The sequence below is a fragment of the Streptomyces saintjeani genome (genome assembly GCF_055409605.1).
In genome coordinates, this window is record NZ_CP189624.1 from 674080 (window position 1) to 901695 (window position 227616).

Annotated in this window: 197 protein-coding genes and 2 pseudogenes (2 of these 199 cut by a window edge); 96 read left to right on the top strand and 103 right to left on the bottom strand. The window is 71.5% G+C overall.

Annotated elements, in window-relative coordinates; all coding sequences use genetic code 11:
* The 7 genes in view from ACQCO7_RS03080 to ACQCO7_RS03110 are tightly spaced (at most 9 nt apart) and all read left to right on the top strand, a layout consistent with a single transcriptional unit that may run on beyond the window.
* Nucleotides 1-932, top strand: partial view of a dipeptide epimerase gene (locus ACQCO7_RS03080; protein WP_464070322.1) — the 3' portion only. It extends 112 nt beyond the left edge of the window; the window shows 932 of its 1044 coding nt (coding positions 113-1044); its start codon lies beyond the left edge, outside the window; the stop codon is at nt 930-932.
* Entirely contained in the window at nt 916-2163 is a 1248-nt protein-coding gene (locus ACQCO7_RS03085; protein WP_464070323.1) for an MFS transporter, read from the top strand. The genes ACQCO7_RS03080 and ACQCO7_RS03085 overlap by 17 nt, the downstream gene beginning before the upstream one ends.
* Before the next feature lie 2 nt (nt 2164-2165).
* On the top strand, nt 2166-2999 hold the full coding sequence (locus ACQCO7_RS03090) for a class I SAM-dependent methyltransferase (RefSeq protein WP_464070324.1): 834 nt from the start codon (nt 2166-2168) through the stop codon (nt 2997-2999).
* Between the two features lie 9 nt (nt 3000-3008).
* The gene (locus tag ACQCO7_RS03095) at nt 3009-4565 is read left to right on the top strand and encodes an ABC transporter substrate-binding protein (protein ID WP_464070325.1); all 1557 of its coding nucleotides are present in this window, start codon (nt 3009-3011) and stop codon (nt 4563-4565) included.
* The gene (locus ACQCO7_RS03100) at nt 4562-5515 is read left to right on the top strand and encodes an ABC transporter permease (RefSeq protein ID WP_464070326.1); all 954 of its coding nucleotides are present in this window, start codon (nt 4562-4564) and stop codon (nt 5513-5515) included. Before ACQCO7_RS03095 ends, ACQCO7_RS03100 begins: the two co-directional genes overlap by 4 nt.
* Nucleotides 5512-6306 (top strand): ABC transporter permease, encoded by a 795-nt coding sequence (locus ACQCO7_RS03105; protein ID WP_464070327.1) that lies wholly within the window; start codon nt 5512-5514, stop codon nt 6304-6306. The genes ACQCO7_RS03100 and ACQCO7_RS03105 overlap by 4 nt, the downstream gene beginning before the upstream one ends.
* On the top strand, nt 6303-7838 hold the full coding sequence (locus ACQCO7_RS03110; protein WP_464070328.1) for an ABC transporter ATP-binding protein: 1536 nt from the start codon (nt 6303-6305) through the stop codon (nt 7836-7838). The genes ACQCO7_RS03105 and ACQCO7_RS03110 overlap by 4 nt, the downstream gene beginning before the upstream one ends.
* Here ACQCO7_RS03110 and ACQCO7_RS03115 read toward each other — a convergent pair.
* From ACQCO7_RS03115 to ACQCO7_RS03140, 6 genes are all read right to left on the bottom strand, one after another.
* A complete protein-coding gene (locus ACQCO7_RS03115) occupies nt 7792-8307 on the bottom strand; it encodes a MarR family winged helix-turn-helix transcriptional regulator (protein WP_464070329.1) in 516 nt (171 codons plus the stop codon). The genes ACQCO7_RS03110 and ACQCO7_RS03115 overlap by 47 nt on opposite strands.
* A 66-nt stretch (nt 8308-8373) precedes the next feature.
* On the bottom strand, nt 8374-9306 hold the full coding sequence (locus ACQCO7_RS03120) for an ion transporter (protein WP_464070330.1): 933 nt from the start codon (nt 9304-9306) through the stop codon (nt 8374-8376).
* A 155-nt stretch (nt 9307-9461) separates the two neighbouring features.
* On the bottom strand, nt 9462-10418 hold the full coding sequence (locus ACQCO7_RS03125; RefSeq protein WP_464070331.1) for a Dyp-type peroxidase: 957 nt from the start codon (nt 10416-10418) through the stop codon (nt 9462-9464).
* A gap of 167 nt (nt 10419-10585) precedes the next feature.
* Nucleotides 10586-11539 (bottom strand): ankyrin repeat domain-containing protein, encoded by a 954-nt coding sequence (locus tag ACQCO7_RS03130; protein ID WP_464070332.1) that lies wholly within the window; start codon nt 11537-11539, stop codon nt 10586-10588.
* A gap of 65 nt (nt 11540-11604) precedes the next feature.
* Nucleotides 11605-12444, bottom strand: a complete 840-nt coding sequence (locus tag ACQCO7_RS03135; protein WP_464070333.1) for an alpha/beta fold hydrolase — start codon at nt 12442-12444, stop codon at nt 11605-11607.
* 172 nt (nt 12445-12616) lie between these two features.
* A complete protein-coding gene (locus ACQCO7_RS03140) occupies nt 12617-13498 on the bottom strand; it encodes an AraC family transcriptional regulator (protein WP_464070334.1) in 882 nt (293 codons plus the stop codon).
* An 89-nt stretch (nt 13499-13587) separates the two neighbouring features.
* Here ACQCO7_RS03140 and ACQCO7_RS03145 point away from each other — a divergent pair, with 89 nt between their 5' ends.
* Together ACQCO7_RS03145 and ACQCO7_RS03150 are read left to right on the top strand one after the other, a co-directional pair.
* The gene (locus ACQCO7_RS03145) at nt 13588-14421 is read left to right on the top strand and encodes an NAD(P)H-binding protein (protein WP_464070335.1); all 834 of its coding nucleotides are present in this window, start codon (nt 13588-13590) and stop codon (nt 14419-14421) included.
* 251 nt (nt 14422-14672) lie between these two features.
* Entirely contained in the window at nt 14673-15422 is a 750-nt protein-coding gene (locus ACQCO7_RS03150) for a peptidoglycan-binding domain-containing protein (RefSeq protein WP_464070336.1), read from the top strand.
* On the opposite strand, the gene ACQCO7_RS03155 is transcribed toward ACQCO7_RS03150, so the two are convergent.
* From ACQCO7_RS03155 to ACQCO7_RS03175, 5 genes are all read right to left on the bottom strand, one after another.
* The gene (locus tag ACQCO7_RS03155) at nt 15419-16393 is read right to left on the bottom strand and encodes an ABC transporter substrate-binding protein (RefSeq protein ID WP_464077131.1); all 975 of its coding nucleotides are present in this window, start codon (nt 16391-16393) and stop codon (nt 15419-15421) included. The genes ACQCO7_RS03150 and ACQCO7_RS03155 overlap by 4 nt on opposite strands.
* Before the next feature lie 20 nt (nt 16394-16413).
* Nucleotides 16414-17169 (bottom strand): heme ABC transporter ATP-binding protein, encoded by a 756-nt coding sequence (locus ACQCO7_RS03160; protein ID WP_464070337.1) that lies wholly within the window; start codon nt 17167-17169, stop codon nt 16414-16416.
* Between the two features lie 5 nt (nt 17170-17174).
* Nucleotides 17175-18215 (bottom strand): FecCD family ABC transporter permease, encoded by a 1041-nt coding sequence (locus tag ACQCO7_RS03165; protein WP_464070338.1) that lies wholly within the window; start codon nt 18213-18215, stop codon nt 17175-17177.
* A 244-nt stretch (nt 18216-18459) separates the two neighbouring features.
* On the bottom strand, nt 18460-19446 hold the full coding sequence (locus ACQCO7_RS03170; protein WP_464070339.1) for an RNA polymerase sigma factor: 987 nt from the start codon (nt 19444-19446) through the stop codon (nt 18460-18462).
* Nucleotides 19443-19625, bottom strand: coding sequence for a hypothetical protein (locus tag ACQCO7_RS03175; protein ID WP_464070340.1), 183 nt, complete (start codon nt 19623-19625; stop codon nt 19443-19445). Before ACQCO7_RS03175 ends, ACQCO7_RS03170 begins: the two co-directional genes overlap by 4 nt.
* A gap of 387 nt (nt 19626-20012) precedes the next feature.
* On the opposite strand from ACQCO7_RS03175, the gene ACQCO7_RS03180 reads away from it, so the two are divergent.
* On the top strand, nt 20013-20135 hold the full coding sequence (locus tag ACQCO7_RS03180) for a hypothetical protein (protein ID WP_464070341.1): 123 nt from the start codon (nt 20013-20015) through the stop codon (nt 20133-20135).
* A 149-nt stretch (nt 20136-20284) separates the two neighbouring features.
* Here ACQCO7_RS03180 and ACQCO7_RS03185 read toward each other — a convergent pair whose 3' ends face one another.
* Both ACQCO7_RS03185 and ACQCO7_RS03190 read right to left on the bottom strand, forming a co-directional pair.
* Nucleotides 20285-20956: a GNAT family N-acetyltransferase gene (locus tag ACQCO7_RS03185; RefSeq protein ID WP_464070342.1), complete on the bottom strand. Its 672-nt coding sequence runs from the start codon at nt 20954-20956 to the stop codon at nt 20285-20287.
* Nucleotides 20949-22064 carry a hypothetical protein gene (locus ACQCO7_RS03190; protein ID WP_464070343.1) on the bottom strand — a complete coding sequence of 372 codons (1116 nt, stop codon included), beginning with the start codon at nt 22062-22064 and terminating at the stop codon, nt 20949-20951. Before ACQCO7_RS03190 ends, ACQCO7_RS03185 begins: the two co-directional genes overlap by 8 nt.
* A 93-nt stretch (nt 22065-22157) precedes the next feature.
* Here ACQCO7_RS03190 and ACQCO7_RS03195 point away from each other — a divergent pair, with 93 nt between their 5' ends.
* Complete coding sequence (locus ACQCO7_RS03195; protein ID WP_464070344.1) at nt 22158-22964, top strand: alpha/beta fold hydrolase; 807 nt, start codon at nt 22158-22160, stop codon at nt 22962-22964.
* On the opposite strand, the gene ACQCO7_RS03200 is transcribed toward ACQCO7_RS03195, so the two are convergent.
* The 7 genes from ACQCO7_RS03200 to ACQCO7_RS03230 all read right to left on the bottom strand — a co-directional run bounded on the left by ACQCO7_RS03200 (nt 22954) and on the right by ACQCO7_RS03230 (nt 31437).
* Nucleotides 22954-25770 carry a DUF5682 family protein gene (locus tag ACQCO7_RS03200; protein ID WP_464070345.1) on the bottom strand — a complete coding sequence of 939 codons (2817 nt, stop codon included), beginning with the start codon at nt 25768-25770 and terminating at the stop codon, nt 22954-22956. The genes ACQCO7_RS03195 and ACQCO7_RS03200 overlap by 11 nt on opposite strands.
* A complete protein-coding gene (locus ACQCO7_RS03205; protein WP_464070346.1) occupies nt 25767-26879 on the bottom strand; it encodes an ATP-binding protein in 1113 nt (370 codons plus the stop codon). The genes ACQCO7_RS03200 and ACQCO7_RS03205 overlap by 4 nt, the downstream gene beginning before the upstream one ends.
* Nucleotides 26880-26899: 20 nt before the next feature.
* Nucleotides 26900-28279: a vWA domain-containing protein gene (locus ACQCO7_RS03210; RefSeq protein WP_464070347.1), complete on the bottom strand. Its 1380-nt coding sequence runs from the start codon at nt 28277-28279 to the stop codon at nt 26900-26902.
* Nucleotides 28276-29793, bottom strand: a complete 1518-nt coding sequence (locus ACQCO7_RS03215; RefSeq protein ID WP_464070348.1) for a hypothetical protein — start codon at nt 29791-29793, stop codon at nt 28276-28278. Before ACQCO7_RS03215 ends, ACQCO7_RS03210 begins: the two co-directional genes overlap by 4 nt.
* Nucleotides 29793-30317, bottom strand: a complete 525-nt coding sequence (locus ACQCO7_RS03220) for a hypothetical protein (protein ID WP_464070349.1) — start codon at nt 30315-30317, stop codon at nt 29793-29795. The genes ACQCO7_RS03215 and ACQCO7_RS03220 overlap by 1 nt, the downstream gene beginning before the upstream one ends.
* A gap of 126 nt (nt 30318-30443) precedes the next feature.
* Nucleotides 30444-30782 (bottom strand): hypothetical protein, encoded by a 339-nt coding sequence (locus ACQCO7_RS03225; protein ID WP_464070350.1) that lies wholly within the window; start codon nt 30780-30782, stop codon nt 30444-30446.
* A gap of 46 nt (nt 30783-30828) precedes the next feature.
* A complete protein-coding gene (locus ACQCO7_RS03230; protein ID WP_464070351.1) occupies nt 30829-31437 on the bottom strand; it encodes a flavin reductase family protein in 609 nt (202 codons plus the stop codon).
* 312 nt (nt 31438-31749) lie between these two features.
* Here ACQCO7_RS03230 and ACQCO7_RS03235 point away from each other — a divergent pair, with 312 nt between their 5' ends.
* Complete coding sequence (locus tag ACQCO7_RS03235; protein ID WP_464070352.1) at nt 31750-34668, top strand: C40 family peptidase; 2919 nt, start codon at nt 31750-31752, stop codon at nt 34666-34668.
* A gap of 3 nt (nt 34669-34671) precedes the next feature.
* On the opposite strand, the gene ACQCO7_RS03240 is transcribed toward ACQCO7_RS03235, so the two are convergent.
* The 6 genes from ACQCO7_RS03240 to ACQCO7_RS03265 all read right to left on the bottom strand — a co-directional run bounded on the left by ACQCO7_RS03240 (nt 34672) and on the right by ACQCO7_RS03265 (nt 40601).
* On the bottom strand, nt 34672-35343 hold the full coding sequence (locus tag ACQCO7_RS03240) for a hypothetical protein (protein WP_464070353.1): 672 nt from the start codon (nt 35341-35343) through the stop codon (nt 34672-34674).
* Nucleotides 35340-35912 carry a phosphatase PAP2 family protein gene (locus tag ACQCO7_RS03245; protein ID WP_464070354.1) on the bottom strand — a complete coding sequence of 191 codons (573 nt, stop codon included), beginning with the start codon at nt 35910-35912 and terminating at the stop codon, nt 35340-35342. The genes ACQCO7_RS03240 and ACQCO7_RS03245 overlap by 4 nt, the downstream gene beginning before the upstream one ends.
* A gap of 226 nt (nt 35913-36138) precedes the next feature.
* Entirely contained in the window at nt 36139-37512 is a 1374-nt protein-coding gene (locus ACQCO7_RS03250; RefSeq protein WP_464070355.1) for a diacylglycerol/lipid kinase family protein, read from the bottom strand.
* A gap of 126 nt (nt 37513-37638) precedes the next feature.
* The gene (locus ACQCO7_RS03255; protein WP_010357842.1) at nt 37639-37812 is read right to left on the bottom strand and encodes a hypothetical protein; all 174 of its coding nucleotides are present in this window, start codon (nt 37810-37812) and stop codon (nt 37639-37641) included.
* Between the two features lie 111 nt (nt 37813-37923).
* The gene (locus ACQCO7_RS03260) at nt 37924-39597 is read right to left on the bottom strand and encodes a hypothetical protein (RefSeq protein WP_464070356.1); all 1674 of its coding nucleotides are present in this window, start codon (nt 39595-39597) and stop codon (nt 37924-37926) included.
* Nucleotides 39598-39743: 146 nt separating this feature from the next.
* Nucleotides 39744-40601, bottom strand: a complete 858-nt coding sequence (locus tag ACQCO7_RS03265) for a hypothetical protein (protein WP_464077132.1) — start codon at nt 40599-40601, stop codon at nt 39744-39746.
* A gap of 283 nt (nt 40602-40884) precedes the next feature.
* Between ACQCO7_RS03265 and ACQCO7_RS03270 the strand changes: the two genes are divergently transcribed.
* A complete protein-coding gene (locus ACQCO7_RS03270; protein WP_464070357.1) occupies nt 40885-41550 on the top strand; it encodes a lipoprotein in 666 nt (221 codons plus the stop codon).
* A gap of 48 nt (nt 41551-41598) precedes the next feature.
* On the opposite strand, the gene ACQCO7_RS03275 is transcribed toward ACQCO7_RS03270, so the two are convergent.
* On the bottom strand, nt 41599-43026 hold the full coding sequence (locus ACQCO7_RS03275) for an alkaline phosphatase family protein (protein WP_464070358.1): 1428 nt from the start codon (nt 43024-43026) through the stop codon (nt 41599-41601).
* A 327-nt stretch (nt 43027-43353) separates the two neighbouring features.
* Here ACQCO7_RS03275 and ACQCO7_RS03280 point away from each other — a divergent pair, with 327 nt between their 5' ends.
* The 3 genes from ACQCO7_RS03280 to ACQCO7_RS03290 all read left to right on the top strand — a co-directional run bounded on the left by ACQCO7_RS03280 (nt 43354) and on the right by ACQCO7_RS03290 (nt 48608).
* The gene (locus ACQCO7_RS03280; RefSeq protein ID WP_464070359.1) at nt 43354-46062 is read left to right on the top strand and encodes a SpoIIE family protein phosphatase; all 2709 of its coding nucleotides are present in this window, start codon (nt 43354-43356) and stop codon (nt 46060-46062) included.
* A gap of 141 nt (nt 46063-46203) precedes the next feature.
* Entirely contained in the window at nt 46204-47568 is a 1365-nt protein-coding gene (locus tag ACQCO7_RS03285; RefSeq protein ID WP_464070360.1) for an FAD-dependent oxidoreductase, read from the top strand.
* A 77-nt stretch (nt 47569-47645) separates the two neighbouring features.
* On the top strand, nt 47646-48608 hold the full coding sequence (locus tag ACQCO7_RS03290) for a DUF1152 domain-containing protein (protein ID WP_464070361.1): 963 nt from the start codon (nt 47646-47648) through the stop codon (nt 48606-48608).
* Here ACQCO7_RS03290 and ACQCO7_RS03295 read toward each other — a convergent pair.
* Both ACQCO7_RS03295 and ACQCO7_RS03300 read right to left on the bottom strand, forming a co-directional pair.
* Nucleotides 48579-49577, bottom strand: coding sequence for a hypothetical protein (locus ACQCO7_RS03295; protein ID WP_464070362.1), 999 nt, complete (start codon nt 49575-49577; stop codon nt 48579-48581). The genes ACQCO7_RS03290 and ACQCO7_RS03295 overlap by 30 nt on opposite strands.
* Complete coding sequence (locus ACQCO7_RS03300) at nt 49574-49945, bottom strand: PadR family transcriptional regulator (protein ID WP_464077133.1); 372 nt, start codon at nt 49943-49945, stop codon at nt 49574-49576. The genes ACQCO7_RS03295 and ACQCO7_RS03300 overlap by 4 nt, the downstream gene beginning before the upstream one ends.
* Before the next feature lie 272 nt (nt 49946-50217).
* On the opposite strand from ACQCO7_RS03300, the gene ACQCO7_RS03305 reads away from it, so the two are divergent.
* Together ACQCO7_RS03305 and ACQCO7_RS03310 are read left to right on the top strand one after the other, a co-directional pair.
* A complete protein-coding gene (locus tag ACQCO7_RS03305) occupies nt 50218-50748 on the top strand; it encodes a hypothetical protein (RefSeq protein WP_464070363.1) in 531 nt (176 codons plus the stop codon).
* A 252-nt stretch (nt 50749-51000) separates the two neighbouring features.
* Complete coding sequence (locus tag ACQCO7_RS03310) at nt 51001-52107, top strand: hypothetical protein (protein ID WP_464070364.1); 1107 nt, start codon at nt 51001-51003, stop codon at nt 52105-52107.
* Between the two features lie 138 nt (nt 52108-52245).
* Here ACQCO7_RS03310 and ACQCO7_RS03315 read toward each other — a convergent pair whose 3' ends face one another.
* On the bottom strand, nt 52246-53577 hold the full coding sequence (locus ACQCO7_RS03315; RefSeq protein WP_464070365.1) for a hypothetical protein: 1332 nt from the start codon (nt 53575-53577) through the stop codon (nt 52246-52248).
* Between the two features lie 238 nt (nt 53578-53815).
* Between ACQCO7_RS03315 and ACQCO7_RS03320 the strand changes: the two genes are divergently transcribed.
* From ACQCO7_RS03320 to tgmB, 3 genes are all read left to right on the top strand, one after another.
* A complete protein-coding gene (locus tag ACQCO7_RS03320; RefSeq protein WP_010357856.1) occupies nt 53816-54088 on the top strand; it encodes a YkvA family protein in 273 nt (90 codons plus the stop codon).
* A gap of 192 nt (nt 54089-54280) precedes the next feature.
* The gene (gene tgmA, locus ACQCO7_RS03325) at nt 54281-54472 is read left to right on the top strand and encodes a putative ATP-grasp-modified RiPP (protein WP_050371602.1); all 192 of its coding nucleotides are present in this window, start codon (nt 54281-54283) and stop codon (nt 54470-54472) included.
* 1 nt (nt 54473) lies between these two features.
* Nucleotides 54474-55457, top strand: a complete 984-nt coding sequence (gene tgmB / locus ACQCO7_RS03330) for an ATP-grasp ribosomal peptide maturase (RefSeq protein ID WP_464070366.1) — start codon at nt 54474-54476, stop codon at nt 55455-55457.
* A 172-nt stretch (nt 55458-55629) separates the two neighbouring features.
* On the opposite strand, the gene ACQCO7_RS03335 is transcribed toward tgmB, so the two are convergent.
* The 3 genes from ACQCO7_RS03335 to ACQCO7_RS03345 all read right to left on the bottom strand — a co-directional run bounded on the left by ACQCO7_RS03335 (nt 55630) and on the right by ACQCO7_RS03345 (nt 58330).
* Nucleotides 55630-56106, bottom strand: a complete 477-nt coding sequence (locus tag ACQCO7_RS03335) for a hypothetical protein (RefSeq protein WP_464070367.1) — start codon at nt 56104-56106, stop codon at nt 55630-55632.
* 90 nt (nt 56107-56196) lie between these two features.
* The gene (locus tag ACQCO7_RS03340; protein WP_464070368.1) at nt 56197-56559 is read right to left on the bottom strand and encodes a hypothetical protein; all 363 of its coding nucleotides are present in this window, start codon (nt 56557-56559) and stop codon (nt 56197-56199) included.
* A gap of 1 nt (nt 56560) precedes the next feature.
* Nucleotides 56561-58330, bottom strand: coding sequence for an ABC transporter ATP-binding protein (locus tag ACQCO7_RS03345; RefSeq protein WP_464070369.1), 1770 nt, complete (start codon nt 58328-58330; stop codon nt 56561-56563).
* 177 nt (nt 58331-58507) lie between these two features.
* Here ACQCO7_RS03345 and ACQCO7_RS03350 point away from each other — a divergent pair, with 177 nt between their 5' ends.
* Complete coding sequence (locus tag ACQCO7_RS03350; RefSeq protein ID WP_464070370.1) at nt 58508-59395, top strand: Gfo/Idh/MocA family protein; 888 nt, start codon at nt 58508-58510, stop codon at nt 59393-59395.
* A gap of 368 nt (nt 59396-59763) precedes the next feature.
* Here the strand turns inward: ACQCO7_RS03350 and ACQCO7_RS03355 are convergent, their stop codons facing one another.
* The 3 genes from ACQCO7_RS03355 to ACQCO7_RS03365 all read right to left on the bottom strand — a co-directional run bounded on the left by ACQCO7_RS03355 (nt 59764) and on the right by ACQCO7_RS03365 (nt 61587).
* Nucleotides 59764-60237 carry a carboxymuconolactone decarboxylase family protein gene (locus tag ACQCO7_RS03355; RefSeq protein ID WP_409112145.1) on the bottom strand — a complete coding sequence of 158 codons (474 nt, stop codon included), beginning with the start codon at nt 60235-60237 and terminating at the stop codon, nt 59764-59766.
* An 85-nt stretch (nt 60238-60322) separates the two neighbouring features.
* Entirely contained in the window at nt 60323-60643 is a 321-nt protein-coding gene (locus ACQCO7_RS03360) for a hypothetical protein (protein ID WP_464070371.1), read from the bottom strand.
* 38 nt (nt 60644-60681) lie between these two features.
* Complete coding sequence (locus ACQCO7_RS03365; RefSeq protein ID WP_464070372.1) at nt 60682-61587, bottom strand: GNAT family N-acetyltransferase; 906 nt, start codon at nt 61585-61587, stop codon at nt 60682-60684.
* A 368-nt stretch (nt 61588-61955) separates the two neighbouring features.
* On the opposite strand from ACQCO7_RS03365, the gene ACQCO7_RS03370 reads away from it, so the two are divergent.
* The 4 genes from ACQCO7_RS03370 to ACQCO7_RS03385 all read left to right on the top strand — a co-directional run bounded on the left by ACQCO7_RS03370 (nt 61956) and on the right by ACQCO7_RS03385 (nt 66785).
* Nucleotides 61956-62141, top strand: coding sequence for a hypothetical protein (locus ACQCO7_RS03370; RefSeq protein ID WP_409112148.1), 186 nt, complete (start codon nt 61956-61958; stop codon nt 62139-62141).
* Between the two features lie 56 nt (nt 62142-62197).
* On the top strand, nt 62198-63601 hold the full coding sequence (gene sthA, locus ACQCO7_RS03375) for a Si-specific NAD(P)(+) transhydrogenase (RefSeq protein WP_464070373.1): 1404 nt from the start codon (nt 62198-62200) through the stop codon (nt 63599-63601).
* Between the two features lie 218 nt (nt 63602-63819).
* Nucleotides 63820-65277: an APC family permease gene (locus ACQCO7_RS03380; RefSeq protein ID WP_464070374.1), complete on the top strand. Its 1458-nt coding sequence runs from the start codon at nt 63820-63822 to the stop codon at nt 65275-65277.
* Between the two features lie 548 nt (nt 65278-65825).
* A complete protein-coding gene (locus ACQCO7_RS03385) occupies nt 65826-66785 on the top strand; it encodes a KH domain-containing protein (RefSeq protein WP_464070375.1) in 960 nt (319 codons plus the stop codon).
* Nucleotides 66786-66833: 48 nt separating this feature from the next.
* On the opposite strand, the gene nicT is transcribed toward ACQCO7_RS03385, so the two are convergent.
* From nicT to ACQCO7_RS03405, 4 genes are all read right to left on the bottom strand, one after another.
* The gene (nicT, locus tag ACQCO7_RS03390; protein ID WP_464070376.1) at nt 66834-67943 is read right to left on the bottom strand and encodes a Nickel transporter NicT; all 1110 of its coding nucleotides are present in this window, start codon (nt 67941-67943) and stop codon (nt 66834-66836) included.
* Between the two features lie 161 nt (nt 67944-68104).
* The gene (locus ACQCO7_RS03395; RefSeq protein ID WP_464070377.1) at nt 68105-69046 is read right to left on the bottom strand and encodes a lysylphosphatidylglycerol synthase domain-containing protein; all 942 of its coding nucleotides are present in this window, start codon (nt 69044-69046) and stop codon (nt 68105-68107) included.
* 127 nt (nt 69047-69173) lie between these two features.
* Nucleotides 69174-69593 carry a YybH family protein gene (locus tag ACQCO7_RS03400; protein WP_464070378.1) on the bottom strand — a complete coding sequence of 140 codons (420 nt, stop codon included), beginning with the start codon at nt 69591-69593 and terminating at the stop codon, nt 69174-69176.
* A 143-nt stretch (nt 69594-69736) separates the two neighbouring features.
* A complete protein-coding gene (locus ACQCO7_RS03405) occupies nt 69737-70354 on the bottom strand; it encodes a TetR/AcrR family transcriptional regulator (protein ID WP_464070379.1) in 618 nt (205 codons plus the stop codon).
* Nucleotides 70355-70478: 124 nt separating this feature from the next.
* Between ACQCO7_RS03405 and ACQCO7_RS03410 the strand changes: the two genes are divergently transcribed.
* The gene (locus ACQCO7_RS03410; protein ID WP_464070380.1) at nt 70479-71579 is read left to right on the top strand and encodes an FAD-dependent monooxygenase; all 1101 of its coding nucleotides are present in this window, start codon (nt 70479-70481) and stop codon (nt 71577-71579) included.
* On the top strand, nt 71576-73006 hold the full coding sequence (locus ACQCO7_RS03415) for an MFS transporter (protein ID WP_464070381.1): 1431 nt from the start codon (nt 71576-71578) through the stop codon (nt 73004-73006). The genes ACQCO7_RS03410 and ACQCO7_RS03415 overlap by 4 nt, the downstream gene beginning before the upstream one ends.
* Before the next feature lie 39 nt (nt 73007-73045).
* On the opposite strand, the gene ACQCO7_RS03420 is transcribed toward ACQCO7_RS03415, so the two are convergent.
* The 5 genes from ACQCO7_RS03420 to ACQCO7_RS03440 all read right to left on the bottom strand — a co-directional run bounded on the left by ACQCO7_RS03420 (nt 73046) and on the right by ACQCO7_RS03440 (nt 79734).
* Nucleotides 73046-74872, bottom strand: a complete 1827-nt coding sequence (locus ACQCO7_RS03420) for a hypothetical protein (RefSeq protein WP_464070382.1) — start codon at nt 74870-74872, stop codon at nt 73046-73048.
* Between the two features lie 5 nt (nt 74873-74877).
* On the bottom strand, nt 74878-75756 hold the full coding sequence (locus tag ACQCO7_RS03425) for a carbohydrate ABC transporter permease (RefSeq protein WP_464070383.1): 879 nt from the start codon (nt 75754-75756) through the stop codon (nt 74878-74880).
* Nucleotides 75757-75771: 15 nt separating this feature from the next.
* Nucleotides 75772-76746, bottom strand: coding sequence for a carbohydrate ABC transporter permease (locus ACQCO7_RS03430; RefSeq protein WP_464070384.1), 975 nt, complete (start codon nt 76744-76746; stop codon nt 75772-75774).
* A 39-nt stretch (nt 76747-76785) separates the two neighbouring features.
* A complete protein-coding gene (locus tag ACQCO7_RS03435; RefSeq protein ID WP_464070385.1) occupies nt 76786-78117 on the bottom strand; it encodes an ABC transporter substrate-binding protein in 1332 nt (443 codons plus the stop codon).
* 255 nt (nt 78118-78372) lie between these two features.
* A complete protein-coding gene (locus ACQCO7_RS03440; RefSeq protein WP_464070386.1) occupies nt 78373-79734 on the bottom strand; it encodes an ROK family transcriptional regulator in 1362 nt (453 codons plus the stop codon).
* A gap of 392 nt (nt 79735-80126) precedes the next feature.
* On the opposite strand from ACQCO7_RS03440, the gene ACQCO7_RS03445 reads away from it, so the two are divergent.
* The 5 genes from ACQCO7_RS03445 to ACQCO7_RS03465 all read left to right on the top strand — a co-directional run bounded on the left by ACQCO7_RS03445 (nt 80127) and on the right by ACQCO7_RS03465 (nt 86291).
* Nucleotides 80127-81035: an N-acetylglucosamine kinase gene (locus tag ACQCO7_RS03445; RefSeq protein WP_464070387.1), complete on the top strand. Its 909-nt coding sequence runs from the start codon at nt 80127-80129 to the stop codon at nt 81033-81035.
* Nucleotides 81036-81239: 204 nt separating this feature from the next.
* Nucleotides 81240-83138 carry a phosphatase PAP2 family protein gene (locus ACQCO7_RS03450; protein ID WP_464070388.1) on the top strand — a complete coding sequence of 633 codons (1899 nt, stop codon included), beginning with the start codon at nt 81240-81242 and terminating at the stop codon, nt 83136-83138.
* A gap of 76 nt (nt 83139-83214) precedes the next feature.
* Entirely contained in the window at nt 83215-84819 is a 1605-nt protein-coding gene (locus ACQCO7_RS03455; RefSeq protein WP_464070389.1) for a phospholipid carrier-dependent glycosyltransferase, read from the top strand.
* A 21-nt stretch (nt 84820-84840) separates the two neighbouring features.
* On the top strand, nt 84841-85776 hold the full coding sequence (locus tag ACQCO7_RS03460; protein WP_464070390.1) for a MurR/RpiR family transcriptional regulator: 936 nt from the start codon (nt 84841-84843) through the stop codon (nt 85774-85776).
* Between the two features lie 128 nt (nt 85777-85904).
* Nucleotides 85905-86291, top strand: coding sequence for a hypothetical protein (locus ACQCO7_RS03465; protein WP_010354474.1), 387 nt, complete (start codon nt 85905-85907; stop codon nt 86289-86291).
* 175 nt (nt 86292-86466) lie between these two features.
* On the opposite strand, the gene ACQCO7_RS03470 is transcribed toward ACQCO7_RS03465, so the two are convergent.
* Nucleotides 86467-87162: a peptidoglycan-binding domain-containing protein gene (locus tag ACQCO7_RS03470; protein WP_464070391.1), complete on the bottom strand. Its 696-nt coding sequence runs from the start codon at nt 87160-87162 to the stop codon at nt 86467-86469.
* 211 nt (nt 87163-87373) lie between these two features.
* Between ACQCO7_RS03470 and ACQCO7_RS03475 the strand changes: the two genes are divergently transcribed.
* The 4 genes from ACQCO7_RS03475 (at nt 87374) to ACQCO7_RS03490 (ending at nt 92432) form a co-directional block, all read left to right on the top strand.
* Nucleotides 87374-88228, top strand: coding sequence for a bifunctional methylenetetrahydrofolate dehydrogenase/methenyltetrahydrofolate cyclohydrolase (locus tag ACQCO7_RS03475; protein ID WP_464070392.1), 855 nt, complete (start codon nt 87374-87376; stop codon nt 88226-88228).
* Between the two features lie 65 nt (nt 88229-88293).
* Nucleotides 88294-88977, top strand: coding sequence for a TetR family transcriptional regulator (locus ACQCO7_RS03480; protein WP_464077134.1), 684 nt, complete (start codon nt 88294-88296; stop codon nt 88975-88977).
* Nucleotides 88978-89115: 138 nt separating this feature from the next.
* Nucleotides 89116-89520, top strand: coding sequence for a Zn-ribbon domain-containing OB-fold protein (locus ACQCO7_RS03485; protein ID WP_464077135.1), 405 nt, complete (start codon nt 89116-89118; stop codon nt 89518-89520).
* A 161-nt stretch (nt 89521-89681) separates the two neighbouring features.
* Nucleotides 89682-92432, top strand: coding sequence for a hypothetical protein (locus ACQCO7_RS03490; RefSeq protein ID WP_464070393.1), 2751 nt, complete (start codon nt 89682-89684; stop codon nt 92430-92432).
* A gap of 55 nt (nt 92433-92487) precedes the next feature.
* On the opposite strand, the gene ACQCO7_RS03495 is transcribed toward ACQCO7_RS03490, so the two are convergent.
* The 6 genes from ACQCO7_RS03495 to ACQCO7_RS03520 are packed head-to-tail and all read right to left on the bottom strand — an operon-like array spanning nt 92488 to nt 98228.
* Nucleotides 92488-92859, bottom strand: coding sequence for a PPOX class F420-dependent oxidoreductase (locus ACQCO7_RS03495; RefSeq protein ID WP_464070394.1), 372 nt, complete (start codon nt 92857-92859; stop codon nt 92488-92490).
* An 18-nt stretch (nt 92860-92877) separates the two neighbouring features.
* Nucleotides 92878-94128, bottom strand: a complete 1251-nt coding sequence (locus ACQCO7_RS03500; protein WP_464070395.1) for a glucarate dehydratase family protein — start codon at nt 94126-94128, stop codon at nt 92878-92880.
* Entirely contained in the window at nt 94125-95027 is a 903-nt protein-coding gene (locus ACQCO7_RS03505) for a 5-dehydro-4-deoxyglucarate dehydratase (RefSeq protein ID WP_464070396.1), read from the bottom strand. Before ACQCO7_RS03505 ends, ACQCO7_RS03500 begins: the two co-directional genes overlap by 4 nt.
* Nucleotides 95028-95050: 23 nt before the next feature.
* Entirely contained in the window at nt 95051-95992 is a 942-nt protein-coding gene (locus ACQCO7_RS03510; RefSeq protein ID WP_464070397.1) for a carbohydrate ABC transporter permease, read from the bottom strand.
* A complete protein-coding gene (locus ACQCO7_RS03515) occupies nt 95989-96897 on the bottom strand; it encodes a carbohydrate ABC transporter permease (protein WP_464070398.1) in 909 nt (302 codons plus the stop codon). Before ACQCO7_RS03515 ends, ACQCO7_RS03510 begins: the two co-directional genes overlap by 4 nt.
* The gene (locus tag ACQCO7_RS03520; protein ID WP_464070399.1) at nt 96894-98228 is read right to left on the bottom strand and encodes an ABC transporter substrate-binding protein; all 1335 of its coding nucleotides are present in this window, start codon (nt 98226-98228) and stop codon (nt 96894-96896) included. The genes ACQCO7_RS03515 and ACQCO7_RS03520 overlap by 4 nt, the downstream gene beginning before the upstream one ends.
* Nucleotides 98229-98668: 440 nt before the next feature.
* On the opposite strand from ACQCO7_RS03520, the gene ACQCO7_RS03525 reads away from it, so the two are divergent.
* Nucleotides 98669-99385 (top strand): hypothetical protein, encoded by a 717-nt coding sequence (locus ACQCO7_RS03525; RefSeq protein ID WP_464070400.1) that lies wholly within the window; start codon nt 98669-98671, stop codon nt 99383-99385.
* A gap of 96 nt (nt 99386-99481) precedes the next feature.
* A complete protein-coding gene (locus ACQCO7_RS03530; protein WP_464070401.1) occupies nt 99482-100852 on the top strand; it encodes a S1 family peptidase in 1371 nt (456 codons plus the stop codon).
* A 72-nt stretch (nt 100853-100924) separates the two neighbouring features.
* On the opposite strand, the gene ACQCO7_RS03535 is transcribed toward ACQCO7_RS03530, so the two are convergent.
* The 3 genes and pseudogenes from ACQCO7_RS03535 to ACQCO7_RS03545 all read right to left on the bottom strand — a co-directional run bounded on the left by ACQCO7_RS03535 (nt 100925) and on the right by ACQCO7_RS03545 (nt 103288).
* Nucleotides 100925-101098 (bottom strand): hypothetical protein, encoded by a 174-nt coding sequence (locus ACQCO7_RS03535; protein ID WP_010354490.1) that lies wholly within the window; start codon nt 101096-101098, stop codon nt 100925-100927.
* 134 nt (nt 101099-101232) lie between these two features.
* A complete protein-coding gene (locus ACQCO7_RS03540) occupies nt 101233-101928 on the bottom strand; it encodes a L,D-transpeptidase family protein (protein WP_040836752.1) in 696 nt (231 codons plus the stop codon).
* 127 nt (nt 101929-102055) lie between these two features.
* A pseudogene (locus ACQCO7_RS03545) lies at nt 102056-103288 on the bottom strand (RNA-guided endonuclease InsQ/TnpB family protein).
* Nucleotides 103289-103338: 50 nt separating this feature from the next.
* On the opposite strand from ACQCO7_RS03545, the gene ACQCO7_RS03550 reads away from it, so the two are divergent.
* Nucleotides 103339-103500 carry a ribbon-helix-helix domain-containing protein gene (locus ACQCO7_RS03550; RefSeq protein WP_464070402.1) on the top strand — a complete coding sequence of 54 codons (162 nt, stop codon included), beginning with the start codon at nt 103339-103341 and terminating at the stop codon, nt 103498-103500.
* 24 nt (nt 103501-103524) lie between these two features.
* On the opposite strand, the gene ACQCO7_RS03555 is transcribed toward ACQCO7_RS03550, so the two are convergent.
* From ACQCO7_RS03555 to ACQCO7_RS03565, 3 genes are all read right to left on the bottom strand, one after another.
* Nucleotides 103525-104487 carry an SDR family oxidoreductase gene (locus tag ACQCO7_RS03555; RefSeq protein ID WP_464070403.1) on the bottom strand — a complete coding sequence of 321 codons (963 nt, stop codon included), beginning with the start codon at nt 104485-104487 and terminating at the stop codon, nt 103525-103527.
* 63 nt (nt 104488-104550) lie between these two features.
* Complete coding sequence (locus ACQCO7_RS03560) at nt 104551-105180, bottom strand: MBL fold metallo-hydrolase (RefSeq protein ID WP_464070404.1); 630 nt, start codon at nt 105178-105180, stop codon at nt 104551-104553.
* A complete protein-coding gene (locus tag ACQCO7_RS03565; protein ID WP_464070405.1) occupies nt 105180-106268 on the bottom strand; it encodes an S-(hydroxymethyl)mycothiol dehydrogenase in 1089 nt (362 codons plus the stop codon). The genes ACQCO7_RS03560 and ACQCO7_RS03565 overlap by 1 nt, the downstream gene beginning before the upstream one ends.
* 113 nt (nt 106269-106381) lie before the next feature.
* On the opposite strand from ACQCO7_RS03565, the gene ACQCO7_RS03570 reads away from it, so the two are divergent.
* The gene (locus ACQCO7_RS03570; protein ID WP_464070406.1) at nt 106382-108142 is read left to right on the top strand and encodes an ABC transporter ATP-binding protein; all 1761 of its coding nucleotides are present in this window, start codon (nt 106382-106384) and stop codon (nt 108140-108142) included.
* Here ACQCO7_RS03570 and ACQCO7_RS03575 read toward each other — a convergent pair.
* Entirely contained in the window at nt 108139-108840 is a 702-nt protein-coding gene (locus ACQCO7_RS03575; protein WP_464070407.1) for a (2Fe-2S)-binding protein, read from the bottom strand. The two genes, ACQCO7_RS03570 and ACQCO7_RS03575, sit on opposite strands and share 4 nt — an antisense overlap.
* A gap of 199 nt (nt 108841-109039) precedes the next feature.
* Here ACQCO7_RS03575 and ACQCO7_RS03580 point away from each other — a divergent pair, with 199 nt between their 5' ends.
* From ACQCO7_RS03580 to ACQCO7_RS03620, 9 genes are all read left to right on the top strand, one after another.
* Nucleotides 109040-110008: a FecCD family ABC transporter permease gene (locus ACQCO7_RS03580; protein ID WP_464070408.1), complete on the top strand. Its 969-nt coding sequence runs from the start codon at nt 109040-109042 to the stop codon at nt 110006-110008.
* On the top strand, nt 110005-111015 hold the full coding sequence (locus tag ACQCO7_RS03585; protein ID WP_464070409.1) for a FecCD family ABC transporter permease: 1011 nt from the start codon (nt 110005-110007) through the stop codon (nt 111013-111015). The genes ACQCO7_RS03580 and ACQCO7_RS03585 overlap by 4 nt, the downstream gene beginning before the upstream one ends.
* Nucleotides 111015-111827 (top strand): ABC transporter ATP-binding protein, encoded by an 813-nt coding sequence (locus tag ACQCO7_RS03590; protein WP_464070410.1) that lies wholly within the window; start codon nt 111015-111017, stop codon nt 111825-111827. Before ACQCO7_RS03585 ends, ACQCO7_RS03590 begins: the two co-directional genes overlap by 1 nt.
* Nucleotides 111828-111859: 32 nt before the next feature.
* The gene (locus ACQCO7_RS03595) at nt 111860-112891 is read left to right on the top strand and encodes an ABC transporter substrate-binding protein (protein WP_464070411.1); all 1032 of its coding nucleotides are present in this window, start codon (nt 111860-111862) and stop codon (nt 112889-112891) included.
* Nucleotides 112892-112933: 42 nt separating this feature from the next.
* The gene (locus ACQCO7_RS03600; protein WP_464070412.1) at nt 112934-114094 is read left to right on the top strand and encodes an ATP-grasp domain-containing protein; all 1161 of its coding nucleotides are present in this window, start codon (nt 112934-112936) and stop codon (nt 114092-114094) included.
* A 161-nt stretch (nt 114095-114255) separates the two neighbouring features.
* Entirely contained in the window at nt 114256-115839 is a 1584-nt protein-coding gene (locus ACQCO7_RS03605; RefSeq protein WP_464077136.1) for an IucA/IucC family protein, read from the top strand.
* Complete coding sequence (locus ACQCO7_RS03610; protein ID WP_464070413.1) at nt 115836-117002, top strand: MFS transporter; 1167 nt, start codon at nt 115836-115838, stop codon at nt 117000-117002. Before ACQCO7_RS03605 ends, ACQCO7_RS03610 begins: the two co-directional genes overlap by 4 nt.
* Entirely contained in the window at nt 117002-118699 is a 1698-nt protein-coding gene (locus ACQCO7_RS03615; RefSeq protein ID WP_464070414.1) for an IucA/IucC family protein, read from the top strand. Before ACQCO7_RS03610 ends, ACQCO7_RS03615 begins: the two co-directional genes overlap by 1 nt.
* Nucleotides 118700-118704: 5 nt before the next feature.
* Nucleotides 118705-119862, top strand: a complete 1158-nt coding sequence (locus tag ACQCO7_RS03620) for a type III PLP-dependent enzyme (protein WP_464077137.1) — start codon at nt 118705-118707, stop codon at nt 119860-119862.
* 127 nt (nt 119863-119989) lie between these two features.
* On the opposite strand, the gene ACQCO7_RS03625 is transcribed toward ACQCO7_RS03620, so the two are convergent.
* Nucleotides 119990-120295, bottom strand: a complete 306-nt coding sequence (locus tag ACQCO7_RS03625) for a hypothetical protein (RefSeq protein WP_464070415.1) — start codon at nt 120293-120295, stop codon at nt 119990-119992.
* A gap of 166 nt (nt 120296-120461) precedes the next feature.
* Here ACQCO7_RS03625 and ACQCO7_RS03630 point away from each other — a divergent pair, with 166 nt between their 5' ends.
* Nucleotides 120462-120830 (top strand): nuclear transport factor 2 family protein, encoded by a 369-nt coding sequence (locus tag ACQCO7_RS03630; protein WP_464070416.1) that lies wholly within the window; start codon nt 120462-120464, stop codon nt 120828-120830.
* A 272-nt stretch (nt 120831-121102) separates the two neighbouring features.
* On the opposite strand, the gene ACQCO7_RS03635 is transcribed toward ACQCO7_RS03630, so the two are convergent.
* A complete protein-coding gene (locus tag ACQCO7_RS03635; protein ID WP_464070417.1) occupies nt 121103-123037 on the bottom strand; it encodes a ricin-type beta-trefoil lectin domain protein in 1935 nt (644 codons plus the stop codon).
* Nucleotides 123038-123244: 207 nt separating this feature from the next.
* On the opposite strand from ACQCO7_RS03635, the gene ACQCO7_RS03640 reads away from it, so the two are divergent.
* Nucleotides 123245-124456 (top strand): glycosyltransferase, encoded by a 1212-nt coding sequence (locus tag ACQCO7_RS03640; RefSeq protein WP_464077138.1) that lies wholly within the window; start codon nt 123245-123247, stop codon nt 124454-124456.
* An 88-nt stretch (nt 124457-124544) separates the two neighbouring features.
* On the opposite strand, the gene ACQCO7_RS03645 is transcribed toward ACQCO7_RS03640, so the two are convergent.
* Nucleotides 124545-125222 carry a TetR/AcrR family transcriptional regulator gene (locus ACQCO7_RS03645; RefSeq protein ID WP_464070418.1) on the bottom strand — a complete coding sequence of 226 codons (678 nt, stop codon included), beginning with the start codon at nt 125220-125222 and terminating at the stop codon, nt 124545-124547.
* Between the two features lie 168 nt (nt 125223-125390).
* On the opposite strand from ACQCO7_RS03645, the gene ACQCO7_RS03650 reads away from it, so the two are divergent.
* Entirely contained in the window at nt 125391-126635 is a 1245-nt protein-coding gene (locus tag ACQCO7_RS03650; protein WP_464070419.1) for a YncE family protein, read from the top strand.
* A gap of 81 nt (nt 126636-126716) precedes the next feature.
* On the opposite strand, the gene ACQCO7_RS03655 is transcribed toward ACQCO7_RS03650, so the two are convergent.
* Nucleotides 126717-128576, bottom strand: coding sequence for a glycoside hydrolase family 5 protein (locus tag ACQCO7_RS03655; RefSeq protein ID WP_464070420.1), 1860 nt, complete (start codon nt 128574-128576; stop codon nt 126717-126719).
* Nucleotides 128577-128769: 193 nt separating this feature from the next.
* Between ACQCO7_RS03655 and ACQCO7_RS03660 the strand changes: the two genes are divergently transcribed.
* Nucleotides 128770-129828 carry an alpha/beta hydrolase gene (locus ACQCO7_RS03660; RefSeq protein WP_464070421.1) on the top strand — a complete coding sequence of 353 codons (1059 nt, stop codon included), beginning with the start codon at nt 128770-128772 and terminating at the stop codon, nt 129826-129828.
* A 24-nt stretch (nt 129829-129852) separates the two neighbouring features.
* Here ACQCO7_RS03660 and ACQCO7_RS03665 read toward each other — a convergent pair whose 3' ends face one another.
* Nucleotides 129853-132276: a SpoIIE family protein phosphatase gene (locus ACQCO7_RS03665; RefSeq protein ID WP_464070422.1), complete on the bottom strand. Its 2424-nt coding sequence runs from the start codon at nt 132274-132276 to the stop codon at nt 129853-129855.
* Nucleotides 132277-132493: 217 nt separating this feature from the next.
* Between ACQCO7_RS03665 and lanKC the strand changes: the two genes are divergently transcribed.
* The 4 genes from lanKC to ACQCO7_RS03685 are packed head-to-tail and all read left to right on the top strand — an operon-like array spanning nt 132494 to nt 139043.
* On the top strand, nt 132494-135106 hold the full coding sequence (gene lanKC, locus ACQCO7_RS03670) for a class III lanthionine synthetase LanKC (RefSeq protein WP_464070423.1): 2613 nt from the start codon (nt 132494-132496) through the stop codon (nt 135104-135106).
* A 52-nt stretch (nt 135107-135158) separates the two neighbouring features.
* Nucleotides 135159-135269 carry a SapB/AmfS family lanthipeptide gene (locus tag ACQCO7_RS03675; protein ID WP_010354517.1) on the top strand — a complete coding sequence of 37 codons (111 nt, stop codon included), beginning with the start codon at nt 135159-135161 and terminating at the stop codon, nt 135267-135269.
* Nucleotides 135270-135327: 58 nt separating this feature from the next.
* Nucleotides 135328-137157: an ATP-binding cassette domain-containing protein gene (locus tag ACQCO7_RS03680; protein ID WP_464070424.1), complete on the top strand. Its 1830-nt coding sequence runs from the start codon at nt 135328-135330 to the stop codon at nt 137155-137157.
* Nucleotides 137154-139043 (top strand): ATP-binding cassette domain-containing protein, encoded by a 1890-nt coding sequence (locus ACQCO7_RS03685; RefSeq protein ID WP_464070425.1) that lies wholly within the window; start codon nt 137154-137156, stop codon nt 139041-139043. The genes ACQCO7_RS03680 and ACQCO7_RS03685 overlap by 4 nt, the downstream gene beginning before the upstream one ends.
* On the opposite strand, the gene ACQCO7_RS03690 is transcribed toward ACQCO7_RS03685, so the two are convergent.
* A complete protein-coding gene (locus tag ACQCO7_RS03690; protein WP_010354522.1) occupies nt 139038-139646 on the bottom strand; it encodes a response regulator transcription factor in 609 nt (202 codons plus the stop codon). The two genes, ACQCO7_RS03685 and ACQCO7_RS03690, sit on opposite strands and share 6 nt — an antisense overlap.
* A 338-nt stretch (nt 139647-139984) precedes the next feature.
* Here ACQCO7_RS03690 and ACQCO7_RS03695 point away from each other — a divergent pair, with 338 nt between their 5' ends.
* Nucleotides 139985-141988 carry a SpoIIE family protein phosphatase gene (locus ACQCO7_RS03695; protein ID WP_464077139.1) on the top strand — a complete coding sequence of 668 codons (2004 nt, stop codon included), beginning with the start codon at nt 139985-139987 and terminating at the stop codon, nt 141986-141988.
* Nucleotides 141989-142039: 51 nt separating this feature from the next.
* On the opposite strand, the gene ACQCO7_RS03700 is transcribed toward ACQCO7_RS03695, so the two are convergent.
* On the bottom strand, nt 142040-143503 hold the full coding sequence (locus ACQCO7_RS03700; protein ID WP_464070426.1) for a S1 family peptidase: 1464 nt from the start codon (nt 143501-143503) through the stop codon (nt 142040-142042).
* A gap of 718 nt (nt 143504-144221) precedes the next feature.
* Here ACQCO7_RS03700 and ACQCO7_RS03705 point away from each other — a divergent pair.
* The 9 genes from ACQCO7_RS03705 (at nt 144222) to ACQCO7_RS03745 (ending at nt 158815) form a co-directional block, all read left to right on the top strand.
* Nucleotides 144222-144428: a hypothetical protein gene (locus ACQCO7_RS03705; protein WP_010354525.1), complete on the top strand. Its 207-nt coding sequence runs from the start codon at nt 144222-144224 to the stop codon at nt 144426-144428.
* A gap of 99 nt (nt 144429-144527) precedes the next feature.
* Nucleotides 144528-145334: a hypothetical protein gene (locus ACQCO7_RS03710; RefSeq protein ID WP_464070427.1), complete on the top strand. Its 807-nt coding sequence runs from the start codon at nt 144528-144530 to the stop codon at nt 145332-145334.
* A gap of 5 nt (nt 145335-145339) precedes the next feature.
* Nucleotides 145340-147490, top strand: coding sequence for an NHLP family bacteriocin export ABC transporter peptidase/permease/ATPase subunit (locus ACQCO7_RS03715; RefSeq protein WP_464077140.1), 2151 nt, complete (start codon nt 145340-145342; stop codon nt 147488-147490).
* A complete protein-coding gene (locus tag ACQCO7_RS03720) occupies nt 147487-150294 on the top strand; it encodes an NHLP bacteriocin export ABC transporter permease/ATPase subunit (protein WP_464070428.1) in 2808 nt (935 codons plus the stop codon). The genes ACQCO7_RS03715 and ACQCO7_RS03720 overlap by 4 nt, the downstream gene beginning before the upstream one ends.
* 405 nt (nt 150295-150699) lie before the next feature.
* Nucleotides 150700-151302, top strand: a complete 603-nt coding sequence (locus ACQCO7_RS03725; protein ID WP_464070429.1) for a response regulator transcription factor — start codon at nt 150700-150702, stop codon at nt 151300-151302.
* 207 nt (nt 151303-151509) lie between these two features.
* On the top strand, nt 151510-151989 hold the full coding sequence (locus ACQCO7_RS03730; protein WP_464070430.1) for a hypothetical protein: 480 nt from the start codon (nt 151510-151512) through the stop codon (nt 151987-151989).
* A gap of 223 nt (nt 151990-152212) precedes the next feature.
* Nucleotides 152213-158422 carry a DNRLRE domain-containing protein gene (locus ACQCO7_RS03735; protein WP_464077141.1) on the top strand — a complete coding sequence of 2070 codons (6210 nt, stop codon included), beginning with the start codon at nt 152213-152215 and terminating at the stop codon, nt 158420-158422.
* A 19-nt stretch (nt 158423-158441) separates the two neighbouring features.
* Entirely contained in the window at nt 158442-158618 is a 177-nt protein-coding gene (locus ACQCO7_RS03740; protein ID WP_464070431.1) for a hypothetical protein, read from the top strand.
* On the top strand, nt 158615-158815 hold the full coding sequence (locus tag ACQCO7_RS03745; RefSeq protein ID WP_464070432.1) for a hypothetical protein: 201 nt from the start codon (nt 158615-158617) through the stop codon (nt 158813-158815). The genes ACQCO7_RS03740 and ACQCO7_RS03745 overlap by 4 nt, the downstream gene beginning before the upstream one ends.
* 166 nt (nt 158816-158981) lie before the next feature.
* Here ACQCO7_RS03745 and ACQCO7_RS03750 read toward each other — a convergent pair whose 3' ends face one another.
* Nucleotides 158982-159416 (bottom strand): subtilase-type protease inhibitor, encoded by a 435-nt coding sequence (locus ACQCO7_RS03750; protein ID WP_464070433.1) that lies wholly within the window; start codon nt 159414-159416, stop codon nt 158982-158984.
* Nucleotides 159417-159821: 405 nt separating this feature from the next.
* Between ACQCO7_RS03750 and ACQCO7_RS03755 the strand changes: the two genes are divergently transcribed.
* From ACQCO7_RS03755 to ACQCO7_RS03765, 3 genes are read left to right on the top strand one after another with little or no spacing between them, the layout of a single operon-like run.
* Nucleotides 159822-161387 carry a purine-cytosine permease family protein gene (locus tag ACQCO7_RS03755; protein WP_464070434.1) on the top strand — a complete coding sequence of 522 codons (1566 nt, stop codon included), beginning with the start codon at nt 159822-159824 and terminating at the stop codon, nt 161385-161387.
* On the top strand, nt 161384-162061 hold the full coding sequence (locus ACQCO7_RS03760; RefSeq protein ID WP_464070435.1) for an alpha/beta fold hydrolase: 678 nt from the start codon (nt 161384-161386) through the stop codon (nt 162059-162061). Before ACQCO7_RS03755 ends, ACQCO7_RS03760 begins: the two co-directional genes overlap by 4 nt.
* A gap of 23 nt (nt 162062-162084) precedes the next feature.
* Nucleotides 162085-163254, top strand: a complete 1170-nt coding sequence (locus ACQCO7_RS03765; RefSeq protein ID WP_464070436.1) for a lactate 2-monooxygenase — start codon at nt 162085-162087, stop codon at nt 163252-163254.
* Between the two features lie 92 nt (nt 163255-163346).
* On the opposite strand, the gene ACQCO7_RS03770 is transcribed toward ACQCO7_RS03765, so the two are convergent.
* From ACQCO7_RS03770 to ACQCO7_RS03790, 5 genes are all read right to left on the bottom strand, one after another.
* Nucleotides 163347-165623 carry an RICIN domain-containing protein gene (locus ACQCO7_RS03770; protein WP_464070437.1) on the bottom strand — a complete coding sequence of 759 codons (2277 nt, stop codon included), beginning with the start codon at nt 165621-165623 and terminating at the stop codon, nt 163347-163349.
* 382 nt (nt 165624-166005) lie between these two features.
* Nucleotides 166006-166383 (bottom strand): toxin Doc, encoded by a 378-nt coding sequence (locus tag ACQCO7_RS03775; RefSeq protein WP_409112215.1) that lies wholly within the window; start codon nt 166381-166383, stop codon nt 166006-166008.
* Complete coding sequence (locus ACQCO7_RS03780) at nt 166380-166631, bottom strand: hypothetical protein (RefSeq protein WP_040836760.1); 252 nt, start codon at nt 166629-166631, stop codon at nt 166380-166382. Before ACQCO7_RS03780 ends, ACQCO7_RS03775 begins: the two co-directional genes overlap by 4 nt.
* Before the next feature lie 93 nt (nt 166632-166724).
* A complete protein-coding gene (locus ACQCO7_RS03785; protein ID WP_464070438.1) occupies nt 166725-168968 on the bottom strand; it encodes a glycoside hydrolase family 9 protein in 2244 nt (747 codons plus the stop codon).
* Between the two features lie 172 nt (nt 168969-169140).
* Entirely contained in the window at nt 169141-172227 is a 3087-nt protein-coding gene (locus ACQCO7_RS03790; RefSeq protein ID WP_464070439.1) for a glycoside hydrolase family 2 TIM barrel-domain containing protein, read from the bottom strand.
* A gap of 219 nt (nt 172228-172446) precedes the next feature.
* Between ACQCO7_RS03790 and ACQCO7_RS03795 the strand changes: the two genes are divergently transcribed.
* Together ACQCO7_RS03795 and ACQCO7_RS03800 are read left to right on the top strand one after the other, a co-directional pair.
* Nucleotides 172447-174819 (top strand): SpoIIE family protein phosphatase, encoded by a 2373-nt coding sequence (locus ACQCO7_RS03795; RefSeq protein ID WP_464070440.1) that lies wholly within the window; start codon nt 172447-172449, stop codon nt 174817-174819.
* A gap of 133 nt (nt 174820-174952) precedes the next feature.
* The gene (locus ACQCO7_RS03800) at nt 174953-176170 is read left to right on the top strand and encodes an SLC13 family permease (RefSeq protein ID WP_464070441.1); all 1218 of its coding nucleotides are present in this window, start codon (nt 174953-174955) and stop codon (nt 176168-176170) included.
* Between the two features lie 55 nt (nt 176171-176225).
* On the opposite strand, the gene ACQCO7_RS03805 is transcribed toward ACQCO7_RS03800, so the two are convergent.
* The 3 genes from ACQCO7_RS03805 to ACQCO7_RS03815 form a co-directional block, all read right to left on the bottom strand.
* Nucleotides 176226-178034 (bottom strand): ricin-type beta-trefoil lectin domain protein, encoded by a 1809-nt coding sequence (locus tag ACQCO7_RS03805; RefSeq protein WP_464070442.1) that lies wholly within the window; start codon nt 178032-178034, stop codon nt 176226-176228.
* 616 nt (nt 178035-178650) lie between these two features.
* The gene (locus ACQCO7_RS03810; RefSeq protein ID WP_464070443.1) at nt 178651-179028 is read right to left on the bottom strand and encodes a hypothetical protein; all 378 of its coding nucleotides are present in this window, start codon (nt 179026-179028) and stop codon (nt 178651-178653) included.
* Nucleotides 179029-179049: 21 nt separating this feature from the next.
* Nucleotides 179050-179592, bottom strand: a complete 543-nt coding sequence (locus tag ACQCO7_RS03815; protein WP_464070444.1) for a DUF418 domain-containing protein — start codon at nt 179590-179592, stop codon at nt 179050-179052.
* Nucleotides 179593-179844: 252 nt separating this feature from the next.
* Between ACQCO7_RS03815 and ACQCO7_RS03820 the strand changes: the two genes are divergently transcribed.
* Entirely contained in the window at nt 179845-180510 is a 666-nt protein-coding gene (locus ACQCO7_RS03820; RefSeq protein WP_464070445.1) for a response regulator, read from the top strand.
* The gene (locus tag ACQCO7_RS03825) at nt 180507-181598 is read left to right on the top strand and encodes a sensor histidine kinase (protein WP_464070446.1); all 1092 of its coding nucleotides are present in this window, start codon (nt 180507-180509) and stop codon (nt 181596-181598) included. Before ACQCO7_RS03820 ends, ACQCO7_RS03825 begins: the two co-directional genes overlap by 4 nt.
* 13 nt (nt 181599-181611) lie before the next feature.
* Here the strand turns inward: ACQCO7_RS03825 and ACQCO7_RS03830 are convergent, their stop codons facing one another.
* Entirely contained in the window at nt 181612-182664 is a 1053-nt protein-coding gene (locus ACQCO7_RS03830; protein ID WP_464070447.1) for a TetR family transcriptional regulator, read from the bottom strand.
* 90 nt (nt 182665-182754) lie between these two features.
* Here ACQCO7_RS03830 and ACQCO7_RS03835 point away from each other — a divergent pair, with 90 nt between their 5' ends.
* From ACQCO7_RS03835 to ACQCO7_RS03845, 3 genes are read left to right on the top strand one after another with little or no spacing between them, the layout of a single operon-like run.
* The gene (locus ACQCO7_RS03835; protein ID WP_464070448.1) at nt 182755-183342 is read left to right on the top strand and encodes a transcriptional regulator; all 588 of its coding nucleotides are present in this window, start codon (nt 182755-182757) and stop codon (nt 183340-183342) included.
* Nucleotides 183339-184790 carry a pyruvate, phosphate dikinase gene (locus ACQCO7_RS03840; protein WP_464070449.1) on the top strand — a complete coding sequence of 484 codons (1452 nt, stop codon included), beginning with the start codon at nt 183339-183341 and terminating at the stop codon, nt 184788-184790. The genes ACQCO7_RS03835 and ACQCO7_RS03840 overlap by 4 nt, the downstream gene beginning before the upstream one ends.
* A gap of 1 nt (nt 184791) precedes the next feature.
* A complete protein-coding gene (locus ACQCO7_RS03845; protein WP_464070450.1) occupies nt 184792-185379 on the top strand; it encodes a histidine phosphatase family protein in 588 nt (195 codons plus the stop codon).
* Nucleotides 185380-185514: 135 nt separating this feature from the next.
* Here ACQCO7_RS03845 and ACQCO7_RS03850 read toward each other — a convergent pair whose 3' ends face one another.
* Nucleotides 185515-186399 (bottom strand): helix-turn-helix domain-containing protein, encoded by an 885-nt coding sequence (locus ACQCO7_RS03850; RefSeq protein WP_464070451.1) that lies wholly within the window; start codon nt 186397-186399, stop codon nt 185515-185517.
* A 36-nt stretch (nt 186400-186435) separates the two neighbouring features.
* Between ACQCO7_RS03850 and ACQCO7_RS03855 the strand changes: the two genes are divergently transcribed.
* Nucleotides 186436-187221, top strand: coding sequence for a phytanoyl-CoA dioxygenase family protein (locus ACQCO7_RS03855; protein ID WP_464070452.1), 786 nt, complete (start codon nt 186436-186438; stop codon nt 187219-187221).
* Between the two features lies 1 nt (nt 187222).
* Here ACQCO7_RS03855 and ACQCO7_RS03860 read toward each other — a convergent pair whose 3' ends face one another.
* On the bottom strand, nt 187223-188191 hold the full coding sequence (locus ACQCO7_RS03860) for an aldo/keto reductase (protein WP_464070453.1): 969 nt from the start codon (nt 188189-188191) through the stop codon (nt 187223-187225).
* A gap of 92 nt (nt 188192-188283) precedes the next feature.
* On the opposite strand from ACQCO7_RS03860, the gene ACQCO7_RS03865 reads away from it, so the two are divergent.
* A complete protein-coding gene (locus ACQCO7_RS03865) occupies nt 188284-189327 on the top strand; it encodes a hypothetical protein (protein ID WP_464070454.1) in 1044 nt (347 codons plus the stop codon).
* Here the strand turns inward: ACQCO7_RS03865 and ACQCO7_RS03870 are convergent.
* Complete coding sequence (locus ACQCO7_RS03870; protein WP_464070455.1) at nt 189314-189502, bottom strand: ferredoxin; 189 nt, start codon at nt 189500-189502, stop codon at nt 189314-189316. The two genes, ACQCO7_RS03865 and ACQCO7_RS03870, sit on opposite strands and share 14 nt — an antisense overlap.
* An 11-nt stretch (nt 189503-189513) precedes the next feature.
* The gene (locus ACQCO7_RS03875) at nt 189514-190710 is read right to left on the bottom strand and encodes a cytochrome P450 (RefSeq protein WP_464070456.1); all 1197 of its coding nucleotides are present in this window, start codon (nt 190708-190710) and stop codon (nt 189514-189516) included.
* A gap of 230 nt (nt 190711-190940) precedes the next feature.
* Here ACQCO7_RS03875 and ACQCO7_RS03880 point away from each other — a divergent pair, with 230 nt between their 5' ends.
* From ACQCO7_RS03880 to ACQCO7_RS03890, 3 genes are all read left to right on the top strand, one after another.
* On the top strand, nt 190941-191384 hold the full coding sequence (locus ACQCO7_RS03880; protein WP_464070457.1) for a nitroreductase family deazaflavin-dependent oxidoreductase: 444 nt from the start codon (nt 190941-190943) through the stop codon (nt 191382-191384).
* A gap of 179 nt (nt 191385-191563) precedes the next feature.
* The gene (locus tag ACQCO7_RS03885; RefSeq protein WP_464070458.1) at nt 191564-191926 is read left to right on the top strand and encodes a DUF1304 domain-containing protein; all 363 of its coding nucleotides are present in this window, start codon (nt 191564-191566) and stop codon (nt 191924-191926) included.
* On the top strand, nt 191923-192486 hold the full coding sequence (locus ACQCO7_RS03890; RefSeq protein ID WP_464070459.1) for a TetR/AcrR family transcriptional regulator: 564 nt from the start codon (nt 191923-191925) through the stop codon (nt 192484-192486). The genes ACQCO7_RS03885 and ACQCO7_RS03890 overlap by 4 nt, the downstream gene beginning before the upstream one ends.
* 18 nt (nt 192487-192504) lie before the next feature.
* Here ACQCO7_RS03890 and ACQCO7_RS03895 read toward each other — a convergent pair whose 3' ends face one another.
* Nucleotides 192505-193578, bottom strand: coding sequence for an NAD(P)-dependent alcohol dehydrogenase (locus ACQCO7_RS03895; protein WP_464070460.1), 1074 nt, complete (start codon nt 193576-193578; stop codon nt 192505-192507).
* Between the two features lie 72 nt (nt 193579-193650).
* On the bottom strand, nt 193651-195105 hold the full coding sequence (locus tag ACQCO7_RS03900) for an aldehyde dehydrogenase family protein (RefSeq protein WP_464070461.1): 1455 nt from the start codon (nt 195103-195105) through the stop codon (nt 193651-193653).
* 111 nt (nt 195106-195216) lie between these two features.
* Here ACQCO7_RS03900 and ACQCO7_RS03905 point away from each other — a divergent pair, with 111 nt between their 5' ends.
* The gene (locus ACQCO7_RS03905) at nt 195217-195642 is read left to right on the top strand and encodes a MarR family winged helix-turn-helix transcriptional regulator (RefSeq protein ID WP_464070462.1); all 426 of its coding nucleotides are present in this window, start codon (nt 195217-195219) and stop codon (nt 195640-195642) included.
* 188 nt (nt 195643-195830) lie between these two features.
* Entirely contained in the window at nt 195831-196205 is a 375-nt protein-coding gene (locus tag ACQCO7_RS03910) for an anti-sigma factor antagonist (RefSeq protein WP_464070463.1), read from the top strand.
* 18 nt (nt 196206-196223) lie between these two features.
* Here ACQCO7_RS03910 and tuf read toward each other — a convergent pair whose 3' ends face one another.
* From tuf to ACQCO7_RS03925, 3 genes are all read right to left on the bottom strand, one after another.
* Nucleotides 196224-197417 carry an elongation factor Tu gene (gene tuf, locus ACQCO7_RS03915; protein WP_464070464.1) on the bottom strand — a complete coding sequence of 398 codons (1194 nt, stop codon included), beginning with the start codon at nt 197415-197417 and terminating at the stop codon, nt 196224-196226.
* 55 nt (nt 197418-197472) lie between these two features.
* Complete coding sequence (locus tag ACQCO7_RS03920) at nt 197473-198426, bottom strand: ribose-phosphate diphosphokinase (protein ID WP_464070465.1); 954 nt, start codon at nt 198424-198426, stop codon at nt 197473-197475.
* A 240-nt stretch (nt 198427-198666) separates the two neighbouring features.
* A complete protein-coding gene (locus ACQCO7_RS03925) occupies nt 198667-199086 on the bottom strand; it encodes a nuclear transport factor 2 family protein (protein ID WP_464070466.1) in 420 nt (139 codons plus the stop codon).
* A gap of 233 nt (nt 199087-199319) precedes the next feature.
* On the opposite strand from ACQCO7_RS03925, the gene ACQCO7_RS03930 reads away from it, so the two are divergent.
* Together ACQCO7_RS03930 and ACQCO7_RS03935 are read left to right on the top strand one after the other, a co-directional pair.
* Entirely contained in the window at nt 199320-200006 is a 687-nt protein-coding gene (locus ACQCO7_RS03930) for a DUF4230 domain-containing protein (RefSeq protein WP_464070467.1), read from the top strand.
* Nucleotides 200007-200102: 96 nt separating this feature from the next.
* On the top strand, nt 200103-200762 hold the full coding sequence (locus ACQCO7_RS03935) for a VanZ family protein (protein WP_464070468.1): 660 nt from the start codon (nt 200103-200105) through the stop codon (nt 200760-200762).
* Here ACQCO7_RS03935 and ACQCO7_RS03940 read toward each other — a convergent pair.
* Nucleotides 200759-200995: a hypothetical protein gene (locus ACQCO7_RS03940; protein ID WP_409113617.1), complete on the bottom strand. Its 237-nt coding sequence runs from the start codon at nt 200993-200995 to the stop codon at nt 200759-200761. The genes ACQCO7_RS03935 and ACQCO7_RS03940 overlap by 4 nt on opposite strands.
* Before the next feature lie 109 nt (nt 200996-201104).
* Between ACQCO7_RS03940 and ACQCO7_RS03945 the strand changes: the two genes are divergently transcribed.
* Complete coding sequence (locus tag ACQCO7_RS03945; protein WP_464070469.1) at nt 201105-202115, top strand: PHP domain-containing protein; 1011 nt, start codon at nt 201105-201107, stop codon at nt 202113-202115.
* 28 nt (nt 202116-202143) lie between these two features.
* Nucleotides 202144-203136 (top strand): SDR family NAD(P)-dependent oxidoreductase, encoded by a 993-nt coding sequence (locus ACQCO7_RS03950; protein WP_464070470.1) that lies wholly within the window; start codon nt 202144-202146, stop codon nt 203134-203136.
* Nucleotides 203137-203184: 48 nt separating this feature from the next.
* On the opposite strand, the gene ACQCO7_RS03955 is transcribed toward ACQCO7_RS03950, so the two are convergent.
* Both ACQCO7_RS03955 and ACQCO7_RS03960 read right to left on the bottom strand, forming a co-directional pair.
* Entirely contained in the window at nt 203185-204132 is a 948-nt protein-coding gene (locus ACQCO7_RS03955; protein ID WP_464070471.1) for a phosphotransferase family protein, read from the bottom strand.
* A gap of 17 nt (nt 204133-204149) precedes the next feature.
* Nucleotides 204150-204809 (bottom strand): annotated as a pseudogene (locus ACQCO7_RS03960) (ferredoxin reductase domain-containing protein); the annotation flags it as partial.
* On the opposite strand from ACQCO7_RS03960, the gene ACQCO7_RS03965 reads away from it, so the two are divergent.
* The gene (locus ACQCO7_RS03965; protein ID WP_464070472.1) at nt 204799-205374 is read left to right on the top strand and encodes a helix-turn-helix transcriptional regulator; all 576 of its coding nucleotides are present in this window, start codon (nt 204799-204801) and stop codon (nt 205372-205374) included. The pseudogene ACQCO7_RS03960 and the gene ACQCO7_RS03965 overlap by 11 nt on opposite strands.
* 184 nt (nt 205375-205558) lie before the next feature.
* Here ACQCO7_RS03965 and ACQCO7_RS03970 read toward each other — a convergent pair whose 3' ends face one another.
* Nucleotides 205559-206518, bottom strand: coding sequence for a DUF3626 domain-containing protein (locus ACQCO7_RS03970; RefSeq protein WP_464070473.1), 960 nt, complete (start codon nt 206516-206518; stop codon nt 205559-205561).
* Nucleotides 206519-206602: 84 nt separating this feature from the next.
* Between ACQCO7_RS03970 and ACQCO7_RS03975 the strand changes: the two genes are divergently transcribed.
* Nucleotides 206603-207097, top strand: a complete 495-nt coding sequence (locus ACQCO7_RS03975; RefSeq protein ID WP_010359707.1) for an FBP domain-containing protein — start codon at nt 206603-206605, stop codon at nt 207095-207097.
* A gap of 1 nt (nt 207098) precedes the next feature.
* Here the strand turns inward: ACQCO7_RS03975 and ACQCO7_RS03980 are convergent, their stop codons facing one another.
* Nucleotides 207099-208433, bottom strand: a complete 1335-nt coding sequence (locus tag ACQCO7_RS03980) for an erythromycin esterase family protein (RefSeq protein ID WP_464070474.1) — start codon at nt 208431-208433, stop codon at nt 207099-207101.
* Nucleotides 208434-208947: 514 nt separating this feature from the next.
* Here ACQCO7_RS03980 and ACQCO7_RS03985 point away from each other — a divergent pair.
* On the top strand, nt 208948-209964 hold the full coding sequence (locus tag ACQCO7_RS03985; RefSeq protein WP_464070475.1) for a hypothetical protein: 1017 nt from the start codon (nt 208948-208950) through the stop codon (nt 209962-209964).
* Nucleotides 209965-210249: 285 nt separating this feature from the next.
* The gene (locus ACQCO7_RS03990) at nt 210250-211521 is read left to right on the top strand and encodes a lactonase family protein (RefSeq protein ID WP_464070476.1); all 1272 of its coding nucleotides are present in this window, start codon (nt 210250-210252) and stop codon (nt 211519-211521) included.
* 27 nt (nt 211522-211548) lie between these two features.
* Here the strand turns inward: ACQCO7_RS03990 and ACQCO7_RS03995 are convergent, their stop codons facing one another.
* Nucleotides 211549-212268, bottom strand: a complete 720-nt coding sequence (locus ACQCO7_RS03995; RefSeq protein ID WP_464070477.1) for a DUF2470 domain-containing protein — start codon at nt 212266-212268, stop codon at nt 211549-211551.
* 127 nt (nt 212269-212395) lie between these two features.
* The gene (locus ACQCO7_RS04000) at nt 212396-213001 is read right to left on the bottom strand and encodes a TetR/AcrR family transcriptional regulator (RefSeq protein WP_464070478.1); all 606 of its coding nucleotides are present in this window, start codon (nt 212999-213001) and stop codon (nt 212396-212398) included.
* 108 nt (nt 213002-213109) lie between these two features.
* Here ACQCO7_RS04000 and ACQCO7_RS04005 point away from each other — a divergent pair, with 108 nt between their 5' ends.
* On the top strand, nt 213110-214735 hold the full coding sequence (locus ACQCO7_RS04005) for a cytochrome P450 (RefSeq protein ID WP_464070479.1): 1626 nt from the start codon (nt 213110-213112) through the stop codon (nt 214733-214735).
* Here the strand turns inward: ACQCO7_RS04005 and ACQCO7_RS04010 are convergent.
* The 11 genes from ACQCO7_RS04010 to ACQCO7_RS04060 form a co-directional block, all read right to left on the bottom strand.
* A complete protein-coding gene (locus ACQCO7_RS04010) occupies nt 214697-215506 on the bottom strand; it encodes a pentapeptide repeat-containing protein (protein ID WP_464070480.1) in 810 nt (269 codons plus the stop codon). The two genes, ACQCO7_RS04005 and ACQCO7_RS04010, sit on opposite strands and share 39 nt — an antisense overlap.
* A gap of 41 nt (nt 215507-215547) precedes the next feature.
* Nucleotides 215548-216438: a sigma-70 family RNA polymerase sigma factor gene (locus ACQCO7_RS04015; protein ID WP_464070481.1), complete on the bottom strand. Its 891-nt coding sequence runs from the start codon at nt 216436-216438 to the stop codon at nt 215548-215550.
* Nucleotides 216439-216482: 44 nt separating this feature from the next.
* Nucleotides 216483-217205, bottom strand: coding sequence for a PIG-L deacetylase family protein (locus ACQCO7_RS04020; RefSeq protein WP_464070482.1), 723 nt, complete (start codon nt 217203-217205; stop codon nt 216483-216485).
* Nucleotides 217205-218491 carry an alpha/beta fold hydrolase gene (locus tag ACQCO7_RS04025; RefSeq protein ID WP_464070483.1) on the bottom strand — a complete coding sequence of 429 codons (1287 nt, stop codon included), beginning with the start codon at nt 218489-218491 and terminating at the stop codon, nt 217205-217207. The genes ACQCO7_RS04020 and ACQCO7_RS04025 overlap by 1 nt, the downstream gene beginning before the upstream one ends.
* 40 nt (nt 218492-218531) lie before the next feature.
* Nucleotides 218532-219557: a LacI family DNA-binding transcriptional regulator gene (locus ACQCO7_RS04030; protein WP_010353670.1), complete on the bottom strand. Its 1026-nt coding sequence runs from the start codon at nt 219555-219557 to the stop codon at nt 218532-218534.
* Nucleotides 219558-219633: 76 nt separating this feature from the next.
* On the bottom strand, nt 219634-221055 hold the full coding sequence (locus ACQCO7_RS04035) for a BNR repeat-containing protein (protein ID WP_464070484.1): 1422 nt from the start codon (nt 221053-221055) through the stop codon (nt 219634-219636).
* 15 nt (nt 221056-221070) lie between these two features.
* The gene (locus ACQCO7_RS04040; protein ID WP_464070485.1) at nt 221071-221391 is read right to left on the bottom strand and encodes an L-rhamnose mutarotase; all 321 of its coding nucleotides are present in this window, start codon (nt 221389-221391) and stop codon (nt 221071-221073) included.
* 48 nt (nt 221392-221439) lie between these two features.
* Nucleotides 221440-222522 carry a rhamnose ABC transporter substrate-binding protein gene (rhaS, locus tag ACQCO7_RS04045; protein WP_464070486.1) on the bottom strand — a complete coding sequence of 361 codons (1083 nt, stop codon included), beginning with the start codon at nt 222520-222522 and terminating at the stop codon, nt 221440-221442.
* Nucleotides 222523-222549: 27 nt separating this feature from the next.
* Entirely contained in the window at nt 222550-223539 is a 990-nt protein-coding gene (locus ACQCO7_RS04050) for an ABC transporter permease (RefSeq protein ID WP_464070487.1), read from the bottom strand.
* Nucleotides 223532-224611 (bottom strand): ABC transporter permease, encoded by a 1080-nt coding sequence (locus ACQCO7_RS04055; RefSeq protein WP_464070488.1) that lies wholly within the window; start codon nt 224609-224611, stop codon nt 223532-223534. Before ACQCO7_RS04055 ends, ACQCO7_RS04050 begins: the two co-directional genes overlap by 8 nt.
* Nucleotides 224608-226122: a sugar ABC transporter ATP-binding protein gene (locus tag ACQCO7_RS04060; protein ID WP_010353678.1), complete on the bottom strand. Its 1515-nt coding sequence runs from the start codon at nt 226120-226122 to the stop codon at nt 224608-224610. Before ACQCO7_RS04060 ends, ACQCO7_RS04055 begins: the two co-directional genes overlap by 4 nt.
* 249 nt (nt 226123-226371) lie before the next feature.
* Here ACQCO7_RS04060 and rhaI point away from each other — a divergent pair, with 249 nt between their 5' ends.
* Together rhaI and ACQCO7_RS04070 are read left to right on the top strand one after the other, a co-directional pair.
* Nucleotides 226372-227532: an L-rhamnose isomerase gene (gene rhaI, locus ACQCO7_RS04065; protein WP_464070489.1), complete on the top strand. Its 1161-nt coding sequence runs from the start codon at nt 226372-226374 to the stop codon at nt 227530-227532.
* 57 nt (nt 227533-227589) lie between these two features.
* On the top strand, nt 227590-227616 hold the start of the coding sequence (locus tag ACQCO7_RS04070; RefSeq protein WP_464070490.1) for a bifunctional aldolase/short-chain dehydrogenase. The gene runs 2013 nt beyond the window's last position; 27 of the gene's 2040 nt are visible here — the first part of the coding sequence; it begins with the start codon at nt 227590-227592; its stop codon lies beyond the right edge, outside the window.

Below are 227616 nucleotides of genomic sequence, written 5' to 3' on the forward strand. Positions count from 1 at the left end.
GCACCCGGGGCCACGGCGAGGCCGTCAGCAGCGTGTACTACGACCTGGACGCCGAGACCCTGAACCGGCACCTGTCGTCTGTCGACCTGAACCGCTACCCGGACCCCGAAACGGCGCTGTACGACGGCGAGTTGACCGGCGCCGACACGCCCCCGGCCGTCACGGCGGCCGTCGAGTCGGCGCTCCTCGACCTCGTCGGCAAGCGGGCCGGGAAGCCGGTGCACGCCCTGCTGGGCTCCCTCGCCACGCCGGTCGCGGCGACCGCGCGGACCATCGGCATCACCTCGCTCGCGAAGGCCGCCGCCGCGGCGCGGAGACTCTCGGCCTGCGGTTTCCGTGTCATCAAGGTCAAGGCCGGTGCGGCCGAGGAGGCCGTGGAGCGCGTCCGCGTCATCCACGACGCGGCGCCCGATGCGCGGCTCCTGCTCGACCCCAACGGGGCCTGGAGCATGGCGGAGGCGCGTCGACTGCTCCCCCGGTTCGCCGAACTCGGCGTCGAGGCCGTGGAACAGCCGGTGGCGCCCGGCGATCCCGAGGGGCTCGCGGCGCTTGCCGCTGAATCGCCGGTGCCGGTGATCGCCGACGAGGACGCCGTACGGATCGAGGACGTACGCCGTCTCGCCGGGCGCGTACAGGGTGTCAACGTCAAGCTCGCCAAGTGCGGCGGCGTCCGCAACGCCCTGCGCATCGCGGAGTTGATCGAGGGCAGCGGGACCTCGCTGATGCTGGGGTGCCTGACCGCGAGCAGTCTCGGGATCGCGCCCGCCGTCCATCTCGCCGACCGGGCGCGGTGGGTGGACCTGGACGGGCATCTGCTGCTCGCGCGCGATCCGTGGTCGGGGATCGGGGGCGACGACGGGTACGTGCGGACGAGCGGGCTGCCGGGGCTCGGGGTGCGGTTCGGGGGTGTGTCGCGTGCGCACGTGGCGTGAGATGCGGCAATTCCCGCTCGCCGTACAGCTGTTGCTGGTCAACCAGTTCGGCGTCAACACCGGTTTCTATCTGCTGATCCCCTATCTCGCGACGCACCTCGGAGAGAACCTGGGGCTGTCGGCCGCCGTGGTCGGGGTCGTCCTCGGGGTGCGGAACCTCAGTCAGCAGGGGCTGTTCATCATCGGCGGGTCCGCGTCCGACCGGCTCGGGGCGCGCGGGGTCATCATCGCCGGGTGCGCGCTGCGGACCGTCGGGTTCGCGCTGTTCGCGCTCGGGGACAGCCTGGTGGTGCTGCTGGCCGCGTCGGTGCTGAGCGGGTTCGCGGGGGCGTTGTTCAACCCGGCCGTGCGGGCGTACGTCTCGCAGGAGTCGGGGGAGCGCAAGGCGGAGGCGTTCGCGCTGTTCAACGTGTTCGCGACGGCCGGGGCGCTGGTCGGGCCGCTGCTGGGAAGTGCGCTGCTGCTGGTGGACTTCCGGACGTCGGCGCTGACCGCCGCCGCGATCTTCGCGGTCCTGACGGTCGCCCAGGCGCTCGTACTGCCGGCCCGTGAGGTCGCGCCGAGCAAGAGCACTGTCCTCGGGGACTGGCGCGAGGTGCTGGGCCAACGTGCCTTCCTGGCTTTCGCGTTGGCGATGGTCGGCATGTTCACCCTGGAGAACCAGCTCTACCTTCTCCTCCCCGACGGTGCACGCCGGGCGACCGGCTGGGACGGGGCCGCCGGGATCGTCTTCCTCGTCGGCACCCTCGCCAACCTCGCGCTGCAACTGCGGATCACCGCCGCTCTCAAGGAGCGGGGGAACAGGGCGCGTTGGATCGCCGTCGGGCTCGGTGTGATGGCCGTCGGCTTCCTGCCGCCGGCCGTCGTCGCCGGGGTCTCCGACGGACCGACGGCCTTGCGGGTGCTGCCCGTTCTCGTCGGGGCGCTGCTGCTGTACCTCGGTGTGATGGTCGCCCAGCCGTTCGTCATGGAGCTCATCCCCCGGTTCGGCAGGCCCGAGTTGACCGGCACGTACTTCGGGATCTTCTACGTCGTGTCCGGTATCGCGGCGGCCGTCGGCAACGCGGTCGTCGGATGGGCGATGGACACCGGCGAGCGCGGGGACGTGGCCTGGCTGCCGTGGGTGTGCTGCGCGGCGTTCGGGCTGGTGTCGGCGGCGGGGGTGGCGTGGCTGCACCGGCTGGGGTCGCTGCCGTCCGAGGCGCGGGCCGTCGCTGCGGCGGGGGTGTGAGGGTGACGACTGAACCGACTTCCACCGAGCCGACCTCGGCTGAGCCGACTTCCGCTGTGCGCAACCTCCTCACGGACAACCCCGCCCTGTACGAGGCCCGCTTCCCCGACGCCGAGCGGCTCGCCGGGCGCTGGGCCGAGGACTGCCTCCGCCGGTACGACGCCGGTGCGCGCGTCCTCGACCTGGGCTGCGGCACCGGGCGCGACGCCGCGTACCTGCACAGCGCCGGCCGTACCGTCACCGGGGCCGACCTGTCGGAGGCGATGCTGGCGCACGCGCGGGCCGTCCATCCCGGGCCCTCGTACGTCACCGCCGACCTGCACGAATTCGACCTGGGCGCGGGCGAGTTCGACGCGGTGCTCTGCCTGGACAGCGCGTTGCTGTACTGCCACACCGACGACCAACTCGACGCCTGTCTGTGCTCGGTGCGGCGGGCGCTCGCGCCGGGTGGGCTGCTCATCACAGAAATGCGCAACGGGGCGTATTTCCTGGGCCGGACCGACCTGTTGGCCGCACCGAGCATGAACTCCTTTGTCTGGCAGGGGGTTTCGTACCGGTCGACGACCACGCTCACCGTGGACCGCACGGCTCAGCTCCTGCGCCGGACGCGGGTCTGGGAGACCGAGGGCGGCCCGGTCGAACAGCGTTCGGCGTGGCGGCTGTTGTTCCCGCTGGAGCTGCGGCACCGGCTGGGGGCGCACGGGTTCGAGGTGCTGGAGCTGCACGACGGACCCGGGCCGCGTACCGAACCTCCTTGGCGGGAGGGCTCGTTGCCGGGTTCCGCCGCAGATGCCGACCGGCTGCATGTGATCGCTCGTCTCACTACTTCTTCTTGAGGATGTCCGATGCGTTTTTCTTTGGACCGCCGGGGTTTTCTGGCGGCGGGGGCGGCTTCGCTGGGCGCGCTGGCGGTGAGCGGGTGCGGTGACTCCAGCGATGGGGGCGGCGCGTCTCGTGATGGCACGCCCGTGCGCGGGGGCCGGCTGCGGGCCGCCTTCGCGGGCGGCGGTGCGAGCGAGAGCCTCGACCCGCACCTCGCGAACCTCTTCGGTGACGTCGCCCGCGCCAAGGCGCAGTACGACAAGCTCGCCGACTACGGCCCGAACCTCGCGGCCGTACCCCGGCTCGCGGCGAAGTGGGAGCCGAACAGGACCCTCGACCGGTGGCAGGTCACCCTGCGCGAGGCCGAGTTCCACGACGGGAGGCCCGTCACCGCGCAGGACGTGCTGTACAGCTACCGCCGGATCGCCGACCCGGCGAAGGCGTTCCGCGCCAAGGCGTCCCTGGAGCCCATCGACCTCGCCGCGAGCCGGGCGACGGGGACGCGGACGATCGAGTTCGTGCTGAAGCGGCCGACCGCCGAATTCGCCAACGTGCTGGCCGCGTTCGGCGCGTACATCGTGCCCGACAAGGCGACCGACTTCGACCAGAGGCCCGTCGGATCGGGGCCGTTCAGGTTCGTGTCGTTCGCGCCGGGGCGCTCGGCGGTCTTCCGGCGCAACGACACGTACTGGGAGGGCGCCCCGCACCTGGACGAGCTGGAGTTCGTCGTCGCGAACGAGGAATCGGCGCGCGTCAACGCCCTGTTGGGCGGTCAGATCGAGTACGCGCACGAGCTGAACCCGACGACCGCCCGCGCGCACGAGGGGCGCGGTCAGATCGAGATCGTGCGGCTGCGCGGCAGCGCGATGCAGGCGTTCGCGATGAAGACCGACCGGCCGCCGTTCGACGACCCGCGCGTACGGCAGGCGTTCTTCCTCATCGCCGACCGGCAGGAACTCGTGGACGGCGCGCTGTCGGGCGCGGGCGTCGTCGGCAACGACCTGTTCGGCAAGGGATACGAGTACTACGCGGCCGATCTCCCGCAGCGCGCCCAGGACTTGGCGAAGGCGCGGGCGCTGCTGAAGGCGGCCGGTGCCTCGGACCTCAAGGTCACGCTGGACACCTCGGAGGTCGCCGCCGGGTTCACGGAGGCCGCCGGGATCTTCCGCGACCAGGCCAGGAAGGCGGGTGTCACGGTCGAGGTGCGAGTCGGCAGCAAGGACTCGTACTGGAGCGACATCCTCGACTCCGGTGTCCTCGCCTGCTATCGCTCGGGCGCGATGCCGATCGAGGCGCACCTCTCGCAGCGGCTGCTGACCGACTCGACGACCAACGCGACGCACTGGCGGCACAAGGACTTCGACGCGCTGTACCGGCAGGCGCAGTCGACGTCGGACGCGACCGAACGGGCCGCCGTGTACGGGCGGATGCAGCGGCGGCTGTACGCCGAGGGCGGGTTCCTGGTGTGGGGGTTCGCGGACTGGATCATCGGAACGGGCCGCAAGGTCACGGGAGTCGAGAAGGCCGCTCCGGCCAACACGCTGGGCTGGGCGCGGTTCGACAAGGTGTGGCTCGCGTGAGTTTTCTCGGCTCGTTCGTCGTCCGGCGGCTGCTGCTCGGCGTCGTGCAGACCGTGGCCGTGGTGCTGCTGGTCTTCGCGCTCGCCGAGGCGCTGCCGGGCGACGCGGCGGTCGCCCTCGCGGGCGATCAGCCCGACCCCGCTCGGATCGCGGCGATCCGGGAGGCGATGCACCTCGACCAGCCCGCCGGGGAACGGCTGTCGAGCTGGGCGGGCGGACTGCTGCACGGGGATCTGGGCACGTCCCTGGTCTCCGGCCGGCCGGTCTCCCTCTATCTCTCCGACGGCTTCGGGCCGACGCTGCTGCTCGCCTCGCTGACGTTGCTGTTGCTGGTCCCGGCGGGGTTCGGGCTGGGGGTGCTGATGGCCCGTCATGAAGGCGGCTGGATCGACCGGTTGGCCAGTGCGGTGACTCTCGGGGTGTACGCCGTACCGGAGTTCGCGCTCGGGGTGCTGCTCGTGACGGTGTTCGCGCTGCGGCTCGGCTGGCTGCCGCCGACCGCTGTCGGGTACGGGACCGAACTCCTCGCGCATCCCGCCGTGTTGGTGCTGCCGGTGCTCGTTCTCCTCGCCCGGCCGGTGTGTTCGCTGTCGCGGCTGGTGCGGGCCGGGATGGTCGAGGCGCTGGCCTCGCCGTACGTGGCGCAGGCCCGGCGGTACGGGGTGGCGGAGGCGCGGGTGCGGTATCTGCACGCGCTGCCCAACGCGCTCGCGCCGGCCGTGCAGCAACTGGCGCGCACCGTCGACTGGTTGCTGTGCGGGGTGATCGTCGTGGAGGCGTTGTTCGTGATTCCGGGGCTGGGGACGGTGTTGCTGAACGCCGTGTCCGAGCGGGACGTGCCGGTCGTGCAGGGGCTCGCGGTGGTGTTCGGGGTGCTGACGGTCGTGCTGAATCTGGGGGCCGATCTGGTGGCGCACCGGTTCGCGCCTCGGGCGGAGGTGGCGGCGTGAAGGGGCGGTTCGTCCTGGGGGTCGTGATCGTCGCGGTGCCCCTGCTGCTGGCGCTGCTCGGGCCGGTGTTCACCGGTGAACCCGGGCCCCGGGGAACCTCGTTCACGCTCGGGGGCGGGCACCGGCTCGGGACCGACTTCGTGGGGCGGGACGTCGTCCAGCAGATCCTGCGCGGGGGTCGGCCGGTGGTCGTGACCGCGCTCGCGGCGACCGCACTGGCCTATCTCGTCGCGCTGCCCGTCGGGTTGTGCTGTGCGCTGACGCATCGATGGTGGCTGGAGGAGGTGTTGATGCGTCCGCTGGACGTACTCCTCGCGGTGCCTTCGCTGTTGCTGATCCTGCTCGTCGCGGCGGTGTTCTCGCCGGGGGCGGTCGGGCTCGCGCTGCTGGTGGCGGCGGTGAACGTACCGGACGCCGCACGGATCGTCCGGGCCGCCGCCGGGGAGGCGGCGTCGCGTCCGGCCGTCGAGGCGCTGCGGATGCAGGGCGAGGGGTGGTGGCGGATCGCCGTCGGCACCGTCGCGCGCTCGGGCGTACGGACGTTGGCCGCCGACGCGGGGACGCGGCTCACCGGGGTGCTGTACCTGGTGGCCACCGCCGCGTTCCTCGGCGTCGGCGTCGAACCGGACGCGGCGGACTGGGCGGTGATGGTGGACCGGAACCGGACGGGGCTGTTCGTGCAGCCGTGGGCGGTGGTGGTGCCGGCGCTGCTGATCGTGGCGCTGACGACGGGGACGAATCTGCTGTTCGACGCGGCGTCGGTCCGCACGAAGGGGAAAGCGGTCTCATGAGTGGTGCTGGTGGGAGTGGCGGGCCGGTCGGGGACGGAGGCGGCGAGGCCGGGCGCGTCGTCGCCGAACTCCGCGGTCTCCGCGTCGAGATCGGCGGCCGGGCCATCGTCGACGGCGTCAGCCTCCGGGTGACCGCCGGTCGCGTCACCGCCCTGGTGGGCGCGTCGGGGAGCGGCAAGACCACGACCGGGCTCGCGTTGCTCGGCGAGTTCCCGCCCGGTGCCGCCGTGACCGGCGAGGTGCGTGCCGCCGACCGGGTCGGGTACGTCCCCCAGCATCCGGCCGCCGTCCTCAACCCCGCCCGCCGGGTCTCGGCGCTGCTGACGGACATCGCCCGTACCCGGCCTCGTACGGAACGCCGGGGACTGCTGGCGGGCGCCCTCGCCGACGCCCAGGTTCCCGAACCCCTGCCGCGCCGCTTCCCCCACCAGCTCTCCGGCGGCCAGCAGCAGCGCGTCACCCTCGCCCAGGCCCTCCTCCTCGGCGCCCAGGTCGTCGTGGCCGACGAACCGACCACCGGGCAGGACGCGTTGACGAAGGGCCGGGTGGTCGCCGAGCTCTCCGCCCTGGCCGCGCGCGGCATCGCGGTGGTCCTCCTCAGCCATGACCTGGACGTCGTCCGCGCTCTCGCCGACGAGGTCCACGTCATGCGCGCGGGCCGCGTCGTCGAGTCGGGCCCCGTGGACCGCCTCCGCCTCACTCCACAGCACCCGTGGACCCGCGAACTCTTCGAGGCGGCAAGGCCGTTCACGTCCCCGGACACGACTCCCGGCGAACAGGTCCTGGGCATCGAGAACGTGACGGCCCGTCATCGCCGTACCCCGGTCGTCCACATCCCCCGCCTCACCCTCCACCAGGGCGAATGCCTTGCCGTGGTGGGCCGTTCGGGCAGCGGCAAGACGACCCTGGCCCGCGCCCTGGCCGGCCTGCACCGCACGTACGACGGTGAGGTCACCCTCGACGGCACCCCTCTCCCCCACAGCGTCCGCGACCGGTCCCGCGCCCAACTCGCCGCCGTGCAGTACGTGTTCCAGGACGCGCGCTCGGCGTTCGACGAACACCGCACGATCCTGGACCAGGTCTCCCGCACGGCGATCCGCCTGCGCGGCCTGACCGCGCCGGCCGCTCAGGAGGAGGCCCGCGACACCCTGGCGAGCCTCGGCCTCACCGAGTCCCAGTGGACCCGTCCCCCCTCCGCCCTCTCCGGCGGCGAACTCCAACGCGCCGCCCTGGCCCGCGCGTTGCTCGCCCGCCCGCGTGTCCTGCTGTGCGACGAGATCACCTCGGCCCTGGACCCGGTGACCCGCCGCACGATCCTCGACACCCTCACCGCGCTCCTGCGCACCCGCCCCGACCTGACCCTCGTCCTCATCACCCACGACCTCGACACAGCCGCCCTCGCCCACCGCATCGCGGTCCTGGACGCCGGCGAACTGATCGAAACGGGCCCGGCGGACGAGATCCTGACCCGCCCGGCCCACCCCTTCACGGCCGCGCTGACCCGGACGACGGCGCGGTTGCAGGGGACGTGAGCACTCCTGCCGGGTCACCGGCGTTGCGGATCATGCGCCGGAGCACCTTGACGGTCGTGACGTAGTCGGCGTCGTCGATGCCCTCGTGCATCCGCTGACGGACGGCGGGAGCGTGCCGTCCGACCTCCGTGCGGGCCTCCTCTCCCGCCGCCGTGATCCACAGCCGGTCGTCTCCGTCGCGGGTGATCCACCTCTTGGCCAGGAGAGTCTCCGCCTCGATGGTCAGGTCGTCCTCGGGGCGGAGGTAGGTGGTCATGGCCTCCCTCAGCTCCGCGACCGTCCTGCCCTGGCCGTCGGGCGAGAGGTCGTGGCGGGAGAGGTGGCGCAGGATCCAGAACTGCGGCTGGGAGGTGCCGAGTTCGGTCATGTGTGCACGGATGTGGGCGATGGTCGCCTCGTACGCGGCGCCGGTCCAGTACGCGACGGGCTGTGCGGCGAGGTCGGCGTCGGTGAGGTGCTCGGTGGTCATGCGGGGTTCCCCCTGGGTGTGGCCGGTGTGACACCCAGGACCGTAGGACCTGGACTTAAGTTGAGGTCAAGGGCCGGGTCTCCCCGCCCCGGCGAGGTCCCGTTCGAGGTCGTCCAGGGCCTGGCGGGCCGCGCTGATGCGGGCCCGCAGGAGGTCGTTCTCCTCCATGGGGGCGCCCGGGGAAGCCGGTTCTCGGCGTGCAGGGGGTTCTTGGCTCTCCCGCGCCGCCTCCCGCGCCGCCTCCCGTTCCATCTCCCGCGCCTCGTCCAGCGACGTGATCACCACCCCGATCAACACGTTGACCAGCACGAACGAGGCCAGCAGCACGTACGAGGCGTAGTAGACGAGGCTCCAGCGGGAGATCTCCAGGCCGCTGTGGACCGCGTCCCCGATGCCGTCCAGCGTCATGAGCAGGAAGAGTGTGAGGACGGCCCGCCCGATGGAGCCGTAGTGCTGCGGGTCCTCGCGGCTGAAGAAGACCCAGCCGACCATCGCGTACACGTACAGCAGCAGCGCCCCGACCAGCAGGAAGCTCAGCGTGCCGGGCAGGCTGCGGACCACCGCGACCAGCATGACCCGCAGCTGCGGCAGGAACCGCGCGCTGCGCAGGACCCGGGCGAGGCGCAGCAGGCGCAGGATCGTGGTGTTCTCGCGGACGACCGGGAGGAAGGTCGTGAGGATGACCGCGAGGTCGAAGAGGTTCCAGGGGTCCTTGAAGAAGTCCCGGGGCCGGTCGGCGTGCGCGCCGAGGCGGACGAGGAGTTCGGCGGTGAAGACGGCGAGGCAGAGGTGTTCGGCGAACCGTAAGCCCGTGTGCCAGCGGGCGACGAGACCGGTGTAGGTCTCCACGCCGAGCAGCGCCGCGTTGAGGAGGATCACCGCGAAGACGGTGAGGGCGAACCACCGGGACTCGGTGACCGCGCGGCAGCGGTCGGCCAGTTCCTGGCGGGCGGGGTTCATCGGCGCCACCTCGATCGCCGGGTCGTGCATGTGCGGCATCCTGCTGTCCTGGCTCCTTCGTCACGCGTGCGAGAGGGCACACCCGGTCAACCCGCCCTGGGCGAGGGCGGGTTGAGTGATCACCCCGGGATACTTCTACAGGACAGAACTTCTACAGGACAGTAGAGAGGTGTCGCCCCGGCGGGCCGCATGCCTCAGCGCGCCGCCAGCCTCTTGAGAAAGTCCGTCGGCGGTACGAAGAACAGCGTGCCGGTGACCGCCTCGGAGAAGTCCAGGATCGGATCGGGCCCGGTGTCGTCCGTACCGAGGAACATCCGGCGCAGCATGGTCTCCGGGACCTCGGGGTCGCCCGCGTAGGCGATGAAGTACGTCCCGAACTCGCCGTGTCCGGGCCGCCCGAACGGCAGCGCGGCGCGCAGGATCCGCCGTTCCTCGCCGTCGTCCCCGGTCAGCGTGTTCACGTCGACGTGCGAACCGGGGCGCTCCAGCTCGATGTTGGTCGCCTTGGTCCGCCCGATCACGCCCTCCTGCTCCTCGGTGGCGAGCTTCTCCCACGCCTCGACGTCGTGCAGGTACTTCTGGACGATCGCGTACGACCCGCCCGCGAACGCCGGGTCCTCGGCGCCGACGAGCGCGGTCTCGGCGGCGGTCCGGCCGACCGGGTTCTCCGTGCCGTCCACGAAGCCGAGGAGGTTGCGGGCGTCGAAGTAGGAGAACGCGTGCACCTCGTCCTGGGGGACGGCGACCCCGCGCAGCCGCTTCGCGATCTCCGTGGCGAGCGCGAAGCACAGGTCGGGGCGGGTGGCGCGGAGGTGGAACAGGAGGTCGCCCGGCGTGGCGACGGCCCGGTGCCGGGGGCCTTCGAGGGGCCGGAACGGGTGCAGGGCGGCGGGGCGTCCACCGGCCCCGCAGATCCGGTCCCAGCCCTCGGCGCCGATGCCCGCGACGCACGACAGCTGTCCCTCGGGGTGCCCGAAGCCGATCGACCTGACCAGTCCCGCGAGCCCGGCGAGCAGGTCCCTGGCCACGGGTTCGCCGCCGGGTTCGACGGTGAGCACCAGGAAGACGGCGGCGGAGGCCGGTGTCCTGACGACAGGCTGTGCCCGCTCCTCATCCGGCCGGTACTCCGAAGCAGACCAGGACGACGACATGGCTCCCCTCCCTGCGGATCCCTGCCGGATCCGGTGACGCGTATAGATGCCGATGGGCCCAATGCCTTCGACCGGGCGGACCGCCCCCGTGACCATGCCCGGCGGACCGGCCCTCGAAGCACGGTTGCGGAGTGACGGCTTCCACCCTCCGCCCTGGCGCGGCCCGCTCACTCCTTCCAGTAGTCCCGCTCCGGCAGTCGCACCCACCTGTCCGGCTGTCCCGTGAACGCCTTCCCGTCGACCGGCCGCAGGCCCGCCCACGCACAGGCGTACGCCATCGGCTTCAGCGAGTAGAGGTAGCCCATGAGCACCTCGTCGGCGCTCTGTCCGACGTCCGTCCCTCCGCCGGGGTGCAGGTCCCATCCCTCCACCACGCCGTCCCGGACGACGCACCCCTGGTTGCCGCTCTTGGGGTTGGCGTACACGCCGTACCCCCGCGTCCCGACGGTGAGCCGCTTCATCACGCCGGGCGTCTGCGGCCCGTACCCCCACGGCTGGGCGACGACGCACCCGCCGGGCACCGTCGTCACACCGACGATCAGCAGGCTCTCGTCCATGTCGAAGTCGTACGGCGCTTCCAGCAGCTCCGCGAGGTCCTCGGGGTCGGCCTCGCCCGCCTCCAGGCGCCGTACGGCCTCGTCGGCGTCGATGCCCGCGACGCAGGCGACGCCCATGCCGTCGTAGTAGAACTCCCCGAGGGCGCCCGGCAGCCGGGCCGCCTCGTCGGCGACCAGGCGTTCCGCATCGGTCAACCCGGGCTGTCCTTCGGGCCGTTCGAAGAGTTCCGGCGTCGGTCCCGCGAGCGCGAGCCGGCCCGGGGACCAGCCGCCGAGCTGGGGCAGCCAGGGGTCCGCACCGGCGGCGACGAGCGCGCGAGCGTGCTCGACGTGCCGGGACTCGACCGCCTCCCACAGCGCGGTCCTCCCCTCCCACAGGGCGTCCACGTCGGCGACGCGGCCGGCGAGTTCGGTGACGACCTCGGGCGAGCCGGAGACGACTGCCCGGTGCAGGGGCAGTCCGCCGCTCCACTCCTCGGGATCCGCGCCCGCGTCAAGCCGCGCACGGACGTCCCCGTGATCCGTCCAGTCCCACCCCATGCCCACCCAGTTCCCGCCGCTCATCTCCCCGTCCCTCCCTCGCCGATCACCACTGCCCCCACCATCGCAGACGCCACTGACAACGCCCCCTACTCCCGCAGGAACCCCGCCACGACCTGCGAGAACTCCTCGGGCCCGTCCATCCAGGGGAAGTGCCCGGCCCCTTCCTGCACCACCATCTCCGCCGCCGGGAACAACCCCGCGAACTCCCCCAGCACCTCGGGCGGAGCCCCCACGTCGACCTTCCCCGCGACCACCAGCACCGGCACCCCGACCCGGCCGAGCGCCTTACGTGTGCGCGCGGGGTCGTACGCCCCGTCGCCCCCGTACGCCGCGAGGATCACCGGATCCAGCGACTCCCCCGCGTGATGCGCACGCGCCCGCGCGTCCCAGCGTCCGTACGAGAACGGCGTGACGGCCTCCCACGCGTCCGTGTCGCCCCGGCCCGCGACGATCGACGACAGGGCCGCGTACGCCGTCGGGAACCAGGGTTCGTCGTGCCGCAGCCGTGCGGTGGCCAGCCGTCGCTCCCCGGAGATCTCCAGACCGACGGCCCTGGTGCTGGGGGTGACGAGGGCGAGCCGCGCGACCCGTTGCGGGTGGCGCTCGGCGTACAGGGCCGCGAGGTTCGCGCCCGCGCAGTGGGCCAGCAGATTCACCCTTTCGAGGCCCAGGTGGACGCGGAGCGCCTCGACGTCGTCGACCATGCGGTCGCAGCGGTACGAGGCGGGGTCGGCCGGGGTGGCCGAGCGGCCGGTGCCCCTGAGGTCGAGGCGGATCAGCCGGTGCCGGTCGGTGAGGCCGCCGAGGCCGGCCAGGTAGGCGGAGTCGGTGGGGCCGCCGGGGAGGCAGACGAGGGGGTCGCCGGTGCCGGTGGAGTGGAGGGCGAGGAGAGTGCCGTCGAGGGCGGGGAAAACGTCGTACGCCATGAGGTTCGAGCCTTTCGGGGTGCCGTATCAAGGCACTCCGAGCGCTTGACCTGGGTCAGCCGCGTCGTCCGGACTCGTCCGGGGTGAGTGCCCTGCCTGCTCCTGCGGTGATGGGACTCACCTCCTCGGTCGGTGTCGGCAGGCGCGAAGAACCACGCCCGCGGTGAGGTTATCAGCCCGCTCCGGCCTCCGTGCCGGGCCCCGTGTCACCCCCCTGCCCCGCCCCCGTACCCGCCGCGTCTTCCCGCCCCCGCGCCCCCGCCGACCTCCGATACACACTCGGACTCACCCCGTACGCCCTCTTGAACGCCGCGCTGAACCCGAACGCGTCCGCGTACCCCGCCTTCCGCGCCACCGACCCCACCGTCTCCCGCGATCCGGTCAGCAGGTCCGCCGCGAGGTTCATCCGCCAGGACGTCAGATAGGTCAGCGGCGGAGTCCCGACCAGCCGCGTGAACCGGTCGGCGAGCGTCGTACGGGACACGCCCGCCTCGGCGGCGAGCCCGACGAGTGTCCAGGCCCGTTCGGGAGCCGCGTGCATCACCCGCAGCACCGGCCCGACCACCTCGTCCCCGAGCGCCCCGAACCACCCCGGCGGCAGGTTCCCCGGCCGGTCGAACCACCCCCGCAGCGTGCACACCAGCAACCAGTCCAGCAGCCGGTCCTGTACGACGAGCCGGCCGCCGTCACCCGACCCCGCGAGGAAGTCCAGCAGCGGCGTGCACCCCTCGTCGCCCGGCACCAGCATCACCTCGGGCAGCACGCCGGCCAGCCGCCGCCCGACGGCGCCCCGGGCCTCGTACACACCCGTGAGCAGGACGGCGGGCTCCGCGTCGGACAGCAGCCGTACGGCACCGGGCCCGCGGACCACGACGGTGTCACCGGCGCGCACCGGATCCCCCCGGTCCAAGGTCCCCTCGCCGCTCAACACCGCGCACAGCGTCAGGGAGTTGTCGTCACCCAGCGGTACCGACCAGGGCGGTGTGAGGCCGGTGCGGCGCAGCCCGGCACCGTCCGCGCGCACGCCTTGCAGCAGATCGTCGAACGGATCCATGCCGACACCCTAGTGGCCCGGACGATCACGCAATTCCGCCGGACGATCAGCCATGTCCCCCGGTTTGACAGCCCAGTTGACTGCATGGCATGACGACATACACGGACGCGGTACTGGTGCTGGGGGCGACGGGGAAGGTGGGCCGACGGCTCGTTCCGGCGTTGCGGGCGGCCGGACGGCAGGTGAAGGCGGTCTCGCGGACCGGCGCGGAGCGGTTCGACTGGGCCGAACAGGGCACGTGGGCGGGGGCGTTGGCCGGTGTCAGCGCCGTACACCTGCTCGCGCCGGAGGATCCCGGGCTCGCCGGGCCCTTCGTGGAGCAGGCGGTCGGCGCCGGGGTGCGCCGGTTCGTGGCGCTCTCGGGGCGAGGCATGGACGGGGTTGCGCCGGACACGTTCCAGGGAATGGCCGCCGCCGAGAAGGCCGTTCGGGAGTCCGGGGTCGAGTGGACGGTCCTGCGGCCCAACAACTTCCACCAGAACTTCGACGAGGACCTGTGGCAGGCCCCGCTGCGCGCCGGGTACCTCGCCCTGCCCGCCGGTGACGTCCCCGAACCCTTCGTGGACGTACGGGACATCGCGGAGGTGGCCGTCACGCTGCTGACGTCCGACGGGCTCCAGGGGGAGGTGTACGACCTGTCGGGTTCACGTGCGCTGACGTTCGCCGAGGCGGTCGCGGAGATCGCCCGCGTCGCCGAACACCCCATTGCTTACAAGGAGTTGACACCGGAGGAGTACCGTTCCGAGTTGCTGGGCCAGGGTTTCCCTCAGGAGGCGGCGCATGAGCTGAACGCCTTGTTCGCGGCGATGCGCGCGGGGCACTTCGCCGTGCCGACGGACACGGTGGCACGGGTTCTCGGGCGGGAGCCGGTCTCCTTCACGGAGTACGCCGAGCGTGCGGCGGCGGCCGGCGCCTGGAGGTAGCGCGCCGGTCCGGCGGCTCCCGGTCTGGCGGGAGCCGCCAATCCCAACTCCCGTATCCCGCATTCCAGTTGTGGAGACCCGTGAAGATTGAAAGGTGGACTTCCGCATAGGATCGGAGATCTCGTGGAGAGGGACCAGGCGTGAGCGAACACAACGGCAGGGCGGCGTTCGGGGGCGAGGACGGATCGGCCCGGGGACCTGCCCCGGCATCCGGCCCGGGGCCCGCCCCCGGGGCCGTCCCGGAGTCCGCCGTGGAATCCACCCTGGAGTACCCGGGGTCCGGCGAAAGCCCCGCCGGCCAGGTCCCGTCGTACGACTTCATGCCCGCGCCCGGTCCGGGCCCCGGGCTCTTCCCGGAGCCGGACCCGGACGACCACTCCGACCCCGAACTCGGCCTGGACACCGACGAGAAGGCCCCCGCCAGGCGCAGCCGGATAGCCATCGTCACCGTCACCGCGGCCACCTTCGCCGTGACGGCCGGCGTCCTCGTCGGCGTCTCGATGTACCAGACCCCGACCCGCGGCGACCACCTCCAGGACGACCTGCGCGCGAGCGTCCCCGACCAGGTCTCGGCCAGCGCGGAGCAGTCCCCCGGCGCCTCCGCGAGCACCTCGGCCTCCGCGAGCACCTCCACCTCGGCATCGCCCTCGGAGAGCACCAGCGCCTCCCCGACCGGCTCGCCGACCGCCTCCCCCACGGCGTCCCCGACGAAGGGCCCGGCCGCCTCCCCCACGACCGCCCCGGACCCCACCCCCACCCAGGGCGGCGCCGAGGCCCCCCGCGTCCTGCGCCTCGGCGACACCGGCCCCCAGGTGCGGGAACTCCAGCTCCGCCTCAAGCAGATCGGCCGGTACGACGGCGAGACGACCGGCGTGTACGACGAGAGTGTCCAAAGCGCCGTACGCACCTACCAGTTCACCCGTCTGATCCTGTCGGACGACTCCGGCGTGTACGGCGCGGCGACCCGCCAGTCCCTGGAGTCGGAGACGCAGAAGCCCTAGGAGACGGTCTTCAGGTACGCGGCGAGCCGTGCGATCGCCGACGGGTTGCGCGGGCTCTCGACGAGGTCGACGTAGTCGAGGACGAAGATCCGCTTGTTCTTCACCGCCGCGACGTTCTTCAACGGCGCGTACGACAGCAGGAAGTTGCGCTTCTGCTCGGCGCTGACGTCCCCGTAGTCGCAGATCACGATCACATCCGGATTCCGCGCGACGACCGTCTCCCAGCCGACGGTCGTCCAGGAGTCATCGACGTCGTGCGTGACGTTCTCGCCCCCGGCCGCGCTGATGATCTGGTCCGGCGCGGCGTACTTCCCGGAGGTGAACGGCGCGTCCTGGCCGCTGTCGTACAGGAACACCCTGGGCCGCTCGGCAGGCGCCTCGACCTGGGCTACCTCCTTCTTGAAGGAGGCGATCAGGGTGGCCGCGCGCTGCTCGACGCCGAAGAGCTGCCCGAGGGTGGTGAGGTCGGTGTAGAGCGCCTCCAGCGGCGGCATGATGCCCCGCGAGGTCTCGGTACGGCCGTTGCGGCACGACTCGGTGAGGATGTACGACGGGACGCCGAGCTTGGCGAGGGCGTCGGGCGTGAAGCCGCTGTCCTCGCGGAAGCCGTAGTTCCACCCGGCGAAGACCAGGTCGGCGCGCGCGTCGAGGACGTTCTCCTTCGTCAGCTGGTTCTTGGAGAGCCACTTGACCTTCTGGTACCCGTCCTTCCACGGCACGCCGGTCAGGTCCCCCTTGTCGTCGGGCATCGCGAACCCGGCCATCCGGTCCTCAAGTCCGAGCGCGAACATCAGCTCGGTGATTCCGACGTCGTTGGTGACGACGCGTTCGGGGACGTGGTCGAAGGTGACCTTCTTCCCGCAGTTGGTGATGGTGACCGGCTTGGCGGCGGGGGACGACGCGGTCTTCTCCACGGAGGCCCCGCAGCCGGTGACGGTCAAGCACAGGGCGACGGCGGCGAGTTGACGCAGGGAGGGCACAGGGGGTTCCTTTACAGGCGATCGAAGAGGAGTTGTACGGCGCCGGTGACGGGGTGGCGCACGGGGTGGGCCCGGACGCCGAACACCTCGGCGAGCAGGGCGGGTTGGAGGACGTCCTCCGGAGTCCCGGACGCGACGACGCGGCCCGCGTCGAGGACGTACAGCCGATCGCAGTACGCCGCCGCGAGGTTGAGGTCGTGCAGCGCGGCGAGGACGGTGAGCCCGGCGTCGCGGACGAGCGTCAGGACGTCCAACTGGTGGGCGATGTCGAGGTGGTTGGTGGGTTCGTCGAGGACGAGGACGCGGGGTTGCTGGGCCAACGCCCGTGCGATCAGGACGCGTTGGCGTTCGCCGCCGGACAGCGCGAGGAAGCCCCGGTCGGCGAGGTGGCCGACGCCGGTCGCCGCCATGGCCTCGGCGCAGATCTTCATGTCCTCGGCCGCGCCGCGCCGTTCGTGCGGGAGGCGGCCCATCCGGACGACCTCGGTGACGGTGAAGTCGAACTCGGCGCCGGACTCCTGCGGAAGCGCGGCCAGCACCCGGGCGGCGGCGCGCGGGGCCATCGTCCGCATGTCCTCGCCGTCGAGCCGTACGGTCCCGGCGGCGGGCCGCAGCGCCTGGTACACGCACCTCAACAGGGTTGATTTCCCACTGCCGTTGGGGCCGACCAGGCCGACGACCGCGCCGGGTCCGGCGGTGAGCCGGATGTCGTCCACGAGGCGGGCGCCCGCCGCCTCGACGCTCACGCCGTCCACGTCGAGCCGCATACCGGTCACCACTTTCCGCCGAACGCGTGGCCGCCGCGCCGCATCAGCAGCAAGAACGCGGGGACCCCGACGACGGCCGTGATCACGCCGACGGGGAGTTCGGCGGGTGCGAGGAGGAGGCGGGACAGGATGTCCGCCCAGACGAGGAGGACGGCCCCGGCGAGCGGGGCGAGCACGAGGACGCGGCGGTGGTCGGCGCCGACGGCCATCCGTACGAGGTGCGGGACCATGAGCCCGACGAACCCGATCGCGCCGCTGACGGCGACGAGGGTGCCGGTCACGGCGGCCGTCACGAGGAACAGTTCCCGCCGCAGCCGCTCCGGCCGCACCCCGAGGGAGGCCGCCGTCTCGTCGCCCATCGCGATCGCGTTCAGCGCCCCGGCCCGGCGCCTGAGCCACGCCCACCCGGCCACGACGGTGACGGCGGCGATCGGCACCTGCGCCCAGGTCGCCCCGCCGAGGCTCCCGAGCAGCCACATCATCGCCGAGCGCGCCGCCTCGCCCCGGGCGGCGCTGAACACCATCACGGTCGTGATCGCCTCGAACCCGTACGCCAGCGCCGTACCCGTCAGGATCAGGCGCAGCGGCGTGAGGCCGCGCGGGGTGCGGGCGACGGCGTAGACGAGGGCCATCGCGGCGAGCGCCGAGCCGAACGCGGAGACCGACAGGGCCCAGACGCCGAGCCCGGCGAAGGCGCCCAGGAGGATGACGGCGTTGGCGCCGACGGCCGCGCCTGAGGAGATGCCGAGGACGAAGGGGTCGGCGAGGGCGTTGCGGACCATGGCCTGGACGGCGACGCCGACGGAGGCGAGTCCGGCGCCGGCGACCGCGCCGAGGACGACGCGGGGCAGGCGTATCTCCCAGACGATGGTGTAGTCGGCGGCGTCCTGCGCGGAAACGGTTCCGCCGGTGAGTCCGGCCCACAGGAGCTTCAGCGAGTCGGCGGCGGCGATGCCGGAGGCGCCGAGCACGACTCCGGCGAGCAGGGACAGCAGCAGGAGCAGGGCGAGGGCAACGGTCAGCAGAGCGAGGGGGGTTCGGCGCACCGGCGGTCCTTCGGCTGAGGCCGCCGGACGGACGTCACGCGGGAGACACGCCTTGCGGGTCCCCTCTCGCAGTCCACGGCGAGCGGTCGTACGGGTCGCGTGCCGGCCGTGGGCGATCGGGCTCGCGCGGAAGCGTTTCCGCGCATACCGTTGCGGGTCAGCGCCGGATTCTCACCGGACTTCCCCCGCGGGAGGCATGCGGAGCCTAACAAACCGGTTCAGCGCCTCCGTAAGAGGCCGCCGCTCAGTCCAGGTAGTCCCGCAGCGCCTGTGACCTGGAGGGGTGGCGCAGCTTCGACATCGTCTTCGACTCGATCTGCCGGATCCGTTCGCGCGTCACGCCGTACACGAGCCCGATCTCCTCCAGCGTGCGCGGCCGGCCGCCGAACAGGCCGTAGCGCAGCGAGATGATCCCGGCCTCGCGGGCGGTCATCTCCGCGAGCATCGCGCGCAGGGTCTCCTGGAGGAGGCCGAAGGTGACCTGTTCGACCGGGGAGGGGCTGTCCGCGTCGACGATCAGGTCGCCGAACTCGGTGCCGGAGTCGTCCGCGAGCGCGGTGTCGAGGGAGACGGGTTCCCTTGTGTAGCCGTCGAGTTCGGCGAGGCGTTCCACCGGTACGTCGGCTTTCTCGGCGAGTTGCTCGGGGGTGGGGTCGAGGCCGGTGTCGTGGATGATCTCGCGGCGGACGCGGGCGATGCGGTTGATGATCTCCACCGCGTGGACGGGTACGCGGATGGTGCGGCCCTGGTCGGCCAGGGCCCGGCTGACGGCCTGCTTGATCCACCAGGTGGCGTACGTGGAGAACTTGAAGCCCTTCGTGTAGTCGAACTTCTCCACGGCCCGGATGAGGCCGGTGTTGCCCTCCTGGATCAGGTCGAGGAAGGCCAGGCCGCGGTTGATGTAGCGCTTGGCGACGGAGACGACCAGACGGAGGTTGGCCTCGACGAGGTGCGCCTTGGCCCGGCGGCCGTCTTCGGCCAGGAGGGTCAACTCCCTTGTGTCGTAGGTGGTTTCCGCTGTCAGCAGCCTCTCCGCATACAGTCCCGCCTCGATGCGTTTCGCGAGGTCGACCTCCTGTTCGGCGGTGAGGAGGCGGACGCGGGCGATGAGGCGGAGGTAGTCCTTGACGGGGTCGTCGGAGGCGCCGGCGGTGGTGAGGCGGGGCGCGGGGGCGTCGTCGTCCTCTTCCTCCACCGCCGGGACGGGTTGTTCCAGGTCGAGCAGGGTCATGACGCCTCCGGGAGGGGGTGCGGGAACCGGCCGGTGCGGGAGGTGGGGTGGGCGGCGACGGGTTCCGGGGCGGCCCCGACGGATTTCCCCCGGTAACTCACCTCCGGCGTCTGCGCGAACAGCTTCCTCGGGTGGTCGAACACCCCTGTGTGCGTCGCCCTCTCGGGTTCCTCCGACACCTGTCGACGATCCCCGGCGACAGCCCCTCTATCGCGTCCGCATCCGGCTTCTCCGATCAGCGAAAACAGTATCGACGGTCAGACTCGATTTTCCCGATTCGGAAACCCTCGTGAACACCGTCAGCGCATTATTGGGCAGCTCCGCGGAAACATTCCGAAGATTGTTCTGCCGGACGCCTTTGACGACGAGACGATTTCGCACAGGTCAACGGTAACACCGGCGGAGTACGGGGTCGGGGCCCCGTTTCGGGGACTCAGAGTGTGGGATAAATCGCGCTTGACAAAAGTTTGGGAAGTGTGGGCAACGAATTCAAAATATCGCCGTCGCAACACTTGCCAAAAACCGAGAACCGTGACCCTTGACACCGGTATGCGAAGCTGCATCACATGATCCCCGCCGACCCGGAACTGAACGCGAGAGCGGTCCCGTTCGGCGCGTTCGTCGAACTCGCGCCGGGCGTCGAGGGGCTGTTGCGGGAGTCCGACGCGGAGGAGGGCAGGTCGTGGTGACGGAGGTCGACCAGGAGCGACGGCGGTCAGCGTTTCCGGCGCGGGCGGGGCCGTACGCGTCAGCGGACAGGGACAACCCAGGTGAGTACGGCACAGCCGACGCCCTCACCGGCCCCCGCGCCGCGCCGCCCCGGGAGCACCCACTCACCTCACCCCACCTCCCCCAACCGCACACTCACCTGCTCCCCCACCTCCCGAAACCCCACCTTCCCCGCCACCCTCCGCGACGCCCCCACCCGAGCCCGCCACTGCGGCAGCAACCCCGCCGACAGCGCATGCCGCACCGCCGCGCCGGCCACCTCGGTGGCCAGGCCCCGACCCCGGGCTTCCGGTGCCGTGAGGACGCAGATGTGGGCGGTCGATGCGGGCCAGACCTCGTACCCGGCGGCGGCGAGGACCCTAGGGCCGTCATGGACAGCGAACACAGGCGAGTCGATGCCGGCGAGGCCGCTCTCGCCCGCATCCTCCTCCCCCACGGCCGCCAAGAGCGCTCGGACCGCTTCGGGTGAGGCGACTGCCGTGGACCCGGTCGCGGTGACCCGGAGACCGCCGGGCGGCAAGTAGCCGAGGGCCGCCGGGCCCAGTACCTCCCCCGCCGACCGCAGCGCGTCGAAGTCACGCGGCACCCTCCGCGCCGTCCCCTCGTCCGGCGCCGTGATCAGCACCGCGCCCCCGATCCGCACCGCCCCGACCCAGGCCGGCGGACACAGCCTCGACCCCGGCGAGACGACCACCCGTGTCCCGCCGGCAGGCGGAAAGCGTGCCCCCGCCAGCCCCTCCCACAACCCCCGGACCCGGCCCAGCAGCGCGTCTTCAGGCATCCCCGGACCGTACCCACTCCACCACAGCGGCAGCAGCGACCCGCGCCCCTCCGCTCCCGAAGCGATCCAGCAGCCCGACCGCCCGCCCCGCCCCCATCCCGGCAACGGCCTCAGCCACCCGACGGGCGAACCGGCCGTCAGAGCCCCCGCTCAACTCCCGCAACGCGGACGTCAGTACACCCGCCATCTCCGGCTCCCCGTCCCCGAAGTCGACGGTGAGCCCGAAGTCGGACCAGTCGACGAGCCCGTCACAGCAACCGTGCGCGGCGACAACTTCCGCCTGCCGGGCCTGGCTTGCGTTGGTGGCCGGAAGGAACACCGTGGGAACCCCGGTCGCGGCGGCGTCGTAGATGTTGCCGAGCCCGGGCGTCATGAAGGCGTACGGCGCGTCGCGCAGGAGGTCGAGAACGTCGCCGCGCGGGTACGTCCCGACGGTCACCCCGCTTACGGAGGACCTGAGTTCACGCGCGACGCCCTCGCTGGTCACGACGAGCACGGAACACGATCTTGGCACCGCATCCCGAACCCCTTCGACGACGAGCCGCGCGTACGCCTCGACTTCAGCGGCTTCCCAGAAGGGATTGCACAACCCGCCGAGATTCACCACGACGTGATCCCCACCGCCGGCCCACCCACCGCCAGGCTCCACCAACGGCGGCACCACAACGCTCCGCGCCCCCGCCAACTCCGGCTCTCCGGCAACCCGTTCACGCACCCCGAAGAAATCCTGCGCGAGATACAGCACGCTCTCGTCCCGCACGACGGGCCACACCCAGGGCCAGAACCAGGTCAACGCGTCGTACACGGCGACCCGGAACCCCGCTTGACGAGCCGTCAGCCCGAACGCGAAGTCCATGGAGGTGAGAACCGCGTCGTACTCCCCGGCAAGCCCACGCAGCCGGTCGAGGCAAGCCGCTTCGGAGAGGCCCGTGATGTCGTGGACGGCCGCATAGGGCGGCCGGTGCTGAAGATCGAGCGTGTGCCCACCCCCGACGTACCCCAACTCGGCGCCACGCGCCAGGAGTTCCTCCGCGAGTACCGCCGAAGCGGCAGCCGGCCCGAAGCCGAACGCCTCGGCATTGAGAAGGATGCGCGGTCCGTCGCCCATCAGGTCCCCCTACCTCATCACGCACGCCACCCGTACGCTGAGTACGCGTTCAGTAACTGTACGTCGAGTGATGGCATTTCACTGGGGGAGTCGATGAATTCACCCGCCCGAGCAGGCACCCTCCCGGCCCCGGGAGCGACGCTCTACTACGAGGTGCGCGGCACCGAAGGCCCACCCCTCCTCCTGCTCGCGGGCGGCAACTCGGACGCGGCGGTGTTCACGGACCTCGCGGACGAGCTGGCAACGGACCACCGGGTCATCTCCTGCGACCCGCGCGGCAATTCACGCAGCGTCCTCACCGGCCCACCGGTGGACCAGCGGATCGAGGAGCACGGCGAGGACATCGCCCGGCTCCTCGACCACCTCGTACCGGACGAACCGGCCCGGATCTTCGGCAGCTGCTCGGGCTCGCTGGCGGCCCTGCACTTCGCCTCCCTGCACCCAAGCCGCGTCGCGGCACTGATCGTCCACGAACCGCCCTCGGTACGGCTGTTGCCGGACGCGGACGACTTCCTCGCCCTGGTCGACAGGGCCCGCAAGACGCTCCACGAACAGGGCGAGGCCGCCGCGATGGAGACCCTGTCCGCCCTCTTCGGCGGACGCCCGGCCCCCGACCTCCCGGAGGCGCACGACAACACGCGCTTCTTCCTCGCCCACATGCTGCACCCCTCCTCCACCCACCTCCCCGACCTCACCGCGACCGCCCCGCTCACCGGCCGCCTGGCGATCGCGGGCGGCGAGGGCTCCCGCGACCAGACCATCCACCGCCCGGCCCTGGAACTCGCGGCTCGACTGGGCCTGGATCTGGTCGAGTTCCCGGGCGGCCACGTCGGATACGCCAGGCATCCCCGGGAGTTCGCGGACCGGCTGAGGTCACTCATGACGGACCTCAGCGGCTGAGCAGTACCTCCAACTCCCGTGCGGTGTCGGGGTGTCGGCCCAGCAGCACCGATCCCCGCACCTCCGCCGCCCGCCACGGATCGTCGCACCCCAGCAGCCCGGCCAGCGCGTCGCAGGTCGCCGGGTGCGCGGCGAGGAGCGTCGACGCCGCCGCCCGTGCCGACGGCACCGCCTGCTCCTCCCGCCACGGCGGCGTCCACGCGTCCAGCGCCGGCAGCCGTGCCGGGAAGATCCGGTCGGCCTCGCGGATGAGCAGCGGGGCGAGTTCGGCGCCGCTCGCGCGCAGGGTCGTCACCAGCGTCGGCAGCCATGGCAGCAGCACCGCGTCGGGCAGCCGCCCGAACGCGTTGGACACGGCCTCGACGACGAAGTCCGCGAGCTGCGGCACCGGTTCGAGGGCGTGCAGGAAGCCGCTGAGGTAGCGCGGGTAGGCGGGGACGACGAGCGGGCTGGACAGCAACGCGTCGCAGCGGGCGGAGAGTTCGGCGCGCGGGAGGGTCCCGAGGTGGGTCTGGGCCGCCCACAACAGAGCCGTCTTCGCGGCGTCCCCGGCGTCCTCGGGGTGCGACTGCCCGACGGCGAGTTCGAGTTGCGTACGGTCGCAGCCGAGGGACAGCGCGAGGCTCTCCATGCTGAACAGGAAGCCCAGCATCGCGGCGACCTGCCGTACGGTCGCGTCCTCGTCGGTGAACGCGGTCGGCAGCAGCGTGCAGTAGTGCGCGTAACCGGTCTTGACGAACGACTCGATCCACGCGGGCAGCGTCGGTTCGCTGGTCCGGTAGTACGCGAGCAGGCGGCGCACCCGGCGCAGCACCTCCGGCGCACCGTCGACCCCGCGCTCCCGGGAGAGCACCTCCAGCGCGTGGGTGCCGAGTTCGTCGGCGAGGCGGCGGCTGCGCAGGTAGAGCGTGGCGTCCTCGACGGCTTCGAGGACGGTCGCGGCGGTGGCCTGCGGAGCGTACGCGGTACGGCGCAGCCGCTGTTCCAGGACCTGTTCGACGCTGACGCCCTCGTAGCCCAGCTCGATCAGCTCACGCTGGTGCGTGCCGAGCGCGAGGTCCCAGGACTCCTGGATCGACCGCTCGCCGAGCGCGCGCTCCCCCATGATCGGCCGCGCGGCGCCCTGCGGGAGCAGCTTGCGCAGGATCCACAGCACGTCGGAGCAGGCGGCCAGCTCCGGCCGTCCGGCGATGTCCAACAGGGCGCGCTGTACGCCGCGTTGCTGGAGTTTCAGGTTCAGCGGTACGAGCCTGTCGTGGACGTCGCGCGCGAGCGGCGGCAGCGCGTCGTACCCGACCTGCCCGATCCGGTCGCCGCCCATCATGATCTCGACGAGCCTGCCGACGTCCCGCCGCCCCGGCACCGAGTCCTTCTCGATGCAGGTGACGGCCGCGTCCTGGAAGTCGTACGGCGTCGGCTTGGCGCGGTCGCGCATTCCCGCGAGGAGGATCGACGTCTCGAACACGGCGATGGCGTCGGCGGTCGAGGCGAGGTACCCGTTGCGCCGGGCCGCATGGACGATGTCGACGGACCAGCCGAGGAGTTCGGCCTCGTCGAGCGAGTCGAGGACCGGGGGCCGCTGGAGAAAGCCGGTGAGACGGTCGGGGGCGGGAGGGGCGGGTGCGTCGGCGGGCCGCGTGGCGGGGGCAGAGGCAGGGGCAGCCACCGACGCCGGCCCCGGAATCCGGGTGGGCGTACCGGAAGCGTCCGCCGCTCCCGCCCGCTTCCCCCTCTTCGCCCCCACCTGCCCCTCCAGCCGGTACGGCTTCACGCGGCTGCGTTTGAGGTTCTTCGCCCACTCCGTCGCCGCGATGGACACCGACCCGGACGCGAGCCCGAACTGTGCCTCGATCGCCGTGTTGCTGGACGGGATCAGGCCGTGCCGCCACCGCGTGCCGCTGGGCGGCGTGATGGTGAACGTGTCGCTGCCGGCGATCCCGAACTCGGCGACGCGGCTGGCCGCGTGGAACGCCCCGCACACGTACAGGCAGTCGGCGGGGTCGGCGCCGCTCGCCGCGAGGTGTTCGCGCATCCGCGTCCACATGTACCGCTCGCGGTCCTCGTCGATCTCGACGCGCCGCGTGTCCCCGGGGGCGAGGCGGCGGAAGAGGCTGCCGATGAGGAGCATGACCTGGCGGTAGGTGTCGTGGTCGCCGTCGCCGAGGGGCACTTCGACGTACTGGTGCCACCACTCGGACCAGTGCCGTACCCGCCCGTGCCGCAGCAGATGTTCCTCCAACTCGCCGAACCGGGGCCGCAGATCGCCGATCTCGACGCCGACGGCGTCACCGTGCAGCGCGGACTCCTCGTCGCCCGGCGCGGGTTCGGCGCCGCGCGGGGTCTCCCACTGGAAGACGTGGTCGGAGGAGCGGTCGACGAGGACGAGTTCGACGCCGGGCGTGTCGAGGGCGTAGGCGATGGCCTGGTACTCGGCGGACGCCTCGGTGATCGGGGCGACGACGGACAGGGGCGCCCAGTCGACGGGGAAGCCCTCGACCTCACCGGCGAACGCCTGGACGGCGACGGGGAGGCGGCAGTTGCGCAGCTCGGTGAGGAGCGGCGCCATGTCCTCGCACAACTCCAGGTAGATCACCCGGGGTTGCTTCTCGCGCAGGCGGCGGGCCATGGCGAGCGCGGAGGCCGGGGAGTGGTGGCAGACGGGGAAGATCTCCAGGGGTTCGCGTATCGCGCGGTCGACGTCGTCGACGATGCCCCGCAGGATGCCTTCAAGGGCGTCGGGGCCGTCGGCGAACCTCTGGGCGGCGTCGTCGAGTTGGGCGCGCAGCGCGCCGAAGGGCCCGCTCATGACAGCGTCGCGATCGCCGCACGGCCGCCTTCGAGGAACTCCGGCCAGGAGCCGCCCTCTTCCTTGCCGCGCGGCTCGACGACACCGTGCAGGTACTTGTTGAGGATCGCGAGGTCCTCGGGCGCGCGCCGGGCGAGGGAGCCGACGAGGGACGAGGCCAACGTGTGGGCGGTGAGGGCCTGTTGGCCGAAGAAGTTGCTGTGCAGGATCGCGTCCTCCAGGACGCCGATCTGCTCGGCCGTCGACAGCGCCGACTCCAGCTTCTCGTCGTCGCTCGCGGCGGCTGCCGAGGAGGCGCGCAGGTCGGCGAAGCTCTGGAGCAGGACGTCCAACAGGGTGGGCGGGACGTCGAGTTCGATCTGGTGGCGCCGGAGGAGTTCCTCCGTACGGAAGCGGACGATCTCCGCCTCGCTCTTCTTGTTCGTGACGACCGGGATGCGCACGAAGTTGAAGCGCCGCTTCAGCGCGGAGGAGAGGTCGTTGACGCCCCGGTCGCGGCTGTTGGCGGTGGCGATGACCGAGAAGCCGGGTTTCGCGAACACGATGTTGTCGCTGTCGAGTTCGGGTACGGAGATGTATTTCTCGGAGAGGATCGAGATCAGCGCGTCCTGGACGTCGCTCGTGGAGCGGGTCAGCTCCTCGACGCGGCCGATCGCGCCGGACTCCATCGCGGTCATGATCGGCGAGGGGATCATCGACTCGCGGGACTGGCCCTTGGCGATGACCTGGGAGACGTTCCACGAGTACTTGATGTGGTCCTCGGTGGTCCCGGCGGTGCCCTGGACGACGAGGGTGGAGTTGCGGCAGATCGCGGCGGCGAGGAGTTCGGCGAGCCAGCTCTTGCCGGTGCCGGGGTCGCCGATGAGCAGGAGCCCGCGGTCGGAGGCGAGGGTGACGATCGCGCGCTCGACGATGGCGCGGTCGCCGAACCACTTCTGGGAGATCTCGCGGTCCAGTCCGTCGGCCCGCTCGGAGCCGAGGACGAACAGGCGGATCATCTTGGGCGACAGGCGCCAGGTGAACGGCTTGGGGCCGTCGTCGGCCGACTCCAGCCAGTCCAGTTCCTCGGCGTACTTGAGCTCGGCGGGGGCGCGCAGCAGGTCGGACATGTGAGGGCCTTTCTGGCTGGTCAGGTGAGGAAGTTCTTGAGCTCGTGGACGAGCTTCTTGATGTGGCCGGAGAGCACCGGCGTGCCCTGGTCCTTGAACTTGTCGCGGAACCAGGGGTTGACGCTGCCGCGCCCGGAGCTGGTCACCGAGCCGACGGGGATGAACTTGACACCGGAGCGGTGCAGGGCGGCCATGCTCGCGAAGAGGGGTTCCTGGCGCCATTCGTAGAAGTCGGAGATCCACACGACGACCGTGTTGCGGGGTTCGGCGATCTTCGGCTGGGCGAGCGCCATCGCGACCGTGCCGTCGGTGCCGCCGCCGAGCTTCGTGCGCAGCAGCGTCTCGAACGGGTCGTGCACCCACGGGGTGAGGTCGAGGGCCTGCGTGTCGTACGCGACGAGGTGGACGTCGACCTTCGGCAGCCCGGCGAAGATCGAGGCGAGGATGGTGCAGTTGACCATCGAGTCGACCATGGAGCCCGACTGGTCCACGACGACGATGAGGCGCTGCGGTGTCGTCTTGCGGGCCGTCTGCCTGTAGTAGAGGCGGTCGACGTAGAGCCGCTCCTCCTCGGGGCTGTAGTTGGTGAGGTTCTTCCAGATCGTGCGGTCGAGGTCGAGGTTGCGGAAGACGCGCTTGGGCGGGACCGAGCGGTCGATCGCGCCGACGGTCGCCTTCTCGACCTGCGTGCGCAGCACTTCGGCGACCTCGTCGACGAACCGCCGGATCAGCGCCTTCGCGTTGGCGAGGGCGACGCCGTCGAGGTTGTTCTTGTCGCGCAGGAGCTGCTCGATCAGCGACATGCTGGGGGTGAGCTGCGAGGCGAGCTTCGGGTCGGCGAGGACTTCGCGCAGGTGCATACGGCTGACCAGGTCGGCCTCCAGCGCGCCGAGTTCGGGGCCGATCGGCGGGACGAGCCGGCTCAGGTCGGGGTCGGGGCCGCCGAACCCCGTACCGGTCGGGCTGACGCCTCGGCGTCCCCCACGCAGGTCGCCGGGGGCGCAGCCGAAGGCGCGCTCCAGCCATCCGGCGTCCGCCTGCCAGCGCGCCAGCTGCCCGGCGTCGACGGCTCCGGAGCCGGTCGCGAACACGTTCAGCAGGATCTTCGACACCAGCGCCGCGCGCCGTACCTCGGCCGCCCGGTCACGCTCGCCGTCGGGCTCGTCGGCGAGCATCAGGCCGTCGAACTCCCCGGCCAGCGCGGGGTGCCGCTGCACGACCGAGTCGACCGAGGCTCGCGGGTCCAGGAGCGCGGGCGGCAGTCCGATGTCCTCGACGACGGCGAGGCTCGCGGACTCCAGCGCGGGCCGCTCCTCGGGGTCGAAGAGCCGGGCGAGCAGCCGCCAGTACAGGACCTGCCGCCGGTTGTCGTACGCCTCTTCGGTGATCTCCGCGCTCATTTCCTCAGCAGCCTTCCCGCGCGTTCGCGCAGCACGGCCACGGCGTCGGTCGCCGCCTTCTCCGCCTTCACGCCCGCCTTGTCGGTGGTCCCCCCGGCCCACGCGCCCGCGTGCAGCGTGACGGGCTTCTTCCGTACGAGGGTCTCGACGGCCAGCGGCTGCACGGCGAACCGTCCGCCGTCCCACCGCAGCAGCCCGATGCAGGCGCCCGACGCGGCCACGGCGTCCGGGGTCAGCGGGCCCGCGACGGGGATGCGGTCGGCGTCCACGGCGAGCGGCTGTCCGGCGAGGACGAACACATCCTGTCGGGCGGTGTAGCCCTCCAGGAGGACGGGTACGGCGAGCTGCGCCGGGTGCCGGTCGAGGGGTGCCGTCGGGGCGGTCAGCGCCGTGGGCAGGGCGACCCGCGCGGTGGTGAACGCGTCCGCCGGTTCTCCCACGCGCGCGTGGGCGTCGTCCCAGAGGAGGTCGCCCTCGCCGGTGACCGGCATCCCGTCCAGCTCCATCGCCCGGCCCTCGCCGAGCGCCGCCAGCAGCGCCATGTGCGGTCGCAGCAGCTGCCACACGCCCGCGCCGACGACCGTGTCGGGCTTCGGCGCGGACACGCTGGCCCGCACCAGCCGGGGCACTCCGCCGTCGGCCGGTTCGAACACCGCGTGCACCTGCGCCTGTACGGCGGTGGCGTGCTCGTGGAGGTCGACGCCGAGTGGCAGCAGGCGCCCGGTGGCCGTGCCGGGCGGCGCGGTCGGCACATCGGCGCCGGGGACGCTGAGGAGCATCCCGCGCGCCCACAGGTCGCCCCAGCGGCGCGCCGGGACCCTCTCCAGCGCCGTACCCGGGCAGGAGGCGGCGAGTTCGGCGGTGAACCCGTCGAGGAGGGCGGCGAGCCGGCGCGCGGCCGGTTCCGCGAGGAGCGCGGAGACGACCGGGGCGGCACCGGCGATCAGCTCGTGGTCGATGCCCTGCCAGCCTGCGCGGGCGAGGTCGGTGAGCCAGGCGCGGGCGGCGGCACGGAGGTTGGTGGTGTCGGGTGCCGGCTCGCGCTCGGGGGTCGGGCCGTCGGTGCCGAGGGCTGCCGCGTGCGCAGGGCTCTGGCTTTCGCCGTCGGAGGCGTGCGCGGCGGTCGGCCCGTCGCCGGTGTGCCCGCGCGCGGTGCCCGCCTCGGCGTCAACGGCCGCCCGTCCCGCGCCGGTTGCGTCGGTCGGTCGTCCCACCGCCTCGGCGATCCGTCCCGCCAGCGCGTCATGTGCCGCCCCCAGCAGGGCCGTCCGGGCTGCCGCGAGGGCGAGGAAGTGGTCCTCGGCGGCGGTGCCTGCGGCGGCCTTCTCGGTGGCCTCGGCGACGCGGGTGGCGAGGGGGCTGGCGGCGAGGGCGTCCGCGAGGACGGTCAGGTCGGCGGCCTGGGCGGGGCGGGGGCGCAGGAGGCCCGCCGTGAGGGCGCGGTCGAGGGCGTCGACGGCGGCCAGGGCCTCGTCCAGGCCCTCGACCGGTTCGGTCAGGGTGTCGGCTCGCATCAGGCGGCCTCCGCCCGGGTCGGCGGGAACCACTGCATCTCCGGCAACGGGGCGGTGGCCGGGGCGAGTTCGAGGTAGGCGAGGTGGCGCAGGAAGCGGCTGAACACGGCCGCGGCGGCCTTGGCCGGGTCCGGCGCGGGGTTCGTGCCGGTCATGACGGCCGTCAGCGCGCCCGCGTCAGCGGCGCCGTCGGCGTCCACGCGCAGGTAGCGGGCGACGCGCCCGGCGCCGTACTGGAGCACCGCCTCGGTCACCAGCGCGCGGATGTGGTTGCAGAACGAGCCCCGCGCGCCGCCGCAGGGGCGGTTGTTGTTGGTGCTGCACCCGTACGCGTACGTCCCCGCCGCGATCGACGAGACGTAGACCCGGCCGATGTCCGAGCCGCTGGAGACGACGCCCTGGAGGCGGCCGTCGGCCAGTTCGACGAAGGGGACCTTGGCCAGCTTCCGGGGCCGGGCGGGTGCGAGTACCCGGGCGGTGCTCGACCGCTCCCATACCGGGACGTTCTCCGAATCCGACGACACATCAGCTCCTTCGCAGCACAAGGGATGTCTTCCGCCAGACCGGCGTGACATCGATCAAGCTATCGGCCGCCACTGACAACGCCCCCCGGATCGGGGGGCGTCGCAGGTCAGGAGCTTGTGCGGGGGTCAGCCGCGGGTTCGCGCACGGGTCGACCAGAGGCCCACGGCGAGAAGTCCCGCCACGGCCACCGCGGCCGTCGTGCAGCGCTGCGAGCGCCACGCGAGAACCTCGCCCGTGGAGTTCGCGGAGAGGGCCGAGCCGACGCTCAGCCAGGAGCCCGCGGACAGGACCGACGCGGAGGAGCCGATGGAGCCGACCGAGAGGAAACTCCCGACGGATCCGATGGACAGCGCGCTGCCCACGGACCCGATCGAGAGGAACGAGTTCACCGAGCCGATCGACAGGGCCGAGTTCTTCGACCGGAACGAGTGCCAGGAGCCGTCTGCGAGGTCACGGGTCGTCATGAGGTGATCCTGTCAGAGGAGTCGGCCCCCGGAGAGCGGCTCGGAGTCAGCTCTTCGGCCAGTCCCGGTAGGCGATGCGGGGCAGGTCGCGGATCTCGCCCAGCAGGCCCCATTCGTCGCGGCCGAGTCGGGCCAGGGGGCGGAGTCGGCGGATGTCCGGGTGGCCGTCGACCAGCACCGATTCGTCGACGGCAGCGTGGACGACCTCGCCCAGGACGAGGGTGGAGTTGCCGATGCCGAGGGTCGCGTGGAGGCGGCACTCCAGGGCGACCGGGGAGGCTGCGACGCGGGGTGGTTTGACCTTGAGGGAGGGTTCCCGCTCGATGCCGACCGCGTCGAACTCGCCCTCCCCGGACGGGAAGTCGGTCGCGGTGCCGTTGATCTGCTCGAAGAGCGGTTCCGGGGCGAGGTTCACGACGAACTCGCGGGTCGCCTCGACGTTGCGGAGGGTGTCCTTGCGGCCCACCGAGGTGAACTGGACGACCGGCGGGTCGGTGGAGGCGACGCTGAAGAACGAGTGCGGGGCCAGGTTGGCCGTAGTACCGTCCGCCGTCAGGGTCGAGACCCAGGCGATCGGCCGGGGGACGACGACGGCGGTGAGCAGCCGGTAGAAGGCCGCGGTGCCCAGAGAGCCGGGCGAGTAGTCGACACGCATGACAGCCAGTTGTATCCCGCAAGCATCGGGAAGCACGCATCCTGTTCCCCAAGAGTCGGCAACTCACTCCCCACTTGGGGGCGTTACCGCCGGTCACCTGCCCGAAAGAGACGAAGGTCACGACTCCGTATCGGACATTTAACGCTTCAATCTTCACGCCAGTCACACAAGTTGGTTAAGTTGACCGCCGGGCCGCACGACCGACTCCGGCGAACCGCCGGGCCGCGCGGCCTCCGTCGAATCCGGGGTGACCCGGCGAGGCGGGGCCGGCCGTCTCCGCGGCAGGCTGTGCACGGAAGGAGTACGTCCTCCATGGCGACGGACCGAGGCCAGGGCCCCGCGGGTGCAGGACTTCCCGGACAACGCGCCGACTCCTCCCGCCTCCAGGACGGCCCCGCGCCCAGCAGGTCCGAGATCCAGCAGGCCGTCACCTCGCTCTACAACCGCGCCGAGACCGACAGCGGCACGTTCAACGCGACCCGCGCGATGTCGCTGCGCAGCGGTCGCAGCGGCGGTTCGGGAGCGTCTCGCGGGGGCGCGCGCAGGGCCTCGGCCCCCGAGACGGACGCGGGCGCCCGGCAGCTCTTCGACGTCGCCCGCAACTCGCTCGGCCCGACCATCCCCGCCGTCCTCCCGCGCGACCGCGCGAGCGGCCGTCCAGGGCGCCCCGGGAAGCCGGACGGCATGCCGACCATCCAGGAGCTCGAAGCGGCCCTGGAGCGCAAGCAGGAGCTCGCCGCGGGCCGTTCGGCGCCCGCGCTGCCGCCGGGCCAGTCCACGCAGGGCGCCCCCGCGCTTCCCCCGGCCGCCACGGCGGCGCTCCCGCCGTCGCCCCTCGCCGCCCTGCCCCCGGCCCCCGCGACCGCCCAGATGCCCGGCGTCACGGCCACCGGCCCGATCCCGGTCGTCCCGTCCTCCATGGCCCAGACAGCGGTCCTGCCGCCCGTGCGGATGTCTCCCGACCCGACGGCCACGGGCCAGTTCCCGACGGTCTCCCCGGCCATGGCCCAGACGGCCGTCATGTCGCCCGATCCGACGGCCACCGGGCAGATCCCCATGGTCCCCCCGGCCATGGCGCAGACGGCCGTGATGGCGCCCCTCGCCGCGCGGATGTCCCCGGACCCCACGGCCACCGGGCAGATACCGGTCATGCCGTCGCCCGCCGCGCAGATGCCGGCCTCGCCGACGGCCACCGGGCCGATTCCCGTCGTGCAGGCGCCCGACTCCCGTCCCCCGGCGCAGAGTTGGGACTCCGGCTCGCTGCCGATGTACAACCCCGCCGATCCGACACGTGACACCGGCGCCCTCCCTTCCGTCCCGTCGTGGGAGACCGGCACGTTCCCCGCGTACGCCTCTCCGGCCGCTCAGCCCGGTGGCGCGTTCCCGGCCACGGCCGCCGCGCAGTCCGCGCCCGCAGCCGCCGCCGGGAACACCGGCTCCCTCCCGATGTACAACCCCGCGGAGGCCGCCCGGGACACGGGTGCGTTCCCGTCGGTTCCGACGTGGGAGACGGGCGCCTTCGCCGCGTACGACCCTTCCGGTACGTCGACCTGGCAGACCCAGCAGGCCCAGGCCGCCGCCGGACCCGCCCTGACCTCGACGGTCATGTCACCGTCGGCACCGGCCGCCGAACCGGCTTACGCGTCAACCGTGATGGCTCCTTCGGCGCCCGAACCGGCCCTGACGTCAACGACGATGAGCCCTCCGACCGCCGAACCCGCGTTCACGTCAACGGTGATGACGCCTGCCGCCGCGCCCGCTGAACCGGCGTACGCGTCGGCCGGCACGGCCCCGGCCGAGTCGGGCTTCACGTCGACGGTCATGTCCCCGTCGGCCGCCGCGTCGGCTCCGGCGCCCGCGTTCATGTCGCCGTCCACACCCGAACCGGGCTTCGCCTCAACGGTGATGACCCCCTCGGCGGCTGCCGAACCGGCGTACGCGTCAACGGTGATGGCACCCCCGGCCACGTCAGCGGCGCCCGCCTTCACGTCGACCGTCATGTCCCCGTCGGCCACCCCGGCTCCCGCCGAACCGGCGTACACCGCAATCCTGATGGCCCCGCCGACCGCTGCGGCGACCCCCGCGTACGCCGCGCCCATGCCGTCCCCCGCGCCCGAACCCGGCTTCACCGCAACGCTGATGGCGCCCCCGGCAGCCCAGCAGATGGCAACCGCCGCGCCTGCCATGCCTGTTGACCCCGGGTTCACCGCAACGCTCATGGCACCGCAGACGGCACCCGCGCCCGCAGCGATGCCCCAGGCGCCCGCCGACCCGGCGTTCACGGCGACCCTGATGGCACCGCCCTCCACGGGGGCGCCTGCCGCGCCGATGACGCAGCAGATGCCTGCACAGGCCATGGCCGCACAGGGCATGCCCGCCCAGCCCGCGCCTGCACAGCCGATGCCCGCCCAGCCCGTCCCCATGCAGCCCGCGCAGCCGATGCCCCCGCAGGCCGCAGCCCCCATGCCGCCCGCCCCGGCCATGCAGGCGCCCATCGGCGCGCCGATGGCAGGCTGGCAGATGGCGACCGCCGACCTCGGATTCACCTCTGCCGCCATGGCGCCGCAGACGATGACAGCACCCGGCCAGCCTGTCGCCGCGCAGCCCGCACCGGCCGCCCCCATGGCACCGCAGACAGCCCAACCCGCGCAGGCACCCACCGCACCCATGGCACCGCAGTCCATGGCCGCACCCGCGCAGCCTCTCGCCGCACCGGCCATGCAGGCGCCGGTCCCGCCCATGGCACCCACGCCCGCGCAGGCCCCCACCTCCGCATACGCAGCCCCCGCCCCCGCCGCACCCACCGCCCCCCTGCCACAGCCCACCGCCGCCCCGCTCCCCCCGCAGGCCCCGGCCGCCGCGACCTCCCCCACCGCCAAGGCCGAGAAAGCCGTCGCCTTCGCGCGTGCGCAGATCGGCAAGCCCTGTGTGTGGGGCGCGAAGGGGCCGGGGTCGTACGACAACGCGGGGCTCACGCAGGCCGCGTGGACGGCGGCGGGGGTCCCGTTGCCCAGGACGGCAACCGAACAGGCGCAGGCCGGTACGGCGGTGGACGTCGCCACGCTGCAACCCGGCGACCTGGTCTTCTTCTTCGACGGCCTGAACCACACGGGTGTTTACACGGGTAACGGCATGATGATCCACGCACCGGGGCCCGGCGCCTTCATCCGCGAGGAGTCGATCGCGCACGCGGGCGAGTCGGCGCTGCGATGGGCGATCCGTCCCGCGTAAGGCTCACGCGGTCTCGGACAGCCGCTCCTCCACGAGGCTGACCTGATCCCGGCTCAACCGACGCAGCTCCCACAGGAGTTCCGCCGCGTCGGCCAGGTCGGGGTGGTGGGAGGGTTCCTCGGCAGGAGGTTCGGCGTCGACGAGTACGGCGAGCCGGCCTGCGGGGATGCCCAGCACGCGCGCGAAGGCGATGAACAACTCGGGGGAGAGAGCCACCCTCCCCTGCCCCACTCCTCCGACGGTGACCCCAGAGAGGTACGGCCCGCGCACCCCGGCCAGAGCTTTCGCTCCCGACGACCAGTGAAGGTTGCGGTTGGCCAGCAGCCGCAGAAGCAGCGCTCCGGGACCGGGGGCATACCCGCCGAACTCCTTCAGAGGGCCCCAGGGAGCCGTACGAGGCTCCTGGGGCAGCGAATGGACGTGCCGGAGGAATTCCCTGCGCTGCGCCGCTGAAAGGAGCCTGAACCGCCACACGACGTACACGGCGCGGGAACCGGCCCCCGCGTCCAGGGGGTTCAGCTCCTCGGGTACTTCAAGACCCGCGAGGACGAACACGTCTGGCACCCGCACCCCGAGCGCCGGCGCCAGCCCGTACAGGAGTTCCCGCGTCGGCTCCCCCTCCGGCACGGCAACCCCCAACCGTGCCGCCCGCGCGCGGAACCCCTCCCAGGTCACTTCTGCCGCGTCCCCGCGACCGCCAGCACGGTCGCCGCAGCCCCCGTCCCCAGTACGGCCCCCGCGATGACGTCCCCCGGATAGTGCACCCCCGTGTGCACGCGCGAGTACCCGACGGCGCAGGCCAGCAGTCCCAGCGGAACGGTCGTCACCGGCAGTGCGGTGCTCACGGCGGCGGCGAAGGCGACGGCCGACGCGGTGTGCCCGGACGGGAAGGACGCCGAGTCCGGCATGGGCACGTGCCGTCCGGGGAACGGCGAGTCCTCCGCGCGGTGCGGGCGGGGCCGCCGTACGAGCTTCTTGCCTGCGAGGTTGGCCGTGGCCGAGGCGAGCCCGACGGCCGCGACCCCGAGCAGCGCGGCCCGGCGCGTCCTGCCCGGCCGCAGGGCCAGCAGGGCCGCTGCCGCGAACGAGATCTTCGAGTGGTTGGCGGCCGTGGACAGCCGACGCAACGCGGTGTCCAGCGTGGGCGTCTTCGTGACGGTCACCGCCTCGTAGAGGGCTTGGTCGAGGGCGGCGAGATCGCGCACCAGGCTGATGGCGTCGAGACGGCTGCGGGGGTCGGGCATGGTCGTTTCTCCGGACGGCGGTTTCGGGGCCGGGACGCAACGCGCGGGCGCGCGCCGGGGCCAGGACAGGGAGGAAGATCTCCGGGAGGCGGGAGGAACAGCGCGCGCGTGGGACAACGTTCCCGCCGCCCGTGCGGCTGACCGAGGGCAAGCCCTCAACCGCCCGCGCGCACGCGTACACACCGATGGCACCGCCATCCCGCGCGCACACGCACCCGCCCCGCCCTCAGTCATCCCCCTCCCCCACGTCCCCCACCGGCCGGTCCAGCGCGAGGCGTACGATCCTGCGCCAGTCGACGTTCGGCGGGGAGTACGTCGCGCCGGGTCTGCGGCGCGGTACGCGTACGCGCAGAGCGCCCTGGCGGAGGGTGCAGACGACGGGGACCGGGAGGACGAGGGCCTCGCCGTCGATGGCGACGGGGATGTGGGGGCGGTCGGCGGAGACCTCCACGCGGGCGGACTTCGTGGAGGTGATGCCGCCGGCGCGTTCGCCACGCAGGACGACTTCGGCGGCCTGGGCTGCGCCCTCGACCTTGATGCCGATGACGCCGAGGTTGCCGGAGTCGAGGCGGGGGCGCCGGCCGCCACCGAAGGGGTCCGCGCGCGCGTAGGGGTTGTTGCTGACGAGGACGGCCTGCGGCGCGTGCAGGCGGGTGCCGTCGGCGTGGACGCCGAGGGTCGCGCCGGCCTCGCCCATGAGGAGGTCGGGGAGGAGGTCGAGGGCGGTGAACGCCTTGGCGTCGCGGTACTCGGGGCTCTGGACTATCTCCGCGTACGCGCCGAAGGAGACCGTGTTGACGAACGCGCGCCCGTCGACGTCCCCGAGGTCGACGCGGAACTCGACGCCGTCGGTGAGGGCTTCGAGGGAGGTGACGGGGTCGGTGCGGTCGAGCCCGAGGTCCATGGCGAAGTGGTTGCGCGTGCCGGCGGCGATGACGAGGAACGGCACGTCGTGCTCGGCGGCGACGGCGGCGACCAGCGCCTGCGTGCCGTCGCCGCCCGCGACGCCGAGCAGGTCGGCGCCCTCGGCGAGCGCGCGCCGGGCCTCGGCCTCGGGGTCGGTGGTGCCGTCCGGGGCGATGAGGATCACCCGGGCGCCGAGGGCCTCCGCGCGGCGGACGAGGTCGAAGCGTTCGACCTTCCCGCCCCCGGAGCGCGGGTTCATGATGAACACCGGCCGGCTGGGCGGCGGGGTCTTGCGTCCGCGCCTGCGGCGTTTGGCGTGCGGCTGGCGGACGCTGCGCAGCGCGGACCGCGCGCTGGCGAGGGCCGCGGTCCACAGGGCGATGGCGGAGACGGCGACGATCCACAGCCCGGAGGAGGCGTAGAGGGCGAGGACGCCGAACGGCACGAGGACCGCCAGGAGCGCCCCCAGGAGCCGGGTCCAGCCTCGGTGCGCCAGGGCCCACCACAGGCCCGCTCCGGCCAGCGAGAGGCCGCCCACGCCGCTCAGGAGGACGAGCCAGCCGTCCGATCCGGCGCCCGCGACGACCGTGAAGGCCGCACAGGCGGCGAGGAGGAGGGCGAGCCGGGCCCAGTCGCGTGCGCGCCGGGCATCGAAGTCCCGCGCGAAGGCGCTTCGCGCGCGCGTGTCGTTCACCGTGTGCCCGCCATGCTGTGTGCTCCCCCTGGGGTCCCGAGGCTCGTTGCCATGATCGTGATTACCACATCGTGGCGTACCACGGTGGTCGGCAACGGTACCCGGGACCCGGGACCCGTAACGGGCTCAGCGGGCGGCCGAGTTGGCGCGTGCCTGTTCTCGGCGGGCGTTGTTGTACACGCGCATGAGGTGTTTCGAGACGGCGCAGGGCACCGTGTCGAAGTGGCACTGACGGCAGGTGCGCGCGTGCTCCTCGTAGGCGGCGCGGGCCTGCTGGAGCGCGTCCTCGGAAAAGGGCATGACGGTCCTCCGACGGGATGGGGTGGGGGGTGAGCCGGACACCGCGGTGTTCGTAAGGTTCACTTAAAGTCAGAGTGGATCATGTTACTTCCGGTACGGGAAAGCGGGCGCTCAGAGGGCTTCGTCACAGCAGCCCCGGCCCGTGCTCAGCCCCCGGCAGAAGCAGGACGACTCGACGGGTACGTCGGCCACCGCGCGGGCCAGGGTGAGCTGTTGGCCGACCAGCGCGGCCTCGCCGCGCTTCCCGAGCCGTACGAGGCACTCGTGCAGGCCGTGCAGGGCCCAGACGTTGCCGGGGTGCTGGAGCGCGCGCGGGAGCGTCGGGTCGAGGCCGAGGTCCGCGCGGTAGACCGCCTCGGCCTCGGTGACGCGGCCCTGTTCGAGCAGGAGCGCGCCGTACGCGTGCCGGGTGGGCTGCATCCAGCCCCAGGGCTCGTCGTACGGCAGGTTGTCACTCAGTTCGACCGAGCGTTCCAGGGCGGCGAAGGCGCGGTCGAAGGCGCCCTTGCGGTACTCCAGTTCGCCGTCGAGCATCGCGGCGGCGATGGCGAGAACGTCCTGGCAGGTGTTGTTGAACAGGGTCCGGGAGTCGGGGACGCGGGCCACGGCGGCGTGGAACAGGGCGCGTTCGGCATCCGCCTCGGGGACGCGCCCTGTGGCGGAGAACGCGACCCCGCGCGCGTAGTGGTGCATCGCGGTGGTGACGCGGTACAGGTCCGGGTCGGCGGGCCGGGGCAGGGCGAGGACGTCGGACCAGCGTCCGAAGCGGATCAGGACGTGGACGCGCATCGCGAGGAACCCCTCCAGCCAGTCGGCCATGGGCGGGCTCTCGACCCTGAGGAGTTCCTCGGGGATGCACTCCTCCAGGCTCCGGGCGGCCTCCAGGGCGGTCTTCGAGGCGCCGAGGAACATCGCGCCGTAGATCCGGAAGTGGTGGTTGTGCGCGCGGTACAGCGTGTAGAAGTTCATCGCTCCCCCGCGCGCGTGCGCCTTCGCGTCGGCGCCGATCGCGGCGGTGTTGTCGGCGACCACCCTGCGGTAGTCGCCGCAGAGGACCTCCAGGTGCGAGGGCATGTGCAGGAGGTGTCCGGCGTCGGGGACGAGGCCGCGCAGCCGGTCGGCGACCGTGAGGGCGGCTTCCGGGGTGGGCGACATCTCCATCAGGTGGACGTACAGGTGCGGCAGGCCGGGGTGGGCGCCCTCGGGGTCGGCCGCCAGGGCGCGCTCCAGGACGTCCCGGGCCTCCAGCGTGCGCGCGCCTGCCGCGGGTTCGCCCGTCCCCAGGTCCCAGAGCTGCCAGGGGGTGAGGTTCATGAGGGCCTCGGCGTACAGGGCCGCGACGTCGAGGTCGTCCGGCGCGAGGGCGTACACGGCCTGCATGGCGTCCGCGTAGGCGTGGTTCCACACCGCGCAGTCCTCGGCGGCCCGCGCGCGCGGGTAGCGGGCCATGAGGGCGCCGATCAGGGCCCGCTCGACGGGCCGGGACCGGGCGGCGCGCTCCTCGGCCCGCTCGGCGGCCTCGCGGGTGCGCCGCACGGTCAGCGCGAGGTCCCTGTCGTCGAAGAACTCCCAGGGTTTGTTGTAGTTCGGGCCGAGCGCGTAGGCGATGCCCCAGTGGGCCATCGCGCACTCCGGGTCGGCGCGCACGGCCTCCTCGAAGCAGGCGACGGCCTCCTCGTGGTGGAACGCGTACGTCCACACCAGGCCCCGGTCGAACCACTTCTGCGCCTCGGCGGACGCGGTGGTGACGAGCCGGCCGTAGCTCCCGAGGTCGTAGTACTCCATGCGCGCTCCCCTGCTCGCGGCCACCCCTCAGCGGCAGCCCCTGAGCGACGTATACCGCCCGGCGAAGGGGCTGCGGGCCCGGTCCGCGCCGGGTCGTCCCGTCCTTCCGTACGACCGGGAACCGTCGTCCCGGAAGGACAGCCCTGTCACCGTATTCGCCCGCACTCCTGGGCGGCCTCCCCGCGCACGCGTACGGCGGGCACCCCGGCCTTCTTCGGCTCGGCCCCCTCCAGCGGCGCGACCTCGGCCGACGCCGTTTCCGTCCGCACCGCCCCGGGCCGGCGCAGCCACTTCGGGAGCAGTGCCCGTACCCGCTCGCCCTGGCCGTGCAGGAGCCCCATGACGACCGCCGCCGCGACGGCGATGAGGTGTTCGCGGCCCGCGAGGTTGGGCTTGGCGATCGACTCGACGACCATCGAACCACCCGTGAGGGTGAACACGATCGGGGCCCTGCGGACGACGGACATGTACGTGAAGAGGCCCACAACGGCCGCCGAGGGGCCCGTGTCGAGGACCTTGCCGAACTCCGGGGACAGCCCGCCCCAGTGGTCGGGGCCCAGGGCGAGCATCACGCGGACGGTGAGCGTGCCCGAGAGGGTGGACGCGTAGGCGATGAACAGGGTCCGCGCGCGGCCGAGGGCGACCTCGGCGAGGGCGAAGGCCAGGAACAGCTGTGTGATGCCCGCCCAGACGGGCAGGTCGAGGGCCGGGACGTACAGCGAGACCGGCGTGCGCAGCAGGGCCTTCCACAGCGGGAGGTCGCCCTGGACTCCGCCGACCTCACGGACGATCTTCTCGCCCAGGTCGTTCTGGGCGATCGCATGGAAGAAGATCACGCCCGCACAGGCGACGATGGCGAGGGAGAGGGCGGAGGGGCCCCTGCGCCACAGTTCGCGCACGGGGTCGACGACGATGCCCTGGAGTTCGCCCCACAGGGTGCGCCCCAGGAACGCGACGCCCCTGTAGAGCGGCGATCTCCGCCGGATCCCCGCCTTCTCGTCCACTTCTCGCCCCACCGTCGTCCCCACTGGTCACCCGCACACACATTCGGAAGATCGAATCTAACTCCTGAGACGCCCGGAATCGACATTCAGGTTGATTTCGGTACCGGATGCGCGAGGCGCACGCAACCGACACCACGACCCACGCACTCACAACGACGGCTGTTCGCGGCCCTTGGTTTAGTCGGCACGGCAACGAAGTGACCATCGCCACACCCTGCCGGGGGCGTTGTCAGTGGCCTCGGTTACAGTCCGTTGTCAGATACGCACGAGAGGGGAACGCAGGGTGGGGAACATACAGCGGGGGCTGTCGGCGGTGCTGATGGCGGGGGTGCTGGCCGGGTGCGGGACGTCCGGGGGCGGCACGGGGAGCGGCACGACGAGTGACACTGCGGGCGACACCCAAAAGGGGTCACCGACGCCCTCGGTGTCGGCCCCTTCGGCCGCCTCCGGCGGGACGCTGGGCGCGAAGGGGTCCGCCTGCGAGCTGCCGGTGACCTTCGAGACCGCCGCGAAGTGGAAGGCCGAGTCCGTAACGGCCCCCGAGGGCGCCTCCGACGACGTCCTCGACGTCCTCCTGCGCCAGGGCCCCGTCACGAGCGTCTGCGAGATCGACGCGAAGCCCGCGGGCCACATCGGCTTCATCCGCGTCTACCGGGGCGAGCCGGGCAACGCGGACGCGCGCACGGTCCTCAAGGGCTTCCTGGCCGCCGAGAAGGGCGTGAGCGAGGAGAAGTACGGGACGTTCACGGCGGGCAGCGCGTCCGGCGTGGAGGTCTCGTACCGCGTCCACGTCGAGCTCCTGGACGAGACCAAGACGGAACACGCCCTCGCCGTCACCACCCCCCAGGGCCCCGTGGTGATCCACCTGGGCGGCATCGACGACGAGGAGCACAAGGAGATGCTCCCGGCCCTCGACCTCGCCAAGCGCACACTGCGCGTCACCGCCTGAGGCCCCTCGGAGAACCCCGGGCGGCGACGTACAGCGAAACAGCTCCCCCTACACCTGCGGCCGACGCCCCCGCTCCTGCCGCGGAAACGTCTGGTCCGCCCCCGGCAGCGTCGGCTTCGGCAACGTCGCCACCTCCTCCTTCGCCTTCTCCAGCTGCTCGGCAGTGTCGTCGGGGAGGCGAGGGGGGCGAGGGCCGGCGTGGGAGAAGCGGAACGCGGACGTGAAGTCGCCGAAGGTCTCGCGGCGCCAGGCGGTCACGTTCGGTTCCTCGACACCCGTGAACCGCTCCAGGAACCGCAGCGCCGAGGTGTGGTCGAAGGCTTCCGTCGCCACCCAACCGCCCACCGTCCAGGGCGAGATGATGATCGCCGGGACCCGGAAGCCACCCCCGATCGGGAGGCCCTTGATGAACTCGCCCGGCGTGCCCGCGGGAGGCGTCGGCGGGCTCACGTGGTCGAACAGGCCGTCGTTCTCGTCGTAGTTGAGGATGAAGGCCGTCTTGCGCCACACCTTGGGGTTGGCGGCGATGGCCTCGATCTTGGAGGCGACGAAGTCGGCGCCGGCGGCGGGCAGGTAGTCGGGGTGCTCCGACTGGTAGCTCGTCGGCATGATCCAGGACACAGCCGGGAGCCGGTCGCTGCGGGCGTCGTCCTCGAACGTCCCCTCGGGCTGCCGCCGCACCCCGCGCTCGTACAGCTCGGAGCCGGGCTTCGCGTTCTTGAACGCCGCGAACCGCTCCAGCATGTTGCAGCCGTAGTTGTCGTCCTCCTGGTACACCTTCCAGCTCACCCCGGCCGCCTGGAGGCGCTCCGCGTACGTCGTCCAGCGGTAGGGCCTGGGCGCGGCGTTGCTGGTGACGGGCCCGCCGTGGGTGCCCTCGGGGTCGATCGAACCGGTCATCCACATCAGCCGGTTGGGCCAGGTGGGGCCGAAGACCGAGGAGAAGTAGTTGTCGCAGACGGTGAACGTCTCCGCCAGCGCGAACTGGAAGGGGATGTCGCGACGGGTGTAGTAGCCCATGACGTACGGCCCGTTGACGCCGTCGGCCTTGCGGTGGGCCGGCAGCCAGCGGTCCATCCTGCCGTTGTTCCACGCCTCGTGCTGCACCGACCAGGCGTGGCTGGTGGACGGGATGGCCTGGGCGCTGGAGGAGTGCGTGTCGAGGTGGAAGGGCAGCAGGTACCCCTTCGGGTTCTCGGCGTCCGGCTGGTAGAAGACCGAGCGCCCGGTGTCGAGGATCTGCGCCTCGGGGTCGGCGAAGCCGCGTACGCCCTTGAGGGTGCCGAAGTAGTGGTCGAAGGACCGGTTCTCCTGCATCAGCATGACGACGTGCTCGATGTCGCGCAGGGAGCCGCGGCGCGGCGCTCCGGCGGCGACGGCCTTCTGCACGCTCGGCGGGAGGAGGGAGAGGGCCGCCGCGCCGCCCAGCGTGCCGGCGGCGGATCCCAGGAGTCTGCGTCGGGTCAACTCGGCCATGAAAGCCCCTTGATGAGTGACGGACGGATCGCCGCCCACTCTTCTCCGCGAGCATCGGGGGGCGTCAGGGACACCGGGTGAAATCCACTCCAACGTGTCGGGAGGAGTTGGCCAAGCCATGACGTACGTCGCCTCCCCCTCACCCGGCCGCCGCCGGCCCGTGAACTTCCGCACGGAATCCGCCGGTTCCCTGAACCGCGCTCAAACCCGCCCACCCCAACGCGCCCCCCTTTCAGGCCCCCGCCTCCACCCCCGCTCCCGCGTGCGCCGCATCACCCTCCGTTACGCCTCTCGCCTCCCGGGGCCCGGCAGTGTAGACATGGGCCCATGGCCCGTCGTCCCCGTGGACCACACGCACCGCGTCCGTCCGTCTCAGCCCGCCGCGCACGGGAGCGGCGGATCCCCGTCGCGCCCCGCCGGGCGCTGGGCCGGCGGAGTCTGGCCACCCAGGTGTTCGTGCTCCAGGTGGCGGTCGTCCTGCTGCTGGTCGTCGCGGCGGTGGTCGCGCTGGTGCTCCAGGTCCGGCACGACGGCACGGAGGAGGCCCGCAACCGCTCGCTGGCGGTCGCGGAGTCGTTCGCGAACTCCCCGGGGATGGTGGAGGCGCTGGCGTCCCCGGACCCGACGGCGGTGCTCCAGCCCCGCGCGGAGGCCGCCCGCAAGGCCGCCGACATGGACTTCCTCGTCGTCATGAACCCGGACGGCATCCGCTACACGCACCCGAAGCCGGACCGCATAGGCAAGAAGTTCGTCGGGACGATCGCGCCCGCGCAGGAGGGCGGCACGGTCGTCGAGGACATCGACGGCACGATCGGCCGCCTGGTGCAGGCCGTCGTCCCCGTGAAGGCGCCGGACGGCCACGTCGTCGGCCTGGTGTCGGCCGGGATCACGACGGAGTCCGTCGGCGGGACCGTCGACCGCCAGCTCCCCCTCGTCCTGGTCACCGCGGGCGCCGCGCTGCTGCTCGCGACGGGCGGTACGGCGCTGGTGAGCCGCCGTCTGCTGCGGCAGACGCACGGTCTGGGCCCGCGCGAGATGACCCGCATGTACGAGCACCACGACGCGGTGCTGCACGCCGTGCGCGAGGGCGTCCTGATCGTGGACGGCGACGGCCGCCTGATGCTCGCGAACGACGAGGCGCACCGCCTCCTGGACCTCCCGCAGAACGCGGAGGGCCGGTACGTCATGGGCCTGGGCCTGGACACGGCGACGGCCGAGCTGCTGGCGTCCGGCACGGTCGTGACGGACGAGGTGCGCCTGGTCGGCGACAAGCTGCTGGCGATCAGCCAGCGCCCCACCCAGCTCGCCGGCGGCCCTTCGGGCAGCGTCGCGACCCTGCGCGACTCCACGGAGCTGCGCGCCCTCTCCGGCCGCGCGGACGAGGCCCGCGAGCGCCTGGACATCCTGTACGCGGCCGGTGTCGGCATCGGCACGGACCTGGACGTGACGCGCACGGCGGAGGAGCTGGCCGAGCTGGCGATGCCCCGGTTCGCGGACTTCGTGACCGTCGACCTGTTCGACTCGGTGATCAAGGGCGAGGAGCCGGAGCCGGGTTCGGCGCTGCGGCGCACGGCGTCGACGGGGGTCCGCAAGGGCGCTCCGCTGTACGCGGTGGGCGAGCCGCTGAAGTTCGTGGACTCGACGCCGCAGGGCCGCAGTCTCACGGAGGGCCGGGCGGTCCTCGAAGCGCGACTGGACACGTCGCCGGAGTGGCGGGCGCAGGATCTCGAACGCACCGAGCAGGTCGTCGAGTTCGGCATCCACTCGCTGATCACGGTCCCCGTGCGCGCGGGGACGCTGATGCTGGGCGTGGTGAGTTTCTGGCGTTCGGAGCGGCCCGAGCCGTTCGACACGGACGAGGTGGCGCTGGCGGAGGAGCTGGTGGCGCGGGCGGCGGTCACCATCGACAACGCGCGCCGCTACACCCGCGAGCACAAGATGGCGGAAACGCTTCAGCGCAGCCTGCTGCCGCGCACGCTGCCCGCGCAGAGCGCCCTGGACATCGCGTACCGCTACCTGCCCGCGCAGGCCGGGGTGGGCGGCGACTGGTTCGACGTCCTGCCCCTGTCGGGTGCGCGGGTCGCGCTGGTGGTCGGGGACGTCGTCGGGCACGGGCTGCTCGCGGCGGCGACGATGGGCCGGCTGCGGACGGCCGTGCACAACTTCTCGGCGCTGGACCTGGCGCCGGAGGAACTCCTCGGCCTGCTGGACGAGTTGGTGAACCGGATCGACCAGGAGGACGAGTCGGCGGCCCCGGTGACCGGCGCGACCTGCCTGTACGCCATCTACGACCCGGTGTCGCGGCGCTGCACGATGGCGCGGGCCGGGCATCCGCCGCCGGCGATCGTGCACCCGGACGGGCGGGTGGAGTTCGCGGACGTGCCGCCGGGGCTGCCGCTGGGCCTGGGCGGGCTGCCGTCGTTCGAGACGGTGGAGCTGGAACTGCCCGAGGGCAGCCGTCTCGTGCTGTACACGGACGGTCTGGTGGAGTCCCGGGACCGGGACATCGACAGCGGCCTCGACCTGCTCAGCGAGGCTCTCGCGGGCGCGCCGGGCGCGCCGGAGCCGACCTGTGTGGCGGTTCTGGACGCGCTGCTGCCGGCCCGCCAGAACGACGACATCGCGCTGATCGTCGCCCGTACGCGCGCGCTGGGCCCGGACCGGGTCGCGGAGTGGGAGGTGCCGGTGGACCCGGCGGAGGTCGCGCGCGTGCGTGCGGCGGTCGCCCGGCGCCTGGTGGAGTGGGACCTGGAGGACCTGTCGTTCACGACCGAGCTGATCCTGAGCGAGCTGGTCACCAACGCGATCCGCTACGGCGGCGCCCCGGTGCGGGTCCGGCTGCTGCGCGACCGGTCGCTGATCTGCGAGGTCTCCGACGCGAGCAGTACGTCACCGCACCTGCGGTACGCGGCGATGACGGACGAGGGCGGGCGGGGCCTGTTCCTGGTGGCGCAGCTCGCGGAGCGGTGGGGGACGCGGTACTCGTCCGTGGGGAAGGTCATCTGGGCGGAGCAGCCACTACCGGCAAACCGATAAACTGCTGGTAGCACCCGACGTCGGGAGAACTCATAAGACCGGTTTATGAGCTCATAGACCGGACCCGCGTACCGGGTTAGGCTTGCCTTAGTTTAGGCTTCCCGTCGAGTCGATCAACTGCCGCTCGAAGGGAACCTGATCATGCCCCGCCCCCTGCGGGTAGCCATCGTCGGAGCCGGCCCCGCCGGGATCTACGCCGCCGACGCGCTGCTCAAGTCCGATGTGGCCGCCGACCCCGGTGTCTCCATCGACCTCTTCGAGCGGATGCCGGCCCCGTTCGGACTGATCCGGTACGGCGTGGCCCCGGACCACCCCCGCATCAAGGGCATCATCACCGCCCTGCACCAGGTGCTGGACAAGCCGCAGATCCGCCTCTTCGGCAACGTCGACTACCCCACCGACATCAGCCTCGACGACCTGCGCGCCTTCTACGACGCCGTGATCTTCTCGACCGGCGCGATGGCCGACCGCGAACTCACGGTCCCGGGCATCGAGCTGGACGGCTCCTACGGCGCGGCCGACTTCGTCTCCTGGTACGACGGCCACCCGGACGTCCCGCGCACCTGGCCCCTGGAGGCCGAGAAGGTCGCCGTCCTCGGCGTCGGCAACGTCGCCCTCGACGTGGCCCGCATCCTCGCGAAGACGGCGGACGAGCTGCTGCCGACGGAGATCCCGGCCAACGTGTACGACGGCCTGAAGGCCAACAAGGCGCTGGAGGTCCACGTCTTCGGGCGCCGTGGCCCCGCGCAGGCCAAGTTCTCCCCGATGGAGCTGCGGGAGCTGGACCACTCCCCGAACATCGAGGTCATCGTCGACCCCGAGGACATCGACTACGACGACGGCTCGATCGCGACCCGGCGCGGCAACAAGCAGGCCGACATGGTCGCCAAGACCTTGGAGAACTGGGCGATCCGCGACGTCGGGGACCGCCCGCACAAGCTGTTCCTGCACTTCTTCGAGTCCCCCACCGAGATCCTCGGCGAGGACGGCCGGGTCACCGGCCTGCGCACCGAGCGCACGGAGCTGGACGGCACGGGCAACGTCAAGGGCACCGGCAAGTTCACGGACTGGGACCTGGGCGCCGTCTACCGCGCGGTCGGCTACCTCTCCGAGAAGCTCCCGAAGCTCCCCTGGGACCTCGACTCGGGCACCGTCCCGGACGAGGGCGGCCGGGTCATCGAGGAGAGCGGCAGCCACCTGACGTCGGTGTACGTCACCGGCTGGATCCGGCGCGGCCCGGTCGGCCTCATCGGCCACACCAAGGGCGACGCCAACGAGACGGTCTCCAACCTCCTGGCCGACCACGCGAACGGCCGCCTCCAGGAGCCGGCGTCCCCGCAGCCCGAGTCCGTCGACGCCTTCCTGACCGAGCGCGAGGTCCGCTTCACCACCTGGGAGGGCTGGCACCGGCTCGACGCCGCCGAGAAGGCCCTCGGCGAGCCCCAGGGCCGCGAGCGCGTCAAGATCGTCGAGCGCGAGGACATGCTCCGCGAGAGCGGCGCCTGACCCCGACCGATCCGGCGCGGGGTGGACCGTACGGAATTCCCGTACGGTCCACCCCGCGCCGTTGTTATGGTCCCCCGATGTTCTCCCTCCCCGAACCTCCCCTCTTCACCCGCCTGCGCGACGCGCGCCGTGTCCTGATCGCCGGTGCGGGCGGCGGATTCGACGTGTACGCCGGGCTGCCGCTGGCGTTCGCGCTGCGGGCGGCCGGCAAGGAGGTCCATCTCGCCAACCTGTCGTTCGCGGACCTGTACGGGCTGCCGTCCGAGGTGTGGATCGAGCCGGACGTCGCCGCCGTACGGCCCGACACCCCCGTACGCGGCGACTACTTCCCGGAGCGCGCCCTCGCGCGGTGGCTCGACGGGCGGGGGCTGCCGTCCACGGTGTACGCCTTCGCGCGCACCGGCGTCGCGCCGCTGCTGGACGCCTACCGGGCACTCCTCGGCCATCTCGGCGGTGTCGACGCGATCGTCCTGGTCGACGGCGGGACCGACATCCTGATGCGCGGGGACGAACACGGTCTGGGGACGCCGGAGGAGGACATGGCGAGCCTCGCGGCGGTGGCCCGGCTGGACGTCGCGGAGCGGCTGGTGGTGTGCCTCGGGTTCGGGGTGGACGCCTATCACGGCGTCAGTCACGCGCTGGTGCTGGAGAATCTGGCCGCGCTGGACCGGGAGGGCGGTTATCTGGGCGCCTTCTCGATCCCCCGGGAGAGCCAGGAGGGGGCCGCGTACCTGGACGCCGTCGCGCACGCGCAGGAGGCGACGGCGAGCCACCCGAGCATCGTGCAGGGGTCGGTCGCCGCCGCCGTACGCGGGGAGTTCGGGGACGTGCGGTTCACGGAGCGGACCAAGGGGGGTGAGCTGTTCGTGAATCCGCTGATGGCGATGTATTTCTGCGTGGACGCCGTCGCGCTCGCCCGGCGCCATCTCTACCTGGACCGGCTGACGGAGACGGTGCTGATGCGGCAGATCAGCTCACGGATCGAGGAGTTCAGGGAGGGGCTGCCCCGGCTACGGGCACCCCGCGCGTTCCCGCACTGAGCGGGCCGCTGCGACGGTGAGGGCGGCGGTCAGCAGGAACAGGCCCGCCGCCTGGCCGACCGAGCCGAAGCGGGCGACGGCCGGGAGGACGTCGTACCAGTGGTAGAGGGTCGTCACGCGCAGGGCGAGCAGGAGGGCGCCGAGGGCCGCGAGCGCGAAGGCGGTGTCCGGGGTGCGGGGGCGCCAGGCCAGCCAGGCGAGGCCCGCGAGGAGGACGGCCGTGGAGGGGGCCCAGACGGAGTCGGTGGCCAGGGGGAGGACGGTCCGGGAGGCGCCCATGGTCACGCAGGCGGCGAGGTAGGCGAGGCCGGGGGTGCCGGCGGGGAGGGCGGCGGGCGGGGCGTCGTGGTGGTAGGCCGCGTACACCGCGAGGACGGTGAGCCAGGCGAGCAGGCCGCCCGCGGTGGCGTAGGGCAGGTCCGGCGGGTAGGCGTCGGTGACGAACGGGGCGACGAACACCCAGAGTTCGGGCAGCGCCGCCACGGCCGCGGTGATCCCGGCGAGGCGCCTGCGGTCGCGCAGGAGCGCGAAGTAGGCGACCGTCCACAGCAGCGGGAGCGCCCACTCCAGGGCGGCGACCGGCACGCTGTTCCCCGGACCCCGGCCGTTGAAACGGGTCAGGAACAGGTCCCACTGCGCCGGTCCGTGCGTACTCCCCCAGGTCAGTTCGAGCACCCGGTCCACGAGCGCCGAGGCGGCCTGGAGGAGGAGCGCGAACAGGGCGAACCGCCGTACGGACGCGCCGAACAGGGCGTACCGGCGCGGCGCGGCGGCCGTGCCGAGGCGGGTGCGGACGGCGAGCGCGGCGATGCTCGCGACCTCGCCGAACGTGGGGCGGGTCTGGTCCTGGGTCTCCTGGTCGACGTCCCACAGGTACGTCTCGACCATCTCCTCCTCGCGCTCGCGCCGGTAGTAGGCGGGCAGCAGGCGCAGGACGGTCCGGTAGCGGGATTCCAGCAGCGTGGTCATGCCAGTCCTCCGGCGAGTCCGGGGCCCGTCACGGGCGGTACGACGGGTGCGGCCGGGGTGCGTCCGCCTTCGGCCATACGGCGCTTGGCCGCGCTCGCGCCCGCCGCCATGCGCTCCGCCTCGGCGTCCAGCGCGGCGACGCCCTCGTCGGTGAGGCGGTAGTACCGGCGCAGCCTGCCCTGCTGGACCTCCTCGCGGTCCAGGACGATCAGCGCGTCGGCGGTGAGTCTGTCGAGGACGCCGTAGAGCGTGCCGACCCTGAGCTGGACCTCGCCGCCGGAGAGGTCCTCGACCTCGCGCAGGATGCCGTACCCGTGCCGGGGCTGGTCGGCGAGGGCCGTCAGCACGAAGAAGGCGGCCTGCGTCATGGACTTCGTTCCCATGGAACCGAATATATCGGCTGCCGATATATTTCGCACGTCGGAACACCGATCGCGCGGACACGGGCGCGCCGCCGGGCCGCGCGTCCCCGTCGCAAGGAGAAGGCTTCGGCATGCTGTGAACCGCCCTCGACCCGGGTAGTTCTCCCTGTGCGCACCTTCGCGCAGCACTCTCGACAACAAAAGGACACATGGCCTTGGCACTCGCGTACCCTGACGCACCATCAACTCGTCGCCCGGGACGGTCGTGGACGATCCGCGTGACGGGGCGCCGCGACCGGACCGCCTCCGTCACCTGCTCCTCCAACTGCCCGATGCTGGCACGTTCCCGCGATGTCGCGGCCCTGCGCCGCTTCGCGGAAGCGCACGCCGCCGCACACGCGCGCGCGGCGACCGTCCGGCCCGATGCCGCGTGCGGCTGCCGCCAGCTGAAGTGCGCGGCCCACGAAGGCACGCGCGCCTCCTGCGCGGGGGCCGTCGTCCTGGTCCTGCGCCACGACCCCGCCGTCGGGCAGGTCTGGACCCTCATGGAGGTCTGCTCCGCCTGCGCGCCGCTGATGTCCCACACACGGGTCGTCGCGCGGGCCGCTCCGCGCGCCCGGCAGGGGGGCGATGCGCCCCCGGCTCCCGCACCGGTCACTTCGGCCGCTCCGGCGGAGGCTCCCCCGGCCCAGTCCTCCCGTGCCGTGCCGGGCGGGTTCAGCGCGCCCGCGCGCGAGGGCGGGGAGCTGGCGGAGGCCGTGCCTCGCCGGCGGCGGGGACGGACGGGGGGTGAGGGGAGGAGGGGCTGAGGGGGCGTGCGCGGGTTCCCGTGCGGACAGGGCCCGCCCCGACGCGGATGACGGGCCGGCCCTGTCCGCCCTGATGATTGTCGTCGGGGCGAAGGGGGTGGGGGTACGGGTGTGCGGGGGTCGTGTGGGGTGCGGAGTGTGTGCCCCGGGTGTGTCGCCCGTACGGGGTGTGTGGCCCCCTCTTGATCAGATGTGGGGGTGAGCGACGATACTGGGACGTCCGTGCCCGTTCTCCGCTTATCAGATGGACCCATGTCGAGCTCCAGCGCCGCCCATCCGTCCACCCCGTCCACCGTGTGGCTGACCCGGGGGCTGCACACCGGTTCCGCGCCGGGGGAGGTGGTGCGCGGGTATCTTCAGCGGCTCAAGGAGACCGAGGAGATCGTCGGCTTCCTGGAGCTGGGCGAGGATGCGCGGCCCCCGGGGCGGCTCGTCTTCGAGGCCCGGTGGACGGTGGCCGAGGAGGTGACCGTCCGGGCCCGGCTGGAGATCGCCGAGGAGGCCGAGCGGGGCGCGGCCCGTCCGTGGGCGCTCGTCGCCGAGGCCGAGGAGCCCTGGAACCGGCGCTGGCCCTCCCCCGCGACCCGGTTCTGGTCCGAGGAGCCCTGGGAGATCGACGGGCAGTGGGACCACTCCCAGGTCGCCGGGCTGCGGTTCCGGGAGGCCAACGCGCTGCCCTCCGACGACAAGGGTCTGCGGCGCGTCCTGAGGAGCGCGATGCGCGACGACTGGTCCATCCACGTCGTCGTCCACGAGGCCATGACGCCGGACGCGCGGGGGCGGCTGCCGCTGAGCCGGTTCCTCACGGAGGGGCTGCGCGACCGGGTCGTCGAGCACCGTGCCTCGCCTCAGCAACTCCGTGCGGTCAACTGGGCGTTGAAGGAGTCGCGGGCCGAACTTCCCCGTGGCGGCGCGGTGATCCTTCCCCACGGTGACGTCGACCCCTCGGACTTCGCCGTCCGTACGGTCTTCCTCGACGGGTCCGAGCCCTCCGAACTCGTCGAGGCCATCACCCGGTTCACGACCGTTCCCCAGCGACTTCCCGACGAGGCGGACGCGTTGCTCACGGCCCTGCGGGAGGACTGGCATCTCCTCACGCTGCGGGAGGAGTTGGACCGGGAGCGGCAGCTTGTCGCGATGTACGCGGACGCGCTGGACGCGATGACCAAGTCCCGTGATCTGTACCGGGAGGCGGCCGAGCGGGCGCACGAGGCGTTGGAGGTGTTCCGGGAGTCGGCGGGGGTGGTGGACAGCGTGTCGGAGCCCACGCCGACGCCGGCGCGTCCCGCGGGGTCGCCGTTTCAGCAGATCACGCGGACGTTCGAGCGGTTCAAGCTGCCTAAGAAACCGGGTGATTGAGGCTGTTCGGCGGGTGCGGCTTCGTTGTGGCTTGTCGCGCCCACGCGGCGGTAGCCGCAAATCGACACAGCCCCGCGCCCCTAAAGAACGTGGCTCGCACCGGTTTTTCAGTGCGAGCCACATTCCATCAACTATCCGTCACCTTCCCTGCGTCGGCTGCGCCGCCAGCAGTAGCGTCGTCAGTGACGCCAGTGCCGCGCACGCTGCCAAGCCTCCCGCCAGCCAGCCCGGGGCCGCCGTCAGGTCCATCGCTCTGGTGAGGGAGGCCGGGCCCATCCGTCCGTGCAGCAACTGGCCGGCTGCCAGGGCTGCGGGGACCAGGAGGGTCAGGGCCAGGACCGGGACCGCCGGGCGGATCGTCAGGAGTACTCCCAGGATCGTGCAGGCCAGGGCCGCGCCCAGGACCAGGCCGTAGATCTGGGGGGACTCGCCGTCGCGGTGGAGGGGGAGGGTCGCCGCGCCCGTTCCGAGGAGCAGGAGCGCCGTGAGGCGGCCCGCCCTGCGGGTGGCACGGTCGGGGGCCCGTCGGCGCGCGGCCGTGGTGAGGCGTGCGGTCTCCTCGTCGTCGTACGCCGTCCCCGTACGGGAACTGCCCACGGGCACCGCGCGCGGCAGCTCGCCGTGTACGGCCATCCCGCGCGCCGGTTTGGCACGTGCACCGGCGTGCGCGCCCCCTTCGGGCGCCGGGTCCGTGCTTCCGCGCTTCCAGCGGCGGGGGCGGCGGGGTGCGGCCTCCTCGGGGGCGGGGGCCTCAGGCCGGTGCGCCCGGTGTGCGGGGCCGGTTTCCCCGGCCGGCGAGGACCACCGTCCGCCGGAGCCGTCGCCGGAGCCCGGGCGGGAACCGGGGCGGAAGCGAGAGCCGGACCCGGAGCCGGTGCCGGAGTCGGAGCCCGGGCGGACGCCGGAGTCGGTCGTGGGGGCGTGGTCCGGTGGGGGTGCCGTGCCGACGACCGTGCGGTCCGGGGCTGTGCGCGCCGCCCGCTCCGCCTCGCTCAAGCTGTCGATCAGCTCGGCGAGTTCCTCCACGGGGCGGCGGATCGCGGCGGTGCGCAGGGCCTCCTCCTCGCAGTGGGGTTCGAGGGGGGTGCGGTGCAGGAGCGCCATCAGGTGGGTGACGTCCTCGACGGGCCGGCGTTCGGCCGCCGCGCGGATGATCTCGTCGGCGCCCTCGGCGGAGCGGGGCGGGCGGGTGAGGAGGGTGACGAGGCGGGTGACGTCCTCGACGGAGCGGTCCACCCCGGCGGCGCGCAGTGCGTCGGAGGCGGCCCGGGCCGAGGCGGGCGACTGCTCCAGGAGGGTGATGAGTTCGGCCAGTTCCTCCAGCGGCCGGTCGGCGACTGCCGCGCGGACCAGGCCGTCCACGGCGGTGCCGGGCGGAGGGGTGTCGGGGGGTACGGAGGCGGCGGGGTGCGCTTCTCCCCCGGGTATGGCGGTCGGGTTCGGACGGATGGACGGAGAACGGGTGGTCATGCTGTCTCCATGAAATGGGTGCGGCCACTTCTGCGCCCCCAAGTGCGGCACGCGGCTACCCTGCTCATTAGGGACACCCGTACGGCTTCGCGCCACTCGGGTGAGCCGGTGGAGTGAGCCAAGCCTCTCCAAACCCGTCCGTCCGGGAACCTGCGAGGCGATACGAACGTCTTGTGCGGGTACTCCGAAAAGTAGGAGCCGCGCCGTGCGGCACCCTCGGACCCCCGGGAGGGGACACGTGGACACGACCACGACGGTGATCGTCGTCGCCGCTCTCCTCGCGGCCCTCGTGCTCGCCGCCGCCGTCGCCGTGGCCGTACGGCTCGTGCGGACGCGGCGGGAGCTGCGGCGGGCCGGGCTGCCGACCGGGCCCCGCTGGATCTTCTGGGGCGCGGTCCTCTACTTCGTGCTGCCGACCGACCTGTTGCCCGACCCGGTGTACCTGGACGACATCGGGGTGCTGCTCCTCGCGCTCCGTTCCCTCCGCACCTCGTCCAAAGACCTCGTCTGAACCGGATCAACCTTTTCGTCCCCCCGCATGGTCTCCAGAGCTGGGCGCCGAGCGCGCCGCGATCACGCAGCGTAAGGAAACCAATCACCCGTTCGATTCGTATAAGTCAATGGAAGCCCAAGGGAATCACCGGGCGACGCGACGACGCGGCAGACGACGGCTCGGTCGGCGCAGCACGGAAGAGGAGAGACGATGCAACCGTTCGCGCTCAACTACGCACGCCCTGCGGCGGAGCCGGAGACCACGACTCCGTACGCCTACGACCCAGGAATGCAGTTGAACGTCACCTCGGACGGGAGGATCGCCGCGGCGGACCTCACTCTGCTCAGGGAACTCGGTACGACGACATCGACGGCGGGTTCCAAGACGCACTTCGACGACTGAGATGACCGTTCTCATCCTCACCTGCGAGGAGGACGTGACGGCGGACATGGTCGTCGTGCACCTCAACGCGACCGGGGTGCCGGTGGTCCGGCTCGACCCCGCCGACCTGACGGGCGGGGTCGCGCTCTCCGGCGAGTACGTGCGCGGCGGCTTCCGCGGCCATCTCTGGTCCGCCGGACGCCTGTTGAGCATGGACGGGCTGCGGTCGGTGTGGGTACGGCGGCCCGGCGTGCCCGCGTCGCGGGGCGCGGAGCCGTCCACGTGGCTGACGGAGGAGTCCTCGCAGGCGCTGTACGGGATGCTGCGCTCGACGGGCGCGCGCTGGATGAACCATCCGGACGCCGCCCGCCGGGCCCGGCACAAGCCGTGGCAGCTGCGGGTCGCGCAGCAGAGCGGGCTGGCGGTGCCGGCCACGCTGATCACGACGTTCCCGCAGGCCGCGCGGGAGTTCGCGGAGCGGTTCCCGGATCTCGTGGTCAAACCGGTGTCCGGGGCGCATCCGCAGGAGCCGCCGCGCGCGGTGCCGACGAGCAGGGTCGCGCCGGACGCGGACTTCTCGGCGGTGGCGTTCGGGCCGACGCTGCTGCAACGCCGGGTTCCCAAGCGGGCTGACGTCCGGCTCACCGTCGTCGGTGAGCGGATGCTGGCCGCGCGCAAAGAGGTCGCCGTCGACGCCGATCCCGACGAGATCGACGTCCGGTTCGCGTCCCCGGCGATGCCCTGGGTGCCGGCCGAGGTGCCGCCCCGGGTCGCCGAAGGGGTGCTCGCGTATCTCCGGGCGGCCGAACTCGCTTACGGCGCCTTCGACTTCGCCGAGGACTCGGACGGGACCTGGTGGTTCCTGGAGTGCAACCAGTCGGGGCAGTTCGGGTTCGTCGAGGTGGAGACGGGGCAGCCGATCGCCCGCACGATCGCGGAGTGGCTGGCGGCGCCGGGGGCGGGGGAACGGGAGTCGTGCGACGGGAGCGATTCGGTGGTTCCTTAGGGGTTTCCCCGGGCGGCCGTTGAAGAGGAAACGATTCAGCAAGTGGAGGGGGCGGTTCAGGGCGGTGCCGTGCGTGATGCGGAGGGAACGGTTCGGCTCTGTGCCGCGTCCTGTAATGCCCTCGTCCCGGCCGAGTCCGGCCCGGTAGATCTCCGGGCCGGACCAGGTGCCGTCAGGCGTGCTCGGCCGGTGCCACCGAGAAGCCCGTCTCTCCGCCGGGTTCCTCACTGAGCGTGTCCGGGAGTCCGCCGAGCGCGCGGCACAGGTGCTCGGCCATGCCCCGGGTCAACGGGCCGTCCGGCGGCGGGACTTGACGCACGCTGTCCGCGTCGGTCTCGCTGCGCGAACGCGTGTACTCGGCACCCCAGTCGGCGTACCGGGGCAGCGCCAGCTTCCCTCCGTCCTCCAGGAACTCCTTCGCGGCGGCGGCCACGACGACCCGGACCCGCCGCTCAAAGCTCTCCGGCACGATCTCGGTGAACACGGTGACCCGAACGAGCCCGTTCCCGTCGTCCATCCCCCACGGCAGGGTCCACTCCAACGCCCCCGGCACGGGCTCCTGCCCCGGCTTCCCGGCCCGCGCGACCAACACCGCGAGCACGGGCCCCAGTTCACGTGCGACGTACTCGTGCCACACGTCGACGGCCATGCGCATCCCCCCTCTTCAGGACACTGTTGCGTCTGCCATCGACCTTAGACCGACCGGCACATGGAGGGCGGCGTCGCGGGGCCGGTCGGTCTAGACGTCGAGGTAGCGCAAGGTCTCGGGCGCCGGCGTACTGTGCAGGTCCCCGTCCCGGATCTGCCACTGGCTCGCGCCCTCCACCTCGTGGGTCGCGAGGAAGAAGCCGGTGACCAGGTCGCCGTCCGCGTCGGAGGCGGGGAGCGCGGCGATCTGTCTCAACTGGTCGAGCAGCCACGGTGTTTCGCCGGCGCGCAGGTCGGCGCCGAAGAAGGCGTAGCGGGTCCAGTTGACGGGGGCCGGGAAGCTCCAGCCGCCGCTGTAGAAGCCCTCGTCGGCGGCGCGGACGATGGCGTGGACGGCCGCGAGCTGCCGGTCGTCGCACTCCAGCCAGCCCCGGACGCTGACGAACACACCCATCTCACGCCACCTGTCCGGCGTGCAGCGCCGTGTACGCCCCGCCCCTGCGCAGGAGTTCGTCATGGGTGCCCACTTCCCGGATGCGGCCGTCGTCCATGACCACGATTCTGTCGGCACCGCGGACCGTGGAGAGGCGGTGGGCGACGACGAAGGTGGTGCGGCCCTGGAGGAGGCGGGCCAGGGCCTGTTGGACCAGGGCCTCGGAGCGGGTGTCCAGGGCCGAGGTCGCTTCGTCGAGGACCAGGACCTTCGGGTCGCGGATCAACGCCCGCGCTATCGCGAGGCGTTGGCGTTGGCCGCCGGAGAGGCGGGCGCCTCGTTCGCCCACCAGGGTGTCCAGGCCCTGGGGCAACATGTCCACGAATTCAAGGGCGTTGGCGTCGCGGAGTGCCGCCCGGACCGACGCCTCGTCGGCCTCGTCCTCCATGCCGTACGCGACGTTCTCGCGGATCGTGCCGTCGAAGAGGATGGACTCCTGGGGGACGACGGAGACGAAGCGCCGGTACGTGCGCAGGTCCAGGGTGCTCATGTCGGCGCCGTCCAGGAGGAGTTGGCCCGAGGTCGGCCGGATGAAGCCGATGACCAGGTTGAGGACGGTGGACTTGCCCGCGCCGGACGCGCCGACGAGGGCGACCGTCTCGCCGGGCGCGACGTCGAGGGTGAAGTCTCGGACGGCGGCCCGGCCGGTGTCGTACGCGTGGTCGACCTGACGGAACGTCACCGAGCCCCGGACGGACGTGATTTCGGTCTTGCCGTCGTTGTCCTCCGTCTCCGGCGCCTGGAGGACCTCGCCGATCGAGCGGACCGACTCCAGGCCCTTCGTGACGAGCGGCGCGAGGCCCGTGAGGGTGGTGACGCAGCCCGTGAGCGTGGTCAGGAAGGCGCTGAGCATGACGACGTCACCGGCGGTCACGCCCCAGGTGCCGTAGTACGAGACGAGCGCGGCGCCCGCCAGGACCAGCACGCCGACGACGTTGAGGACGACCCAGGCCAGCGAGCCGAAGCGGCCGTTGACGAGGTCGAGCCTGAGGCCCGAGTCGAGGAGGCGGCTCAGCGTGCCGTCCATGCGGCGCAGCGCCTTGCGCTCCAGGCCGTGCGCGCGGGTCACCGGGATGAGGCGGGTCATCTCGGTGACGCGGGACGACAGGGCCTCCACCTCGTGCCGGAAGTCCTCGTTGTGGCTGCGCAGCCGCTCCCTGAGGCGGGCGACGACGAACGCGGCGGCCGGGACGACGACGAGGAACACCGGCAGGAACTCCGGCGTGCGGACGGCGATGATGATCAGGCCGCCGGCCAGGACGGTGACCGCGCCGAGGCCCTGGTCGGCGGTCTGCTGCACCATCTGCTCGACCGACTCGACGTCCCGGACGACCTTCGCCTGGAGCACGCCCGCGCTGACACGGGAGTGGTAGCCGATGGAGAGTTGCTGCATGCGGGTGCACAGCGCCGAGCGCAGGGTCGTACCCATGCGGCGCACGCTGCCGTACAGGAGCCTGACGTACAGCAGGTGCAGGGGGTAGTTGACCAGCAGGATGAACATGATCACGCCGGTGCTCGTCCACAGGCGGCCGATCCCGCTGTGCTGGACGACGGTGTCGATGATCGACGCGGTGATCAGCGGAAGCAGCCAGACGGGGCTGTGCTTCACGGTGAACACGGCGACGGCCACGAGGAGTTCGCGGCGGTCGGCGCGCAAGAGGTAGGCGAGTGTGCGGACGGGGTGCTCGTCCCGGTAGCGGTGGTCGAGCGGTCGCTCGTACGACGACGCCATGGGCGGTTGTCCTCCGGATCCCTTGTGGATGCCTTCGACTGTCGACCGGCAGCAAGCGCTTTCTGCCGGTCGGCAGAAGTACATCAGGGATCGGAGGGTCCGTGGGCGGTGTCCGGCCGGTGAGATCGGCTCCGGGAAGGCTTGCGTGTACGCCCCGGGCGTGGGGAAAGTGGCGTCATGCGCATCGGACTGCTCGGTACGGGGCCGTGGGCCCGGATCGCCTACGCTCCCGCCCTCTCGGGGCATCCCTCCCTCGAATTCGTCGGGGTGTGGGGGCGGCGGGGGGAGGCCGCGAAGGAGATCGCCGGGGAGTACGGGGTGCGGGCGTACGACGAGGTCGACGCGCTCATCTCCGATGTGGACGCCGTCGCCGTTGCTCTGCCGCCGGATGTCCAGGTCGCGTTGGCCACGCGGGCGGCTCTCGCCGGGCGGCATCTGCTGCTGGACAAGCCGCTCGCCCTGTCCTCGCTCGACGGGCGTCGGCTGGTCGAGGCCGCTCGGGAGAACGGGGTCTCGTCCGTCGTGTTCTTCACGGCTCGGTTCGATCCCGTGATCTCCTCCTGGATCCGTGAACAGGGCGCCGCTGATGGGTGGTTCACCGGGCGGGCCGAGTGGTTGGGGTCCGTGTTCGCGTCGCCCGGCAGTCCCTTCGCGGAGTCGCCCTGGCGGCGGGAGAAGGGGGCGTTGTGGGATGTGGGGCCGCATGCCCTGTCCGTGCTGCTGCCGGTGTTGGGGGATGTGACGAAGGTGGGGGCGGCTGTGCACGGTCCTGGGGACACGGTGCATCTCGTCTTCGACCATGCGGGTGGGGCGTCCAGCACGGTGACGTTGAGCCTTACGGCTCCGGCCGCGGCTGCGGGGAACGCGGTGGAGCTTCGCGGTGAGGCGGGGGTGGTTGTTCTGCCGGACGGGGTGAGTGATGCGGTGAGTGCGCTGAGTGGGGCGGCCGACGCGTTGCTGGAGGCGGTTGCCTCTGGCCGGCCGCACCCTTGTGATGCGGGGTTCGCTCTGCGGGTGACGGAGATTCTGGAGGCGGCGGAGGGGGTTTTGGGGGCGGGGGAGTAAACGCGGCTGCTGCATGCCGCTTGGGGTTGTGTGGCGGGTGCGGCTTCGTTGTGGCTGGTCGCGCCCGCGCGGCGGCAGCCGCACATCAGATACAGACCACGCGCCCCTAGAAGGGCGCTGCGCTTCTTGTCGAGCCGCGCCCCGCGCGTGAGGATTTCGGTCCGCCCGCCAAGGCTCGCCCATCAGAGGGCCGCAGCAAGCCGGGAGGCGGCTGCGGCGCGGGGGCTGAGCGCGTCCGTGCGGCGATAGCCGTACGTCAGATACCGGCCCGCGCCCCGTCCCGGCCGTCGGAGTTCCGGTTCGGGGCCCGTCCGGCTTCGGGCGCCCCGGGTGAAGGGGGCGGCCCGACTTCCAGACGCAGTCTTCCGTCAGCCGAACATTCCCGGCTGGTAGTCGCCCGCCGGCTGGCGGATGATCACGTTGGCCCTGTTGTACGCGTTGATGATCGCGATCAAGGACACCAGTGCCGCCAACTGCTCCTCGTCGTAGTGCTTCGCCGCGTTCTGCCACGTCTCGTCCGAGACGCCGCCGGCCGCGTCGGCGATGCGGGTGCCCTCCTCGGTCAGGGCCAGCGCCGCGCGTTCCGCGTCGGTGAAGACCGTGGCCTCGCGCCAGGCGGCGATCAGGTTGAGGCGGGTCGCCTCCTCGCCGGCGGCGGTGGCGTCTTTCGTGTGCATGTCCGTGCAGAAGCCGCAGCCGTTGATCTGGCTGGCTCGGATCTTCACCAGTTCCTGGGTGGCCGCCGGGAGGGTGGAGTCCGAGACGGCCTTGCCGGCCGAGTTGACGTGCCGGAGGACCTTGCCGAAGAGCTGGCTGCCGAAGAGGTTGAGGCGGGCTTCCATCGTGTTCTCCCTGTTCCGTTCCGCTGGGTACACCACTTAGACAGCGGGGAGAGCGCGAGTGTGACAGCCCCGGATGTGACGCCCGTCACTCCTTCTCGAACGGTTCGTCGCTCCACCGGAACCACGCCCGCTCCCCCTCGATATGCAGCAGGAACTCCGGTACGGGCCCGTCCGGAGAGGACAGCGAGACGCGGCTCGTGATCGCGTCGTACGCGGACTCCCACTCCTCGGTCCACCCCTCGTTCAGCAGCGCCAGCTCGCGGGTGAACAGGGGTTCGACGGCCGCGTACGCCGGGCCGGGCGTGAAGCGGCCCGAGAGCCACGGGAAGTCGGCGTCGTCGATCGTGACCGTACCGACCTCCTCGCCCCCGCACCGCACCCGCCAGATCTCGCCGTCGAACCCCATGCCCTCTCCCGCCTCTCAGTCCGTCTTACCCCAGCTTGTCACCCCCCACTGACAACACCCCCGTAGACGAAGTTCACCCGCTCCCGCACCACGGGATACCCGGCCTTCGTGAAGTGCGCGGCCATCGGAAAGTTCCCCCGGTCGGTCGCCGCGGCGATGAACCGCGCACCCCGTTCGGCGAGGTAGTGCGTGCACTCGGCGAGCAGGTCGTACGCGTACCCGTGCCCGCGCTGCTCCGGGACGACGCCGATGAACCCGATGCAGGGCCCGCCCGGGTTGTGGGCCGGGATGTGGATGCCGGCCGGCTCCCCCTCGGGCGTACGCGCGACCTGCCACCACTCGCGCGGCGACGGGCACCAGCGGAAGAAGTCGATCTCCTCCTGCGCGGCCCGGTCGAGGCCGCCCTCCTCGATGGCCTTGCGCGCGTGCGCGTCGAGGGTGACCGAGTGGATACGGCGCAGCGCGTCGAAGAAGACGGCGTCGTCGGGTTCGGGGCCGAAGGTGAGTCGGGCGGGGCGGTCGGGGAGGCCGCGTTCGGGGGTCCAGCGGTAGATGTAGCGCTCGGCGAGGAGGCGCTGTCCGGCGCGCCGGGCCACGTCGATACGGGCCTCGGCGGCGGCCTTCGTAGCGGGGTCGGCGCGCCAGCCGCCGGGGAGGTTCAGCTCCAGGCCGACCTGCCAGGGGGCCGTACGCAGCAGCTCCACGCCGGCCTCTTCCTCGCCGTCGGCGAAGTCGAGCCACTCCGAGGTGATGGGTTCGGCGTCGTCGGGGCCGCCCCACCAGGCGGCGCGGGCCACGACGCGGCCGTCGCGCAGGGCGACGCGCTTCCAGTCGGGGCGGTGGGTGACATGACCCAGGGCCTCGGCGGCGCGCAGCGGGTCGGGCAGGGTGTCGAACAGGTGGACGTCGCTCTCGTCGAGCGCGCGGATGACCAGGTCGGTCACGGATTCCTCCGGGTAGCGGCGATACGGTGCGCTCCCGGGCAGGTCAGACGTGGCACGCGACGGCGGCGGAGAGGGAGCGCGGGGTCGTGGTGGACTGCATGGCACTCGCCTCCTTCCGTTCGTCTCGGGCGTGCGGTCGGACGATATGACAGCCGTCTCGGGGGCGTCCAGGGAGTTTCCCGGCGATCTCCGCGGGCACGCGCACATGCGAGCCGCGCGATGCGTGGCGATAGTGGATTTGTCGACACCGATCGAAGCCGACCAACGCCGCCCAATGCCGACCAACGCCGAACGCCACCGACCGCACCGATCCACCGCACCGACCGACCCCGGCCCTCAACCCCCACCGCACCAGAGGAGTCCCTCCCATGACGAGCCCCTCCGAGGACCGTGTCACCCCCGACGCCCTGCTCCACACCCGTACGGGGACCGAGGTGACCGCCGAGGACATCGTCCTCGCCGCCGGCCGCGACCTCACCCCCGAGAACCTCGCCTGGGCCGAACGCAAACTGGCGGCGGAGGGAGACGCGGCGATCGAGAAGCTGCTCCCCTAGACGCCCGGCACCGACGCACCCTTCCGGAAACCCTCACCCCCTGCCACACTCCGACCGTGCCCGATTTCGACATGCTCGTGCTCGGATCCGGTCCCGGCGGCCAGAAAGCCGCCATCGCCGCGGCCAAACTCGGCCGCGAAGTCGCCGTCGTCGACCGAGGCGACATGGTCGGCGGTGTCTCGCTGCACACCGGCACCATCCCGTCGAAGACCCTGCGCGAGGCGGTGCTGTACCTGACCGGTCTCACCCAACGGGACCTGTACGGCCAGAGCTACCGCCTGAAGGAGAACATCACCGTCGCCGACCTCACCGCCCGCACGCAGCATGTCGTGAACCGCGAGATGGAGGTCATCCGCAGCCAACTGTCCCGCAACCAGGTCCCGTTGTTCGCGGGAACCGGCCGCTTCCTGGACCCGCACACCGTCGCCCTGACCGAAGTCACCGGCCACGAGCGGGTGTTGACGGCGGAGCACGTCGTCATCGCGACCGGCACCCGCCCCGCGCGCCCGGCGACCGTGGAGTTCGACGGCCGGACGATCCTCGACTCGGACAACGTGCTGACGATCGAACGCGTACCGAGGTCGATGGTGATCGTCGGCGCGGGCGTGATCGGCATGGAGTACGCGAGCATGTTCGCGGCGCTCGGCAGCAAGGTGACCGTCGTCGAACGCCGCCCGGCGATGCTGGACATGTGCGACGTGGAGATCGTCGAGGCGCTCAAGTACCACCTGCGGGACCTGGCCGTGACGTTCCGGTTCGGGGAGACGGTCGCGGCGGTGGAGCGGCACCAGCACAGTGCGCTGACGGTGCTGGAGAGCGGCAAGAAGATCCCGGCGGACGCGGTGATGTACTCGGCGGGCAGGCAGGGCCTGACGGACGAACTCGCCCTGGAGAACGCGGGGTTGACGGCGGACTCGCGGGGCCGGATCGCGGTGGACGAGCACTACCGTACGCAGGTCCCGCACATCTACGCGGTGGGCGACGTGATCGGCTACCCGGCGCTCGCGGCGACGGCGATGGAGCAGGGCCGGGCGGCGGCGTACCACGCGTTCGGGGAGCCGGTGGGCCGGATGGACGCGCTCCAGCCGATCGGCATCTACACGATCCCGGAGATCAGCTTCGTCGGCCGTACGGAGGATCAACTCACCGAGGAGTGCGTGCCGTTCGAGGTCGGGGTGGCCCGGTACCGGGAGCTGGCGCGGGGTCAGATCATCGGGGACGCGCACGGGATGCTGAAGCTGCTGGTGTCGCCGGTGGACCGCAAGCTCCTCGGGGTGCACTGCTTCGGGAGCGGGGCGACGGAACTCATCCACATCGGCCAGTCGGTGATGGGATGCGGGGGCACCGTCGACTACCTGGTGGACGCGGTCTTCAACTACCCGACGCTGGCCGAGTCCTACAAGGTCGCGGCGCTGGACGCGACGAACCGGCTGCGTCAGCTGGACCGGATCGGCGACTGAACCCTCGTACGCCGCAAGGGAGTTCGAGAAAACCGGTCGTAGAGGTTACCCGACGGTCAATCTTGAAAGCTAAACCGTTGGGACTATCATCACTCGCATACTCGGTGTGACCGGCCGCCGACGGAGCGGTGGTGCGCCCCTCAACCCCCCACCCCCACCCCCCACGCGCCGCCGGGCAGTCGACGCCGCGCGGTGTGCACGACGGAAAGCAGCGCACCATGAGCAACAGCAGTGGTCGAGGGCTTCAGGCGAACGTCCTCGGCACGTTCGACACGGCGGTGATGGCGATCGCGGGCAGCGCTCCCGCGTACTCGATCGCGGCGACAACCGCCGTACTGGTAGGGGCAGTTGGGCTGGCCAGTCCGGCGGCCCTGCTGTACTGCGCGCTGCCGATGGCGGGCATCGCGCTCGCCTACCGGCACCTGGGCCGCATCGACGCGAACGCGGGAGCGGCGTACTCGTGGGTGGGGCGCACGCTCCATCCGTTCCTCGGGTTCCTCAGCGGGTGGGCGCTGGTGGTGTCGACGACCCTCTTCATGGTCGCCGGGTCGCTGCCCGCCGGGTCGCTGACGCTCTCCCTGTTCGACGAGGGGCTCGCGGGCTCCACGGGCTGGTCGACGGTCGTCGGCGCGGGCTGGTTCCTCCTGATGCTGGGGGTCGTGCTCGGCGGGGCGCGGCTCACCGTGCGGGCCCAACTCGTCATGTCCGGGGTCGAGTTGGCGATCCTCGCGGTCTTCGTCGTGCTGGCGTTCCTGCACGCGGACAACGCGCGGGCCTTCGACTGGGCCTGGTTCGGGTTCGGGCAGTTCGACGGGGTCGGCGGGTTCGCGGCGGGGGCGCTGGTCGCCGCGTTCTACTACTGGGGCTGGGACGTCACGAGCAACCTCAGCGAGGAGACGCGCGACAGCCGCCGGACCACCGGGCTCGCCGGGCTGATCGGGCTCGGGGTCGTGTTCCTGCTGTTCGAGATCTACACGGTCGCCGTCAACGTGGTGCTGACGCGGGACGAGATCGACCGGGACGCGGCGAACGTGCTGGGCGCGCTCGGGGAGGCCGTGTGGCCCGGGTGGGGCGGGAAGCTGCTGGTCGTGGCGGTGATGCTGTCCACGATCGCGACGCTGGAGACCACGCTCATCCAGGTCACGCGGTCGCTGTTCGCGATGGGGCGCGACCGTACGATGCCGGCCGCGTTCGGGCGCGTGCACCGGCGCTGGAACACTCCGTGGGTGGCGGTCGCCGTCGTCGGCGCGGTCGCGCTCACGCTGCTCGTCGCGTCCAACGCGCTCGGGTCCGTCGGTGAGATCCTCTCGGACGCGATCTCCGCGATAGGCATCCAGATCGCCCTGTACTACGGCCTCACCGGGCTCGCCGCGGTCGTCGCCTACCGCAGGCTCCTGCTGCGCTCCCCGGCGATGTTCCTCCTCGGCGGGGTCTGGCCCCTGTGCGGCGCCCTCTTCATGTTCTGGATCCTCGCCGAAGCCCTCGGCTCACTGAGCACCCCCGCGATCACGATCGGCCTCGGCGGCCTGGCCCTCGGCCTGATCCCCCTGCTCTGGTACTGCGCCAAGGGCAGCGACTACTACCGCCCCACCCGCCTGGACGCCTCCCACACGATCACGTCCCACGCGGTACCGGCGGGAAGAGGCGCGTACGAGGGCGTACCGACGGACTTCTGAGACGCGGGGCGGGGACTACGACGGGTACGAGGCTGTCGCGCCGATCCCTGGAGACGCGCGGGGCGGTCACGCGCCCCGGCGGTCCCGGTCGACCCAGTCCCCGAGCCCACGGTCCCGGCCATACGCCGGCTTCCCCGCCCCAGCACCCGATGCCCCGCACCACAACCGCCCGGCCCCGGCCACACGCCGGCTTCCCTACCGCCCACCCCAGACCCCGCCCTCGGCTCCTCCCCCGGCTCCGGCTCCACCCGCCGGGACCGCTGCCTCGCCCCGTAAGCCGCCCTGACCATCACCCCCGTCCCCTCCAGCCTCTCGGCCCACCCCGCCCCTCTCCGCACGCCCCGACCATCCTCCCGGGCCACACGCCCGTTCCCCCGGCCCTCGCCACGCCCCCAGGCCCACCCACCGGATCGCCGCCCCCACCCCTCCAACCGCCCGGACCATCGCCCTCAGCCAAACACCGCCCGCCGAACCTCCGTCCCGCCCCCCTTCAGCCCCTCCGCCCCCATCCCCTGACACTCCCCGAGCCACGACCCGAGGCAGGTCCCATGGTGCGTGATCGTTTCTCGCTCGACTTCGATCCCGACTGCGGGGACGAGGCGCTGACCGTGACGCGGCCGGATCTGGTGATCGGGAGATGGCACGGGCTGCGGGAGTTGCTGCGGGCGACGGGGCCGGACTGGGCGGCGCGGGGGCATCGGGTGCGGCGGCTGGCGGAGGTGTGTGCGGGCGGGTCCACCGTGGAGTCGTGGCTGGCGGCCGAGCCGCGTGACCCGGACGCGCTGGTGCTGCGCGCGGCGACGGAGACGACGCGGGCGTTCAACCTGGCGATCGAGGCGGGCCGGGGTACGCCGATCGACCCCCGGCGGATGGACGCGGCGGTGTCGGCGTGCCTGGCGGCGACCGAGGCGTACCCGGTGGACCCGACGCCGTGGGTGTCGCTGATCTCGGTCGCGCGACTGTACCCGGCGGGCGTACGGCGGCAGGAACTCGCCCGCTGGTGGGACGAGTTGCACCACCGGGACCCGTACAGCATGGAGGGCCACCTCCAGGTGCTGCACTACTACTCGGCCCGCTGGCACGGCACGCACGGCCTGATGTACGACTTCGCCCGCGACGCCGCCGGGGTCTCCCCACCGGGGTGTCCGCTGCCGGTGCTGGTGCAGTACGCGCGGGTCGAGGAGTACCGGCACACCCTGGACCTCACCCGCGACCGCCCGACCGCCGTCGGCATCGCCCAGCACTGGACGAACGACGGCGCGATCAGCGACGTACGCCGTACCTGGGACCGCTGGCTGTCCCCCCGCCCCGGCCACCTCCCCGTCTCCCCCGCCGAACTCCGCGATCTCAACCACCTGGCCCACGCGGCCTGCCGGGCCGGCGAGGCGGAGATCGCCGGCATCCTCCTCGACCTCATGGGCCGCCGCGCCACACCGGCTCCCTGGACCTGTACGGGAGATCCGTCCCGACAGATCACCCGCTACCGCAAGGACCTGGCGAAAGGCTGACGGCACCCGCGTCCGCGTCGCGCCGAGGGGTGTCGGCCGCGTGCGCGGCTAGAGCTTCGCCCCGGCGGCTCCCGGCCGAGGCTCCGCCTCCGCGAGTTCCTGCCGAGGCCGCACCCCCCACTTCTCCTCGATCCGTCCCACCTTCCACACGATCAGTGCGAGTCCCCACGCCGCGACGAACATGCCCGTCACCACGAATCCGAGGGTGTTGAGGTCGAGGCCCGACACCCAGTCCCAGAACGCGCCGTGCAGGTTCAGCTTCTCGGCGGCCAGGCCCAGGAGTTCGGCCGTGCCGATGAGGAGGGCCACGGCTACCGAGAGGCCGGTCACCGTCAGGTTGTAGTAGACCTTGCGGACCGGCTGCGAGAACGCCCAGCCGTACGCGAAGTTCATGAACGAGCCGTCGATGGTGTCGAGGAGGGACATGCCGGCGGCGAAGAGGACGGGGAGGCAGAGGATCGCGTACCAGGGCAGGCCCGAGGCCGCGCCGGAGCCGGCGAGGACCAGGAGGGCCACCTCCGTGGCCGTGTCGAAGCCGAGGCCGAAGAGGAGGCCCAGCGGGTACATCTGCCAGGGCTTGGTGATGGAGTTCATGACCCGGCCCAGGAGGCGGTTCATGAAGCCCCGGTTGTTGAGGTGCTCCTCCAGCTCCGCCTCGTCGAACTCCCCCGTGCGCATCCGCCGGAACACCTTCCAGATCCCGGCGAGGATGACGAGGTTGAGGATGGCGATGACGTAGAGGAACGTGCCCGAGACGGCCGTACCGATCAGGCTGGTGACGTCGTGGAGGCCGGAGTTGTCGTCGCGCAGGGGGCCCGCGAGGGTCTTGACGCCGAAGGAGAGCAGGAGCGCGAGGGCGAAGACGACGCTGGAGTGGCCGAGGGAGAACCAGAAGCCGACGGAGAGCGGGCGCTGGCCCTCGCCCATCAGTTTGCGGGTCGTGTTGTCGATCGCGGCGATGTGGTCGGCGTCGAAGGCGTGGCGCATGCCGAGCGTGTAGGCGGTGACGCCGATGCCGATGCCGAAGGTCTTCTCGCCGATGCTGTAGTGGTGCGGGGCGACGATCGCGACGAGCGTGAACCAGCCCACGACGTGCAGGGCGAGGATGAACGCGGCCATTCCGGCGAGGCGGGTCCATTCCTGCCGGGTCATCGTCATGGGGGTGGTGCCTTTCGTCGCGGAGGTCGAGCACCCGCCATGCTCTCCTAGTTGCACATCATGTGCAGTAAAGCCCGTGACAGATCTTCACCATGGCTTGACCAAGGGTTTTACCGAGCCCGCAGCCCTACAGCGCCCAGCGCCCTACAACGCCCGCCGCTCTACAGCGCCCGGCGTCTGATCAGCGCCACCAGCACCACCAGCCCCGGCACCAGCGGCAGCCACACCGTCAGCAACCGGTACCCCAGCACAGCGGACGCAGCCGCCACAGCCGGCGCCCCCGTCGCGGCCAGCGACAACGCCAGCACCGCGTCCAGCGACCCGATCCCACCCGGCGTCGGCAACAGCGCGGCGGCACTGCTCGCGGCGAGATACAGCAGCGCGACATGGACCGGCGAGAGCGCGAGCCCGATCGCACGAGTAACCGCGATCAGCACGCACGCGTGCAGCACGGCGAACGCGAAGGACCCGCCCCACAGAGCCGCCGCCCGGCACGGCCGCGCATGGACGGCCCGGATATCGGCCACGACCGCCGACAGCGCCCGCCGGCACCGCGCCCACAGCAGCAGCCCCGGAAGCAGCACCACCACGCCGACGACGGCCACGACGACCCCCGCCGGCGCCTCGGGGACCTGAAGGACACCGGGCGCCAGCGGCGCGAGCATCGCGATCAGCGTGACGCGGGCGACGCAGGACGCGGTCGCCTTCACCCCGAGGGCCGTCGCGGAGCGCGTCGCGGACAGGCCGCAGCGCATCAGGAACCGCAGGTTGACCGCGCTCGCGCCGAGCCCGGCGGGCAGGAGGTGGTTGGCGGCGGACGCGGCGAACTGCGCGGCGACCAGCTTCCCGCGCGGCAGGCTCGGCGGTACGGCGCCCTGCTGGGCGAGCGCCGCGCACCCCCACGTACCCACGGTCGCGAACGCGCCGCACAGCAGCCAGCCCTGGTCCGCGACGGCGAGGCGGCCGGCCCCGTCGGAGACCACCGACCAGTGCCGGCGGGCCAGCCAGACCACGCCCAGCAGGACGGCGAACGAGCCCAGCAGGGGCCAGGGGACCCGGCGCCGTACGGGAGCGGCGACCGCGGCACACGGCTCGGAAGTCATGCGCGCTGCCTCTCTCCACGGTCGACGACTGTCACTGGGGGCCTCGCCAACGTAACCCTCCGCGACGCGATCCGGCGTCTCCGGTTCCCCCAGGCGGCGGACCCCGGCCGTACGCTCACCCCTGCCCTCAGTCGTGCGGGAACGAATGGTGTTCGTGGGCGATCACCCACTCCCCCTGTTCCTTGACCAGCCCGAACGTCAGCCGCAGCCGCAGCTTGGGCCGCTCGGCCAGCTCCCGCTCCGTCCCGCAGCGCACCAGCGCGTGCGCGTACGCGACGTCCGTGCCGGCCGTCACCTCCAGCGTCTCGATGTCGAAGCGGGCGCCGAGCGCCTGCCAGGCGAACAGGGGCGGCCAGATGACGCGGTACGCGGCGCGGGAGCAGATCCCCTCGTACGGCGGGGCGACGTTGAACATCGACAGTGCCTCGGCGTGCCGCGCGAGCACCCCGTCGATGTCACCCCGGTGCACGGACTGTGCCCAGCGGATGATCAGCACACGGATGCGCGCCTCGTCGTCGACGGCGGTGGAGACCTGGGTCGGACACACGGCGGACGCTCCTTTCCTCTCCCCCTCTCTCACGGATACGAGAGTGATCCGTCTCCCTGTGAGGAGGTTGAACCTTGTCTAGGTGCACCCCTTCCAACGATTCACTCCTGTACATCCGTTCCCTGCCGATTGCGTGGATTCGCTCAGGCGTCCGGCGCCGTGGCCCGGATGCCCGCGAGGACCACGCCGACGACGCGTTCCGCGTCCGTGCGGGTGAACGGGCGCATCCCGCGGTTGACGATCAGGTGCACCGGGCCGGAGATCATCTCGCCGAGGAACCCGCTGTCGACCGGAGGGAGTTCACCCCGTTCCACGGCGGTGTCGACCCGGCGCCGCATCGCGGCCACGCGCTGGTCGAGGACCTTGGCCAGCGCCTCGACGGTGCCGCTCCGCCGGGCCGGCGAGATGGCCTTTTCTAGGGACTGTCCGAACGGTGTCTCCAGGACACCGGCGAGCGCGACCACGAAATCCACCAGGTCCCGGTGGATGTCGCCGGTGTCGGCGACCGAGGCCAGTTCCTCGGCGTACCGCAAAAGCGCCTCGGCGACCAGTTCCTCACGGTCGGGCCAGTTCCGGTAGACGCTCGCCTTGTGCACGCCGGCGGTCTCGGCGACCTCCTCGTACCGGAACCCGGCGATGCCGTCGCGGGCCACGAGTTCGACGGTCGCCGCGAGGATCCGCTCCCGCACCCGCGCGGTACGGCCCCCGGGGCGCCGCGCGGCCGGCCGGTCAGTGGTCCCGTCGGCCGTCACCGCGCTCACCTCACGTTCTCTCCTCGGACGGCGATTCTCGCCAGGCACGCCGTTGCGGTGCAAGCGGGCGGCACGTACGCTCGATTAAAGCGACAGCTTGTCGCTTTAAGTTCGAGCCACCTGGAGCACCTACGTGAAGATCCTCGTCTCCGGAGCCGGAATCGCCGGTCTGGCCTGCGCACTTGAGTTAGGCAGGCGCGGTCATGACGTCTCCGTCGTCGAGTACGCCGACCGCCTCCGCCTCACCGGCACCCCCATCGACATCCGCGGCGACGCGATCGACGCCGTGGACCGGACGGGCCTGCTCCCGGCGGTCCTGCGCCGCCGGATCGACATGTCCGAGCGCACCCGGTTCGTCGACAGCGAGGGCCAGTTGATCGCCTCGCTCCCCCTCGCGGAGATCAACGACTCCGCCCACGACATCGAACTCCCGCGCGGCGACCTCGTCCGCGTCCTCGCCGACGCCCTGCCCGACACGGCGACCGTCCGCTTCGGCGACTCGGTCGAGACGCTGACGGCCGGCGGCGACGTACGGTTCGCCTCGGGCCGTACCGGGCGCTACGACCTGGTGGTCGGCGCCGACGGCCAGCACTCCGGCGTACGGGAGCTGGTGTTCGGGCCCGAGGAGGAGCATCTCCGGCATCTGGGCGTGTACTTCGCGCTCGCCGCGCTGCCGGGGGAGGCTTCGGTGGAGGGGTCCAACTCGATCTACAACGTGCCGGGGCGGATGGCGGGGGTCTTCCGGTACGGGGGTGGGGCCGTCGCCGTGTTCCAGTTCCGGTCGGCGCCGCTCGACCACGACCACCGTGATCCGGACGCGCAGAAGAAACTGCTCGTCGATGCCTTCGCGGGTCAACGGTCGTGGCGGATACCGGAGTTGCTCGACGCGGCGCTCGCGGACCCCGGGTTCTACTTCACCTCCGCGAGCCAGATCCGGATGCCGTCCTGGCACCGGGGGCGGGTCGTGCTGGTCGGGGACGCGGGGTACAGCCCGGCGTTCCTGTCCGGTCGGGGTACGTCGCTCGCGCTGACCGGTGCGCGGTTCCTCGCCGAGGAACTCCAGGCCGGGGACCTCGACGCCGGGTTCGCACGGTACGAGGCGCGGCAGCGGCCGTACGTCGTCGCCGCGCAGGAGCGGGTCCACGGGGGCCGGGAGCGGATGCTGCCGGAGACGTGGGAGGCCATCGCGGCGCGGAACGAGGCGCTGCGGGCCGCTGAAGGGAACGTCCGGTGACCGACACCCTGGAGAAGCCCGTCCCCGTCCTGCGCGAGCACCGCTGGAGCAAGCGGCTCGTCCTCTGGGCCCTGGTCCTCACCCTCGCCAACGTCCTCGCGGACATGGCCGTCGGCTCGCCCATGATGGTGCTGCCGCAGCTCCTCGACCACTTCGACACCGACCAGGCCGCGTGGCTGAACGTGAGCGCGCTGCTCGCCGGGGCGCTGTGGTCGCCGCTGCTCGCGAAGGCGTCGGACGTCCTGGGCAAGCGCAAGGTGCTCGTCGGGACGCTACTCCTCGCGTGCGGGGGCGCGCTGGTCTGTCTCGTCGCGCCGAACGTCTGGGTCTTCCTGGCGGGGCGTTTCCTGCAAGGGGCCGCGTTCGCCGCCGTGTTCCTCACCGTGGCCCTCGCGCGGCAGATCTGTACGCCCGGGGTGGCGATGGCCCTGATCGGGCTCGTCACGTCCGGGTCGTCGGTCGTCGGGATCGTCGAGCCGTACGTGATGCGGCCGGTGATCGACGTGTTCGGCTACCGCAGCGTGTTCTTCGTGGCGGCGGTGCTCGCGGCGGTCGCCGCCCTGTGCGTACGGACCCTCGTCCCGGAGTCGCCGGTCCGGGGTACCGGCAGGGTCGATCTGAAGGGGGCGCTCCTGCTGGGCGGCGGGATCGGCTCGGTGCTGGCGTACGTCAGTCTCGGGAGCGACCAGGGCTGGCTGTCCGGGGTCATGCTCGCGCTCCTCGCGGGCGGCGGCGCCGCGCTGACCTGCTGGGTGCTGCTCGCGCTGCGGACCGAGGAACCCGTCGTCGATCTGCGGGGGTTGAGCCGTCCGGTCCTGCTGACGCTGCTCGCGCTGGTCCTCGCGGCGGGCTCCTTCCGGAGCATGCTGCAACTGACGAGCATCGTCGCCCAGGTCCCCGCCGGCCTGGGACTCGGCTACGGCCTCGGCGAGGGAGAGGCGGTGGCGGTCCTGCTCTCCGCGCCCAACCTCGGCATCGTGATCGGCGGCACGCTCGCCGGTTGGCTGGCGGGCCGGTACGGCCCGGCCCTCCCCCTGCTCGGCGGCATCGCCCTCGGCGCGGCGGCGACCTTCGCCATGCTGGCCGGCGTCGCCGTCCTCCCCCTGGCCATCGCCTGCGGCACCCTCGCCGGTATCGCCGCCGGCGCGATCGGCGCCTCCGGCTACAACCTCGCCACCAGCCTCGAAACCCCCGAACACCAGGGCACGGTCGCCGGGTTGGTGTCGGTCGTCCTCGCCCTCGGCTCGGTCGTCTTCACCTTCGCCGGCGGCGAGATCCTCAAGGCCACGGAGATCGCGGGGCTCTCCGCGGACGGCGCCCCGGTGAGCACGACGACGGGGGTGCAGCTGTACGCCGGGATGACGGGGGTGCTGTTCCTGCTCGCGGCGGTACCGGCGACGGTGCTGGCGCGCGCCGGACGTGCGTGAACCCCGGCCGTCCTCAACGGCCGGGGTTCACAACCGACTTCAGCGGCTGAGCCGCAGCTCGGGTTCGGCCGCCGCGTCCAGGCCCCCGAGGACCGCCGTGAACGCGTCCGTGCGGATCGCGAGCCCGTCCGAGGTCCACTCGGCGCTCAGCTTCAGCGGTGCCGGGTCCCCGTAGCGGACGGCGAACACGTGCAGGTCGTCGGGCGCGTCCGGGACGGGTCCCGCCTCCAGCGCCGTCGAGCTGACCAGGTGGCGCCAGCCCTCGTCGGGGTTGCCGTAGCCGCGAGGGTCGGCGGCGAGGACGAACGCCGCCTGTTCCTGCGTGAGTTCGGACCGCGCGTCGAAGTGGTCGGGGCCCTCGGCCGCCGGGTGGGTGAGGCGCAGCTCCCCCGCCGAGGCGACCGCGGACACCGACGACGTACGCAGCACGCGTCCCTCGTCGTCAGCGGCGTACGGCAGCCCGGCCAGCAAGTACGGCTCCCCGTCGAAGCGTTCGACCGCGACGGTCGTCCACAGGGACGTGCCGTCGGTGACGTACAGGGACCGGACACTGCGCAGGACGTGGTCGCGCCCGACGACCGGCTTGGTCACCAACTTCGCGGTGAGCCCGTCGACCTGGAGGTCACGGACCCGCACCTCGCCCATCGGCCGCGTGAACAGGAACCCGTCCAGGACGGGCCCGAAGCCGTGCTGGCGGTTCGTCGCGGCCGGCAGGTAGTACGTGCCGCCCGCCTCGACCAGCGCGGGCGTCATCTGGGAGTCGAACGCCACCGACACCGTACCCGCGCGGAGTTGGTGCCTCGCGGGCGCGAGGGACGCCGACCGGTGCCAGACACTGTCGTCCTGGATCTGCCAGACCAGCATCCACGCGAAGTGCCCGTCGACCCCGCCGTCCGCCTTGACCGCGTGGCGTCCCCACCGGGTGTCCCCCCGGTAGCGCCCGATGTCGGCGCCGATGCGCGCGCCGAAGTACCGCAGCCCCAGCACGGATTCGAACCCGGAGTGCTGCTCGCTGTAGCGCGGACCGCCGTTGTCGAAGCCGCCGCCGGTGAGGCGGGCGTCGATGTAGCGGGCCAGCGCCGCACCGTCCTCGGCGAACATCTCCTCGCCGGAGACCCGGTGGGCCTGGGCGAGGAACGAGAGGGAGATCGGGCCGTAGTTGTTGTCGTAGGCGCCGCCGTGCTCGGGAGGCAGCAGCGCGCCCCGGTCGTACACGCGGTGTGCGCGGATCTTCGTCCGGTACAGCTCCAGGGCGGTTGCGCGGACCGACTCCCCTTGTGCGGAGGGGAGTTGCTTCGCGAGCGTCAGGCCGCCGACGACGCAGCCGATGGCCTGGTTGCCGGCTTCCTGCGGGTTGAAGAACGTCGCCTCGGTGAGCCAGCGCCAGTAGCCCTGGGCCACGTCGAGGAGCCGCGCGCGCTGATCCTCGGGGACCAGCCCGTCCGACAGCTCAAGGACGTTGAGCGCCTGGAGCAGCGCCCACACCGTGCTGGGCCAGTCCCCGATGGGGTGCGCGCCGGAGGCGAGGACGTAACGGGCGTACGGGAAACCGGAGTTGCTGATCCGGAGGTTCGGGTAGCCGGGGTTGTCCTCGGTGTAGACGCGCTGGTCGAGGTGGAAGGCGAGGCTGCGGCGGACGGCCTCGGGGAGCCGCTCGTCGCCGGACCGCTGCCAGGCGAGCGCCAGCAGCGAGGTCATGCCGAGGGACGTGTCGCCGATGTCGTCGTCACAGTCGGGGTGTTCGAGGTTGCCCTCGGGGGTCAGACGGGCGAGGGCCTGCTCGACGACGTCGGCGAGGACGGCGTCGTACGCCTCGGGGGTGTCGGGAAGGTCGTGCAGGGGGCCGCGTTGGTGGAGGAGGTGCACGCGGGTCAGCCCTTCATGCCGGAGGTGGCCATGCCTTCGACCAGCCTCTTCTGGAAGATGAGGAAGCAGATCAGGGTGGGCGCGAGGGCGATCGTCGACATCGCGAACATGGCGCCGTACGAGGAGCCGCTGGTCTGGTCCATGAAGAGGGTGAGCCCGAGGGGGACGGTGAACTTGTCGTTCTGCTGGAGGTAGACGAGCTGGTGCAGGAAGTCGTCGTAGGTCCAGATGAACGTGAAGATCGTGGTGGTGACCAGCGCCGGCTTCATCAGCGGCAGGATGATCTTCCAGTAGATCTGCCAGGGGTTGGCGCCGTCCATCATGGCCGCCTGGTCCAGCTCGCGCGGGATGGAGCGGATGAACTGGACCATCAGGAAGATGAAGAAGGCGTCCACCGCGAGGAACTTGGGCACGATCAGCGGCAGGTAGGTGTTGATCCAGGTCAGGTTGTAGAAGATCGTGTACTGCGGGATCAGCACCGCCTGCGTCGGCAGCATCAGCGTGCCGAGCATCAGGCCGAACCAGAGCTTCTTCCAGCGGAACTCGAAGCGCGCGAAGGCGTAGGCGGCCAGCGAGCAGGAGATGATGTTGCCGATGACCGCGCCGATCGTGACGATCAGCGAGTTCGTGATGTACAGCGAGAAGGAGTTGCCGGAGCCGCTCCAGCCCTTGCTGTAGTTCTCGGGGTTGAGCTTGTCGGGGATCAGCCCGGGGTGGGTGAAGATCTCCGTGTCGGGCTTCAGGGAGCTGCTGAGCATCCACATCAGCGGGTAGAGCATGACGATCGCGACACCGATGAGGACGGTGTGGATGAAGATACGGCGGGCGCCGGTGGCGGAGCGGAGCCTCTGCAACGGCGACGAGTTCGGGGCGATGGCGGACATGTTCAACTTCCTCGATCAGTCGTCGTAGTGGACCCAGTAGCGGCTGGCGATGAAGTTGACCGCCGTGAAGCCCGCGATGACCAGGAAGAGCACCCAGGCCAGCGCCGAGGCGTACCCCATCTGAAGGTCGGTGAAGCCCTTCTTGTAGAGGTACAGGGAGTAGAGCATCGTCGAGTTGAGCGGCCCGCCCGAGCCGTTGCTGATGACGAACGCCGGGGTGAAGGTCTTGAACGCGTCGATGATCTGGAGGACGACGTTGAAGAAGACGATCGGGGTGAGCAGCGGCAGGGTGATCTTGAAGAACCGGGTCACCGGGCCGGCGCCGTCGATCTCGGCGGCCTCGTAGACGTCCTTGGGGAGCTGCTTGAGGCCGGCCAGGAAGATGACCATCGGGGTGCCGAACTGCCAGACGGCGAGCAGGATCAGCGTGTAGAGCGCGGTGTCGGGGCTGGAGATCCAGTCCTGGCCCTTGATGCCGAACCAGCCGAGGAAGTCGTTGAACAGGCCGTCCCCGCCGAACACCTGCCGCCACACGATGGCGACGGCGACCGCACCGCCGAGCAGCGAGGGCAGGTAGAACGCGGCCCGGTAGAAGCCGATGCCCTTGATGTCCCGGTTGAGGAGCATGGCCACGCCGAGCGCGAGGCCGAGCTTGAGGGGGACGGAGACGACGACGTACAGCAGCGTCGCGTGGACCGAGTCCCAGAAGACCGGGTCGTCGGTGAACATCCGCTCGTAGTTGGCGGTGCCGACCCACTTCTCCGGGGTGAGCAGGTCGAAGTCGGTGAACGACAGGTACAGCGAGTCGAGCATCGGATAGATCGTCAGTCCGAACAGGCCCACGAACCACGGGGCCAGGAAGAGGTACGGCCACCAGCCGCCGCCTCGCTTCCTCGCGAGGCGGCGCCGCTGCCGGTCGCGCTCCCGCTGGTCGGAGGGGGTCGCCGCGGGCGACTCCTTCACGACCTCGTCGGTCTTCGCGGTGGTCATACTCATCTCCCTGGCCCTCTTTTTCGTACGTCAGCCCGCTCAGGCGGACAGAATGCCTGCCGCCTGGTCGAAGAACTTGCCCGACTGCGACTTGATGGTGGCCTTGCCGAAGGCCACGGCGAGGTTCGACTGGAAGAGCAGGTCCCAGATCTGGTCGGCGCCCTGCGGCGGCGGCACCGGGTTGGGCAGCACGTTGGTGGCCTTGCCGACGCGCTGGGAGATGTAGTCGGCGTTCGCCATGTTCAGTTTGTCGGTCGCGGTGAGGCCGGAGGCGATCAGGTTGCGGGCCTTCTCGGTCGGCGGGATGCCGCGCAGCAGCTGCATGTCCTTGATCGCGGTGTCGTTCTGCGCGAAGAAGGAGATGATCTTGACGGAGTCGGCGATCCGCTTGCTGGTCTTGGTGGCGCTCAGCAGGACGCCGCCGTTGACGTAGTTGCCTTCCCGCGCGCCGGACCAGAAGCCCTGCGGGGTGGGCAGGAAGTCGAGTTGCGCGTCGGTGATCGAGCCGCCCGCGCCGTAGACGCCGGAGTCGAAGGTGAACAGCGCCTTGCCGATGACGACCGCGTTCTTGGTGAGGTCGTTGTGCGCGGCCGAGGTGATCGCGGCCGGCGGGGAGGCGTTGGTCTTGCGCATCTCCGCCCAGAACTCCCACCACTCCTGGAGGGTGTCCGGGGTGAAGCCGATCTTCTTGCCGTCGTCGGAGAAGAACTGCTGGCCCTTCTCGCGGGCGAAGATCTCGAACGCCTGGAGGGTGGAGCCGCCGCCGTCGTCGACGCCGTACGTCTTGCCGCCGCTCTTCTTGTAGACCTCCTGGCCGATCGCCTTGAGGTCGTTCCAGGTCCACTCGCGGTCCGGGAGCTTCAGGCCGAGGGCTTCGAGGGCGCTGCGGTTGACGGTGAGCTGGTTGACGCCGATGCCGGAGGGGACGCCGTAGAGCTTGCCGTCGACGGTGCCGCTGGCCAGCAGCGTCTTGGAGAAGCCGGTGAGGTCGAGGGACTTGCCGACGTACTCGTCGATCGGCGCGAGGACGCCCTTGCGGGCGTACTGGGCGACGAGCCCGGTGTCCATCTGCATCAGGTCGGGGGCCGAGCCGCCCGCGACGTTGGTGTTGAACTTGTCGAAGTATCCGTCGTACCCCTGGTAGGTCTCCTGGATCTTGATCTTCGAGTTGTCCTGCTGGAAGGTAGCAAGCGCTTTCTTGTACGCCGCGTGGCGCTGGTCGCTGCCCCACCAGGTCATCGTCAGCTTGCTGTTGCTGCTGCCGGCTCCCGTGCCGCCGCCGCAGGCGCTCAGCGTGGTGCCGAGCGCCGTCGCGACCGTGATGCCGCTCGCGGCGCGGAAGATGGTTCTGCGCGAGATCTCGTGACCCACCGGGTCCCTCCCTGGATGTGCGTGACGGAATCTTCCGGCCGGTGAGGCGGCTCGGGGTCCTGTGACTGGAGTGCGCTCATGGTCCGCGACCTCGCCCGGTCGCGCCACCTCGACGAGCGGGATCCGCCCACGAACACGCCCTCGTGGGTCCGTACGGTCCGTACGGTCCGTACGGCCGGATTCGCCGCTCTGCGCCGGGGTCCCGCCCGGCTAGAAAGCGCTTGTCCGGACATTGGCAGAAGCGGACGGAGTCCGTCAATGCCTCTTGTCCGACCCCTCGGTCACGGTTTGGATTCCCCGGGCCACCGCGAGGCGCGCCGCGCCGGCCACCGTGGCGTCCTCGCCGACCTCGCTGCCGACCACCTCCGTGGGCCAGCTCAGCCGCGCCAGCTCGGCCCGCACACCGGGCAGGAGCTGCGGGTTCGCGCCGATCCCGCCGCCCAGCACGATCAGGCCCGGGTCCAGTACGGCGACGGCGGCAGCCGCCAGCCTGCCCACCTCCCGGGCGTGTCCGGCGACGAACCGTGCCGCCGCCTCGTGCCCGTTTCCGGCCAGCGCGAAGAGTTCGGCGGCGCCCTCCGGTACGCAACCCTCCGTCCACCCCTCGCGCACTCTGCGCATCAGCGCGCCCGCGCCGACGTACGCCTCCATGCCCTCCAGCACGGACTCCCGGTCCGGCAGCCACGGGTACGGCAGCCGCGCGATCTCCCCGGCGGCGCCGCCGGCACCCCGCAGCACCTGTCCGCCGACGACGATCCCGAGGCCGATGCCGTAGCCGACCTGGAGGTACCCGAAGGTGTGCCGCCCCTTGGCCGCGCCCTCGTGGAGTTCGGCGAGGGCGGCGCAGTTCACGTTGTTCTCGATGTGGACGGGGAGGTGGGAGGGGAGGGCGAGGGCGTCGATGGCGGCGGCGACGGAAGGGGTGGCGGGGTGAGGGCCGGAAGGGGGGCGGGGGTCGGAGGCCGGGTCGGCGCCGGGGGCTGGGCGGGGGTCGCGGGCGCCGGAGGCGAGGCGGGGGTCAGCGGCGAGGTTGGGGTCAGCGGTGGTCCGCTCATCGTTTTGTATGCCTGCACCTCGCCCTCCCGCAGCCGTCCAGCCCGCACCAGTCCCGCTCGCACCTCGTCCGCCCGCACCAGGCCCGCTCGCACCAAACCCACCCGCACCCGGCCCGCTCACCCCCGGTACGCCACCTCCAAGCCGCACCACATCCGGTACCGCCACCACCACCCCCCGCACCGGCCCCAGCTCCTCCCGCGCCAGCCCCCACAGCACCCCCCGCACAGCCTCCGCCGGAAGCTCCTGGTCGCGGGCCGTGTGGGACGCGACGACCGTGCCGTCCAGCGTGCACGCGCGGACCGCCGTATGGGTGGAGCCGAGGTCCACCGCGAGGACCGTTCCGGCGGCGGGGCCGATGCGGTAGACGGCGGCCGAGCGGCCGGTCGTACCGCTCGTCGTGCCCGTGCGCGCGGCCAGGCCCGCCGACTCCAGCTCGGCCACCGCGCTCGACACCGTCGGCTTGGACAGGCCCGCGAGCTGGGCCAGACGGGGCCGGGTGACGTCGCCCGCCTCCGCGAGGACGGTGAAGACCGCGCCCGCGCTCTCACTCAGGTGCTGCACAGCTCCCCCAACAGAAAAGGTCGGCGAGCACCCCGGCGCATTGTGTCGCCGGAGTTACGAATGATTGAATGTCTGGACAGCCAGCGACCGACATCCGCCGTATGACAACGGTGTCGCCTCCCACACGCAGGCAGAACGGGTCACCCCACCCGTCACCTGCGGAACGCGGCTCTCACAGGGTGTACAACAACCTCTTGACGCACCCTACTTCGTTAGTTAGCTTCCTAACGAAATCCCTACGGTACTCGCCTGCCGTACCCGACTGAAGCCCGTCCCGGGGCTTCCCGAGAAAGTTCAAGATCCGTTCACCCTCCGCACGGTTCGCCCGCCGTCGCAGCTCAGCGCACACGCCCGGCGCTGAAGGCGTTTACGTCTCGACGAAGGAAGAACCCGTGCAGGACGCACCCCCCTCATGCCCGCTTCTGGTCGGCATCGACGTGGGCGGCACCAAGACGCACCTCCGCGCGCTCGCGGGGGACGAGACGGTCGCCGACCACGTCCGTGCCAGCAGCGGCTGGCGCCCGCACGACACCGACGCCGCCGCCCGCTGGCTCGCCGGCCTCGTGAGCGAGGCGCTGCCGCCGGGCGCGCGTCCGTCCGCCGTCGCGGTGGGCGCGCACGCCTGCGAGACGCCGCGCCAGTGCGCGGACATCCGTACCGCCCTGCAAGAACTTCTCGGTGTCCCCGCGTCGATCGTCGGTGACGCCGAACTCCTCGTGCCCGCCGCCGGGCTGGACCAGGGGGTCGGGCTCGTCGCCGGTACCGGTTCGGTCGCGGTGGGCCGGCTCGCGGACGGCTCGGCGGTCCAGGTCGGCGGCTGGGGCGCGGTCCTCGGCGACGAGGGCGGCGCCGCCGGTCTGGTCCGCGAGGCGGCGCGCGCCTCCTGGGCCGCGCACGACCGGGGGGAGGCCCCCGACTCCCTGGCCCAAGGGCTCGTCGAGGCGCTCGGCGTCCCCGAAGTCCCGGCGCTGGGCGCGGCGTTGGAGAGCGCGGCCAACGCCTCCTCCGACTGGGGGCGGCACGCGCCGGTCGTCTTCTCCGCCGCCGCCTCCGGCTCCCCCCTCGCCCACGCCGTCATCGCCGAGGCCGGCCAGGCCCTCGCGGCGCTCGTCGCCCGGCTCGCCGCGCGCGGGGTGCCGGTGGACGACGTGGTGGTGGCGGGCGGGACCGTCCTCGGCCAGCCGGTGCTGTACGACGCGTTCACGGCGGGCCTCGCCGAGGCCGTACCCGGCGCGAAGGCGCGACCGTTGACGGTGGCGCCGGTCGTGGGGGCGGTGGCGCTGGCCCGCGCGCTCCTGTAGAACTCTCTCTCCTTATATATGTGCACGGCGTCGGCCGAACTGCCCGTTCACCCACGGGACATGATCCGGTTACCGTTCCCACCCGGAACGGTCACGACTCCGCCGTAGATCTTCGCTGGTACGCATCACCCGGCTCAGTCGACGGCAGTTGCCTCCGAGCCGCACCGATCGCACGATCTCCGTCACTTCCAGAGAGGCACACGCATGTCGTCCCCCGTCGCAGTGAACAGAAGGCGCTTCCTCAAGACCTCCGTGGGCGGTTCGGCCGCGCTGGTGGCCGCGCCGACACTCGTGTCGTGGCTCGGCGCCGCCGACGCCAAGGCCGCGACCCCGGCTCCGGCGGCGTTCGTCGACTCCTACAAGACGAACGTCCCCGCGAACCTGACGCCCGAGACGAACGCCGTGGTGCGCGTCCTCGGCGGGATGACGAAGGTCTGGAAGACGGGCGACGCCTGGAACACCGGCACCGCCTTGGACCGCGAGGTGCTGCGCGCCAACGTGCGCTACAGCATCCAGCTCACGCACGCGCGCACCGAGGCCCAGGGCAAGGAGGCGTTCGTCTACGACCGCCAGCACCAGAGCTACGCGGCGATCGGCGGCCTCGGCCCGCTGGCCCCGCTGTACCGCTCCGGCGCCAAGGCGGTCACCTCGATCACCGCCGCGCCCGACGGCGTCCCGGCGACGAAGATCGACGACGCCGTCCCGGCCGACGCGCCCGCCGGTTCCACGCTCGGCGCCGGCTCGCACGACTCGGACCTCGGTCTGGTCGCCACGCTCGTCGACACCCTGCGCGGCAACTACGCGTCCGGCAACCAGGGCAAGTACGCCTACCAGTACCCGCGCCCGTGGCGCATGAACGAGGACAGCCAGGTCGTCGACACCGGCAAGACCGACGACCTCGGCTTCCCGGTCTACGACTCGAAGGTCATCGTCGTCCCGCAGCTGCTGCGCCAGCGCAACATGTCGCCCAAGGACGACGGCGGCTACCCGAGCGGCCACACCAACGCCTTCCACCTGGCCTCGCTCGCCTACGCGTACGCCGTCCCGGAGCGGTTCCAGGAGATGGTGACCCGGGGCATCGAGCTGAGCCACACCCGGATCATGTCCGGCATGCACTCCACGGTCGACGTGATCGGCGGCCGGATCATGGCCACCGCGCTGGCCGCCGCGACCCTCGCCGACCCGGCGAACGCCGAGCTGAAGGCCGCCGCGCGCGCCCAGGCGCTCGCGTACTTCACGGCGAAGACCGGCACGAACGCGAACACCCTGTACGCGTACGCCCACTCGGACGCCTCCGACAAGTACGCCCACCGCGAGGCCAACGCCCGCCTGGTCAGGCCGAAGCTGACGTACGTCCTGCCCCGCAAGGGCCGCAGGACCCCGCTGACCGTCCCCAAGGGCGCCGAAGTCCTCCTGGAGACCCGCCAGCCGTACCTGACGGCGGCGCAGCGCCGCGCGGTGCTGCGGACGACCGCGCTGGAGTCCGGGTACGTCCTGCTGGACGGCTTCGAGCAGTGGGGCCGCCTCGACCTGTTCACGGCGGCGGACGGCTACGGCTCCTTCGAGTCGCACGTCACGGTCACCATGGACGCGGCCAAGCACGGCTTCCACGCGGCCGACGCCTGGCGCAACGACATCGACGGCGCCGGCGGCCTGGTCAAGAAGGGCTCCGGCACGCTCACCCTCACCGGCCACAACCGCTACCACGGCGGCACGGTCGTCAAGGAGGGCACGCTCGTCGCCGGTCACGCCAACGCGCTCGGCGAGGGCGGTGTCACCCTCACGGGCGGCACCCTGAGCGCCGCGCTGCCGGTGCGGGTGCGCGGCACCTGGACGCAGGGCGCCGCGACGCTCGACCTGACGGTCGGCAAGGGCCACGGCACCGCGCTCACCGTCTCCGGCCGGGCCCGTCTGGAGAAGGGCGCCACGCTGGTGCTGCACCTCGACGCCAAGCACCCGCCGGCCGCCGGGACGGTCGTCCACGTCCTGCACGCCACCCAGCTGCGCGGCCAGTTCGACAAGGTGAAGCTGAACTCGGCCCACCTGCGCGCCGTACCCCACTACACGGCGGACGGTCTGTCGGTACGACTCGTGAAGCGGTGACGTAACCGAGGGGCGGGAGCGGCCTGATCTGGACAGAGCGGGCGCTCCCGCCCCGTACGGTCACCCAGGGCGGACGATGGCGAGCACAGCACTCCTGCGAGACCCCCCGGCACTCGTCCGGGCCCGTCGACGCCCTTGGCTGGTCCCCCTGTTGGTGTTCCTGCTGCTGGCCCAGATGGCGGCGGCCATGGTGACGACGGCCGTTCAGCAGACGCCGACGATCGACGAGCCGGTGTACGTCGGGACGGCCGCCGACTACCTGCACGCGCACGAGGTCCGCTACAACCCCGAGCACCCGCCGCTGGGGAAGCTGGTCGTGGCCCTCGGCGTGGCCGTCGCCGATCCGCACGTCGATCCCCGATTCACCGGCGACCAGGGCGCGTTGGGCCGTCACCTGTTGTACGAGTCCGGCAACGACCCCTGGGACGTGATGTTCTGGGCCCGGTTACCCGTCATCGCCTTGACGCTGCTGTTCGGCCTGGTCGTCTTCTTCTTCGCGCGGGACGTCGCCGGGCGCGCGGCGGCCTTCGTCGCGCTCGCGCTGTACGCGTTCTCGCCGGACGTCATCGCGCACGGTTCACTGGCCACGCTGGACGTCCCGGCGGCGGGGTTCCTGCTGACGTCGGCGTGGCTGCTGTGGCGGGCGGACCGAAATCCCCCGCTGTATCTCGCCCTGGCCGGGGCGGCGTTGGGGGCGGCGCTGGCGACGAAGATGAGCACACTGCCGGCCGTACCGGTGTTCGCGGGGCTGGCGGTGGTGTCGCTCCGGCGGGCCGGTCGGCGCAAGGCGCTGCTGGGTGCGTGCGGGGTCGTGGTGACGGCGTTCGCCGTCGTGTGGGTGTCGTATCTCGTCGTCGATCCCCGGCTGCGGTGGAGTCCGGCGCCGGGTGACATTCCGTCAGTTCGCGGTCTGCGGGGGCTGGTTGTGGATCTGCTGCCGGTGCCGGAGTCGTACCGGGACGGGATGCGGGTGCAGTTCAGGTTCGAGAACCAGCAGTGGCACGGGTTCCTGTTCGGGCAGGTCTACAGCGGAGCGCGGTGGTACTACCTGCCGGCCGCGCTGCTGGTGAAGACGCCGCTGGGGATGATCGCGCTGTGGGTGGCGGGGGTGGTGGCGATGCTGTCGGTGCCGAGGCTGCGGCGCGCCGCTGTGTATGTGCTGGTGCCGACGGGGGTGTTGCTGGCGTCGGCGATGACGGGGACGCGGGATCTGGGGACGCGGTACGCGGTGTTCGTGCCCATGTTCCTCGCGGTGGCGGCGGGTTGTGCGCTGACGCTGCGGCGGGTGTGGGTGGTGTGGGCGCTGGTGGCGTTCGTCGCGGTGAGTTCGCTGCGGACGTTTCCCTACTATCTGCCGTACTCCAACGAGGCGTTCGGGGGTCCGTCCCGTACACATCTGCGGCTGCACGACTCCAACGTGGACTGGGGGCAGGACCTCGGGCGGCTCGCGGAGAAGTACCGGGGTGAGCCGATGTGGCTCGTGTACAAGGGGGCCGGGGAGCCGTCGTACTACGGCGTCGAGGCGAGCGATCCGCTGACCGTGCCCATCGAGCGGGTCCGGGGGCTGCTGGTCGTGTCGGACTCGGCGGCGGCGAAGGCCGAGGGGCGGCTCGCCGAGCTGCTGCGGACCAGCCGGGCGGTGGACGAGGTGGGGTACTCGATCACCGTCTACCGGCGGTGATCCTGGGTTATGTTGAGGCGCGTGGGAGACACAGGAGGAGGCTCCGGGCCCTCGGAGCAGCAGGCACGGGCGCAGGCGTCGGCGATCACCTCGGGGAAGGCCGTACCGGAGACGGAGCTGTCCCCGGCCTCGCAGCTGCGGGCCCTGTTCGACGGTCCGCACCTCTCCCCCGGCCAGCGGCGCATCGCGCAGTACCTGATCGAGCACCTCACCGAGGCGTCCCTCCTGTCGATCACCGACCTCGCCGAGCGCGTCGGGGTGAGCCAGCCCTCGGTGACCCGGTTCGCGGCGGCCGTCGGCTTCAGCGGCTACCCGGCGCTCAGGGAGCGGCTCCAGGCGCTGGCGCTCGGGGCGCACGGCACGGCCGAGGTGAACCGGGGCAACGAACTCCAGGCGGCGGTGGACGCCGAGATCCGCAACCTGGAGAACCTGCGCCGCGACTTCGCCGACCCGGACCAGGTCATCGAGGTGGGCCGGGGCCTGTCGGAGTCGACGCCGCTGACCGTGCTGGGCTTCAGGATCTCGGCGTCGCTCGCGGAGTACTTCACGTACGCGGCGCGCCGGGTCCACCCGGACGTGCGGCCGGTGACGCGCGGCGGGAGCGTCGCCTACGACACGCTGCTCCAGGCCCGGTCGGCGGGCGGGACGTGGGTGCTGGCGTTCTCGATGCCCCGGCACGCGCACGAGACGCTGACGGCGGTGCGGGTGGCGCGCGGGGCGGGCCTGAAGGTGGCGCTGATCACGGACCTGGCGCTGGGCCCGCTGGCCGACGAGGCGGACGCGGTGTTCGCGACGGGGACCGGGGCGCGGCTGGTGTTCGACTCGTACGCGGCGCCGGGCGTGATGGCGGCGGCGCTGCTCCAGGCCATGGCGGACGCGGGCCCGGAGCGGACGCAGGCGCGGCTGGAGGAGTACGAGCAGGTGGCCGACCGCCACCAGTTCTTCCTGCCTGACTGATCCCGCTTACGCACCGGCAACCGGAGCGTGGAGTTCCTCCGGCGAGACCGTGAATGTTTCCATACGTCTTGCAAAGGCGACGGCATATATAAATACTGCTCCGGTCGCACCGCCGCACATCGGAAGCCATGCTCATGAGTCTCACGACGACGCGCCTCAGCCCGGACTGGCCCCGCCACGTCAAGACGCCCGGCAGTTACGACTGGGAGCGTTCGGCCGTCAAATGGCTGCGCGACCTGGTGCCCGCGCGCTACGCGGGCTATCCGGCGCTGCTGCGCCACCCCGTCCTGCTCGCCCGGCACGCGCACCTCCAGGTCCAGCAGGAGGTCCGGGTGGCCCGCACGGCGCTCCAGACGGCCCGCGCCGACCTGCCGGCCCTCGGCCTGCACGAGGCGGCGATCGAGCACACGATCAAGATGTACGCCGCCGAGCTGACGCAGCTCCAGCACCTGGCGCGCGGTGTGCGGGCGGTCGCGGAGGCGCTGGCGGCTCAGTCGTCCCCCTTGCGGCGCTGACGCCAGTACCAGACCAGCCCCGCCAGCAGAGCCACCAGGAAGAGCACGGGCAGGACGAGGCCCGGGACGCGCGAGACGGACATGGCACGGCTTTCGGCTCGGTGGGCCGGGGTGCCGGACGCCCGCCGGCCCACTGTGCATAGTGACATGGGACACAGTCACCGAGCCCCGCGTGTCAGGAGGTGCGCGACTCCAGGTCGTGGCGCGTGTTGTCGCCGTACACCCCGGACTCGTCGCCCCGGATGCCGTACCAGACCTGGAAGCGGGCCACGGCCTCGGTGAGCGTCGCGTCGTACTCGCCGTTCGTGGCGCCGTGGTCGTACACGTTCGGGATGCGGCGCAGGCGCTCCTGGAGGGTGACGACCTCGGGGCCGGTGGCGCCCTCGCGCAGGACGCCGGCGCCGTCGGGGTCCTCGGCGGGGGCGCTCGGGGCGGGGGTGGGGGTCGGTGCCGGGTTCTGCTGGGCGGGGGCGCTGCTGACCGGGGGCTGGGCCGCCGCCGCGTCGTTCTGGCGGCCGGGCAGCAGGAGGATCGCGGCGGCGAAGCCGACCAGGGCGGCGGCGGAGATCGCGATGACCCCGGCCGCTCTGCGCACGCCCTTGCCGGTGGCGGGCGGCGGCGGGGGCGGGGCCGTGCGGCGGCGCGGGGGCAGGGGCGGGAGCGGTGGGATGCGCCGGGTCTCCGGCTCCTTGGAGACGTTCACCGCCTCGTAGGTGCGGGTCTCCTCCTGGTCCGGCGGGTCGTCGACGCTCAGCTCGGTCAGTTCGCGGAACAGGTCCGCCAGCGCGTCGGTGCGGCGTGGTCTGAGCACCACGATGGGTTCCAGGACCTCACGCTCGAACGGTTCGCCGCTGGTCTCCGGTGTCGGCACGCCGGTCTCCCCTCTCCTGTGATCCCTCCGGAGAGATACGGGTGGGTGGCGGGAGTGGTTCAGTGACGTGGGCGGCGGGTGATTTTCGTACGACCGCACAATCCGTCCGGCGCGGGGTACCCCACTCGGGCGACGTACGATGGAGTGACGGGGGCCGAGGACGTCACCGGCTCCCGACCGGCGTCTTCGTCCCGAAGGGTTTTCTCCTCCCGTGACCACCGCGACACTTCTCGACGGCAAGGCCGCTGCGGCCGACATCAAGACCGAGCTGGCCCAGCGGGTGAGTGCGCTCAAGGAGCGCGGGATCACCCCCGGCCTCGGCACCATCCTGGTCGGCGAGGACCCGGGCAGCCGCTCCTACGTCGGCGGCAAGCACCGCGACTGCGCGCAGGTCGGCATCGCCTCCATCCGCGTCGAACTCCCCGCCGACGCCTCGCAGGCGGACGTGGAGGCGGCGGTCCTGCGCCTCAACGAGGACCCGGCCTGCACCGGCTTCATCGTCCAGCTCCCGCTGCCCGCGCACATCGACACGCACGCGGTCCTCGAACTGATCGACCCCCGCAAGGACGCGGACGGCCTGCACCCCACCAACCTCGGCCGCCTGGTCCTAGGCATCCCGGGCCCGCTGCCCTGCACCCCGCGCGGCATCATCGACCTGCTGCGCCGCAACAACGTGGCCATCACCGGCCAGCAGTTCTGCGTCATCGGCTGCGGCATCACCGTCGGCCGTCCGCTGGGCCTGATGCTGACGCGCTCCACCGAGCACGCCACGGTGACGCTGTGCCACGAGGCCACGCAGGACGTCGCCGCGCACGCCCGGGTCGCCGACGTGGTGGTGGCCGCCGCCGGTGTCGCCCACCTCGTCACCCCGGACTGGATCAAGCCCGGCGCGACCGTCCTGTCCGTCGGCCTGACCCGCACGGTCGAGGGCATCCTCGGCGACGTCCACCCGGACGTGAGCGACGTCGCGGGCTCGTACTCGCCGCCGGTCGGCGGGGTGGGCCCGATGACGCGGGCGATGCTGCTGACGAACGTGGTGGAAGCGGCCGAGCGGCAGCAGCACTGAGTACCTCCATGGCAGGGAACTGAGTGCCATCGCGTGCTACGTTCCCTGCCATGAGCAAGCCCTCCATGCGGGACGCGCTGGTCGCGGCGGCCTTCCGGCTGTTTCTGGAGCGCGGGTACGAGCAGACCACGGTGGACGACATCGTGGCGCTCGCCGGGGTCGGACGGCGGTCGTTCTTCCGGTACTTCCCGTCCAAGGAGGACGTGGTCTTCCCCGACCACGAGCGGTGCCTCGCCGACATGACCGCGTTCCTCGCCGAGGACGACACGGGGTTCGAGCCGGTGCGGCGGGTCTGCGACGCGGCCCGCCTCGTCCTGCGGATGTACGCCGAGAACCCCTCCTTCTCCGTCCAGCGCTACCGGCTCACCAAACGCGTACCGGGGCTGCGGGCCTACGAGTTGTCGGTCGTGTGGCGGTACGAGCGGGCGCTTGCCGAGTATCTGCGCCAGCGGTTCGCCGGGCTCCCGGACGGGATCCTGCGCGCGGACGTCATCGCCGCCGCCGTGGTCGCGGCGCACAACAACGCGCTGCGGTCGTGGCTGCGGTCGGACGGCGCGGGGGACGCGAGCGCGATGGTGGACCACGCGCTGGAGTACGTCCAGTCGACCTACAGCTCCCCCTCCGCCTCTCCCGCGCCGGTGGCCGAGCACCCCGAGGACCCCGAGGACGTCGTCGTGGTCGTCTCCCGGCGGGGGGCGCCGCTGTGGCGTGTGGTCCAGGAGATCGAGACGACACTCGGCCGCGACTGAAGCGGACACCGACCTGATTTCCGGGGTACGCAGTGCCTTTACGCTTGGCACTGAGTGCCATACGCTGCTCGTGTGCACGGTGGCACACACGAGCGCCCCGTGCCGTTCCGTCCGGGCGAGCGCAGGGAGTCGATCAGCGTGTACCACCACACGAACGCCACGCAGCGGGCGGCCGGCGGGGCCGCCGTACTCGACCGGCGCACCGCCGATCACGAGGCGATCCTCTTCCAGCGCTGCGACTACTGCGGTACGGCGATGTACCACCGGCTGCTGTGCCCGGTGTGCCGGGGCAGCGAGCTGCGTACGGAGCGCGCCGAGGGCACCGGCACCGTCCGGCACACGACGGTCGTGCACCGCAACACCCCGGCCGCGCGGAACGTGTCGATGGTCGAGATGGCCGAGGGGTTCGTCGTACGCGGCCGGGTCATCGGACCGGCGATCGGGATCCACAGCGGGGACCGGGTGCGGCTGACGACCGCTCAGGACCCGGTGCGGGGCGAGCCGGTGTTCCAGCTGCTCGAAGAGCCGTACCGGTCCTGGTAGTCGGCCGGGTGGCCGACCGGATATTTTCTTGAAAGTTTCAGAACTGGCTGGAAACCGTTGGCCGTTGATCCGAACAGAGATCCCACAGCCAACCCATAGGACATGCTTCGCATCCTCAGTGACGTGCGAGGCACCCGGTTCCGACGGGACGCCCGCACTCCATGTGCGAGGAGGGAACTCCCTTGTCCCGTTCCCGGCGAATAGGTGTCACCGCTGTGGCCGCGCTCGCGGTCCTGGCGGGTTCACCGGGGTTGGCCACGGCGCAGGAAGCGCCGTCGGCAGCGAACATGCTTCCGCCCGGCTGGCGAATATCCGGCCATGATCTGCTGTGGCGCGCGCCGCAGCCCGTGCCCATGGGCGACGCGCGTGTGGAGTTCCACGCGAACGGCCGCCTCCTGGGCCTCCCCGAACAGGCCGCCGACGGCCGTACGTTCACCCTTCCCCTCGACGACGCCGCGCAGGCCGAGCAGCTCACGCGGCTCCAGGTGCAGTCGAGCGGGCGCCGGCTGGACGCCGAGGAGTCCGGGGCCCGGTCCTCCCTCGCCACTCCGCAGGCCGCTCCCGCGCTGCCCGCCAACCCGGTCGACCCCGGCAAGCCGGGCCCGTACCGCACGACGCGCGGCGAGTACTCCCTGCCCGCCGTGAAACTCCCCGGCTTCAAGGTGCCCGTGGAGATGCGGGGTCTGGTGATCGCGCCGAAGGGTGCCGCCGGGAAGCGTCCCGTGGCGCTGTTCCTGCACGGCCGCCACTCGACGTGCTTCAAGCCGGGCGGCGGCGAGGACGCCGTCACGGGCGACTGGCCGTGCGCCAAGGGCTTCAAGGAGATCCCCAGCTACCAGGGGTACGTGAAGGACCAGCAACTCCTCGCGTCCCAGGGCTATGTGACGGTCTCCATCTCCGCGAACGGCATCAACGGCCAGGACTGGGAGGCCGAGGACGCGGGCGCCCAGGCCCGCTCCTCGCTGGTCCGCCGCCACCTGGCCGACTGGGCCGGCTGGGCCGCGAAGCCGTCGTCCGCACCCGCGGTCGTCCGCGGCGCGCCGAAGACGGACCTGTCGAAGGTGCTGCTCGTCGGGCACTCGCGCGGCGGTGAGGGTGTCAACCGCGCGGCGATGGACAGCCTCTACCCGCCGCCGGCCGCCGAGGACGGCGCGCCCGGCAAGGCGCGCTGGCACGTCAGCGGCACCGTGCTGATCGGGCCGACGATCTTCGGCCAGAATCCGGTGGCCGACGTCCCGTCCGCGACGATCCTCCCGGGCTGCGACGGCGACGTCTCCGACCTCCAGGGCGAGGTGTACGTCGACGGCACGCGCGGCGTCAGCAACGGCAAGGCACTGCACAGCGCGGTGTACGTGGTCGGCGCCAACCACAACTTCTTCAACACGGAGTGGACGCCGGGCAAGGCGCAGGCCCCCGCCTGGGACGACTTCGGCAGCGACCCCGACCACCCCGACCCGGTCTGCACCCCCGGCAAGGCGACCCGCCTGACCGCCGACCAGCAGCACCAGGCAGGCTCTGTCTACATCGCCGCCGCCGCGCGCCTGTTCGTCGCCGGCGACGACCGGGTCCGCCCGCTCCTCGACGGCACGTCCGTGCGCGCCGCCTCCGCCGGGAAGGCACAGGTCCTCACGCACGCCGTCGGCGCGAACCGGGGTGCCGGGTTCCTGCCGGACGGCGCGGTGAGCGTGTCCGGCGCCCGGCTGTGCGACGAGATCAACGCCGACGAGAAGAAGAGCTGCGGACTCGACCGGTCCAAGGGCTCCTCGCCGCACTTCGCGCAGTGGGACACCGAGCGGGAGAGCGGCCGTCGCGCGGTCGCCGTCTCCTGGACCAAGCCGGGTACGGCCGCGCGGATCACCCCCGCGAAGCCGCTCTCGCTGGCCGGTTCCTCCTCCGTCGCCCTGCGCCTCTTCGTCCCGCCGAACACCAGGGGCACGCGGTTCGACGTCACCCTCCTCGACTCCGCGAACCGGCGCGCCAAGCTCGGCCAGGTCACCGTGGACGGGCTGCCCGGCTCCGCGCAGACCGCCTCCTACTGGGCGCGCGAGGTCCGGGTCCCGCTGAAGACGGCGCGGACGTTCGACCTCAAGCGCATCAAGTCCCTTGAGATCACGCCGCGTTCGAAGTCGGGCAAGGCGTGGCTGATCGACGCGTGGGGCTGGCGTGCCGGTACCCCCGCCGCTCAGGCCGCCGCGCTGCCGCGTGTCGACGTCGGCCGGCTCACGGTCCTGGAGGGCGACTCCGGGACGCGTACCTACCGGGTGCCGGTGAAGGTGTCCGGGAAGGGCAGCGGGCAGGTCCGCTACTACGTCCTCGACCCCACGTCCGGGAAGGCCACGGACAAGGTGGTGACCGTCCGGCCGGGCGCGAACGCCATCGACGTACCGGTGACGGTCAAGGGCGACACCCGGTTCGGGTACGACCTCCGGCAGGACATCGCCGTGAAGGCGGTGCGCGGCGCGGTCGTCGGAAAGTACCGGGGCGGGGTCACCGCGAAGAACGACGACCCGGAGCCCAAGGCGACGCTCGTACCGGTGGCCGACAAGGTGACCGAGGGCGGGACGCTGCGGTGGCGGGTCACGCTGTCGGAGACCGCGGACGTCGACATCTGGCACGCGGTCCGGCTCCTCCCGGTGACCGAGGGGGCCGAGCTGTCCACGAAGGACGTCGACCCGCAGTGGCTGGAGGACAACTCGGGCCAGAAGCCGGACCCGGAGCGCCCGCTGTCCCAGGCGGACGTCTGGGTGTGGGTGTCCGTGGAGGCCGGGAAGACCACGGCGGACATCGAGGTGCCGACCGTCAAGGACTCGGTGACCGAGCCGGTGGAGTCGGTACGGGCCGTGCTGACCGACCAGGACGGCAAGGAGATCCCGGGGACGGGCGTCACGGGGACGGTGACGGACGCGTCCTGACGCCACCCGTGAAGTGAAGTGAGGGGTACGAGCCGTGCGGCTCGTACCCCTCGTTTCATGTCAGCGTGACGCGGATGCCGACCGTCCCGTCCAGCCCGCGCCGCACCTTGCTCCCGAACAGCGTGAGCCGGCCGAGAATGCCGTACTTCCGGGCGATCAGCGTCCGGTACCGGGCCGTCGTCTCGGCGTCGCAGATCTCCGCCGTCCCCGGAACCTGCTCCCCCGTCGGCTTCCCCCGGGCGTCGCAGGGACCGACCAGCACCTCCCCGCGCGCCCTGATCCGCTTGACCTTCCACGAGTCAGCCGCCGACCACGCGCCCAGCGCGGCACCGTCGGGCACCACCCACACCGGCGTCGGGACACCGGTCCCGTTCTTGCGGTAGCTGGTGATGAGCAGATACTTTCCCGCGGCCAGATCCTGTGTCATGCCCCGCAGTCTAGGGACCTACCAGCGCGGCAGCTTCAGCTCGTACTCGGGCTGGAAGTTCCGGATGTAGCCGGTGTCGTCACGACCGCGCATCCCGGAGTCGAGATAGCGGCGGTGCAGCCGCTCCAGGACGTCGTGGTCGAGGTCGACGCCGAGGCCGGGTCCGGTCGGGACCTTCACCTCGCCGCCCTCGATCCGCAACGGGCCGCCCACGATGACCTCGTCGCCGCTGTTCCACGGGTAGTGCGTGTCGCAGGAGTGGTCGAGGTTGGGGATCGCGGCGGCGACGTGGGTCATCGCGGCGAGGCTGATGCCGAGGTGCGAGTTGGAGTGCATGGACAGCTTGATCCCGAACGCCTCGCAGACGGCGGCGAGTTCACGGGTGCGGCGCAGGCCGCCCCAGTAGTGATGGTCCGTCAGCAGGACCTGGATCGCGTTCTGTTCGATCGCCGGCCTGAGGTGTTCCCAGGCGATGACGCACATGTTGGTGGCGAGCGGCATCGGCGCGGTCCTCGCGACCTCGGCCATGCCCTCGATCCCCCGGGTCGGGTCCTCCAGGTACTCCAGGACGCCGTCGAGCTGCTCGGCGACGTACCGCGAAGTCTCCACGGTCCAGGCGATGTTGGGGTCCAGGCGCAGGGGCTGACCGGGGAACGCCTCGGCCAGGGCGCGGATCGCGGCGATCTCCTCGTCGGGCGGGAAGACGCCGCCCTTCAGCTTGAACGACGTGAACCCGTACCGCTCTTGCATGAGCCGGGCCTGCTCGACGATCCCGGCGGGGTCGAGGGCGGCGCCCCAGTCGTCGGTGATCGCGGGACGGCCGTCCAGCCCGGGGTGTTCGGCCCACTTGTAGAAGAGGTACGCCGCGAACGGCACGGAGTCGCGGACCTTGCCGCCGAGGAGGTCGCTGACCGGGCGGCCGAGGAGCTTGCCCTGCGCGTCGAGGCAGGCGACCTCCACGGCGGAGTGGGTCCAGCCGCGCTCGTGGGAACTCGGTACGGTCGGCTGGAGCGCCTTGTCGATGGCGGCGCCGATCGCGGTCGCGTCGAAGACGTCCATGCCGACGACCGTCTTCGCGGCGATCTCGAGTCGCTCCAGGCGCGCGGTGCCGCCGGGGGACTCGCCGAGGCCCACCGTGCCGTCCTCCAGGACGAGTTGGAGGATGATCCGCAGGGCGAGGGGCTCGTGGCAGCCGTTGGAGTTGAGGAGCGGCGGGTCGGAGAACGCGATCGGGGTGACGATCAGTTCGCGGATGCGGGTGGCGCTCATGCGGCGACGGTCTCCAGTCCATGGTCGAGGAGTTTCGCGAGCCTGTCGAGGTGGTCCGGGGTCGGGTCGACGAGGGGGGCGCGGACGCCGCCGACGTCCAGGCCGCGCAGCGTGACCCCGGCCTTGACCAGGGCGACAGCGTATCCGGGGACCTCGTCGCGCAGGGCGACGAGGGGGGCGTAGAACTCGTCGAGGAGGGTGGCGACGAGGGCCGTGTCCCCCTCGGCGAGGGCCTGGTGGAAGGCGAGGGCGATCTCGGGAGCGAAGGCGAAGACGGCCGAGGAGTAGAGGTCGACGCCGATGCCCTGGTAGGCGGGGGCGGTCATCTCGGCGGTGGGCAGGCCGTTGAAGAACTGGAACTCCGGCTGCTGCGCGCGCACCCGGCGCACGATGCGGTGCAGGCGCTCCAGGTCACCGAGGCCGTCCTTGAGGCCGACGACGTTCGGCAGGGCGGCGATCTCGGCGGCCGTGTCCTCGCTGAGGCGGGCCGTCCCACGCTGGTAGAAGATCGCCGGGAGCCCGGTGGCGGCGGTGACCTCGGCGGCGTACCGGACCAGGCCCTGCTGGGGCGCGGTGACCAGGTACGGCGGGAGCAGCAGGATGCCGTCGGCTCCGGCGCGGGCGGCGCGTACGGCGTGGTCACGGGCGACCGGGGTGGGCCCGCCGGCCGCCGCGAGGACCGGGACGCGTCCGGCGGTGGCCTCGACGGCGACCCGGGTGGCGCGCTCGACCTCGTCCGGGGTAAGGGCGTGGAACTCGCCGGTCCCGCAGGCGACGAAGACGCCGCCCGCGCCCGCCGCGACACCGCCCTCGATGTGCTGGGCGAGGCGGTCCTCGGCGAGGCCGCCGTCCTTGTCGAAGGGGGTGACCGGGAAGAACAGCACTCCGTGGAACTTCATGTCTTCTCTCAACGGGGGGTGTCTCAGCCCTTGGTGGCACCGGCCGCGATGCCGGTGACCAGCGAGCGCTGGAGGAGCAGGTAGACGATCAGGCTGGGCACCAGGGCGATGACCGCGCCGGCCAACAGCACTCCGGAGCCGACCTCGGGGTCCGTACGCAGGACCGACAGGGCGACGGTGACCGTGTAGTCGCTGGGGTCCTTGGAGGCGATGAGGGGCAGCAGGTACTGGTCCCAGATCATCACGAAGCCGAGGACACCCGCGACGCCGAGGGCCGGCTTGCACAGCGGGAGGACGACCTGCCACAGCATGCGGAACTCGCCGACGCCGTCCAGGCGGGCCGCTTCCTCGATCTCGATGGGGATGTCCTTCATGAACTCCGTCAGCAGCATGATCGAGAAGCCCCAGGTGCCGAGCGGCAGGATGACGCCGAACGCGGTGCCCTTCAGGTCGAGGCCGAGGACGGGTACGTGGCCGAGGACCAGGGAGAGGGGGATCGCGATGACCTCCTCGGGCAGCATCATCGTCAGCATGAACAGCGTGAGGACGAGGGCCTGGCCCCGGAACCTGTGCCGGGCGAGCGCGTAGGCGGCCAGCACCGAGACGGCGAGCTGGAGCAGGAGCGAGCCGCCCGCGATGACCAGGGAGTTCGTGAAGTAGTCCCAGATGCTGCGTTCGTTCGCGACCTTGAAGTTGAGCAGCGTGGGGTGGTGCGGGAGGAACGACAGGTCGGAGCCGCTGGGGTTCTTCGAGAACGCTCCCGCGAAGATGGTCAGGAAGGGCGCGGCGAAGACGCCGAGCGCGATCAGGCAGAGCAGGATCCGCAGCGCCCAGGCGACGCCGGGGCGGTCGCTCCAGCCGAGGGCCGTGTCGAAGCGGGCCGGGGTGGTGCGGGCGGCCTTGGCGGTACGGCCGCGCGCGGGGGCCTGCGGCGCGCTGACCGGGTCGATGACGGGTGCGCTCATCGGGCGTCTCCCCTCTTGCGGAAGTAGTTGACCGTGACGGTCAGCAGGAGCGTCACGCACAGGAGGACCACGGAGGCCGCCGAGGCGCCGCCGATGTCGTTGCGGGTGAAGCCGAGCGTGTAGGCGCGGGTCATCCAGACCTCGGTGGAGCCGGCCGGGCCGCCGCCGGTGAGGACGTACACCTCGGTGAAGACGCGCAGGCCGCGGATGGCGGCGAGGGTGAGGACGATGCCGATCGCCGGGCGGATCGCGGGGAGCGTGATGTGGCGCAGGCGCTGCCACAGGGAGACGCCGTCCATCGCGGCGGCCTCGTACTGCGAGCGGTCGACGCCCGCGAGGCCGGCCAGGATGATCACCATGTTGTAGGGGGCGGCCATCCAGATGCCCATGGCCATCGTCGACCACAGCGCGGTGCCGGGGTTGTCGAGGAACTGGGTCGGGCCGAGGCCGAGGAAGCCGAGGCCGTGGTTGATGAGGCCGTCCGAGGTCGGGTAGTACATCAGCCGCCACAGCTCGCCGACGACCGCGGTCGCGGTGACGACCGGCAGGAAGACGGCCGTACGGACGATCTTCAGCGAGCGGCTCTGGCCCTCCAGGAGCAGGGCGAGCGCGAAGCCGACGAGGATGCCGCCGATGGACTGGCCGAGGCCGAGGGTCAGGGTGTGGCCCACGGCGTCCTGGAAGCGGTGGTCGCTCAGGACGCGGGTGTAGTTGTCCAGGCCCACCCACTGGTCGCCCAGGAACGGGCGCACCTTGAAGAAGCTGAGCCAGATGCCCTTGGCCATCGGCCAGAACTTGAAGACGAGGGCGAGGAGCAGGCCGGGGGCGAGGAACACCCACGGCAGGACGCTTCTCTTGCCGATCCCCCGGGCGCGGCGCACCGGGGTCGGGGTGGTCGCGGTCATTTCAGCAGGTCCTGGTCCTTGAGGTCACCGGCGAGGGTCTCGTTCAGCTCCTTGAGACTGGAGCGGACGTCGCCTCCGCAGTAGGTGAAGATCGAGTTCAGCGCGTCGGCGGTGTCCTGGCGGAAGGGGGCCCAGTCGAGGGCGTTCGGGAACTGCACGGAGGCGTCCTCGTACGCCTTCTGTACGACGCCCCAGCGCGGGTCGTCGTGCACGGTCGCCGCGTTGAGCGTGGAGTTCACGGGGATGCGGACGACGGGCTGGTGGTCGCCGGTCATCGCGAGATGCTGTCCTTCCGGTGAGACCAGGAACGCGGCGAGGGCCTGTTCCTGCTGGTCCTTGCCGGTCCTGGCGCCGAAGTAGACGTTCTCGCCGTCCGCCAGGACGTCGTTGTTGCCGGCGGGCCCGGCTGGGGCCTGGACGACCTCGAACTTGTCCTTGCCGAGCACCGTGTCGAACGTGGCGATGTTGTACGGGCCGGTGAGGTACATCCCGGCGTTGCCGTCCTGGAAGTTGGTGGCGTTGCTCGTCATCGCGGTGATCGCGCCGGGCTGGATGACAGCGTTGTCCTCGGTGCAGAACAGGTTCTTCTTCAGCCAGGTGACCGCGTTCACCGCCGCGTCCGAGTCCATGACCGGCCGGTAGCCGCCGGCCTTCGTGGGTTCGATGATCCGCGCGCCCGACTGCCACAGGTAGCTCGCGCCCCACCAGGCGACGTAGCCGTTCTGGGCGCTGCCCGGGACGACCATCCCGTACGTGTCCTTCTTGCCGTCGCCGTCCGGGTCCTTGTCCGCGAACGCCTTCGCCAGGGTCAGCATCTCGGCCCACGTCCTCGGGACGGGCAGGCCGAGTTTCTCGCGCCAGTCCTTCCTGATGAACAGGGTGAACGCCTGGCGGGAGTACGGGACGCCGTAGTGCCCGCCGTCCAGGCCGACCGTCGTGGCCCAGGTCTTGGCGTCGATCTGGCCGCCGCCCGCGATCGTCGCCGGGTCGATCCGCTTCAGGAGGCCCTGGCTCTGGTAACTGCCCATCAGCGCCGTGTCGTTGATCATCACGTCCGGGAGGTCCTTGGTGGACGCGCGCGCCTGGAGCTGCTGGTCGAAGTTGACGACCGGCTGGTAGTCGACCTTGATGCCGGTCTTCTTCGTGAACGCGGCGAACACGCGTTTGTACGTCTCCGCGGGGTCCGGGTTGCTGCGGGTCCAGACCTCCAGGGTGTTCGGGTCGCCACTGTTCGCTCCGCTGGATCCGCCGCCGCACGCGGCGACCCCGAACATCAGCGCCGCGGCACCGAGACTGGCGGCCAGGCGACGACTTCGTCGGCGATCCACCATGGACACTCTCCGTTCATATCCGTGAACTTGCTTCACGAATCTAAATTAGGGGCTCAAGCTACGAATGGTTTCGACCGCATGTCAAGACATTGCGGGAACGTTGCACCGGGTGGACCGGGCGGCCGGCGGGCGGGGCGGGTCCGGTACCGGGTGCGGGTCTCGCGCTCGCCGTGGGAAAACTTCTGGTCCGGGTGGGCCCCGGGGAGCAAGATGGGGGCGTGATCGAGATCGGGTGCGACGAGTCCGGGGCCGATGGGGAGAATCTCGTCGGGGGGAACACCTTGTTTTTCGCTCACGGCAGCGTGGGGGTTTCCGTTGCGATTGCCGGGGCTGTGATATCCGAGATCCGGGAGCAGATTCGGTCTCCCGCCGAGGAGTACAAGGCGAATCATCTGCTGCGGGAGAAGCATCGGGCCGTATTGGAATGGTTTCTTCGGACATTGCGCGGAAGCGCCCATGTCGAGTTGGTCAGGAAGGAATCGTTCCTGGTGGGGCGGGTGGTGGAGGTGCTGGGCGGGGAGGCCGGTGAGGCCGGGGTGTTGTTGCGGGAGGGGTTTCCGGGGGAAGCCTGGGGGGATTTCCTGGTGAGCGGGAATCGGTTGCTCCGGATGCGGGCCGAGGTCGACGGTGAGGTACTCGTCCGGGAATTCCTCGGCAGCCTCCGTGCGCTGCGGAGTGTCGTCGTGGGGGCTGCGGCGAGGGAAATTCTCGGCACGCTCGCCGGGCAGCGGGACAGGGCCTTCGCCTATCGCGCCTCGATACCCGCCCTGATCCCCGTCCTCGACCCCCTCTTCCCCACCGTCGTCGGCACCGCCGCCCACTGGTCCTCCCCCGGCACGCCCGTCCACCTCGTCCACGACCGCCAGACCCTCCTCACCCCGGCCCGCGTCGAGTGGATCCGGCAGCGGGCCGAGGAGCGCGGTGTCACGCTGGCCGGCATGCGCCTCGTACAGGCCCGTTCGGACCCCCGCGTCCAGCTCGCGGACTTCCTCGCCGGTATCGCCCGGAAGATCGCCGGGGACGAGGCGAGCGGGGTCGGGGACCCGGTGCTCGGTGAGCTGCTGCGGCCGTACCTCGGGAGCGACGGCCTGCCGTACCTCAGAAGCGACCCGCCGTCTCAGAGGCAACCCGCTGAAGAACCCGGTCACTTGAGGTGAACACCCGTACGGCCGCGTTCGTATGAACAGTGGGCGCTCCACGACCACGGCGCCCCGCGGCGCCCCGCGTCGCGTGTTCGGGTTCGGGAGCCAGGTATGAGGCACGTACGACGACGCACCGTCCGGCGAGTGACACGGCTGGCGGCCGTCGGCGGGGTCCTCCTGGGAGGCGTCATGGTCGCGCAGGCGGCGATGGCGGGTGAGACGCCGAACTCGTCGGCGCTGGTGAGGAGTTCAGCCGATACGGCGGGCCAGACCGGGACCGAGCTGACGAAGAGGCTCGGCACCGCGCGGACGGCGGGCAGCTGGATCGGCGCGGACGGCGAACCGGTCGTCGCGGTCACCGACGACACCGCGGCGGACGAGGTCCGCAAGGCCGGTGCCCAGCCGAAGATGGTCGGCCACAGCATGAACGAACTCAAGGCGGCCACCACGACGTTGAAGGCCGCACCGAGGGTCGCGGGCACGGCGTGGTCGGTGGACTACCGCACGAACAAGGTGGTCGTCCAGGCGGACAGCACGGTGTCGGCGGACGACTGGTCGCGGATGACGAAGGTCGCGTCCGGCATCGGCAGCTTCGTACAGATGGAGCGTACGAAGGGCAGGTTCACCACCCGGATCAACGGCGCGCTGCCCATCCTCTCGACGGGCGGCCGGTGTTCGGCCGGGTTCAACGTCACCAACGGGCAGCAGGACTTCATCCTGACCGCCGGGCACTGCGGGCCGAACGGTTCGATCTGGTTCGGCAACGACCAGGCGTCGCAGGAGATCGGGCAGACGGTCGACTCCTCGTTCCCGGGCGGCGACTACTCGGTGATCCAGTACGCGAACGGCAAGGCGGGCGAGGGCGCGGACATCGTCGCGATCGGCAACGGGAACGGCGTGAAGATCACCGGCTTCGGCGACCCGGTCGTGGGCCAGCGCGTGTTCCGCAGCGGGAGCACGACGGGGCTGCGCGACGGCCAGGTCACCGCGCTGAACTCGACCGTCAACTACCCGGAGGGCACGGTCACCGGCCTGATCGAGACGAACGTCTGCGCGGAGCCCGGCGACAGCGGCGGCCCGATGTTCTCGGAGGGCGTCGCGCTCGGCGTCACCTCGGGCGGCAGCGGGGACTGCACGGCGGGGGGTACGACGTTCTTCCAGCCGGTGACGACGGCGCTCGCGTCGACGAAGCTGAAGCTGATCGTGGCCGCGCGGGCGGACGGCGCCCAGCAGGGCGGCGCGGCGCCGAGCCCCTCCCCCACACAGGCGGCGATCGCGCCGGGTGCGGCGGCGCCGGGCTCGACGACTCCGGTGAACGGCGTCGGGACGTCGCTGGCCTCGAAGCTGACGAACCCGCTGGCGATCGGCCCGGGGCTGCTGATCATCGCGGCGAGCATGGGGGCGCTGTTCTTCACCCGCTATCTGCGCGAGGAGCGGGACCGCAAGGAGTACCAGCGGTACTACGCGGCGAACTGGAGCTGAGACGCGCCGGGGCACGCAAAAGGGCACCCACCGCGTCGGTAGGTGCCCAAGAGGTAAGGGAGGCCGGGGAGTTCAGGCCACGCGGTCCGTCCGGTGCGAGACCGCGGCCCACTCCGTCACCAGCCGCTGATACTCCTCGCGCTGGTCCCCGCGCAGAATCCCGCCCGACCGGAGCCACAGGGCCCTGATCTCCTCGTTGACCTCCGCGGCCGATCGCTCGGTAAGGGGTTCAACAGTGATGGACATGGTGTGAATCTTACGGCGCCGAGGGTGAAGACCGCGTGAGTTAATAGGTTTCATTCCGGGCATATCCGACCGTGTTACTGATCACGTCAACTGCCCGGAACAAAAAGGCGATCCGGCCTCAAAGGGAACCCCTGTCAGGTGCCCGGCTTACGGCCGTAGACGAAGACGTCGTCCCCGTTCCGCAGCAGCGACCAGTACTTCTTCGCCGCCGTGGTCGTCATGTTGACGCACCCGTGCGACCCCGGCGGGTTCCACACGCTGATCCCCACGGAGTGGAACGCCTGGCCGCCGTCGAAGAACTGGCTGTACGGCATGGGCACGTTGTAGATCGTCGACACGTGGTCGATGTGCCGCCAGTAGATCTTCTTCAGCCCCGTACGCGTCTCGAACCCGTCCCGCCCGCTGCGCACCGGCACCGGCCCGTACACCAGCTTCTTGCCGTCCTGGATCCAGCTGAGCTGGAGCGTCAGGTTCACGCAGGCGATCCGGCCCTTGTTCGTCGGGCACTTGCCGTCCTTGTTGGGATTGCTCCCCACGGCCTTCTGCTTGTTCATGAGATCCATCACGCCCCACGTGACGGACCCCGCGTACCCGATGTTCGGGCTGATCCCGTGCTTGTTCTGGAACGCCCGGATCGCCTTGCAGTCGGCGCTGGACTGCTTCCCGTCGACCGGCCGCCCCAGGAACTTCTCGACCTGCTTCTGGTACGGCCCCGCCGACGTCGTACAACTCGCCGCCTGAGCCGTCCCGGCCCCGAGCGCGATCGTGAGCGGCGCCACCAGCCCCGTCACCCCGGCCACGATCGCCGCTCGTCTACGTATGTCCCCCATGCCCTGCCTCCCTCAAGATGTTCCTCGCCTGTCTAGACCCGTGCGCGGACACGTCGGTTGTACCCCGTACGACCCTGTGACAGAACATTGACATCCTCCCTTCCCGCAAGAGGAGGGGATTCCCGGCTCAGGCCGCCTCCGGGAGCGGCGCTCCCGGAGGTCCTACGCCCTCAGCACCAGCCGGGGTGAGACCAGCCCGGACGAGCATCACGCGGGCGGAGTTCTTGTCCCTGGGGGACACGGCTCCGCAAGCGGTGCAGGTACAGGTACAGGTACGTTCCGACAGCGGAAGTGCGTGCTTGGTTCTCGCTCCGCACGACGCGCAGTCCATGGTGGTGTGCGCGGGGTCGACGAGGCGGATGTCCCGCCCATGCTTGCGGCCCATCGCGACCAGGGCCTTCTTCGTGGCACCGATCGCGGCGTCCGCCGCTTTGCGGGCCATGGTGGATTTCGCCAGGAACTTCGGCCGGAAGTCCTCCACCGCGACAGCGTCATGATCGCGCACAACCCGCTTGGCCCGCTTGAGAGCCGTGTCCTGACGCCGACGGGCGATCTTCGCGTAGGTCTTCGCTCTCCATTTCTTCGCCTCGCGTTAGCCCTTCGAAGCTGCCTGGCCCTTCTTCGGCTTCCGACGGGCCATCATCCGGTCGTACCGGGTCGACTTCTCCTGAGCCTTCCGCCCGTGCTGTGGATGAGGGAGGTCGTAGGCGTCGGATGTGGTCGTGGCAGTCTCCTTCACTCCCCAGTCGATGCCGAGAGAACGGCCCGTCATGGGGAGCGGCCGGGTCTCGACGGCGACGACGAAAGAGGCGTACCAATGCCCCGCCGCGTCACGGTACACGCGCACACTCGTGGGCGCCGACGGGAGTTCGCGGGACCACACCACCGTCAGGACGATGCCACCCGCCAGATACAGACGGCTTCCCTTCAGGCGGAAGCCTCGGGTGGTGAAGTTCAGGTTCGGTTCAGCCTCACGCTTCTTCTTGTGCCGGGGCATACCCGCGCGCTGCCGCAGAGGTGGACGCTTCTCGATGTCCTTCAGCGCCTTCGAGCGGGATTTGGCGAAGTCACGGATGATCTGCTGCTGCGGTACCGAGGCGCCCTCACGGAGCCATAGTGTGTGAGCACGGGCTTCGGTCAGCATCTTGTCGAGCTGGGCCGGGCCGCAGGTCTGCTTGTTCTCGGGGTGCGTCCGGTTATGGGCGTGTACGGCGCGGGACTTCGCCACGCACTCGTTCCACACCCATCGGCAACGGCCCCACTCGGCGAGCAGTGCCGTGCTAGCGGTCGACGACACACGGAGCCGATAGGTGTACCGAACACACGTGACACTTTCCGTCCGCCTCCTTACCGTCGCCATGACGTCAAAAATATGTCAGGTATGCACGATGAGGCAACTACAGTGACGGCATGGACGAAGAGAAGCGCATCACTGTCCGGCTCCCCTTGGAGCTTCACGAGCGTCTCGTCGCATGGGCGAAGCGGGATCGCAGGTCAGTCAACGGGGAGATCGTGCATCTCCTGGAGACCGCACTGGCTGGCAATCCAGGAGATGCCGGAGAAACCCGGTGAATTTCCCCTCAGTCAGTCACCGGATCACCGATAGCCGGACACATCCGCCGGTTTCCCCGCGTCCTGGACTTCCACCAGGTAGCGCCATGCGTCGGGGCGGGTTCCGTCGAGGTCGGTGAAGTCGTACTGCTGGGCGAGGGCGCCGCCGGAGAGGGACTGGCCGTTGAAGCGGGAGACGTCGGGGTCGGCCGCGAGGGCGGCGACCGCGCGGCCGACGTAGCGGGGGGTCTCGGAGATCGCGAAGTGCGGGACCTTCTCCAGGGCGTCGCGCCAGTTGTCCTCGCGGACGCCGTAGTGCTCCAGCATGATCTCGGAGCGCATCCAGCCGGGGGTGAGGACGAGGGCGGTCGCGCCGCGTGGGGCGAGTTCGTGGCCGAGCGCGAAACCCATGCGCAGGACGGCCGACTTGGCGAGGTCGTAGAAGTAGTTGAGGCGGTAGTTGTCGCGGTTGTACTCCGCGGTGCCGTCGGTCATCTCGACGACCAGGCCACCGGGCCGGCGCAGCAGGAGCGGGAGGGCGTGGTGGGAGGTGATGGCGTGCGTGTCGATCGCCAGCCTCAGCGTCCGCAGCCCCTTCTCCAGGTCGTGCTCCCAGACCGGGGCGTCCCACTCGACGAGGTTCTCGGCGCCCCAGATGTCGTTGACGAGGACGTCGAGGCGGCCCTGTTCGGCGTCGATGCGCTCGACGAGGGCCTTGACCTGGGCGGGGTCCAGGTGGTCGGTGGGTACGGCGATGCCCTGGCCGCCCGCTTCGGTGACGAGGTCGGCGGTGTCCTCAATGGTCTCGGGGCGGTCGTACTCGGAGCGCTGGGCGCGGGTGCTGCGGCCGGTGACGTACACGGTGGCTCCGGCGGCGCCGAGTTCTACGGCGATCCCTCGCCCGGCGCCGCGCGTGGCACCGGCGACGAGGGCGATCTTGCCGTGGAGGGGCTTGTCGTGCGGGGAGTTGCCGTGCTGAGGGGTGTCCGGGTTCTCGTTCTGACTCATGTGGACGAGGGTTCCCGAGAATCCGGACACCTTGTGTCGCCTATTCAAGCGATCTCGCGCTTTTCAGTGACCCCGCGCGATCCACTCCTCCAGGTGCGGCGCCTCCGCCCCGATCGTCGTCTCGTCCCCGTGCCCGGTCAACACCCGCGTCTCCACGGGGAGTTCCAGCAACCGGTCCCGGATCGAGTCGATGATCGTCGGGAAGTGGCTGTACGAGCGCCCCGTCGCCCCGGGCCCGCCCGCGAACAGCGTGTCCCCCGTGAAGACGGCACCCAGCGCCGGGTCGTACAGGCACACCGCGCCCGGCGCGTGCCCCGGCGTGTGGATGACCCGCAGATCCGCGCCGGCCGCCTCGATGACCTGCCCGTCGGCGAGGTGCTCGTCGGGGTCCCGGTCGGGATGCGCGAGCTTCCACAGCGGAAGGTCCTCGGGGTGCAGCCAGATCCGCGCGCCGGTCAACTCCGCGAGCGCGGGAGCCGCGTTGACGTGGTCGTTGTGGGCGTGGGTGCAGATGATCGCGGTCAGCCGCCGGTCCCCGACCGCGTCGGCGATGGCCTGCGCGTCGTGCGCGGCGTCGATGACGATCACCTCGTGGTCGTCGCCGACGATCCAGACGTTGTTGTCGACGTCCCAGGTGCCCCCGTCGAGGGTGAACTGGCCGGACGTGACGAGCCGTTCGATGCGCGCGGCCATCAGAGGACCACCACCGAACGCAGCACGTCGCCCTGGTGCATCCGGTCGAACGCCTTCTCCACCTCGTCGAGCTGAATCGTCTCGGTGACGAACGCGTCGAGCGGCAGCCGCCCCTGGAGGTGCAGGTCGATCAGCATCGGGAAGTCCCGCGAGGGCAGGCAGTCCCCGTACCAGGACGACTTGAGCGAGCCACCGCGCCCGAACACGTCCAGCAAGGGGAGTTCGAGCTTCATCTCGGGCGTGGGGACGCCGACGAGGACGACGGTCCCGGCCAAGTCCCGTCCGTAGAAAGCCTGCTTGTACGTCTCCGGCCTGCCGACCGCGTCGATCACGACGTCCGCCCCGAACCCGCCGGTCAGCTCCTGGATCGCCGTGACGGCGTCGGTCTCACGGGAGTTGACGGTGTGCGTCGCCCCCAGCTCCCGCGCCTTGGCGAGCTTGCGCTCGTCGATGTCGACGGCGATGATCCGCCCGGCACCGGCGAGGCGGGCCCCGGCGATGGCCGCGTCCCCGACGCCGCCGCACCCGATGACGGCGACGCTGTCACCGCGTCCGACGCCCCCGGTGTTGATGGCGGCACCGATCCCGGCCATCACGCCGCACCCGAGGAGCCCGGCGACGGCCGGGGACACCGACGGGTCGACCTTCGTGCACTGCCCGGCGGCGACGAGGGTCTTCTCCGCGAACGCGCCGATCCCGAGCGCCGGCGACAGCTCCTGCCCCGTCGAGGCGAGGGTCATCTTCTGCCCGGCGTTGTGGGTGTTGAAGCAGTACTGCGGGCGCCCACGCAGACAGGCCCGGCAGTTCCCGCACACGGCACGCCAGTTGAGGATCACGAAGTCACCGGGGGCGACGTCGGTCACCCCCTCGCCGACGGACTCGACGACACCGGCCGCCTCGTGCCCGAGGAGGAAGGGGAACTCGTCGTTGATGCCGCCCTGCTTGTAGTGCAGGTCGGTGTGACACACCCCGCACGCCTGGATCTGGACGACGGCCTCACCGGGACCGGGGTCCGGGACGACGATCGTCTCGACCCGTACCGGTTCGTCCTTCCCCGGTGCGATGACTCCGCGTACTTCCTGCGCCATGTGCTGACCCTTTCTTTACGTCCCGCCTCCGACCCTACGCGGAAGTGATCACGCCCGGCATCACATCCGGCCGACCGTAGGCTGGTGATGTTTCCGACGAACCGAGGAGAGACGTGCAGCAGACCACTCCCCCCTGGCGCCTGCTCCTCGGGTACGTCCGGCCGCACCGCCTGGCCATGCTCGGCGGAGCGATTCTCTCGCTGCTGACCGGCGCCGCGGGACTGCTCCTCCCCTTGGTGGCACGGGAGTTGATAGCCGACCTGTCCAACGACCGTGCGATCAGCGGGGCGTTGGCTCTGATGACGGGCCTGGTGCTCCTCAACGCCGTACTGGGCGGCCTGGGTTCGTTCGTCCTGCGCCGCACCGCCGAGTCGGTCGTACTCGGCGCGCGCAAGGCGCTCTCGTCGTACCTCCTGCGCCTGCGCATCACGGCGGTCGACCGCACCGAGCCGGGTGACCTGATGGCCCGGATCACGTCCGACACGACATTGCTGCGGGAGGTGACGACGGACTCGCTGGTCGGGCTCGGGACGGGCGGGCTGACGCTGGTGGCGACCGTCGTGGCGATGGGGTTCGTCGACGTGGTGCTGCTGGCGGTGACGCTGGGCGTGGTGGCGTGCACGGCGCTGGTGATCGGCCTGATCGTGCCGCGCATCAACCGCGCGAGCCGCAGGGCGCAGGACGCGGTCGGGGTGATGGGTGCCTCGCTGGAGCGGGTGCTGGGCGCGCTGCGGACGGTGAAGGCGTCGGGCGCCGAGCACCGTGAGGAGAAGGCGCTGCACGCGGCGGCCGAGGAGTCGTGGCGGCAGAGCGTGCGCGCGGCGATGTGGTCGGCGGCGGCCGGGAACACGGCGGGGCTCGCGATCCAGGTGGCGTTCATCACGGTCCTCGCGGTGGGCGGGGCGCGGGTGGCGACGGGGGCGATCGGGATCGGCACGCTGGTGGCGTTCCTGCTGTACGTCTTCTATCTGATGTCGCCGATCCAGCAGTTGGTGGGCGCGATCGCCCAGTACCAGACGGGCGCGGCGGCGCTGACCCGGATCCAGGAGGCGCTGGCCCTCCCCGCCGAGCCGTCGACCCACCCGGCCCCGCTCCCCGCGTCGGACGCCGAACCGGCCTCGGTCACTTTCACGGACGTCCGCTTCCGGTACGCCGACGACCTGCCGTTCGTCCACCACGGGGTGACGTTCTCCGTGCCACCGCGCGGCATGACGGCGTTCGTGGGCCCGTCGGGTGCGGGCAAGACGACGGTGTTCTCGCTGATCGAGCGGTTCTACGACCCCGAGGAAGGCGTCGTCGCGCTCGACGGCCGCCCGCTCGACGACTGGGACCTGTCCGAACTCCGGTCGGCCATCGGGTACGTGGAGCAGGACGCGCCGGTCCTGTCGGGCTCGCTGCTGGACAACCTCCTGCTCGGCAACCCGGACGCGGACGAGGCCGCCGTCCAACGCGTCCTGAAGACGACGAGGTTGGACGGCCTGGTCGAGCGACTCCCCCAGGGTCTGGAGACGTTGGTGGGGCACCGGGGTACGAAGCTGTCGGGCGGCGAGCGTCAACGCGTGGCGATCGCGCGGGCGTTGCTGCGCCGCCCTCGGCTGCTGATGCTGGACGAGGCGACGTCCCAGCTGGACGCGGTGAACGAGGCGGCGCTGCGGGACACGGTCGCGGACGTGGCGCGGTCGACGACGGTTCTGGTCGTGGCGCACCGGCTGTCGACGGTGACGACGGCGGACCGGATCGTCGTGATGGACGCGGGGAAGGTGCGCGCGGTGGGTACGCACCGTGAACTCGTGGGCGGGGACCCGCTGTACGCGGAGTTGGCGGCGACGCAGTTCCTGGCGGCGGGGGATTCACCCCCGCAACCGGTGAACTAGCCGAGCCTGCGCAGGCGTTCGGCGTCGGAGGTGCGCGGGCAGGTGCCGCACGCCTCGGTCGGTCGTACCGCGTAGAACATGCAGCAGCCGGCGCGGGTGCGGGTCGGGTGGCAACTGCCGTCGGGGGCCGTCAGGTTGCGGAATGCGGCGCCTGCCGGGAAGCGGCCGACAGGGCCGGGGAGGATCTCGCTCGCGGCGCGGATGCCGTCGTCCTCGCGGTCCAGCACCCGTCCCAGGTACCAGAGTCCGGAGACGAGGTCGTCGCCGACCATGCCCCACAGTGCTCGTGATCCGCGCCGGGTCAGGGGGGCGAACGCGTCCAGTACGGGTTCCATGTGGGCGGCGAGGGCGTCGAGGAGGTCGTCGGCGAGGGCGCCGGTCGGCCGTACCCGGTAGGACGCCGTGGCGAGGTCGGCGCGGATGTCCTGGGGCCGGATCAGCGGCACCCGGCGTTCCAGGAACCACGGTCCGCTCATCAGCAGCGCGGCTGACCAGGCGTAGTCGTGGAGGGCGCGGGAGGCGGCGACGTGGCGGGGGACGGTGACGTCGTAGCGTGCGCGGATGCGGTCCGCCTCGGCGTCGACGAACGCGGCGGTGTCGGTGAGGAGGTCGGTGCCGAGGGGTTCCTCGGCCGTCACCCGGACGTCGAGGACGTCGCACAGGGCGGTGACGCGGTGCAGGACGTCGGTGACGGGCATGGGGTGCTCCACACGGGACAAGGTTTCCAGCTCGGGGGTGTTCCCAACCGTGACGTAGGGTGTGAAGATCGCAAGAAAGATCACAGTGATTCCACAGGCGGTTGAAAACTAAAGGAAGCCTAACCTAAGCTCACCGCTCGTGACTGCGACTCATCGGGACGCGCCCCCTCCGGGTGTGTCCTCCCGTGCCTTTCGGCACATGTCCCTGTTCCTGCTGGGAACCGCCGCGTTGGTGCTGTGCACCGCGCTGAGCCTCGCGCTCGGCGCCCGCTCCGTCCCCCTGTCGACGGTGACGGACGCGCTGTTCGGTGATGCGCACGGCCGTGACGCGCTGGTCGTGACGGGCCTGCGCCTGCCGCGCACGGTGATCGGCCTCTTCGTCGGCGCCGCGCTCGGCGTCGCCGGTGCGGTCGCGCAGGGCGTCACCCGCAACCCGCTCGCCTCGCCGACGACCCTCGGCATCAACGCGGGCGCGGGGTTCGCGGTCGTGGTCGCGATCTACGCGCTCGGGCTCGACAACCCGGTGGAGTACGTCTGGTTCGCGTTCGCCGGCGCGGCGGCAGCCGCCCTCTTCGCGCAGGCCCTGGCCCGCCGCTCGGGCGACATCGACCCCGTACGCCTGGCGCTCGGCGGCACGGTCCTCCAACTGGTGCTGATCTCCTGGACGTCGGCGGTCATGCTCCTCAACCAGCGCACGCTGGACGAGGCCCGCTTCTGGCTGGCCGGCTCGCTCGCGGAGCGCCCGCTGTCCGCGCTGTGGCAGGTGCTGCCGACGCTCGTCCTCGGCCTGGTCGTCGCCCTCGCCGTCTCCCCCGCGCTCAACACCCTCGCGCTGGGCGACGATTCGGCGGCGGCGCTCGGCGTCCCGGTCGGCAAGGTACGGCTCGCGGGCGGCATCGCGGTCGTCCTGCTCGCGGGGTCCTCGGTCGCCGTCGCGGGCCCGGTCGCGTTCATCGGACTGGCCGCGCCGCACCTCGTACGCCCCTTCCTCGGCAGCGACCACCGTCTCCTCGTACCCGGCTGCCTCCTCGCGGGCCCGGTCCTGCTGCTGTCCGCCGACGTCCTGGGCCGTCTGGTGATCCGCCCCTCGGAGCTCGAAGTCGGCATCGTCACCGCCTTCCTGGGCGCCCCGCTGCTGGCTCTCCTCGCGCGGAAGGTGACCCGGTGAACGCCTACCGCCGACGCGTCCTGCTCTTCGCGGGGACCGGCCTCGTCACCCTCCTCGTCCTGCTGGCCGTCTCGCTGGCGACCGGCACGATGTCCATCCCCGCCGGTACGGCGCTGCGCGCGCTGGTCGGGCTCGGGGACTCCGGTGACGTCCTGGTCGTCCAGGAGTTCCGCGCGCCCCGGGCGTTCGCGGCGATCGTCGCGGGTGCCGGGCTCGGCGCGGCCGGGTGCGTGCTGCAACGCCTCTTCCGCAACCCGCTCGCCTCGCCGGACGTCATGGGCATCAGCGGCGGCGCGTCCCTCGGCGCGGTGTCGCTGCTCGCGGCCGGTGCCACCCAGACCCTGATCCCGCTCGGCGCGCTCGGCGGCGGCCTCCTCGCCGCGCTGCTGCTGGGCGTCTTCAGCTGGGGTTCCGGGCTCTCGGTCACCCGCCTGGTCCTCACCGGCCTCGCCGTCCAGGCGGCGCTCGCGGCGGCCGTCAACCTGATGATCGTCCGCTTCCCGGCGGAACTGGCCGGCTCGGCGCTCCAGTGGACGACGGGTTCGGTGTACGGGCGGACGTGGACCGAGGTGTGGGGCGGTACGACGGCGATGGTGCTCGCGCTCGCCGTGGCGCTGGTGATGAACCGGCGGCTCGCGGTGCTCGACCTCGGGGACGACTCGGCGGGCGCGCTCGGCCTCAACACGTCCCGCACGCGCCTCCAACTCCTCGTCCTGGCCGTCGTGTTGGCGTCGCTGGCCGCCGCGCTCGCCGGACCCGTGACGTTCGTCGCGCTCGCCGTGCCGCACATCGTGCGGTTCCTGACGGGACCGCCTACGGCCGTGACGCTCGCGCTGGCCGCGCTCACCGGCGCCGTCCTGCTGCTCGGCTCCGACCTCGTCGTCCAGCATCTCCTGCCGGTCGAGGGGCTGCCCGTCGGCGCGGTCACCGCGACCCTCGGGGCGCCCTGGCTGCTGGTGCTGATGCTCCGCCAGTCCTCGCCCGTGAACGTGAAGAGGAACTCCTGATGACCAACCAGCTCACCACCGAGGGCCTCGCACTGCGCTACGGCGACCGGACGATCGTCGACGGCCTCGACCTCACGATCCCCGGCGGGGCGGTCACGGCGATCGTCGGGCCCAACGCGTGCGGAAAATCAACCCTGTTGAGGGGTCTGAGCCGCCTCCTCGCACCGGCCGCCGGGACCGTCACGCTCGACGGCTCCGACATCCACCGCATGGACGCGCGGGCCCTGGCCCGCCGGATGGGGCTGCTGCCGCAGCAGCCGGTGACCCCCGAGGCGATCACCGTCGAGGCGCTCGTACGGCTCGGCCGCTACCCCCATCAGCGGCTGCTGAGCCCCTGGTCGGCCGCCGACCAGAAGGCCGTGGACGAGGCTCTGGAGCGGACCGGCACGACGCCGCTGCGTGACCAGCCCGTCGACCAGCTCTCCGGCGGGCAGCGTCAACGCGCCTGGATCGCGCTCGCGTTGGCCCAGGACACGGAGCTGCTTCTGCTGGACGAGCCGACGACCTTCCTCGACCTGCGTCATCAACTCGACGTCCTCGACCTCGTCGCCACCCTGCACGCGGACGCCGGGCGGACCGTCGTCATGGTCCTCCACGACCTCGGGCAGGCCGCGCGGTACGCCGACCACATGGTCGTCCTCAAGGACGGCCGACTCGCCGCCGCCGGGGCGCCGTCCGAGGTGCTCGACGCGGAACTCGTGAAGTCCGTGTTCGACGTCGACTGTCGGATCGTTCCCGATCCGGAGACCGGCACGCCGCTGGTCATCCCGAAAAGCAGCGCGGCGCGGCATACGGCCGCTTCGCGCGACTGAACCCATCTCATCCACAAGAAAGTTCACCCCCCATGTTCACCATGCGTTCCTCCCTGCGCGGAATCGGCCGTCTCAAGGCCGTTCCGGTCGCTGTCGCCCTCGGTGCGGTCGTGCTGACCGGCTGCGGCAGCAGTGACAGCGGAAACGATTCCCCCAAGGCCGACGCCTCGGCCGCCGGCGACTCCGCCGGGTTCCCCCGGACGGTCAAGACCGCCATGGGTGACGTCAAGATCCCGTCCAAGCCCAAGAGAGTCGTCGTGCTCGACACGGGTGAGCTGGACGACGTGACCCTCCTCGGCATCGATCCCGTCGGGGCCGTGCCTCCCCACTTCAAGACCGAGGGCGGGTTCCCGACGTACCTCAAGGGCGAGTTGGGCGGGACCCAGGATGTCGGGCCGCTGCTTGAGCCCAACCTGGAGAAGATCGCCTCGCTGAAGCCCGACCTCATCCTGTCGTCCAAGGTTCGGCACGAGAAGATCTACGACAAGTTGAGCGCCATCGCGCCGACCGTCTTCACGGAGACGACCGGTGGGGTGTGGAAGCAGAATCTCTCCGTTCACGCGCAGGCGTTGGGGCTGGAGTCCGAGGCCGCCGCCGCGCTGAAGAAGTACGAGACGCAAGCCGCTGCGCTGGGTGCCGAGATCAAGAAGAAGGACGGGGGGAAGATGCCCGTTGCTTCTGTCGTGCGGTTCATCGCCGGGCCTACTCGGCTCTACCAGTCCAACTCCTACAGCGGGATCGTGCTCAACGACATCGGTTTCAGGCGGCCCGCTTCCCAGACGTCCACCGACCCCACGGTGACGATGAAGGACGTCAGCCCCGAGCAGATCGACCAGGCCGACGCGGATCTGATTTTTGTGACCACCGCCGACACTCCGGACAAGACCCAGGAGAAGCAGGTCACTTCCAACCCCGTGTGGAAGGTTCTGCCGGCCGTCAAGGCAGGCAAGGTGTTCAACGTCCCGGACGAGACGTGGATGTCCGGGATCGGCGTACAGGCCGCTGAGCAGATGCTGAAGGACGTGGCGAAGGCCACGGGGGTCACCCTGCCCGCCGCGCAGTAACCACCCCACCGCACCCCCACTTCCAGCGGAAGCCCCCCAGCCATGCGCCTGTATCTCCTCGCTCTCAACCCCACCGATTCCGTCACTGACGGATTCCTTCCCGCCGCCGCCCGGCTCGGGATCGAGGTGACCGTTCTGACCGACCGACCCGACTCTTACGCCGGGCTGGATGTGCTGGCCTGTGATGTCCGGGACTTCCGGGACGTCGTCTCCCGGATCTCCCGGCATCACCGGCCCGACGGGATCTTCACCAACAGCGATCACCTCCAGACCCAAGCCGCCCTCGCCGCCTCCTATTTCGGGCTTCCGGGGAAGGACTGGCGGGCCGCGCTGCGGTGCAAGGACAAAGCCGAGATGCGGCGGCAGTTGGCGGGCAGCGGGCTTGATGTCGTCTGGTCCGCCGAGATCTCCTCGCCTGTCGCTCTGGACGCCCCTTATCCCTGTGTGGTCAAGCCGCGTGAAGGGGTCGCCAGTGAAGATGTCGTTCTGGTCGGTGGGCCGGAAGAGCTGGTGGCTCGGTCCGAGGAGATCTTCGCCCGGCGGCCCGGGAGTGCGCTCGTCGTCGAGGAGTACCTTCCCGGCGCGCTGTACACGCTGGAGACGCTCGGGGACGGGCACGTCCTGCATGTGCTGGGCGGGTTCCACACGGAGGTGTCGCCGCCGCCCTTCTTCATCGAGGAGCGGATGACGTTCGTTCCGGCCCATCCCGAGCCGGTCGTGGAGCAGGTGCTTGCTCAACTGGACGCCCTGGGCGTCGGGTTCGGGATCTGTCACACCGAGTTCGTCGTGCAGGAGGGGCGTGCCCGGATCATCGAGGTCAATTACCGGGCCATCGGCGATCAGTGTGATCTGTTGCTGGCCCGGTTGTTGGGCGTGCCTCTCTTCGAGCACGTCCTCCAGGTGCACTTGGGGGCTCGTCTGCCCGATGACCTCGGCGTCCGGCGTGACGGTGCCGCACGGCTCGACTACCCCTGCGCCGATCGGGAAGGAACGCTCGTCTCGGCTCCCGGGGCCGCCGAACTCGACGTGGACGGCGTGCACTTGACGTACCGCCCGCTGCGGCCGGTGGGTACGACGCACCCCCTCTATCGAACCAACCGTGACTACCTGGGAGTTCTGCGGGCCACCGGCACCGACCAGGCGACTCTGGACCGTGTCTCGGCGGAGTTCCTGGCCGCACGGCGCTGGGAGATCGAGGCGTGAGCGCGGAGTTGGAGCGAGGGCCTGCGGCGGGAACGGGGCTGACGCGGAAGCCCGCCGCGAGCGCGGGACCGACACGGAAACCGGCTGCGGGCGCGCGGTCGGCACGGAAACCCACCGCGAGTGCCGCCTCGGCACAAGAAGCGACCGCGAGCCCGGAGTTGATGCTGCGGGTCCTGTCCGCGCTGCTCCGTGAGGACGTCGTGGGGCTGCGTACCCTCGGCACCCCGGAGGAGCACCCCGACGGTCTCTGGATCCGCCGCGCCGGTCTCCTCCTGCCTGTCGAGACCGACGGCTTCCAGAGCGACCACGCCGCCCGGCTCCCCCTGCTCGTGCGGGACGGCGCCCACCTGACCTCCTACGACACCGTCCTCGCCGCCCTGCGCGACCTCGCCGAACCCGAGGACCGGGCCGGGTTCGACGCGTTCGCGGAGGAGTACCGGCAGACGGCGGAGACGGTCCGGCTGCACGAGGAGACACGGGCCCCGGTGCTGGCCTCGCTCGCCGAGCGGTACGGCGCCGATCCCGCCGACTGGCCCACGCTCGCCCTCGACACGCTCGCCGCCCGCCTCGACCACCCGGTGTACCCGACGGCGCGGGGACGCGCGGGCCTCTCCCCCGAGCAACTCCGGCTGTACGCCCCCGAGTTCCACCCCCGCTTCACCCTGAGGTGGGTCGCGGTCCCTCGCGGGACGGTCACCCTCAGCGGCACGCTCCCCGGGGTCTGGCCGACGCTCGCCGCACTGGGGCTACCGGAATTGACGGACACTCATATCGCGTTTCCGGTCCACCCGTTGACCGTGGACGCCATCCCGCCGGAAACCGGCGCGGTCCTCTCCGACATCCCGTACCTGGACGTCGTCCCCACCCTCTCCATGCGTACCGTCGCCGTTCTCGACGATCCCTCCCTCCACCTCAAACTCCCGCTGGCCACCTCGACGTTGGGCCTGCGCAACAAGCGCTCGATCAAGCCGGGCACGCTGGTGGACGGCGCCGCGGGGCAGCGGCTCGTGGAGTCGGTACTGGAGCGTGAACCCCGGTTCCGGGACAGCGTGTTGCACGCCGACGAGACGACGTACGCGCACGCCGGGCACGAGTTGCTGGCGGTGCTGTGCCGTCGGCAGCCGAGCGAGACGGCCGTACCGCTCGCCGCGCTGCTGGCGGAGGCGCCGGGCGGGCGGCTGGTGGTCGACCATCTCGCGGAGCGGTACTTCGGGGGTGACCGGCTCGCCTTCTTCGACGCGCTGTCGGCCTTGCTGTTCGACTGGCACACCACCCTCTTCGGGTACGGCGTCGCCCTGGAGTCGCACCAGCAGAACGTGTCGGTGGTGCTCGAACCGGGGCGGATGAAGCTGCTGTTCAAGGACAACGACGGGCCGCGCATCAACACCGGGCGGTTCTTCGAGGTTCCGGCCTTCGACGACCCTCGTACCTTCACCACGGACGACGGACCGATCGCCGACGTCTTCACGACCATCACCCTCCATCTCTGCGCGGGTGCCTACGCGTTCGGGCTCGACGACCCCGATCTGCTCGACCTGGTCCGCGAGCGGCTCACCGAGGCCGTCGAGCGGCTGGGCGGGGACGCGGGGGCCGTGCTGCGCAAGCGGGTCCTGGAGGCTCCCCGGCTGCCGGTGAAGGCGATGGTGTCCGCCGGGACGCTGCTCACCAAGGAGCGGTCCGGGGCGGCCGACGTGAACAAGCACTACACCGACGGGCCCAACTACCTCTTGGGGAACGGCTCATGAGCGCCGGGTTCGGGCGGGCGCAGGTGTACGCGGTGGCGGGGTGCTACTTCGTCGCGTCGTTCGCCGCGCTGGGGCTGCCGCCGTATCTCACCGAGATCCTCCCGGAGTTGGGGGACGAGAAGGCCCGCTGGGCCGGGGTGCTGTATGTCGTGCCGACGGTGTTCGGTGCGCTGGGGGCGCCCTTGTGGGGGCGGCTCGCCGACCGGTTCGGGCGTAAACGGCTGTTGCTGCGCGCCCAGTTGGGGCTCACGCTGTCGTTCCTGCTCGCGGGGTGGGCGGACTCGCTGCTCACGTTCACGCTGGCGCTCGTCCTCCAGGGCATCCTGGGCGGGACGTTCGCCGCGTCCAACGGCTATCTGGGCGCGGCGCTTGAGGGGCCCGCGCTGTCGCGGGCGCTCACGCTGATGCAGGGCAGTGCGCGGGCGGCGCTGGTCGTGGCGCCGATCGTGGTCGGTTCGCTGTCGGGGTGGCTGTCGCCGCACCGGCAGTACGCGCTGCTGGCCGTGCTGCCGCTGACGGCCGCCGTGCTCCTTGCGCTGCTGCCGGAGCCCGAGCCGGGTCGGCAGGCCGTGCGCCGGGCCGAGTCGGCGGTCGAGCACACGCCGGTCGTGTCCCTGCGGGTGCTGTACACGCTGGAGTGCGCGTTCGTGTTCTCCACCGTCATCTCCTTCCCCTATCTGATCTCCCTGGTCGACGAGCGGGTGCCGGGGACGTCGTCGGCGCTGTCCGGTGTGCTGTTCGCGCTGCCCCATCTCTGTTATCTGGTCGCGGCGTTGCCGGTGCACTCGGCGTTCCGGGACCGGCCGCTCGGCGGGCTCGCGCTGGGGTTCGTGCTGATCGCGCTGGGGCTGGCCGGGCACGGGGTGGCGGGGTCGCTGACCACGTTGGTCCTGGTGCGGCTCGTGCTCGGCGCGGGACTCACCCTCGGACTCGTCTGTCTCTCCGTCCTCGCCGCCGACTGCGCCCACGGCCGGGCGCCCGGCGGAATGTTCGGGTCGCTGGAGTTCTTCTCCAAGGCCGGCGCGGTCGCCGCCGGTGTCGCCGCCGCCGTGGGCAGTGCCCGGTACGGTCCGGCGGCCCCCGTCCTCACCGGTGGGGCCGCCGCGGCCACCGCCGCGCTCGCGGTCCTCTTCCTCGCACCACGTACTCGCTGGAGCCGTTGATGCACTCCCTCACAGCCTCCACCCCCGTCGAACTCCCCACAGCCGACCGGGCCGTGGCCCACACCCTCCTCAACTGCCTGCTGCGCGAGGTGTCCGGACCCGAGCACCAGAGCGTCGTCGACGACGGTCACCTGCTGCTGCGCCTGCCTCGCCGGGGCGTTCTCCTGCGCGTCGCCCTGCGCCGGACCTCCCTTCTCGGCGCCCACCGGTTCGCCGGGCCCGTCACCGAGCAGCGGGGCGACGGCTGGGCGGAGATCGGCTGGCGGCGGCTCGCTCGACTCGCCCACGACGAGCTGTCGCTCAGGACCGGCGTGCGGAACGAGGAGTTTCTCGCGCAGGTCGTGTCCAGTCACGACGCGATCGAGTCGGCACTGACAGGCGTACGCGGCAAGGGGATCGACGATCCCTACCTCGCCTCCGAGCAGTCGCTGTTCTTCGGGCACCGGTTCCATCCCACTCCCAAGGCGCGGACCGGGGACGCTCGTGACTGGGCCGCGTTCGCGCCGGAGGCCGGTGCCGTGTTCCCGCTCCGCTACCTCGCCGTGCGGCCGGAGTCGATCGCCGGGGACAGCGCGCAGGCGTGGGCCGACGAGGCGTTGGACGGGCTGCGGGAGGTGCCCGAGGGGTACCGGCTGCTGCCGGTGCACCCTTGGCAGTACGAGTATCTGCGGGAACACCCCCTGCTGCTGGCCGCGTCGGAGCGCGGTGACGTGGTCGACCTCGGTACCGGGGGCCGGGAGTTCGCGGCGACGGCGTCCGTGCGGACCCTGTACGACGGGGAGACGTTCCTCAAGTTCAGCCTGAACGTGCGGATCACCAACTGCCTGCGCAAGAACAGCAGTTACGAGCTGACCGGGGCCGTCGAGCTGACCCGGATGCTCGCGCCCGCGCTCGCCGACCTCTCGGAGCGGTTCCCGGGGGCCGCCGTGCTGCGTGAACCCGCCTACCGTTCCCTCGCGTTGCCCGGTCCCGACGGGACGCCCGACCGCGATCTCCTTGAGGGCTTCGGGGTGATCGTCCGCGAGGGGCTGCCCCGGCGGCTGGCTCCCGGGACCACCGCGCTCCTCGCGGCGGCCGTCGCCGACGAGTTCCCCACGAGCGGCGCGCAGATCTCGCGGCTCCTGCCCGACGGGGCGCCCGCCACGGCCCTCGCCTGGTGGTCGGCGTACCTGGAGCTGCTGCTCCCGCCCGTCCTCGCCGCGTACTTCGACCACGGGCTCGTCCTGGAGCCCCACCTCCAGAACGTCCTCGTCTGCGTCGACGCGACCGGGATGCCCGCGCAGGTCCTCTTCCGCGATCTGGAGGGCACGAAGCTGCTCCCCGAGCACCACTCCGACACCCTCGCCGCGCTCCCGTCGGACGTCGCGGAGCCCATGACGTACGACGCGCTGCGCGGCTGGGACCGGGTCGTGTACTGCCTGTTCGTCAACCACGTCGCCGAGCTGCTCGCCGCCCTCGCCGATCTCCATCCGTCCCTGGAGGGCGAGTTGTGGGCGCGGGTGCGGGGCGCGATCGAGGGGTACGCCGCGCGGCACGGCTGTCCGCCGGGGCTCGCCGCGCTCCTTGCCGGGGTGCCGTTGCCCGCGAAGGCGAATCTCCTCACGCGGTGGGAGCGGAAGGCCGACCGGGAGGCGGGGTACGTGCGGTTGGCCTCGCCCCTGGCGGAGTCGATCCTCGCGGGGAGTGTGGGCCGGTGAACCGGGTGCATGAGTACGCGCTGGGCCTTTCTGCCGGTGAACTCCCTTCGTACGTGTACGACTTGGCCGCGTTGCGCGAGCATGCCGCCGCCGTCCGGGATGCGTTGCCCTCTCGGGTCGAGGTGTACTACGCCGCCAAGGCCAATCCCGAGGCGGAGATCCTGGCCGCGCTGGGGGCGTACGTCGACGGGTACGAGGTGTCGTCCGGGGGTGAACTCGCCCATGTGGCGCGGGCGGTGCCCGGTCGGCCGTTGGCGTTCGGCGGGCCCGGGAAGACGCCGGACGAGGTGCGGGCCGCGTTGGACGCCGGGGTCGAGCGGTTCCATGTCGAGAGTGAGTACGAGCTGGCGATGCTGGCCGCGTTGGCGGGCGGGCGGCGGGTTTCGGTGCTGCCTCGGGTCAACCTGGCTGTGCCGGACGGGGCGTTGGCGGGGAGTCAGCTCGCGATGGGCGGGCGGCCCACGCCGTTCGGCATGGACCCCTCGCAGGCATCGGGTGTCGCGCGGGGGCTCGCCTCAGGGGCGTACGGGAATCTCGAACTCGTCGGCGTGCACGCGCACTTGGCCAGTGGGCTCGACGCCGAGGCTCAGGTCGCCGTCGCCGGGGCCGTCGTGGAGTGGGCCACCGGGATCGGGGTTCCGCTGGCCGAGGTCAACGTGGGTGGGGGGATGGCCGTCGACTACGGGGATCCCGGGAGTCGGTTCGACTGGGTGGCGTACGGGAAGGGGCTGGGCGAAATCGCCGACGCTCACCCGGAGTTGACGTTGCGGATCGAGCCGGGGCGGGCGCTCACCGCGTACTGCGGGTGGTACGTCACCGAGGTGCTGGACGTGAAGCGCAGCCACGGGGAGGAGTTCGCGGTCGTGCGTGGGGGGACCCATCATCTGCGGACGCCTGCGACGAAGGGGCATGATCAGCCGTGCGTGGTGTTGCCGGTGGAGGAGTGGGCGCATCCGTGGCCTCGTGCTGCTGCTTCCGGTGAACTGGTCACGCTGGCCGGGCAGTTGTGTACGCCGAAGGATCTGCTGGCGCGGGGTGTTCCGGCGGGTGGGGTGCGGGCCGGGGATCGGGTGGCGTTCTCGATGGCCGGGGCGTACGCGTGGAACATCTCCCACCACGAGTTCCTGATGCATCCGCGGCCGGGGTTCCACTTCCTGCGCTGAAACTCTCTGCGCTGGACTCTCTGCGCTGAACTCCCTGCGCTGAACTCTCTGCGCCGGGCCTTCCGCGTCGGGCATGGCGCGAGGGCCGCCCGGAGAGACCTCCGGGCGGCCCTCGTCCTGTGGCCGCTCAGCCCTCGATGGCCGGGAGCAGACCCGTCACCGGGGCGGCGAGGTCGGTGAGCTGGTGCAGCTGGCCCAGCTCGTTCGGGATGCCGCCCAGCTTCTTCACCTCGCTGACCTGGCTGGACACGCGCGGCATCTCGTCCCGGTGTTCGGCGGGGATGTCACTCATGGCGAGGTCGTCGAGCGTGGCGATCGGGTTGAGCTTGCCGTCGTCCGGAACAACGTCCGCGGCGTTCGCCATCGGGGCGGCGAAGCCGGCGACACCGGCGGCGAGAGCGGCGGCGGCAAGCATGCGTCGAGTCGAGATCATGCCCTTCCCAACGCGCCGGGCACCCGGCCGGTAACGGGTGGTGACCGGCGCTCACCCGACAGGCTGAGCGGTTGCCGGGAGCCGCGGTCCGGAGGACGCTCGTAAGAGTGGGGGCCCTACGGCCCGTCCCCGTCTCGGCCCGTGGCCCTCCCAGGAGGTCAGCACCATGGGCACCACCTTCGACACCGACACCCTGCGCCGGGGCATCGAGGAGTCGACCGGCTCCGAGACGCTGCTGTCGCTGTACGCGGACGACGCGGAGATCCACGTGATCGACCACAACACGCAACCCAGCCACCCCCTCGTCCTGCACGGCCGCACCGAGATCGCCGCGATGCTCAACGACGTCTACAGCCGCGACATGACCCACAAACTCGAACACTGCGTCGTCCAGGGCGACGAACTCGCCTACACGGAATCCTGCCGCTACGCCGACGGCACCCGCGTCCTCGCGGAGTCGGCGGTGTCCCTCCGGGACGGCAAGATCGTCCGCCAGACGATGATCCAGGCATGGGACGAGGAACCCACCGGCTGAGCCTCGACACTCCGGTTGCCGGACGGCGGGTGCGGCGCGAGTGCGGCTGCGTTGTGGCTGATCGCGCCCACGCGGCGGAGCCGCACGTCGATACAGGCCCGCGCCCCTTCAGGTACGTTGCCGAACCGGCGTGCCCAGTGCCGGGTTCCCTCAGGTCGAAGGCATGCCCCGCGCCCGTCGCATCCGCCCTGGATCATGCCTCGTTGATCACTCCCGTCCCCGGTGGAGTGGGGGCGCCTTCTGTTCAGCGGCAGAGGCGTCCCCCGACTCACCTAGTTACGCGTCCACTTCTGGTTCGACTGCCCGTTGCAGGTCCACAGGACCAGCTGTGTGCCGTTGGCCGTGCCCGCTGCGTTCGCGTCGAGGCACAGGCCCGCGTTGACGTTCGTGATCGTGCCGTCCGCGTTCATGTTCCATTTCTGGTTGTTCTGGCCGTTGCAGTCCCAGATGACGGTCTTCGTGCCGTTGGTGGTGCCGAGGTTGTATGCGTCCAGGCACTTGGTGCCGTACAGGACGAGTTCCTTGCGGGAGGTGTACGTCCAGGTCTGGTTCTGGCCGGCGTTGCAGTCCCAGAGTTGGGCTTGGGTGCCGTTGGTGATCGTGTTGTCGTTGATGTCGAGGCAGCGGGCGGACTGGGTGCCGATGATCTCCGTGCCGTTCGTTCCCGGCAGGGGGCGGACCGTGATGTCGGCCAGTGTCGGTGCGCCGGTGAAGGTCAGGGTGTTGGTGGAGCCCTTCGCCAGGGACACCTGGAGGCTGATCGTGCCCTGGGACGCTCCCGTCGGCGGGAAGGAAACCGCCGTCGTGTGCTGGCCGTTGACGCTGAGCGTCGCCGTGCGGGCGGACGACGTGTTGTTGACGTACGCGACGTCGACGACCTTCACGCCCCCGGACCCGGCGGCGACGCCGGAGAAGGACGACGTACCGGTGTAGACGCTGGACGCGGCCTCGGTGCCGCCGGTGACGGTGAGCATGACGGAGCCGCCCGCCGGGACGTTCGCGGTGTAACTGCCGCTGTGACTCCCGATGTCGGAGCGCGTCCACAGATCACGCACCGTCGCCGACGCGTCCGTGAGGCCCAGGTCGGACCAGCGGACGGTGATGTTCGCGGCGGCGGACGTGCGGTTGAGGAGGACGGTGGCGCGGTTGCCGGTGCCGGCGAGGACCTTGCCGTACGCCTGGAGGCCGGTCGTGTCCTCGGAGACCTTGACGCCCTGGAGGCCGCGCGGGTCCTGGTCGACGGCGATGACCTCGGGGTTCTTCAGGATCGCGGCCGTCTCGGACGTCATCGTCGCGAGGTTGTTGCCCGCGAGGAGGGGCGCGCCGGAGATCGCCCAGAGGTTCATGTGCGTGCGGTTCTGGGCCGCGGTGAAGCCGTCCATGCCGGTCATCAGCATGTCGGGGTCGTTGTAGTAGCCGGTGTGCTGCGCGGTGGGGTGCAGGTTCCGGTCGAAGTTGGTGAGCAGGTTCGTCATGGACGGCTTGTTGCCGTAGAGGATGATGTCGTCGTTGGTGCGCCACATCGCGCCCTGCCCGGGCGCCCAGTTCCAGGGGTTCTGGCGGCCCCAGTTGCACAGCGACAGCGTCATCGGGCGGCCGGTCGTCGCGGTCGCGCGGGTGATCGCGTCGCTGATCGACTGATACGTCGTCGCCGGGTCGAGGCCCTCCGCGTCGCCGCCGCACCAGTCGACCTTCACGAAGTCGAAGCCCCACTTGGAGAACTGGAGCATGTCCTGGTCGTAGTGGCCCTCGCTGCCGGAGCCGGGCGCGGCGGGGCGGCCGGTCGGGTAGTAGTACCCGCAGCCGTCCTTCCCGGCGTCGGTGTAGATCCCGGCCTTGAGACCCTTGCTGTGGATGTAGTCGGCGATCGCGGCCATGCCGCCGGGCCACTCGGACTGGTCGACGGTGATGTTCCCGGCGGCGTCCCGGGTGCCCTGCCACCAGCCCTCGTCGATGTTGACGTGCGTGTACCCGGCCTCCGGCAGCCCGGCCGCCACGAACGCGTCGGTCTGCTGCTTGATGACGCCGGAGTCGATCTTCGCGGCGAAGCTGTTCCAGGAGGCCCAGCCCATCGGCGCGCTCGGTACGGCGACCTGGCGCGAGGTCGCGGCCTGGGCGGGGACCGGCTGGACGAACAGGAGAGCCGCCACCGCGGACAGGGCGAGGGCGGCGACGGATCTGCACCGGCGCAGGAGAGGGGGGTACATGCGGCTCCGTAAAGGTCGGGGGGAAGCGGCAGCCCGTCCGGGATCTCGAACGGAGATCGACGAACCGAACGTGCCGCGCGCCGAAAATAGAACCGGCGAGTAGCGAAGTCAACGGCTGGGACAGGAGTGAACTGGCTCTTTTCCCAGGGTCGTTCACCCCGTACCGGGGTTCGCGCCGCCATACTGTCGCTCGTGCGAGTCGCGATCATGACGGCGGGTTCCCGGGGTGACGTGGCCCCCTTCACCGGGGTCGGTCATGCCCTGGCGGGCGCCGGACACGAGGTCACCCTGGTCACCCACGCCCGCTTCGAACCCCTCGTCGCCGGGTCCGGCGTCGCCTTCCACGCGCTGCCGGTCGACCCCCGCGCCGAGCTGGAGTCCGCGCGCGGCCGTGGCCTGCACCGCAGCGGCAGCGGCCTCGGGAAGCTGGCCCGCGTGGTGGGGCTGGCCCGGTCACTGGTCGGCGAGATGGCGTACGACGTCGTCGCGGCGGCCCGCAAGAGCGACGCGCTGCTGCTGTCGGCGTCGCTGTCCCCGCTGGGCCATGTCGTCGCCGAGGCGCTGGACCTCCCCGCGCTGGATCTCCCGCTCCAACCCATCACCGCGACACGGGAGTTCGCGCCGCCGATGCTCGGCGCGGGCTCCTACGGCTCGCTGCTCAACCTCCTCGCGGGCCACGTCGTCGACCGCTCCGTCGACCACGTCTTCGCCCCGGCGCTCCCTTCCGTCCGCGCGGAGTTGGGCGTACGACGCCCCCCGCGCCGCCTGCGCCGGCCCCACCGCCCGATGCTGCACGGCTTCAGCCCCTCGGTCGTCCCCCGCCCCACGGACTGGCGCCCCGGCCTGGAGGTCACGGGCTACTGGTGGCCGTACGACACGACAACCCGACTCCCGGCCCGCCTGAGGGACTTCCTGGACGCCGGTCCACCACCGGTCTTCGTCGGCCTGGGCAGCGCGACGGTCCCCGACCCGGCGGCACTGAGCACGCGGATCGTCCACGCGCTCCGCATGGCCGGACTCCGAGGCGTGATCCAACGCGGCTGGGCGGACCTGGCGGCGGAGGCGGACGACATCCTGACGATCGAGGACGTACCGCACGCGCTGCTGTTTCCCCGGATGGCGGCGGTGGTCCACCACTGCGGAGCGGGAACGACGGCGGCCGGTATCCGCGCGGGGGTGCCGTCGGTGCCGGTCCCCATCCAGTTCGACGAGGGGTTCTGGGCGAGACGGTTGGTCGCGCTGGGGGTGGCGCCGGAGGCGGTACCGCTGCGCAGGCTGACAACGGAACGGCTGGCGGAGGCGCTGCGGCGGGTGACGGGTGAGCCGGAATTCGGGGAGCGAGCAAGGGAGTTGGGGGAACGGGTGCGAGGGGAGGACGGGGTGGCGAGGGTGGTGGATGCGGTGGGGGCATTCAGGTGAAGTGTCAAAACGGACGAAATCGACGTTTTTAGGGGCGCGGGGAACTGCGCGATCAGCCACGACGAGACCCGCACTCGACCACCCCCCTTTACCCCCCTCCCTCCCACCCCCGAACCGGCCACTCCCCCACCGGCCGCAAGATCCCCAGCAACTGCCTCACCAGCTCATCCACCACCTCATCGAGCCCCGCCTCCACCCACCCCGCACTCCAGTCATGCAGCAACCCGTTCACGCTCCCGATGAACGCCGTAGCCGCCAGCCGGTAGTCCCGCTCGACCGCCTCCCCACGAAGCGCCGCAGAAGACGCCTCCGCCACGATCAGGTCGATCCACCGCGCCCGCCGAGCCAAGCGCTGGGACTCCAGCCGAGGACTGACCCCCACGATCTCCACGAACGTGATGCGAATCCGACGGGGATCGGTCGTGACGTTGCGGGCGTACGCCCGGAAGATCTCGGTCACGCGCTCCACCAGCGGCAGATCGTCCACCGCCGCGAACGTATCGAGCACCGCCTCCTCGGCCCAGTCGTTCACCTGAAGATGCAGCGCCGCCAGCACATCCTCCAGCGCCCGGAACTCCTCGTAGAACTGGCGAGTGGACAAGCCCGCAGCCTCACTGAGCGCGGCGACCGTCGTGCTCCGGTACCCGGGCGACCCCCCGAACAGCTCCAGCGCAGCCGCGAGGAACCGCCGACGCCGCTCCGCCTGCCGTTCTTCCGCGCTTCTGCCACCGTACCGACCGGTCGGCCCTTTGAGCCTGCCCGTCAATGACCCTCCTCGTTCGTTCCCGCGGCCAATTTTGTCGTGTCCGGAGTCTTGTGGCGAAGGCCACCCCCTCCTTACTTTCCAGTAAGTCAGATCTGGAACCGCACGTCTTCAGATCTGGCGAGCCGCGTCACCTCATGTCACCGCCCTCGGATGGAGGCAACACCCCCCATGCCTGCTGTCAGATCCAGGCACCTGTACACGCTCGCCGCCGCTCTCACCCTGACTCTCGCCGTACCCGCCGCCTCCGCGCACGCCGCCCCGGACGCGGCGGCGCTGCGGGAGGTGATGTTCGTCGGGAACAACTGGGACGGCACCGCCGACGTCATCAAGTCGACCGGCGACTACGCGAAGATCGGCCGTATCAACGTCATCCCGGACAAGGACCAGCGGATGGCGGAGATCCAGGCCAACCCGATCAAGTGGATCTACTTCACGGCGATCCGCAACGGCGTCGGCGAGGGACACGACCAGTTCGTGGACGACATGTACACCACGCCGGACGGTTCGTCGGTGGTCGTCTCCCGCCCGAGCTTCGCCGACGTCGTGTCCATTGACCTGGCCACCGGGGCCATCAACTGGCGCTTCCCGGTGTCGGGTTACCGCTCCGACCACATGGCGGTCTCCCCCGACGGCACCCGCGTCGCGGTCTCCGCCTCGATCTCGAACACCGTGCACGTGCTGGACATCAACACGGGCCGTGAACTGGGCAAGTTCGCCACCGGCGACAAACCCCACGAGAACATTTTCACCAAGGACGGCAAGTACATCTACAACATGGCGATCGGGGACGTGAACACGAACCTCGACGCGCCCTGGCTGGACTGGACGAAGGGCGACCGGCGCATCACGGTCGTCGACGCGACCACGTACCAGCAGGTCAAGGTCATCGACATGCGCCAGAAGCTGGACGCGATAGGCCTGACCGACTACTCGGACGCGGTCCGCCCGGCGGTGTTCTCGCCGGACGAGTCGAAGCTGTACTTCCAGGTGTCGTTCTTCAACGGCTTCTTCGAGTACGACGTCGCCACCGACCGCATCACCCGCACGAAGACCCTCCCGAAGAACCCGGCGACCAGCGACGACCGCACGACGTTCGTCAACGACTCGCGCCATCACGGGATTTCGATGAGCCCGGACGGCAGCAAGCTGTGCGTCGCGGGGACGATGGACGACTACGCGACCGTCGTGAACCGCACGACGCTCCAGGAAGGCCCGCTGGTCACCGCCTCCAAGCCCTACTGGGCGACGGTCAGCGGCGACGGCAAGGCGTGCGTCATCTCGGAGAGCGGCGCGGACCAGGTCACCGCGATCGACTTCGCGACCGGCCAGAAGGTGACGTCGGTGCCGGTGGGCGACCACCCGCAGCGCGTACGGCTGGGGCATGTCGCGGCCACGTGGACGAGCCCGTCCTGACCGGTCGCTTCGGAGAACAGCCGCTCAACAACGCTGCCCCTCGGGTGAGTTCCCGAGGGGCAGCGCCCGTTTTCCCCGCGATCAGCTGAACTTCTGCGCGACCCAGCCCGCCAGTTCCGTACGAGCCGCCGCCAGCGCCGAACTCGACGGCGCGGAAGCCCCGTTGGTGACCAGCGCGTAGTGCAGGGTCCCCGAGTCGGAGGTGCTCAGCAGCAGTCGCCGGCTCCCGGTGCCACCCGGCTCGGCAGCGGCGCCGATCTTCGTGGACGCCGAGTAGGCGCCAGGACCGTACACCGTCCCGAGGTCGGAGACGACGGTGGTCGTGGCCGTCGGGAACGTCGCCGGAAGGTGCAACTCGGTAGGCGCGGAGCCCCCGTTGGAGCGCCACACGAGCACGCTGTACTGCCCGGAACCGACGAGCGAGGACACGTTCGGCAGCGAACTCGGCACCGGGTTCCAGGTCAGGACGGTCGAGCCGTCACGTGAGCGGTCCTCGTAGGTGAACGCCAGTGTCGTACCGGCCGTGGCGCTCGGGTAGACCCGGTCGAGGAGCCGTCCGTCCTGGCGCAGCACCGGTGTTCCGGAGTCGTCGAGGCGTACGGCGGAGAGGTCCTCGTCGTTCCAGGCGTCGCCGGTGGTGAGGAGCTTGTCGGGGTTGCCGTTCATGTACTCGTGGTGGCGTCCGTTGTAGATGTCCCACTGCCACTGCGAGCCGGACAGGACGGGTCCCGAACTCGCGGGCGTGGACCACCAGTTGGCGCCCTTCACGCGGGAGTCGAGGGCCTGGTACATGGCCTTGAGGACGGTCGGGGCCTTGCCGGCGGTGGCGCCGTTCAGGGGGTGGCCGAACTCGCTGACGATGGCCGTCGTGCCCGTCGCCGTGGCGCGGTCGCGGACGGTGCCGAAGTCGGTGACGTACTGGCCGTCGGAGGCGTTGCCCCACATGAGGATGCCGGAGATGGCCTTCTGGTCGTAGAAGTGGGTGTTGAAGACGTAGCGGGAGCCGAGGGTGCCGGCGTCGAGGAGGCCGCCCTCCTCCTTGCTGACGTTGCCGTTCCAGAAGAGGTTGGGTTCGATCATCGCGGGCTTGTCCTGCCAGCCCGCCGCGTCCATGCGGGCGCGGAACTTCACGTAGAACGGCCAGAGCAGGTTCTGCTCCCAGCTCCGGCTCTTCTGGCCGGAGTCGTAGGTGCCCGCGTAGGGCTCGTTGTAGGGGTCGAAGCCGATGATCCCGGCGAACTGGTCCGACGTCAGGTTCTGCTTGAGGTGGGCCATGACGTTCTGAGCCGTCGTCAGGAAGCTGTCCTGGATGCCGTGGTTGTTGTGCCAGAAGTCGTACTGGCCCGCCTTCACCGCGTTGTTCTGGGTGATGTTCTGGCCCCACATGATGCAGATGCCGCACGACTCCTGCGGGTAACCCCCCAGGTCCACGGCCCACTTGGGGGCGCCGTCGCCGCTGTACCAGCTGCCGGAGTTGAAGAGGTACCGGGAGTACAGGTCCTGGTGGAAGTCGGGGTAGACCCGGATCCCGGCGTCCAGGAAGGCGCCGATCTGGGCGGTCGCCGCCGAGATGTACGCGGCGTCGAGCCCGCCTCGTACGGGTTCGGCGTAGGCCCAGGAGAGGAGGAAGCGGACGGAGTTTCCGCCGCCGAGGGCGCGCAGCGCGGCGGCGGACTTCTTGGCGTCGGCGACCGAGGCGAAGGGCAGGCCCTTGTTCTCGTCGAGCTTGGTCTCGCCGGAGACGTTGTAGCCGCGCAGCACGACCTCGCGGCCGGCGGCGTCGACGAAGCGGCCGTTCGCGACGGTGAGGGCGGTGCCGTCGAACGACAGGGAGTCGGGGACAGAGGCGGCGGCACCGGCCTGTGGGACCAGCGTCGCCAGGAATCCGCAGAGGACAACCAGAACAGCGAGCAGACGCACCCGGATATTCGGCATGTCCATTACAGTCGGTTGATTTCCGGACAGCGTCAATACTTCTGACTCATGAGTAAGTTTCTGCTCTTGTATCCCACCAGCGGTTGGCGTTCCGGTCCGGAAGATCCTTGACTGTTCCATGGCCAACAGGAACGGCCCATGTCTCGTCTGTTCGGTACAGAAGTAGCAAAAGTTGTCCGGTAAGGATCAGGAGGTGGTCATGTCGCTGACAGGTACGGCGTTCTTCGTCGTTCTCGTGGCGGTGACCGCGCTGGCGGTGGTGGCGACCATCGCTTTGTGGGCGAGGGTTCGGGGACCGCGTGTGGTGCGGTGGGCGGTACAGGCGGTGCTGATCGGCGTGTGCCAGCTGACCGCGATCTCCGTGGTGGCCGTGTGGATCAACAACAGTTACGGCTTGTACGCCTCGTGGGACGACCTGATGGGCACCGACAACACGACCGCCATGACCATGCCGGGGCCGCCGGTCGACCGGGCCAAGTTCAGCAGGGGCACGCAGGGCGGGGTCCTCGACACCTACTTCCGGGGGAAGAAGTCGCTGCTCTCCGGGCAGGTGCTGGTGTGGACGCCGCCGCAGTACGACGAGGCCGCGTACCGCACGAAGCACTTCCCCGTGCTGATGCTGCTGCACGGGGTGCCGGGGTCGCCGCAGTCCTGGCTGGAGCACGGCGGGATGCCGGGCGACTTCGCGGACCTGCTGGCGCAGCGCGCCGTACACCCCTTCATCCTGGTGATGCCGGTCGTGAACCCCGGCAGCGTCGACACGGACTGTAGTGACCTGCCGGGCCACAAGGTCGCGACCTGGCTCTCCGCCGATGTGCCCGACCTGATCCGGACGAAGTTCCGGACGATCGGCGGGCCCAGCGGATGGGGGGTCGCCGGGTACTCCACGGGCGGGTTCTGCGCGGTGAAGCTGCCCCTCCAGTTCCCCAAGGTGTTCGGCGCGGGCGCGGCCCTCGACCCCGATCCGCTGACCGGCGACACGTCGGTGCTGACCGACCCCGCCGTACGCCGCCGCAACGCCCCCACCCACATGGTCAAGGGGACCACGGCACGGGTGAGCCTCTTCCTCGCGACGTCCCGCCAGGACCGGCTGAGCCCGGCGTCCTCGATCGAGCAGTTCGTGGCGGCTGCGGCGGGGACGCCGGTGGAGATCCGTACGCAGCTGCTGAGCAGCGGCGGGCACAACTACAACACCTGGAAGGCGGAGTACCCGGAGGCGTTCACCCTGCTGAGCCAGTGGCTGCGGGCGCCACGCTGACAGCGAGAGCTGCGGCCGGCGTGACTAGACGTCCAGCCGCAGCTCGCACCACACCTGCTTCCCCCCGCTGACCGGCACCGTCCCCCAAGCCTCCGACACCGCCTCCACCAGCAGGATCCCGCGCCCCCCGGTCGCCTCCCACCCCAGCCCCGTCGGCTTCACCGGCGTCCGGGGCGAGGTGTCGGTGACCGCGAGGCGCAGCCGGCGGCCCAGCAGGGTCAGGTCCAGCCGCACCTGCCCCTCCGTGTGGACCAGCGCGTTCGTGACCAGCTCGGACACGGCCAGCAGCGCCCCGTCCATCGCCTCCTCCTCGATGCCCCATGCCTTCAGCGTGCGCCGGGTGAAGCGGCGGGCGTGCCGGGACGCCTCGGGGACCCGCCAGACCGTCCACCCCTCGCGCAGGGGCCGCGTCTCCATGCCGTCGTAGCGCAGGAGCAGCAGCGCGATGTCGTCCCCCCGGTGCGCCTGCGCGAGGAGCCCGTCGGCGACGAGGTCCAGGTGGGCGGGGTCGGCGGCGCTGAGCCCCGTACAGAGCCGTTCGAAGCCGTCGTCCATGGAGGAGCTGGCGGACTCGACCAGGCCGTCCGTGGTGAGCGCCACCACCGTCCCGGCCCGCAGCCGCAGCGGCACCAGCGGGAACTCCGCCTGGGCGACGACCCCGAGCGGCGGCCCCCCGTCCTCGTCGGCGACCTCCGTGGAGCCGTCCGGGTGACGCAGGACCGGCGGGGGGTGGCCGGCGCGGACGCACCAGGCCGTGCCGGACTCCATGTCGACGTCGACGTACACGCAGGTGACGAAGAGGTCCGTCTCCAGTTCGAGGAGGAGGCGGTTGGAGTGGGCGACGACGACGTCCGGCGGGTGGCCCTCGGTGGAGTAGGCCCGCAGGGCCGTGCGCATCTGGCCCATGAGGGTCGCGGCGGCGGTGCTGTGGCCCTGGACGTCGCCGATGACGAGGGCCACGTGGTTGTCGGGGAGCGGGATCACGTCGTACCAGTCGCCGCCGACCTCCAGGCCGGCCGTCGCGGGCAGGTAGCGGGCGACGGCGACGCCGCCGGGGAGGCGGGGCAGGCTGCGGGGCAGGAGCTGGCGTTGCAGCATGCCGACGAGTTCGTGCTCGGCGTCGAAGGCGTGGGCGCGGGTGAGTGCCTGTCCGGCGAGCCCGGCGGAGGCGGTGAGGAGGGCGCGCTCGTCGGGGCCGAAGTCGTGCGGGGCGTTCCAGCCGACGAGGCAGGCGCCGACCGTACGGCCCCCGGCGGCCAGCGGCAGCACGGCGAGGCCGCCGGGCCCGAGTTCCCCGAGCGCCGGTTCGAGGGCTGTGCCGGCGCTCCAGATCCGTACCCGTCCCTCGCGCAGCACGGCGGCCAGCGTCGGCAGGGACCGCATCGGCGCGTCGGGCCACTCGCCGCGCCACTCCAGGCGCCACAGCTCGGGCCAGGACTCGGGGTAGGGCGGGTCGAGGACGGTGACGACGAGCCGCTCGCCCTCCAGCTCGGCGAGGGCGATGCGGTCGGCGCGCAGGGGGCCGCGCAGGGCGGAGACGACGGCGTGGCTGACGTCGCGGACGGTCCCGGCGGTGGAGAGGGCGGCGGCGAGCCGCTGGACGCGGGCGACGTCGGTGACCTCGGGGCGGACGGCGGCGGCGTCGGCGACCGTGCCGACGAGCCGTACCGGGCGGCCCGCCTCGGCCTGGGCGAGCCGTCCGCTCAGCCGCAGCCAGCGGGGCGTGCCGCTGGGGCCGATGACCCGGAACTCCAGCTCACGGTCCCCGAGGGACATGTGGTCGGCCTCGACGACCGACATCAGGGCCGGGAGGTCCTCGGGGACGGCGAGGCCGAGGAGGGTCTCCACGCGGCCGTCGAACCGCTCGCGGGCGAGGCCGAACAGCTCCAGGAGGCGGTCACCGACCTCGACGCGTCCGGTGTCCATGGCGAGCGCGAAGCCGTCGCCGCCGACCTCGTCGGGCGGGCCGGTACGGGACTCGGGCCAGACGAGGGCGTCGGCGACGAGGTCCAGGCACTCGCGGTCGTCGGCGTCGAAGGCCCGCTCCCCGACCGCGACCAGGCAGCCGCCGCTCGCCGGCAGGGCGGTCAGGTGGACCTCTCCGGCGGCCATCCGGCGGGATTCCGCGCAGTCGGCGAGATCGGCGGGGCCGAGCCGTACGGGGCGTCCGGTGCGGACGGCGAGAGCGACCGGGGAGTTCCCGTCGGGCGGGTAGGTCTCGCGCAGGCCGAAGAGGGTGCGCGGGACGCCCGCGGAGTCGACGAGGCACAGCAGGCCGTCGGCGCCGGGCGCGTACCCGGCGGCGCAGGAGGCGCCCGCGAAGACGAGCGCCTGCTCCAGCGTCCGCCTCACCCGTTCGGGCGAGTGCTGATCCGCTCCGACGGTCTTGAGGGCCACTTCGGCACGCGGCGCCCGCCCTCCCTGCCGCGCACCACCCTCAGTCACCACGTCCGTATTACAGCGCTTGCGCCGCGTTCCCGCAGCCCCTGGGAGCGGTCCGGGGTGCCCGGAGGGGCGGAAGGGCGCACTCCGGCGGACGACGGGGATCGAAACATCCCGAACATGTCTTTACCCGTGCGTTCCGCATGTCCATCTCATGACAGCCGTGACTGTCGGCGGCCCCCGCGCCCTGGAAATCTCAGTGCCGGCCCACGGAGGGGGACGCATGGACAAGCGGTACGAGGTCTACGCGCTGGCGGACGCGCACTTCTACGAGACGCCGGACCGGCTGGGCGCCGGCCGGGACGAGTCCGCGGGGTGGTTCGCGACGGCGCGCAGGCCGGTGCCGGACGGCTGGGAGCCGGCGCGCGCCGGGGACTGGCTGACCCTGACCCCGTCGCACGCCGAGGGCCCCGAGCAGGGCTGGAAGATCCACGCCTCGGCCACCCGCGAGAACGCCGACCGGATCGCGGCGATCGTGTGGGACTACTGCGTGCCGCGCCGCATCCCGTTCAAGTTCGTGCCGGGCCCGCACCTGCTGCACCTGCGCAACACCAAGTACGCGGGCCGCGACGGCAGCGGCAAGTTCGTCACCGTCTACCCGGCGGACGAGGACCAGCTCCACGAGGTGCTGCGCGAGCTGGGAGCGCTCCTGGAGGGCTTCGAGGGACCGTACATCCTGACCGACCTGCGCTGGTACGACGGCCCGCTGTACGTCCGCTACGGCGCGTTCGCGCGGCGGTTCGTGGTCGACGAGCGGGGCTCGCTGGTGCCGGCGGTGCGGGACGGTGCGGGGACGCTGGTCCCGGACCGCCGCCAGCCCTCGTTCCAGGTGCCGGAGTGGGTGACGCTGCCGGCGTTCCTCGCCCCGCATCTCGCGGCGCGAGGCGCGACGACGGTCGGCGAGCTGCCGTACACGATCGAGAAGGCGCTGCACTTCTCCAACGGCGGCGGCGTCTACCAGGGCGTCGACACACGGACCGGGGAGAAGGTCGTCCTCAAGGAGGGGCGTCCGCACGCGGGGCTCGCGTCCGACGGGGCCGACGCGATCACCCGGCTGGAGCGGGAGATGGAGGCGCTGAAGGCCGTCGCCGGTACGGGGGTCGTGCCCGAGGTGCGGGACTGGTTCGAGCTGGGCGGGCACCGGTTCCTCGTCATGGACTTCCTGGAGGGCAAGCCCCTCAACTCGTTCTTCGCCGAGCGGCATCCGCTGCTGGTGCCCGACCCGGACCCGGCGGCCGTCGCCGCGTACACCGAGTGGGCCGTACGCGTCCACGGCAAGGTGGAGCGGGCGGTGGCCGCCGTGCACGCGCGCGGGATCGCCTTCAACGACCTGCACGTCTTCAACATCATGGTCGCGCCCGACGAGTCGGTGAGCCTGCTCGACTTCGAGGCGGCGGCGCCGCTGAGCGAGAACGGCCGGCAGGTCGTCGCACACCCCGGGTTCTTCGCGCCGCCGGAGCGCAGAGGCGTCGACGTCGACCTGTACGCCCTCGCCTGTCTGCGGCTCGCCCTGTTCCTGCCGGTGACGACGCTGTTCGTGGTCGACCGGGGCAAGGCGGCACACCTCGCCGAGGTGATCGGGGAGCAGTTCCCCGACGTGCCGCGCGAGTTCCTGGACGAGGCGGTCGCGGAGATCGTCCGCGAGCCCTCGTACGGCGCGCCGGCCCCGGCAGGGGACGGGGTCGGCGCGCGCGCAACCTGGCCGGCTCCCGCCGACTGGCCGCACAGCCGGGACTCCATGGTCGAGGCGGTCCTCGCGTCGGCGACACCGGACCGCGACGACCGGCTCTTCCCCGGCGACGTCGCCCAGTTCTCGGACGGCGGCGGCCTCGGGGTCGCGCACGGCGCGGCGGGGGTCCTGTACGCGCTGCGCGCCGCCGGCGCCGACCGCTACGAGGAGGGCGAGCGCTGGCTCCTCGACCACACGGCCCCGCCGCCCCCGGGCACGCCGCTGGGTCTGTACGACGGGCTCGCGGGCGTCGCGTACGTCCTCGCGCTCCTCGGACACCGCGAGCGCGCCCTCGACCTCGTCTCCGGCATCCTGCGCGAGCGCTGGCAGAAGCTGTCGTCCGACCTGCAAGGGGGCCTCGCGGGCCTTGGCCTCGTGCTGGGCGGGCTCGCGGACCTCACGGGCGAGTCGTCGCTGGACGCGTACGCCGCTGACGCCGCCGGCATCCTCGTGGAGCGCCTCGCGGAGCCGCGTCCCGCCAAGCCCCGGCCCCGTGCGGGGTTGATGCGCGGCGCGACCGGGCCCGCGCTCCTGCTGCTGCGGCAGTACGAACGCACCGGCGACAAGGGGCTGCTGGAGGCCGCCGGGACCGCGTTGCGGCGGGACCTCGAAGGGTGCGTCGTCCAGCAGGGCGGGTCGCTCGAAGTCGACGAGGGGTGGCGGACGATGCCGTACCTCGGGGACGGCAGCGCGGGGATCGGGCTGGTCCTGGACGACTACCTCGCCCACGCCCCCGACGACGGCTTCGAGCAGGCCCGCACCGGCATCCTCACGGCCGCCACCTGCCGCTTCTACGCCCAGCCCGGACTTCTTCAGGGGCGCGCCGGGATGATCCTGCACCTGGCGCGTACGACGATGCCGGGCGCCGCGGGGTCCCGGCTCACCGCGCAGATCGACGCGCTGGACTGGCTGGCGATGCCGTATCGGGGCCGACTCGCCTTCCCCGGCCACCAGATGATGCGCCTGTCCATGGACCTCGCCACCGGAACGGCCGGCTGTCTGCTGGCGCTCGCCTCGGCACTCGCCGAGGAACGCGGCGCCGCGCACCTGCCGTTCCTCCCGCCGCCGACCCGGCGGCCCCAGAGCACGGCTCCGACGGAGTCGTGAACCACCCCCGTCCCCACGGGAATTGACGGGACAACCCGAAAAGGAGCACACCATGGCACTGCTCGACCTTCAGACGCTGGAGTCCGAGGAGTACACCGGGGGCCAGAGCACCCTCAGCCTCCTGTCCTGCATCAGCGCCGCGAGCGTCCTGCTCTGTCTCTGATCAGGGAGACGACGCCGCTCTGTCGTCGCTAGCACGCAGCTCTGGGGGCCGGTCCCTGATGGGGTCGGCCCCCAGGGTCGTGCGCTCGGGAAAGCTCGGGAAGCTCGGGAAGGGGGAGCCGGTGAGTGACGACCCTGTGGGGGTCCGGACACGGGGGCTGCTCAGGGACGCCGTGCGGCACAGCGGGGTCCGGTGTGCCGGGCTGGCTCTGGCGAGTGTGGGGGCCACGGGGGCCGGGCTGGTGCTGCCCGCCGTGCTGGGGCGGGCGCTCGATCTGCTGCTGCGGGGGGAGGGGGCCGGGGTCTGGGTGGGGTGGTGTGCGGTGCTCGTGGTGGTGGGGGTGGTGCTGGACGGGTTCGTGAGTGTGCTGGCGGGGACCGTCGACGCCCGTACGGCCGCCTTCCTGCGGCGGGGGGTCGTGCGGCAGGTGCTCGCGCTGGGGCCCCGGGGGCGGTTCGAGGCGGGGGATCTGGTGGCCCGGGTCGTGGGGAGCGGGGCTCAGGCGGGGGCGTCGCCCGCTGCCCGGGCCGCGCTGGCCGCGTCCGTGGCCGGGCCGGTGGGGGGTGTGGTGGCGCTGGGGGTGCTCGATCCCTGGCTCGCCGTCGTCTTTCTCGCCGGAGCACCGGTGCTGGCCCTGCTGCTGCGGGTGCTCGCCCGCGACACGTCCGAGTGCGTGGTGCGGTACCAGAACGTTCAGGGGCGGATCGCCGCCGCGCTCTCCGAGGCGGTCGAGGGGGCCCGTACGATCCAGGCGGCCGGCTCCGCCGAGCGTGACGCCGCGCGCGTCCTGCGGCCCCTGCCCGAGCTCTCCGACGCCGGGCGGCGGATGTGGCACGTGCAGGGGCGTGCCGCCGCGCAGGCCGTCGCCGTCGCGCCGTTGCTGCAACTCGGCGTGGTCGCTGTCGCCGGGTTCCTGCTCGCCCGGCACCGGCTGTCGGCCGGGGATGTCCTCGCCGCGTCCCGGTACGCCGTCCTCGCGACCGGAGTGGGCGTGCTCACGGGGCAGTTGGCGGGGCTCGTCCGCGCGCGGGCCGGGGCTCGGCGGCTCGCGGAGGTGCAGGTGCGGGAGGCGCCCGCCTTCGGGGAACGCCGGTTGCCCGACGGGCCCGGGCGGTTGGAGCTGCGGGGGGTGCGTGCCGTGCGGGGTGACCGGGTCGTCCTCGACGGGGTCGATCTGACCGTGCCCGGGGGGACGACCCTCGCGGTCGTGGGGCGCAGCGGTTCGGGGAAGTCGCTGCTGGCGGCCGTCGCGGCGCGCCTGACGGACCCCGCCGAGGGGGAGGTGCTCCTCGACGGGGTTCCCCTCCACGCCCTCACCCACGACGAGTTGCGCGCGGCTGTGGCCTGCGCCTTCGAACGCCCTGTGCTGCTGGGTACGACCATCGCGGACACGATCGCCCTGGGCCTGCGGGGGTCCACCGACGTCGAGCGGGCGGCCCGCAAGGCCCAGGCCCACGACTTCATCACGCGCCTGCCCCAGGGCTACGCCACGCCCTGCGTCGACGCGCCCCGCTCCGGCGGCGAGTCCCAACGCCTCGGCCTGGCGCGGGCGTTCGCTCGTCCCGCCCGTCTCCTGGTCCTCGACGACGCGCTGTCCAGCCTCGACACGATCACGGAACACCGGATCACGGAGTCCTTGTTCTCCTCGGCCGACTCGACGACTCGGGTCGTGGTGGCGCATCGGGCTGCGACGGCCGCTCGGGCGGACGCGGTTGCCTGGGTGGAGGAGGGGCGGGTTCGGGCGGTGGGAGGGCATGGGGAGCTGTGGGGGGTGGCGGAGTACCGGGGGCTGTTCGGGGAGGCGGGGTGTGCGGGGGTGGTCGGTGAGCGTGGAGGCGTGAGGGTGGGGGGCGTCGCGGAGGCTGGGGACGGGAAGGGGTCGCGGTGAGTCGTGCAGCGCGCTCCCTGCCTCGGACCGGCGCCGGTACAGACACCGAACACGCCGCTCCCACACCACCACCCGCACCTCCCTCCGGCCCCGCCCCCCTCCTCCCCCGCGCCCTCCGCTACCTCCTCTCCCACCGAACCGTCCTCCTCCGTCTCACCCTCTGGTCCCTCCTCGAAGCCGGGCAGACCTTCCTGCTCGGGTACGCGTTGGCCAAGGCCCTGGACGAGGGGTTTCTCGCCGGGCGGGTCGGGGTGGGGATGGGGTGGCTCGGGGTCGCCGGGGCCGGGGTGGCCGTGGGCGCCGTGGGGACCGGCCGGGTGTACGGGTGCGTCGCGGATCTCGTGGAGCCTCTGCGGGACCGGCTGGTCACGGGGGTGGTCCGGCGAGGCGTGCGGGACGCCGATCGGGGTGCCCTGTCCGGGCTGACCCAGCAGGTCGAGATCGCGCGGGACACCTTCGCCGGGCTCGTCATGGTCTCCCGCTCCTTCGTGTTCACGTCCGTCGGCGCCCTCGTCGGCCTGTTCTCCCTCGCCCCGGTTCTGCTGGTCGTCGTCCTGCCGCCCCTCGCCGCGGGTGTCGCCCTCTTCGCCCTCACCCTCCGCCCCCTGGCCCGGCGCCAGGAGGCGTACCTCCGTGCGGACGAGGCCCTGGCCGCGCATCTCGGCACGGTCTGTCCAGGGCTGAGGGACATCACCGCGGCGGGTGCGGAGCGGGACGTCGAGGAGAGCACCGCGCGTCTCATCGACGCGGAGTTCCGGGCGTCCCGCGCGCTGGCCCGCTGGAGCGTCACGCGGGTCATCGCGTTGGCGGTCGGGGGTGAACTCCCCGTCGTCCTGCTCCTGTTGACCACCCCTTGGCTGCTGGCCCGCGACGTCACCCCCGGCGCCCTGCTCGGCGCGTTCGCGTACGTCACCCAGTCCCTGCTCCCCGCCCTGAACGCCCTGGTCCACGGCCTCGGCACGAGCGGCTCACGCCTGACGGTCGTCCTGCGCCGCCTCACGGCGAACACGCCGCCTCCGCCGAGCCCCGCCCTGCCACTCCCCTCTCCCGCCCCGACCCCCATCGACACCCCTCACCGAACCCCACCCCGACCGCCCGGCCCCGCCACCCGCAAAGACCTGCCCCACGCAACGCCCGGCCCCACCCAACGCCAAGCCTCACCCCGCCCAACGCCCGCCCCCACCCTGACCCTCACCAACCTCACCTTCGCCTACGGCCCCGCCTCCACCCCCGTCCTCGACCGCCTCTCCCTCACCCTCCCCCCCGGCGCCCACCTCACCGTCGTAGGCCCCAGCGGCATCGGCAAATCCACCCTCACCGCCCTGATCGCGGCGACCCTCACCCCGACCGGGGGCGGCATAGAGATCGGCGGCAGAGCGGCCCCCGACGCGACAGCGCACCGCGTCCTCATCCCCCAGGAGGCGTACGTGTTCACCGGCACCCTCGCCGAGAACCTCACGCACCTGTGCCCGGACCCCGTACCGGAGGACGAGCTGTGGGCCGGCGCCGAGGCCGTGGGGATGGCCGGCCTGATGCGTACCCTGGGTGGCCCGCACGCGCCCGTGGACCCCGCCGCGCTCTCCACCGGCGAGCGCCAGCTCATCGCCCTGACCCGCGCCTACCTCTCCCCCGCCCCCCTCGCCCTCCTGGACGAGGCGACCTCGCACCTGGACCCGGCGGCCGAGGAGAGAGCCGAGCGCGCGTTCGCCGCGCGCCCCGGCACGCTGATCGTCGTCGCGCACCGCATCGCCTCGGCCCGCCGGGCGGACCGCGTCCTGGTCATGGACGGCGCGAACACCGCGTACGGCACGCACGGGGAACTCCTGGAGAGCTCACCCCTGTACCGCGACCTCGTGGGCCGCTGGGCAGCAGCACCCTCCTCATAACCACCCCTGCCCCTGCGAGATCCGGATCGCGTCGATCCGGTTGCGCGCCCCCGTCTTGCGGGTGATCGCCGCCATGTAGTTCCGCACGGTCCCGTGCGACAGATGCAGCCGCCCCGCGATCTCCGCCATGGACACCCCCTCCGCGGCGAGCGTCAGCACGCTCAGCTCCCGCCGGGTCAGCGGCATCTCGGCCGCCTTGAGGAATCCGAACCCGAGGGAGTCGTTGATGAAACGTTCCCCCTGAGCGACGGTCCGGATCCCGTCGAGTAACTGCTCGGGCGGCCCCGCCTTGTCGACGTAGCCGAGCGCCCCCGCTTCGAGGGCACGTTTCAGCAGGCCCGGGCGGTTCGCGCTGGCGAGGACCAGCAGGCGGGGGGCGATGCGGTCGCCGCCGGGGTCGCAGAGTTCGCCCAGCGGGGGGATGCCGTAGCTGTCCGCGCAGTCGAGGTCGGCCACGCACACGAGGGGCCCTACGCCGCGTATTCGTGCGGACGCGCCGCGCCACGGCGTGTCGTGCACCCGCAGGTCGCCCTCCCGGGCCAGCCATCTCGCCAGCACCGTCCGCACCAGTCCCTCGTCGTGCACCAGAAGTACCCGGATCACTTACGTCCCTTCTGCTCGCCCGCCCACCGGCTCGTAGTTTGATGCGTGCCCCATTCTTGGCGCCCGCCTCCGTTTCGGAGCGCGAAGAACCGGCCAGGGCGATGCGCGGGGGCGCACTTGAGGCGCCCGGACGCCGTCCCGCGCTTCGATTCGGGTGCCTATGAACGGTTCGAGCGGGTACGGAAACCCGTTTCGGACGCCGCTCCCACCTCCCCTCGCCGTGCGCTCCGCGCCGTATCGGGAGAGATTTGTTCCCGACCGCACCGCCGGGCGAGGAGGTGGTCGTGGTGGAGGTGCCGCCGGCCGCGGGGCCGCCGCTGTCGCAGGGGCTGACCTCGATGATGGACGCCGTGGGCGCCCTCTCGGGAGCGGTGTACCTGCTGTCGGAGGAGGAGCCCGTCCTGGAGATGGCGGTGATGGCGGGGCTGCCCCGCGCCTTCGCCGCGCCCTGGGAGCGGGTCGGGCTGAGCGCGCCCCTGCCGGTCGCCGAGGCAGTGCGCGACCGGCGGCTCGTGTGGGTCGCCGGCGAGGAGGAGATGGCCCGCCGCTTCCCGCGGATCGCGGTCGTCCTGCCGTACCCCTTCGCCCTCGCGGCCCTGCCGGTCGCGACGCCTTCGACGGTGTACGGCGCCGTCTTCGTGACCTGGCCGGGCGGGCGCTCCGCGGAGCTGTCCGAGGAGGAGCGGCGGCAGCTCACCGGCGGCTGCCGGCGGCTCGCGCTGCGGCTGGAGCGGGCGGACGCGGTCGGCGTGGAGCGGGACGTCGTCGAGGTGGGGACGGGTACGGCGCCGGAGGCCGCGCGGCTGGTGGCGCGGCTGCCGTACGGCCTGTGCTCGCTGGACCTGCACGGACGCGTCGACTTCGCGAACGCCGCCGCCGCGCGGCTGCTCGGCGTGCCGGTCGCCCGGCTGACGGGGACCCGGCTGTGGGCGTCGGTGCCGTGGCTGGACGACCCGGGGTACGAGGAGCGGTACCGGGCCGCGCTGATCGGCCAGATCCCGACGTCGTTCGTGGCGCTGAAGCCGCCGGCGGAGTGGCTGTCGTTCCGGCTGTACCCGGGGACGGACGGGCTGAGCGTACGGATCGGGCGGGCCCGCGCCGAGGCCGGGGCGCCGCGCGCGGAGTCCCCTCCGCTGGTCACGCTCTCGCAGGCGCTGAGCCTGTCGGGCGCGCTGACGGAGACGGTGAGCGTCGCCGACGTCGTACGCCTCGTCGCGCGGGAGATCGCGCCGGCCGTGGGGTGCCAGGCGCTCGCGCTGCTGGGGGCGCAGGCGGGTCGGCTGCACGTGCTGGGGCAGCACGGGTATCCGGACCCGGCGACCGTGGACCGCTGGGACGGCCTGCCGCTCACCGACCGCACACCCGGCACGCACGCGCTGACGACCGGCCTGCCCGCGTTCTTCGCCTCCCGGCGGCAGCTCGAACACCTCTACCCGGACCGGCACACGACCCCGGACGGCTTCGCGGCCTGGGCCTACCTGCCGCTGATCGCCTCCGGCCGCCCGGTCGGCGCGTGCGTCCTCGCGTACGCCGAGCCGCACGACTTCCCCACCCACGAGCGGGCCGTCCTCACGAGCCTCGCGGGGCTGATCGCGCAGGCCCTGGACCGGGCGCTGCTGTACGACGCGAAGAACCGGCTCGCGCACGGGCTCCAGGCCGCGCTGCTCCCCCACTCGCTGCCGGAGCTGCCGGGGCTGTGCGCGACCGCCCGCTATCTGCCGGCCACCCGGGGCATGGAGATCGGCGGCGACTTCTACGACCTGGTGCCCTCCAAGCCGTACGCGGCGGCCGTCATCGGGGACGTGCAGGGGCACAACGTGACGGCGGCGGGGCTGATGGGGCAGCTCAGGACGGCGATACGGGCGTACACGACCGTCGGGCAGGAGCCCGGGGAGGTGATGCGGGGGACCAACCGGCTGCTGCTGGACCTCGGGGTGGAGCTGTTCGCGAGCTGCCTGTATCTGCGGCTCGATCCGGCGCGGGGGCGGGTGGTGATGGCGCGGGCCGGGCATCCGCCGCCGTTGCTGCGCAGGGCGGACGGGCGGGTGCGGGTGCTGGATCTCGCCGGGGGGCCGCTGCTCGGGATCGACGCGGGGGCCTCGTATCCGACGACCGAGGTGGCGTTGGAGCCGGGGGCGGTGCTGGCGCTGTACACCGACGGGCTGGTGGAGATTCCGGGGGTGGACATCGAGGAGGGGGTGGCGGCGCTGGCGCGGCGGCTGGGCGAGCACGGGGGGAGGTCGCTGGAGGAGGTGGCGGACGCGCTGGTGGGGAGGTACGCGGCGGCGGAGGACCGGTTGGACGACGTGGCGTTGCTGTTGTTGCGCGCGGAGGAGATGTGACGAGTCCGGCCCTCCAGGGGGGGGAGGGCCGGACTCCGGGTCAGCTGTGGGTCAGTTGCTCTGGCCGCTGTGCTGGTTCTGCTTCTGGTTGTTGTTCTGGTTCTGGTTGTTGTCGACGCCCTGGTTGTTGTTCTGGTTGTTGTTCAGGCCGTCGCCGCCTTCGAGGCCACTGTTGTCGGCGCCGTTGCCGGCTTCCTGACCGGCGCCGTTACCGGCCTCCTGGCCCGCGCCGTTGTCGCCTGCGCCATTGCCCGCGTCCTGGCCGTTGCCCGCGTCCTGGCCGTTGCCGGCCTCCTGGCCCGCGCCGTTCCCGGCCTCGTCGCCCGCGCCGTTCCCGGCCTGGTCACCGGCACCGCCGCCCGCCTGGTCGCCGGTACCCGCGCCCGCGCCGTTCAGCGTCGCGCCCGTCGCCTGGAGGGCCGTCGTCACCGGCTGGAAGAACGTCTCGCCGCCGACCGTGCAGTCACCGCTGCCGCCGGAGGTCAGGCCGATCGCGCTGCCGTCCTGCGTGAAGAGGGAGCCGCCGCTGTCGCCGGGCTCGGCGCAGACGTTGGTCTGGATGAGGCCGGTGACGGTGCCCTCGGGGTAGTTGACGGTCGCGTCGAGGCCGACGACCTGGCCGTCGTTGAGGCCGGTGGTCGAGCCCATCCGGAAGACCTGCGTACCCACGGTCGCGTCGGCGGCCTGGAGGATCTGGACGTTCTGCCCGCCGCCGATGTTGACGTCGCTCGGCGCCTGCGTGGTGGCGTCGTCGTACTTCACGAGCGCGAAGTCGCCGTCGCCGGGGAAGGTCGCCTGGTCGACGGTGGCGATCGGCTGGCCGTTGGCCGCGTCGGCCCACTTCTCCTCGGCGACACCGCAGTGCCCGGCGGTGAGGAAGGCGGGCGAGCCGTCGCCGGCCGTGACGTTGAAGCCGGCCGAACAGCGGGCGTCGCCACCGAAGATGGCGTCACCGCCCGAGAGGAACGTCTTGAAGGTCCCGGCGGACTTCTTGACGGTGGCGACGTTCGAGCCGAGCGCGTTCACGGTCGATTCGAGCTGGTTCCACCGGGAGCCGGTGACCGTGGAGTCGGCGGTGACGAGAACCTTGTTCGTTCTGGGGTCGACGGCCCACGACGTGCCGGGGATGGTCGCCCGCGCCTTCAGCGTCTGCGCGGCCGACTCCAGCTTCGCCGAGCTGTTGGCGACCTCGCGGACCTTCGCGCCGGCCTTCTGCGCCTGCTCGACGGCGTTGTTCTGGTCGCCGGAGACGTTCACGACGTTGACGACCAGCTGGCTGGCGTCGGAGTCGTAGTACGAGCCGGCGAACGCGTCGCCGAGCATCTTCGAGAGCTGGGAGGCGAGGCCGGAGACGTCACCGGAGGACTTCAGCGTCTTCGGCGCAACGGAGGAGGCGTTCGTGTCACCGTCCTGCGAAGCGTTCGCGTTGGGCAGCAGGAGTGCCGCCGCGCCGAGCGCGGCCACACCGCCCACGGCTATCGCTGCCTTGCGCTTCGGGATTCGCTTGTGACTCAACTTCTTCGACCTCCTGAGGGGACGGGGTCTGTGCTGCCTCGTCGGCAGCTCCGTACAGCGGCGCCTTGGTTGGCCATGAGTACGCGGGCCTTCCGGAGGGCGTTCAAACCGGTTTCCCGTTTCTTTGCGAACGGCCGGGCGGCGACGGGTAATCGGCCAACCCCCCATATGCCGCTGACCGGCACCGAACCCGACAGAACCGGTCCGGGCAACTCGCCCACCAGAAGAGGAAGGACGCCCTCCCGTACGTCCGCGCCGGTCACGCCGGTTGTCTCAATACCGCCGGTCCTGGCGGGAACCCCCGGCACGCAACCCCAGAGTGACCGGTCGGTAGCTTTCCGCCGACAATTCGCGGGTGAATCCCCGGTGCGAGGAATCTGCACATCGATTGCTCACCGGAGTCACCTCGGGCGCGCTTCCTGCACAACTCGGCAAGGGCGTCGCAACGTTTGACGGAGGAGTGCCGGATTCGCCGCGACAGCGCACCACGCTCATCCGAGCGATCAAGTGCCTTCCTGTGAAGAACCCGGCGGCGCGCTGTGGACGGGCCTGCACGCTTCCGCACTCATCGGGCCTCAACTGCCCTCGGGTGACCGTCGGTTGATTGGAAGCCCGGGTGCGGGACTGCTTTGATCCAGTCGTCCCCCCGAGGGGGCCCGCTCCTCCGGCCTACGGAGGTCACCCCCTCAAGAACACCATCAGGAAGGGAAGTTCCATCATGGACTCCATCCAGACCGTTGAGATCTCCGACGCCGAGCTCGACAACGTCTCCGGCGGCCTGACCCTCAACGCGCTGGGCACCGTCACCAACCTGGTCGACGGCATCGTGCCGGTCTCCGGTGTTCTCAACACCGCCGTCAGCACGGTCGAGGGTGTCACCGGCCTGAGCGTGGCCCCGGTCACGAACCTGGTCGCCGGTCTCTGATCGACGCCTCACAGTCGCTGAGCTCCGGAGCCGTGACCCGGCTCCGGGGCTCTTCGCTGCTTTCCGCCCGCTGTTCGCCGCCCGTCCAGTGAAGGTCGTATGCAGTTCCGCCAACAGGCCCTGACCAAGCTCCAGTCGCCGGAGGATCTCGACCTGCCGGTGCGTTTCGCGCGTCCGCAGGGCTGGCTGGTGCTGGCGGTGACGGTCGTCGCGCTGGCCGCCGGGTCCGTGTGGGCGGTCACCGGCTCGGTCGCCTCCACGGTGAGCGCGCCCGCCGTCCTCACCCACGGCGAGGGCAGCTACATCCTCCAGAGCCCGGCGGCGGGGCAGGTCACCGCCGTCCTGGCGCGGGAGGGCCAACGGCTCGGCGCGAACGCTCCGTTGCTCCAGGTGCGGACGGCGCAGGGCGACGCGGTCGTCCGTACGGTCGCCGCCGGACGCGTCACCGCGCTCGCCGCGACGATCGGCCAGATCATCTCGACCGGCGCGAACGTCGCCGCGATCGAGAAGGTCGCGAAGGCCGGCGACCCGCTGTACGCGACCGTCTACGTCCCCGCGCAGAACGCGGCCACGATCCCCGAGAACGCCGCCGTCGACCTCACCGTCCAGACGGTCCCGACACAGCGGTACGGCGTACTGCGCGGCCACGTGAAGTCGGTGGACCGCGCGGCCCAGTCGGCGCAGCAGATCGCCGCGTTCCTCGGTGACCAGCAGCTCGGCGAGCAGTTCACGAGCAAGGGGCGGCCGGTGGCGGTGCTCGTGCAGCTCGACAGGTCCGCGCGGACGAAGAGCGGTTACCGCTGGTCGTCGGCCGAGGGGCCGCCGTACGGGCTCGACTCCATGACGCTGGCCAGCGGTTCGATCAAGCTGGCCGAACAGCGGCCCGTCGACTGGCTGTTGCCGTGAGCGCCGTGAAGACGGTCCGTACGCCGACCGTGCTCCAGATGGAGGCCGTCGAGTGCGGGGCCGCCTCCTTGTCGATGGTCCTCGCGCACCACGGCCGGCACGTCCCGCTGGAGGAGCTGCGCATCGCGTGCGGCGTCTCGCGGGACGGCTCGCGCGCGAGCAACCTGCTGAAGGCGGCCCGGAGTTACGGCTTCACCGCCAAGGGCATGCAGATGGACCTGGCGGCCCTGGAGGGTGTGCAGACCCCGGCGATCCTGTTCTGGGAGTTCAACCACTACGTCGTCTACGACGGCATCGGCCGCCGCTTCGGCCGCCGCGGCGTCTTCATCAACGACCCTGCCAAGGGGCGGCGGTTCGTCCCGATGGAAGACTTCGACGGCAGCTTCACCGGTGTCGTCCTGGTCCTGGAGCCCGGCGAGGAGTTCGAGCGGGGCGGGCGCAAGGCGGGTGTCCTCGGCGCGATGCCCGCACGCCTGCGCGGCACGGCGGGTACGCTCCCGGCGGCCGTCCTCGCGAGCCTCCTCCTCGTCCTGGTCGGCGCGGCGGTCCCGGCGCTGAGCCGCCAGTACATCGACATGTTCCTCATCGGCGGCCAGACCTCGCTGCTGGACGTCCTGTTCACGTCCATGGCGGCCTGCGTCCTGCTGACCGTCGCGCTGACCTGGCTCCAGCAGGCCAACCTCCACCACGGCCGCATCATCTCCTCGACCCTCTCCAGCGCCCGCTTCCTGCGCCACCTGCTGCGGCTGCCGGTGACGTTCTTCTCCCAGCGCAGCCCGGCCGACCTGGTGCAGCGCCTCCAGTCGAACGACGCGGTCGCCGAGACCCTGGCCCGCGACCTCGCCTCGGCGGGCGTGGACGCGGTGGTCGTCGTCCTGTACGCCGTGCTGCTCTACACGTACGACCCCCAACTCACCTTCGTGGGCGTGGGGGTGGCGCTGCTGAACATCGTCGCGATGCGGGTCGTGATCCGGCTGCGCGCGACGCGTACCGCCAAACTCCGCGCGGACAACGCCCGGTTGACCAACACGGCCTACACCGGGCTCCAGTTGATCGAGACGATGAAGGCGACCGGCGGCGAGGACGGCTACTTCCGCAAGTGGGCCGGGCAGCACGCGACGACCCTGGAGGAGCAGCAGCGGCTCGGCGTCCCGAGTGCCTGGCTCGGTGTGGTCGCGCCGACGCTCGCGACCCTCAACAGCGCGCTCATCCTGTGGATCGGCGGGATGCGCGCGATCGAGGGGCACATCTCGGTGGGTCTGCTGGTCGCCTTCCAGGCGCTGGTGGCCCGTTTCACGGCCCCGCTGACCCGCCTGAACGGCGTCGCGGGCCGTATCCAGGACTTCGCGGCGGACGTGGCCCGCCTGAAGGACGTGGAGAACTTCCGCGCCGACCCGCTGTACGACCGTCCCGGTGGCGCCGACTCGACGCGGCGGCTGCGCGGGCACGTCGAACTCCAGAACATCACCTTCGGGTACAGCCCTCTCGACAAGCCGCTGCTGTCCGGTTTCGACCTCACCGTGGGCCCGGGTCAGCAGGTCGCGCTGGTCGGCGGCTCGGGGAGCGGCAAGTCGACGGTGTCCCGCCTGATCTCCGGCCTCTACACCCCCTGGGAGGGCGTGATCCGCATCGACGGACAGCGCCTGGACGACATCCCGCGCGGCGCGCTCGCCGCGTCGGTGTCCTTCGTCGACCAGGAGGTGTTCCTCTTCGAGGGGTCGGTCCGCGACAACGTGGCGCTGTGGGACCCGTCGATCACGGACGAGGCGGTGACCGAGGCACTGCGGGACGCGGCGCTGTACGACGTGGTGACGCGCAGGCCGGGCGGCATCCAGAGCAAGGTCGAGCAGGACGGCCGGAACTTCTCCGGCGGCCAGCGTCAACGCCTGGAGATCGCGCGGGCGTTGGTGCGCAAGCCGAGCGTGCTGATCCTCGACGAGGTGACCAGCGCGCTCGACGCGGAGACCGAGCTGGTCGTCATGGACAACCTGCGGCGGCGCGGCTGCGCCTGCGTGGTGATCGCGCACCGGCTCAGCACGGTCCGCGACAGCGACGAGATCGTCGTCCTCCAGCACGGCACGATCGTGGAGCGCGGACGGCACGAGGAGCTGGTGGCGCGCGGCGGCGCGTACGCGGCGCTGGTGAGGGAGCGGTGACGGTGCGGGAAGGCGACCTGGTCCTGGGAGCGCTCGGGCAGTCGGGCACGCGGTTCGACTGCGCGGGCTCCGCGCGGCTCGACCTGGAGGGGCCGCAGGTGCTGTGGCTCGTCGCGTCGGGGGCGCTCGACCTGTTCGCGGTGGACGCGGGGCAGGAGGGGCACTGGCACCATCTCGGCCGCCTGGAGACGGGTTCGCTGCTGCTGGGTCCGGTGGCGGGGGCGCAGCACACGCTGGTGGCGCGGCCGGTGCGGGACTGTGTCGTCCACCGGATCAACCTGCGGGAGCTGTATCAGCCGGTTTCACAGGAGGTGTGGTCATATGACGAGTACGGCAATCCGCAGTACGCACCGCTGACGACCAGTCCGCTGGAGTACGCCCTCTCCCTGGGCGTCGGCCGCAGCCTCTCCATCCTCTTCCAGGCCCCCATGGGCGCGGCGGAGGTCACCGACGAGGACGTCTTCTGGATGCGGGTGCCGCCCGGCAGCGTCCAGTACGGCACCCTGTACGGCCAGGAGGCCGCCGCCGACCTGCTGATGGACCCGGCCGTCTGGCAGAGCATGGTCGACCAGCAGTACCGGCTCCTCACCACCCTCGACCGCTGGATCGAGCAGCTCGAACGCACCCACGAGACACGTGCCGCCGCCGGGATCAAGGCCGGTGAGGCGGTCCGCGTCCAGGCCGACCGGACGCTGCTGGCGTCCATCGGGAAGCCCTCGGCGTCCCGCCGTACGACGTCCGCCGACGCGGATGCCACGTTCGCCGCGTGCAAGCTGGCCGCCCAGGCCGCCGGGATCGCGCTGACCGAGCCGGCGCGGATGGGGGCCGTCAACGACCGGCTCGACCCCGTGGAACAGGTCGCCCTCGCCTCCCGTGTGCGCGTGCGCGCCATCCGGCTCGACGGGCGCTGGTGGCGGGACGACGTGGGCCCTCTCGTCGGGCACCGGGCGCTGTCCGGCTCGCCGGTCGCGCTGCTGTGGCGGCGTGGCGGGTACGTCGCCGTGCATCCCGGGACCGGGCGGGAGACGCCCGTCGAGAAGGCGAACGCGAGCGAGTTCGAGCCGCGCGCGGTGATGTTCTACCGGCCGCTGCCCGACCGGCCGATGGGTCCGCTGGGTCTGCTGCGGTTCAGCATGCGCGGGACCCGGGGCGACCTCTCGCTGCTCCTGCTGAGCGGGCTGGTGACCGTCGCGATCGGGGCGCTGGTGCCGATCGCGACCGGCAAGGTGCTCGGGGAGTTCGTGCCGCGCGCGCAGGAGGGGCTGATCGTCCAGGTGTGTCTGGCGGTGATGCTCAGCAGTGTCGTCGCCGCCGCGTTCATCCTGTTGCAGAACCTGACGATCCTGCGGCTCGAAGGACGGATCGAGTCGACGCTCCAACCCGCCGTGTGGGACCGGCTGCTCAGGCTGCCGACGAAGTTCTTCTCGGCCCGCTCCACCGGGGAACTCGCCAGCGCCGCCATGGGGATCAGTGCGATCCGGCGGCTCATGGCGGGGCTCGGGCCGTCCGTCGCGCAGTCGTTGACCGTCGGTGCGATGAACCTCGGGCTGCTGCTCTGGTACAGCGTGCCGATGGCGATGGCCGCGATCGGGATGCTCGTCGTCATCGGCGCCGTCTTCCTCGGGCTCGGGCTGTGGCAGGTGCGGTGGCAGCGGCGGCTCGTCGTCCTGTCCAACAAGCTGAACAACCAGGCGTTCCAGACGCTGCGGGGGCTGCCGAAGCTGCGCGTCGCCGCCGCCGAGAACTACGCGTACGCCGCCTGGGCGTCCGAGTTCGCCCGCAGCCGTGAGCTCCAGCACCGGCTCGGGCGGATCAAGAACCTCAACGCCGTGCTCGGCGCGGTGTATCTGCCGGTGTGCACGCTGGTGATGTTCATGCTGCTCGCGGGGCCCGCGCGCGGGAGCATGTCCGCGTCCGCCTTCCTCACCTTCAACACGTCGGTGACGATGCTGCTGACCTCGGTGACCTCGCTGACCGGGGCGTTCGTCTCCGCCGTGGCCGCGCTGCCGTTGTTCGAGGAGATCCGGCCCGTGCTGGAGGCGACGCCTGAGGTACGGGGCGCCGCGATCCGGCCGGGGCCGCTGACCGGGGCGATCGAGGCTCGCCGGCTGTCCTTCCGGTACTCCGACGACGGGCCGCTCGTCCTCGACGACGTGTCCTTCGAGGTGCGGCCCGGTGAGTTCGTCGCGGTCGTGGGGCCCAGCGGGTGCGGCAAGTCGACGCTGCTGCGGCTGCTGATCGGCTTCGACCGTCCGGTGTCCGGGAGTGTCCTGTACGACGGACAGGACCTCTCCGCGCTGGACCAGTCCGCCGTCCGGCGGCAGTGCGGGGTGGTCCTCCAGCACGCCCAGCCGTTCAGCGGGTCCCTCCTCGACGTCATCTGCGGGACCGAGTCGTACACGCCGGAGGAGGCGATGGCCGCCGCCGAACTCGCCGGGCTCGCGGACGACATCAAGCGGATGCCGATGGGGCTGCACACGATCGTCTCCGGCGCCGGGGCCATCTCCGGGGGACAGCGGCAACGCCTGATGATCGCCCAGGCCCTGATCCGCCGGCCCCGCATCCTCTTCTTCGACGAGGCGACCAGTGCGCTGGACAACGAGACGCAGCGGGTGGTCATCGAGTCGACGCGGAAGCTGAACGCTACGCGGGTGGTGATCGCGCATCGGCTGTCGACCGTGATGGACGCGGATCGGGTGGTGGTGATGGAGAACGGGAAGATCGCTCAGCAGGGGGCGCCGGGGGAGTTGTTGGCGGATGTCGGGGGGCGGTTGCATGAGCTGGTGCGGAGGCAGTTGGCGTAGGGGGAGTTGAGGGGTTGGGGGCGTTGGCTGTGCTGGTGGCCGGTATGGCTTACGGGCGGGGACAGTTGGCGGGGCGTAGAGGGCGGTGTGTCGAGGGGGCGTGTCGAGAGGCGGTACTGAGCGCTCGCCGTGGCCTCGGTCGTGCGTGAGTTCCTCGGCGCCGCGAGCCCCCTGATCTGAGCGACCCTCACCGTTCCCGCACCCCGCGCCGTCCCGAACCCCTCCGCCTGTCCACCCCCACCTGCGTGAAACCCCCCACGGCCTGAATGGGTGTTGGCCCCCATGGTCGATCGCGCCATGCCCCGGGCACGATGGCCCGGTAGGGCAACGGGGGCCCCGCCATTGCGCGTTGCCCCCGTTCAGGGCGTTTCCCGGAGAGGTGGGAACGGTGGGGGGACCGGGTTCGTGATCGGTGTCCTGGTGGTCGAGGACATGGAGGTCGTACGCGCCGGCCTGGTCGCGCTGCTCGACGGGGAACTCGGCATCGAGGTGCTGGCCCAGGCGGGCGACGAGGCGCAGGCGCTCGGCGTCATCGAGTCCGCCGTACCGGACGTCGCGCTGCTCGACATCGACGGCCCCGGCATGGACGGGCTCGCGCTGGCCAAGGAGTTCGCGTCGCGGGCACCGGCCTGCCGGACGATCGCGCTGACGTCGTTGGACCGCCCCGGACGCCTCCGCCAGGCCCTCGAAGCGGGGGCCTCCGGCTACGTCCTGAAAAGCGTCTCCGGGCGTCAACTGGCCCGCGCCGTCCGCAAGGTGGCGACGGGAGTCCGCGCGATCGAACCACGCCGGCTGGCGAACACGCCGTGGGAGTGCACGCCGCTGACGCTCCGGGAGGCGGAGGCGCTACGCCTGGCGGCGGGCGGAGCGACGGCGCAGGAGATCGCCGGGAACCTCTGCTTGGGCGTAGGCACGATCCGCAACCGCCTCTCGGCGACGGTCGGCAAGCTGAACGCACGGGGGTTGGTGGACGCGATCCGCATCGCGGAGCGGCAGGGATGGATCTAGGGCGTGCCGCGTCAGGCACCACGCGGGCGGGATCCGGCGGGACGGTGAAGGGCGTTGGCCGGCTGGGGGTTCAGACCGGCGAAGCACATCGGCCGACCCCGCGCTCACGCCCACCGTCGCCATCGCCCCCTCACCCGCCAGGAGACGCCATGCCCTGACCACCCCCGCACACGCACCCCCACTCCCACCACGACCCCAGGGAAGACGATGCCCAAGACCGGGCCCGCGCCTCGCGGCAGACCGCTCCTCACAGACTTCCTGCTGGTGGGAGCACCACTGGCCGCGCTCTACGTCCTCGTCCCCAACCCCTGGGTACGCGTGGGAATCGTCCCCCTGGCAGTCGCGGCAGGCGCGGCCCTGAGCAACGCGAGCGCGCCGAAGCCGGACCGCCCGGCACCTTCCGGCACGTTCTACGAGTTCGACGCGGAGAGCCTCGCGGAATGGTGCGACTCCGCCCAACTCCGAGCCGCCGCCCCGCACGTCCGGTACCTGCTGGTACTCCGGACGACGAAACAGGGCACCGTGAAATGCCTCCTCCTCATCGAGTCCGACACCAACGCGGCCCTGCTGGAGTTCGCGGCTCCCACCCGGGCCGTCGTCGCGCTGCGAAAGGCCGGGGAGGAAGCGCAGCAGGACCTGATGCACCGCTTCGCCCGGGCCCGCCTCCTCCCCTCGTCCCTGGAGTGACCCTGCCCGGCCCCCCGCTCCCCCGACTGAGACATCCCGCACAGAGAACCGGTGAAGATCTCACTTTTTCGGCCACCCTCCGACTGTTCGAATGAGGCGCCCATTTCCCCAACTCCAAGAGGACCACATGGAGATGAGACACGAACCGCCCTCGCACGAGGGCGCGACCCTGGCCCTGCACCGGCACAGACGGAGCCTGTCCTCGGTCGCCCTCGCGGCGGCGATGCTGCTGGCGATGGATGCCGCGCTGATCGCCGGAGACTCGGGAACCGCCGTGGCGTCGGTGCTGTCGGAGCGGAGGATCGACAGCACCGACGCCACGGAGGAGGCCGCGAAGGGGACCACGACGGCCGCCGACATCCCGTCGGCCAGGGTCACCGCCCGCCTCGCGGGCCACCGCGTCGAAGCGCTGAGCGAGCGCACCGAGACCTCGACCACCTGGGCGAACGAGGACGGCAGCCTCACCACAGAACTCGCCGCGGGCCCCGTGCGGTTCGAGCGCGACGGCCAGTGGACGGACGTGGACGTCACCCTGCGCGAGTCCGGCACCGGCGTGGAGCCGATCGCCCATCCGGAGGGGCTGAAGCTCGCCGGGGAGAGCGGCGTTCCGGCGAAGTCGCTGGAGGAGGCCCAGGATTCCCCGGCGACCGACCTCGTCACCCTCGGCGAGGGCGACGAACAGCTCACCCTCCAGTGGAAGGGCGGCCTGCCGGAACCCCACCTGGACGGCACGCGCGCGGAGTACGCGAACGCGGTCCCCGGCGCGGATGTGGTCGTCGAGGCGACCCGTACCGGTTTCGAACAGTTCGTGGAGCTCAAGCGCCGCCCCGAATCCGGCGACTTCTCGTACACCCTCCCCCTCAAGGCCAAGGGCCTCACCGCGAAGCAACTCGCGGACGGCAGCGTGGAGTTCACCGACACCAAGAACAGCAAGCGCGCGGTGATGCCGGCCCCGGTGATGTGGGACGCGTCGACGGACAAGGTCTCCGGCGAGCACACCAACAGATCACCGGTCGGCCTGAAGGTCGTCCAGAAGGGCTCGTCGATCGACCTGATCGTCACCCCGGACCCGGAGTTCCTCACGAACCCGGCCACGACGTACCCCGTCACGATCGACCCCTCCACCTCCTCCCTCTCCAACGTCTTCGACACGTACGTCCAGCAGGGCGAGACCGTCGACTGGTCGGCGGACACGGAACTGGACTGGGGCAACCCGGGCACCACGAACGCGGACGGCACTCCCCGCCTGGCCCGCACCTACATGACGTGGAACACGGCGCCGATCCAGAACGCCCTGGTCCTGGACGCGAAACTGTCGCTGTGGAACTTCCACTCCGGCAACACGAGCGGCTGCGGCCTGCACCAGTGGGACGTCTGGTCCTCCCCCGCCGCCTCGACGTCGAGCCGCTGGACCAACCGCCCGACGATGACGGCGAAGAAGGCGTCCTCCACCGAGACCCGGGGCAACTCCGCCTGCACCGCCCAGCCGGACGGCTGGATCAACGCCGACGTCACCACCCTGGCCCAGGAGTGGGCGTCGGCGAGCGCGACCCGTGGCCACCTCGGCATCCAGGCGGCGAACGAGTCGACGGTCGGCGGCTGGAAGCGCGTCAACTCCGCGAACGCCGCCTCGAACCCGCCGAAGCTCACGGTCACCTACAACTACCGCCCCCGCACCGGCACGAAGCAGGAAGCCGGCCCTCCCTACTTCTCGTACTCCGGCGCGTACGTCGTCAACACCACGACCCCCACCCTGCGGGACACGTTCGTGGACGCCGACGGCGACAAGGTCAACGGCACCTTCCAGATCTTCGACAGCACCACCGACGCCCAGGTCGGCACTGTTCTCGTGTCAAAGTACGTTCCCTCGGGCCAGGTGGCCTCGGTGACCGTTCCCTCTGGTGTGCTGACGAACGGCAAGACGTACAAGTTCCGCACCAGCCCCTACGACGGAACGCACTACAACACCGGCTGGTCGGCGTGGAAGACGTTCACCGTCGACACCACACCCCCCACCGCACCGACGAAGATCACCTCGACGGATTATCCGACCGGGCAGTGGGTCAAGGGCTCCGGCCAGGCCGGCACCTTCACGGTCACCCCGCCCTCCGGCACCGACCACAACTGGCTCGAATGGACGCTGGACGGCGTGACCTGGACGAAGGTCGCCACCAGCGGGGCCAGTGCGGCGAAGGCCATCCCGATCGCCCCGCCGAAGAACGGCACCCACACCCTCCAGGTCCGCGCGGTCGACAAGGCCGACAACAAGTCCGACGCGATCGAGTACACCTTCCACGCCGGGCCGGGCGGCTTCGTCCAGCCGTCCGAGGGTGAACGCACCGCGCGCAGGCTCCCGTTGGTGGCCGAGGCCGACGCCTCGAAGTACACGAGCGTCTCCTTCTCCTGGCGCCGCTCCGAGGCCGACAGCTGGACCCGGATCTCCCCGGCCCACGTCACCTCCGCCGGCACCCCCCTCACCGCCTGGCCCGTTCCCCTGACGAACGGCAAGAACGCCCCCCTCGTCTGGAACACCACCGACACCGTCGACCCCGACGGCACGATCCAGCTCAAGGCCGACTTCACCGGCACCGCGACCGGCAGCACCGAACCTCTCGGCATCGTCGTCGACCGCAACGCGGACGGCGCCGCCACCAGCGAGATCGGCCCCGGCACCGTCAACCTCCTGACCGGCGACTTCACCCTCAACGCCTCCGACGTCTCCGCGTTCGACCTGACGGTCTCGCGCACGGCGTCCTCCCGGGTCCCGGAGAAGGCCGCCACGCAGGAGGGCCAGGCCCCGATCTTCGGCAAGGAGTGGGTGGCGGGCACGGCGGCCGACCTGACCGACTCCGACTTCAGCCACGTCCGCCGCATCTCCGACACCGCCGTAGCCGTCGTGGACGCGGACGGCGAGGAGACCCACTTCACCGCCAACGCCGCGAAGACCGGCTGGCTCCCGGAACCCGGCTCGGAAGACCTCACCCTCACCGGCACCGTGACGTCGAGCTTCACCCTCACCGACACCGAGGGCACGGTCACGCAGTTCACGAAGCCCGACAGCGCGGCCACGACCTGGCAGGTGTCGTCCACCCTCCTGGACGGCCTGGCCAACTCGACCACCACGGTCGTCTCCGAGACGATCACGGTCGGCGACAAGAAGCTCGCCCGCCCCAAGCGCGTGATCGCCCCCACCTCGGCGGCAACCACAGCGGCGTGCACGGCGACCCCGTCCACGAAGGGCTGCCGCGCCCTGGAGTTCGTCTACGCGACGACCACCACCGCCACCTCCACGGCCTACGGCGACATCGCGAACCAGGTGAAGGAGATCCGCCTCTGGTCCACCGAGCCCGGCGCGTCGGCGGCCACTTCCAAGTCCGTCCAGATGTACCTCTACGACGGCGACGCCCGCCTGCGCCAGGCATGGCACCCCCAGATCACCCCGTCCCTGATGACCGAGTACACCTACGACAGCGCGGGCCGCGTCACCCGCTACACCCCGCCCGGTGAACTCCCCTGGACCCTCGCCTACGGCAAGGCCGGGAACTCCGCCACCGCAGGCGACGGCATGCTCCTGAAGGCGTCCCGCCCGGGCCTGAAGCAGGGCACGGCGGCGACGGAGGAGGGCACGGCGGCGACCACGCTCGTCTACGACGTCCCCCTCAACGGCCCGCACAGGATGACCGCGACCGACGTGAGGACCTGGGGTCAGCTGGATGCCCCCACCGACGCCACGGCCGTGTTCCCGGCGGACAGCGTCCCGTCGTCGAACTCCGGCAGCACCCTCACCGCAACCGCCTACGCCCGCGCGGAGGTCCACTACCTGGGCGTCTCCGGCCGCGAGGTCAACACCGCCACCCCCGGCGGCCACATCACGACCACCGAGTACGACCGGTTCGGCAACACGGTCCGCGAACTCTCGGCGGCCAACCGCGCGGTGGCCCTCGGCACCACCACCGCCGACAGGACGGCGCAGGCGGACTTGGGTATCGCCCAGCTCACCAGCCCTGAACGCGCCGACCTGCTGGCCACGAAGTCGCTCTACAACGACACCGGCATCAGGGAGCTGGAGGAGTTCGGCCCCCTGCGCCGCATCGACCTCACCGCCGACCTCAAGTCGGGCACGACCACCCTGGTCCCGTCCGGCACCTCGGTGACGGCCCGCTCCTGGACGGTGAACGAGTACGACGCGGGCCGCCCGACCGACGGCACCGCCAAGGTCAAGGACCAGGTCACCAGGGTCACCACCGGGGCCCAGGTCCGTGAACACCCCACCGTCCAGGGCGAACCGCGCGCCACCCAGACCGTCTACGACTGGGTGAAGGGCCTGCCCACCAAGACCGTCAAGGACCCGTCGGGCCTGGCGATCACCGACACCACGGAGTACGACGCCCAGGGCCGCACGGTCAAGCAGCTCCTGCCCGGCGCGTCGGGCACGGACGCGGGCACCCGCATCACCACGTACTGGTCCGCCACCGGCACGGGCACGTGTGCCGGCCGTCCCGAGTGGGCCGACCTCCTCTGCCAGACCTCGGCGGGCGGCGCGATCACCGGCGGCGGCACCGCCCCCACCGGGGTACCCACGACCACCACCGAGTACGACTGGTGGGGCAACGCGGCCAAGGTCACCGAGACCGCGAACGGCGTCACCCGCACCACCACCACGACCCACGACAACGCGGGCCGCCCCGCCAGGACCACGGTCACGGGTGGTGTGGGCCAGCCGGTCCCGGAGACCACGACCGAGTACGACCCGGCGACCGGCCGCGCCGTCAGGACGGTCTCCCCGACCGGCGGCACGATCACCAAGACGTACGACAGGCTGGGCCGCCAGACCGGCTACACGGACGCCGACGGCGGCACGACCACCACCGAGTACGACCTCCTCAACCGCCCCGTCAAGGTCACCGACAACGCCCCCTCGACCGTGACGTACACCTACGACACGGCAGTCGAGCCTCGTGGCCTGGCCACCAGCACGACGGACTCGATCGCGGGCACCTTCCGCGCCACCTACGACGCGGACGGCTCCGTAGCGACGGAGAAACTCCCCGGCGGCTACACCCTCACCACCACCGAGGACACCACCGGCACCACCCTCGACCGCACCTACACCCGCGACAGCGACGCCGCCATCGTCTACTCCGACACCGTCACCCAGTCCGTCCACGGCCAGGTCACCGGCCACACCGGCTGGTCCGACCAGACCCACCGCTACGACACCGTAGGCCGCCTCACCACTGTCGAAGACACCACCGAAACCATCTGCACCCGCCGCACCTACACCTTCGACAACCGCACCAACCGCACATCCCTCACCACCGCGACCGGTACAGCGGGCAGCGACTGCCCGACCAGCGGAGGAACCACCACCAGCCACACCTACGACAGCTACGACCGACTCGTCGACACCGGCTACGTGTACGACACGTTCGGCCGCACCACCACCCTCCCGGGCAGCACCATCGGCTACTACGCCAACGATCTCGCGTACCAGCAGACCGCGAACGGCAAACGCCAGACCTGGCAGCTCGACGCCGGACACCGCTACCGCTCCTGGACCGTCGAGACCGGCAGCGGCACCACCTGGCCCCAGACCGAGTCCAAGCTCAACCACTACGACAGCGACGGCGACAACCCCCGCTGGACCGTCGAGAACACGGCCACCGGAACCCTGACCCGCAACGTCGACTCCGCCTCCGGAGACCTCGCCGCCACCACCACGAAAACCGGCGACACGGTCCTTCACCTCACGACCATCCACGGCGACGTCGCTCTTCAGCTCCCGCTGGATACCAGCAGGGCCCCTGTCGCTCTGGACGCCGACGAGTACGGGAATCCGCGCGCGGGCCAGACCCCCACCCGCTACGGCTGGCTCGGCGCCAGACAGCGCTCCGCCGAAACCCTCACCGGCCTCACCCTCATGGGCGTCCGCCTCTACAACCCCACCACCGGCCGCTTCCTCTCCACCGACCCCGTCCACGGCGGCAACCTCAACGCCTACGAATACGCCCACGCCGACCCCCTGAACCGCTTCGACCTCGACGGCCGTTGGAGCTGGGCCAAGAAGCAGTGGCGGCGTTTCACCAACAAGGCGACCCGTATCGGCCGCAACCCCAACTGGCGGTCGGTCTACTGGTCGGGGAAGTTCGCGATCGGTACGGCCGCGATGGTCGCGCCGTTCGGCCGGGCCAAGACCGTGCGGAACGTGTGGCGGGCGGTGCGCTCGCCGTGGAAGACGGTCCGGCGGTGCGGTGGTTCGGCGAGCAAGTTCGTCCACTGCGCGGGCGCGGGCTGGGGTGCTCAGACCGCGCTGAACGACTACAGGAACTGGAACAGGAACCGTCGTTTCCGTAATGACTGGAACGACGCCCTGACCAACGCGGGCCGTAGATCGGTCTGTAGGAAGTACACCGGGAAGAACAGTTGCCGGTGATCGACAAGAAGAAAGCGCCATGAGCGACTACAAGTTGACGTTCCTCCTCTTCTTCGTCCCCTTCATGCTGGTCAGCGGGGTGAAGAACCTTCAGGAGCCGGGCTGGTCCGTGCTGTGGGGCGTCGCCGAGGTCGCCCTCGGTATCGCCATCGTGATCGGTTCGGTGAAGGAGATCAGGGACAACCGCAGGCGATGAGCGACGCGGTGACGCGCTACCGGAACCGTCCCCTGTTCATCACGTCCGTCGTGATGGTCGCGGGGACGGTTCTCGTGAACCCGTTCGTCGTCTACGAGGCGCCGCTGTCGGGCGTACGCCTGAGCGCCGGGGCGCCGGTACGGCCCGCCGGGCTCTGCGGCACGCGGTGCGTCAGGCGGAAGGGACCGGGGAGTTGACCCGCAAGGGTGAACCCCGGGAACCGGCGGCGGCCCCACCCCGCCTTTCCGGTCCCCGGGGTCCTAGGAGTCACAGGCTCTCCCGTGTCCAGGACTCGCACTCCCCAGTAACGAGCCTCTCGTGGCGTCCACAGGGACCCCGCGACTCCGGTCTGTACGGCAGCGGTCAGAAAGCGAACACGCTGCCGGCGCCCGCGTTCTTGACGCACTCATTGGCGAACGTCCGCTCATAGGCGACGCGTTTGCCCTGCCAGACGCCGTCGACGGTCACGACGACCGGGTCGTACTGCTTGGTGCAGGGCCCGCTCGCCCGCATCGCGAGCGCCTCGAAGTCGCCGCCGACGGCGCGGAGTTCGGCGCAGGCGAGGGCGGCGGCCGGGTGGGTCCCGGAGGCGGTGGGCGCGCAGTTCAGGGTGACGGCGCGGGCCGGCGTCGTACCGGCCGCCCGTTCGCCGTGCCCGACGGTCAGCACGAGGGCCGACGGCGCGTACAGGGATGCCGGGCCTGCGGACGGGGCTGCGGATGCGGACCCGGTGAGGGGCCCGCACACGGCGACGGCCGCGAGGCCGCCGATCACTGCCCAGCGCGCGGTGTTCTGCATTGTGTGCTTCCTTCCGCTCGGTTGGAGTCTGTGCCGCCGGTCACCGGGTGGGTGCCGTGCGGCGGACGCCACTCTGCCGGGTCCGGCGCCGGACTTCACATCGACACCACAGGTTTCAGTAACCTTGCGTATTCAATCAGTGGCGTGAAGCGACAGGATTCGAACGCGAGAACGCCGCAGGCAAGCGCTTCATGATCCGCTTCCCGGCCCGGATGGCCGGTTTTCGTACGGTCGGCAATCGACCTGAAACATTCCCCTGACACTCTCCGGCCCGAGCAATGGTCGAACCATCTACTTCGCCGGTGAATTATGGACGAATCAACCTCTGGCAGGCGCCCGCGCGCGAGCCGTACGGTCAGCGCACCCCCCAGAACAAGCCTCCGTCGCCGCCTCGTTGGAGTCCTCATGACGTCCCAGCACCCCCCGTCCCTGACCGAGGTAGAGCCGTACGGCGTGGAGCGCATCCCCGACGCCGACCGCACCGCGCGCCCGCTGGACCTGTTCCGGCTGGCGTTCGGCGGTGCCAACACGTTCTCCACATGCGTGCTGGGCGCGTTCCCGATCCTGTTCGGCCTCTCCTTCTGGCAGGGCCTCGCGGCGACGCTCCTGGGGGTCGTCGTCGGCGCCCTGATCCTGTGCCCGATGGCCGTGTTCGGCCCGGTCAACGGCACGAACAACGCGGTCTCCTCCTCCGCGCACCTGGGCGTGCACGGCAGGATCGTCGGCTCGTTCCTCTCGCTGCTGACGGCCGTCGCGTTCTTCTCGATCTCCGTGTGGAGCAGCGGCGACGCGCTCGTGGGCGGCGCGCACCGCCTGCTGGACCTCCCGCGCGGGGACGCGTCGTACGCCGTCGCGTACGCGCTGTTCGCCGGTCTGGTGCTCACCGTGTGCGTGTACGGCTTCCGGTTCATGCTGTTCGTCAACAAGGTCGCCGTGCCGACCGCGACGGTCCTGTTCCTGGTCGGCGTGTTCGCGTTCGCCGGTGACTTCGACCCCTCGTACGCGGGCGCGTTCTCGTCGACGTCGGACGCGGCGTTCTGGCCCGCGTTCATCGGCGCGGCGCTGATCGTGCTGTCGAACCCGGTGTCGTTCGGGGCGTTCCTCGGGGACTGGTCGCGGTACATCCCGGCGGACACCCCCCGCGGCCGGGTGGTGGGAGCGGCGTTCCTGTCGCAGCTCGCGACGCTCCTGCCGTTCGTGTTCGGCCTCGGGACGGCGAGCATCATCGCCGCGCAGGCGCCCGCGTACGTCGACCCGGCGGCCCCGGACTTCGTCGGCGGCCTGCTGGCGATCTCGCCGGGCTGGTTCTTCCTGCCGGTGTGCCTGCTCGCGCTGATCGGCGGCATGGCGACGGGTACGACGGCCCTGTACGGCACCGGCCTGGACTTCTCGTCGGTGTTCCCGCGCCTGAGCCGGGTGCAAGCCACGTTGCTGGTCGGCGGGTTGGCGGTCGCGTTCATCTTCGTGGGCCGGTTCGCGCTGGACGTCGTGCAGTCGATCTCGACGTTCGCGACGATGATCGTGACGTGCACGACGCCGTGGATGGTCGTGCTGATGCTGGGCTTCTGGACGCGGCGCGGCTGGTACGACGCGGACGCCCTCCAGGTCTTCAACCGGCGTCAGCGCGGCGGGCGTTACTGGTTCGCGCACGGCTGGAACTGGCGCGGGATGACCGCGTGGTGGGTGGCGGCGCTGGTCGGTGTGCTGTTCACGAACATCCCCGGCCAGTTCGTCGGCCCGCTCGGTGGTCTGGCGAACGGCGTCGACATCAGCCTGCCGCTGTCGCTGGTCGTCGCGGCGGTGCTGTTCCTGTCGCTGCTGCGGATCTTCCCCGAGCCCCGGGCGGCGTACGGGCCTGCGGGCGCGCGGTTCGCGAAGACCGTGGACGTACCCGTGCCGGCGATCACCGGGAGCGGTGTTCTGCCTGGTCAGGACGGATTGTCAGAGCCGTCGGCTACCTTGCGGACATGACCGGATTCGTGTTGGTGGCAGGAGCTTGGCTCGGGGCGTGGGCGTGGGACGAGGTGGCGGCGGAGCTGCCGTCGGCCCATCCGCTCACGCTGTCGGGGCTCGCGGAGAAGCGGGATCTGCCGGCGGGGCAGCAGACGCATGTGCGGGACATCGTCGAGGAGGTCGAGCGGCTCGACCTGCGGGACGTGGTGCTGGTGGGGCACAGCTACTCGGGCGTCCCGGTGGGGCAGGCCGCCGAGCGGATCGGGGAGCGGCTGCGGCGGGTGGTGTTCGTCGACGCGAACGTGCCGGTGGACGGGAAGGGGGACCTGGACGGCTGGGACAGCGACTGGGTGCGGGAGGCGCTCGCGGCGCACGGCGGGGTCTGGCCGCCGCCGCCCGTCGAGCAGTTCGTGGAACTGGGCCTGACGCCCGGGCAGGCGGCCCGGATCGTCGCGGGCGCGACCCCGCACCCGGGCGCGACCCTCACCGAGCCGGCCGCCCTCACCGGCGCGCTGCCCGACCTCCCGGCGACGTACATCAAGTGCCTGCTCGACGGCGAGGAACCGCTCCCGGCGGTCACGGAGTTGCTCAAGAATCCGTCCTGGGACCTGGTCCGTATGGACAGCGGGCACTGGCCGATGTTCTCTCAGCCTCGTGAACTCGCCCGCGTCCTGCGGGAGATCGCGGAGTAAGACCGACCGGCAAATGGAGCGACATGGGACAGCACGCGGCGGACTTCCAGTACGAGATCTACCTCGACGGCCTGACGGGCGCGGTGCCCCGGCTGCCCACGGATCTCACGGCGCTGGAGGAGATGGCCGGGCGGCGCCTCGGCCCCGGGCCCGTCGGGTACGTCGCGGGGAGCGCCGGGGACGGCAGTACCGCGCGGGCGAACCGGGCGGCCCTGGAGCGGCGCCGGATCGTGCCGCGCATGCTGCGGGACGTCGCCGAGCGGGACCTGTCCGTCGAGGTGCTGGGGCGTACGCTGCGCGCGCCGCTGGCGCTGGCTCCGATCGGGGTGCTGTCGATCCTGCACCCCGGCGCGGAACCGGCGGCGGCGCGGGCCGCTGCCGCGCAGGGCGTGCCGTACGTGCTGTCGTCGGCGTCCAGCACGCCCCTGGAGGATGTCGCCTCGGCGATGGGGGACGCCGAGCGGTGGTTCCAGCTGTACTGGTCCAAGGACCGCGAGGTGACCCGGAGTTTCCTCGGGCGGGCGCGGGCCGCCGGGTTCTCCGTCCTCGTCGTCACGCTGGACACGCCGCTGCTCGCGTGGCGCCCGCGCGATCTGGACCAGGCGTATCTGCCGTTCCTGCACGGGGTGGGCACGGCCAACTACTTCACCGACCCGGCGTTCCTGGCGGGCCTCGCGAAGTCGCCGCGGGAGGACCTGAACTCGGCGGTCCTCCGCTTCGTGAGCCTCTTCTCCGACCCCGGCAAGACCTGGCCCGACCTCGCGTTCCTCCGCGAGAACTGGCCCGGCCCGATCGTCCTCAAGGGCATCCTCCACCCCGACGACGCCCGCCTCGCCGCCGACGCCGGGATGGACGGGGTGGTGGTCTCCAACCACGGCGGACGACAGGTCGCCGGTTCCATCGCGGCTGCGGACGCGCTGCCCCGGGTCGCCGAGGCGGTCGGGGACCGGCTGACGGTGCTGTTCGACAGCGGGGTGCGGACAGGGGCGGACGTGTTCAAGGCGCTCGCCCTCGGGGCGCGGGCGGTGCTGCTGGGGCGGCCGTACGCGTACGGTCTGGGGCTCGACGGACAGCCCGGGGTCGAGCACGTGATCCGGTGCCTGCTGGCGGAGTTCGACCTCACGTTGGCGCTGTCGGGGCACGCGGGGGTGGCGACGGTCGGGGCGGACGCTCTGGCGGAGGCGCCGGTGTGACGGGGCTCCGCGCCGTGCGGTGGTGTGGGCGGCTCGGGTGGATGCCTCGGTGTGGAGGGCTGTCCGAGCCGCCCGGCAGCCGGTGTTCGGCCTCAGGCCTGCTGTGGTGACGGGCCGGTCGAGCCGTTCACCGAGAACGAGCTCGGTGTCGGGCGGGGGGCGTCCGTCAGCCAGCGCTGGGACGGTGAGCCGTCGCGGACCTTGACGGCTACGTTCGCGCCGGGGTCGTCGCCCACGGCCGCCAGCGGGAGGCGTTCGTCCCAGCGGGGCAGCAACTCGCCCTGGACGGTGAGGTCGTAGCGGACGTCGTCGGCGCGGGGGCTGTCCGCGTCCGCGCAGGTGTTGGCGATGACGACCCCGGCGTCCGCGTGCGAGTCCACGCACAGGGCGGGCTCGGCGACGCTGCGCAGGAGGCCGTCGTCCTCGTACGACCACTGCTGGGCCCAGTTGGAGGAGCACACCTCCAGCACGAGGGCGATACCGGCACGGGCGCCGACCGGGACCTCCAGGCACAGATCGGCGTCGGCGTTGCGCAGCCGCGTCTGCTGGGGCCCGCCGGACATGCCGACGCTGCCCTGCGTGCCCTGCGTGGGCGTGGGCGACAGGGAGTCGCCGCCGGGCAGGGTGCCCCCACCGCTGACGCTGGTGGACGAGGCCGGGTCGGACCCCTCGTCGGACCACATCCCGGCGGCGAGGAACGTCGTCAGCACCCCGGCGGAAGCGATCCCGACCCCGGCGATGAGCGCCCGGGGCGACCGCTTCCCGACCCGCCGCACGGCACGCCGGGTCCCCTGCGCCCCCCGAACCCCGCGCACCCGAGCCCGCCCGGCGGCCCGCCGGGACCGGGGCCGCCCGTCGGTCTCACCGTCGGGGTCAGCGAAGGACGGCGCCTCACCCCCGTACGCGAAGGCGGCTCCCGGACGACCGGTCCCGGCGCTGGACGCGTGGACCCCGACCCCGTCGAACTCGCCGTCGGCGCCAGGGAACCCCGCCTCGGAACTCCGCCGCGAGCCCAGTCCGGCCGCACCGCTCGGCATCCCCCCACCGAACTCGGAAAACACCCGCCCGCCCTCGCCCGGCATCACCCCGCCGGGACCACCCAACGCCTGGCCGCCCCCGGCCGACACCGCACCGTCAGAACCGGCGAACGCCTGGCCGCCCTCGCCCAGCACCACACCACCGGGACCACCCAACGCCTGGCCACCCCCGCCCGACGCCACACCATCGGGATCGGGAAACGCCCCTTCGCCCCCACCCGGCACCGCCTCCGGCCCGGCCCCGACGTCGCCCCGCCCGCGCCGTCCCGGACGCCCGGCGCGCCGTGCTCCGCCACCGAACACCCCCACGCCCTGCGCGCCGCCCGGCGGAATGTCCCCGGGAAGCGCCTCGGCGGCTCCCTGCGTGTCACTCCCCCGCGCGCCGAACGCCCGTCCCCCGCCGGCCCCGTCCCGCCGCGAGGGCGACGGTATCCGGTCGAGCAGCTTGCGCCCCGCGCCCCGTTTGACCGCCCCCCGCACCCGAACCGGCTCCTCGCGCCCCCGGTCCGGCCGGGAGTCGTGGTACCGCCGGGCCCCCCACCCCAGCACGGCCTCCGCGAGCATGAGCCCCACCCACCCGACGCCCTGGGCGAGTTGCTCGGCGGCGGCGCGGCAGTAGCGGCACGCGTCGAGGTGCCGGCGGACGTCGGGAAGGAGGTCGCCCCCGCGCCGCAGCGGCACCTCCAGGAGCCGGTTGTAGAAGCGGCACTCCTTGCTCGGCGCCAGCTCCCGGTGCGCGCGGACGATCCCCTCGCGGAGCTTGTCGCGGGCACCCTCCAGCGCGGCGGCAGCCATGGACGTGTCGACGCCGAGCAGCGCGGCGGGCACGCTGACCGGCTCGCCCTCGACCTCGACGTGCCACAGGAGGCACCGTTCGGTCGCCGGAAGCGCGTGATAGGCGTACTCCGAGAGGATGCGGTTGTCCGGCGTCATCCCCTTCGCCGCCCGCATCCCGCGCGCCCCGGCGGGCTTGCGCAGCTCGGGCAGGACGGCGGAGACGCGCTCGGCGGAGGCCCACAGCCGGACGGTCTCGCGGACGGCGAGCAGCAGCCGGGGCCGCAGATCGGTCCCGGACTCGCCGAGCTTGAGCCGGTCGAAGACCTGGTGGAAGGCGGTCCCGGTGGCCATCGCCGCGACCGGCCCGGCCCCGGCGAGGCAGATCACCGCGTAGTCGTGGGCGGGTCTCCAGTGCCGCGCGATCAGCAGCGCGGTGGCCTCGGCGACCTCGCCGTCCGTCCCGCCGCGCACCCCTGCCGCGAGCGCGTCGTCGGACTCCCCGGGATCCCCGCCGGGCGGCGGGTACGGAGGACGCGGAGGGTAGGCGGAGGGCACTGTGCGGATCCTTCGGTGCGGAACTGTGCGACCGGCCGAACCTCGGCGCACGGATAGTTCACCATTGCACAACTTAGTCGCGCACAACAAGGCAAGAGGAACGGCGTCCATCACTTTTCGACGAAAGGTGAAACATCCTCAACTCCGGCTCGTGAAGCGGGATTTCAACACACCGTCGAAGTGGGCCGACGCGCCCACTTGCGGCCACACCCCGTGTGAATCAAGCGCCCGCACCCCACCTCCCCCACACACTCCCGCCGCCCCGGGACACGCGCTCAACTGGGAAGCGGCCCTCCTCGGGGTCCTCGCGTCGGATGACTGCTCTCCCGCGCGAGCACGGCCGCCGGTCCGGCTCTTCCCGCACCGGCCGGCGGCCCGGAACTCATATCTGCCACGACCTCAGCCGGTCCGCGGCCCCGTACACATCCGCCTTCCCGGACATCAGGTCCCGGGCGAGATCCACTAACGCCCCGTACGGCGGATCGATCCCGGCGCCGCTGACGTACATGTACGACACGGCCGTCGCGCAGGCGAACCGCGCGTTGGCCGACGGCAGCGGCTTGAGGACCGCGAGCGTGTGCAGGAGGGCCGCCGCCCGCCACGCCGGGTCCGAGTCGACGCCGAGGCGCGGCGGGTCGACGCGGTGCCGGGCGACGGCCGCGACGAGCGCGGAGAAGTCGTCGACGGTCGGCTGGTCCGGGAGGACCTCCTCGTGGCGCTGGAGCAGCCACGGTACGTCGATATGGATGACGGTCGTCACCGGCGGACCGACCTGCCCCTCGCCCGGGCGGGGCTCTCGTCGTCGGGGAAGGCCGCCGCGAATTCGTCGGCGTGGGCGGCGAAGAACGTCCGGAACGCCGCCGCGCCTTCCTGGAGTGCCCGGTGCCGGGCGATGTCGGCGGCGGCTGCCTCCCTGACGAGCGCCTTCATCGACGTCCCGCGCTCCTTGGCGATCTGCCGCAGGTCCTCCAGCTCGCGTTCGCTGAACTCCACATTGAGGGCTGGCATACCCCTCACGGTACCGCTCGGGTACTTACCCGTAAATATCCCCAGGTCACGGAGGTGACCGAGCGGTACCGGAGGCGTACAGACGTTCCCCTGCTACCCCTGGTCGGCGACGAAGGACGCGAGCCGGGTCAGCGCCGCGTTCCAGTTCACGGCCGTCTCGTTCGTCGACCAGGACTGGATGTCGTCGATGTAGCAGAACTGGCCGACGCAGCCCTGGAGTTTGCTCTGCGCGTACGGGTCCTGGATCGACGAGTTGGGACCGCCGGCCAGTGTCCCGGCGGGCGGCGACGGCAGCTTCGGGTCGAGCTGGTTCGCGTACCAACGGCTGTGCTGCCGGTGCGCGTTGGCCTCGCCGTAGCCGGTGACGTACGACATGTTCAGCGCGTTGCGGCCGAGCACGTAGTCCATGCTCTGCACGGCCCCGTCACGGTACTTGGAGGCGCCGGTGATGTCGTACGCGCTCGCGACGACGACCGCGTTGTTGAGCACCTGGTGCGCGGAACCCCAGTCGTACAGGTTGTTGTTGGGTGCGTACGGCATGCCGTACGACTGGCCCGCGAGCGTGGTGAGGTAGCCGTCCGCGCCCTTCACGACGGACGCGCGGACCTTGTCACGGCCGGGGAGCCTGCTGGGGACGAGGGCGAGGTCGAGGCGTCCGGCCGCCGCCGTGCCGCCCCAGTCGAAGCTGACGGGGCCGAAGACATTCGCCGTGTGGAGCGGGGAGTTGAGGACGAAGTCCGCGAACTGCTTCTCGCCGGTGGTGAGATACAGCTCGGCGGCGGCCCAGTAGAACTCGTCGGTGACGTTGTTGTCGCTGTAAGCCCCGCCGCCGGTACCGTCGTTGGGGTCGGCGTAGACCGCCGGGTGGGCCTGCGCGGCCGTCCACGCCTTGCGGGCCGCGGTCAGCGCCTTCGCGGCGAACGCCTTGTCGTACGGCTTGTAGAGACGGGCCGCCTGGGCGGCTGTCGCCGCGAGGTTGAGGGTCGCGGCGGTGGACGGCGGATGCAGTTCGCGCTTCTGCGGGTCGTCGCTCGGCAGCAGGGGCAGGCCGGTCCAGTTCTGGTCGTGGATCTTGTGGTGGGCCATCCCCGCGAGCGGCTGCCCGTCCGGGACCTGCATCCTCAGCAGGAACTCCAGCTCCCAGCGCGCCTCGTCGAGGACGTCGGGGACCTTGTTGCCGCTCTCGGGGAGCGCGAGCTGCCCGTCGCCGAGGCGGGCCGGGGTGCCGGTGCGGGCGTGCAGGGAACGCTCGTAGGTGCTGAGCACCTCCCAGGTCGCGATGCCGCCGTTCACCACGTACTTGCCGTGGTCCCCGGCGTCGTACCAGCCGCCGCTGACGTCCAACGCGTAGTCGCAGACGCCGGGTTGGCAGGGTACGGAGGTGTCGCCCTGGTTGGGCGCGGTGCCGGCGTGGCCCGCCGCCCTGCCGTAGCCGGGCCGCAGGTCGTCGCGGATCGCTGTGCCGCTGCGCTGCGTGTAGTAGTACTTCACGGCGTCGCGGCTGAGCTTCTCGTAGGCGGCCTTGCCGATGTCGAACGGGCGGCTGGTCTCGCCGTCGGCGGTGAGCATGTAGCCGGTGCCGGGCCCCCGGTAGGCGCCGAAGTCGACGGTGTGGACGTTCTGCGCGGAGGACACGTCCGTGCCGCGCGGTACGGTCCAGCCGTGCGCGACCGTCGTCCCGGCCGCGTTCTTCAGCTGCCACGGCAGCCGGGTCGTCGCGGCGGTCACGAGGGTCGCGTTCTTCGGCCCGGCGGGCAGGTAGGCGACCTGGTTGACGCGCACGCGCGGCCCGGTGTCCGGCTCGTACACCTCCGGTGGCACCCCGCCGAGCAGCGAGACGTCGTCCACGCAGAACCGCCAGGGGTCCGCGCTCCCGCCGACCTGGAAGGCGACCTGCGCCTGCGTGGTGTCGACGGGTGAGGTGAAGGTGTAGGAGTACGAGCCGTCGGCCTCGGTCAGGACCGGGCTCGCCTCCTGCCAGGTGTCGTACGGGGAGACGGCGAGGCCGACGATCGCGCGGACCACGTGCCCCTCGGGGACGCCGGACGCCTTGAAGGAGAAGCGGTACGACTCGCCCTTGACGAGGGTGAGGTCGTTCTGGCCGATCCCGGAGTCCCAGCGGTTGGCGGTGCCGCCGGGGACGTCGGCGCACAGGCGTCCGTCGGCGGGGACGGTGGTGACGTTGCTGGTCCACCAGGGGGCGGTCCCGGTGTCGAAGCCGCCGTTCTTGACCTGCTCGACCTCGTCGGCTCCGGCGGGTGCGGCGGGCAGCGCGATCAGGGCGCCGCCGAGCAGCGCGGCCAGAGTCAGCAGGCTCGTTCTGCGTCGTCGTTTCACGTCATGGCTCCTCGGAGAGACACCCCCCACGGATGGGAGCGCTCCCATATAGCGGACGGGCCGCCCATGTTTGTTGCCCTCACGACACTCCGTCAACGGTCCGGACAGAACAGCTTTCTGTCCGGACCGCCGTTGGCCGGTTACGCCGTCGGCTCGTTACGGCGTTGGCTGGTTATGCCTCCAACTTGCTGACTCTGACCGCCCCTTGGGCCTCACCGGGCCGCGCGCTCGCGAACGTGAGCTTCACGCGAGACCCCCGCAACGCCCCGAAGCTGATCACGGACGGCGCATCGGAGGCGGTGGCCCACTCGACGGCAACTCCCGTGGCGGGTACGTACGTTCGCCCGTCCCACACCTCGACCCCGACGCTCTTCGGGAGGCTGTGCCCGGCGTCGACGGTGAACGACACCTCCACCCGGTCGAAGTCCCGCACCCTGCCGTAGTCCACCGCGACCCAGTCCCGCGTCCGCGCCCCGGCGTGCGCGGGCAGCAGCGCGGTGGCCGCCTTGAGGAACCCGTTGGACCAGCCGGTCGCGGGGTTCCCGTCGAGCATGGCGGCCGGGAGGGTGTCGGGCCGACCGGAGTAACTGGCGTCGGCGTACGGGTAGTCGGGCGCCTCGGGGTGTTCCGGCGCGAACGCGGGCGCCGGAGTCGCGGACACCGAGCGCGCCCAGGTCGTCCGTACGGAGACCGTGCCCTTCTTCAGCCCCTCCCCCGTCGCCGTCACCTTCAGCGTCCCGGGTTCGCCGCCCGAGCGCACGATGGCAAGTGCCTTGCCGTGGAAGGCGGTTCGGGTGCCGGCCTGGTACTTCTCGGCGCTCTCCTGACGCCCGTTGTCGAGCCCGGCGAGGGAGCCGCCGTCGACGGCGAACGTCAGGAGGTGCTCGGCGTCGGGGACGACTGTCCCGCGCGCGTCGACGACCTCGGCGGTGACGAAGACGTGTGAACGGCCGTCGGCGGCAAGGGACTTGCGGTCGGCGGTGAGACGTACGGCGTACGGGGCGCCGGCCGTGCGCAGGACGTCGGTCGCGACGACCTTGCCGCCCCGCCGGGCCACCGCCTTCAACTCGCCCTCCTGGAAGGGGACTTTCCAGGTGAGGTGCAGTTTGCCCGCACTGCCGCCCGGACTTGTGTAACTCCCTGGGTACGGGCCGTCGGTGAACGTCTTGTCGTCGCCGGTCGCCTCGGTCGTCTCCAGGTACTCGCGGCCGTCCACGGTCTTCTTCACGTCGAACGACCGCACCCCCAACGAAGCGCCGTTCAGGAAGAGTTCGACCTCGGGGACGTTCGCGTAGGCCCACACCTCGACGGTCTCCCCCGCCGCGTGGTTCCAGCTCATCGGCAGCAAGTGGACCATGGGCTCGCTCACCCACTGGCTGCGGAAGAGGTGGTACATGTCCTTGGGGAACCCTGCGGTGTCGACCGCGCCGAAGAACGACGCCTTCACCGGGAACACGTCGTACGGGGTGGGTTCACCGATGTAGTCGATGCCGGACCACAGGAACTGTCCGGCGAACCACTTCCGGTCGCGGTCCTTCTTGTGGCCGTACTCGCCGCTCATCGTCCAGGACGCGAGGTTGTTGTCGTAGGAGGAGGTCGCGCGTTTGCCGGGGGTGTAGTTCTCGCCGGTGTTGAGGTGCTCAGGCTCCTGATAGGCGCCGCGAGTCGACGTTTCCGAGGAGGATTCCGACTCGAAGAGGAACAGGTGCGGGTAGCGGGCGTGGAGGGCGTCGACCGACTTCGCGGTGTTGTAGTTGAGGCCGAGGCCGTCGAGCTTGGCGAGGATCAGGTCGGCCGGGGTGCCGGGGGCGGGGACGCTGCGGTGGCGGTGGGAGCCGATGACGACCGGGCGCGTCGTGTCGTACGCCTTGATGCCGGCGATGAGGCGGTCGGCGATCGTCAGGCCCGCCGTGGAGGTGAACTCGGTGATCTCGTTGCCGATCGACCACATCACGACGGCCGGGGAGTTGCGGGCGGCGAGGACCATCTCGGCGATGTCGCGGTCCGACCACTCGTCGAAGAAACGGCCGTAGTCGTAACGGGTCTTGGGGGTCTTCCAGCAGTCGAACGCCTCCACCAGCATCACGATCCCGAGCTCCTCGCAGACGCGGATCATCTCCGTGGAGGGCGGGTTGTGGGAGGTGCGGAAGGCGTTCACGCCCATCGACTTCATGATGGTCATCTGCCGCCGGATCGCGTCGGCGCTGACGGCCGCGCCGAGCGCGCCGAGGTCGTGGTGGAGGTCGACGCCCTTCAACTTGGCGTGCTTGCCGTTGAGTTCGAAGCCGTCGTCGGGGTCCAGGCGGAAGGTGCGGATGCCGAAGACCGTGCCGTAGGTGTCGACCACCTTGCCCTGGACACGGAGTTCGGTCTCCAGGCGGTAGCGGTGCGGGTCCGTGAAGTCCCAGCGCTCCGGGTCGGGGACGACGGCGGTGTGGGCCTCGGTCGCGGTATCGGCGACGGTCACCGTGGACGTCGTACGGGCGACCGTGCGGCCGTTCGGGGCGACGATCCGGGAGGTGATCTCGACGTCCTGAGGGGTGCCGGAGGTGTTGGCGACCGTCGTGCGGATGTCGACCCTCGCGCGGTCGGCGGTGATCTCCGGGGTGGTGACGTGGGTGCCCCAGCGGGGGACGTGGACCGGGTCGGTGACGATCAGGCGGGCCTCGCGGTAGATGCCGCTGCCGGAGTACCAGCGGCTGCTGGGGAGACGGTTGCGGACCCGGACGGCGAGGACGTTCTCGGTGGCGCCGTCGGTGTGGAGGTGGTCGGTGAGGTCGTAGGCGAAGCCGGTGTAGCCGTAGGGGTGGGTGCCGAGTTCGGTGCCGTTCACGAAGACCGTGGAGTCCATGTAGACGCCGTCGAACTCGACGCAGACGCGTTTCCCGGCGTAGGTCCGCGGCACGGTGAAGGAGAGGCGGTACCAGCCGAGGCCGCCGGGGAAGAAGCCGGTGCCGCTGGTGGTGCCGTTCTCGGTGGTGGGGGCCAGTTCGATGGACCAGTCGTGGGGGACGGCGACCTCGCGCCAGGCCGCGTCGTCGTACGCGGGGTCGGCGGCGTGGTCGTAGGCACCGGTCGGGTCGGTGATCCCGCCCGGGTTGACCAGCGCGAAGCGCCAGCCGTCGCGCAGGGGGAGGGTGTGGCGGGCCGGGGCGGCGGCGTGGGCGGTGGTGGAGGCGGAGTCGGAGACGGACAGGAGGGCGCCGGCTGCGGGGGCGGCGGCGGAGGCGAGGAGGACCGATCTGCGGCTGAACGTCATGGCGGCTCTTCCAAACAGGCGTCGGGAACCAGAACTACTCACAACTGATCGTCAAACAACAGAATGTGACGCCGGTCCGCGCACACCCGTCAAGGGCGCGGGTCGGGTGCTCGCCATTCCCCCGTCCGCACTCCCCGTTCGCTCTGCGGCCGGACGGTCTAGGCTGGGGCGGAAGTGACGGGTCTGTTCACTGTGAGTGTCCGCGATGGAGTGACGAGGATGAGCCCGGTCTATCCGTTCGACGATGCCGAGACGGCACGGGTGGTCGTCGCGGACGACGGTGCCCTCGTCGAGTGGAACGGCGGTGCTCACGCGCTGCTCGGCTGGGAGTCCGGCGAGGTCGTGGGCGGCCCGGCGGCGGCCCTCCTGGCGGACGGCGCGCTGCCGGTCCCGTCGGCGGCCCGCTGGGACGGCACGGTCGCGCTGCGTCACCGCGACGGGTACGTCGTACGGGTCTGGCTGCTCGCCCACCACCGGCGCCCCCGGGACGGCGGGCCGGGGTCCTGGCTGGTCGTGACGCCGCTGACCGGCAGCGGCCCGCGCGCCCCCGACGACCCGCTCGCGCTGCCCGCGCTGGCCCAGTCGCCGTGTGCCCTGGCCGTGTACGACGACCGGCTGAGGCTGCGGCTGGTCAACGACGCCATGGCGGCGTCGATCGGGCTCCCGGAGGAGCGCATCCGGGGCCTGAGACTGGCCGAGATCGGCGGGCGGCCCCAGAGCGAGGAGCTGGAGGAGCACATGGCCGACGTGCTCGCCACCGGCCTCGCCAAGGACGTACAGACCTACACACGCACCGGCGGCGAGGAGCACGCGCACGCCTGGCTGGCCAGGCTCGCGCCGGTCACCGGCGAGGAGGGGCGGATCCTCGGCGTCGCCCTGTCGGCCCACGACTTCACCGAGAACTACCTCGCCCGGGAACGGCTGCAACTGGTCAACGAAGCGAGCGTCCGGATCGGTTCCACCCTCGACGTCACTCGTACGGCGCAGGAGCTGGCGGATGTCTGTGTGCCCGCGCTCGCCGATTTCGTGAGCGTCGACCTGCTGGACCCGCCGGACGGCACAGAGCTCCCGGCGCGGTTCGTGTCACCGACGCCGCTGCGGCGGGCCGCGCACCAGTCCGTGAACCCGGGCAGCCCGGAAGCCGTGGCCAAGCCGGGCGAGGTCCAGACGTACCCGGCGGGCTCCCCGCAGGCGGACTCGCTGGAGGCGGGGCGCACGATCGTCGCGACCGTGCCCGGCGGGGAGCTGGACCAGTGGCTGACCTGGGACGCGGCGCGCGGGGCGCGCGTACGGGAGGTCGGCATCCACTCGATCATGTCGGTGCCCCTGCGCGCGCGGGGGGCGACCCTCGGGGTGGCGGTGCTGACCCGGTTCCGCCGCCCCGACCCGTTCACCCCGGACGACGTGCTGCTCGCGGAGGAGGTCACCGCGCGGGCCGCCGTCTGCGTCGACAACGCGCGCCGCTACTCGCGCGAGCGCGACACCGCGATCGCCCTCCAGCGCAGCCTCCTGCCGCGCTCCCTGCCGCGTACGGCCGCCGTCGACGCCGCCTCCCGCTACCTGCCCGCCGCGCGCGCGGGCGTGGGCGGCGACTGGTTCGACGTGATCCCCCTGTCGGGGACGCGGGTCGCGATGGTCGTCGGGGACGTCGTCGGACACGGCATCCAGGCGTCCGCGACGATGGGACGGCTGCGTACCGCCGTCCGCACCCTCGCCGACATCGACCTCACCCCGGACGAGCTGCTCACCCACCTGGACGACCTCGTCGTACGGCTCTCCGAGGAGGCCGGCAGCGAGGGGAGTCCCGGGGAGGTGGGGGCGACGTGTCTGTACGCGGTGTACGACCCGGTGACGCGGCGGTGCACGATGGCGCGCGCCGGGCATCCGCCGCCGGTCGTGGTGCCACCGGGCGGTCGTCCGCGCCGGGTGGACCTGCCGGCGGGGCCGCCGCTCGGGCTCGGCGGGCTGCCGTTCGAGTCGGCCGAGATCCAGCTCGCCGAGGGCAGCGTCCTCGCGCTGTACACGGACGGGCTGATCGAGTCCCGCGCGCGGGACGTCGATTCCGGGTTCCGCGCGCTGTGCGCGGCGCTCGACGGGTACGCCGACTCCCTCGACGAGACCTGCGACCGCGTCCTGCACGCGCTGCTCCCGCCGGGCGGCTCCGCCGACGACGTGGCGCTCCTCCTCGCGCGTACACGCGCGCTGCCCGCCGACCACATCGCCACCTGGGACGTCCCGCCCGACCCCTCCCTCGTCGCGAGCGTCCGCAAGCAGGTCTCCGAGCGGCTCGTCGCCTGGGGGATCGACACGGTGTCCTTCACGGCGGAACTCGTGGTCAGCGAGCTGGTCACCAACGCGATCCGGTACGGCTCGCACCCGATCCGGCTGCGGCTGATCCATGACGCGGCGACGCTGATCTGCGAGGTGTCCGACACCAGCCACACCGCGCCTCATCTGCGGCGGGCGAAGACGTGGGACGAGGGCGGGCGGGGGCTGCTGCTGGTGGCGCAGTTGACGGACCGGTGGGGGACGCGGCACACGTCGGAGGGGAAGACGATCTGGGCGGAGCTGGGGCTGCTCGGGGAGGAGTGAGGGGGCTGGGGACGGAGTGAGGGGGCTGGGGGCGGCTCTCTTACCGGCTCCTGTTTTCATGGGGGGCTGCTCGTCGTCGTACGTCTCGTGAGGATCCGCCCTGAACACCGCGCTCGCCGTCTCCCTGTCGTCCGTGCTGCTCGCCGTCTCGCTCGGATGGGCCGTGCTGCGGCCCTCCGGCAGGTCGGAGGCGCTGGTGGCGGTGCCCGCCGCCGTGCTGGTGGTGGCGCTGGGGGCGATCTCCGCCGGGGACGCGTGGGAGGAGGCGGAGCGGCTCGGGCCGGTCGTCGGGTTCCTCGCGGCCGTACTCGTGCTGGCGCACTTCTGCGCGGTGGAGGGCCTGTTCACGGCGTGCGGGGCGTGGCTGGCGCGGCGTGCCGCGGGGCGGCCCCGGCGGCTGCTGACCTCGGTGTTCGTGCTGGCGTCGATCATCACGGCCGTCCTGAGCCTGGACGCCACGGTCGTGCTGCTGACGCCCGTCGTGTTCGCGACGGCGACCCGGCTGAAGGTGCGGGCGAGGCCGCATGTCTATGCCTGCGCGCATCTGTCCAATACGGCGTCCCTGCTGCTGCCCGTCTCGAACCTGACCAACCTGCTGGCGTTCACGGCGAGCGGGCTGAGCTTCACGCGGTTCGCGGCGCTGATGGTGGTGCCGTGGTTGGTGGCGATCGGGGCGGAGTATCTGGTCATGCGGCGGTTCTTCGCCGCCGATCTGCCGGAGCTCGATGCCGTCGAGGACGACGGGCCCGCGCCGGATGTGCCGATGTTCGCGCTGGTGACGGTCGCGGCGACGCTCGCCGGGTTCGTGGTCGCGTCGGCGGTGGGGGTCGAGCCCGCGTGGGTGGCGTTCGCGGGGGCGCTCGTGCTGGCGGTGCGGGCGCTGGTGCGGCGGCAGGCCGGGCCGGTCGAGGTGGTGCGGGCGGCGGCTCCCGGGTTCCTGGCGTTCGTGCTGGCCCTGGGGATCGTCGTACGCGGTGTCGTCGACAACGGGCTCGGGGACGTGCTCGGGCATGTGCTGCCGGGCGGGTCGGGGCTGCTCGCGCTGCTGGGGTTCGCGGCGGTGGCCGCGCTGCTCGCGAACCTGATCAACAACCTGCCGGCCGTCCTGGCACTGGCGCCGCTGGCCGCCCCGATGGGGCCCGGGGCGGTGCTCGCGGTGCTGCTCGGGGTGAACATCGGGCCGAACCTGACGTACGCCGGGTCCCTCGCGACGTTGCTGTGGCGGCGGGTGGTGCACGGGCACGAGGAGCGGGTGGACGTGAGTGAGTTCACGCGGCTGGGGCTGCTGACGGTGCCGGTGGCGCTGGTGGGGTCGGTGGTGGCGCTGTGGGGGGCGCTTCAGGTCGTGTAACCGTGTCACCGCCGGGCTCGGGAGCGTCGGCGGTGACAGGGGCGCGGCCTGGGGGTCAGCGGCCGTAGCCTCCGTACCCGTAGCCTCCCCAGCCGTAGGGGTAACCGCCGTAGCCGGGTCGTCCGCCGTAGCCGTTTCCGTTGCCGTACCAGTCGCAGGCGTACGGGTTGTCGTACGAGCACGGGGACTGCGGCGGCGGGTTCGACGCGGGCGGGGTGGGGGTGGGTGCGGGCTTCGGGGTGGGCTTCTTGGACGGCGTCGGGGTGGGGGTCGGCTCCGGTGCGGCCTTCTTGGGGGTGGCCGGGGTCTTGCTGGGGGTCTGGGCGGTGTCCCAGTTGACGATCTGCATCTGGAGGTCGGGCTTGGACGTGTCGATGACCCAGCGCTGGGCGGCGCTGTCCGCGCGGGTCTTCGCGACGAGCGCGCCGGAGCCGTCGGTCGCGGCGGGGGCGAGCGCGAGGTCCTGGCTCCAGCGGGGGACGAGGGTGCCCTGGAGGGTGAAGTCGTAGCGGACGCTGGTCTCCCGCGTCGCGGCGTCCGTGCAGGGGGTCAGGCGGACCGCGTAGCCGAGGTGCGAGTCGAGGCACAGGTTCGGCGCGAGGCCGTTGCGCAGGAGGCCGCTCGTCTCGTACGACCACTGCTGCGAGGCGACCGAGGAGCAGGTCGCGAGGACGGCTTCGGCGCCCTCGACGGCCTTGCCGCCCTCGATGCCGATGCACTGTCCGGAGAACACGTTGTGCAGGCGCCCGCGCAGGGTGCCCTGGGCGGAGCCGCCCGCGTCGACCCATGAGGGGCCGTTGCCCGGCGTGTCCTTGCCGGGGCTCGGTGACTCGACGCTCTCTCCGGCCTGGTTGCCGCTGTCGCTTGAGCCCGTCGCGGACCACACGGCGAGCGGGAGGACGACGAGGCCGCTGACGGTGAGGACGGCCGCGGCGAGGTTGCGGCGGCGGGCGCGGCGGCGGGCCTTGCGTATCGCGCGCACGGAGCCGCCGCCGGGGGCGACGACGAGGTCGGTGCTCGGGGCGTGGAAGTCCTCGCCTGGGAGGGGCTGCCGCTGTGTCTCTTCTTGCTGTGTCTCTTCTTGCTGTGGTTCCTCTGGCGTGCCCGCGCGGGTGTCCTGGTAGGTGTGTGCGGCCCAGCCGAGGGTGCCTTCGGCGAGGGCGGTACCGAGGGCGGGGCCTTCGGTGAAGCAGGCGAGCTGGTCGGCGGTGTAGGCGCAGTGGCGGCAGCGGTCGAGGTGGCCGCGCAGGTCGGCGTCCATGCCGTCGCCTCGGCGGCTGGTGACGTCCAGGAGGCGGTCGTAGCGGTGGCACTCCTCCTCGACGGCGAGTTCGCGGTGCGACTGGAGGAGTTCCTCGCGCAGGCGGTCGCGGGAGCGGCGCAGTTCGACGCGGGCGGCCTCGGTGTCGAGGCCCAGCAGGGAGGCGGGGGCCTCGAAGGGTTCGGACTCGACCTCGATGTGCCACAGGAGGCAGCGGGAGGTCGGGGAGAGGCGCTGGAACGATCTCGACAGCAGCCGTCTGTTCAACGGCGGCAGGAGGCGGGCCGCGAGGACGTCGGCGTCCTCGACGCGCAGGGCGGGGTGGAGGAGGTCGCGGCGGCCGTCGGTGTACCACTCGGAGGCTATTCGGCGGACGGTGACCAGGAGGTGGGGGCGCCAGGCGGCGGTGGGGCCGTCGTGGCGCAGGGACTCGCCGAAGAGGCGGGTGAATGCCGCGGTGGTGAGCATTCCGGCGGCGCGGTCGCCGTCGGCGCACAGGCGCGCGTAGGTGAAGGCCGCTTCCCAGTGCCGGTCGAGGAGTTCGCCCACGGGGTGCAGTGCGGGCCCCGCTCCTTCCCAGCTTTTCAGTTCCGCGCTCAGCATTTCGTCCGTCGCGTTCGAACGCCGGGCCGAAGTCGGGGAATTCGGCTGACCCGCTTCTGTCACAGTTGGATTCCTCCCGGGGGAGATGCACGGAAATGGCCGGGGGGCCTTCGCGCGGAAGTGGAGAACGCGTCTGGGCGCGTTGGCAGGCACACCTTTGCACAGGCCGTGGAGGCGGAACAAGGGATCTTGCCGAACGGTGAGTGTTCTGTGGCCATGGCCCCCGAACTGCTTTTATTTTCAAGATGATTGTGAAGGGACTTCGCTGTTGCTTTCCGTCCGGGATGCCGGATTCAGGGGTGTGTGTATCGTCCGAAAGGTTGAGGCGGCGTCAACTTCGGTCGCGGGATTCGCTACTCGGGGTGATCAGGGATGGCCGATCGGCCGATGTGGCGGGTGGGGCCGGGCGGGACAGTGGAGGCGGGTTCATCTCGGCGGGTCGTGGTCAGGGAGGCGGAGGGTGATGGCGCGTACGTGGGGCAAGGCGGGCGGGGTGGCCGCGCTCGTGCCGGCGGTCCTGGCCGGGTACCTTCCGGCAGCCTTTCGCGACGCCGGGGCGGGCGCGGGGGCGGGCCGGGGCGGTGGTGAATCTGCGGGATGCGTCGGGGCCGACGGCCTACCGGTTGCAGGCGGCGCCGAAGGCGAACACGTCGGTGGCGATCCAGGCACCGTCGGGGTCCTTGAACGCGCCGTACACGACGACCATGTCGACGGTGACACCGGGGAAGCGCTGCTCGAACGCCTTCTCCGTGTCGTCCCGCTGGTTCTTCCGGTCGCCGCCCGCGTGGACGACGAGCTTGCCGCCCTCGGCCTTGGCGGCGGCGTACAGCTGGTCGAGGGTCTTCGTCTCCTCGGCGGAGGACCCGGCGTCGGAGCGGGTGACGGCGCCGAAGGCGAGGCCGACGGCGGCGACGGTCGTCGCGAGGGTCGCGGCGACCAGGGTGCCGCGCAGGGGGGTCGGTTCCTGGGGCTTGGCCAGGGGGTTGAAGAGCATGAGCGGCCTCCGGGCAGGCGGTCAGCGGACGAGTTCGGCGGGCTTGGCGGCCTTGCCGAGCAGCCACTCCAGGGGCCCGCGCCGGAAGTACCGGGCCCACACGGCGGCGAACACGGTGACGGCGACGGCGAACCCGAGCAGGACGTGCAGCGGCGAGCCGGGAAGTTCCTCGATGCCGAGGACGTGGATGCCGGCGATGTGGAAGACGTACGCGGTCAGGGACATCGAGCCGACGGCGATGACGACCTTCGCGACCGCCTGACGCCCGGCCCGGCCGGTCTTCGGGGTGCGGCGGCCGGTGATCAGCATGACCGAGAACCCGGCGAGGAAGGCGAAGAGCGCGGAGGCCCGGCCGTGCGCCAGCTCCATCACGTGGCCGGTGAAACCGCCCTGCGCGGGGTCGGGGCCGACGTGGGCGGCGTACATGCCGAAGACGGCGAGGCCGCGCGCGAGGTCCACGCCGGTCAGGCGGCCGGTGGACAGCCGTGCGGGCCGCTCGGCCCGCCCCGGAGCCGGGTCGGCGGCCCGGTCCGTGAGTGTCGTCCGGTCTGCGTTCCGCGTCATGGATCCACGCTGTCGCGCGGGCCGCCGCCGCGGTATCCGGCAGTCGTCCGGACACCCCCCGCCGGTCGGCGGGTCCGTCCCCGCCGACCGGGGGCGCCCCGCCGCACCCCCCGGGCGGCTGGTCCGCTCCCCCCGACCGGCGGGACTGCGCCCCGTACCCTCTGCCACGAGGGGTTTCGCCCTCTACGGTCGGATGTGGCGGCGCGGACGACCGGTGCCGATCACAACCCAGAACGACGAGGCGGGACGCACGTGATCCGTGTCATGGTGGTGGACGACGAGGCCCTGGTGCGGTCCGGTTTCCGGCTCATCCTCAACGCGGCCGAGGACATCGAGGTCGTCGCGACGGCGACCGGCGCGGAGGCCGTGGCCACGGTACGGCGCGAGCGGCCGGACGTGGTGCTGCTGGACATCCGGATGCCGGACGTCGACGGGCTGACCGTCCTCGGCCAGGTACGGGCGCTGCCCGAGCCGCCGGTCGTGGCGATGCTGACGACGTTCGACGCGGACGAATACGTCGTGACCGCCCTCAAGTCCGGCGCGGCCGGGTTCCTGCTGAAGGACACCGAGCCGGACCAGCTCGCGCAGCTCGTGCGGACGCTCGCGGCGGGCGGCGTCGTGATGTCGCCGAAAGCCTCGTACGCGGTGTGGCGGGGGCGGCCCGTGTCCGGCGCCGACGACGAGGAGGCGGGGCGCGTCGGGCGGCTCAGCGAGCGGGAGCGCGAGGTGCTCGTGCTGGTCGCGGAGGGGCTGTCCAACGCGGAGGTCGGGGCGCGGATCCATCTCAGCGCCGGGACCGTCAAGGACCACGTCAGCGCGATCCTCACGAAGCTGCGCGTCGGCAGCCGCGTGCAGGCCGCGCTGCTCGCCCAGCGGGCGGGGCTGCTGGACTCGCGTGACGGCGGTCCGGGGCGATGAGGTGGCGGCCGTCCGAGCGTGTTCTCGACGCGCTGGTCGTCGTCATCGCCGTCGCGGACGTGTGGATCAACCTGGCGGACGACAACGCGTTCGTCCTGGTGACCGCCTCGGTCGCCTGTGCGGCGCTGGTGCTGCGGCGGCGGTTTCCGCTCGCCGTGTTCCTGCTGACGATCCCCGCGACCGCCATGCAGGACATCGTGTTCGCGCCGTTCGCCGCGCTGTTCACCCTCTCCGAGCGGTCCCGGGACCGGCGGCTGCTCGGGCTGTGCGCGGTGCTGTTCGCCGTCGTGTCCGCCTTGCCGTGGCCGTTCGACGGGCTGTCCCAGCACGAGCGTACGTGGACCGTCGTCTACTTCTTCTACACACTCGCCACCGCCGCCGCGCCCGTCCTCCTCGGGCAGCTCCTCCAGGCCCGGCGTGATCTCGCCCGGCGGCTCGTGGAGATCGAGGAGGCCCGGGAGCACGAGCGGTTGCTGCACTCCCAGGCCGTACTCGCGCGGGAGCGGGCCCAGTTGGCCCGTGAGATGCACGACGTCGTCTCGCATCAGGTGAGTCTGATCGCCGTTCAGGCCGGGGCCCTGCAAGTCGCCGCGAAAGATCCCGAGTTCCGGGAAGGGGTGCGGGCCATTCGGTTGCTCAGTGTCGGCACGCTCGATGAACTCCGGCACATGGTCACTCTGTTGCGGGCGTCCGGGGGGCGGGCCACGGAGCTGACTCCTCAGCCGACGCTGACGGATCTTCAGCGGTTGGTGTCCGGGAGCGGGATCGAGACGGAGTTGGCCGGGGAGTTGCCGGCGCAGGTGAGTACGACCGCTCAGCGGGCCGTGTACCGCACCGTTCAGGAGGCTCTGACCAATGTGCGCAAGCATGCGCCGGGGGCTCGGGCGACGGTTCGGTTGTGGCATGACGCGTCGGGGTTCGGGGTGACGGTGCGGAACACTCCTGCGACTCGGGGGGCTTTGCCGTTGCCGGGGGCGCATCAGGGGTTGATCGGGTTGGGGGAGCGGGCGGAGTTGCTGGGTGGGGCGTTTGCTGCGGGGCCTACGGAGGAGGGTGGGTTCGAGGTGAATTTGCGGGTGCCTGGATAGTGCCCTGAAAGAGCTACCGAACCGTATCCGCCTTGGTCACGGCGTGGCCCGCACCGTGGCCCTCCGCCCGGTGGGTGATCCGGCCGTCGTGGATGCGTACTGCGGTCTCGGCCTTGTCGTCAGTTTCTACGCCGTTCAGTGCCTTCGTGACCGCGCCCTCTTCGTCCAGGACGATCCTGATCCGCGGCAAGTCTTCGAGCGCGAAAACCCTACGCAGGCACGCCACGAGGTCCGTGATCCGTAGGTGGACCAAGCGGCCGGTCTCCGCGGGGTCTGCGGTCACCACCACGAACGTCGTCCCCTCCCCCGCCGCTTCCCTCGCCGCCCCCAGCCGCGCAGCGCCCAGTACGACCACCACTCCGTCGTCCCGCAGATCGACCGGTTCGCCGGTGATCTCGTCTCGCAGGCCGGTGGGCGGCGTCCAGACCTCCCGTGTCTCTCGCGCCGGGGCTGTGAACGCCAGGTGCGGTGCTGGTTCGTCGATGGTGAGCGGCAGGTCCGCCATGTGTTCCGCCGCCCGTGCCACGTCGAACGGGTCCCCCGTACCCGGCGCGTTCTCCGCCAGCCCCGTCGCCCCGTGCAGCAGCGTCAACGCGAGGTCCGCCACCCGTACCGGTGGGCTCTCCGCGTTCAAGGACAGGGCCAGCAACAGTGCCTCCAGGCGCAGGAGTTCCGCCAGTGCCGCTCGCATCGGGGCCGTGTCGGCCACGCCCGACAGTGAGCGGAGCTGGAGGTGGCCGCTCGCCGGGGTGTCTCCGGCCAGGGGGAGGCGTTCCAGCCAGACGCGGGCGAACGCGCCCAGCGCCTCGCCCGTCGACTCCGGGGATTTCAGGGGCGGTCGGGCAGCCGACCGCACGGTCTGCGCGTCGGCCGCCAGCACCGCCAGGTACAGCGCCCGTTTCCCCGCGAAGTTGGAGTACACCGCGCCCCGCGTGAGGTCCGCGCGTTCCGCGATGCGGTCGATCTTGGCGTCGGTGTAGCCGTGCTCGGTGAACTCGGTGCGGGCGGCGGTGAGTACGGCGGCGCGGGTGCGGTGCTGCTGTTCGGCGCGGGTGAGTCTCGCCATGGCGTCCCCTTCGGTTCGGGCTGTGCCATGATACCGGGACCATCCAGATGTTGACGTCATCTGAAAACATCGAACATTCGAGAGGCCTCCATGCCCCTTCCCGTCCTGCACGCCATCCGCTGTGCCGGTGCCGCGAGCCCCACCCGTATCGGCGCCGTCACCGGTCTCACCGAACCGGACGTCGAGTCCGCGCTCATCGACCTCGGTGTCGAGGGGTTCGTGACGCGCTCGTACGACGCCTGGAGCCTCACGGACGCGGGGCGCGCGGAGAACGTCCGGCGTGTCACCGCCGAACTCGACGCGGCCGGTGCCCGGGACTCGTTGCGGGCGGCGTTCCAGCGGTTCCTGGTGCTCAACCCCGAGTTGCTGGACCTGTGCACGGCGTGGCAACTGCGGCCGGAACACGGCACGTTCAGCGTCAACGACCACACCGACCCGGCGTACGACGCACGCGTCCTGGACCGATTCGCCGACCTGGACCGGCGGTTCGCCCCCGTCGGTGACGAACTCGCCGCCGCGCTCCCCCGGTTGGGCCGCTACCGGGTCCGGCTGACCGGGGCGCTGGAGCGTGCGGTGGGCGGTGAGCGGGAGTTGGTGACGGACAGTACGGCGTCGTACCACACGATCTGGGCGGAGCTGCACGAGGATCTGCTCGTCACGCTGGGGCTGCCGCGATGAGGTGGGTCCACCCGGTCTCGGCCGAACTCGCCGGGGACAGGGAGGAGTTGGGCGGCAAGGCGCTCGGGCTCGCGCTGCTGCACCGGCTCGGGTCGCGGGTGCCGCCCGCGTTCGTCGTGTCGGCGCAGGCGTGCCGGGCCTTTCTGCGCGAGCAGCGGCTCCCCGAGGGGCTCCGCGAGGAGCTGGCCGAGGGGATCGCCGGGCTCGAACGCGCCACCGGCCGCGTCTTCGGCGGTCCCGGCAGGCCGCTCGCGGTGTCCGTCCGGTCCGGGGCGGGGGTGTCGATGCCGGGGATGATGAACACGGTGCTCGGCCTGGGGTTGACGGCCGCGGCGACGGCGGGTCTTGCCGCCGAGACCGGCGACGAGGGGTTCGCGCGGGACTCCCGGGCGCGCTTCCTCGCGAGCTTCGCGGCGGCGACGCCGGTCCCCGTACCGGACGACGCCCCGACTCAGCTCGCCCTGGCCGTGGAAGCCGTCCTCACCTCCTGGCGCTCCCCCCGCGCCCACACCTACCGCACCCTCCACAGCATCCCCCACGACCTCGGCACGGCGGTGATCGTCCAGGCCATGGTCTTCGGCAACCGCGACCCCCGCAGCGGCACCGGCGTCGCCTTCAGCCGTGACCCCAACACCGGCGAGAACACCCCGTACGGCGACGTCCTGTTCCGTGCGCAGGGCGAGGACGTCGTGTCCGGCGCGCACCCGACCCGCCCCCTGTGTGAACTCGCCGACCGGGAACCGGCGTTGTGGGCGGAGCTGCTCGACGCCCTGCGCCGCGTCGAGGGCCACTACCGGGACGCCTGCTACACCGAATTCACTTTCCAGTCCGGGGAGTTGTGGCTGCTCCAGGTCAGGCCGGGCCGGTTCACGAACGCGGCGGCGGTCCGTACGGCCGTGGAGCTGGCCGAGGCGGGTGCCATCGACCGGCACGAGGCGCTGCGCCGGGTCCGCGGCCTCGCCCACGTCCGTACGCCCCGCATCGCCGAGCCGAAGGACGTCGTGGCCCGGGGAGTCGGCGCGTGTCCCGGCGTGGCGGTGGGCCGGGTCGCGACGACGACGGAGGCGGCGGTCCGCATGGCCCGGGACTCCCCCGTCGTCCTGTTCCGCCCCGAGACCTCCCCGAACGACCTGCGGGGCATCGCGGCGGCGGCCGGAATCGTCACGGAGCGGGGCGGCCCGGCGAGCCATGCGGCGGTGGTGGCACGGGCGTTGAGCAAACCGGCGGTGGTCGGAGCACAGGGCTCCGTCCTCCCCGAAGGCACCCTCGTCACCATCGACGGCACCACCGGCGAGGTGGCCCTCGGCACCCCCCGCATCCTCACCGGCGCCCCCGACCACCACGTACACCGCCTGCTCGCCTGGGCCGACGACCTCTCCGGGAACCACACCCCCCGCGACGACGTCCAGCGCCTCGAAGACGCCCACCGAACGCTAGGAGTCCTCTGACATGCCCACCCGCCACCTCCACGTCGTCCGCCACGGCGAGGCCGATGCCTTCGGGCGCCTCACCGAAACCGGCGACCGCCAGGTCGAGTTGCTCGGCCGGCGGCTGTCCGCGCTGCCGGTCGACGCGGTCTGGCACTCGCCCCTCCCCCGCGCGGAGCGCTCCGCGCGGCTCCTCGGCGTCCACCTCCCGGACGCCCCCGTGAAGGAGGCACCCGAGCTGACCGACCACGTGCCGTACGTCCCGGACGACATGCCGCCCGCGTACGCCGGTTTCTTCGACGGGTTCGGCGGTGAGGAGGCGGCCGAGGGGCGGCGGCTGGCGGACGCGCTGATCGCGAGGTTCGCGCGCCCCGCCGAGCGGGAGACGCACGAGGTGCTCGTCACCCACGCCTTCCAGGTCGCCTGGCTCCTGCGGCACGCCCTGGACGCGCCGCCCGCCCGCTGGATCGGCCTGAACTGCGGAAACACCTCGCTGACGACGATCCAGTACCGGGATGGCCTGCCCCCGGCGGTCGTGCTCTTCAACGACATGGGCCACCTCCCGGCGGACCTGCGCTGGACGGGCTTCAGCAGCGGGGTACGCCCCTGAGGAACCGGCACCGTAGAGGCCCGCACCGGCGAAGCCCCGGGCCTCGCCGGACCCCCGCCCCTCAGGCCCTGCGCTTCGCCGAACCCGGGCCCCCGCGCTTCGCCGGCATCCCCGCGCCGCCGAAAACCTCCGCCCTCACCCCCGCCCCGCCCGATACTCCCCCGGCGGCACCCCGTACCGCCCCCTGAACGCCCGGCTGAAATGGAACGCGCTCGCGAACCCCGAAGCCGCCGCCACCCGTTCGGCCGTCAGCGCCGTGCTCTCCAGCAACCGCGCCGCATGCCGCAGCCGGGCCTCCCGCAGGGCCCGCATGGGCGACACCCCGAGCTGTTCGGTGAACAGGTGCGCGAACCGGGACGGTGACAAGGCGACGGCCTCGGCGAGCGAGGCGACCGTGTGAGGAGCGCCGGGGTCGGCGGCGATCAGCGTCTGTGCCCGCCGGATCCGCTCATCGGCCCCCGGCGGTACGGGACTCGGCGAGGCGGCGGCCAGCAGAACCGCCTCCTCCAGTGCGCACAGGGCGAGTTCACGCGCGAGAGCGCTGTGCGCGACGGCCACCTCCTCGGCCGCCCTGACCGGTTCCCCGCCGGTCCAGCGGGCGTCGTCCAGCATCCGTCGGAACGCCGACTCGACGCGCCCGCGCAGCACTTCGGGCACGGGTCCCGTCGTATGGACGCCGTCGCCGGCGTCGTACGGCCGGATCCAGGGCAGCCAGGACGGTCTCAACGGGCAGTGGGCCCACCAGAATTGCCACGAGGACGCGCCGGGCCGGACGGCGTACCGCTGCGGGACGCCCGGGGCGAGCAGGACGAAGTCACCGGCGGCCACGGGGAGTTCGGTACGCCCCTGCCCGACCAGGCCCGCGCCGCCCGTGGTCCACAGGATCAGCCAACTGTCGGACCCGGACGGCCGGTTGACGGCGTACCCGGCAGTCTGGTCGAACCGCCCGACCACCACGAGCCCCGGCGGCGGCGACGGGTCCGCAGCAGTCCCGGTCAACTCCTCAGCACGCACGGGCATCCTCCTCCGGTGTTTTCCGGCCTAGTTTCCTGTGCCATGACAGTCACAGGCATTCTGGACCGGTTCCGGCAGGACGGCTACGCGGTCGTGCGGGGTCTCTTCTCGTACGACGAGGTCGAGCGCGTCCGTGGTGAGTTCGCGGCGTTGCAGGCGGCAGGGCAGGAGGTGCCGGGGCACTTCCGGCCGCGCGCGGGGGACGATCCGCTGGACGCGTATCCGCGGGTGATGCAGCCGCACGAGATCAACGAGGTCGCCCGGAAGATGCTGCTGGACGCCCGACTGCGGGGCGTGCTGGAGGAGTTGCTCGGCGAGGAGGTGCTCGCGGCGCAGAGCATGTTCTACTTCAAGCCGCCGGGCGCGCGGGGGCAGGCGCTGCACCAGGACAACTTCTATCTGCGGGTCGAGCCGGGGACGTGCGTCGCCGCGTGGGTGGCCTGCGACGACATCGACCGGGAGAACGGCGGGCTCGAAGTCGTCCCGGGCACCCACCTGTTGGACCTGTTCTGCCCCGAAGTGGCCGACGAGTCCGTGTCGTTCGCCCGCGAGTACGTCGCGCCGCCGCCCGGCCTGTCCGCCGTACCCGTCGACATGGCCCCCGGTGACGTCCTGTTCTTCAACGGCAGCCTCGTGCACGGCTCCCAGCCGAACCGGACGGCGTCACGCTTCCGGCGGTCGTTCATCGGGCATTACGTGGGGCGGTCGACCGAGCGGATCGGGGCGTACTACCGGACGATCGAGATGGACGGGGAGCGGGTGGTACTGGCGGAGAGCGAGGGGGCGGGCCCCTGCGGCACGGAGTTCGCGGCGCAGGGGCCCCACTGACTCAGTGACCGGCGATGGGGTGCGGGGTGTACGGGGTCTCCAGCTCCTCGATCTCCTTGTCGGTCAGCTCCAGCTCGACCGCCGCGACCGCGTCTTCGAGGTGCTTCGGCCTGGACGCGCCGACGATCGGGGCCGTGACCGTGTCCTGGTGGAGGAGCCAGGCGAGGGCGACCTGGGCCCTCGGCACGCTCCTGGCCTCGGCGATGCGGGTCACGGCCTCGACGATCGCGCGGTCGCCTTCCTGGTAGAGGGTGGCGCCGAAGCCGTCGGTGGCGCTGCGGTCGGTGGCCGCGTCCCAGTCGCGGGTGAGGCGGCCCCGGGCGAGCGGGCTCCACGGGATGACGCCCACGCCCTGGTCGGCGCAGAGGGGGAGCATCTCGCGCTCCTCCTCGCGGTAGATCAGGTTGTAGTGGTTCTGCATCGACACGAACCGCGTCCAGCCGCCTCGCTCCGCCGCGTGCTGCATCTTCGCGAACTGCCACGCGTACATCGAACTCGCCCCGATGTAGCGGGCCTTGCCCGCCTTCACCACGTCGTGCAGCGCCTCCATGGTCTCCTCGACCGGGGTGTGCGGGTCGAAGCGGTGGATCTGGTACAGGTCGACGTAGTCGGTGCCGAGGCGGGACAGGCTGTGGTCGATCTCGGTGAGGATCGCCTTGCGGGAGAGGCCGCCGCCGTTGGGTCCGGGGCGCATCCGGCCGTGCACCTTCGTGGCGAGGACGATCTCGTCGCGGACCGCGAAGTCGGCCAGCGCCTTGCCGACGATCTCCTCGCTGGTGCCGTCGGAGTAGACGTTCGCGGTGTCGAAGAAGGTGATCCCGGCGTCCAGGGCCTGCCGGATCAGCGGGCGGGACGCCTCCTCGTCGAGGGTCCACTCGTGCGTGCCGCGGTCCGGGAGGCCGTACGTCATGCAGCCGAGACAGATCCGGGAGACGTCCAGGCCGGTCGAACCGAGCTTCACGTACTGCATCGTTGCTGCTCCTGCCGTCGGAGTGGGTGACAGAGGGGAGCGTACGTCCCGGTCGCCGCCGCTCCGCAAGGCATTTCAGGTGACGGCCCGGCGTGGGAGCGGCACGGGCCCGGAACGCCGTGCGCATCCTCGGTCCGGGTGACCGGCATGGGCTGGTCCGCGAGGTACGGGAGGCTGCGGTGCGGGTACGTCGGATCGGGTTCGGGGCGCTGGCGGCGGGGGCGTTGCTGGTACCGGGGATGTGGGGCGCGGCGGTGTGGGGGCCGGGCCCGGGGGCGCGTACGGCCCCGGCGGCGTACGAAGCCCGGACGGCGCCCGCGGCCTCAGCGGCGTACGGAGCCCGGACGGCGCCCGCGTCTCCGGCACCGGACGAAGCCTCCCGGGCCCCCGAACCCCCCGCCACCCTCTGCTCCCCCGCCGGTACCCTCCGCGGGCCCGGCGGGCAGTTCGCCCGGGTCGGTCTCTGCGCGGGTACCGGCACCCCGATCACGGCGGTCTCCGCCCCCGCCACCTGCCGCCGCCCCGGCACCCGCCCCGGGTGTCTCACCTCCGGCACCTGGACCGCGACCCGCGACGGCGTGCGGGTCGCCTCGGGAACGCTGCCCGGCTCGACCCCGTACCCCGGACCCGGCGCCTACGAGGTGACGGCGACGGTCAAGGTCCGTTCCACGCCCGCCGGTGTCGATCTCGCGGGCACCGTCCGCGCACGGCTCACCTTCACCGCGCCCGCCCCGAAGCCGACGCACCGTATCGAGGTGGACCGGCGCACGCTCGCCCCGAACTCGGTGACGACCCTGACGTACACGGTCTCCCGGGACAGCGAACTCGGCGACGGCAGCGGGCGGTTCGGGGTGATCGGCGTGGCGGGCACGACGCTCGCCACGGACGACCCCCGCTGCGTGAACCCCCTGGTCGGCCGGTACCCGGAGCAGGCGCGGACCGCGTACGCCCTGGACTGCGCCCTGACCGACCTCCAGCCCGGCAACCCGTCGACGGTCGTCGTCGAGGCCACCGTCGGGGAGCGCTGTTCGAGCGTCGTCTCGAAGCTGGGGTACTGGATGCCGCGCGGCCAGGCCCTCTACACGGGAGGCATGCTGGAGGGCCCGGCCGTCGGATGTGCCGCTAGCCGACGGTGATCGCGGAGACCGGGCACGAGCGGGCCGCCTCGCGGATCAGGGGGTCGCCGAGGTGGTCTGCGTGGTCGTCGGTCAGGGTCGAGAAGCCGTCGTCGTCCTGGGTGAAGACCTTGGGCGCGGTGAGGGCGCACTGTCCGGCGCCGATGCAGACGTCCGTGTCGATGTCGATGTGCATGTCCGGAGCCTCTACCAGGTCACGGGGAGTTCCAGCATCCCCTGGATCGTGTCGCCGGGTTTGAAGGGGATCGTGTCGGCGGGGGCCGCGAGGCGTAGGCCGGGCAGCCGGGTGAAGAGGGTGCGCAGGGCGATCTCCAGTTCGGCGCGGGCGAGGTTCTGGCCGAGGCACTGGTGGATGCCGAAGCCGAAGGAGACGTGGTGGCGGGTGGGCCGGTGGAAGTCGAGGGCGTCGGGGTCGTCGTAGGTGGTGGTGTCGCGGTTGACGACGGAGGTGGCGAAGACGATGCCCTCGCCCGCCTTGATCGTCGTACCGTCGACGTCGATGTCCTCCAGGGCGATGCGCAGCAGTCCGTCGACGATGGACAGCATCCGCATCAGCTCCTCGACGGCATCCGGTAACAGGCCGGGATCGGCGCGGAGTTCGGCGAGGCGGTCGGGGTTGCCGAGGAGGGTGTAGGTGCCCAGCGAGATCATGTTGGCGGTGGTCTCGTGGCCGGCGACGAGGAGGATGAACGCCATGTCGACGACGTCCTCGCGGGTGAGTTCGCCGCCTTGGAGGCGGTGGTGGACGAGCATGTCGAGGACGCCGTCGCCGGGGCGCCCGGACTGTTTGCGGTCGACGAGGTCGCCCAGGTACTTCCGCATGCGATCGCGGGCCTCGCGCGCCTCGCCCTCCTTGCGGCTGCGCAGCAGACGTCCGGACTGTTCCTCGAAGAACTCGTGGTCGGTGTAGGGGACGCCGAGCAGGGCGCAGATCACCATCGAGGGGACGGGCAGCGCGAACAGGGAGACGAGGTCGGCGGGCGGTCCCTGGGCGAGGAGGGCGTCGATGCGGTCGTCCACGATCCGCTGGATGGCGGGGCGCAGCGCCTCGGCGCGGCGGAGGGTGAAGTCGGCGAGGAGCATGCGGCGCTGGGTGCGGTGCTCGGGGTCGTCGACGCCGAGGATCGGGATCCGGCGGTCGCTCAGCGCCTTGACGCGGGGGGTGACACCGGGGAAACCGGGCCGGGTGCGGTCGGAGGAGAGGCGGGGGTCGGCGAGGAGGGCGCGGGCGAGGGTGTGGCCGGTGACGAGCCAGGTGGTGGTGCCGTCGTAGAGGGTGGCGCGGGTGAGGGGGCGGTCGGTGCGGAGTGTGTCGTAGCCCGTGGGGGGCTGGTAGGGGCAGGTGCGGTCCTGAGGGAAGGCGAGGGGAGCCGGTCGCGTCATGGAGACCTCGCAGAGAGTGGATTGCGACGTACCTGTCCCCATTAGATGCCTCAAGCATCTACATTTACGACGTCGACTTCGGCCAGATGGGCGCGGCCGGCGATCTGGCCGGAACTCTGCGCTCCAGACGCTGCGGCGACCGGGGTGACCTGTGAGGATGATTCCGGGGGACACGCGTGTTCTCCGGAACACGTGAGCACGTCGTACGACTTGAGAAGAGGATGGTTGCCATGCCGCTCGAAGGCGAGTACGAGCCCAGCCCGGCGCAGTGGGTGCGGGATCAGGTGGAGTTGTACGAGAAGTCCGGCGGGACCGAGGGGACGACGCTGATGGACACCGGGCTGCCGGTGATCCTGCTGACGACCCGGGGCGCGAAGAGCGGCAAGCTCCGCAAGACGCCGCTGATGCGGGTCGAGCACGAGGGCCGGTACGCGCTGGTCGCCTCGCAGGGCGGCGCCCCGACGCACCCGGTCTGGTACCACAACGTCACGGCCGATCCGCATGTCGAGCTTCAGGACGGGCCGGTCAAGCAGGACATGACGGCCCGCGAGGTCACCGGCGAGGAGAAGGCCGCGTGGTGGGAGCGCGCCGTCGCCGCCTACCCGGCGTACGCGGAGTACCAGCTCAAGACGGACCGGCAGATCCCCGTCTTCGTGCTGGAGCCGCAGGCGTAGAAACCGGTGTTCCCGGCAGGTGTGAAACCCCGCCCGCTGGGAACGCGGATGTACGGGCCCCGCCGCGCTCCCCCGTCGCGGCGGGGCCTCTTCATGCCTCGATTCGACTTCATGGACATCTGTCCAGCTATAGTGGACAGGTGTCCAAGAAGTTCTGAGCCGAGGGAGTCGAAAAGGTCATGGAAACGGTCGCGAACGTACTGGTGGCGCTGATCGCCCTGCTGCACGCGTACATCCTGGTGCTGGAGATGTTCCTGTGGCAGAAGCCGCCGGGCCGCCGCTTCCACGGCTTCGACCCTCAGTTCGCGGCGGCCACCGCGAAGCTCGCGGCCAACCAGGGCCTCTACAACGGCTTCCTCGCGGCGGGCCTGGTCTGGGGCCTGGTCGCCGACGACCCGACCGGCTTCCGCGCGCAGGTCTTCTTCCTGTCGTGCGTGATCGTCGCGGGGGTGTACGGCGCGGCGACCGCGAACCGGCGCATCCTGTTCGCGCAGGCCGTGCCCGGCGCGATCGCTCTGGCCGCCGTCCTGATCGCGCAGTGACCCGCGCCGCGCCCGAGGACCCGCGGGCCGCCCGCACCCGGGCGAGGCTGCGGTCCGCGCTGCTCGCGGAGTGCGCGGAGCGTCCGCTGGAGGAGGTGAGCGTGGCCGCGCTGGTCCGGCGGGCCGGTACCGGGCGGGCCACGTTCTACGTCCACTACACCGACCTCGAAGACCTCGCGGTCGACGCGTGCGCGGACGTCGTACGGGAGGCGGTGGAGGCGCTGCACGCCTGGCAGGGGCGGCCGGATCCGGTCCGCGCGCCGGCCGCGCTGCCGGAGTTCTTCGCCTCCCTCACTCCTCATCTCGCCCTGTACCGGCGGCTGTTGACGCCGGGCGGGGGCGGGCCGCTGGGGCTGGTGCTGCACCGGGATCTGCGCGCGTACAGCCTGCGGGAGCGGGAGCGGGCGGGGGCCGCCGACGCCGCGCTGGTGGCGTCGGCGGTGGCGGCGACGTTCGCGGGGGTGCTGGGGGACTGGCTGCACGGGCTGCTGGAGGGGACGCCCCGTCAGATCGCCGATCAGATATGGCAGTTGCTGGTGGCGCTGCACGCCAGCCGGTGAACTGTCCGCGGGGTCGCGTCAGAAGAGCAGGACGGGTTTGACCGTCCGGCCCTCGGTCATGTCCTTCACCGCCTGCCCGATGTCCTCGAAGCCGTACGTCCCGATCAGCTTCTCCAGCGGCAGCCGCCCCGACTTGACCAGGCCGACCAGCGTCGGGACGAGGCTCTGGGTCTCGCTGTCGCCGAGCGTGAGGCCCACGACCCGCTTGCCGGTGAGCAACCCGTTGACGTCCAGGGCGACTTCGGTCCCGAAGGGCGGGGCCCCCACGACGACGAGGGTGCCGCGCGCGGCGAGCGCGTCCACACCGGCGCGCAGGACGGCCGTACTGCCGGTCGTCTCCACGACACCGTCGGCGCCGGTCACTTCGCGTACGTCGGTGAGGGTGCGGGTCGCTCCCAACTCCCGTGCCAGGTCGAGCCGTTCGGGCACCCGGTCGACGGCGACGACCTCGGTGGCCGGGGAGAGCGCGGCGGCCATCACCGCCGAGAGCCCGACGGCACCGGCGCCGAGGACGACGACCGTGCTGCCCGGCTCCGGCTTGAGGACGTTCCAGACGGCGCCGACGCCGGTCTGAACTCCGCAGCCCAGCGGGGCGATCGAGGCGAGCGGCACCTCCGGGTCGACCTTGACGAGACTGCGCTCGTCCACCAACGCCCGCTCGGCGAAGGAGGACTGGCCGAAGAAGTGGCCGCCGAGGTCCTCGCCGTCGCGGGTGATGGTGGCGGTGCCGTCGGCCCGGCGGCCCCCGATGAGGTTCAGGGGCAGCCAGTCCGCGCAGTAGGCGGGGTGACCGCCGTTGCAGTTGCGGCACGCGCCGCAGGAGGTGAAGGAGAGGACGACGTGGTCGCCGGGTGCGACGGAGGTGACGGATGCGCCGACGGTTTCGACGATCCCGGCGCCTTCGTGGCCGAGGACTCCGGGGAGGGGGAACGGGAGGCCGCCGGACGCGACGCCGAGGTCGGTGTGGCAGAGGCCGGCGGCGACCATGCGGACGACGGCCTCGTACGGGCCGGGGTCGTCGAGGGTGACGTCCGTGAAGGTGAAGGGGGCGCCGCCCGTCTCGACGACGGCGGCTCTGGTGGTGAAGGGCATGGGGGTGAACTCCTGGGCTTCGAGGGAGGGTTGGGGCAGGGTTGACTCACGGGGCGGGAAGGGCGGTCCGCCTCAGTCCAGCGACACGACCACCGACTTCGTCCTCAGGTACGACGCCAGCGCCTCCGGCCCGTACTCCCGCCCGAACCCTGAGTCCTTCACTCCCCCGAACGGCACCGCGGGGTCCAGCATCGCCCAGTCGTTGATCCACACGATGCCCGCCTGGAGGCGGTCGGCGACGCGGTGGGCGCGGGCGAGGCTGCCGGTCTGGATGCCCGAAGCCAGGCCGTACGGCGTGGAGTTGGCGAGGGCGACCGCCTCGTCCTCGTCGTCGAAGGGCTGGACCGTGAGGACGGGGCCGAAGATCTCCTCCTGGACGACACGCGAGTCGTTCGGGAGGTCGGCGATGACGGTCGGCTTGTAGTAGTAGCCGCCGTCCAGGTCGAGGCGTTCACCGCCGCAGACGATCCGGCCGCCGTCCTTGCGGGCGAGGTCGACGTACTCCTCGACCTTGCGCAGATGCCGCTCCCCCGTCAGCGGGCCGACGACGGTCGCCGGGTCGCGCGGGTCGCCGACCGGGATGCCGGGGACCGCCTCGGCGAGGATGTTGAGCAGCGTCGCGCAGACCGAGCGGGCGACCAGGAGGCGGGGGCCGCCCATGCAGAACTGGCCGGTGTTGAAGACGAATCCCTTGATGATCGCGCCGACGGCCTTCTCCAGGTCGGCGTCCTCGAAGACCAGGTGGGGCGCGTTTCCGCCCAGTTCGACGGTGACCGGTTTCAGCGCCTGTCCGGCGATCGCGGCGGCGTGCCGTCCGATGTGGGTGGAGCCGGTGAAGGCGACCTTGTCGATGCCGGGGTGGCGCAGGAGGGCTTCCCCGGCGACGGGACCGGTTCCGGTGACGACGTTGACGACGCCGTCGGGGACGCCCGCGCGCTGGAGGAGGTCCGCCATGTACAGGGCGCTGAGCGGGGTTTCGTCGGCCGGTTTGTGAACGACCGTGTTCCCGGCGGCGAGTGCGGGCGCGAGTTTCGAACCGGCCAGGATCAGCGGGAAGTTGAACGGCGTGATCGCGGCGACGACGCCGAGCGGGCCGCGTCTCGTGTAGGCGTGGGCGTTGTGCTGGGTCTCGCGGGTGGCGCCGTCGAGGTGGAAGGCGAGGGCGGCGTAGTACTCGTAGTCGTTGGCGGCGTTGGTGGCGTCGACGGCGCGGGCCAGCGTGATCGGCTTGCCGACGTCGAGGCTCTCCAACTCGGCGATGGTGTCGGCCTCCTGGCGTATCAACTCGGCGACGCGCAGCAGGACGCGGCCCCGTTCACGGCCGGTGGAGCGCGACCAGGGGCCGGTCTCGTACGCCTCGCGGGCGGCGCGTACGGCGGCGTCGACGTCGGCGGGTCCGGCCTCGGCGACCGTGGTGACCGTGCGGCCCCGGGAGGGGTCGATCACCTCGGTGCGCGCTCCGTCGGCGGCTTCCCGCCACTGGCCCCCGATGAAGAGCTGCCCGGGATCGATCTGGAAGGCGGTCATCGCCACTCCTCGGGTCTGCGGCTCCGTCGCCGCGTCGTCAACCGACAGGTTTCCTGGTGGTTCGCAGTCTCTTTACAGACAGGTTTCCTGTCAATGGTCTACGCTCGACCCATGGCCGGAAGCGCACCCCCCTCCCTCCTCTACATGGTCAAGCAGCTCGAACTCGCCGTCCGCTCCCGGCTGGACGAGCTGGTCAGACCGTCGGGCATCACCGCCCTCCAGTACACGGCGCTGACGGTCCTGGAGCGCCACGACGGCCTGTCCGCCGCCCAGCTGGCCCGGGACTCGTTCGTCACCGCGCAGTCGACCGCCGATCTGGTGCGGTCCCTGGAGAGCCGGGGGCTGCTGCGCCGCGAGCCGAATCCGGCCAGCAGACGGGAGCTGAGGATCCTGCTGACGGACGCGGGGCGGGAGTTGCTCGCGACGCACGCGGAGCAGGTGCGGGAGCTGGAGGACCGCATGGTCAACGCCTTGACGGAGCGTCAGACGGATCAGTTCCGGCAGTCGCTCACACGGGCGTGGCAGTCACTGTCGTAGGGCCCCGGGCCGGAGTTTCGTACGCCGTCGCGAACTGGCCGACTATGAGCGGTCCTTTTTCGAAGACATATGTCAATCGAACATGCTGAAATTCACTCCATCGGGGGTAACTTGCTGAGGCGGGCTCCGCCGAGCGCTGCCCAGCGTCCGCTTCGTCCCATCCGCCGGCCCGTGCTGGAGGCAATGCCATGGTGCCGCAGGAACCCCTGGTCGACACCCCTCACCTGCGCATACGTGAGGAACAGGGGTACGTCGTGCTGGAGTTCCACGGCGAGATCGACATCGTCGCGGCGATGGAGATCCTGCCGCACATCGACGACCGCGTGGCGGGACAGGCGCCGCGCGTGCTCATCGACCTCACCCCGGTCGAGTTCTTCGACTGCTCGGGGCTGCGCCTGCTCTACCGTGCCCGCGCCCGGGTCCTGGAGCGCGACGGGGAGCTGCGCCTGGTCTGCGTCCACCCGCTGACCCTGCGGGTGCTGCGGGCGACGGGTCTCTCGAAGCTCCTGCCGCCCGCGCCGAGCGTGGAGGCCGCCCTCGGCAAGCCCGGGGAGACCTTATGAACTCGTGTGCGGCCCTGGCTACTTGAGGATCTTCGTCACCTGACCCGCGCCCACCGTCCGGCCGCCCTCACGGATGGCGAACTTCAGCCCTTCCTCCATCGCGATGGGCTGGATGAGCTGCACGAGTATGCCGGTGTTGTCCCCCGGCATGACCATCTCGGTCCCGTCGGGCAGCGTCACGACCCCCGTGACGTCCGTCGTCCGGAAGTAGAACTGCGGCCGGTAGTTGTCGAAGAACGGCGTGTGCCGCCCGCCCTCGTCCTTCGACAGGATGTACACCTGTGCCTCGAACCGCGTGTGCGGCAGCACCGAGCCCGGCCTGATGACGACCTGCCCGCGCTCGACGTCCTCCCGCTTGACGCCGCGCAGCAGCAGCCCGACGTTCTCCCCCGCCCAGCCCTCGTCGAGGAGCTTGCGGAACATCTCGATGCCCGTCACCGTCGTCCGCGTCTTCTGCTCGTGGATGCCGATGATCTCGACCTCGCTGTTCACCCTGAGCGTCCCGCGCTCGATCCGCCCGGTCACGACCGTCCCGCGCCCGGTGATCGTGAACACGTCCTCGATCGGCATCAAGAACGGCCGGTCCACGTCCCGTTCGGGCTGCGGTACGGCCGTGTCGACCGCGTCCAGCAGTTCGAGCACCGACCGCGACCACCCCGGGTCGCCCTCCAGCGCCCGCAGCGCCGACACCCGGACCACCGGGACGTCGTCCCCCGGGAACTCGTACTCCGTGAGCAGTTCGCGGACCTCCAGCTCGACCAGTTCCAGGATCTCCTCGTCGTCCACCATGTCCGTCTTGTTCAGCGCGACGACGATGTACGGCACCCCCACCTGCCGCGCCAGCAGCACGTGTTCCTTGGTCTGCGGCATCGGCCCGTCGGTCGCCGCGACGACCAGGATCGCGCCGTCCATCTGGGCCGCGCCCGTGATCATGTTCTTGATGTAGTCGGCGTGGCCCGGACAGTCCACGTGCGCGTAGTGCCGGGCCTCCGTCTGATACTCCACGTGCGCGATCGAGATCGTGATCCCGCGCCGGCGCTCCTCCGGTGCCTTGTCGATCTGGTCGAACGGCGTGAACGGGTTCAGGTCGGGAAACCGGTCGTGCAGCACCTTCGTGATCGCCGCGGTCAGCGTGGTCTTGCCGTGGTCGATGTGGCCGATGGTGCCGATGTTGACGTGCGGTTTGGTCCGTTCGAACCGTGCCTTCGCCACTGCGGGCCTCCTGTACCTGAGGGGCGCCGGGCCTCAACAGGCGCCTGTCTCCTGTCTATTCGCTCCCGGGCGCGTCGAACAGGGCGCTGACGGACTCGCCGTTGTGAATACGGCGCACGGCCTCCGCGAGCGCGGGAGCGATCGACAGGACGCGCAGCTTGTCCGTGTGCTCCTCCTCCGGGACCGGCACGGTGTTCGTGCACACGATCTCCAGCACGTCCGGCTGCTCGCTCAGCCGCTTCAGCGCGCCGGACGCGAACAGGCCGTGCGTACAGGCGACCCTGATCGACCTCGGCTGCAACTCCCGGAGCCTCTCCAGGAGTTCGAGGACCGTGCTGCCCTTCGCGATCTCGTCGTCCAGCACGATGACGTCCCGTCCCGTCACCTCGCCGATCACCGCGCTGATGCTGACCCGGTCGTCCGCGAACCGCTGCTTCGCGCCCGCCGCGACCTGCGCGCCGATCAGCCTCGCGAACGCCGCGGCCTCCTTCGCGTTCCCGAGGTCCGGGGAGACCACCGTCGTCCGTGCCAGGTCGTACCGGCGGAAGTGCGCGGCCAGTTCGCGCAGCGCGTGCAGGTGGTCGACCGGGACCGAGAAGAAGCCGTGCACCTGCGGGGAGTGCAGCGTCATCGCCAGGACCCTGCTCGCTCCGGCCGACACCATCAGGTCCGCGACCAGCCGTCCGCCCATCGAGATACGGGGCGCGTCCTTCTTGTCCGAGCGGGCGTACGAGTAGTGCGGCAGCACGACGGTGATCCGCCGCGCCGACGCGCCCCTCGCCGCGTCGCACATCAGCAGCAGCTCCACGAGGTGCTCCTGGACCGGTTTCACGAGCGGCTGCACCAGAAACACGTCCCGCTCCCGGCAGTTGGCCTGGAGCTGCACCTCCAGACAGTCGTTCGCGAACCGGCTCACCTGGGTGGGGCGCAGGGGGATTCCGAGGTGGGCACAGACTTCTGCGGCGAGTTCGGGGTGGGCGCTGCCGGAGAAGACGGCTATGTCTCGCACGATCGGCTCCTAGGGGGCTCTGATGATCATGTCGGGAGCTCTCATGGTAGGGGGGCGGAGGGGGAGTTGGAGTGGGCGGAACTTGTGGGCGGGTCGGGTGAGTTGGGGCGGGGGCTGGTGTCGGCGACGGGCGGTGGAGGGACCGGGTGCCCGCGGTGGTGTTCGCGTTCGGTCACGGCTTGGTGAGACCAGGCGGCCAGGACGCACACGCCCTCAGCGGACCCCCCGTATCGCCCCCGCCTACGCGAACGCCTGGGCCACGGCGAGACTGTCCTCGTACACGTGATGCCGGGTCACCAGCCCCTCCTCCAGGGTCAGATGGAGAGCGAACCGTGCCCGGTACGCCCGCCCGGTCGCCCGCGCGGTCTGCCGGATCTCCCCGAGGACGACCGCGTCGGCACCGTCGACGAGGACGTGCTCGACGCGGGTGTCGGCCTCCTCGACGGCATGGTGTGCGGCCAACTCCCTGAAGTGCGCGGCGACTTCGGCGCGGGTGGAGCGATGCCGTATCCAGGGCGTGGCCGTACGCCCGTGCTCCCCGGTCGGCCAGTCGAGCTTCCAGTCGACGTACTCGGCGTAGAGGGAGGCGATGCGGTCGGGATCGCCTTCGCCGATGAGCTGGAGGAGCCGGAGAACCGAGGTACGGGTGTCGGGGATCATGACGGGACCTCTCTGCGCGAACGCGGGACACGGGCACACGAGACGCGTGAACTCGCCCTGTCCGACGGATTGTTGCCGCCCCGCAGCCCTCTCCGCGATTACCTCCCAGGTAGGCACCTCTCCTGTCACAGCTTGCCTACAAGGCGGTGCGAAGTGCCGTTCGAAGGGAATCCGTATGGCGGGAACACCAGTACGGGTACCCCGCGTCAGCGGGAACCGCAGGAAGGACCGCCATGACGACGACTCCCCCCGACACCGTCACGACCCCCCAGAAGCGGCTGCCCCAGCGCATGCCGGTGTGGGCGAAGGTGCTCACCTCGGTCGTAGTGGTGCTGGCCGTCATGTTCGCGGGTATCCGGCTGAGCCTCCTGCCGGGTCTGCGCGACTTCTTCGGAACGGAGACGCAGGACCGTACGGGTCCGGCGCTCCTCCAGTCGATCCAGGACATGAGCCGCTACGAGGGCGCTTCGGGCAACTTCCAGGTCGTCGTCGACCTGGAGAAGGACGCGAAGTTCCTGCCGGACGCGATCCGCGGGACCCGGACCCTGTACGTGGGGGCGGGCACGGTGGACGCGTACGTGGACCTCGGGAAGGTGGCCGACAAGGACGTCACGGTCGACAAGAACCGTACGACGGCGACCCTGCGCCTGCCGCACGCGCAGCTCGCGACACCGGCGCTCGACCCCGACCGTTCGTACGCCGTGTCCAAGCAGCGCGGCCTGCTGGACCGGCTCGGCGACCTGTTCTCCGGCAACCCGAACAGCGAGCAGGCGGTGCAGAAGCTCGCCGTGAAGCACATCGGCGAGGCCGCGCGGCAGAGCGAGCTGACGGCGCGCGCGGAGACCAACACGACCGGCATGCTCAAGGGCCTGCTGCGGTCCCTCGGCTTCGAGGAGGTCACCGTCTCGTACACCGCCTGACCGGGTGGCGTCCGGGGGTGAGCGGATCGGCATCCCCGGGCGTTTCCTGGGTAACAGCCTTAGGACGCTGGGAAGTTGAAGCCTGGAGGACCACAGATGGCCCGTGCAGCCTCACGTCCGCGTACCGCGAAGGCCAAGGCCGTGCCCACCCCCGCGAAACCGGAGCCCGCCCCAAGAGGGGTGAAGGCGTTCACGAAGCGGCTGACGGCCGTACGGACACGGCCCCCGAAGAAACCGGCGAAACCAGCGGCCCCCGCCGCCAAGAACAAGAAACCCGACGCCAAGGACTCCCCCGCCGGCCCCCGTCCCCTCCCCCTCTACCTCCGCATCCCCGCGATGGCCGTCGGCTTCGCCGTGCTCGTCGGATTCGGCGCGGTCCTCGCCCGGCTCACCCTCGAACCGTCCCCCGCCTCGGTCCCCCTGATCCACACGAACCTCCGCCCCGGCCACTCCATCGAGGCGTACCTGGACCAGCCCGCGCTGCGGGACGCGGTGCGGCAGATCGGCGGGAACATCCTGCTGGGGGTCCCGTTCGGCATCCTCGTCCCGGTGGTCGCCCCGAAGGCGCGCGGCATCGTCAAGGTGCTGCTCCTGACGGCCCTGGTGATGCTCGCGGTCGAGTTCGCCCAGGGCGCGCTGGTCACCGGCCGCGCCTTCGACATCGACGACGTCATCCTCAACACGACGGGCGCCCTGATCGGCTATCTGCTCCTGGGCCGGCGACTGGGCCGCGGCGTGCACGCCAGGCGTAGCTAGCGCGGTCTCCACGTGTACCGGTCGCCGCCGACCCAGCGGATCGCGTCGGGGTCGTCGAGGTCGTGGATGGTGATGCCGTAGAGGGCCGCGGTGTCGAGGACCTCGGTGACGGCGTGGGCGGAGCCGACGACCCGGCCGTCGATCTCCATGATGCGGAACGGGGGTGTGCCCGGCTGGACCCCGAGCACCATGACCCGCGGGTGGGAGATGTAGGGGCTCGCTATCTCGGTCATGTAATCGAGGGTAGAACGACTCCGCCCGACCGCTACCTGACGCAGAAGACCGCCCCCGGCACCCCGCGCCCGCCGCGCGAACCGCCCGCCCCTGCGCAACCCTGGTGACATGCTCCCCGTCGAGGCCCTGGAGCGGATCGCGTTCCTGCTGGAGCGTTCCCTCGCCCCGCCGTACCGCGTGAAGGCATTCCGTACGGCGGCCCGCGTGCTGTCGGCGCTGCCGGAGGCGGAGGTCGCGGACCGGGCGGCGGCGGGGACGCTGGAGTCGCTCAAGGGGGTCGGCCCGAAGACGGCGCAGGTGGTGCGGGAGGCCCTGGCCGGCCGTACCCCGGCGTACCTGGAGCGCGTGGCGGCCGAGCAGCCCCCGCCCCCGGAGGGCGGCGCGCGCCTGCGTGCCCTGCTGAAGGGGGACTGCCACCTGCACTCCGACTGGTCGGACGGCGGCAGCCCGATCGAGGAGATGGCCCGGACGGCGGCGGCGCTGGGCCACGAGTGGGCGGTGCTGACGGACCACTCGCCGCGCCTGACGGTGGCCCGGGGCCTCACGGCGGACCGCCTGCGCGCCCAGCTCGACCTGGTCGCGGAGCTGAACGCGACGTGGGCCCCGTTCCGCCTGCTCACCGGCATCGAGTGCGACATCCTGGACGACGGCTCCCTCGACCAGGACCCGGAGCTGCTGGCCCGCCTGGACGTGGTCGTCGTCTCGGTGCACTCCAAGCTGCGGATGGACGCGCGCTCGATGACCCGCCGGATGGTGGCCGCCGTCCGCAACCCGCACGCGGACGTCCTGGGCCACTGCACGGGTCGGCTGATCGCGGGGAAGCGGCGGCCGGAGTCGGAGTTCGACGCGGCGGCGGTGTTCGCGGCGTGCGCGGAATCGGGGACGGCGGTGGAGATCAACAGCCGCCCCGAACGGCTGGACCCTCCCCGGCGGCTGCTGCGGCAGGCCGTGGACGCGGGGGTGCTGTTCTCGGTCGACACGGACGCGCACGCGCCGGGGCAGCTGGACTGGCAGGTGCTGGGGTGCGCGCGGGCGGAGGAGTGCGGGGTTCCTGCGGAACGGGTGGTGACGACATGGTCGTACGACCAACTGATGGACTGGGCGGGCGCCCGCGTTTGACTTCGAGAGCACTTCAATTCGTACGGTCATGGTCATGAGCAACAGCGACACTCCTCAAGTCAAGATCGGTTCGGGCTTCGGCGCCCGGAGCACCGCCGACGACGTCCTCGCGGGACGCGACCTCACGGGCACGCTGGCCCTGGTGACCGGGGGCTACTCGGGCCTCGGGCTGGAGACGACGCGGGCGCTGGCCAAGGCCGGCGCGCGGGTGGTCGTACCGGCGCGGCGGGTGGACGCGGCGCGCGAGGCGCTCGCGGGGATCGACGGGGTCGAGGTCGACGAGCTGGACCTGGGCGATCTGGAGAGCGTCCGGGCGTTCGCGGACCGGTTCCTCGCCTCCGGCCGCACCCTCGACCACGTGCTCAACAACGCGGGGATCATGGCCTGCCCCGAGACCCGCGTGGGTCCCGGCTGGGAGACCCAGTTCGCCACCAACCACCTCGGTCACTTCGCGCTGGTCAACCGGCTGTGGCCGGCGATCGAGCCTGGCGGCGCGCGCGTCGTGTCCGTCTCGTCGCGCGGCCACCACTTCTCCGGCGTCCGCTGGGACGACGTCGACTGGCGTCAGGGCTACGACAAGTGGCAGGCGTACGGCCAGGCGAAGACCTCGAACGCCCTGTTCGCCCTCCACCTCGACAAGCTGGGCCGCGCGTCGGGCGTGCGGGCGTTCTCCCTGCACCCGGGCGGCATCCTCACGCCCCTCCAGCGTCACCTGGCCAAGGAGGAGATGGTCGAGCGCGGCTGGATCGACGAGAACGGCGAGCTGGCGATGCCGGAGCTGTTCAAGACGCCCGAGCAGGGTGCGGCGACGCAGGTGTGGGCGGCGACGTCGACGCAGCTCGACGGCCTCGGCGGGGTGTACCTGGAGGACTGCGAGGTGTCCGAGGCGGTGTCCGGCGAGGACATCGCGTCCGGGGCGGTGTCCGCCGGTGTCGCGCCGTGGGCCAGGGACGCCGAGCAGGCGGAGCGGCTGTGGGCGCTGTCGGCGGAGCGGACGGGTGTGAACGCGTTCGCGGGCTGACCGCCTCGCGTGAGGCACTGGCCTCTCCATGGGGCCAGTGCCTCGATCTTATGGGGCCAGCGCCTCGATCTCCCCCAGTGCGCCCAGCAGTTGGGGCACCACGGCCTCCCGCGCCCACTGCCGGTGCCCCTCGTCGGCCTTCCTCGGGACCTGTTCCGTCAGCATGATCAGGTAGAGGTAGGTGCGGTAGAGGGCGTACCGCTGCCGGGCGGAATCATCGAACTCCGCCTCCCCGCCCGCCTTTTGGTAGGCCGTCAGGAAGGTCTCGTCCTCCCGGATGTCCGTGAGCAGCGCGAGGGAGACGAACTCCGCCAACGGGTCGCCCCAGAACATGCGTTCACCGTCGATGAGTCCGGTGATACGGGGTACGGCGGGGTCGATGAGGATGTTGCCGGGCCACAGGTCGAAGTGGACGAGGCACGGGGTCGTGACCTCGTCCAGCGCGTCGTACGCCTTGCCTGTGGTCGCCCTGATCTCGCTCGTCCTGAGCGGGAGTTCAGCCGCGTAGCGGTCGGCGTCGGCGAGGACCGCGCCGAGCATGCCGGTGAACGCGGTACGCCAGTCCGGGGCGAGCGGGCCGAGGGCGCCGGAGGGATAGCCGTAGCCCGGTCCGGTGATCCGGTGGAGGCGGGCGACCTGCTCGGCCAACTCGGCGCGCAGGGTGGCGTGTTGGGGCGCGGGCAGCTCGGACCACTGTTCGCCGGGCACGGCGGTCATCAGGAGGTGGCCGTCATCCTGGGCCACGACCTTCGGGGCGGGTACGTCGGCCAGCGCCGCGCCCTCGTAGAACTGGGCCTCCGCCACGAGGAGTCGCTTCTCGTGGCGGAGGCCCTCGTCCAGTGGGGCGACCTTGAGGACGTACCGGGTGCCGTCGTCGAGGCGGAGTTCCTCTACGGCGTTGTAGGTGCCGCCGCTCAAGGGGATGACGCGGGTGAGGCGTTCGGGCTCAAGAGCAGCCTCTTCGAGGACGTGCCGTGCTCGTTCCCAGGAGTCCATCCCCCGCGCCCTTCCGGTCAGCTCGCGGCGTACACGTCCTCGACGTAACGCCCGTTCGTCATCAGCTCGTTGAGCCAGGTCTCGGCCGCCGCCTCGTCGGCGTCCGGCGTGTGATCCCGGTACAGCGTACGGAACGCGTCCCGCACTCCGGGAGCCATGCGTGACCCGTCGCCGCAGACGTGGACGCGGGCGCCTTCGGCCAGCGGCTTCCAGACCTCCTCGCCTTCGGCGGCGATCCGGTGCTGGACGAACCGGCCGTCGGGTCCGGCGCTGAAGGCGGGCCGGATCGAGACGGCTCCGACGGTGTCGGCGGCGCGCAGTTCCTCGGCGTGCAGGTAGTCGGGCCGGGGGCGTCGCAGCCGAAGTAGCAGAGGGCGGGCGGGGGCGTCGAGGAGGGAGACCATCAGGTCGACGTGGCCGGGGTCGGTGGCGGGCGAGGAGGAGATGGAGTAGTGGCGGGGGCGCAACGGCGTGAGCGGATCGAGGAGCCCCGGCCAGTCGAGGACTCCGCGCAGCGCCGGGTTCGCTTCGATCAGCTCGGTCAGGGTGCGCGGGTCGTCGTCGGTGAGGGCGACGAGGGCGGCTCGTTCGGGCGGGCAGGGGTTGGCGGCGGCGAGCGCGGCGCGCTGGGCGGCGGTCGGGCGGTTCTGCAACTCGGCGTAGTGGGTGAGGAGTTGCGACGTGTACGGCGCCGTGCTGCTCGCGAATCCGGTGATGGCCGCCGAGTGCGGGTCCACGCCGGGGCGGCTGAAGGGGCTGGACGTACTCGACCCGTTCCGGCCCGTCGAGGCGGTACAGGTCGAACGCATCGCCCAGGCGCTGCGCCTGCGGCACCGGTCCCGCTACCAGGTCTCCGTACGGTGGGACGCGCCCGGCGGCCGGGTCCGGCACGGCGAACTCACCGCCGACCCCGTCAGCGACAGCGTCGGCATGACCCCGGCGCTGCTGGTCATACTGCGGGTCCTCGGCGAGGAGACGCCCGCCCGCACGGGCCCCTCCGAGGCCGTGACCCCCGTCGAGGCCCGCATCCTCGCGCTGCTCGCCGGAGGCGCGACCACGGCACGCACGGCGCGGGAGACGGGGCTGACACCGGACCGGGTGAGCTATCACCTGCGGCGGCTGTCGGCGCGGTGGGGGGCGGCGAACCGTACGGAGCTGGTGGCTCGGGCTTATGCGGAGGGGGTACTGACGGCGGGGGCGTGGCCGCCGGCGGGGAGGGGGTATAGGGGGCCGGGGTGGTGACGGGAGGAGAGGCGGGGAGGGGGCTGGGCCGGGGCCTTGACGGGCACGAGCCTTGACGGGCGCGGGCCTTGACGGGCACGAGCCTTGACGGGCGCGGGCCTTGACGGGCACGAGCCTTGGCAGGCTCGACTGATGGCGAGCGCAGGGCTCGGTGCGTGCGGAATCTGGTGAGAGATGCGCCGTCTCAGGCCCCGGGAGTCGCCGCGCCCGCCGGTTCCGCGTCGTCCGTCTCCGTTCCCGCTCCTGTCCGCACCGTCTCCGTCCCTGCCCCCGTACGCGCCGTCGCCGCTCCCGTTCGCGCCGTCCCCGCCCCCTCCGGGGCTCCGAAGCGGGCCAGTGTGTGCCAGATCATCTTGAGGTCCTGGAGTTCGTACCGGCCCGTGCGCGCCGCGTCGCCGATCACTCGGGGGTCGATGTGGCCGCCGGACGCGATCTGCTCGGCCAGGGCGGCGTACTCGGCGCCCCGGTAGTCCGCGTGGGCGTGGAGTTCCGCGACGGTGAGGCGGTAGCCGGGGTGCCATTCGACGAGGCACGGGAGGAGGCGGGCGTCGGCCTCCACCTGCGTACCCCGGTAGCAGGCGTCCAGGACGACCGCCTCGACGTCCCGCGCGAGGTCGACTCCGCCGTGCACCTGGGTCTCGATGTAGTCGTTGAGGGCGTCCTGTTCGTCGGATTCCGCGAGGGCGATCAATGAGGAAGACGCGGCGACACCGAAACGGGTTGGTTCAGCGGCGCTGTCGGGATAGCAGAACGTCGCGCGGGCGAGCGCGTCGGCCGTGAGGCGGAAGTGGGAGGAGCCGAAGCGCGGGGCGGCGCCGACGACCTGGCGGCGGAAGTCGAGCGCGCCGTAGACGGGCCGTTCGTGCGGGGCGGCGTCGTCGTACGCGCCGCCGAAGATCCGGCTCTCCCAGCGCCAGCGGTCGCCCCCGGGGTGCGCGGTGAGGCCGCCGTTGCTGGAGCCGGTGACGAACTGGGAGTGGTAGGCGCCGTCCCTGGAGAGAGCCCGCAGAATCGGTTCTCCGCGTGTCGTGCGGTCGGGATGGAAATTCAGGGTGATCCGCAGGTTTACCGGGACGGCGGGCCCGTACGCGCGGGCGGTGACATGGGCGATGGCGGCACGCGCGCGCGGGGACGCGAAATCCACTGGAACCTCCTGACGACGGCTGCTTACTCTAGCCCTGAACCTAGGATCACTAGGTTCAGGATTCGAACTCCCTGGAGGCTAACCGTGCGCGCGCTCACCGAGCACGAGATCCGCAACTCCTTCGTGAACTGTTCAAAAGGTGAGGCCAAGCGGCTCGCGATCCCGCGTGACCTGGACGAACGCCCCTGGGACGACCTCGACTTCCTCGGCTGGCGCGACCCCGGCGCGCCCGACCGCAGCTACCTGGTCACCGAACACGCGGGCCGCCTCGTCGGCGTGACTCTGCGCTTCCCGTCGTCCCAGCGGGGCTTCCTGCACCGCAGCATGTGCTCCCTGTGCCTCACGACCCACCGGGGCGGCGGCGTCTCCCTGATGACCGCGCGCAAGGCCGGCGCGGCGGGCCGCGAGGGCAACTCCGTCGGCGTCTACATGTGCACGGACCTCGCCTGTTCGCTGTACGTCCGGGGCCGCAAGGTCCCCGACTCGGGCAGCCGGTTCGAGGAGAGCCTGACCGTGGAGGAGCAGATCGCCCGTACGACGGGGCTGCTGGCAGGGTTCCTGGACAAGCTCGCCGTCTGACTCACTCCGCGCGCAGGCGGGCCGCCGTCACCCGGTGGAGGTGGATCAGCACGTCGTGCGCGCGGGCGAGGGCGACGTCCGAGGGGCCCTCGTCCGGGTAGGCCGTGCCGATGCTGCGCGTGGGGCGTGCCGTACGGAGCCACTCCCGCGCGGGCGCGCGTACGGTGCGCAGGTCCAGGACGTAGTTGCGGTACCGGACGCGGTCGAGGGCCGCCTCGTTGCTGCCGGGCTCCGGCGGGCCGACCGTCCACCGCCTGACGGCCGTCCCGTCGGCGCCGGTGGCCATGAACGAGCCGCGTCCGAACGTCACCCCGACGCTGACGTACCCGTCCCCGAGGCGGTCCCTCAGGAACGCGCCCTGCATCTTCGGGTAGTTGACCGGGTCCACCGGTACGTACCCGATGTGCGCGTCGTGCGCCGACAGGAGGACCTTGGTGCCGGTGTGCGCGGCCCACCAGGCGACGTTCGCCGCCATCGCCTCGTCGCGGTAGCCCATCCCTGCCGAGATCTCCGGCTGGCCGCGCTCGAACTCGAACGCGTACTGGCCCGCCGTGCGGTCGATGGCCGTGGCGTTCTGGACGGCCATGTCGTATCCGGTGCCGGACGGTTTCTCCTTGATCAGCTTCAGCGCCTGGGCGGTCCGTTCCGCGCGCTCCTTGCGGATCCCGTACGGGGTGGCGAGGTACTCCTCGATGTACGCGCCCGTCTGCCGGGTCGGGCGCAGCCCCGCGTACAGCTCGGCGAGCCTCGTGCTCAGCTCCGGGTGGTGTTCGGCGACGTACCGCTCGACCTCGTCGTACACCTCGGGTCCCGTCCAGGCGATGTCGTCGCCGAGGAAGCGTACGGGGTCGTCGGGGTGGTGGATGTTGTACGTCCGCATCCACTTGACCAGGGCCAGGTAGTCGGTGTTGTTCCACCAGCGGTAGTCCCGCTGGAACTCCTCCCTGAAGATCCGCTCCGGGTCGCCCTTGCCGTGGACCACGTACGCGTCCAGGCGGCGGCCGGTGCTCCAGGGGGTTTCCAGGGCGAAGGTGCGGAAGCCCTGTTTCTCGACGAGGTGGCGGAAGACTCGGGCCTTGAGGGCGAAGAAGTCGTGCGAGCCGTGGGTGGCTTCGCCCAGGCCGACGACTTGCGCGTCGCCGATCGCTTGGTCCAGGGCGTGGAGGTCTTGGGTGTTGCCGCCTGGTTCCGGGGTGCGGAGGGGGTGGGCGGAGTGGTTGAGGGTGGAGATGACCGGGTCGGGGGTGGGGGTTGCGGTGGCGGGGGTTGCGGTGAGGGTGAGGAGGGTGGCGGTGGTGGCTGCGATTGCGGCGGCTGCTAAGCGGGGGTGGTTCATGGTTGGAGGGTGGCTTGGGAAGGGGGTGGGGGGATATCCGGCTGACCACCGTTTTGGGGTGGGGGTAGCTGGAAGATGGGGGCGGGGCCGAGGGCCGGGGCTGAAGGCCAGGGCCGGTGCCGAGGCCGGAGGCCAAGACCGGGGCCCGGGGCCCGGGGCCAGAGGCCAGGACCGGAGGCCGGGGGGTGGGGCCAGAGGCTAGGGCTGGGGCCGAGGGCCAGAGGCCAGGGCCGGAGGCCGGAGGCCGAGGGTTGGGGCCAGAGGCCATAGCCAGGGCCGGGGCCAGAGGCCAGAACCGGGGTCGGGGCCAAGGCCGGGGCCGGGGCCGGGGCCGGGGCCGGGGACCAAGCCGGGGGCCGAGGGCCAGGGGTGAGGGTCGAGGCCAGGGGTGGGGAGTGGGGTTGACCCGAACGGGTGATCGAGTGAGGGTGGGGAACTGGGTGGGGAGGGCCGGGCGTTCACTGGGCAACTGGGGATGGCTCGGGGCCGGGACGGCGGCGGAAGGAGCGGGGTCATGGTGAAGGCTAGGGTTCGGATCGACGGGGACGTGGTGCGGATGCCCGGCGGGGTGGCCGTCCGGTTCATGCGTACGCTGCGGCTGCCCGAGACGGGGACACACCCGTTGCCTCCGGGGCTCGGGGAGTTTCCGGTGCGGCGGATCGCCGACTATCCCGACACGGCGCCCGCGCACTGGCTCGCCCGGGGCGGGGTGATGCTGCCGATGTACTTGCGCGAGGCGATGTGGCTGAACTTCACGGAGACACAGAAACCGGGCGCGCTCCAGGTCGGAGTGGGGAAGGTGTGCGCGGTCTCGGGGAAGCCGTGGAGCGACCACCTCTCCCGGGACCCCCAGAACTACGTCGTCCTCCCCCGTCAGCCCTGGCTCGACGGCATCAACTCCGGGAAGGGGACCGTCCGCCAGTTCGTCGCCGTGCCACTGGGGCTCGGGGCGACGGTCGAGGGACAGGTCACCGGCGAGGAGACCTGGGGCGGGGTCCAGCTCCAGTCGTTCACGCTGACGGAGGAGCGACTCCAGGTCTGGCGCGAGGCCCAGCGCCGGCACTCGAAGCGGCTCGGACCGACCGGTTTCCTCGCGGAGAACACCACCGCGAGTCCGATGCGCGCGATGGCCGCCGCGCCTCGTGCGGGTGCGGCGATGGGGCTCGGTGTCGGCGGTTCCATGCGGCAGGAGGTCTACCGCGACGACCGTCCGCTCACGGACTGGTCCCCCACCCCGGCGGCCCGCCTCTTCGTCCACCTCGTCACACCCCCGGAATGGCACCGCATCACCGGCGAGGCTCCCCCGCCGTCCCCGGTGGACCGCGCGGCGTACACGCAGGCCGGGTTGCCGTGGTTCGACTACTACGACGAGGAGGCGGCGGACCTGCCACCGAGCGGGACGCTGGACGGGGTGAAGCCGGTGGGCGACTGGATCGGGGACGACCTGGAGGCGTGGCAGGAGCCGGGGGCGGGGCAGGTGACGCCGTTGAAGGATGCGCGGGGGAAGGGGGTGGAGGACGGGGAGTGGTGAGGCGGGGCATCACCGGGACGAGGAGCGGCTGAGGGGAGGGTGGCACTGGTGGCGGAGTGCGGAGTTCCGGAGCTGAGAGGCGGGCGGCAGGTAGCGGGCGGCAGGCCACGACATGGAGGCTCTCCCCCTCGATGCCGAACAGGACCCGCCGAGCATGACGGCGGGCGGCAGGCGGCAGGCGGCAGGCGGCAGGCGGCAGGCGGCAGGCGGCAGGCGGCAGGCGGCAGGCGGCAGGAAACGTTCCCCTCGGCGCTCCCGTTTTGCGTCCTCGGGCCTCGGCGGGTCATGGTGGCTGACGGCAGTGGTGGCGAGGATGTGAGGTGCGGGATGGGTGGCGGGTGGAGCAGGCGGCGGTTCGCCGGGGTGTTGGGGGCTGTGGTCGGAGGTGGGGTCGTGGGGTGTGCCGGTGAGGGGCAGGAGGCTGTGGCCGAGGGAGTCGTGGGGAAATCCGGCTCGGTGGGGGGTTCCGGCTCGGGTGGGCCCAGCGCGGCCGGCACGCCGAGTGGTTCCCCGAGTCCTGCGGCTGAGGGACCCCGGCCTCTTTACGTCGGCACCTATACCTCCCAGGACGGTGGCGGGGAAGGCATCGGGTTCGCGTCGTATCACCCGGTGACCGGGGAGATCACGTCCGGCAGGACGGTGACCGGAGTTCCGGACCCCTCGTTCCTGGCCGTGCATCCGGACGGGCGGACCCTGTACGCGGTGAACGAGCAGGAGCGAGGCGCGGTGACCGCTGTGCGGATCACGGACGGGCAGGTGTTGGGGAGCCGCGGGACAGGGGGCCGGCATCCCTGTCATCTGTCGGTGCATCCGAGTGGGAAGTGGCTGCTCAGCGCGGATTACGGGTCGGGGAGTGTGGCCGTGCACCCGATCGGGGACGGTGGCGAGCTGGGGGAACGTACCCAGTCCGTGACGCACGACTCGCCCGCGCCGGGGCCCGGTCAGGAGGGGCCGCACGCGCATCAGATCGTGACGACGCCGGACGGGCGGCATGTGCTGGCGGTGGATCTGGGCACCGACACGGTCTACACGTACCGGCTCGACGCCACCGCGGGGACGCTCACCGAGGTCTCCCGCGCGCAGACCCGTTCAGGGGCAGGACCCCGGCATCTCGTGTTCCACCCCGGGGGCCGGTACGCGTATCTGGCGAACGAGTTGGACGACACCATCGCGGTGTGCGCGTACGACGCGGAGTCGGGTCGCCTGACGATCGGGGAGCCGCAGTCGACGGGCTCGAAGACGCGCCCCACCTACCCGTCCCAGCCGGTGGTGACGCCGGACGGGTCGTACGTGTATCTCGCGAACCGGGGTGACAACACGTTGGCGAGGTACGGCGTGGAGGCGGACGGCGCGAGGCTGCGGCTGCTGGACACGGTGGAGGTGGGCGGCGACTTCCCCCGCCACGTCTCCCTCTCCCCCGACGGCGCCTTGCTGTTCGCCTCGAACCAGCGCTCCGGCACCATCACCGTCTTCCACGTGAACCCGACGACCGGCGCCCTCACCCCGACCGGCGCGCCGTACGCCTCACCGATACCGGTCTGCGCACTGCCTCTCTGACACGGCCCCGCCCGCCGCGAGGCGCCCTCACCCCTCCTCCCGCTGCCTCTGCAACGTCCGGGTGCACGATGCCGCGCTCGCCTGGGTCAGCAACGCGTGCATGCGTTCCGTCAGTTGGGACACATCGTCGGCCGGTGCGTGGAATGCCAGCCGCACATCCCCGTGCGTACGGGCCCGCTCGACGCGGAGCGTCAGCCCGTGGCGGTCCACGGCGAGGGGCTGGACGCGGACGGCGCCGTGGAGGCTGTCGCGGCCGACCAGGCGGGTGAGGCGTTCGACCGCGTCGGGGTGTGCGTCCGCGAGGTGGGTGAGGAGTTGGGCCTCGGCCCCGGCGAGGGGGTCCGGTGCGGCCGTGGCGAACTCGTCGCGGTCCACCACGACCGCGCCCGTGGGCTGTTTCAGCACGATGCGCGTGGCGTGGAAGCCGAGGACCCCGTCCTCGGGGACGAACCAGCCGGCGAGCCAGAGGCGGGAGCGGATGCGGCCTCGGACGGGGACGGGGGCGACGTCGGCGAACTCCAGGACCGCGGAGGGCTCGCCGCGCGGCGCGCAGATCGCGGCGGTGACGAGGGCGCTGTCGTCGGGCACGCACAGCAGGACGCGGCCGTCGTCGGTGACGGTGTGGGCGCCGACGAACTCCTCACGTCCGCCGTCCGCGGTGACCCCGCAGGACCAGGCGGTCGCGAGGATCGACCGGGCGCGTTGCGCCGCGGAAGGCGCGGCAGTCCAGCTCGGGTTGTCATCCATCCGAAGACCTCCTTAGGTAAGGCTCACCTAACCTACCGAAGATCGAGGCGCACGCCAACCACCCGCCCCCAGCGAGGCACGGCTCACACCGGTTCACCGAAAAGCACAGCCCACCCGGCCCCACACCTCACACCAGAACACCGAGCAACGCCCGCGCACACAACTCCCGCACCTGCTCCCGCGACAACTCACCCCCACGCAGCCACTCCAGGGACACGGACGTCATGAACGCGAGCCACCCCCGCACCGCGAGCCGCACCTCGGCACGCTCCCCGAAGAGCGGCCCGAACTCCGGGTCGGCGGCGAGCGCGGCGAGGATCTGCCCCTCCTGCGCGGCGAGCGCCCGCTGATAGACGCGCCGTACGGCCTGGTCACCGGCGGAGTCGGCGCGGTGGAAGGCACGGAAGCCGTGGGCATGCTCCTCGACGTACCCGAGGAACACATCGAGCCCGGCGGAGAGTTGCTCACGGACCGGTACGCCGGGAACCGCCGCCGTCAGCCGCAGCATCCGCGCACTCTCGCGCTCGACGACCGCCGCGAAGAAGTCCCGCTTCGTCGGGAAGTAGTGGTACAGCAGCCCGCGCGAGACCCCGGCGATCTCGGCGACCTGCTCGATCCACACCTCGTCGTACGGACTCTCGGAGAACAACCGGGCGCCGACCGACAGCAGTTGTTCGCGCCGCTCCTGCGTACTGAGCCGGCGCCGCACCCGCTCCCCCTGCTCCGCTGCCATGCCGGAACCTTACTTGACGCGAGTTCAACAGGCGGATCAGACTGGAACCCGCTATTGAACCCACGTACAACACGCTCGATGTGCCGCAGGATCAAGGGAGATCGCGTCATGACGGAGACGACGCCAGGCACCGGCACCGGCCTGCCCAAGGGCTTCCACGACGCCGCGCGGGGCTGGCCCGAACTGCACCGGATACCGCACCCGAAGGGCCGGTTGCCGCTGCTCGGCGACGTACGCGGCGTGAACCGCAGGACCCCGCTCCAGGACACGATGCGCTTCGGCGCCGAACTCGGCCCGATCTTCCGCCGCAAGGCGTTCGGCAAGGAGTTCGTGTTCGTCGGCGGCGCACGGCTGGCCGCCGACCTCGCGGACGAGTCGCGGTTCGCCAAGCACGTGGGACTCGGCATCGCGAACCTCCGCCCGATCGCCGGGGACGGCCTGTTCACGGCGCACAACCACGAGCCCAACTGGCAGCTCGCGCATGACGTGCTGGCGCCGGGGTTCAGCCGGGAGGCAATGGCCGCGTACCACCCGATGATGCTGGAGGTGGCGGCCCGCCTCACCGCCGGCTGGGACCGGGCGGCGGCGAAGGGGGCCACCGTGGACGTCCCCGGGGACATGACGAAGCTGACCCTGGAGACGATCTCCCGCACCGGCTTCGGCCACGACTTCGGCTCCTTCGAGCGGACCCGCCCGCACCCCTTCGTCACCGCGATGGTCGGCACGCTCAGCTACGCCCAACGCCTCAACGGCCTTCCGGTTCCCGCCCTGTTGAGGCGCGCGGCCAAACGCAACGAGGCCGACATCGCGTTCCTCAACGACACCGTCGACGACCTCGTACGCGCCCGGAGGGCGAGCGGCGGCGGGGACGGCGACCTGCTCGACCGGATGCTGGAGACGGCCCACCCGGAGACGGGCGAGCGGCTGTCCGCCGAGAACGTGCGCCGGCAGGTGATCACCTTCCTGGTCGCCGGGCACGAGACGACGTCCGGGGCACTCTCCTTCGCCCTGCACTACCTCTCCCTGCACCCCGAGATCGCCGCCCGCGCCCGCGCGGAGGTGGACCGGGTGTGGGGCGACAGCGAGGCGCCGGGATACGAGCAGGTCGCCAAACTCCGTTACGTACGGCGGGTGTTGGACGAGACGCTGCGGCTGTGGCCGACGGCGCCCGCGTTCTCGCGGGAGGCGCTGGAGGACACCGTGCTCGCCGGGGAGCACCCGATGCGGCGCGGCGCCTGGGCGCTCGTCCTGATCTCGGTGCTGCACCGCGACCCCGAGGCATGGGGCCCGGACGCCGAGCGGTTCGACCCGGACCGCTTCGACGCGGCGGCGGTCCGCGCGAGGCCCGCGCACACCTTCAAGCCGTGGGGTACGGGCGCACGCGCCTGCATCGGACGGCAGTTCGCGCTGCACGAGGCGACGCTGGTCCTCGGACTCCTGCTGCGCCGCTACGAGTTGAGGGCCGACCCCGCGTACCGCCTCCAGGTGACGGAACGCCTGACGCTGATGCCGGAGGGCCTGCGCCTGGGCCTCGAACGCAGAACAGGCGTACCGCACAAGGCAGTTGACAAGACCGTGACGACCCCCGCAACCCCGGCCCACGAAGACGCCGACCCCGCGACCCCGGCCCACGTAGACGCCGGCCCCGCAACCACCGACCCCGCAGACACCGACGCCGCAGACACCGACCCCGCCTCAGCCCCCGGCTGTCCAGTGCACCGGCCTGCCGACTGACCCCGGCAGCCGCGTCCCCGCACTCCCCCGCGCCGCGTCGATCTGCGGCTGGAGGAGGAAGAGCGCGCCGCTCAGGTCCGCGTCACTGAGGTCGGCATCCCGCAGATCCGCCCCGATCAGGTCCGCACCCCGCAGATCCGCGCCCGTCAGGTCGGCGGCGATCAGATAGGCCCCCCTGAGGTCGGCCCCCCGTAGATCGGCGCCCCTCAACCGGGCCCCCATCAGATCCGCACCCCGCCGCCGCTTCTTCTTCCCCGACACCCCGGCCCGCGCCAACTCACTGGCCTCGGAGAGCAGTTGAGCCACAGACTGCCGATGCGCGGCGACGTCCAGCGCGAGCAGCTCGTCCGGCGTCCCCCGGGTCAGCGCGTCCGTACGGGACAGCGCCTCGCGCAGGCCGGCGTGCACGGGACGCGCGGCGGGCAGCGCGAGGGCTTCGGTGAGGTACACCAGGAGTTCGTGCAACTGCCGTACGACCGGGAAGACTTCGTGCATACGGCGGCCGGCGTCGCGGCCCTCGAAGACGACCTGGGAGACCTTCTGGCCGGCGCCGAGGCAGTCGTACACCGTGCAGCCGTTGAAGCCCCGCTGCCTCAGCTGGTCGTGGATGCCGCAGGTGTGGTCCGCGAGGAGGTTGCGGCAGGGGGTGCCGGCCGGCTTGTCGAAGGCGAAGTCCGCCGAGCGCGTGAAGGGCAGCGCCACACAGCACAGCCCGAAACAGCTACCGCAGTCGCCGCGCAGGTCAGTGGGCTCGGGCTTCGTCTCTTCCATCCCGCCACCCTACTGACCTGCGCACTTTTCCCGCGAACCGGTTACCCGGCGATCCCCTCCGGCAGGTCGAGCCGCGCGACGCGCTCCGGGTCGGCCAGGATGTGCAGGGCCACGATCCGGTCGTCCACGACCGTGACGCCCATGACCGAACGGACCGTCCCCTCCACCACGTTGACGATCCCGACCTCTCCGCCGACCAGGGCGAACCGCCCGAACGGGGCGAACTCGCGGAACAGCAGCGCCTGTTCGGCGACCCGCGCGGCGCCCCGGACCAGCTTCGACGCGGCCCGGCCGGCCACCAGGGCGCCGGAGTCGGCGCGCAGGACGACGTCCGGGTCCAGGACGGCGAGCAGGGCGTCGAAGTCACCGATCCGAGCAGCCGTCAAGAACGCCTCCACGACCCGGTGTTGGCGCGCCTGGTCCGGCGGTGCGGACGGGGTGGCGCCCCGCACCTTGCGGCGTGCCCGGCTCGCGAGCTGGCGGGTCGTCGCCGGGGGGCGTTCCACGATCTCCGCGATGTCGTCGAAGGGGACCGCGAACATGTCGTGCAGCACGAACGCGAGGCGCTCCGCCGGGTCCAGGGTGTCCAGGACGATCAGCATCGCCAGGCCGACCGAGTCCGCGTGCACGGCTTCCGCCTCGGGGTCCTCCCTGGTCAGGGGCGTGATCACCGGGTCGGGGACGAACGTCTCGTCGATCGGCTGTTCCTTGCGGGACGTCCGCGCGTTCAGCAGGTCCAGGCAGATGCGGCCCGTCACCGTGGTCAGCCAGGCCGGCAGGCTGCGGATCTCCGCCGGGTCCTGGCGGGACAGTCTCAGCCAGGTCTCCTGGACCGCGTCCTCCGCCTCGCTCAGCGAGCCGAGCATCCGGTAGGCGACCGACCTGAGGTGGGAACGCTGCTCCTCGAAGCGGTTCGCGAGCGTGTCGGGCATGTCTTCCCCCGTACCTTCCGTCGTGCCTTCCGTCGTGCCTTCCGTCATCGTGCGAAGAGTTCGAACGCCACCGCCGGGCGACCGCCGAAGCGTTCCCCGACCGACCGGGCCACGTCCGTCAGGAACGTCCGCGCGTACATCTGCGGGTCCTCGTCCGTCAGTGCCTCTATGTACGTACGGTGTGCCACCAGCGACGCGACCGCCCGGTCCAGGCCCGTCGTCGCGTCCATCGCGTGCGTCGGCGTCGCCGAGCCCGCCACCGCGACCCAGCGGACGCCGTTCCAGGGTTCCAGATCCAGGTCCGGGAAGATCCAGCGGTTGCCCGCGTCCGCCGCCGCGTCGAGGGTCGCTCTGCCCACGGCCACGTGGTCGGGGGTGTTCCAGGCGATGTCCCCCCACGTGTCACGGTAGTTGAGGGTGATCACCAGGTCGGGGCGGTGGGTTCTGATGGCCGCCGCGATGTCTCGCCTGAGGGGTGGGCCGTACTCGATCACGCCGTCCTCGTGGTTCAGGAACTCCACGGAGGTGACGCCGACTTCTGCCGCGCTCGCCCGTTGTTCCCGTTCCCGGAGGGGGCCGCACTCGGCCGGGGAGAGGGTGTCGATGCCGGCTTCGCCTCGGGTGGCGAGGAGGTAGGTGACTTCTTTGCCGGCGTCCGTCCAGGCGGCGACGGCGGCTGAGCAGCCGTATTCGAGGTCGTCGGGGTGAGCCACGACGGCCAGCGCCTTCTGCCAGTTGTCGGGCATGGGTTGCAATGGGGTGGTCATCACGCCTCGTCCCTCGTGAGTGCGAGCAGTCGGTCCAGGACCCTCGGGCCTCCCGCTCTGATTCCGTCGTGCTCGAACTCGTCCGTCACCCATGTCCGCAGACCCTTGATCGACCTTGCCGTCTCCAGGGAGTGCTCGGTGTGGACGTACAGGTCGTCGTGGTAGATCGCCGCCGCCACCGGGACCTCGTTCCGCGCCAGGCGCTCCTTGTCGTACAGCGGGGTCCAGTCCGTGCGGGCCGCCAAGAGGTGCGCCGTTTCCTTCAGAGGGCGCAGGGACGGGTCCGTGTCGAACATCCACGGGTGGATCGTCTCGCCCGTGAACAGGACCGGGTCCACCCCGGTGAACTGCGGGAATTCGTCCCGGACCCGGTCCGCCGACCATGCCGTCGGCCGGTCGTCCTGGCCGTAGATCGACTCGTGGACCAGCGCGTAGAGCGGGTTCTTCGCGTACGACAGGTGGTCCTGGAGGTTCTCCTGGAACTCGTCGGAGAGGGTCCGTCCCGCGGGCGTCGGGACGAACGCGTGTTCCAGGAGGTGGTGGAGGCGGTGGCTGCCTTCGCTGCCGCCCAGGAGGATGCCCAGCGTGCGGAAGCCGTCGACCGTGAGGAGGCCGCCGTTCGGCAGGGTCAGCGGATGGTCCGCCAGGTGTTCAGCGATACGGCGGGCTCGCTCCGCGTCCTGCGGGTAGCGGGCGTAGTGCGCGGCGACCTTGCGTTCCATACGGGGGTACGCCGCGCGGTACACGTCGTCCGCGTGGGCGTCCAGGGAGGGGAGGCCGCCGGTGATGACGGCGGCGGCGAGGCCCTCGGGGGCGAACGACAGGTACGTGACCGCGCAGAAGCCGCCGTAGCTCTGGCCGAGGACGGTCCAGGGAGCGTCGCCGGTCAGCTCGCGGCGGATCAGTTCGCAGTCCCGGACGATGGAGTCGGCGCGGAAGTGGGTGAGGTACGCGGCCTGTTCGCCGGGTCCGCCGCGCAGCGGGAGTGTCTGCCGGGTCGCCGGGGTCGAGTGCCCGGTCCCCCGCTGGTCCAGCATCAGCACCCGGTACTCCCGCAACGCCCTCGCCAGCCACCCGGGCCGTCCGACGCTGCGGTCCGCCCCGAACCCCGGTCCGCCCTGGAGGTACAGCAGCCACGGCAGCTCCTGGCCGGCCTTCTCACTGGCGACGATCTCACGGGCGTACAGGGAGATGGTCTCCCCGGAGGGGTCGGCGTGGTCCAGCGGCACGGTGAAGCGGTGGTCGGTGAGGACGACGCCGGGCTGGCGGTAGTGCGGGTCGGTCACGGTTGCTCCCGGGGTGAAGGCGGACAGCCCCCATGATCACTCACCGCGCCGACAGACTCGACCTCCGCACCACCAGCTCCGGCTGGAGCACCACCCTGCGGTGCTCGTGCGCCCGCTTCGGTGTCTCCTCGTCCGTCTCCTCCAGCAGCAGTTCCGCCGCCAACGCCCCCATCGTCACCGCCGGTTGGCGGACGGACGTCAGCGGTACCGCCGCAGCCGCCGCGAACTCGATGTCGTCGTAGCCGACGATCGCGAGGTCGTCGGGGACGTTGACGCCGGCCGCGTACATGGCCTGGAGGACACCCAGCGCCAGCAGGTCGTTCGCGCAGAACACCGCCGTCGGCCGGTCCGCGAGGCCCAGCAACCGCGCCCCCGCGTCGCGCCCGGCGGCGACGTCGAGACGCTCGGTCGGCAGCTCACGGAGCCGTTCGGGGCCGAGCCCCGCCTCGGCCAGCGCCTGGAGCGCGCCCGTACGGCGGTCGCGGACCTGGTTGAAGCCGGGCGGGCCGCTGACGTACGCGATGGAGCGGTGGCCCGCGTCGATGAGGTGGCGTACGGCGAGCGCGCCGCCGGCGACGTCGTCGACGGAGACCGAGCACTCGGTCGTACCGTCCGAGACGCGGTCGACGAGGACGAAGGGGATGCCGTGGCGGCGGAACGACTCTATGTTCCGTCCCGTCGCGTCGGCGGGGGTGAACAGGACGCCCCGCACCCGCTGTTCGGCGAAGAGCGAGAGGTAGTCGGCCTCTTCGGAGACGCTCTCGGCGCTGTTGCAGACCATCACGCCGAGCCCGGCGTTGCGCGCGGCGCGCTCGGCTCCCCGGGCGACGTCGACGAAGAAGGGGTTGCCCATGTCGAGGACGAGCAGCCCCATGATCCGGCTGTGCCCGGCGCGCAGCTGGCGCGCCGACTCGCTGCGGACGTACCCGAGCCGGTCGATCGCGGACAGCACCCGGGCCCGGGTCTCGGTCGCGACCGTGTCCGGGCGGTTGATGACGTTGGAGACCGTGCCGACGGAGACTCCGGCGGCGCGGGCCACGTCCTTGATCCCCACCGACTGAGCCATCGGACGGATACCTCCAGGTGAGCGGGGTACGGCGGGCGGGACTTCACAGTACCGTCCCGGCCGTACCCCTGGCGGATCAGGCGGGCAGCGCGAAGTCGACGACGTGCAGCGCCGACGGCGTCGTACCGCTGGACTTCTCCTGGTACATGAAGGACAGGACGTTGTCGGCGGCGACCCTCGACTCGTCGATGACGACCTCGCCGAAGGCGCCCAGTCCGGAGCCGTCGTAGAGGACCGTCCAGTCGGTGTAGCCGGAGGACTTGGAGGCGGCGGCGATCCGGCCGAAGGGGAAGATCGCGTAGGCGTTGCCGTACTTGTCCAGGAGCAGCTTGGTGCGCTGGCTGGAGCCCAGGGGGACCGGGATCTCGGTCTTCTGCCAGGTGCCGGAGGCGTTCTTGCGCAGGTGGAAGGCGCGTCCGTTGGCGGTGCGGTCGGTGACGTAGTTCGTCGTGCACTGGCCGAAGCGGCCGGGCACGTAGGAGATGATCGCGTGCGGCAGGCCGGACGCGTCGGTGGTCTGGCTCTCCTGGTTCATCAGGGAGTGGTCGGGGCCCAGCGCGTCGACCACGAGCCCGCTGTCGGTGACGGCGACCTTGTCGGAGCCGCCGGTGGTGCCGACGACGGTGCCCGCGTCGTTGCGCCAGGTGCGGCCCCGGTCGTCGGAGTAGACGTAGCCGGTGTCGTGGTTGGTGATGCCGCCCGACGAGCACATGACCGCGCCGTTCTGCTCCCGCCAGGTGAAGAGGGAGTGCAGGCGGCCGTTGCGGTCGTAGTCGATGCCGTGGAGGTACATGTTGCGGGCCGTCGAGGAGCCGTGCTCGCTCGTGTACGTCCCGGTCGAACTGGACCACTCCCCGAGCGCCGTCCAGGTCGAACCGTCGTACTCCGCAAGGGCGTTGCGGCCGTTGCCGGAGATCGCGACCCGGTAGCTGAGCTGCAACCTGCCCTCGGGCGTGGCGATGAACTGCGGGTAGGTGAACTGGGTCGTCAGCGCCAGCCCGTCCAGCGTGGTCTGTACGGCACCGAACACGGCCGAACTCCACGCCGTGGTACCGGGGTTGTCCATCAGCCCGGCGACCGACTTGACGTAGAAGAAGCCGTCGCTGTGGGAGTCCATGTTGAGGTGGAGGCGGCCGTCGGCCTTGGAGACGCCCATGGAGATGACGTTGTGGGAGTCGCTCGCCTTGAGCTGGTGGGAGAGGGTGACCGTGGACCAGGCCGAGGCGTTCAGGGCGCGGCGGGCGACGACCGCGTTGCGGGTCGCCGTGTACCAGACGGCGTACTGGTAGCCCTTGTAGGTCAACAGGCCGTTCTTCTGGAACGAGTTGTTGTTGACCAGGCCGTCGTAGGAGACGAAGAAGACGGCCTGGGCGTCGAGTTGGGTTTTCTGGCTCAGGGCGACGGAGGGACCGGGGTCGGCCGCTCGCGCTGTGCCCGCTATGCCTGGCGTGCTCACGGCGGCAAGTATCGCTGTCGTGAGGACGGTACGTCTTTTCATGCGGCTCCTACAGGGTCACGCGAGGTGGAAGACTTCGGTGAGCGGTTTCATGGCCTCGTCCGGCCGGGCGCCGTCCAGCGACTCGAAGAACGGCGCCATCTCGGCCTGCCAGCGGGCGTTGACGTCGGTGGCCTCCATGCCGGCCTGCGCGGCGGCGAAGTCGTCGGTCTCCAGGTAGCCCACCAGGAGCCCGTCTTCACGCAGGAACAGCGAGTAGTTGCGCCAGCCGGTGGCGCTGAGCGCCTCCAGCATCTCCGGCCACACCTGCGCGTGGCGCTCGCGGTACTCGTCCAGCCGGTCGGCACGGACCTTGAGGAGAAAACAGACTCGCTGCATCAACGCCCCCTGTTTTTCTGAGAATTGACGCTGAGAACTGACGCAGCATCAGAAGTTGAACTGGTCGATGTTCTTCGCGTCGAACACGGTCGGCTTGCCCAGCGTGATCACGCCGTTCGCGCCGATCGTGTACGTCGTCGCCCCCGCCTTGAAGGTCTCGCCCTCCTTGCCGGTGATCTGTCCCGAGGACAGCGCGACGGCCGTCCGCGCCGCGAGGTCACCGAGCTTCGCCGGGTCCCACAGTTCGAACGCCTCGACGGTGCCGTTCTTGACGTAGTTGCGCATGTCGTTCGGCGTACCGAGGCCGGTGAGCTTGACCTTGCCCTTGTACTTGGAGCCGGAGAGGTACTGGGCGGCGGCCTTGATGCCGACGGTGGTCGGGGAGATGATCCCCTTCAGGTTCGGGTACTCCTGGAGGAGGCCCTGGGTCTGCTGGAAGGACTGCTGCGCGTCGTCGTTGCCGTAGGCGATCTTGACGAGCTTGATGTCCTTGTACTTCGGGTCCTTGAGTTCTTCCTTCATGAACTCGATCCACGCGTTCTGGTTGGTCGCGGTCTGCGCGGCCGACAGGATCGCGATCTCGCCCTTGTAGCCGATCTGTTCGGCGAGGAGCTGCACCTCGGTGCGGCCGAGGTCCTCGCCGCTGGCCTGCGAGATGAACGCGTTGCGGCACTCGGGGTTGGTGTCCGAGTCGTAGGTGACGACCTTGATGCCGTTGCCCATGGCGGTCTTCAGCGCCGGGCACAGCGCGCCCGGGTCCTGCGCGGAGACGGCGATCGCGTCGACCTGCTGCTGGGTGAGCGTGTTGACGTAACTGACCTGGCCGGAGGTGTCGGTGGCGCTGGACGGGCCGACTTCCTTGTAGCTGGAGCCGAGTTCCTTCAGCGCGGTCTCGCCCCCCTTGTCGGCGGAGGTGAAGTAGGGGTTGTTGACCTGCTTCGGCAGGAAGCCGACGGTCAGCCCCTTCTTGGTCGCGGCGTTCGGGTCGGCCTTGCCGCCGGTGCTGGCGGCGCCGCTGTTCTCGGTCTTGACGTCCTCCTTCGTGGTACCGCCGCACGCGGTGGCGGTGAGGGCGAGGGAGGAGACGGCGGCGAGGGCGATGCAGGCGCGGCGGAGGGTGGTCTTGCGCATGGCGGGATTCCTTTACGAGAGCGGGAGTTACGACGTCGGTGTCGAGGCGGCTCGTCTGCCCGCTCTCGCGACGGAGATCTGGCGGGCGACCCGGGGGCCGAGCACCGAGATGACCAGCAGGACGCCGGTGACGACGATCTGCGACTGTGCGGAGACGTCCTGGAGGCTCATGACGTTCTGCGCGGTGCCGAGCAGGAACACCCCGGCGATGGCGCCTCCCAGGGTCCCCTTGCCCCCGTCGAAGTCGATGCCGCCGAGCAACACGGCGGCGATGACGGAGAGTTCGAGGCCGGTGGCGTTGTCGTAGCGGGCGCTGGAGTAGTGCAGCGCCCAGAAGATGCCGGTCAGCGAGGCCATCAGACCGGTGGCGACGAACAGGATCAGCTTGCCCCGCTTGACCCGGATGCCGGCGAACCGCGCGGCCTCCTCGCTGGCGCCGATCGCGAACACGGACCGCCCGAAGGGGGTGGCGTGCAGGACGACGACCGCGATGGCCAGCAGCACGACGAACGGCAGGAACGCCTGCGGCAGGAAGCTGTTCCCGACCCGCCCGGCCGCGAAGTCGAGGTACTGGGACGGGAAGTCGGTGACCGCGTCGGAGCCGAGGACGATCTGGGCGATCCCCCGGTAGGCGGCGAGCGTCCCGATGGTGACGGCAAGGGACGGCAGGCCCAGGCGAGTGACGAGCAGCCCGTTGATCAGCCCGCAGACCACGCCGAGCGCGAGGCAGATCGGGATGATCGTCTCGATCGTCATCCCCTCGTTCCACAGCCGCCCCATGACGGCCCCGGACAGCCCGGCCGTCGACGCGACGGACAGGTCGATCTCGCCGGACACGACGAGCATCGTCATCGGCAGCGCGATGAGCGCGATCGGCAGCGTGTTCCCCAGCAGGAACGACAGGTTGAGCGCGTTGCCGAACCCGTCCACGGTGGTGAAGGAGAGCAGCAGCAGGACGACCAGCAGGCCACCGACGACGGTGTCCCAACGGACGGCCCTGGTCAGGGACTCAGGCACGGGGATCACCCTTCTTCTCTACAGCGGTCTTCTGTACGCCGTTGCCGGCGATCCGCGCGGCCCCCGCCTTCTTCTTCAGCGAGGCCGCGACCCGCACCGCGACGACCCGGTCCACGGCGATGGCGAGCAGCAGCAGGACCCCGTTGATGGCGAGCACCCACACGGAGCTGACCCCGAGCGCGGGCAGCACGCTGTTGACGGATGTCAGCAGCAGCGCGCCGAGCGCGGCGCCGTACACGCTCCCGGAGCCGCCGGTGAAGACGACCCCGCCGACCACGACGGCGCTGACGACGGTGAGTTCGTAGCCGTTGCCGGTCCCGGAGTCGACGTTCCCGAACCGCGCCAGGTACAGCGCGCCCGCGAGCCCGGCGAGGGCTCCGCAGAACGTGTACGCGGCGAGGATCCGCTTGCGGACGGGGATGCCGGCGAGCCGGGCGGCCTCGGGGTTGGAGCCGAGCGCGTACAGCTCGCGTCCGCTGCCGAAGTGCTTGAGGTAGTAGGCGGTCGCGACGAGCACGGCCAGCGCGATGAGCGCGAGGTAGGGGACCGCCGAGATGCCGCCGGAGCCGAAGTCGACGAAGGAGCCGGGCAGGTCGGCGGCGGTGATCTGGCGGGAGCCGACCCAGATGGAGTCGATGCCCCGGATGATGTAGAGCGTGCCGAGGGTGACGACGAGCGCGGGGACCTGGCCGAGGCTGACGAGCAGCCCGTTCAGGAGCCCGAAGCCGATGCCCAGGAGCACCGCGAGGACGATCGCGATCACCGGGTTGCCGCCGCCGTGCAGGTACGTACCGGCGGCGAAGGCGCTGATGCCGAGGGTGGAGCCGACGGACAGGTCGACGTTCCTCGTGATGACGACCAGCGACTGGCCGGTGGCGACCAGGACCAGGATCGTCGCGTTGAGCAGCAGGTCCTTGATGCCCTGCTCGGAGAGGAACTCGCTGTTGCCGGCCTGGGTGACGGCGATCATCACCAGGAAGACGGCCAGGATGGCGAGTTCGCGCATCTTGACGACACGGTCGACGAGCCGGGTCCCGGAGGACTTCGGCACCTCGACGGGCAGGGCGCTCATGCGGCCCTCCCGGTGGCTGCGGCCATCACGGTTTCCTCGGTGGCGTCGGAACGGGAGATCTCGGCGGCGATCCGGCCCTCGTGCATGACGAGGACGCGGTCGGCCATGCCGAGGATCTCGGGCAGGTCGGAGGAGATCATCAGGACGGCGACCCCGTCGGCGGCGAGTTCACTCAGCAGGCGGTGCACCTCGGCCTTCGTACCGACGTCGATCCCCCGGGTGGGCTCGTCGACGATCAGCACCTGGGGGCCGGTGGCCAGCCATTTCGCGAGGACGACCTTCTGCTGGTTTCCACCCGAAAGAGTGTTGACGGTGTCGGCCAGCCGGGCGTACTTCACCTGGAGCTTGACGGCCCAGTCGAGGGAGCGGCTGCGCTCGGCGCCCCGGTCCATGAGGCCGGCCTTCACGGTCGTACGAAGGCCCGTGAGGCCGATGTTGCGCTCGATGGACATGTCCATCACGAGGCCCTGGGCGCGCCGGTCCTCGGGGACCAGGGCGAGCCCCGCGGCCATCGCGACGGACGGGGCGCCGTTGGTGAGGTGCCTGCCGTCCACGACGACCTCGCCGCCGTCCCAGCGGTCGATGCCGAACACGGCCCGCGCGACCTCGGTACGGCCGGCGCCGACGAGCCCGGCGAGGCCGACGATCTCGCCGCGCCGTACGTCGAAGGAGACGTCGGTGAAGACGCCTTCGCGGGTCAGGCGGCGCACGCTCAGGGCGACGGCGCCGGGGGTGACGTCCTGCTTCGGGTACAGCTCGTCCAGGTCGCGGCCGACCATGCGGCGCACCAGGTCGTCCTCGGTCATGCCGTCGATCGGCTCGCTGGCGATCCAGGCGCCGTCGCGCAGCGTCGTCACCCGCTGGCAGATCTCGAAGATCTCCTCCAGCCGGTGCGAGATGAACAGCACCGCCGCGCCCTGCTCGCGCAGGGTGCGCACGACGCCGAAGAGGCGGGCGACCTCGCTGCCGGTGAGGGCGGCGGTCGGCTCGTCCATGATCAGGACCCGGGCGTCGAAGGAGAGCGCCTTCGCGATCTCGACGATCTGCTGGTCGGCGATGGACAGGCCGCGCGCCGGGCGGTCGGGGTCCAGGGCGACGCCCAGGCGGGTCATCAGGGCCGCCGTCGCCTCGTGGGTGGCCTTGTGGTCGATGCGGCCGAGGGCGCGGCGCGGCTGGCGGCCCATGAAGATGTTCTCGGCGATCGACAGGTCGGGGAAGAGCGTGGGCTCCTGGTAGATCACGGCGATACCGGCGTCGCGGGCGTCGCCGGGGCCGTGGAAGACGACCGGTGCGCCGTCCAGCAGCACCTGGCCGGCGTCCGGCCTGTGCACCCCGGCGAGCGTCTTGATCAGCGTCGACTTGCCCGCGCCGTTCTCCCCGGCGAGCGCGTGCACCTCGCCGGGGTACAGCTCCAGGGAGACGCCGCGCAGGGCGCGGACGGCGCCGAAGGACTTGGCGACGTCCGTGAGCGCCAGCACCGGGGCGGGTCCCGGATCGGACGGGTGGGTCATGGGGACTCCTCGACGACGACGCCGGCGGTGAGCCCCACGACGTCGTGAAAGGTTTCAACTGGATTGCCGGGACCGTAGGCACCACGGGCATGTCACGTCAATGGGTCCGTCTCGAAAAAATTTCGATAGCCGAAGGTCACACGACGGTCACGGAGAACCCGCCCGGTCGGAGGGGTTGACACTCCTTCGGCCCGCTCATAGCTTCCCTTTCTGAATCGTTTCATCCGACGCCTGCCTCTGGAGCCCGAAGTGACCGATCTCGCCGCGGTGAAGACCGCACTGAAGAACCAGGCCGTCGAGACGCCGTCGTGGGCGTACGGGAACTCGGGCACCCGCTTCAAGGTGTTCGCCCAGCAGGGGGTTCCGCGTACGCCGTGGGAGAAGCTGGACGACGCCGCCCAGGTCCACGCGTTCACCGGCGTGGCCCCCACCGTCGCCCTCCACATTCCGTGGGACAAGGTCGAGGACTACTCGGCACTTGCGAAACATGCCGAGGAGCGGGGGCTGAAGCTGGGCGCCATCAACTCCAACACGTTTCAGGACGACGACTTCAAGCTCGGGAGTGTCTGCCACGCGGATGCCGCTGTGCGGCGCAAGGCCGTCGGCCACCTGCTGGAGTGCGTCGACATCATGGACGCCACCGGGTCCCGGGATCTGAAGCTCTGGTTCGCCGACGGGACGAACTATCCGGGGCAGGACGACATCGTTGCCCGGCAGGAGCGGTTGGGTGAAGCGCTCGCCGAGGTGTACGCGCGGCTCGGTGACGGTCAGCGGATGCTGCTGGAGTACAAGTTCTTCGAGCCCGCGTTCTACGCGACCGATGTGCCGGACTGGGGGACCGCCTACGCGCACTGCCTCAAGCTCGGGCCCAAGGCTCAGGTCGTCGTCGACACCGGGCATCACGCTCCCGGTACCAACATCGAGTTCATCGTCGCGTTGCTGCTGCGGGAGGGGAAGCTCGGGGGGTTCGACTTCAACTCCCGGTTCTACGCGGACGACGACCTCATGGTGGGGGCCGCTGACCCGTTCCAGTTGTTCCGGATCATGTACGAGGTCTCGCGGGGTGGGGGGTTCTCGTCCGAGGTGGCGTTCATGCTGGACCAGTGCCACAACCTTGAGGCGAAGATTCCGGCGATCATCCGGTCGGTGATGAACGTTCAGGAGGCGACCGCGAAGGCGCTGCTGGTGGATCGGGAGGCGTTGTCCGCCGCTCAGGTGGCGGGGGATGTGCTGGCGGCCAACGCGGTGATGATGGACGCGTTCAATACGGACGTGCGGCCGTTGCTGCGGGAGGTCCGGGAGGAGATGGGGTTGGACGGGGATCCCGTTGCCGCGTATGCGCGGTCCGGGTGGGCCGAGAAGATCGTGGCGGAGCGTGTGGGGGGGCAGCAGGCGGGGTGGGGTGCCTGAGCCTCAGACACCTGAAACAAGAAACAGTCCCCTCCCCAGAAAGCTAAGGAAAGATCCGTGAGCGTTCATCCCGAGGCCGCTGCC

Excerpts from the sequence above, each read along its gene's own strand:
- ACQCO7_RS03505 (WP_464070396.1), bottom strand. The coding sequence starts at position 95,027 with ATGAAGTTCCACGGAGTGCTGTTCTTCCCGGTCACCCCCTTCGACAAG.
- ACQCO7_RS03590 (WP_464070410.1), top strand. The coding sequence starts at position 111,015 with ATGACCAACCAGCTCACCACCGAGGGCCTCGCACTGCGCTACGGCGAC.
- ACQCO7_RS03845 (WP_464070450.1), top strand. The coding sequence starts at position 184,792 with ATGCCCACCCGCCACCTCCACGTCGTCCGCCACGGCGAGGCCGATGCC.
- lanKC (WP_464070423.1), top strand. The coding sequence starts at position 132,494 with ATGGACAAGCGGTACGAGGTCTACGCGCTGGCGGACGCGCACTTCTAC.
- ACQCO7_RS03900 (WP_464070461.1), bottom strand. The coding sequence starts at position 195,105 with ATGACCGCCTTCCAGATCGATCCCGGGCAGCTCTTCATCGGGGGCCAG.
- ACQCO7_RS03555 (WP_464070403.1), bottom strand. The coding sequence starts at position 104,487 with ATGAGTCAGAACGAGAACCCGGACACCCCTCAGCACGGCAACTCCCCG.
- ACQCO7_RS03580 (WP_464070408.1), top strand. The coding sequence starts at position 109,040 with ATGTCCCTGTTCCTGCTGGGAACCGCCGCGTTGGTGCTGTGCACCGCG.
- ACQCO7_RS03180 (WP_464070341.1), top strand. The coding sequence starts at position 20,013 with ATGATCCCCGCCGACCCGGAACTGAACGCGAGAGCGGTCCCGTTCGGC.
- ACQCO7_RS03755 (WP_464070434.1), top strand. The coding sequence starts at position 159,822 with ATGACGTCCCAGCACCCCCCGTCCCTGACCGAGGTAGAGCCGTACGGC.
- ACQCO7_RS03125 (WP_464070331.1), bottom strand. The coding sequence starts at position 10,418 with ATGTCGTCGTCCTGGTCTGCTTCGGAGTACCGGCCGGATGAGGAGCGG.
- ACQCO7_RS03805 (WP_464070442.1), bottom strand. The coding sequence starts at position 178,034 with ATGCTGAGCGCGGAACTGAAAAGCTGGGAAGGAGCGGGGCCCGCACTG.
- ACQCO7_RS03285 (WP_464070360.1), top strand. The coding sequence starts at position 46,204 with ATGCCCCGCCCCCTGCGGGTAGCCATCGTCGGAGCCGGCCCCGCCGGG.
- ACQCO7_RS03350 (WP_464070370.1), top strand. The coding sequence starts at position 58,508 with ATGCGCATCGGACTGCTCGGTACGGGGCCGTGGGCCCGGATCGCCTAC.
- ACQCO7_RS03885 (WP_464070458.1), top strand. The coding sequence starts at position 191,564 with ATGGAAACGGTCGCGAACGTACTGGTGGCGCTGATCGCCCTGCTGCAC.
- ACQCO7_RS03605 (WP_464077136.1), top strand. The coding sequence starts at position 114,256 with ATGCTGCGGGTCCTGTCCGCGCTGCTCCGTGAGGACGTCGTGGGGCTG.
- ACQCO7_RS03650 (WP_464070419.1), top strand. The coding sequence starts at position 125,391 with ATGCCTGCTGTCAGATCCAGGCACCTGTACACGCTCGCCGCCGCTCTC.
- ACQCO7_RS03985 (WP_464070475.1), top strand. The coding sequence starts at position 208,948 with ATGGTGAAGGCTAGGGTTCGGATCGACGGGGACGTGGTGCGGATGCCC.
- ACQCO7_RS03515 (WP_464070398.1), bottom strand. The coding sequence starts at position 96,897 with ATGACCGCGACCACCCCGACCCCGGTGCGCCGCGCCCGGGGGATCGGC.
- ACQCO7_RS03225 (WP_464070350.1), bottom strand. The coding sequence starts at position 30,782 with ATGACGACCCGTGACCTCGCAGACGGCTCCTGGCACTCGTTCCGGTCG.
- ACQCO7_RS03560 (WP_464070404.1), bottom strand. The coding sequence starts at position 105,180 with ATGGCCGCGCGCATCGAACGGCTCGTCACGTCCGGCCAGTTCACCCTC.
- ACQCO7_RS04040 (WP_464070485.1), bottom strand. The coding sequence starts at position 221,391 with ATGCAGCGAGTCTGTTTTCTCCTCAAGGTCCGTGCCGACCGGCTGGAC.
- ACQCO7_RS03710 (WP_464070427.1), top strand. The coding sequence starts at position 144,528 with ATGCAGTTCCGCCAACAGGCCCTGACCAAGCTCCAGTCGCCGGAGGAT.
- ACQCO7_RS03930 (WP_464070467.1), top strand. The coding sequence starts at position 199,320 with ATGACGACGACTCCCCCCGACACCGTCACGACCCCCCAGAAGCGGCTG.
- tgmB (WP_464070366.1), top strand. The coding sequence starts at position 54,474 with ATGACCGTTCTCATCCTCACCTGCGAGGAGGACGTGACGGCGGACATG.
- ACQCO7_RS03215 (WP_464070348.1), bottom strand. The coding sequence starts at position 29,793 with ATGCGAGCCGACACCCTGACCGAACCGGTCGAGGGCCTGGACGAGGCC.
- ACQCO7_RS03575 (WP_464070407.1), bottom strand. The coding sequence starts at position 108,840 with ATGCCCGTCACCGACGTCCTGCACCGCGTCACCGCCCTGTGCGACGTC.
- ACQCO7_RS03895 (WP_464070460.1), bottom strand. The coding sequence starts at position 193,578 with ATGCCCTTCACCACCAGAGCCGCCGTCGTCGAGACGGGCGGCGCCCCC.
- ACQCO7_RS03465 (WP_010354474.1), top strand. The coding sequence starts at position 85,905 with ATGCTCATGAGTCTCACGACGACGCGCCTCAGCCCGGACTGGCCCCGC.
- ACQCO7_RS04060 (WP_010353678.1), bottom strand. The coding sequence starts at position 226,122 with ATGACCCACCCGTCCGATCCGGGACCCGCCCCGGTGCTGGCGCTCACG.
- ACQCO7_RS03205 (WP_464070346.1), bottom strand. The coding sequence starts at position 26,879 with ATGTCCGACCTGCTGCGCGCCCCCGCCGAGCTCAAGTACGCCGAGGAA.
- ACQCO7_RS03945 (WP_464070469.1), top strand. The coding sequence starts at position 201,105 with ATGCTCCCCGTCGAGGCCCTGGAGCGGATCGCGTTCCTGCTGGAGCGT.
- ACQCO7_RS03335 (WP_464070367.1), bottom strand. The coding sequence starts at position 56,106 with ATGGCCGTCGACGTGTGGCACGAGTACGTCGCACGTGAACTGGGGCCC.
- ACQCO7_RS03980 (WP_464070474.1), bottom strand. The coding sequence starts at position 208,433 with ATGAACCACCCCCGCTTAGCAGCCGCCGCAATCGCAGCCACCACCGCC.
- ACQCO7_RS03880 (WP_464070457.1), top strand. The coding sequence starts at position 190,941 with ATGCCGCTCGAAGGCGAGTACGAGCCCAGCCCGGCGCAGTGGGTGCGG.
- ACQCO7_RS03385 (WP_464070375.1), top strand. The coding sequence starts at position 65,826 with ATGGTGCGTGATCGTTTCTCGCTCGACTTCGATCCCGACTGCGGGGAC.
- ACQCO7_RS03595 (WP_464070411.1), top strand. The coding sequence starts at position 111,860 with ATGTTCACCATGCGTTCCTCCCTGCGCGGAATCGGCCGTCTCAAGGCC.
- ACQCO7_RS03905 (WP_464070462.1), top strand. The coding sequence starts at position 195,217 with ATGGCCGGAAGCGCACCCCCCTCCCTCCTCTACATGGTCAAGCAGCTC.
- ACQCO7_RS03370 (WP_409112148.1), top strand. The coding sequence starts at position 61,956 with ATGACGAGCCCCTCCGAGGACCGTGTCACCCCCGACGCCCTGCTCCAC.
- ACQCO7_RS04055 (WP_464070488.1), bottom strand. The coding sequence starts at position 224,611 with ATGAGCGCCCTGCCCGTCGAGGTGCCGAAGTCCTCCGGGACCCGGCTC.
- ACQCO7_RS03210 (WP_464070347.1), bottom strand. The coding sequence starts at position 28,279 with ATGAGCGCGGAGATCACCGAAGAGGCGTACGACAACCGGCGGCAGGTC.
- ACQCO7_RS03855 (WP_464070452.1), top strand. The coding sequence starts at position 186,436 with ATGACAGTCACAGGCATTCTGGACCGGTTCCGGCAGGACGGCTACGCG.
- ACQCO7_RS03380 (WP_464070374.1), top strand. The coding sequence starts at position 63,820 with ATGAGCAACAGCAGTGGTCGAGGGCTTCAGGCGAACGTCCTCGGCACG.
- ACQCO7_RS03630 (WP_464070416.1), top strand. The coding sequence starts at position 120,462 with ATGGGCACCACCTTCGACACCGACACCCTGCGCCGGGGCATCGAGGAG.
- ACQCO7_RS03830 (WP_464070447.1), bottom strand. The coding sequence starts at position 182,664 with ATGGCGAGACTCACCCGCGCCGAACAGCAGCACCGCACCCGCGCCGCC.
- ACQCO7_RS03640 (WP_464077138.1), top strand. The coding sequence starts at position 123,245 with ATGACGGCGGGTTCCCGGGGTGACGTGGCCCCCTTCACCGGGGTCGGT.
- ACQCO7_RS03185 (WP_464070342.1), bottom strand. The coding sequence starts at position 20,956 with ATGCCTGAAGACGCGCTGCTGGGCCGGGTCCGGGGGTTGTGGGAGGGG.
- ACQCO7_RS03550 (WP_464070402.1), top strand. The coding sequence starts at position 103,339 with ATGGACGAAGAGAAGCGCATCACTGTCCGGCTCCCCTTGGAGCTTCAC.
- ACQCO7_RS03910 (WP_464070463.1), top strand. The coding sequence starts at position 195,831 with ATGGTGCCGCAGGAACCCCTGGTCGACACCCCTCACCTGCGCATACGT.
- ACQCO7_RS03760 (WP_464070435.1), top strand. The coding sequence starts at position 161,384 with ATGACCGGATTCGTGTTGGTGGCAGGAGCTTGGCTCGGGGCGTGGGCG.
- ACQCO7_RS03160 (WP_464070337.1), bottom strand. The coding sequence starts at position 17,169 with ATGCGGCTCGACGTGGACGGCGTGAGCGTCGAGGCGGCGGGCGCCCGC.
- ACQCO7_RS03860 (WP_464070453.1), bottom strand. The coding sequence starts at position 188,191 with ATGCAGTACGTGAAGCTCGGTTCGACCGGCCTGGACGTCTCCCGGATC.
- ACQCO7_RS03495 (WP_464070394.1), bottom strand. The coding sequence starts at position 92,859 with ATGACACAGGATCTGGCCGCGGGAAAGTATCTGCTCATCACCAGCTAC.
- ACQCO7_RS03520 (WP_464070399.1), bottom strand. The coding sequence starts at position 98,228 with ATGGTGGATCGCCGACGAAGTCGTCGCCTGGCCGCCAGTCTCGGTGCC.
- ACQCO7_RS03490 (WP_464070393.1), top strand. The coding sequence starts at position 89,682 with ATGTGCGAGGAGGGAACTCCCTTGTCCCGTTCCCGGCGAATAGGTGTC.
- ACQCO7_RS03565 (WP_464070405.1), bottom strand. The coding sequence starts at position 106,268 with ATGGCGCAGGAAGTACGCGGAGTCATCGCACCGGGGAAGGACGAACCG.
- ACQCO7_RS03935 (WP_464070468.1), top strand. The coding sequence starts at position 200,103 with ATGGCCCGTGCAGCCTCACGTCCGCGTACCGCGAAGGCCAAGGCCGTG.
- ACQCO7_RS03680 (WP_464070424.1), top strand. The coding sequence starts at position 135,328 with ATGGGGTCGGCCCCCAGGGTCGTGCGCTCGGGAAAGCTCGGGAAGCTC.
- ACQCO7_RS03810 (WP_464070443.1), bottom strand. The coding sequence starts at position 179,028 with ATGCTCTTCAACCCCCTGGCCAAGCCCCAGGAACCGACCCCCCTGCGC.
- ACQCO7_RS03200 (WP_464070345.1), bottom strand. The coding sequence starts at position 25,770 with ATGAGCGGGCCCTTCGGCGCGCTGCGCGCCCAACTCGACGACGCCGCC.
- ACQCO7_RS03430 (WP_464070384.1), bottom strand. The coding sequence starts at position 76,746 with ATGACCACCGCGAAGACCGACGAGGTCGTGAAGGAGTCGCCCGCGGCG.
- ACQCO7_RS04035 (WP_464070484.1), bottom strand. The coding sequence starts at position 221,055 with ATGAAAAGACGTACCGTCCTCACGACAGCGATACTTGCCGCCGTGAGC.
- ACQCO7_RS04000 (WP_464070478.1), bottom strand. The coding sequence starts at position 213,001 with ATGGCAGCGGAGCAGGGGGAGCGGGTGCGGCGCCGGCTCAGTACGCAG.
- ACQCO7_RS03835 (WP_464070448.1), top strand. The coding sequence starts at position 182,755 with ATGCCCCTTCCCGTCCTGCACGCCATCCGCTGTGCCGGTGCCGCGAGC.
- ACQCO7_RS03955 (WP_464070471.1), bottom strand. The coding sequence starts at position 204,132 with ATGGACTCCTGGGAACGAGCACGGCACGTCCTCGAAGAGGCTGCTCTT.
- ACQCO7_RS03735 (WP_464077141.1), top strand. The coding sequence starts at position 152,213 with ATGCTGCTGGCGATGGATGCCGCGCTGATCGCCGGAGACTCGGGAACC.
- ACQCO7_RS03600 (WP_464070412.1), top strand. The coding sequence starts at position 112,934 with ATGCGCCTGTATCTCCTCGCTCTCAACCCCACCGATTCCGTCACTGAC.
- ACQCO7_RS03625 (WP_464070415.1), bottom strand. The coding sequence starts at position 120,295 with ATGATCTCGACTCGACGCATGCTTGCCGCCGCCGCTCTCGCCGCCGGT.
- ACQCO7_RS03995 (WP_464070477.1), bottom strand. The coding sequence starts at position 212,268 with ATGGATGACAACCCGAGCTGGACTGCCGCGCCTTCCGCGGCGCAACGC.
- ACQCO7_RS03875 (WP_464070456.1), bottom strand. The coding sequence starts at position 190,710 with ATGACGCGACCGGCTCCCCTCGCCTTCCCTCAGGACCGCACCTGCCCC.
- ACQCO7_RS03135 (WP_464070333.1), bottom strand. The coding sequence starts at position 12,444 with ATGGCGTACGACGTTTTCCCCGCCCTCGACGGCACTCTCCTCGCCCTC.
- ACQCO7_RS03195 (WP_464070344.1), top strand. The coding sequence starts at position 22,158 with ATGAATTCACCCGCCCGAGCAGGCACCCTCCCGGCCCCGGGAGCGACG.
- ACQCO7_RS03115 (WP_464070329.1), bottom strand. The coding sequence starts at position 8,307 with ATGACCACCGAGCACCTCACCGACGCCGACCTCGCCGCACAGCCCGTC.
- ACQCO7_RS03345 (WP_464070369.1), bottom strand. The coding sequence starts at position 58,330 with ATGGCGTCGTCGTACGAGCGACCGCTCGACCACCGCTACCGGGACGAG.
- ACQCO7_RS03395 (WP_464070377.1), bottom strand. The coding sequence starts at position 69,046 with ATGACTTCCGAGCCGTGTGCCGCGGTCGCCGCTCCCGTACGGCGCCGG.
- ACQCO7_RS03535 (WP_010354490.1), bottom strand. The coding sequence starts at position 101,098 with ATGTCCATCACTGTTGAACCCCTTACCGAGCGATCGGCCGCGGAGGTC.
- ACQCO7_RS03300 (WP_464077133.1), bottom strand. The coding sequence starts at position 49,945 with ATGACGCAGGCCGCCTTCTTCGTGCTGACGGCCCTCGCCGACCAGCCC.
- ACQCO7_RS03360 (WP_464070371.1), bottom strand. The coding sequence starts at position 60,643 with ATGGGGTTCGACGGCGAGATCTGGCGGGTGCGGTGCGGGGGCGAGGAG.
- ACQCO7_RS03455 (WP_464070389.1), top strand. The coding sequence starts at position 83,215 with ATGGCGAGCACAGCACTCCTGCGAGACCCCCCGGCACTCGTCCGGGCC.
- ACQCO7_RS03450 (WP_464070388.1), top strand. The coding sequence starts at position 81,240 with ATGTCGTCCCCCGTCGCAGTGAACAGAAGGCGCTTCCTCAAGACCTCC.
- ACQCO7_RS03765 (WP_464070436.1), top strand. The coding sequence starts at position 162,085 with ATGGGACAGCACGCGGCGGACTTCCAGTACGAGATCTACCTCGACGGC.
- ACQCO7_RS03655 (WP_464070420.1), bottom strand. The coding sequence starts at position 128,576 with ATGGACATGCCGAATATCCGGGTGCGTCTGCTCGCTGTTCTGGTTGTC.
- ACQCO7_RS03870 (WP_464070455.1), bottom strand. The coding sequence starts at position 189,502 with ATGCACATCGACATCGACACGGACGTCTGCATCGGCGCCGGACAGTGC.
- ACQCO7_RS03145 (WP_464070335.1), top strand. The coding sequence starts at position 13,588 with ATGACGACATACACGGACGCGGTACTGGTGCTGGGGGCGACGGGGAAG.
- ACQCO7_RS03750 (WP_464070433.1), bottom strand. The coding sequence starts at position 159,416 with ATGCAGAACACCGCGCGCTGGGCAGTGATCGGCGGCCTCGCGGCCGTC.
- ACQCO7_RS03950 (WP_464070470.1), top strand. The coding sequence starts at position 202,144 with ATGGTCATGAGCAACAGCGACACTCCTCAAGTCAAGATCGGTTCGGGC.
- ACQCO7_RS03510 (WP_464070397.1), bottom strand. The coding sequence starts at position 95,992 with ATGAGCGCACCCGTCATCGACCCGGTCAGCGCGCCGCAGGCCCCCGCG.
- ACQCO7_RS03355 (WP_409112145.1), bottom strand. The coding sequence starts at position 60,237 with ATGGAAGCCCGCCTCAACCTCTTCGGCAGCCAGCTCTTCGGCAAGGTC.
- ACQCO7_RS03705 (WP_010354525.1), top strand. The coding sequence starts at position 144,222 with ATGGACTCCATCCAGACCGTTGAGATCTCCGACGCCGAGCTCGACAAC.
- ACQCO7_RS04015 (WP_464070481.1), bottom strand. The coding sequence starts at position 216,438 with ATGCCCGACACGCTCGCGAACCGCTTCGAGGAGCAGCGTTCCCACCTC.
- ACQCO7_RS03140 (WP_464070334.1), bottom strand. The coding sequence starts at position 13,498 with ATGGATCCGTTCGACGATCTGCTGCAAGGCGTGCGCGCGGACGGTGCC.
- ACQCO7_RS03255 (WP_010357842.1), bottom strand. The coding sequence starts at position 37,812 with ATGCCCTTTTCCGAGGACGCGCTCCAGCAGGCCCGCGCCGCCTACGAG.
- ACQCO7_RS03310 (WP_464070364.1), top strand. The coding sequence starts at position 51,001 with ATGTCGAGCTCCAGCGCCGCCCATCCGTCCACCCCGTCCACCGTGTGG.
- ACQCO7_RS03635 (WP_464070417.1), bottom strand. The coding sequence starts at position 123,037 with ATGTACCCCCCTCTCCTGCGCCGGTGCAGATCCGTCGCCGCCCTCGCC.
- ACQCO7_RS03695 (WP_464077139.1), top strand. The coding sequence starts at position 139,985 with ATGATGGACGCCGTGGGCGCCCTCTCGGGAGCGGTGTACCTGCTGTCG.
- ACQCO7_RS03290 (WP_464070361.1), top strand. The coding sequence starts at position 47,646 with ATGTTCTCCCTCCCCGAACCTCCCCTCTTCACCCGCCTGCGCGACGCG.
- ACQCO7_RS03615 (WP_464070414.1), top strand. The coding sequence starts at position 117,002 with ATGCACTCCCTCACAGCCTCCACCCCCGTCGAACTCCCCACAGCCGAC.
- ACQCO7_RS03540 (WP_040836752.1), bottom strand. The coding sequence starts at position 101,928 with ATGGGGGACATACGTAGACGAGCGGCGATCGTGGCCGGGGTGACGGGG.
- ACQCO7_RS03425 (WP_464070383.1), bottom strand. The coding sequence starts at position 75,756 with ATGTCCGCCATCGCCCCGAACTCGTCGCCGTTGCAGAGGCTCCGCTCC.
- ACQCO7_RS03795 (WP_464070440.1), top strand. The coding sequence starts at position 172,447 with ATGAGCCCGGTCTATCCGTTCGACGATGCCGAGACGGCACGGGTGGTC.
- ACQCO7_RS03245 (WP_464070354.1), bottom strand. The coding sequence starts at position 35,912 with ATGCCCGACCCCCGCAGCCGTCTCGACGCCATCAGCCTGGTGCGCGAT.
- rhaS (WP_464070486.1), bottom strand. The coding sequence starts at position 222,522 with ATGCGCAAGACCACCCTCCGCCGCGCCTGCATCGCCCTCGCCGCCGTC.
- ACQCO7_RS03990 (WP_464070476.1), top strand. The coding sequence starts at position 210,250 with ATGGTGGCTGACGGCAGTGGTGGCGAGGATGTGAGGTGCGGGATGGGT.
- ACQCO7_RS03130 (WP_464070332.1), bottom strand. The coding sequence starts at position 11,539 with ATGAGCGGCGGGAACTGGGTGGGCATGGGGTGGGACTGGACGGATCAC.
- ACQCO7_RS03340 (WP_464070368.1), bottom strand. The coding sequence starts at position 56,559 with ATGGGTGTGTTCGTCAGCGTCCGGGGCTGGCTGGAGTGCGACGACCGG.
- ACQCO7_RS03825 (WP_464070446.1), top strand. The coding sequence starts at position 180,507 with ATGAGGTGGCGGCCGTCCGAGCGTGTTCTCGACGCGCTGGTCGTCGTC.
- ACQCO7_RS04020 (WP_464070482.1), bottom strand. The coding sequence starts at position 217,205 with ATGACCACCCCATTGCAACCCATGCCCGACAACTGGCAGAAGGCGCTG.
- ACQCO7_RS03230 (WP_464070351.1), bottom strand. The coding sequence starts at position 31,437 with ATGCGTGTCGACTACTCGCCCGGCTCTCTGGGCACCGCGGCCTTCTAC.
- ACQCO7_RS03170 (WP_464070339.1), bottom strand. The coding sequence starts at position 19,446 with ATGACCCTGCTCGACCTGGAACAACCCGTCCCGGCGGTGGAGGAAGAG.
- ACQCO7_RS03315 (WP_464070365.1), bottom strand. The coding sequence starts at position 53,577 with ATGACCACCCGTTCTCCGTCCATCCGTCCGAACCCGACCGCCATACCC.
- tgmA (WP_050371602.1), top strand. The coding sequence starts at position 54,281 with ATGCAACCGTTCGCGCTCAACTACGCACGCCCTGCGGCGGAGCCGGAG.
- ACQCO7_RS03745 (WP_464070432.1), top strand. The coding sequence starts at position 158,615 with ATGAGCGACGCGGTGACGCGCTACCGGAACCGTCCCCTGTTCATCACG.
- ACQCO7_RS03480 (WP_464077134.1), top strand. The coding sequence starts at position 88,294 with ATGCGGGACGCGCTGGTCGCGGCGGCCTTCCGGCTGTTTCTGGAGCGC.
- ACQCO7_RS03925 (WP_464070466.1), bottom strand. The coding sequence starts at position 199,086 with ATGATCCCCGACACCCGTACCTCGGTTCTCCGGCTCCTCCAGCTCATC.
- ACQCO7_RS03190 (WP_464070343.1), bottom strand. The coding sequence starts at position 22,064 with ATGGGCGACGGACCGCGCATCCTTCTCAATGCCGAGGCGTTCGGCTTC.
- ACQCO7_RS03660 (WP_464070421.1), top strand. The coding sequence starts at position 128,770 with ATGTCGCTGACAGGTACGGCGTTCTTCGTCGTTCTCGTGGCGGTGACC.
- ACQCO7_RS03110 (WP_464070328.1), top strand. The coding sequence starts at position 6,303 with ATGAGTGGTGCTGGTGGGAGTGGCGGGCCGGTCGGGGACGGAGGCGGC.
- ACQCO7_RS03740 (WP_464070431.1), top strand. The coding sequence starts at position 158,442 with ATGAGCGACTACAAGTTGACGTTCCTCCTCTTCTTCGTCCCCTTCATG.
- ACQCO7_RS03295 (WP_464070362.1), bottom strand. The coding sequence starts at position 49,577 with ATGACCACGCTGCTGGAATCCCGCTACCGGACCGTCCTGCGCCTGCTG.
- ACQCO7_RS03730 (WP_464070430.1), top strand. The coding sequence starts at position 151,510 with ATGCCCAAGACCGGGCCCGCGCCTCGCGGCAGACCGCTCCTCACAGAC.
- ACQCO7_RS04005 (WP_464070479.1), top strand. The coding sequence starts at position 213,110 with ATGACGGAGACGACGCCAGGCACCGGCACCGGCCTGCCCAAGGGCTTC.
- ACQCO7_RS03675 (WP_010354517.1), top strand. The coding sequence starts at position 135,159 with ATGGCACTGCTCGACCTTCAGACGCTGGAGTCCGAGGAGTACACCGGG.
- ACQCO7_RS04030 (WP_010353670.1), bottom strand. The coding sequence starts at position 219,557 with ATGGCTCAGTCGGTGGGGATCAAGGACGTGGCCCGCGCCGCCGGAGTC.
- ACQCO7_RS03235 (WP_464070352.1), top strand. The coding sequence starts at position 31,750 with ATGGCGACGGACCGAGGCCAGGGCCCCGCGGGTGCAGGACTTCCCGGA.
- ACQCO7_RS03780 (WP_040836760.1), bottom strand. The coding sequence starts at position 166,631 with ATGCCAGCCCTCAATGTGGAGTTCAGCGAACGCGAGCTGGAGGACCTG.
- nicT (WP_464070376.1), bottom strand. The coding sequence starts at position 67,943 with ATGACGATGACCCGGCAGGAATGGACCCGCCTCGCCGGAATGGCCGCG.
- ACQCO7_RS03120 (WP_464070330.1), bottom strand. The coding sequence starts at position 9,306 with ATGCCGCACATGCACGACCCGGCGATCGAGGTGGCGCCGATGAACCCC.
- ACQCO7_RS03850 (WP_464070451.1), bottom strand. The coding sequence starts at position 186,399 with ATGCCCGTGCGTGCTGAGGAGTTGACCGGGACTGCTGCGGACCCGTCG.
- ACQCO7_RS04010 (WP_464070480.1), bottom strand. The coding sequence starts at position 215,506 with ATGGAAGAGACGAAGCCCGAGCCCACTGACCTGCGCGGCGACTGCGGT.
- ACQCO7_RS03095 (WP_464070325.1), top strand. The coding sequence starts at position 3,009 with ATGCGTTTTTCTTTGGACCGCCGGGGTTTTCTGGCGGCGGGGGCGGCT.
- ACQCO7_RS03260 (WP_464070356.1), bottom strand. The coding sequence starts at position 39,597 with ATGGAGTACTACGACCTCGGGAGCTACGGCCGGCTCGTCACCACCGCG.
- ACQCO7_RS03940 (WP_409113617.1), bottom strand. The coding sequence starts at position 200,995 with ATGACCGAGATAGCGAGCCCCTACATCTCCCACCCGCGGGTCATGGTG.
- ACQCO7_RS03280 (WP_464070359.1), top strand. The coding sequence starts at position 43,354 with ATGGCCCGTCGTCCCCGTGGACCACACGCACCGCGTCCGTCCGTCTCA.
- ACQCO7_RS03530 (WP_464070401.1), top strand. The coding sequence starts at position 99,482 with ATGAGGCACGTACGACGACGCACCGTCCGGCGAGTGACACGGCTGGCG.
- ACQCO7_RS03275 (WP_464070358.1), bottom strand. The coding sequence starts at position 43,026 with ATGGCCGAGTTGACCCGACGCAGACTCCTGGGATCCGCCGCCGGCACG.
- ACQCO7_RS03840 (WP_464070449.1), top strand. The coding sequence starts at position 183,339 with ATGAGGTGGGTCCACCCGGTCTCGGCCGAACTCGCCGGGGACAGGGAG.
- ACQCO7_RS03815 (WP_464070444.1), bottom strand. The coding sequence starts at position 179,592 with ATGACGCGGAACGCAGACCGGACGACACTCACGGACCGGGCCGCCGAC.
- ACQCO7_RS03790 (WP_464070439.1), bottom strand. The coding sequence starts at position 172,227 with ATGACGTTCAGCCGCAGATCGGTCCTCCTCGCCTCCGCCGCCGCCCCC.
- ACQCO7_RS03610 (WP_464070413.1), top strand. The coding sequence starts at position 115,836 with ATGAGCGCCGGGTTCGGGCGGGCGCAGGTGTACGCGGTGGCGGGGTGC.
- ACQCO7_RS03500 (WP_464070395.1), bottom strand. The coding sequence starts at position 94,128 with ATGAGCGCCACCCGCATCCGCGAACTGATCGTCACCCCGATCGCGTTC.